The sequence below is a fragment of the Phaeobacter sp. BS52 genome, from assembly GCF_045040595.1.
Lineage (GTDB): Bacteria > Pseudomonadota > Alphaproteobacteria > Rhodobacterales > Rhodobacteraceae > Phaeobacter > Phaeobacter piscinae.
Genome location: NZ_CP090662.1, coordinates 1,265,090 through 1,495,775 on the forward strand (window position 1 = coordinate 1,265,090; position 230,686 = coordinate 1,495,775).

Annotated in this window: 180 protein-coding genes, 3 tRNA genes, 1 other RNA gene and 36 pseudogenes (2 of these 220 cut by a window edge); 106 read left to right on the top strand and 114 right to left on the bottom strand. The window is 60.7% G+C overall.

What is annotated here, in order from left to right; all coding sequences use genetic code 11:
- Positions 1–494 carry the 5' portion of a HupE/UreJ family protein gene (locus tag L0Z65_RS06170; protein ID WP_405111664.1) on the bottom strand. It extends 715 nt beyond the left edge of the window, so the window shows 494 of its 1,209 coding nt (coding positions 1–494); its start codon is at positions 492–494; its stop codon lies off the left edge, out of view.
- Here L0Z65_RS06170 and L0Z65_RS06175 point away from each other — a divergent pair.
- The 5 genes from L0Z65_RS06175 (at position 493) to L0Z65_RS06195 (ending at position 4,034) form a co-directional block, all read left to right on the top strand.
- A complete protein-coding gene (locus L0Z65_RS06175) occupies positions 493–1,056 on the top strand; it encodes a DUF4198 domain-containing protein (protein WP_405111667.1) in 564 nt (187 codons plus the stop codon). The two genes, L0Z65_RS06170 and L0Z65_RS06175, sit on opposite strands and share 2 nt — an antisense overlap.
- 82 nt (positions 1,057–1,138) lie before the next feature.
- Positions 1,139–1,339: a hypothetical protein gene (locus L0Z65_RS06180; protein ID WP_405111670.1), complete on the top strand. Its 201-nt coding sequence runs from the start codon at positions 1,139–1,141 to the stop codon at positions 1,337–1,339.
- Positions 1,340–1,387: 48 nt separating this feature from the next.
- A complete protein-coding gene (locus L0Z65_RS06185) occupies positions 1,388–2,347 on the top strand; it encodes a PfkB family carbohydrate kinase (RefSeq protein ID WP_082035015.1) in 960 nt (319 codons plus the stop codon).
- Positions 2,344–3,258 carry a pseudouridine-5'-phosphate glycosidase gene (locus tag L0Z65_RS06190; protein WP_405111673.1) on the top strand — a complete coding sequence of 305 codons (915 nt, stop codon included), beginning with the start codon at positions 2,344–2,346 and terminating at the stop codon, positions 3,256–3,258. The genes L0Z65_RS06185 and L0Z65_RS06190 overlap by 4 nt, the downstream gene beginning before the upstream one ends.
- Positions 3,259–3,341: 83 nt before the next feature.
- Positions 3,342–4,034: a DUF502 domain-containing protein gene (locus L0Z65_RS06195; protein WP_024097322.1), complete on the top strand. Its 693-nt coding sequence runs from the start codon at positions 3,342–3,344 to the stop codon at positions 4,032–4,034.
- A 45-nt stretch (positions 4,035–4,079) separates the two neighbouring features.
- Here the strand turns inward: L0Z65_RS06195 and L0Z65_RS06200 are convergent, their stop codons facing one another.
- Together L0Z65_RS06200 and L0Z65_RS06205 are read right to left on the bottom strand one after the other, a co-directional pair.
- Positions 4,080–5,108 (bottom strand): patatin-like phospholipase family protein, encoded by a 1,029-nt coding sequence (locus L0Z65_RS06200; protein WP_405111676.1) that lies wholly within the window; start codon positions 5,106–5,108, stop codon positions 4,080–4,082.
- A gap of 136 nt (positions 5,109–5,244) precedes the next feature.
- The gene (locus L0Z65_RS06205; RefSeq protein WP_096873127.1) at positions 5,245–6,018 is read right to left on the bottom strand and encodes a 3-hydroxybutyrate dehydrogenase; all 774 of its coding nucleotides are present in this window, start codon (positions 6,016–6,018) and stop codon (positions 5,245–5,247) included.
- Positions 6,019–6,411: 393 nt separating this feature from the next.
- Here L0Z65_RS06205 and L0Z65_RS06210 point away from each other — a divergent pair.
- From L0Z65_RS06210 to L0Z65_RS06230, 5 genes and pseudogenes are all read left to right on the top strand, one after another.
- Positions 6,412–8,237: pseudogene (locus L0Z65_RS06210) on the top strand (extracellular solute-binding protein).
- 110 nt (positions 8,238–8,347) lie between these two features.
- Positions 8,348–9,170: pseudogene (locus tag L0Z65_RS06215) on the top strand (helix-turn-helix domain-containing protein).
- A gap of 20 nt (positions 9,171–9,190) precedes the next feature.
- Positions 9,191–9,667, top strand: a complete 477-nt coding sequence (locus L0Z65_RS06220) for an arsenate reductase ArsC (RefSeq protein WP_405111679.1) — start codon at positions 9,191–9,193, stop codon at positions 9,665–9,667.
- A complete protein-coding gene (locus L0Z65_RS06225; protein ID WP_405111682.1) occupies positions 9,664–10,320 on the top strand; it encodes an MIP/aquaporin family protein in 657 nt (218 codons plus the stop codon). Before L0Z65_RS06220 ends, L0Z65_RS06225 begins: the two co-directional genes overlap by 4 nt.
- 135 nt (positions 10,321–10,455) lie before the next feature.
- Entirely contained in the window at positions 10,456–10,686 is a 231-nt protein-coding gene (locus L0Z65_RS06230; RefSeq protein ID WP_040178425.1) for a hypothetical protein, read from the top strand.
- Positions 10,687–10,829: 143 nt separating this feature from the next.
- Here the strand turns inward: L0Z65_RS06230 and L0Z65_RS06235 are convergent, their stop codons facing one another.
- The gene (locus L0Z65_RS06235; protein ID WP_040178424.1) at positions 10,830–11,453 is read right to left on the bottom strand and encodes a helix-turn-helix domain-containing protein; all 624 of its coding nucleotides are present in this window, start codon (positions 11,451–11,453) and stop codon (positions 10,830–10,832) included.
- A gap of 65 nt (positions 11,454–11,518) precedes the next feature.
- Between L0Z65_RS06235 and L0Z65_RS06240 the strand changes: the two genes are divergently transcribed.
- The 3 genes from L0Z65_RS06240 (at position 11,519) to L0Z65_RS06250 (ending at position 15,232) form a co-directional block, all read left to right on the top strand.
- Positions 11,519–13,126 (top strand): class I adenylate-forming enzyme family protein, encoded by a 1,608-nt coding sequence (locus tag L0Z65_RS06240; RefSeq protein WP_405111687.1) that lies wholly within the window; start codon positions 11,519–11,521, stop codon positions 13,124–13,126.
- Positions 13,123–13,794, top strand: a complete 672-nt coding sequence (locus tag L0Z65_RS06245) for a DsbA family oxidoreductase (protein ID WP_405111690.1) — start codon at positions 13,123–13,125, stop codon at positions 13,792–13,794. The genes L0Z65_RS06240 and L0Z65_RS06245 overlap by 4 nt, the downstream gene beginning before the upstream one ends.
- Before the next feature lie 214 nt (positions 13,795–14,008).
- On the top strand, positions 14,009–15,232 hold the full coding sequence (locus L0Z65_RS06250) for an MFS transporter (protein WP_096871257.1): 1,224 nt from the start codon (positions 14,009–14,011) through the stop codon (positions 15,230–15,232).
- Between the two features lie 77 nt (positions 15,233–15,309).
- Here L0Z65_RS06250 and mfd read toward each other — a convergent pair whose 3' ends face one another.
- Both mfd and L0Z65_RS06260 read right to left on the bottom strand, forming a co-directional pair.
- Positions 15,310–18,777: a transcription-repair coupling factor gene (gene mfd, locus L0Z65_RS06255; RefSeq protein WP_405111694.1), complete on the bottom strand. Its 3,468-nt coding sequence runs from the start codon at positions 18,775–18,777 to the stop codon at positions 15,310–15,312.
- Between the two features lie 34 nt (positions 18,778–18,811).
- The gene (locus tag L0Z65_RS06260; RefSeq protein ID WP_405111697.1) at positions 18,812–19,336 is read right to left on the bottom strand and encodes a component of SufBCD complex; all 525 of its coding nucleotides are present in this window, start codon (positions 19,334–19,336) and stop codon (positions 18,812–18,814) included.
- A 202-nt stretch (positions 19,337–19,538) separates the two neighbouring features.
- On the opposite strand from L0Z65_RS06260, the gene hemB reads away from it, so the two are divergent.
- Entirely contained in the window at positions 19,539–20,537 is a 999-nt protein-coding gene (gene hemB, locus L0Z65_RS06265) for a porphobilinogen synthase (RefSeq protein WP_405112475.1), read from the top strand.
- A gap of 212 nt (positions 20,538–20,749) precedes the next feature.
- On the top strand, positions 20,750–21,325 hold the full coding sequence (locus tag L0Z65_RS06270) for a YSC84-related protein (protein ID WP_102854581.1): 576 nt from the start codon (positions 20,750–20,752) through the stop codon (positions 21,323–21,325).
- A 102-nt stretch (positions 21,326–21,427) separates the two neighbouring features.
- On the opposite strand, the gene L0Z65_RS06275 is transcribed toward L0Z65_RS06270, so the two are convergent.
- A complete protein-coding gene (locus L0Z65_RS06275) occupies positions 21,428–22,300 on the bottom strand; it encodes an NAD(P)-dependent oxidoreductase (protein WP_405111701.1) in 873 nt (290 codons plus the stop codon).
- 136 nt (positions 22,301–22,436) lie between these two features.
- Between L0Z65_RS06275 and L0Z65_RS06280 the strand changes: the two genes are divergently transcribed.
- The gene (locus L0Z65_RS06280) at positions 22,437–24,926 is read left to right on the top strand and encodes a penicillin acylase family protein (protein ID WP_405111704.1); all 2,490 of its coding nucleotides are present in this window, start codon (positions 22,437–22,439) and stop codon (positions 24,924–24,926) included.
- A 98-nt stretch (positions 24,927–25,024) separates the two neighbouring features.
- Here L0Z65_RS06280 and hflX read toward each other — a convergent pair whose 3' ends face one another.
- From hflX to trkA, 4 genes are all read right to left on the bottom strand, one after another.
- Complete coding sequence (gene hflX, locus L0Z65_RS06285) at positions 25,025–26,296, bottom strand: GTPase HflX (RefSeq protein WP_405111706.1); 1,272 nt, start codon at positions 26,294–26,296, stop codon at positions 25,025–25,027.
- Entirely contained in the window at positions 26,296–26,535 is a 240-nt protein-coding gene (gene hfq, locus L0Z65_RS06290) for an RNA chaperone Hfq (RefSeq protein ID WP_008204623.1), read from the bottom strand. The genes hflX and hfq overlap by 1 nt, the downstream gene beginning before the upstream one ends.
- A gap of 128 nt (positions 26,536–26,663) precedes the next feature.
- A complete protein-coding gene (locus tag L0Z65_RS06295; protein ID WP_096871249.1) occupies positions 26,664–28,211 on the bottom strand; it encodes a TrkH family potassium uptake protein in 1,548 nt (515 codons plus the stop codon).
- Position 28,212: 1 nt separating this feature from the next.
- Positions 28,213–29,589 carry a Trk system potassium transporter TrkA gene (trkA, locus tag L0Z65_RS06300; RefSeq protein WP_024097341.1) on the bottom strand — a complete coding sequence of 459 codons (1,377 nt, stop codon included), beginning with the start codon at positions 29,587–29,589 and terminating at the stop codon, positions 28,213–28,215.
- A gap of 111 nt (positions 29,590–29,700) precedes the next feature.
- Here trkA and L0Z65_RS06305 point away from each other — a divergent pair, with 111 nt between their 5' ends.
- Positions 29,701–30,195 carry a hypothetical protein gene (locus tag L0Z65_RS06305; protein WP_405111712.1) on the top strand — a complete coding sequence of 165 codons (495 nt, stop codon included), beginning with the start codon at positions 29,701–29,703 and terminating at the stop codon, positions 30,193–30,195.
- A 54-nt stretch (positions 30,196–30,249) separates the two neighbouring features.
- Here the strand turns inward: L0Z65_RS06305 and L0Z65_RS06310 are convergent, their stop codons facing one another.
- The 5 genes and pseudogenes from L0Z65_RS06310 to dusB form a co-directional block, all read right to left on the bottom strand.
- Positions 30,250–31,665, bottom strand: a complete 1,416-nt coding sequence (locus tag L0Z65_RS06310; protein WP_405111715.1) for a sigma-54-dependent transcriptional regulator — start codon at positions 31,663–31,665, stop codon at positions 30,250–30,252.
- Entirely contained in the window at positions 31,662–33,941 is a 2,280-nt protein-coding gene (locus L0Z65_RS06315) for an ATP-binding protein (protein ID WP_405111718.1), read from the bottom strand. The genes L0Z65_RS06310 and L0Z65_RS06315 overlap by 4 nt, the downstream gene beginning before the upstream one ends.
- A gap of 99 nt (positions 33,942–34,040) precedes the next feature.
- Entirely contained in the window at positions 34,041–35,453 is a 1,413-nt protein-coding gene (locus tag L0Z65_RS06320) for a response regulator (protein ID WP_405111721.1), read from the bottom strand.
- Positions 35,454–35,459: 6 nt separating this feature from the next.
- Positions 35,460–36,606 (bottom strand): annotated as a pseudogene (locus L0Z65_RS06325) (nitrogen regulation protein NR(II)).
- Positions 36,603–37,616: a tRNA dihydrouridine synthase DusB gene (dusB, locus tag L0Z65_RS06330; protein WP_405111724.1), complete on the bottom strand. Its 1,014-nt coding sequence runs from the start codon at positions 37,614–37,616 to the stop codon at positions 36,603–36,605. Before dusB ends, L0Z65_RS06325 begins: the two are co-directional and overlap by 4 nt.
- A gap of 191 nt (positions 37,617–37,807) precedes the next feature.
- Between dusB and L0Z65_RS06335 the strand changes: the two genes are divergently transcribed.
- The 4 genes and pseudogenes from L0Z65_RS06335 (at position 37,808) to L0Z65_RS06350 (ending at position 41,420) form a co-directional block, all read left to right on the top strand.
- Positions 37,808–39,028, top strand: coding sequence for a bifunctional 2-C-methyl-D-erythritol 4-phosphate cytidylyltransferase/2-C-methyl-D-erythritol 2,4-cyclodiphosphate synthase (locus L0Z65_RS06335; RefSeq protein WP_405111727.1), 1,221 nt, complete (start codon positions 37,808–37,810; stop codon positions 39,026–39,028).
- On the top strand, positions 39,025–39,531 hold the full coding sequence (locus L0Z65_RS06340) for a phosphatidylglycerophosphatase A (RefSeq protein WP_405111730.1): 507 nt from the start codon (positions 39,025–39,027) through the stop codon (positions 39,529–39,531). The genes L0Z65_RS06335 and L0Z65_RS06340 overlap by 4 nt, the downstream gene beginning before the upstream one ends.
- A 17-nt stretch (positions 39,532–39,548) precedes the next feature.
- Positions 39,549–40,033, top strand: a pseudogene (locus L0Z65_RS06345) (CinA family protein).
- Between the two features lie 205 nt (positions 40,034–40,238).
- Positions 40,239–41,420 carry an ammonium transporter gene (locus tag L0Z65_RS06350; RefSeq protein WP_405111733.1) on the top strand — a complete coding sequence of 394 codons (1,182 nt, stop codon included), beginning with the start codon at positions 40,239–40,241 and terminating at the stop codon, positions 41,418–41,420.
- Between the two features lie 82 nt (positions 41,421–41,502).
- Here L0Z65_RS06350 and L0Z65_RS06355 read toward each other — a convergent pair whose 3' ends face one another.
- The gene (locus L0Z65_RS06355) at positions 41,503–41,949 is read right to left on the bottom strand and encodes a type II toxin-antitoxin system RatA family toxin (RefSeq protein ID WP_405111735.1); all 447 of its coding nucleotides are present in this window, start codon (positions 41,947–41,949) and stop codon (positions 41,503–41,505) included.
- 73 nt (positions 41,950–42,022) lie between these two features.
- Between L0Z65_RS06355 and hpt the strand changes: the two genes are divergently transcribed.
- Positions 42,023–42,568 (top strand): hypoxanthine phosphoribosyltransferase, encoded by a 546-nt coding sequence (gene hpt / locus L0Z65_RS06360; protein ID WP_040168993.1) that lies wholly within the window; start codon positions 42,023–42,025, stop codon positions 42,566–42,568.
- A 214-nt stretch (positions 42,569–42,782) separates the two neighbouring features.
- Positions 42,783–43,109 (top strand): hypothetical protein, encoded by a 327-nt coding sequence (locus tag L0Z65_RS06365; RefSeq protein ID WP_405111739.1) that lies wholly within the window; start codon positions 42,783–42,785, stop codon positions 43,107–43,109.
- Between the two features lie 51 nt (positions 43,110–43,160).
- Here L0Z65_RS06365 and L0Z65_RS06370 read toward each other — a convergent pair whose 3' ends face one another.
- Together L0Z65_RS06370 and lipA are read right to left on the bottom strand one after the other, a co-directional pair.
- Positions 43,161–44,303, bottom strand: a complete 1,143-nt coding sequence (locus tag L0Z65_RS06370; protein WP_405111742.1) for an amidohydrolase — start codon at positions 44,301–44,303, stop codon at positions 43,161–43,163.
- Positions 44,300–45,250 carry a lipoyl synthase gene (lipA, locus tag L0Z65_RS06375; RefSeq protein WP_040169582.1) on the bottom strand — a complete coding sequence of 317 codons (951 nt, stop codon included), beginning with the start codon at positions 45,248–45,250 and terminating at the stop codon, positions 44,300–44,302. The genes L0Z65_RS06370 and lipA overlap by 4 nt, the downstream gene beginning before the upstream one ends.
- Before the next feature lie 394 nt (positions 45,251–45,644).
- On the opposite strand from lipA, the gene L0Z65_RS06380 reads away from it, so the two are divergent.
- On the top strand, positions 45,645–46,193 hold the full coding sequence (locus L0Z65_RS06380; RefSeq protein WP_014874581.1) for a peroxiredoxin: 549 nt from the start codon (positions 45,645–45,647) through the stop codon (positions 46,191–46,193).
- Positions 46,194–46,308: 115 nt separating this feature from the next.
- Here L0Z65_RS06380 and L0Z65_RS06385 read toward each other — a convergent pair whose 3' ends face one another.
- Entirely contained in the window at positions 46,309–47,382 is a 1,074-nt protein-coding gene (locus L0Z65_RS06385) for a DUF6456 domain-containing protein (protein WP_096873126.1), read from the bottom strand.
- Between the two features lie 239 nt (positions 47,383–47,621).
- Here L0Z65_RS06385 and L0Z65_RS06390 point away from each other — a divergent pair, with 239 nt between their 5' ends.
- Positions 47,622–47,918, top strand: coding sequence for a DUF6477 family protein (locus tag L0Z65_RS06390; protein ID WP_096871235.1), 297 nt, complete (start codon positions 47,622–47,624; stop codon positions 47,916–47,918).
- A 99-nt stretch (positions 47,919–48,017) separates the two neighbouring features.
- Here L0Z65_RS06390 and L0Z65_RS06395 read toward each other — a convergent pair whose 3' ends face one another.
- Positions 48,018–49,571, bottom strand: a complete 1,554-nt coding sequence (locus tag L0Z65_RS06395) for a trimethylamine methyltransferase family protein (protein WP_405111747.1) — start codon at positions 49,569–49,571, stop codon at positions 48,018–48,020.
- A 239-nt stretch (positions 49,572–49,810) separates the two neighbouring features.
- Here L0Z65_RS06395 and guaA point away from each other — a divergent pair, with 239 nt between their 5' ends.
- The 9 genes from guaA to L0Z65_RS06440 all read left to right on the top strand — a co-directional run bounded on the left by guaA (position 49,811) and on the right by L0Z65_RS06440 (position 59,992).
- Positions 49,811–51,379: a glutamine-hydrolyzing GMP synthase gene (gene guaA, locus L0Z65_RS06400; RefSeq protein ID WP_405111750.1), complete on the top strand. Its 1,569-nt coding sequence runs from the start codon at positions 49,811–49,813 to the stop codon at positions 51,377–51,379.
- A gap of 144 nt (positions 51,380–51,523) precedes the next feature.
- Positions 51,524–53,104 (top strand): hypothetical protein, encoded by a 1,581-nt coding sequence (locus tag L0Z65_RS06405; RefSeq protein WP_405111753.1) that lies wholly within the window; start codon positions 51,524–51,526, stop codon positions 53,102–53,104.
- A gap of 119 nt (positions 53,105–53,223) precedes the next feature.
- Positions 53,224–54,126, top strand: coding sequence for a DMT family transporter (locus L0Z65_RS06410; protein WP_405111758.1), 903 nt, complete (start codon positions 53,224–53,226; stop codon positions 54,124–54,126).
- A 107-nt stretch (positions 54,127–54,233) separates the two neighbouring features.
- A complete protein-coding gene (locus L0Z65_RS06415; RefSeq protein ID WP_405111761.1) occupies positions 54,234–55,286 on the top strand; it encodes an outer membrane protein transport protein in 1,053 nt (350 codons plus the stop codon).
- A gap of 293 nt (positions 55,287–55,579) precedes the next feature.
- Positions 55,580–56,443 (top strand): ATPase, encoded by an 864-nt coding sequence (locus tag L0Z65_RS06420; RefSeq protein ID WP_405111764.1) that lies wholly within the window; start codon positions 55,580–55,582, stop codon positions 56,441–56,443.
- Positions 56,444–56,551: 108 nt separating this feature from the next.
- Positions 56,552–57,469 carry a homoserine O-succinyltransferase gene (metA, locus tag L0Z65_RS06425; protein ID WP_405111766.1) on the top strand — a complete coding sequence of 306 codons (918 nt, stop codon included), beginning with the start codon at positions 56,552–56,554 and terminating at the stop codon, positions 57,467–57,469.
- A 4-nt stretch (positions 57,470–57,473) separates the two neighbouring features.
- Complete coding sequence (locus L0Z65_RS06430; RefSeq protein ID WP_405111769.1) at positions 57,474–58,451, top strand: alpha/beta fold hydrolase; 978 nt, start codon at positions 57,474–57,476, stop codon at positions 58,449–58,451.
- A 61-nt stretch (positions 58,452–58,512) separates the two neighbouring features.
- Positions 58,513–59,382, top strand: coding sequence for a polyphosphate kinase 2 (gene ppk2, locus L0Z65_RS06435; protein ID WP_405111772.1), 870 nt, complete (start codon positions 58,513–58,515; stop codon positions 59,380–59,382).
- The gene (locus tag L0Z65_RS06440) at positions 59,375–59,992 is read left to right on the top strand and encodes a TetR/AcrR family transcriptional regulator (RefSeq protein ID WP_040168970.1); all 618 of its coding nucleotides are present in this window, start codon (positions 59,375–59,377) and stop codon (positions 59,990–59,992) included. The genes ppk2 and L0Z65_RS06440 overlap by 8 nt, the downstream gene beginning before the upstream one ends.
- A 111-nt stretch (positions 59,993–60,103) precedes the next feature.
- Here the strand turns inward: L0Z65_RS06440 and rpsI are convergent, their stop codons facing one another.
- Positions 60,104–60,589, bottom strand: a complete 486-nt coding sequence (gene rpsI, locus L0Z65_RS06445; RefSeq protein ID WP_096871227.1) for a 30S ribosomal protein S9 — start codon at positions 60,587–60,589, stop codon at positions 60,104–60,106.
- Between the two features lie 5 nt (positions 60,590–60,594).
- Positions 60,595–61,053: a 50S ribosomal protein L13 gene (gene rplM, locus L0Z65_RS06450; protein ID WP_014874569.1), complete on the bottom strand. Its 459-nt coding sequence runs from the start codon at positions 61,051–61,053 to the stop codon at positions 60,595–60,597.
- Between the two features lie 297 nt (positions 61,054–61,350).
- On the opposite strand from rplM, the gene L0Z65_RS06455 reads away from it, so the two are divergent.
- The gene (locus L0Z65_RS06455; protein WP_040178394.1) at positions 61,351–61,875 is read left to right on the top strand and encodes a hypothetical protein; all 525 of its coding nucleotides are present in this window, start codon (positions 61,351–61,353) and stop codon (positions 61,873–61,875) included.
- Positions 61,876–61,969: 94 nt separating this feature from the next.
- Here L0Z65_RS06455 and L0Z65_RS06460 read toward each other — a convergent pair whose 3' ends face one another.
- Positions 61,970–63,385, bottom strand: a complete 1,416-nt coding sequence (locus tag L0Z65_RS06460; protein ID WP_405111778.1) for a PLP-dependent aminotransferase family protein — start codon at positions 63,383–63,385, stop codon at positions 61,970–61,972.
- A gap of 91 nt (positions 63,386–63,476) precedes the next feature.
- On the opposite strand from L0Z65_RS06460, the gene L0Z65_RS06465 reads away from it, so the two are divergent.
- The 5 genes from L0Z65_RS06465 to asd all read left to right on the top strand — a co-directional run bounded on the left by L0Z65_RS06465 (position 63,477) and on the right by asd (position 66,624).
- Entirely contained in the window at positions 63,477–63,710 is a 234-nt protein-coding gene (locus tag L0Z65_RS06465; protein WP_040178391.1) for a DUF1127 domain-containing protein, read from the top strand.
- A gap of 212 nt (positions 63,711–63,922) precedes the next feature.
- On the top strand, positions 63,923–64,444 hold the full coding sequence (gene speD / locus L0Z65_RS06470) for an adenosylmethionine decarboxylase (protein ID WP_405111781.1): 522 nt from the start codon (positions 63,923–63,925) through the stop codon (positions 64,442–64,444).
- Complete coding sequence (gene speE / locus L0Z65_RS06475) at positions 64,441–65,295, top strand: polyamine aminopropyltransferase (RefSeq protein ID WP_102897044.1); 855 nt, start codon at positions 64,441–64,443, stop codon at positions 65,293–65,295. Before speD ends, speE begins: the two co-directional genes overlap by 4 nt.
- A 104-nt stretch (positions 65,296–65,399) precedes the next feature.
- Complete coding sequence (locus tag L0Z65_RS06480; RefSeq protein ID WP_102897045.1) at positions 65,400–65,636, top strand: hypothetical protein; 237 nt, start codon at positions 65,400–65,402, stop codon at positions 65,634–65,636.
- 97 nt (positions 65,637–65,733) lie between these two features.
- Positions 65,734–66,624: an archaetidylserine decarboxylase gene (gene asd, locus L0Z65_RS06485; protein ID WP_405111785.1), complete on the top strand. Its 891-nt coding sequence runs from the start codon at positions 65,734–65,736 to the stop codon at positions 66,622–66,624.
- Positions 66,625–66,642: 18 nt separating this feature from the next.
- Here the strand turns inward: asd and L0Z65_RS06490 are convergent, their stop codons facing one another.
- Positions 66,643–67,065: a PaaI family thioesterase gene (locus L0Z65_RS06490; protein WP_040168952.1), complete on the bottom strand. Its 423-nt coding sequence runs from the start codon at positions 67,063–67,065 to the stop codon at positions 66,643–66,645.
- 128 nt (positions 67,066–67,193) lie between these two features.
- Here L0Z65_RS06490 and L0Z65_RS06495 point away from each other — a divergent pair, with 128 nt between their 5' ends.
- From L0Z65_RS06495 to gluQRS, 4 genes are all read left to right on the top strand, one after another.
- Positions 67,194–67,982 (top strand): enoyl-CoA hydratase, encoded by a 789-nt coding sequence (locus L0Z65_RS06495; protein ID WP_405111789.1) that lies wholly within the window; start codon positions 67,194–67,196, stop codon positions 67,980–67,982.
- Positions 67,983–68,348: 366 nt separating this feature from the next.
- Positions 68,349–69,692, top strand: coding sequence for a methylenetetrahydrofolate--tRNA-(uracil(54)-C(5))-methyltransferase (FADH(2)-oxidizing) TrmFO (trmFO, locus tag L0Z65_RS06500; protein ID WP_405111792.1), 1,344 nt, complete (start codon positions 68,349–68,351; stop codon positions 69,690–69,692).
- Positions 69,693–69,725: 33 nt separating this feature from the next.
- Entirely contained in the window at positions 69,726–70,340 is a 615-nt protein-coding gene (locus tag L0Z65_RS06505; RefSeq protein ID WP_405111795.1) for a class I SAM-dependent DNA methyltransferase, read from the top strand.
- Entirely contained in the window at positions 70,337–71,212 is an 876-nt protein-coding gene (gene gluQRS, locus L0Z65_RS06510; RefSeq protein ID WP_405111798.1) for a tRNA glutamyl-Q(34) synthetase GluQRS, read from the top strand. The genes L0Z65_RS06505 and gluQRS overlap by 4 nt, the downstream gene beginning before the upstream one ends.
- A gap of 56 nt (positions 71,213–71,268) precedes the next feature.
- Here gluQRS and hisI read toward each other — a convergent pair whose 3' ends face one another.
- Positions 71,269–71,646, bottom strand: a complete 378-nt coding sequence (gene hisI / locus L0Z65_RS06515) for a phosphoribosyl-AMP cyclohydrolase (RefSeq protein ID WP_118067852.1) — start codon at positions 71,644–71,646, stop codon at positions 71,269–71,271.
- A gap of 59 nt (positions 71,647–71,705) precedes the next feature.
- Here hisI and L0Z65_RS06520 point away from each other — a divergent pair, with 59 nt between their 5' ends.
- On the top strand, positions 71,706–72,158 hold the full coding sequence (locus L0Z65_RS06520) for an iron-sulfur cluster assembly scaffold protein (protein WP_040168939.1): 453 nt from the start codon (positions 71,706–71,708) through the stop codon (positions 72,156–72,158).
- A gap of 308 nt (positions 72,159–72,466) precedes the next feature.
- Here the strand turns inward: L0Z65_RS06520 and L0Z65_RS06525 are convergent, their stop codons facing one another.
- The 5 genes and pseudogenes from L0Z65_RS06525 to L0Z65_RS06545 form a co-directional block, all read right to left on the bottom strand.
- Positions 72,467–72,589: a hypothetical protein gene (locus tag L0Z65_RS06525; RefSeq protein ID WP_024097384.1), complete on the bottom strand. Its 123-nt coding sequence runs from the start codon at positions 72,587–72,589 to the stop codon at positions 72,467–72,469.
- A 191-nt stretch (positions 72,590–72,780) separates the two neighbouring features.
- Positions 72,781–74,872 (bottom strand): annotated as a pseudogene (recG, locus tag L0Z65_RS06530) (ATP-dependent DNA helicase RecG).
- Entirely contained in the window at positions 74,869–77,127 is a 2,259-nt protein-coding gene (gene ligA / locus L0Z65_RS06535) for an NAD-dependent DNA ligase LigA (protein ID WP_405111803.1), read from the bottom strand. Before ligA ends, recG begins: the two are co-directional and overlap by 4 nt.
- A 139-nt stretch (positions 77,128–77,266) precedes the next feature.
- Positions 77,267–77,986 (bottom strand): response regulator transcription factor CtrA, encoded by a 720-nt coding sequence (ctrA, locus tag L0Z65_RS06540; RefSeq protein WP_014874550.1) that lies wholly within the window; start codon positions 77,984–77,986, stop codon positions 77,267–77,269.
- Positions 77,987–78,111: 125 nt separating this feature from the next.
- Positions 78,112–78,390 carry a DUF1153 domain-containing protein gene (locus L0Z65_RS06545; RefSeq protein ID WP_040104126.1) on the bottom strand — a complete coding sequence of 93 codons (279 nt, stop codon included), beginning with the start codon at positions 78,388–78,390 and terminating at the stop codon, positions 78,112–78,114.
- Positions 78,391–78,538: 148 nt separating this feature from the next.
- Between L0Z65_RS06545 and mnmA the strand changes: the two are divergent.
- Positions 78,539–79,685: pseudogene (gene mnmA / locus L0Z65_RS06550) on the top strand (tRNA 2-thiouridine(34) synthase MnmA).
- A gap of 98 nt (positions 79,686–79,783) precedes the next feature.
- On the opposite strand, the gene lpxB reads toward mnmA, so the two are convergent.
- The 12 genes and pseudogenes from lpxB to pyrH form a co-directional block, all read right to left on the bottom strand.
- The gene (lpxB, locus tag L0Z65_RS06555; protein WP_405111807.1) at positions 79,784–80,947 is read right to left on the bottom strand and encodes a lipid-A-disaccharide synthase; all 1,164 of its coding nucleotides are present in this window, start codon (positions 80,945–80,947) and stop codon (positions 79,784–79,786) included.
- A pseudogene (locus L0Z65_RS06560) lies at positions 80,944–81,733 on the bottom strand (LpxI family protein). Before L0Z65_RS06560 ends, lpxB begins: the two are co-directional and overlap by 4 nt.
- 4 nt (positions 81,734–81,737) lie before the next feature.
- Positions 81,738–82,525 (bottom strand): annotated as a pseudogene (lpxA, locus tag L0Z65_RS06565) (acyl-ACP--UDP-N-acetylglucosamine O-acyltransferase).
- A gap of 5 nt (positions 82,526–82,530) precedes the next feature.
- Positions 82,531–82,995, bottom strand: a complete 465-nt coding sequence (gene fabZ, locus L0Z65_RS06570) for a 3-hydroxyacyl-ACP dehydratase FabZ (protein ID WP_024097392.1) — start codon at positions 82,993–82,995, stop codon at positions 82,531–82,533.
- 114 nt (positions 82,996–83,109) lie between these two features.
- The gene (locus L0Z65_RS06575) at positions 83,110–83,760 is read right to left on the bottom strand and encodes an OmpH family outer membrane protein (RefSeq protein ID WP_040168928.1); all 651 of its coding nucleotides are present in this window, start codon (positions 83,758–83,760) and stop codon (positions 83,110–83,112) included.
- Between the two features lie 5 nt (positions 83,761–83,765).
- A pseudogene (gene bamA, locus L0Z65_RS06580) lies at positions 83,766–86,163 on the bottom strand (outer membrane protein assembly factor BamA).
- 448 nt (positions 86,164–86,611) lie between these two features.
- Positions 86,612–87,961, bottom strand: a complete 1,350-nt coding sequence (gene rseP, locus L0Z65_RS06585; RefSeq protein WP_405111812.1) for an RIP metalloprotease RseP — start codon at positions 87,959–87,961, stop codon at positions 86,612–86,614.
- A 4-nt stretch (positions 87,962–87,965) separates the two neighbouring features.
- On the bottom strand, positions 87,966–89,138 hold the full coding sequence (dxr, locus tag L0Z65_RS06590; protein ID WP_405111814.1) for a 1-deoxy-D-xylulose-5-phosphate reductoisomerase: 1,173 nt from the start codon (positions 89,136–89,138) through the stop codon (positions 87,966–87,968).
- Entirely contained in the window at positions 89,138–89,929 is a 792-nt protein-coding gene (locus L0Z65_RS06595; RefSeq protein ID WP_096871207.1) for a phosphatidate cytidylyltransferase, read from the bottom strand. The genes dxr and L0Z65_RS06595 overlap by 1 nt, the downstream gene beginning before the upstream one ends.
- Positions 89,926–90,684 (bottom strand): isoprenyl transferase, encoded by a 759-nt coding sequence (locus L0Z65_RS06600; RefSeq protein WP_405111818.1) that lies wholly within the window; start codon positions 90,682–90,684, stop codon positions 89,926–89,928. Before L0Z65_RS06600 ends, L0Z65_RS06595 begins: the two co-directional genes overlap by 4 nt.
- 9 nt (positions 90,685–90,693) lie before the next feature.
- Positions 90,694–91,258 (bottom strand): annotated as a pseudogene (gene frr / locus L0Z65_RS06605) (ribosome recycling factor).
- A 287-nt stretch (positions 91,259–91,545) separates the two neighbouring features.
- Positions 91,546–92,238, bottom strand: a complete 693-nt coding sequence (gene pyrH, locus L0Z65_RS06610) for a UMP kinase (RefSeq protein WP_405111821.1) — start codon at positions 92,236–92,238, stop codon at positions 91,546–91,548.
- 205 nt (positions 92,239–92,443) lie between these two features.
- Here pyrH and miaA point away from each other — a divergent pair, with 205 nt between their 5' ends.
- From miaA to L0Z65_RS06640, 6 genes and pseudogenes are all read left to right on the top strand, one after another.
- Positions 92,444–93,316, top strand: a complete 873-nt coding sequence (miaA, locus tag L0Z65_RS06615; RefSeq protein ID WP_405111824.1) for a tRNA (adenosine(37)-N6)-dimethylallyltransferase MiaA — start codon at positions 92,444–92,446, stop codon at positions 93,314–93,316.
- 273 nt (positions 93,317–93,589) lie between these two features.
- On the top strand, positions 93,590–94,414 hold the full coding sequence (locus tag L0Z65_RS06620; RefSeq protein WP_405111826.1) for an AraC family transcriptional regulator: 825 nt from the start codon (positions 93,590–93,592) through the stop codon (positions 94,412–94,414).
- Positions 94,415–94,824: 410 nt separating this feature from the next.
- Complete coding sequence (locus L0Z65_RS06625) at positions 94,825–96,495, top strand: ABC transporter substrate-binding protein (protein WP_405111829.1); 1,671 nt, start codon at positions 94,825–94,827, stop codon at positions 96,493–96,495.
- A gap of 139 nt (positions 96,496–96,634) precedes the next feature.
- Entirely contained in the window at positions 96,635–97,687 is a 1,053-nt protein-coding gene (locus L0Z65_RS06630; protein ID WP_096871201.1) for an ABC transporter permease, read from the top strand.
- Positions 97,688–97,701: 14 nt separating this feature from the next.
- On the top strand, positions 97,702–99,144 hold the full coding sequence (locus L0Z65_RS06635; protein WP_096871200.1) for an ABC transporter permease: 1,443 nt from the start codon (positions 97,702–97,704) through the stop codon (positions 99,142–99,144).
- Positions 99,145–99,240: 96 nt separating this feature from the next.
- Positions 99,241–101,329: pseudogene (locus tag L0Z65_RS06640) on the top strand (dipeptide ABC transporter ATP-binding protein).
- Positions 101,330–101,375: 46 nt separating this feature from the next.
- On the opposite strand, the gene L0Z65_RS06645 reads toward L0Z65_RS06640, so the two are convergent.
- Positions 101,376–101,750: a hypothetical protein gene (locus L0Z65_RS06645; protein ID WP_024097407.1), complete on the bottom strand. Its 375-nt coding sequence runs from the start codon at positions 101,748–101,750 to the stop codon at positions 101,376–101,378.
- A gap of 286 nt (positions 101,751–102,036) precedes the next feature.
- Positions 102,037–102,621 carry a lytic transglycosylase domain-containing protein gene (locus L0Z65_RS06650; RefSeq protein ID WP_024097408.1) on the bottom strand — a complete coding sequence of 195 codons (585 nt, stop codon included), beginning with the start codon at positions 102,619–102,621 and terminating at the stop codon, positions 102,037–102,039.
- Between the two features lie 343 nt (positions 102,622–102,964).
- Here L0Z65_RS06650 and ssb point away from each other — a divergent pair, with 343 nt between their 5' ends.
- Positions 102,965–103,495 (top strand): single-stranded DNA-binding protein, encoded by a 531-nt coding sequence (gene ssb / locus L0Z65_RS06655; protein WP_405111833.1) that lies wholly within the window; start codon positions 102,965–102,967, stop codon positions 103,493–103,495.
- 273 nt (positions 103,496–103,768) lie between these two features.
- Positions 103,769–106,069, top strand: coding sequence for a methyl-accepting chemotaxis protein (locus L0Z65_RS06660; RefSeq protein WP_405111836.1), 2,301 nt, complete (start codon positions 103,769–103,771; stop codon positions 106,067–106,069).
- Positions 106,070–106,148: 79 nt separating this feature from the next.
- Here the strand turns inward: L0Z65_RS06660 and aroB are convergent.
- Both aroB and L0Z65_RS06670 read right to left on the bottom strand, forming a co-directional pair.
- Positions 106,149–107,277: pseudogene (aroB, locus tag L0Z65_RS06665) on the bottom strand (3-dehydroquinate synthase).
- A 13-nt stretch (positions 107,278–107,290) separates the two neighbouring features.
- Positions 107,291–107,881, bottom strand: a complete 591-nt coding sequence (locus L0Z65_RS06670) for a shikimate kinase (protein WP_040168904.1) — start codon at positions 107,879–107,881, stop codon at positions 107,291–107,293.
- 81 nt (positions 107,882–107,962) lie between these two features.
- Here L0Z65_RS06670 and L0Z65_RS06675 point away from each other — a divergent pair, with 81 nt between their 5' ends.
- The 6 genes and pseudogenes from L0Z65_RS06675 (at position 107,963) to L0Z65_RS06700 (ending at position 115,775) form a co-directional block, all read left to right on the top strand.
- On the top strand, positions 107,963–108,112 hold the full coding sequence (locus tag L0Z65_RS06675; protein WP_014874523.1) for a hypothetical protein: 150 nt from the start codon (positions 107,963–107,965) through the stop codon (positions 108,110–108,112).
- Positions 108,102–109,829 (top strand): hypothetical protein, encoded by a 1,728-nt coding sequence (locus L0Z65_RS06680; RefSeq protein WP_405111838.1) that lies wholly within the window; start codon positions 108,102–108,104, stop codon positions 109,827–109,829. Before L0Z65_RS06675 ends, L0Z65_RS06680 begins: the two co-directional genes overlap by 11 nt.
- Positions 109,830–109,862: 33 nt before the next feature.
- Positions 109,863–110,876, top strand: a complete 1,014-nt coding sequence (locus tag L0Z65_RS06685) for a site-specific tyrosine recombinase XerD (protein ID WP_405111841.1) — start codon at positions 109,863–109,865, stop codon at positions 110,874–110,876.
- 109 nt (positions 110,877–110,985) lie between these two features.
- Positions 110,986–112,297: pseudogene (locus tag L0Z65_RS06690) on the top strand (HlyC/CorC family transporter).
- A 185-nt stretch (positions 112,298–112,482) separates the two neighbouring features.
- Positions 112,483–114,903, top strand: a pseudogene (locus L0Z65_RS06695) (FAD-dependent oxidoreductase).
- A gap of 245 nt (positions 114,904–115,148) precedes the next feature.
- Entirely contained in the window at positions 115,149–115,775 is a 627-nt protein-coding gene (locus tag L0Z65_RS06700; RefSeq protein ID WP_405111844.1) for an NTP transferase domain-containing protein, read from the top strand.
- Here the strand turns inward: L0Z65_RS06700 and L0Z65_RS06705 are convergent.
- From L0Z65_RS06705 to L0Z65_RS06765, 13 genes and pseudogenes are all read right to left on the bottom strand, one after another.
- Positions 115,758–116,378: a Hint domain-containing protein gene (locus L0Z65_RS06705; RefSeq protein ID WP_405111847.1), complete on the bottom strand. Its 621-nt coding sequence runs from the start codon at positions 116,376–116,378 to the stop codon at positions 115,758–115,760. The two genes, L0Z65_RS06700 and L0Z65_RS06705, sit on opposite strands and share 18 nt — an antisense overlap.
- Positions 116,379–116,902: 524 nt before the next feature.
- Positions 116,903–118,345, bottom strand: a complete 1,443-nt coding sequence (gene xylB / locus L0Z65_RS06710; RefSeq protein WP_405111850.1) for a xylulokinase — start codon at positions 118,343–118,345, stop codon at positions 116,903–116,905.
- A 39-nt stretch (positions 118,346–118,384) separates the two neighbouring features.
- On the bottom strand, positions 118,385–119,689 hold the full coding sequence (xylA, locus tag L0Z65_RS06715; protein ID WP_405111853.1) for a xylose isomerase: 1,305 nt from the start codon (positions 119,687–119,689) through the stop codon (positions 118,385–118,387).
- 2 nt (positions 119,690–119,691) lie between these two features.
- Positions 119,692–120,753, bottom strand: coding sequence for a LacI family DNA-binding transcriptional regulator (locus L0Z65_RS06720; RefSeq protein WP_102897074.1), 1,062 nt, complete (start codon positions 120,751–120,753; stop codon positions 119,692–119,694).
- Positions 120,754–120,948: 195 nt separating this feature from the next.
- A tRNA-Ser gene (locus L0Z65_RS06725) sits at positions 120,949–121,038 on the bottom strand.
- A 92-nt stretch (positions 121,039–121,130) separates the two neighbouring features.
- A pseudogene (locus L0Z65_RS06730) lies at positions 121,131–121,863 on the bottom strand (alanyl-tRNA editing protein).
- Positions 121,860–124,349 carry a DUF3772 domain-containing protein gene (locus L0Z65_RS06735; protein ID WP_405111856.1) on the bottom strand — a complete coding sequence of 830 codons (2,490 nt, stop codon included), beginning with the start codon at positions 124,347–124,349 and terminating at the stop codon, positions 121,860–121,862. The pseudogene L0Z65_RS06730 and the gene L0Z65_RS06735 overlap by 4 nt, the downstream one beginning before the upstream one ends.
- A complete protein-coding gene (locus tag L0Z65_RS06740; RefSeq protein WP_096869803.1) occupies positions 124,346–125,380 on the bottom strand; it encodes a cysteine synthase A in 1,035 nt (344 codons plus the stop codon). Before L0Z65_RS06740 ends, L0Z65_RS06735 begins: the two co-directional genes overlap by 4 nt.
- 96 nt (positions 125,381–125,476) lie before the next feature.
- Positions 125,477–126,602, bottom strand: a pseudogene (locus L0Z65_RS06745) (NUDIX domain-containing protein).
- Between the two features lie 29 nt (positions 126,603–126,631).
- Positions 126,632–127,072, bottom strand: a complete 441-nt coding sequence (locus tag L0Z65_RS06750; protein ID WP_040178340.1) for a TrgA family protein — start codon at positions 127,070–127,072, stop codon at positions 126,632–126,634.
- A gap of 15 nt (positions 127,073–127,087) precedes the next feature.
- Positions 127,088–128,294, bottom strand: a pseudogene (locus L0Z65_RS06755) (class I SAM-dependent methyltransferase).
- A gap of 68 nt (positions 128,295–128,362) precedes the next feature.
- Positions 128,363–129,803: pseudogene (locus L0Z65_RS06760) on the bottom strand (cryptochrome/photolyase family protein).
- 24 nt (positions 129,804–129,827) lie between these two features.
- Positions 129,828–131,060: pseudogene (locus L0Z65_RS06765) on the bottom strand (aminotransferase class V-fold PLP-dependent enzyme).
- A gap of 160 nt (positions 131,061–131,220) precedes the next feature.
- Between L0Z65_RS06765 and L0Z65_RS06770 the strand changes: the two are divergent.
- Positions 131,221–131,604, top strand: coding sequence for a VOC family protein (locus L0Z65_RS06770; protein WP_405111860.1), 384 nt, complete (start codon positions 131,221–131,223; stop codon positions 131,602–131,604).
- A 120-nt stretch (positions 131,605–131,724) separates the two neighbouring features.
- Here L0Z65_RS06770 and L0Z65_RS06775 read toward each other — a convergent pair.
- Both L0Z65_RS06775 and acuI read right to left on the bottom strand, forming a co-directional pair.
- Positions 131,725–133,363 (bottom strand): annotated as a pseudogene (locus L0Z65_RS06775) (BCCT family transporter).
- A gap of 414 nt (positions 133,364–133,777) precedes the next feature.
- A pseudogene (gene acuI, locus L0Z65_RS06780) lies at positions 133,778–134,771 on the bottom strand (acryloyl-CoA reductase).
- 173 nt (positions 134,772–134,944) lie between these two features.
- Between acuI and L0Z65_RS06785 the strand changes: the two are divergent.
- From L0Z65_RS06785 to L0Z65_RS06805, 5 genes and pseudogenes are all read left to right on the top strand, one after another.
- Entirely contained in the window at positions 134,945–135,685 is a 741-nt protein-coding gene (locus tag L0Z65_RS06785) for a FadR/GntR family transcriptional regulator (protein WP_405111863.1), read from the top strand.
- Positions 135,686–135,755: 70 nt separating this feature from the next.
- Positions 135,756–136,108: a transfer-messenger RNA gene (ssrA, locus tag L0Z65_RS06790) on the top strand.
- 314 nt (positions 136,109–136,422) lie between these two features.
- A complete protein-coding gene (locus tag L0Z65_RS06795; RefSeq protein ID WP_405111866.1) occupies positions 136,423–136,860 on the top strand; it encodes an ester cyclase in 438 nt (145 codons plus the stop codon).
- A gap of 135 nt (positions 136,861–136,995) precedes the next feature.
- Positions 136,996–138,297: pseudogene (gene chrA / locus L0Z65_RS06800) on the top strand (chromate efflux transporter).
- Between the two features lie 135 nt (positions 138,298–138,432).
- The gene (locus L0Z65_RS06805) at positions 138,433–138,909 is read left to right on the top strand and encodes an SspB family protein (RefSeq protein ID WP_024097465.1); all 477 of its coding nucleotides are present in this window, start codon (positions 138,433–138,435) and stop codon (positions 138,907–138,909) included.
- Between the two features lie 153 nt (positions 138,910–139,062).
- Here the strand turns inward: L0Z65_RS06805 and L0Z65_RS06810 are convergent, their stop codons facing one another.
- The gene (locus tag L0Z65_RS06810; RefSeq protein ID WP_405111869.1) at positions 139,063–139,704 is read right to left on the bottom strand and encodes a hypothetical protein; all 642 of its coding nucleotides are present in this window, start codon (positions 139,702–139,704) and stop codon (positions 139,063–139,065) included.
- Positions 139,705–139,918: 214 nt separating this feature from the next.
- Between L0Z65_RS06810 and fumC the strand changes: the two genes are divergently transcribed.
- From fumC to L0Z65_RS06825, 3 genes are read left to right on the top strand one after another with little or no spacing between them, the layout of a single operon-like run.
- Positions 139,919–141,313, top strand: a complete 1,395-nt coding sequence (gene fumC, locus L0Z65_RS06815; protein ID WP_405111872.1) for a class II fumarate hydratase — start codon at positions 139,919–139,921, stop codon at positions 141,311–141,313.
- Positions 141,313–141,519, top strand: a complete 207-nt coding sequence (locus L0Z65_RS06820; protein ID WP_405111875.1) for a DUF4169 family protein — start codon at positions 141,313–141,315, stop codon at positions 141,517–141,519. The genes fumC and L0Z65_RS06820 overlap by 1 nt, the downstream gene beginning before the upstream one ends.
- Positions 141,512–141,730: a ribbon-helix-helix domain-containing protein gene (locus tag L0Z65_RS06825; protein WP_405111878.1), complete on the top strand. Its 219-nt coding sequence runs from the start codon at positions 141,512–141,514 to the stop codon at positions 141,728–141,730. Before L0Z65_RS06820 ends, L0Z65_RS06825 begins: the two co-directional genes overlap by 8 nt.
- A 142-nt stretch (positions 141,731–141,872) precedes the next feature.
- Here L0Z65_RS06825 and L0Z65_RS06830 read toward each other — a convergent pair.
- The 3 genes and pseudogenes from L0Z65_RS06830 to L0Z65_RS06840 form a co-directional block, all read right to left on the bottom strand.
- A pseudogene (locus L0Z65_RS06830) lies at positions 141,873–143,235 on the bottom strand (cytochrome P450).
- Between the two features lie 68 nt (positions 143,236–143,303).
- Positions 143,304–144,512, bottom strand: coding sequence for a hypothetical protein (locus L0Z65_RS06835; RefSeq protein WP_405112478.1), 1,209 nt, complete (start codon positions 144,510–144,512; stop codon positions 143,304–143,306).
- Between the two features lie 251 nt (positions 144,513–144,763).
- Positions 144,764–145,516 (bottom strand): cytochrome c biogenesis CcdA family protein, encoded by a 753-nt coding sequence (locus L0Z65_RS06840; protein ID WP_096789055.1) that lies wholly within the window; start codon positions 145,514–145,516, stop codon positions 144,764–144,766.
- A 93-nt stretch (positions 145,517–145,609) separates the two neighbouring features.
- Between L0Z65_RS06840 and L0Z65_RS06845 the strand changes: the two genes are divergently transcribed.
- Positions 145,610–145,843: a sulfurtransferase TusA family protein gene (locus tag L0Z65_RS06845; RefSeq protein ID WP_040169560.1), complete on the top strand. Its 234-nt coding sequence runs from the start codon at positions 145,610–145,612 to the stop codon at positions 145,841–145,843.
- A 2-nt stretch (positions 145,844–145,845) separates the two neighbouring features.
- Here the strand turns inward: L0Z65_RS06845 and L0Z65_RS06850 are convergent, their stop codons facing one another.
- From L0Z65_RS06850 to purC, 7 genes and pseudogenes are all read right to left on the bottom strand, one after another.
- Entirely contained in the window at positions 145,846–146,280 is a 435-nt protein-coding gene (locus L0Z65_RS06850) for a DUF4440 domain-containing protein (protein ID WP_405111881.1), read from the bottom strand.
- A 75-nt stretch (positions 146,281–146,355) separates the two neighbouring features.
- Positions 146,356–149,304, bottom strand: a complete 2,949-nt coding sequence (locus L0Z65_RS06855; protein ID WP_405111884.1) for a ribonuclease E/G — start codon at positions 149,302–149,304, stop codon at positions 146,356–146,358.
- 563 nt (positions 149,305–149,867) lie between these two features.
- Positions 149,868–151,205, bottom strand: a complete 1,338-nt coding sequence (locus L0Z65_RS06860; protein WP_014879832.1) for a sigma-54 dependent transcriptional regulator — start codon at positions 151,203–151,205, stop codon at positions 149,868–149,870.
- A gap of 29 nt (positions 151,206–151,234) precedes the next feature.
- Positions 151,235–153,005, bottom strand: a pseudogene (locus L0Z65_RS06865) (ATP-binding protein).
- 37 nt (positions 153,006–153,042) lie between these two features.
- Positions 153,043–153,711 carry a phosphoribosylformylglycinamidine synthase subunit PurQ gene (gene purQ, locus L0Z65_RS06870; RefSeq protein ID WP_405111888.1) on the bottom strand — a complete coding sequence of 223 codons (669 nt, stop codon included), beginning with the start codon at positions 153,709–153,711 and terminating at the stop codon, positions 153,043–153,045.
- Complete coding sequence (purS, locus tag L0Z65_RS06875) at positions 153,708–153,941, bottom strand: phosphoribosylformylglycinamidine synthase subunit PurS (RefSeq protein ID WP_014874461.1); 234 nt, start codon at positions 153,939–153,941, stop codon at positions 153,708–153,710. Before purS ends, purQ begins: the two co-directional genes overlap by 4 nt.
- A 103-nt stretch (positions 153,942–154,044) precedes the next feature.
- Positions 154,045–154,806 carry a phosphoribosylaminoimidazolesuccinocarboxamide synthase gene (gene purC, locus L0Z65_RS06880; RefSeq protein ID WP_040168803.1) on the bottom strand — a complete coding sequence of 254 codons (762 nt, stop codon included), beginning with the start codon at positions 154,804–154,806 and terminating at the stop codon, positions 154,045–154,047.
- A 374-nt stretch (positions 154,807–155,180) separates the two neighbouring features.
- Between purC and L0Z65_RS06885 the strand changes: the two genes are divergently transcribed.
- The 3 genes and pseudogenes from L0Z65_RS06885 (at position 155,181) to bmt (ending at position 158,842) form a co-directional block, all read left to right on the top strand.
- Positions 155,181–155,498, top strand: a complete 318-nt coding sequence (locus L0Z65_RS06885; RefSeq protein ID WP_096871166.1) for a DUF1476 domain-containing protein — start codon at positions 155,181–155,183, stop codon at positions 155,496–155,498.
- 125 nt (positions 155,499–155,623) lie between these two features.
- Positions 155,624–157,734: pseudogene (locus L0Z65_RS06890) on the top strand (phosphatidylglycerol lysyltransferase domain-containing protein).
- Between the two features lie 90 nt (positions 157,735–157,824).
- Positions 157,825–158,842 (top strand): annotated as a pseudogene (gene bmt / locus L0Z65_RS06895) (betaine--homocysteine S-methyltransferase).
- 76 nt (positions 158,843–158,918) lie between these two features.
- Here the strand turns inward: bmt and L0Z65_RS06900 are convergent.
- Positions 158,919–160,025, bottom strand: a complete 1,107-nt coding sequence (locus tag L0Z65_RS06900; protein WP_405111893.1) for a PA0069 family radical SAM protein — start codon at positions 160,023–160,025, stop codon at positions 158,919–158,921.
- Between the two features lie 221 nt (positions 160,026–160,246).
- On the opposite strand from L0Z65_RS06900, the gene L0Z65_RS06905 reads away from it, so the two are divergent.
- The gene (locus L0Z65_RS06905; RefSeq protein WP_040168794.1) at positions 160,247–160,948 is read left to right on the top strand and encodes a B12-binding domain-containing protein; all 702 of its coding nucleotides are present in this window, start codon (positions 160,247–160,249) and stop codon (positions 160,946–160,948) included.
- Between the two features lies 1 nt (position 160,949).
- Positions 160,950–161,672, top strand: coding sequence for a DUF1638 domain-containing protein (locus tag L0Z65_RS06910; RefSeq protein ID WP_405111895.1), 723 nt, complete (start codon positions 160,950–160,952; stop codon positions 161,670–161,672).
- 30 nt (positions 161,673–161,702) lie between these two features.
- Here L0Z65_RS06910 and L0Z65_RS06915 read toward each other — a convergent pair whose 3' ends face one another.
- Positions 161,703–162,332 carry a glutathione S-transferase family protein gene (locus L0Z65_RS06915; protein ID WP_405111897.1) on the bottom strand — a complete coding sequence of 210 codons (630 nt, stop codon included), beginning with the start codon at positions 162,330–162,332 and terminating at the stop codon, positions 161,703–161,705.
- Between the two features lie 95 nt (positions 162,333–162,427).
- Between L0Z65_RS06915 and L0Z65_RS06920 the strand changes: the two genes are divergently transcribed.
- On the top strand, positions 162,428–163,138 hold the full coding sequence (locus L0Z65_RS06920) for a helix-turn-helix transcriptional regulator (protein WP_405111899.1): 711 nt from the start codon (positions 162,428–162,430) through the stop codon (positions 163,136–163,138).
- A 12-nt stretch (positions 163,139–163,150) separates the two neighbouring features.
- Here L0Z65_RS06920 and L0Z65_RS06925 read toward each other — a convergent pair whose 3' ends face one another.
- Entirely contained in the window at positions 163,151–163,564 is a 414-nt protein-coding gene (locus L0Z65_RS06925; RefSeq protein ID WP_040168783.1) for a SufE family protein, read from the bottom strand.
- A 136-nt stretch (positions 163,565–163,700) separates the two neighbouring features.
- Between L0Z65_RS06925 and L0Z65_RS06930 the strand changes: the two genes are divergently transcribed.
- Entirely contained in the window at positions 163,701–164,225 is a 525-nt protein-coding gene (locus L0Z65_RS06930) for a hypothetical protein (RefSeq protein WP_405111901.1), read from the top strand.
- A gap of 94 nt (positions 164,226–164,319) precedes the next feature.
- On the opposite strand, the gene rnd is transcribed toward L0Z65_RS06930, so the two are convergent.
- Positions 164,320–165,477, bottom strand: coding sequence for a ribonuclease D (gene rnd, locus L0Z65_RS06935; protein ID WP_405111903.1), 1,158 nt, complete (start codon positions 165,475–165,477; stop codon positions 164,320–164,322).
- A 229-nt stretch (positions 165,478–165,706) separates the two neighbouring features.
- On the opposite strand from rnd, the gene L0Z65_RS06940 reads away from it, so the two are divergent.
- Positions 165,707–165,892, top strand: a complete 186-nt coding sequence (locus tag L0Z65_RS06940; RefSeq protein ID WP_096789047.1) for a hypothetical protein — start codon at positions 165,707–165,709, stop codon at positions 165,890–165,892.
- A gap of 72 nt (positions 165,893–165,964) precedes the next feature.
- Here L0Z65_RS06940 and purN read toward each other — a convergent pair whose 3' ends face one another.
- The 3 genes from purN to L0Z65_RS06955 all read right to left on the bottom strand — a co-directional run bounded on the left by purN (position 165,965) and on the right by L0Z65_RS06955 (position 168,728).
- Positions 165,965–166,561, bottom strand: a complete 597-nt coding sequence (purN, locus tag L0Z65_RS06945) for a phosphoribosylglycinamide formyltransferase (protein ID WP_405111906.1) — start codon at positions 166,559–166,561, stop codon at positions 165,965–165,967.
- Positions 166,558–167,604, bottom strand: a complete 1,047-nt coding sequence (gene purM, locus L0Z65_RS06950; protein WP_405111909.1) for a phosphoribosylformylglycinamidine cyclo-ligase — start codon at positions 167,602–167,604, stop codon at positions 166,558–166,560. Before purM ends, purN begins: the two co-directional genes overlap by 4 nt.
- Positions 167,605–167,741: 137 nt before the next feature.
- Positions 167,742–168,728 carry an MBL fold metallo-hydrolase gene (locus L0Z65_RS06955; protein ID WP_405111912.1) on the bottom strand — a complete coding sequence of 329 codons (987 nt, stop codon included), beginning with the start codon at positions 168,726–168,728 and terminating at the stop codon, positions 167,742–167,744.
- Positions 168,729–168,850: 122 nt separating this feature from the next.
- On the opposite strand from L0Z65_RS06955, the gene L0Z65_RS06960 reads away from it, so the two are divergent.
- The 9 genes and pseudogenes from L0Z65_RS06960 to L0Z65_RS07000 all read left to right on the top strand — a co-directional run bounded on the left by L0Z65_RS06960 (position 168,851) and on the right by L0Z65_RS07000 (position 177,606).
- Positions 168,851–169,810: a LysR family transcriptional regulator gene (locus L0Z65_RS06960; protein WP_405111915.1), complete on the top strand. Its 960-nt coding sequence runs from the start codon at positions 168,851–168,853 to the stop codon at positions 169,808–169,810.
- Between the two features lie 12 nt (positions 169,811–169,822).
- Positions 169,823–169,898: transfer RNA gene (locus tag L0Z65_RS06965), tRNA-Ile, on the top strand.
- Positions 169,899–170,045: 147 nt separating this feature from the next.
- Positions 170,046–171,078: pseudogene (locus L0Z65_RS06970) on the top strand (LacI family DNA-binding transcriptional regulator).
- Positions 171,079–171,192: 114 nt separating this feature from the next.
- Positions 171,193–172,495: pseudogene (locus L0Z65_RS06975) on the top strand (ABC transporter substrate-binding protein).
- Between the two features lie 119 nt (positions 172,496–172,614).
- Positions 172,615–173,481, top strand: coding sequence for a carbohydrate ABC transporter permease (locus L0Z65_RS06980; RefSeq protein ID WP_040178281.1), 867 nt, complete (start codon positions 172,615–172,617; stop codon positions 173,479–173,481).
- A gap of 9 nt (positions 173,482–173,490) precedes the next feature.
- Positions 173,491–174,321 (top strand): carbohydrate ABC transporter permease, encoded by an 831-nt coding sequence (locus tag L0Z65_RS06985; RefSeq protein WP_040168761.1) that lies wholly within the window; start codon positions 173,491–173,493, stop codon positions 174,319–174,321.
- An 11-nt stretch (positions 174,322–174,332) separates the two neighbouring features.
- Positions 174,333–175,339, top strand: a pseudogene (locus L0Z65_RS06990) (ABC transporter ATP-binding protein).
- Positions 175,336–176,110: pseudogene (locus tag L0Z65_RS06995) on the top strand (L-iditol 2-dehydrogenase). Before L0Z65_RS06990 ends, L0Z65_RS06995 begins: the two co-directional pseudogenes overlap by 4 nt.
- A gap of 29 nt (positions 176,111–176,139) precedes the next feature.
- Positions 176,140–177,606: a mannitol dehydrogenase family protein gene (locus L0Z65_RS07000; protein WP_405111919.1), complete on the top strand. Its 1,467-nt coding sequence runs from the start codon at positions 176,140–176,142 to the stop codon at positions 177,604–177,606.
- 54 nt (positions 177,607–177,660) lie between these two features.
- Here the strand turns inward: L0Z65_RS07000 and L0Z65_RS07005 are convergent, their stop codons facing one another.
- Positions 177,661–178,896: a cytochrome-c peroxidase gene (locus L0Z65_RS07005; protein ID WP_405111922.1), complete on the bottom strand. Its 1,236-nt coding sequence runs from the start codon at positions 178,894–178,896 to the stop codon at positions 177,661–177,663.
- A 147-nt stretch (positions 178,897–179,043) separates the two neighbouring features.
- Here L0Z65_RS07005 and L0Z65_RS07010 point away from each other — a divergent pair, with 147 nt between their 5' ends.
- Entirely contained in the window at positions 179,044–179,505 is a 462-nt protein-coding gene (locus L0Z65_RS07010; protein WP_040104133.1) for a tetratricopeptide repeat protein, read from the top strand.
- A gap of 58 nt (positions 179,506–179,563) precedes the next feature.
- On the opposite strand, the gene dctP is transcribed toward L0Z65_RS07010, so the two are convergent.
- From dctP to L0Z65_RS07040, 6 genes and pseudogenes are all read right to left on the bottom strand, one after another.
- Positions 179,564–180,622, bottom strand: coding sequence for a TRAP transporter substrate-binding protein DctP (gene dctP, locus L0Z65_RS07015; RefSeq protein ID WP_040168756.1), 1,059 nt, complete (start codon positions 180,620–180,622; stop codon positions 179,564–179,566).
- A 46-nt stretch (positions 180,623–180,668) separates the two neighbouring features.
- Positions 180,669–182,146: pseudogene (locus L0Z65_RS07020) on the bottom strand (TRAP transporter large permease).
- Complete coding sequence (locus L0Z65_RS07025; protein WP_102906707.1) at positions 182,146–182,736, bottom strand: TRAP transporter small permease; 591 nt, start codon at positions 182,734–182,736, stop codon at positions 182,146–182,148. Before L0Z65_RS07025 ends, L0Z65_RS07020 begins: the two are co-directional and overlap by 1 nt.
- A gap of 58 nt (positions 182,737–182,794) precedes the next feature.
- A complete protein-coding gene (locus L0Z65_RS07030; RefSeq protein WP_040178273.1) occupies positions 182,795–183,316 on the bottom strand; it encodes a flavin reductase family protein in 522 nt (173 codons plus the stop codon).
- Positions 183,316–184,206 carry an aldo/keto reductase family oxidoreductase gene (locus tag L0Z65_RS07035; protein WP_405111926.1) on the bottom strand — a complete coding sequence of 297 codons (891 nt, stop codon included), beginning with the start codon at positions 184,204–184,206 and terminating at the stop codon, positions 183,316–183,318. The genes L0Z65_RS07030 and L0Z65_RS07035 overlap by 1 nt, the downstream gene beginning before the upstream one ends.
- On the bottom strand, positions 184,206–185,360 hold the full coding sequence (locus tag L0Z65_RS07040) for an LLM class flavin-dependent oxidoreductase (RefSeq protein ID WP_405111929.1): 1,155 nt from the start codon (positions 185,358–185,360) through the stop codon (positions 184,206–184,208). The genes L0Z65_RS07035 and L0Z65_RS07040 overlap by 1 nt, the downstream gene beginning before the upstream one ends.
- A 101-nt stretch (positions 185,361–185,461) precedes the next feature.
- Here L0Z65_RS07040 and L0Z65_RS07045 point away from each other — a divergent pair, with 101 nt between their 5' ends.
- A complete protein-coding gene (locus L0Z65_RS07045) occupies positions 185,462–186,172 on the top strand; it encodes a GntR family transcriptional regulator (RefSeq protein WP_405111932.1) in 711 nt (236 codons plus the stop codon).
- Positions 186,173–186,180: 8 nt separating this feature from the next.
- Complete coding sequence (locus L0Z65_RS07050) at positions 186,181–187,287, top strand: Gfo/Idh/MocA family protein (RefSeq protein ID WP_405111934.1); 1,107 nt, start codon at positions 186,181–186,183, stop codon at positions 187,285–187,287.
- A gap of 22 nt (positions 187,288–187,309) precedes the next feature.
- On the opposite strand, the gene L0Z65_RS07055 is transcribed toward L0Z65_RS07050, so the two are convergent.
- Positions 187,310–188,629, bottom strand: a complete 1,320-nt coding sequence (locus L0Z65_RS07055; RefSeq protein WP_040168743.1) for an ATP-binding protein — start codon at positions 188,627–188,629, stop codon at positions 187,310–187,312.
- Between the two features lie 84 nt (positions 188,630–188,713).
- On the opposite strand from L0Z65_RS07055, the gene L0Z65_RS07060 reads away from it, so the two are divergent.
- Together L0Z65_RS07060 and L0Z65_RS07065 are read left to right on the top strand one after the other, a co-directional pair.
- Positions 188,714–189,628: an MBL fold metallo-hydrolase gene (locus tag L0Z65_RS07060; protein ID WP_405111937.1), complete on the top strand. Its 915-nt coding sequence runs from the start codon at positions 188,714–188,716 to the stop codon at positions 189,626–189,628.
- An 86-nt stretch (positions 189,629–189,714) separates the two neighbouring features.
- Positions 189,715–189,789: transfer RNA gene (locus tag L0Z65_RS07065), tRNA-Asn, on the top strand.
- 173 nt (positions 189,790–189,962) lie between these two features.
- On the opposite strand, the gene L0Z65_RS07070 is transcribed toward L0Z65_RS07065, so the two are convergent.
- From L0Z65_RS07070 to L0Z65_RS07105, 8 genes and pseudogenes are all read right to left on the bottom strand, one after another.
- Positions 189,963–191,177 (bottom strand): MFS transporter, encoded by a 1,215-nt coding sequence (locus tag L0Z65_RS07070; RefSeq protein ID WP_405111940.1) that lies wholly within the window; start codon positions 191,175–191,177, stop codon positions 189,963–189,965.
- A 166-nt stretch (positions 191,178–191,343) separates the two neighbouring features.
- On the bottom strand, positions 191,344–192,777 hold the full coding sequence (locus tag L0Z65_RS07075; RefSeq protein WP_405111943.1) for a sensor histidine kinase: 1,434 nt from the start codon (positions 192,775–192,777) through the stop codon (positions 191,344–191,346).
- A gap of 25 nt (positions 192,778–192,802) precedes the next feature.
- Positions 192,803–193,480 carry a response regulator transcription factor gene (locus L0Z65_RS07080; RefSeq protein WP_040168736.1) on the bottom strand — a complete coding sequence of 226 codons (678 nt, stop codon included), beginning with the start codon at positions 193,478–193,480 and terminating at the stop codon, positions 192,803–192,805.
- A 152-nt stretch (positions 193,481–193,632) separates the two neighbouring features.
- Positions 193,633–194,001 (bottom strand): glycine zipper domain-containing protein, encoded by a 369-nt coding sequence (locus L0Z65_RS07085; RefSeq protein WP_040178259.1) that lies wholly within the window; start codon positions 193,999–194,001, stop codon positions 193,633–193,635.
- A gap of 186 nt (positions 194,002–194,187) precedes the next feature.
- Positions 194,188–194,664 (bottom strand): PepSY domain-containing protein, encoded by a 477-nt coding sequence (locus L0Z65_RS07090; RefSeq protein WP_405111946.1) that lies wholly within the window; start codon positions 194,662–194,664, stop codon positions 194,188–194,190.
- 123 nt (positions 194,665–194,787) lie between these two features.
- Positions 194,788–196,189, bottom strand: a pseudogene (locus L0Z65_RS07095) (TRAP transporter large permease).
- An 11-nt stretch (positions 196,190–196,200) separates the two neighbouring features.
- On the bottom strand, positions 196,201–196,851 hold the full coding sequence (locus tag L0Z65_RS07100) for a TRAP transporter small permease subunit (protein ID WP_405111949.1): 651 nt from the start codon (positions 196,849–196,851) through the stop codon (positions 196,201–196,203).
- A gap of 87 nt (positions 196,852–196,938) precedes the next feature.
- Positions 196,939–197,955 (bottom strand): C4-dicarboxylate TRAP transporter substrate-binding protein, encoded by a 1,017-nt coding sequence (locus L0Z65_RS07105; protein ID WP_024097520.1) that lies wholly within the window; start codon positions 197,953–197,955, stop codon positions 196,939–196,941.
- 601 nt (positions 197,956–198,556) lie between these two features.
- Here L0Z65_RS07105 and acs point away from each other — a divergent pair.
- The 3 genes and pseudogenes from acs to L0Z65_RS07120 all read left to right on the top strand — a co-directional run bounded on the left by acs (position 198,557) and on the right by L0Z65_RS07120 (position 201,916).
- The gene (gene acs / locus L0Z65_RS07110; protein ID WP_102897112.1) at positions 198,557–200,518 is read left to right on the top strand and encodes an acetate--CoA ligase; all 1,962 of its coding nucleotides are present in this window, start codon (positions 198,557–198,559) and stop codon (positions 200,516–200,518) included.
- 8 nt (positions 200,519–200,526) lie between these two features.
- A pseudogene (locus L0Z65_RS07115) lies at positions 200,527–201,214 on the top strand (adenylate kinase).
- 201 nt (positions 201,215–201,415) lie between these two features.
- Entirely contained in the window at positions 201,416–201,916 is a 501-nt protein-coding gene (locus L0Z65_RS07120; protein ID WP_102897113.1) for a flavin reductase family protein, read from the top strand.
- 33 nt (positions 201,917–201,949) lie between these two features.
- Here L0Z65_RS07120 and L0Z65_RS07125 read toward each other — a convergent pair whose 3' ends face one another.
- From L0Z65_RS07125 to L0Z65_RS07160, 8 genes are all read right to left on the bottom strand, one after another.
- Positions 201,950–203,209, bottom strand: coding sequence for a 4Fe-4S dicluster domain-containing protein (locus L0Z65_RS07125; protein ID WP_405111953.1), 1,260 nt, complete (start codon positions 203,207–203,209; stop codon positions 201,950–201,952).
- Positions 203,210–203,501: 292 nt separating this feature from the next.
- Entirely contained in the window at positions 203,502–203,720 is a 219-nt protein-coding gene (locus L0Z65_RS07130; protein WP_096873117.1) for a DUF6500 family protein, read from the bottom strand.
- Positions 203,721–203,856: 136 nt separating this feature from the next.
- Complete coding sequence (locus L0Z65_RS07135) at positions 203,857–204,843, bottom strand: ABC transporter substrate-binding protein (RefSeq protein ID WP_405111957.1); 987 nt, start codon at positions 204,841–204,843, stop codon at positions 203,857–203,859.
- Between the two features lie 120 nt (positions 204,844–204,963).
- Positions 204,964–205,809 carry an ABC transporter permease gene (locus L0Z65_RS07140; protein ID WP_405111960.1) on the bottom strand — a complete coding sequence of 282 codons (846 nt, stop codon included), beginning with the start codon at positions 205,807–205,809 and terminating at the stop codon, positions 204,964–204,966.
- Positions 205,810–205,894: 85 nt separating this feature from the next.
- Positions 205,895–206,812: an ABC transporter permease gene (locus L0Z65_RS07145; RefSeq protein ID WP_405111963.1), complete on the bottom strand. Its 918-nt coding sequence runs from the start codon at positions 206,810–206,812 to the stop codon at positions 205,895–205,897.
- Positions 206,813–206,917: 105 nt separating this feature from the next.
- The gene (locus L0Z65_RS07150) at positions 206,918–207,757 is read right to left on the bottom strand and encodes an ABC transporter ATP-binding protein (protein ID WP_040178250.1); all 840 of its coding nucleotides are present in this window, start codon (positions 207,755–207,757) and stop codon (positions 206,918–206,920) included.
- A 60-nt stretch (positions 207,758–207,817) separates the two neighbouring features.
- The gene (gene hydA / locus L0Z65_RS07155) at positions 207,818–209,272 is read right to left on the bottom strand and encodes a dihydropyrimidinase (protein ID WP_102897119.1); all 1,455 of its coding nucleotides are present in this window, start codon (positions 209,270–209,272) and stop codon (positions 207,818–207,820) included.
- 123 nt (positions 209,273–209,395) lie between these two features.
- Complete coding sequence (locus tag L0Z65_RS07160; protein WP_405111967.1) at positions 209,396–210,646, bottom strand: Zn-dependent hydrolase; 1,251 nt, start codon at positions 210,644–210,646, stop codon at positions 209,396–209,398.
- A 240-nt stretch (positions 210,647–210,886) separates the two neighbouring features.
- Here L0Z65_RS07160 and L0Z65_RS07165 point away from each other — a divergent pair, with 240 nt between their 5' ends.
- Entirely contained in the window at positions 210,887–211,507 is a 621-nt protein-coding gene (locus L0Z65_RS07165) for a TetR family transcriptional regulator C-terminal domain-containing protein (RefSeq protein WP_096789024.1), read from the top strand.
- Between the two features lie 121 nt (positions 211,508–211,628).
- Here the strand turns inward: L0Z65_RS07165 and preA are convergent, their stop codons facing one another.
- From preA to L0Z65_RS07185, 4 genes are all read right to left on the bottom strand, one after another.
- Positions 211,629–212,933, bottom strand: coding sequence for an NAD-dependent dihydropyrimidine dehydrogenase subunit PreA (gene preA / locus L0Z65_RS07170; RefSeq protein ID WP_405111970.1), 1,305 nt, complete (start codon positions 212,931–212,933; stop codon positions 211,629–211,631).
- Between the two features lie 52 nt (positions 212,934–212,985).
- Positions 212,986–214,320, bottom strand: coding sequence for an NAD(P)-dependent oxidoreductase (locus L0Z65_RS07175; protein ID WP_405111972.1), 1,335 nt, complete (start codon positions 214,318–214,320; stop codon positions 212,986–212,988).
- 326 nt (positions 214,321–214,646) lie between these two features.
- Positions 214,647–215,042, bottom strand: coding sequence for a RidA family protein (locus tag L0Z65_RS07180; protein WP_040173246.1), 396 nt, complete (start codon positions 215,040–215,042; stop codon positions 214,647–214,649).
- A 173-nt stretch (positions 215,043–215,215) separates the two neighbouring features.
- Complete coding sequence (locus L0Z65_RS07185; RefSeq protein ID WP_014874404.1) at positions 215,216–215,479, bottom strand: DUF2312 domain-containing protein; 264 nt, start codon at positions 215,477–215,479, stop codon at positions 215,216–215,218.
- Between the two features lie 232 nt (positions 215,480–215,711).
- Here L0Z65_RS07185 and L0Z65_RS07190 point away from each other — a divergent pair, with 232 nt between their 5' ends.
- The gene (locus L0Z65_RS07190) at positions 215,712–215,933 is read left to right on the top strand and encodes a hypothetical protein (RefSeq protein WP_061049267.1); all 222 of its coding nucleotides are present in this window, start codon (positions 215,712–215,714) and stop codon (positions 215,931–215,933) included.
- 111 nt (positions 215,934–216,044) lie between these two features.
- Here L0Z65_RS07190 and L0Z65_RS07195 read toward each other — a convergent pair whose 3' ends face one another.
- Positions 216,045–216,275: a hypothetical protein gene (locus tag L0Z65_RS07195; protein WP_096871127.1), complete on the bottom strand. Its 231-nt coding sequence runs from the start codon at positions 216,273–216,275 to the stop codon at positions 216,045–216,047.
- A 345-nt stretch (positions 216,276–216,620) separates the two neighbouring features.
- On the opposite strand from L0Z65_RS07195, the gene L0Z65_RS07200 reads away from it, so the two are divergent.
- The 4 genes and pseudogenes from L0Z65_RS07200 (at position 216,621) to L0Z65_RS07215 (ending at position 218,935) form a co-directional block, all read left to right on the top strand.
- Positions 216,621–217,484: an MBL fold metallo-hydrolase gene (locus tag L0Z65_RS07200; protein WP_102897124.1), complete on the top strand. Its 864-nt coding sequence runs from the start codon at positions 216,621–216,623 to the stop codon at positions 217,482–217,484.
- Positions 217,485–217,603: 119 nt separating this feature from the next.
- Positions 217,604–218,032 carry a YeeE/YedE family protein gene (locus L0Z65_RS07205; protein ID WP_102897125.1) on the top strand — a complete coding sequence of 143 codons (429 nt, stop codon included), beginning with the start codon at positions 217,604–217,606 and terminating at the stop codon, positions 218,030–218,032.
- A pseudogene (locus tag L0Z65_RS07210) lies at positions 218,032–218,464 on the top strand (DUF6691 family protein). Before L0Z65_RS07205 ends, L0Z65_RS07210 begins: the two are co-directional and overlap by 1 nt.
- 11 nt (positions 218,465–218,475) lie before the next feature.
- Positions 218,476–218,935, top strand: a pseudogene (locus L0Z65_RS07215) (TIGR01244 family sulfur transferase).
- 116 nt (positions 218,936–219,051) lie between these two features.
- Here L0Z65_RS07215 and L0Z65_RS07220 read toward each other — a convergent pair.
- From L0Z65_RS07220 to L0Z65_RS07240, 5 genes and pseudogenes are all read right to left on the bottom strand, one after another.
- Positions 219,052–220,426: pseudogene (locus tag L0Z65_RS07220) on the bottom strand (FliM/FliN family flagellar motor C-terminal domain-containing protein).
- 81 nt (positions 220,427–220,507) lie between these two features.
- Positions 220,508–223,186 carry an ATP-binding protein gene (locus tag L0Z65_RS07225; protein ID WP_405111979.1) on the bottom strand — a complete coding sequence of 893 codons (2,679 nt, stop codon included), beginning with the start codon at positions 223,184–223,186 and terminating at the stop codon, positions 220,508–220,510.
- Positions 223,186–223,521, bottom strand: a complete 336-nt coding sequence (locus L0Z65_RS07230; protein WP_040173223.1) for a hypothetical protein — start codon at positions 223,519–223,521, stop codon at positions 223,186–223,188. The genes L0Z65_RS07225 and L0Z65_RS07230 overlap by 1 nt, the downstream gene beginning before the upstream one ends.
- A complete protein-coding gene (locus L0Z65_RS07235) occupies positions 223,518–223,961 on the bottom strand; it encodes a response regulator transcription factor (protein ID WP_405111983.1) in 444 nt (147 codons plus the stop codon). Before L0Z65_RS07235 ends, L0Z65_RS07230 begins: the two co-directional genes overlap by 4 nt.
- Before the next feature lie 99 nt (positions 223,962–224,060).
- Positions 224,061–225,374, bottom strand: a complete 1,314-nt coding sequence (locus tag L0Z65_RS07240) for a short-chain fatty acyl-CoA regulator family protein (protein ID WP_405111986.1) — start codon at positions 225,372–225,374, stop codon at positions 224,061–224,063.
- 232 nt (positions 225,375–225,606) lie between these two features.
- Here L0Z65_RS07240 and L0Z65_RS07245 point away from each other — a divergent pair, with 232 nt between their 5' ends.
- The 5 genes from L0Z65_RS07245 to L0Z65_RS07265 form a co-directional block, all read left to right on the top strand.
- Positions 225,607–226,953 (top strand): substrate-binding protein, encoded by a 1,347-nt coding sequence (locus tag L0Z65_RS07245; protein ID WP_096871118.1) that lies wholly within the window; start codon positions 225,607–225,609, stop codon positions 226,951–226,953.
- A gap of 152 nt (positions 226,954–227,105) precedes the next feature.
- On the top strand, positions 227,106–228,128 hold the full coding sequence (locus tag L0Z65_RS07250; protein WP_405111990.1) for a branched-chain amino acid ABC transporter permease: 1,023 nt from the start codon (positions 227,106–227,108) through the stop codon (positions 228,126–228,128).
- 4 nt (positions 228,129–228,132) lie between these two features.
- Positions 228,133–229,335, top strand: coding sequence for a branched-chain amino acid ABC transporter permease (locus tag L0Z65_RS07255; RefSeq protein WP_102897131.1), 1,203 nt, complete (start codon positions 228,133–228,135; stop codon positions 229,333–229,335).
- Between the two features lie 12 nt (positions 229,336–229,347).
- Positions 229,348–230,103: an ABC transporter ATP-binding protein gene (locus L0Z65_RS07260; protein ID WP_040173217.1), complete on the top strand. Its 756-nt coding sequence runs from the start codon at positions 229,348–229,350 to the stop codon at positions 230,101–230,103.
- 11 nt (positions 230,104–230,114) lie between these two features.
- Positions 230,115–230,686 carry the 5' portion of an ABC transporter ATP-binding protein gene (locus L0Z65_RS07265; RefSeq protein ID WP_040173216.1) on the top strand. The gene runs 184 nt beyond the window's last position, so only the first 572 of its 756 coding nucleotides appear in the window; it begins with the start codon at positions 230,115–230,117; its stop codon lies beyond the right edge, outside the window.

Below are 230,686 nucleotides of genomic sequence, written 5' to 3' on the forward strand. Positions count from 1 at the left end.
ATTGCGCCCGAGAGCCGCAGCAAGGTACTGCGCGGCAGGGCAATGTCCCCCGGTTCCGGGATCTCAATCGCGGTTACCTCCATCGCGATAGCGCCGCGTGCCTCCACCTGAAGGCTCTGCAACCAATCTTCGGCGAAAAGCTGCACCATCGGCGCCAGCTCATCCGGGCCAAGCGCGCGCAGGTCGTCATAGTCCTGCGCCTGATCAGCCGTGTCAGTATCGGACATGCCATCCAGATCAATACCCGCCACAAAAGCCTCGGCGTTGATCCGCAGATCCATGGTCAGCTGATCACCGGAAATCTCAAAATCCGCAATCGTCGGCGTGACTTCATGAGCGAAACCGCTAGAGTGTGAGACGCTCCAGAAGAGCAGGACCAGCAGCAGACGCCTCAGGTGATGCCGCCAGCGGATCAGCCCTCCGCGCGGCATCTGCGCAGTGCGCTGCCAATGTCTGTCACCAATCGTCCCAGCCAGAGGTCTCATCTGCGCCATGCGTTTTGCCCGCCCTGTTGCTTTTATCCTGCTCGCGCTTGCCGCAAACACCGTCGGCCGCGCTGCCCTTGCCCACGAGTTTTGGATTGCACCAGAAAAATATCAAGTAAAATTAGGCGCCTCGGTTCGGGCAGATCTGCGCAACGGGCAAGTGTTCAGCGGTGCGCGGTTGCCTTATTTCGATCAAAATATCGCCCGGTTCGAGATCTGGGATCAGGCGGAGGCCCGCCCCTATGGCGGACGCATGGGCGACCTGCCCGCGCTTCAGCTGGAGCCGCCTGCGGAGGGGCTGCTGCTGGTGGCTCATGAGACCACACCGGACGACTTGACCTATGACAGCTGGGAGGATTTCGCAAAATTCGCGGCCCATAAGGACTTCCCGGATATCGAGCAGCGCCACAGCGCCCGCAACCTGCCCCGCACGGGGTTTGCCGAGCGGTACACCCGCCACGCAAAATCGCTGATCGCTGTTGGCAATGGTGCGGGATCGGACCGCGCGATTGGCATGCTCACTGAATTTGTCGCGTTGGCCAACCCCTACAGCGATGATCTGAGCGCCTAGCCTGCCGGTCGAACTGCGGTTTCAGGACCGCCCGCGCAGCGATGCGCAGGTTGAGGTCTTCGAACGGGCGCCGGATGGCACTGTGTCGATCACATTGATCCGCACTGATGCAGATGGCCGCGCCGTGGTGCCTGTGAAATCCGGCCACGTCTATCTCCTGGATGCCGTGGTGCTGCGCCCATTGGATCCTGAGGCCACATCCGGGGATGATAGCGCGACCACAGGCAAGCCCGCGCCGGTTTGGCAGACGCACTGGGCTGCCCTGACTTTCGCCGTTCCCTAGGCCTGTTGTCGCTTGCGGGGGGCGAAAAAACGCGGCAATACGGGATTTATGACACAGCCACCGCATGTTCCCGCCTCGCATCAATCTGACGCCACGCCCCCATCCGGCGGCACTGCCTCAGCGCAGCCTGATATCCTCTGTATCGGATCGGTGCTCTGGGACATCATTGGACGGTGCACCGCGGAAATGCAGCGCGGGTCGGATATGCCGGGGCGGATCACCCGCCTGCCCGGCGGTGTTGCAATGAACATTGCAATGACACTGGCCCGTTTTGGCCTGCGCCCGGCCCTCCTGAGCGCGATCGGTCGCGATCCTGAGGGGGATGAACTGGTGCATGCCTGCGCTCATCTTGGCCTGATCACGGACCACCTCTACCGCTCTGAGGATCTGCCCACCGACCGCTATATGGCGGTCGAGGGTGCCAATGGTCTGATTGCCGCCATCGCAGACGCCCATTCTCTGGAAGCCGCAGGTGCGAAGATCCTGCGCCCGCTGATTGATGGCGCCCTTGGCAGCGAGGATGCACCATACAGCGGCCCGGTGGCGCTGGACGGAAATCTGACCTTGTCGCTGCTGGATGATATCACCGCCAACCCGGCCTTTGCGAAAGCAGACCTGCGCGTCGCCCCTGCCTCACCCGGCAAGGCGGAGCGTCTGCGCCCGTTCCTGCTGCGCAGCTGTGGCACACTTTATGTGAACCTTGAGGAAGCGGGCCTGCTCTGTCAGGACGAATTCACCGACAGCCCCACCGCCGCTCGCGCCATGCTGGATCGCGGCGCCGCAAGGGTACTGGTCACCGATGGCGGCAGCACCGCCACCGAAGCGGACCACCAGGGGCTGATCACCCAGGCCCCGCCGCGCGTGACCGTCGCGCGCGTGACAGGCGCTGGCGATACCTTCATGGCTGCACATATCGCAGCCGAGGCCCGCGGCGAAGACCGCGAAACCTCCCTTGCATCGGCGCTGAAGGCCGCTGCAACCTATGTTTCAGGAGAACCACCCCTTTGATCGACATGACATTTTCCGCCGAAGTCGCAGCAGCCCGCGCCTCCGGCCAGGCCATCGTTGCGCTTGAAAGCACCATCATCACCCACGGGATGCCCTATCCCCAAAACGTCGAGGTGGCCGCACAGGTCGAGGATGATATCCGCGCCGCGGGTGCCGTTCCGGCCACCATGGCCGTAATCGACGGCGTGCTGCACATCGGGCTTGAGGCGGACCAACTGCAGGCGCTTGGCCAGGCCAAGAATGTCGCGAAGATTTCGCGTGCGGATATGCCCGCCTATATCGCCACCGGCGGCACCGGCGCCACCACCGTTGCGGCGACCATGATCGCGGCCCGGCTGGCCGGGATCAGTGTTTTTGCCACTGGCGGCATCGGCGGCGTCCATAAGGGCGCAGAAACCAGCTTCGACATCTCTGCCGACCTTATGGAACTTGCGCAAACCCCGGTTACCGTGGTGGCCGCTGGCGCCAAGGCGATCCTAGATATCCCCAAAACGCTTGAGGTGCTGGAAACCCAAGGCGTGCCGGTCATCGCCTATGGGCAGGACAGCATTCCGGCGTTCTGGTCGGCGACCTCTGACCTGGCTGCCCCCCTGCGCATGGACAGCGCCGCAGAGATCGCCCGCGCCCATGCCACCCGTCAGGCCATGGGCTTGCCCGGCGGACAACTGATCGCCAACCCGATCCCGGCAGGCGACCAGATCGCTGCCGGAGATCTGGCACCGGTTCTGGCGCAGGCCCAGTCCGAGGCGGATGCGCAAGGCGTCGCTGGCAAGGCGGTAACCCCCTTCCTGCTGCAACGCATCTTTGAGCTGACCGAGGGCCGGTCACTGACCGCCAATATTGCGCTTGTGCGCAACAATGCCCGGTTGGCCGCTGAAATCGCCAAGGAATTGGTCAACTTGAAGCAATAAAGGCTCTTTCTGCGCAGCTGCCCATTGCGGTTGCGCAGATCCCTGCCTAGCTTCCTTACGTTCCTCACCGGTGAAACGCACAGATGACCACGCCTTTTGACGACGAAAACACGCCCCGCCGCCCCGGCCTTTTTGCCCGGCTGCGGTCGTCCTTCTTTACCGGCATCGTGGTCATTGCACCGGTCGGGCTGACCATCTGGCTGTTGTGGACGGTGATGGGCTGGATCGACGGTGTGGTGCTGCCGCTGGTGCCCCATACCGTGCGGCCCGAGCAATATATCGGGATCAACCTGCGCGGGGTTGGTCTGATCATCTTCCTGTTGTTCACCATTGTGGTGGGCTGGATCGCCAAGGGCATCATCGGCCGCTCACTTATCGGTTTTGCCGAAAGCCTGGTAGACCGCATGCCGGTGGTGCGCTCGATCTATTCGGGGATCAAACAGATCTCGGAAACGGTGTTTGCCCAGACCGAACGCAGCTTCGACACGGCCTGCCTGATCCAGTATCCGCGCCGTGGCATCTGGGCCATTGGTTTTGTTTCGACGACTGCTAAGGGAGAAGTGGCAGCGCGGGCCGAAACGGGTGGCAACCTCCTGTCGATTTTTGTGCCGACCACACCAAACCCCACATCCGGGTTTCTGCTGTTCTTTCCTGAGGAAGATGTGATCCCGCTGGACATGACTGTGGAAGAGGCTGCCAAACTGGTGATTTCCGCCGGACTGGTCTATCCCAACGCCAAGGACCCGACAAAACCTGCCGAGCTCGTTTCGGACTGAATTCCGGCGCTCAATCGGGGACTCCATCAGGCCGGGGTTCTGCGTTCAGCCAAACATCTCCGCCAGATCCACCGTCGACCGGAGGCCGATGGCGTCGCTGTCCTGCTCCAGAAACTGCTCCGCAGCGGCACGTCCAGCGGCTTTCAGCTTCGCCAGAATCTGTGGGATCGGGATCAGCTTGGTATTGACGGACAGCTCCCGCATCAGGTCATCATCGGCGATCATGTGCACGAGCACCCGTTTCATCTCTCCCGCCGCCAGCTGTCCCTCTGCCAGCAACCGCTGAACAAAGGAAATCGCCCGCAGCTCGCGCAGGAGCGATGAGTTGAAGCTGATTTCATTCACCCGGTTCTGGATCTGCTGCGGCGTGCGCGGCAGCTCATCGCGTTCCAGCGGGTTGATGCTGACGATTACCACATCCGATGGCAATTCAGGCCGGTAAAGCGGAAACAGCGCCGGATTGCCGGTATAACCGCCATCCCAATAGGGCTCCAACCGCCCGGTCTTCGGGTCCTCAATCTCAATCGCCTGAAACAGGTTCGGCAGACAGGCAGAGGCCAGGATCGCGTCGGTCGTGACCTCCTCACCGGAAAACACCCGCACCTTGCCACTGCGGACCGATGTGGCGCAGATGAACAACTGTGGCCCCTGATCGGCGCAAACCTCAGCAAAATTGAACCCCTCCACCACGGGTCTGAGCGGATTGCGATAGAACGGCCCATAGCTATAGGGCGACAGGATCTGGCCCATGGCCTCACGCGGGGAAAACGGCGCGATCCAGTCCAACGCGCCCAGCAGCGGTGCGGCATCAAGCCCAGCCAGCCAATGGGCAAACCGCATGTCACCCACCGCCCCCATCCGCTGCCAGAGATGATCAAGACAGGCCCGCGCCCCTGCACGCCCCCCCTGAACCAGCCCGGATTTCAACGCCGCCCCGTTCAGCGCCCCGGCAGAGGTCCCGGTGATCGCGGCGATCTCCAGATCCTCACACTCTAAGAGCCGGTCCAGAACACCCCAGGTAAACGCCCCATGCGCGCCGCCGCCCTGCAGGGCCAGATTGATCCGCTTTGTCACACTCTATCTCCTGACCGGCGGCGCAGATCGGGGCCTGCGCATTTCAATTTTTCACCTTTCCCAAAATACTCCGGGGGTGAATTGCCCCTGATGGGGCAAGAGGGGGCTGGCCCCCCTCTGCACGTCCGCATCGCGACTACAGCGCGGTCCAGCCACCATCGACGCTCAGGGTGGTGCCAGTCATCTGCGCCGCCGCATCGGAACAGAGGAACACTGCCGTGCCGCCCAACTGCTCGACCGTTGCAAACTCGCGCGAGGGCTGGCGCTCCAGCATCACCTTCTTGATCACCTCTTCCCGGCCCATATTGTATTTTTCCATCGTGTCGGGGATCTGCGCCTCCACCAGCGGGGTCAGCACATAGCCCGGACAGATTGCATTGGCGGTGATCGGTTCCTCTGCGGTTTCCAGCGCCAGCGTCTTGGTCAGACCGACCACGCCATGTTTGGCGGCGACATAGGCCGACTTGTAAGGGGACGCCGTCAAACCATGCGCCGACGCGATGTTGATCACCCGGCCCCAGCCTGCGCTGCGCATCATCGGCAGGGCCGCAGCGGCGGTGTGAAAGGCCGACGACAGGTTGATGGCAAGGATGGCATTCCACTTGTCGACCGGAAATTCATCCACTGGCGCCACATGCTGAATACCCGCATTATTGATCAGGATATCGCAGCGGCCGGACTTGGTGATCAGGGCGCGACAGGCCTCCGCATCGGACATATCGGCCTGAATATAGCGTGCCTCAACGCCGAATTCGGCGGCGATCTCGGCGGCCAGCGCATGGTCCTCGTCCCGGTCGGTGAACGAATTCAGAACCACATCTGCCCCGGCGCGCGCCATCTCCCGTGCAACCCCAAGGCCGATCCCAGAATTCGACCCGGTAATCACCGCACATTTGCCGCTCAACGTCATCTTGCTCTTCCCTTCCTGTGCAAAACCTGATTGGTGCAACTGTGGCATGCTGCACCTGCAAAGGAAACGGCAATCACCGCGTGAAAGTTGCAAGAAACCGGTCAGAAAAATGCGCGTCCAGCAACCGGTGAGGCAGATCAGATGACATCCGGATCCGCCCTCTGCGGTGTAACACGCTGATGCAATTGGAAACCGCAAAGCCAAAAAAAACGCCCGCACGAAGCGGGCGTTAAGTTATTGAGGCAGGTTTCATACAGGCAAGAAACCTATCGAGCAGTGAGACCTTTATAAGCAATTTCCCCCGCTCATCCAAGCTAAAAGTTTGAATTGACCTGACAGCGCCGTTAGCGTTGGTGTTCATGAAAATAAGGCCAGAGCGGGATTGTTGCAAAAGTGCGTCCAGATTTTTTCTTTAGAGTTCGACCGGTGTTGGCCGGAATCATCCTCAGCGCAAGCGTTAATTTTGCACAAGCAGAATCAGCGCATGGCATAGCTATGTATGGGGATCCGGCCCTACCACCGGATTTTGTGTCTTTACCCTATGCAAACGCCGATGCGCCCAAGGGCGGCAAGGTGGTCTTTGGCAACACCGGCGGCTTTGATACGTTGAACCCCTTCGCCGAGAAAGGCACCCCCCTTGGCAGATGCGCTTCTGGGGATATGAGAGCCTGATGGGTCGATCCGCGGACGAGGCGTTCACGCTTTATGGGCTGCTCGCCGAATCGATTGAGGTGCCGGAGGATCGCGCATGGGTTGAATTCACACTGCGTCCGGAGGCCCGATTCTCCGATGGGTCACCGGTCACGGTCGCAGATGTCATCTGGTCTTATGAAACCCTCGGACAGGAGGGGCATATCCGCTATCGGCGGTTCTGGAACCAGATCGACAGCATCGAACAAACGGGCGCGCGTAGCCTGCGCATTACATTTAATGAGGACAATCGTGAACTGGCGCTCATCGCAGGTCTGCGTCCGATCCTGAAAAAGGGACAGTGGGAGGGCAAGGATTTTGCCGCCTCCGGTCTGGATGAGGCACCGATTGGCTCTGGTCCCTACACCGTCGCTGATTTCGAACCGGGCCGCTTCATCCGCTTTTCCCGCAACCCTGACTACTGGGGGCGCGATCTGCCGCTCAGACGCGGCACCAGTAACTTCGATGAGATCCGGCTAGATTTTTACGGCGACCAGACCGTTTTGCTGGAGGCCTTCAAGGCCGGGGAAATTTCTGCAATCCGCGAATTCAACGCCGCCAAATGGGACAAGGCCTATGATTTTCCTGCGGTGACATCCGGCGAGGTGATCAAGAGCGTCATCCCCAACGGCAAACCCTCCGGCATGACGGGTATCGCGATGAACACCCGCCGTGACCCATTGAACGATTGGCGGGTGCGCGAAGCGCTGATCCAGGCGTTCAACTTCGAATATATGAACGAAACACTGACCGGTGGCAGCCAGCCGCGGATTTCCTCCTATTTCTCGAACTCCACCCTGGCCATGCAGCCCGGAGCTGCCGAAGGCAAGGTGCGCGAGCTCTTGAGCCCGTTCAAAGACAGCCTGCTCCCCGGCGTGATGGAGGGCTATACGCTGCCGGTCAGCAACGGCAGCGAGCGCAATCGCAAGAATCTGCGCATCGCAACCAAACTGCTGGCGGAGGCCGGATGGACGGTCCAAGACGGCATCATGCGCAACGCAGATGGCGACGTGCTTGAATTCAAGGTGCTATTGACCCCCGGCAATCTGGGCGAGGGTGAGATGCGTTCGGTCGTGGAAATCTATGCCCGCGCTCTGGAGCGCCTCGGCATCGCACTCGAATCCGACATGGTGGACAGTGCCCAGTTTGTGCAGCGTCAGCAGGCGTTTGACTACGACATGACCTTCTTCCGCCGCTCAATGTCGCTCAGCCCCGGCAACGAGCAATATCTATACTGGGGCAGCGCCGCTGCGCAGCAGCCGGGATCGCGCAATCTGATCGGGATTGAGGATCCTGCGGTGGATGCAATGATCGACGCCATGCTGACCTCCAAGAGCAAGGAGGATTTCACCGCCGCCGCCCGCGCGCTCGACCGTCTGCTGACAGCGGGACGCTATGTGATGCCGGTCTGGAAATACGCCGAAGCGCGCATTGCCCATCGCAAGGAGTTGAAATTCCCCGAGCGGCTGCCGGTCAGCGGAGATGGCATCGCCTATATGCCCGAAGTCTGGTGGTATCAGGCCGACTGACGCCGCCACCCGCGCCGACATCCCGGCCCGCTCCGACCTTTTCGGGCGGGCCTTTTTATGGCCAGAACTTCTCGTTGACCCAATATTTATAATTCTGTATTTCGTGAAATATGGAAATAGAGATCACATCGCAACTTTCGGCTTTGGCGCATCCAAATCGGCTGGCGCTGTTTCGCCTGCTGATGCGGCGCTATCCCGATGCTGTTCCGGCGGGTGAAATCGCCACCGCTTTGGCGCAGAAGGCCAACACCGTTTCCAGCTACCTCTCGACGCTCAGCTCCGCTCGGCTTGATCCGCGCCGAACGGCAAGGCACCTCGCTGCTCTACCGGGCGCAGTTGGAGGGGCTGCGGAGCCTGTTCGACGATCTGTTGTCTGATTGCTGCTACAATCGACCCGATATCTGCCAGCCTGCCGTGGTTCAGCAACCCTTGGCGCCCCGCAGCGACCGTCCCTTGAACGTTCTGTTTCTCTGTACTGGCAATTCCGCCCGCTCCATCATGGCAGAGGCGATCCTGCAGAAGGAAGGCGACGGACGGTTCCGCGCCTATTCCGCAGGCAGCCGCCCCTCTCCCGCGCCGCGTCCGGAGGTTCTGGCTCTGTTGCAGGAGAAAGGCCATGAAACCAATGGGCTTCGTTCCAAGGATCTCACCGCGTTTTCGGCCGGTGCCGCACCGCCAATGGATTTCATCTTCACCGTCTGCGACCACGCCGCGAACGAAGACTGCCCCACTTGGCCCGGTCAGCCCATGAGCGCCCATTGGGGGCTCCCCGATCCCGTCAAAGCCACGGCACCTGATCTTGCATATCAGCAGACCTATGAGGCGCTGCGCAAACGCATCCGCAACTTCGCCACACTCCCCTTTGAGAGCCTCGACCGCATATCGCTACAGCACCAGCTGGATGACATCGGCCGTCTTACATCTTCTGCATAGCAATCAAACGAGTTCACCATATGAATATTCTGGTCCTCTGCACCGGCAACTCAGCACGCTCTATCCTATTGGAAACCCTCCTGAACAGCCATGGAAACGGGCGCGTCAACGCCTTTTCCGCAGGCTCCAGGCCGACTGGGGCTGTTCACCCGCAGTCGCTCACGCTTCTGGCGGAGAAAGGCCATGACACCAGCGCTGCACGGTCTAAGAGCTGGGATGAATTTGCGACCGAAGGCGCACCTCAGATGGATCTGGTGATCACCGTCTGTGCCTCCGCTGCGGGCGAGACCTGCCCGATCTGGCCCGGCACCCCGTTGCGCGCCCATTGGGGCGTCGAAGATCCGGCGGCAGCCGCGAAACCTGACTGGGATGCGGCCTTTCGCCTTGCCTATGATCGGCTGGAGCGACGTGCCCGAGCGTTTCTGGACCTGCCACTGGAAGACCGCGACACCGACACCCTACGCCAAGACCTGATCCGCATCGGAGAGCTGCCATGACCACGCAAAAACTGATCGCCGAAGCGCTCGGCACCGGCTTTCTCCTGATCGGCGTTGTGGGGTCGGGCATTATGGCCGAAACCCTGTCGGATGGAAACATCGGCTTGGCGCTGCTGGCCAATGCCGTAGCGACGGGCGCCATGCTCTATGTGATCATCACGACGCTGGGGCCGATTTCCGGCGCACATTTCAACCCGGCAGTCACGCTGGCCTTCGCGCTGCGCGGCGATCACAGTTGGGGCGCGGTGCCGCCCTATGTGGCCGCGCAGATCATAGGCGGCATCCTCGGCGTCTGGGCCAGCCATGTGATGTTTGATCTGACCATTCTGCAGACCTCCACCACCATGCACCGGACCGGGGGCGCCCAATGGTTCTCGGAAATCCTCGCAACCTTTGGTCTGTTATTCGTGATCTTTGGGGGGCTGCGGTCACGCCCCGAAGCGGTTCCAGCCCTTGTCGCCTTTTATATCACCGGGGCCTATTGGTTTACCTCCTCGACCAGTTTTGCCAATCCAGCGGTGACCATTGCGCGCGGGTTCAGCGATACATTTGCAGGCATCTACCCCGGTCATATTCTGATGTTCATCGTCATGCAGTTTCTCGGTGTTGGCCTTGCGCATCTGGTGCTACCCCGCCTGTTTCGGCCAAGTTGACCCCGGCCCGACCAAAAGCAAACCTCAGGCGAAACCCGGGCCACGGGTGCATCCGGCAGGACGCGGACTTTCTTTTTTGGCAAAAAATGCTAGCATCAATACCCACGCGCAATTTTGACCCGGAGGGAGCCCCCCATGCCTGTTCAAACAGCCCGCGCCAGCTGGTTCGACAGGATGCCCCGTCTCAAGCAACGGTTTCCGCATCTGCAGACCCGCTCGGCCCCATCTCTGTTCGACGACAAGGATAAGTTCGTCGCCTATCTGGCCCGCACCCATCACCTGACACTGACGGAGGCTCGGGAGGAGGTGGATGATTTCCTCTACACCGAGAGCCTGCACCGGGAGTTGGACCATCAGCTGAACTGATCCGACCTGTCGGTACAACGGCCGTTCCTCGCTCAGGGGTGGCTTGGCTGTGGACACCTTAGGGCGGTGATCCGCATAAACCGGCCCCAACACAGGCCGTGATGTTGCGGCTGATCAGGGGCCGTCTGGCAGAGTGGCACCCCTTATGACAGGGACGTCACCCAGAGAATGGTTGCATCTTCGTCGCTCAGCGAGATCACATTATGCCCCATGGCAGCGTCGTAATAGGCGCTGTCGCCACGTCGCATTTCGATCGGTTCGTAGAACTCAGTATAAAGCCGCACGACCCCTGTCAGCACGTATAGGAATTCCTCGCCGTCGTGGCGCACCCAGCCCTCAAATTCATCCATCGACCTGGACCGAACGCGGGCGCGATAAGGCAACATCTGTTTGCGTGTCAGGCTGTCGGCCAGCAGCTCATGCTCATAGGTTGCAGTGGCATGCGCAGAGCCCTGACCAGTCTTGGTCACCGTCAGACGACCATTCACCTGATCCCGTTGCGGCTGGGTAAACAGCTGCGGAACCGAGATCTGAAGCCCCACCGCCAACTTCTTCAACGCCTCGTAAGTCGGTGACATCTGGCCATTTTCGATCTTCGACAGGGTCGAACGCGCAAGGCCTGCCTGATTGGCGGCATGTTCCAGAGTCCAGTCCCGCGCCTTGCGCAACTCGCGCACCCGAGCGCCCAGATCCAGTGGCTCGGTTTCGGCAGCCTCACCCGATGCACGGGCAATAGTGATAAGCGATTTGGGATCACGAGAGGTCATACTTTTTCCTATAGGACGGGGCGCGCCATCTTGCAACGCGTGGTTTGCCAAGTTAGCCAATCGAGATGCAATCTGTGTTTGACAGCGGGCCTTTTGCGCCCTGCCCCGCGCCGTTCAATCTGGCCGACCACGTGCTCTACCAGCGCGCGGCGGCGCGTCCCGCAAAAGCGGATGCAGACGCGCTGCACGTGCTGTCGCCGCAGTCTCAGCACGACGCGGCCACATCAGATCAGTCGCAAGAGCCGTCGCCACAGATCTACACCTATGGGGATCTGCGCGCTGCGGTACGTGGACTGGGCGCCGGACTGCTGGCCGAGGGGCTGTCTCCCGGCGACCGGGTGCTGTTGCGGTTGGGCAATACGCCGATATTCCCGATTGCCTATCTGGCCGCCATCGCGGTCGGACTGGTGCCGGTTCCAACCTCCGCGCAGCTGACCGAGCCTGAGGTGGCGCGCATCATAGATGACCTGTCGCCTGCTGCGATCCTGCGCGATCCGGGGATCGCCTCAGCACCGCACCCCTGCGAGATCAACCGCGACTCACTTGAGGCCATGCAGCGCGCCGCGCCGCCTGAAAACCAGTTTCACATGCAGCTCGGCGATCCTGATCTACCGGCCTATATCGTCTACACCTCCGGGACCGGCGGAAATCCGCGCGCGGTTGTGCATGCCCACCGGGCGATCTGGGCGCGCCAAATGATGATCCGTCACTGGTATGATCTGCACCCCACAGATCGCCTGCTCCATGCCGGTGCGTTCAACTGGACCTTTACGCTGGGCACCGGGCTGATGGACCCGTGGAGCCTCGGGGCAACGGCACTTATCCCCGAAGATGGCACCCCGATCGCCGCGCTGCCCGATCTCTTGCGGCAGCATGATGCCAGCCTCTTTGCCGCAGCGCCCGGCGTCTATCGCAAACTGCTGCAAAACGACCGGACGCTACATCTACCCGCCCTGCGCCACGGTCTCTGCGCCGGGGAGAAACTCTCAAGCCAGGTGGCGTGGGATTGGCAGGCAGCCACCGGCACTGCGCTCTATGAGGCGTTTGGCATGTCGGAATGCTCCACCTTCATCTCGGCCGATCCGGTGCGCCACCGCGATCCGGCGCAGGTGGGCGACACATTGGGCTGGCCGCAACCGGGACGCCGGATTGCCATTCTGGATCCAGCCGGGCAACCGGTGTCCCGCAACGCCCCCGGCGTCATCGCCATTGATCGCCGCGATCCGGGGTTGATGCTCGGCTATCACAACGCCGCAGCCGCCACCGAGGACCGCTATCAGGGTGAGTGGTTCCTGACCGGCGATCTGGGCGCGATGACAGAGGACAATCAGATCCGCTATCTCGGCCGCAACGACGACATGATGAACGCAGGCGGCTATCGCGTCTCCCCGCTTGAGGTGGAAGCAGCGTTGGCAACCCACCCCGATCTGGAGCAGGTGGCGGTCGCCTCGGTCGAGGTGAAACCCGATACCCACATCATTGTCGCGTTCTATACCAGTGCCAAAGACGTGACCGCTGAGGCGCTTTCGGCTTTTGCCAAGGACCGACTGGCGCGCTACAAACAGCCGCGCGCCTATCTGCGTCTCGACGCGCTGCCCAGCGGAGCCAATGGCAAACTGCTGCGCCGCGCCCTGCCCGATTGCTACATCCGACACCAAAGGACCCCGTCATGAGCCTTGTAAAGCTTGATATCCTGTCCGATCCGATCTGCCCCTGGTGCTACATCGGCAAAACCCATCTGGACAAGGCGCTGGCCGAGGTTGGCGATCATCCGTTTGTCATTGAATGGCACCCGTTCCAGCTCAACCCCGATATGCCGCGCGAAGGCATGGATCGGCGCAGTTATCTTGAGGCGAAATTTGGCGGCAAGGACGGCGCGGTGAAAGCCTATGCCCCGGTTGTCGAACACGCCAGCGCCGCCGGGCTTCAGATCAATTTCGAAGCCATGGAGCGCACGCCGAACACGATGGACGCGCACCGCCTGATCCACTGGGCCGGGATTGAGGGGAAGCAGAGCGCGGTAGTCGATGCGCTGTTTGATGCCTATTTCGTGCAGGCCAAGGATATTGGCGACGCTGAGATCCTCGCTGATATTGCTGAGGCTGCGGGAATGGACCGCGCCGTTACCCTGCGGCTGTTGTCTGGCGACACCGACGCCGAGGAGATCCGCAACCGCGACGCCCATTCGCGCAAGATGGGGGTGACATCCGTGCCAACGTTTGTGGTCGCGAACCAGCACGCCGTACCGGGCGCGCAGCAGCCCGAACTGTGGAAACAGGTGATCGCCGACATCCAGAGACAGCTGCAGGAAGGCAACGCCGCGGAGGCCGACAAAGCCTAAACGCGCGCCTCAGTACACCTAGCCCTATATTGAAAGTCTGGATCTGCTGCACAGAGCAGTCCAGACCTTTGCGGCGCGACCAGATACAACGATGCACATAAAACTGTGCGTCTTGGCTGCTGGTCCAATCCCGAGAGATATGTTAGCGCGGACAGAGCGCCGCCCAGACAGCACCCGATTACCGGGGCTCCTGATGTGTCGCCTGAGGTTTCAAATGACAAAAGATATACAGATCAGCATGTCCAAAGCTGAGTTCATTGCCCTGATTGCGATGATGTTCGCAACTGTTGCATTTTCCATCGACGCCATGCTGCCTGCGCTGCCCGAAATTGGTCAGACTCTCAGCTCCGACAACCCCAACCGTGCGCAGCTGGTCATTGCCACCTTTGCGCTTGGTATGGGGATTGGCACGTTTTTTACCGGGCCGCTCTCCGACGCCTTTGGCCGCCGAACCGTCATTTTTGCCGCTGCGGGTCTTTATATTGCGGCTGCGCTGGTGGCCTACGCCAGCTCCTCCATCGAAATGCTGCTATTGAGCCGTGTGGTGATGGGGCTGGGTGCTGCCGGACCGCGGGTCGTGGCACTGGCGATTGTGCGCGACCTCTATTCTGGTCGGGAAATGGCCCGCATGATGTCCATCGCCATGCTGATTTTCACCCTCGTGCCAGCCATCGCTCCGATGATGGGCGCAGGCATTATCCTGCTGACCAGCTGGCGCGGCATCTTCCTGGCCTTTGCGCTGTTTGCGGTCATCATCGTGCTGTGGATGGGACTGCGCCTGCCCGAGCCGCTGCCCGTCGAAAACCGCCGCCCGTTTCGCCTGCCAAATCTTAAGGCAGCCCTGATCGAGATGCTGCGGCATCCCACGGTGCGGCTGTCGATGATGGTGCAATGCTTCTGTCTTGCGATGCTGTTTTGCATGATCACATTGGTTCAGCCCATCTACGATGTCGTCTTTGATCGCGCAGCCAGTTTCCCGTTCTGGTTTGGCTTCATAGCCATCATGTCGGGCAGCAGCAGCCTGATCAACGCGTCGCTTGTGGTGCGCCTGGGCATGCGGCGGATGGTGACGTGGGCGCTGGCCGGACAAATCATCTTCTCCACGCTGATGCTAGGCCTGGAGGTGCTGCCGCTCTCCCGTGATGTTATGTTTGCGTTGTTTGTGGCCTGGCAGACCAGTGTGTTTTTCATGGCCGGTCTGACGCTTGGCAACCTCAACGCCATGGCGATGGAGCCGATGGGCCATATCGCAGGCATGGCCGCCTCGATCGTGGGTGGTGTGTCCACGGTGTTTGCCGCTGCAGCTGCCGCGACAGTGGGGCTGCTGTTTGATGGTTCTATTGCGCCACTCACCGGGGCGATCCTGCTGATGGTGGTCGCAGGCTACGCCATCATGTTGCATATGGCGCGGGTCGAAAACCGGGTGGCGGCAGAATAACCCCACATATCACGCTAGAGAACAAAGCCCCTCCAAACAGTTGGAGGGGCTTTTTCATGTCCTGCGCGTCAGCTTATTCAACCAGATTTAGCCTTCGCCTTGGCTTTCTTCTTTTCAGCAACAACCTTTTCAGCCAGATCACGCGCGATGGCAAAGGCACCTTTGATCTTGTCGCTGTCTTTCTTCCAGTCACGGCGTACGACAATCTTGTTGTCCTTTACTTTGGCCAGACCGTCCTGCGCCTGAATGAATTCCACCAAACCCTGCGGTGACGCGAATTTATCATTGTGGAACTGAATGGTTGCACCTTTTGGTCCGCCGTCCAGCTTGGCGATCCCGGCGCGTTTGCACATCGCTTTGATCCGTACCACCAGCATCAGCGTGTTGACCTCTTTGGGCAGCGGCCCAAAACGGTCGATCAGCTCCGCGGCAAAACCTTCCAGCTCCACCTTGGTGCTCAAATCCGAGAGCCGTCGATAAAGACCCAGACGCACATCCAGATCCGGCACGTAATTCTCCGGGATCAACACAGGTACGCCAAGGTTGATCTGCGGCGCCCATTGGTCATCGCTGCCGGACAGACCTTCCAGCTCACCGGATTTGATCTTGGCAATCGCTTCTTCCAGCATGGATTGATAAAGCTCATAGCCCACATCGCGCATCTGGCCGGATTGCTCTTCACCAAGGAGATTGCCCGCCCCGCGAATATCCAGATCCTGCGAGGCCAGGGAGAACCCCGCCCCCAGCGTATCCAGCGAACCCAGCACGCGCAGACGTTTTTCCGCACCGGGCGTCAAGCGCACACGGGGCTTGGTGGTGAGATACGCATAGGCGCGCGTTTTTGACCGCCCCACGCGGCCACGGATCTGATAAAGCTGCGCCAGACCGAACATATCCGCGCGATGCACCACCATCGTGTTGGCCGTCGGGATATCCAGACCGGATTCGACAATTGTTGTGGCCAGCAGAATATCGAATTTGCCATCATAAAAGGCATTCATCCGGTCATCCAGATCGCCCGCCGCCAATTGACCATGGGCCACGACATAAGACAGCTCCGGCAGCTGCTCCTGCAGGAAGGCCTCAACGTCCGGCAGATCGGTGATACGCGGCACCACATAGAAACTCTGCCCGCCGCGATAATGCTCCCGCAGCAGGGCTTCTCGGATGGTGACCGCATCAAACTCGCTCACATAGGTGCGGATGGCCAGACGGTCCACCGGTGGGGTGCCGATGATGGAGAGATCCCGCACCCCAGTCAGGCTCAATTGCAGCGTTCGCGGGATTGGCGTTGCGGTCAGCGTCAGCACGTGGATGTCACTGCGCATCTGCTTTAGCCGCTCCTTATGGGCGACACCGAAATGCTGTTCCTCGTCGATAATCAGAAGGCCGAGGTTCTGGAAGCGGACGGATTTTGCCAGTAAGGCATGGGTTCCGACGACAATATCAATGGTCCCTTTGGCCATGCCCTCGCGGGTTTTGGCGGCTTCCTTTGCAGTAACAAACCGCGACAACTGCCTGACTTCCAAAGGAAACCCGCGAAACCGCTGCGCGAAGGCGGCCGCATGCTGACGGGCCAGCAACGTGGTGGGTGCAACAATCGCCACCTGTACACCTGACATGGCTGCGATAAAGGCCGCGCGCATCGCAACCTCTGTCTTGCCAAAGCCGACGTCGCCGCAAATCAGCCGGTCCATGGGAGAGCCGGATTGCAGGTCCTCCATCACTTCGCCAATCGCGCGCAGCTGGTCGTCGGTTTCCTGATAGGGGAAGCGGGCTGAGAATTCTTCCCAGGCATGCGGCGGCGGGTCCATCATCGGCGCCTTGCGCAATGCCCTCTCAGCGGCCACCCGGATCAGCCGATCCGCCATCTCCCGGATCCGCTCCTTCAGCTTTGCCTTTTTGGCCTGCCATGCGCCGCCGCCCAGACGGTCCAGAAGACCCTCGTCATGGCCGTATTTGGACAGCAGTTCAATATTCTCAACCGGCAGGTACAGCTTTGATTGCTCTGCATATTCCAGCAGGATGCATTCATGCGCAGCGCCTGCGGCAGTGACAACCTCAAGCCCCTTGTAGCGGCCAATCCCGTGGTCCACATGCACCACCAGATCGCCGGGGCTGAGGGATTGGGTCTCGGTCAGGAAATTCTCCGCCTTGCGGCGTTTCTTTGGCGCGCGGATCAGCCGATCCCCCAGCACATCCTGTTCGGAAATCACCGTCAGATCATCAGTCTCGAACCCGTGTTCCAGCGCCCAGACCGCCAGATGAACGCCGGATTTCCCGATACGGGTTCCGTCCTTGATCGCGATGACCTCCGCCAGGCCCTCATCCTCAATCAGGCCGGTCAACCGCTCTCGTGCGCCCTCGGAATAGGAGGCGACCACAACCGGCCCCACCTGCATCCGTGCTTTAATGTGATCCGCCAGAGATTTGAAAAGGCTGACACTTTCCAACTGTCGCTCAGGGGAGAAATTGCGACCGATCCGCCCCCCCGCATCAATCACCCCCGGCCCGCTGGCCTGTGGCAGCGGATGGAACTGGATCACTCGATGATCCCCGATTGCCGCCTCCCAAGACGCGTCATCAAGATAAAGGAATCCCGGCGGCACAGGTTTGTAGACCGTGTCCATCCGCCCCTTCTGCGCCATCGCAATCTTGCGGGTCTCATACTGGTCCACGATGCTGTCCCAGCGCGCCAATCGGGCGGGCGTCACCTGATCGTCCAGCGTCACCGTGGCCTGCGGCAGATAGTCAAACAACGTCTCCAGCCGCTCATGGAAAAACGGCAACCAATGTTCGATGCCCTGGTATTTTCGCCCTGCAGACACCGCCTCATACAGCGGATCATCCGTGCCCGCCGCGCCAAACTCGATCCGGTAGTTCTGCCGGAACCGGGTTACCGCGGCCTCGTCCAAAATCACCTCGGAAACCGGCGCCAGCTCGACAATCGACAGCTTCTCCGTGGTCCGCTGGGTCGCCGGATCAAACCGCCGCGCCCCATCCAGCACGTCACCAAAAAGATCCAGTCGCACTGGGCCGCTCTGCCCGGGAGGAAAGATATCAATGATCCCGCCCCGCACGGCAAAATCCCCCGGCTCCATCACCGTCGGGCTCTTGGTGAAGCCCATCCGCGTCAGGTAGCTGCGCAGCGCCTCCTCGTCGATACGTCGATCCACCTCCGCAACAAAGGCGGCATCCTTCAGAACCTGACGCGCAGGGACACGCTGAGTGGCCGCATTGAGCGTGGTCAGCAGCACAAACTGCCCCGGCATCTGATGCACCAGCGCCGCCAGCGTGGCCATCCGCGCGGCGGCGATATCGGCATTGGGCGACACCCGATCATAGGGCAGGCAATCCCAACCCGGAAAGCTGATCACAGGCATATCCGGCGCAAAGAAAGCCAACGCCGCCCGCGTCGCCTCCATCCGCTTGTCATCCCGTGCGACATGCACCACCGGCGCATCGCTGCTGGCGGCTTCCTTCAGGATCAGCCGCGCATCAAAGCCCTCTGGTGCGCCGCCTGCGGTGGTTGCCCGTTGCGCCATCTCTGTCTCTCTTTCGTCGTCTGCCCGCGGGCAATTAGCCGAGGAACCCGATCTGCAGGTTCTGATACATGCCCCAGAGCGCGGTCACAAAGATCGCGACCATGCCCACCAGCTGGATAAACAACCGGGTAATGGACAGTTGCCGGGCCAGGGTTTCCCCCGCCAGCCCCTCGCGATTGATGCGGCGCGCCGAGCTCCAGTTAATTAGGCCAACGATCGCCATAGGAAAGGCCAGAAGAAACACCGCCTGGGCAAATTCCACCCCGTAGTAGAAGCCCAGCATCCCCAGCATCGCGAGCACAAAACAGGTCATCCCCAGAACCCAATGACCTGACACCTCGGTGATATACATCATCCGGTTCACATTGACGCGGGTGATGGCCTCCAGATCCAGTGCAGCCTGCCCGCCTTGCTTGCGGGCGCGGTAGACCATGTCGAACGGCACCCCCATCACCCAATGGCTGGCGGAGGACCAGACCACGGCCAGCGCGATCCAGTACCACAGGTTGGAAAAGGACCGCAGATCAATCAGCTCGGTCAAGGTATGAAACAGATCCACTGCGCGGCCCTTCTCTCGTCCAGTCTTTGCGCCCCTATATCCCCCGCGGCGCGCGCTAAGCACAAGGGGTGGCCCCGTCCGACCAGAGGATGGGGAGCCATGGCGCGGCGAATCTGTCACTTGTCGCCGCCGTCATTCCATGTCACGCAAAGGGGAAACCGCGACCGCTCGCCGGATCGCACCCCTGATCTGCGAGGACCCGATGAAGCCTACCGTCGCCCCTTTTCCCGCTGCCCGCCCCCGCCGTTTGCGCAGCGCCCCTGCCCTGCGCAATCTGGTGCGCGAGACAACGTTGACCAGCGACGATCTGATCTGGCCAGTCTTTGTGCGGGATGGCGACGCGATTGAGGAGCCGATCCCCTCCATGCCAGGGGTCACCCGGCGCAGCATCGACAAGGTGGTGGACGCCGCGATTGAGGCGCAGGCCCTTGGCATCCCGGCGATCTGCCTGTTTCCCTATACCGACCCCGCCCTGAAAACCGAAGATTGCGCCGAGGCCTGGAGCCCAGACAATCTGGTTAACCGGGCCATTCGTGCCATTAAATCCGCCGCGCCGGATATAGCGGTGATGACCGATGTGGCGCTGGATCCCTATAATATCAACGGGCACGACGGCTATGTGGTGGACGGTGAGATCGTCAATGACGAAACCGTCGAGGCGCTGGTGAAGATGACAGTGGCCCAGGCCGATGCCGGTGCCGATATCATCGGTCCTTCGGATATGATGGATGGCCGGATCGGAGCCATGCGCCGAGCGCTAGAGGCCGCAGGTCACCGCAATGTCACCATCCTTTCCTACGCCGCCAAATATGCCTCTGCCTATTATGGCCCGTTCCGCGATGCCGTCGGTGCCTCCGGCGCGCTGAAGGGCGACAAGAAAACCTATCAGATGGACCCCAGTAACACTGATGAGGCCCTGCGCATGATCGAGCGCGATCTGACCGAGGGTGCCGATATGGTGATGATCAAACCCGGTCTTGCCTATCTCGACATCTGCCAGCGGGTGAAATCCACTTTCGGCGCGCCTACGTTTGCCTATCAGGTCTCTGGCGAATACGCGATGATCGAGGCCGCCGCCCAGAATGGGTGGATCGATGGCGAGCGTATCATGATGGAGAGCTTGATGGCCTTCAAACGCGCAGGCTGTGATGGGGTGTTGACCTATTATGCACCGGCAGCTGCACGGCTGCTGAATGGCTAGGTGACATAGGCGGCACCACCGGCCCCGCGGCGCGAATGATAACACAAAATTGCTAAGCAGGAAGCCGCTGATTGCGCCTGTCTCGGTGATGACAGACGGCAGCTTTCCGCGTATACCTTGCCGCAGAGCCAGAAAACTGGCCGCAATTGAACAGTGACAGGCCGAGACGACAGCCCCGCGCGGCCCCGGCCCCAGATAACAGGCAACTCAAGATGAGCAGTTCTAATTCTTCCCGTTTGACCCGGCGTGGCTTTGCGCTTGGCGCCTTGGCTGGCACTGGTGTCACCGCAGCATGTGGCAATGGTATCGGAAACAGCAACGCCTCCACCATTGATGCCCGCGTCGATGCAACCCTGAGCCAGATGTACAGCCAATACCCCGGTGCCGTCACTCTCGCAGAGAAATCAACCGGCATGCTGGTGATGCCGCTGGTGACAGAGGCTGGCTTCTTCGTTGGCGGTGCCTTTGGTCGTGGCGCACTGCGCATTGATGGCGTGACGGTCGACTATTATTCCACGGTGAAGGGCAACGCAGGCCTGCAGATCGGTGCCCAGCAATATGCCCATGTGCTTTTCTTCATGACGCAGGATGCGCTCTCGAACTTCCGCCGTTCCTCAGGCTGGGCCGCAGGCGCCGATCTGGAGTATGTGATCCGCGACGAAGGCGACTCGCTGGCCGCCGACACCAATACGCTGAACAGCCCGGTTCTGGCCGCCGTCTTCGGTCAGGCAGGCCTGCGCCTTGGCGCCACGCTGGAAGGCACCAAGTATACCCGGATCATCCCCTGATCCGACCCGGGCGCATGCCGTAACATCCTACTTATATTCTGGCTGAAAATATCCCCGCCGGAAGCATGGCCTTTCCTGAAGGAAAGGCCATTTTCATATCGCTCACTCAAACGCCTTCAAACGTTTGAACAGGCTGGAAGTATCCCAGCGCCCCCCGCCCAGTTTCTGCACGTCTTTGTAGAACTGATCGACCAGAGCGGTCACCGGCAGGCTGGCCCCGGTCTCCTCCGCCGCATCAAGGCAGATGCCCAGATCCTTGCGCATCCAGTCAACCGCAAACCCATGCTCAAAATGGTCATCCAGCATGGTCTCATGCCGGTTGGCCATCTGCCAGCTGCCTGCGGCCCCCTGGCTGATCACCTCGACGACCGCGCGGCCATCCAGCCCGGCCTTTTCGGCGAAATGCAGCGCCTCGCTGAGTCCCTGAACCAACCCGGCAATCGCAATCTGATTGCACATCTTGGTCATCTGACCAGCGCCGCTTTCGCCGATCCGGCGGCAGATCCGAGCGTAAGCTGCGATAATCGGCTCGGCCTTGTCATAGGCCGCCTGATCGCCGCCGCACATAACTGAAAGCACACCGTTTTCCGCCCCGGCCTGACCGCCGGAAATCGGCGCATCCACGAAGGAGAGCCCCAGATCCGCCGCCGCAGTGTTCAGCTCGCGGGTCACCTTCGCCGACACCGTTGTGTGGTCCACGAAAATCGCGCCCGCATCCATACCACCAAAGGCCCCGGTATCGCCAAGGCACACGCTGCGCAAATCATCGTCGTTGCCAACGCAGGCCATCACGAACTCAGCGCCCGCCGCCGCCTCCCGTGGTGTCGCAGCGGCGGTGCCAGTATGCTCCTTTGCCCAGGCTTCCGCCTTTGCTGCGGTGCGGTTGTAGACTGTCACCTCATGTCCGGCAGCGGCCAGATGACCTGCCATCGGATAGCCCATCACTCCCAAACCCAAGAATGCAACCTTCGCCATCTGCTTTCCCCCTGATGCGTCTTGTCCTATGTTGGCGCCACCCTAACAGCCGCGCCGCCCGGTGCAATCTGCGAGGGCGAGAAACTGCGCCGTAACCGGGCCAATAACGTCAAAAATCTGAGGAAACGCACCACCGATGGGACTTCTCTTTCGCTGGCTTCTGCGCCTTGCCGCCGCTTTGATTCTACTCTTGGTGATGGGGCTTGGACTGGTCTATTTCCTCGCGGCGCAATCACTGCCGGACTACAATAAGGAGATTACCCTGCCCGGCCTTCTGGCGCCGGTGGAAATTGTGCGTGATAACGCCAATGTGCCGCATATTTTCGGCAGCTATGGCGCCAGCGACGAGGATGTCTATTTTGGCCTCGGCTATGCCCATGCCCAGGACCGTCTGTGGCAGATGACCACGATGCGACGCACCGCTATGGGCCGCCTGTCCGAGATCTTCGGCAGTCGCACGCTGCAGGTCGACACGCTGATCCGCCGCCTCGATATCTACCGTCTGGCGCAGCAATCCGTCGCCGCCCAGACCCCCGAAACCATGACCGCGCTGCGCGCCTATTCTGCCGGGGTCAACGCACGCCTGCAGGAAATCAATGAGGACGCACTGGGGCGCGGCGCGCCGGAGATGTTCCTCTTTAACGTCCCAATGGCGCCGTGGCAGCCTGCTGACAGCATTGCGGTGATGAAGTTGATGGGGCTGAAACTCTCCGGTCATATGCAGGAAGAAATCCTGCGCGCCCGTACCTCTCTGGCGTTGCCCGACCCCGAACGGTTGAAGGATATTCTGCCGGATGCGCCGGGCAACGGTGTTGCCACACTGCCGGAATATGCGGCGCTGTTTCCGGACCTGCCGCGCCATGCCAGCGCCAGCACGGACATCAGCCGGACCCTGCCCTTCATGCCGATTGCCCCCCGTGGACTGGCAGGCGCGTCCAATGCCTGGGCTGCCGCCCCAAGTCGGTCTGCCGCAGGCGGCACGCTGTTGGCCAACGATCCCCATCTGGAGCTGACCGCCCCCGGCGTGTGGTATCTGGCGCGGCTGGAACTGGGCACCGGCGGTGTGATCGGCGCCACCATTCCCGGCATCCCCGCTGTCATCTCCGGCCGTTCGGACCTGCTGGGCTGGGGCGTGACCTCCTCTTATATGGATGATCAGGATCTGTTCATCGAACAGCTGAACCCCGACAATGCCGAGGAGTACAAAACCGCCGACGGTTACAAGCGCTTCACCAGCCGCCCCTCGATCATCAACATCAAGGACGAAACCCCGGTCACCCTGACCCTGCGCTGGACCGACAATGGCCCGGTTCTGCCCCGGTCCCTGTTTGATCTCGCGGCAATCACGCCGCCGGGTCACGTTGTCAGCCTTGGCTGGACGGGCCTCAGCGCTAAGGACACCTCCATCAGCGCCGCGCTTGAGCTGATGCGTGCGAACTCCGTGGCTCAGGCGATTGAGATCAGCGAAGGCTATATCGCCCCCTCGCAGAACCTGACCCTTGCCGACAAGACGACTGTTGCGCTGAAAACCGTTGGTGCCATTCCGCAGCGTGACGCCCGCCATCAGAGCCAGGGCCGGATGCCCAGCCAAGGCTGGCGGAGCGAAAACCAATGGCAGGGCCGCGCGCCTTATGCTGCCAATCCCGAGTTTGTCTCCCCCATTGGGGGCATCCTTGGAAACACCAACAACAAGCTGCTTGAACGCCCGTTTCCCAATCACGTCTCTTACACTTGGGGCGATACCCAGCGCATCAATCGCTGGAAGAAGCTGATGCAGGACCGGCAGGTCCACACTCGTGACAGCTTCATCGAGGCACAGCTTGACACCGTCTCCTATACCGCCCGCAGCCTGTTGCCACTCATTGGCGCCGATCTGTGGTTCACCGGAGAAGCCGCGCCCGAAGGCACCCGTGAGCGTCAGCGCCAGATCGCACTGACGCTGCTGTCGGAGTGGAACGGCGAAATGAACGAACATCTGCCAGAGCCGCTGATCTATGCCGCCTGGGTGCGGGCTTTGCAAAAACGTCTGATCACAGACGACCTTGGGCCGCTGGCCGCGGAGTTTACGCAAGTGGACCCGCTATTCCTTGAACGGGTGTTCCGCGATGTGGAGGGGGCATCGGTCTGGTGCGATATCCGCCAAAGCGCCCCCACTGAAACCTGTAGTGAGCTGGCTCGTCTGGCGCTGGACGATGCACTGATCTGGATCGAAGAGACCTATGGTAACGCCTTGGAATCACTGCGTTGGGGTGATGCACATCAGGCGACTCAGAACCACGAGGTGCTGGGGGATGTACCGCTGCTGCGGGTGTTCGTGAATATCCGCCAGTCCACCAGCGGTGGCGACAATACACTGCAACGGGGGCGCACCTCGGGTGAAGGAAAACACCCGTTCCGCAATGTGCACGCCGCAGGCTATCGGGGGGTCTATGATTTTGCTGATCCCGATAGTTCCGTCTTCATCATCGCCACCGGCCAATCCGGGCACTTCCTGTCACGTTACTATGACGACATGTCCCAGCTCTGGCGGCGGGGAGAATATATCCCGATGTCACTAGATGAGGATCTGGCCCGCGCGGCCGCCGTTGGTGTCACGCGCCTAATCCCGGCCACCGCCACCGAATGACCGCGACAGAAACCATCCCTAACCGACTGCAGTAAAACAAAAACCCCCGCTACCGAATGGGCTGCGGGGGTTTCTTGATGTCCTGTCAGAAACGCTGATTAGAGCGCAGCGAACCTGTTTTTCTGGGTCTCGGTCCACAGAACCGTCAATTCGAACCCGGTCTCTGTCTGGATTTCGCTTTGCACCACATCCTGCTCAAACAGCCAGGCACGTTGTTTGCCTTGCGCAAATGTCAGGGTGATCTCATCTTCATGGCGGATCAAACGCAGCTTTGCCGTGATATCCGCAAGCAGATCCTCTAGCCCCTCACCGCTGATCGCAGAGGTGGCGTGGATGCCCTCTTCACGCTCCGCGCGCTGGCGGCGCGCCTCGGCCTGTTCATCGTCCAGCAGATCCAGCTTGTTCCAGACCTCCAGCCGCGCGCGGCTGTCATCAACCCCGAGAGAGGTCAGAATGCTCTCGACATCTGCGGCCTGGTTCTGGGTCTCGTCATGGCTGATGTCGCGCACATGCACGACCACATCAGCTGCCAGCACCTCTTCCAGCGTGGCGCGGAAGGCCGCAACCAGCTCCGTCGGCAGATCCGAGATAAAACCAACGGTGTCAGACAGGATGATTTCCGGCCCATCCGGCAGCTGCACCCGGCGCATTGTTGGATCCAATGTGGCAAAGAGCATATCCTTCGCCATCACCTCCGCGCCGGTCAACCGATTGAACAACGTGGATTTTCCGGCGTTGGTATAGCCGACCAGCGCCACAATCGGATAGGGGATCTTCGCCCGCGCCGCACGATGCAGGGTCCGGGTTTTGACCACCTTGTCGAGCTGACGACGCAAGCGCACCAGCTGTTCGTCAATGGCACGACGGTCCGCCTCAATCTGGGTTTCGCCGGGACCACCGACAAAGCCAAGCCCGCCCCGTTGACGTTCCAGGTGGGTCCAAGCCCGCACCAACCGCGTCCGCTGATAGCTGAGCGCCGCCATCTCTACCTGCAAAACACCTTCACGGGTGCGCGCACGATCCGAGAAAATCTCAAGGATCAGGCCGGTCCGGTCGAGGATCTTGACCTTCCAGGCTTTCTCCAGATTGCGCTGCTGCACCGGTGAGACCGGGCCATCAATCAACACCAGTTCCACCTCTTCATCGTGGAACAGCGTTTTCAACTCATCGATTTTACCCGATCCAAACAACATCCCCGCATGCGCCTTTGGCAGGCGCACAACATCGGAGCCGATCACCTCAATGTCGGGCAAGGCCTCGGCCAAGGACACGCCCTCAGCAAGGGCGGACACCGGGTCGCGGCGGTCGCGGTCTGATTTGATATCGGGATGCACCACCCAGGCACGGGTGGGCGTCCTATCATGCTCCATCAAGAGGCGTCTTCACCTTCATAAAGGCTGATCGGCTGGGCAGGCATGATCGTCGAGATGGCGTGTTTGTAAACCAGTTGCGACTGCCCGTCCCGACGCAGCAGGACACAGAAATTGTCAAACCATGTGATCACACCCTGCAACTTTACGCCGTTGATCAGAAAGATGGTGACCGGAACCTTGGTTTTACGAACGTGGTTCAGGAAGGCATCCTGAAGATTCTGTCTGTCCGAAGCCATTATTATTATCTCGCCTTTGTTCTTGTCGCGCTGCGGACCAGCGCCCTGTTAATGAATACTATGAACGCAGATAGTCGGAGTTTCCACCCGAAAATTACTCATATGACATTCACGGTAACCATGATTGATCAACTGCGCCAGAGGTTTGGTGTCATCAGCGCAATGATCGCCAGAGTTTCCAGCCGCCCCAGCACCATGGCAAAGCACAGGATCAGCTTTGCAGTGGCCGTCAGATGGATAAGCGCGATGGGTTCGGACCCTGCGATTTCCGTCAGCGGCCCTGTGGTCGAGAGTGTCGCGATCGTCAGAATCAGCGCCTGCTCAAAATCCGACCCCACGGCCGCCAGGCTGATGCTGATCACTGCCAGCGACAGCGCAAACAGCATGAAAAATACCCAGGCCACAAAGGCACCATTGCGTTGCAACCTCCGGTTTCCCTTGCCCTCATTGCTGACAGACGATGGATGGACCAGCCGTTCCATCTCCCGCAACCCATTGAGGTAAAGCGCATAAACCCGCAGCAGCTTCACACCGCCCGCCGTGGTTGCCACGCCACCACCAATCACTGCCAGCCCCAGAAGGATCATGCCCGGTGTATTCAGCCCCGACCATTGCCGCGCAGTTTCCCAATCCGCGCTTTCAAACCCGGTGGTCGACAGGAATGACAGAACGGTAAACGTCGCTCCCCACCAGGAGTGCAGCCCCTGCACCAGATCGCTGGTGGTCGCGACATCAAAACTGGCGATCCAATGGCGCAGAAACAGCAGCAGCGGCACGCCAAAGACGATCAGAAGGCCGATGCGGAACTCAGGATCCCTATCCAGCCGACTGTGGCCACTGGTCACCGTATCGGTGGAAAAAGTCAGCCGCGACAGGGCAAAGAACATGAACAGGAACATCACCATTTCGCCGCCAAGCCCGCTGGCACCATTCTCCACCCCGCCAACGGCCGAAATGCCCGAGGTGGCCAGCACCGACATCGCATGACCAAGCGCGACCAAGGCCGTCTCACCGGTGACGATCAGCAAAATCCACAGCACCAGTGTCAACCCGGCATAAAGCGGCGCGAGGGTTTTGGTCACCACCACCAGCTTGCGACGCGGATCCGCGCGCTGCATGTGCAGGGGTGTTTCGGTGCCCCGCCCCGGCTCGCCCCTTGCGGTAACCTCAAACCCGCCCAGCGACAGCGGTGCAAGAATGGCCGAGGCCGCCACCCACATCAGCAGTCCCCCAAGCCAGCCAACCATGGCGCGCCACAGATGTACGCTGGGCGGCAACCGGTTCGGGTCGGCAAATACATCCGCACCCGTTGTTGTTATGGCGCTGACCATGTCGAAATATGCATTGAGATAGCTGGTATTCCCCAAGGCATCCTGTACCGGAACGGCCAGAAACGCAGGCAGCACGGCAAAGCTGGCCAGCAGCGAGGTCAATTGCCCCGGCATACTGTAGCGCGGCACGCGGTTGCCCATGGACAGCCCGACCAGCACAACGACGATCAGCCCCACAACGCCAGAGTAGAAGAAGCTGCGCGAGGTCTGATGATCATCAAGGATCAGCGCGTGGATGGCGGGCACCCACATCGCCAGCGCCGCCACCAACAGGATCAGCAGAAACAGCGGCAGGCGCAGGAGACCGCGCGTCCTCTCCTGCGAGGGTTTGCGGTGCCGCGACATCCTAGAAGAAGTCAATCGAGACCTGCATCAGGCGCTCGACCTCGGGCACATCCGCGGCCATGGCAAAGAGGGCAATCACATCGCCCTCCTCAATCCGCATGCCGCCGGTTGGGCGCATCACCACACCGTTTTTACTGACGGCGCCCACCAGCACACCTTCAGGGAAATCGATATCGCGGATCATTTGCCCGGCCATCGGGGAGGTTGACATCACCTCGGCCTCGATCACCTCTGCTTCGGCGTCGCCGATCGAATAGACCTGTCGCACCCGGCCATAGCGAATGTGGCGCAGGATCGAGCTTACGGTGGTGGCGCGCGGGTTGATATAAGCATCAATGCCCAAGGGCGCCATCAGCGGTACAAGTGTCGGATCATTGATCAGCGCAATGGCCAGGGGGCAGCCCTCCGCCTTCGCGCGCACAGCGGCCAGCATGTTGACCTTATCGTCATCGGTCACCGCCAGCATGGCGTCAGCGCGGTCGATCCCCGCCTCAATCATCAGGCTACGGTCCAGGCCATCGCCGTTCAGAACAATCGTCCGTTCCAGCGTCTCCGCCGCACGTTCGGCGCATTTGCGGTTCCGCTCAATCATCTTGGCGCGGGTGCGCCCTGTGCGGGATTCCAGCGCCTTCGCCACTTCAAGGCCGACATTGCCACCGCCCACGATCACCACGCGATCCTGGCGTTTCTGTTGTTTGCCAAAGACTTCGATGGTGCGGCTCACATCATCCACATGGGCAAACACATAAGCACTGTCGCCGACGAAGAGCTGGTCGCCCGGTTCCGGTGCAAACAGGCTGCCGTCCCGGCGAATGCCCACAACGATGGCGCGCAGGGTCGAAAACAGATCGGTCAGCTGGCGCAGCGGCGTGTTGACGACAGGACAATCCTCGTCGATCTGCACCCCGAGCAGCTGCGCGCCGCCTTCCATAAACATCTCGGTATCAAAAGCAGCTGGCGCCGACAGGCGTTGCATCGCCGCGGCGGCCACCTCGCGCTCGGGGCTGATCACCACATCAATCGGCAGATGGTCCCGCCGATACAAATCAGAGTAAATCGCCTCCAGATAGCTCTTGGAGCGCAGCCGCGCGATCTTGCGCTGGATGGAAAACACCGAATGCGCCACCTGGCAGGTGACCATATTCACCTCATCCGAATGGGTGGCCGCGATGATCATATCCGCATCCCGCGCCCCGGCCCGGGTCAGCACATCCGGATAGGAGGCAAACCCCGCAATCCCCTGAACATCCAGCGTATCCGTCGCGCGACGCACCAGATCAGGGTTGTTATCCACCACCGTCACGTCGTTGTGCTCACCCGACAGGTGGCGGGCGATCTGCCAGCCGACCTGACCTGCGCCACAAATAATTACTTTCATGTGCTTGTCCCTCGGGGCGCTGATACGCGCAATCGCCGGTTTTGAATGACAGAAGCCGCAGTAACGGTCAATTCAATTGTCTTGCCGAGGAATTTGCAGCACAATCACAGGATGTTCTTCGCAAAACATACGTTTGCCGCACTGTTGCTGGTCTCGGGGCTGGCGGCCTGCGGACCGGTTCCGGTCTATTACCGCGCGGGCGCGGATGTGACCCGACGCGACGCGGATCTGCTATCCTGCGAGGTCAGCGCCCTGCGGGATGCACCGGTCGCGACCCAGATCCGACAGCACTCGCCCATCTATCGTCCAGGCGGCGAAATCTGCCGCAATGGGCGCTGCTATCACCGTGCGGGCTATTGGGAGGACGGCGGCATCTATACCGTCGACGTCAACGCAGATCTCCGCGGGCGGGTGGAGCAGTCCTGCATGGCGTCCAAAGGCTATCAGAGCATCGCCCTAAAACGCTGTTCGCAATCGGTGGCGGATGCCGTGGGCACCCGCCGTGCATCGACGCTTCCTACGTTGACCCAGACATCCTGCGCCATTGCGCGACGCGGGCAGGCTCCTCAGATCGTCGCCACGGTTCCTGACTTGTCGGCACATTAGAGGTTACCGACAAAGCCTTAATATATAACAGAACTCGCGTAGATACAGCCTGTCTCAGGCCATATCCTCCTCAGTTTCTTTCTCAACATGGGCAATCCGCGCTCCCGCCTTGTTGGAGGTCACCACCCCCAGCGATTTCAGCTTGCGGTGCAACGCAGACCGTTCCATCCCGACAAAGGACGCGGTGCGGCTGATGTTGCCACCAAAGCGGTTGATCTGTGTGAGCAGATACTCCCGCTCAAACGCCTCCCGCGCCTCCCGCAATGGCAGGGTTGCAAGCGCGCCGGACAGCACGACCCGGCTCTGATCCTCCACCGTTTCCTCTTCACGCGGCAGATCTTTCGGCTCAATCGGGCCGCTGTTTTCACCAAGGATCAGAACACGTTCCACCATGTTCTTCAACTGGCGCACATTGCCCGGCCACAGCATAGTTTGCATCAGCGCGACGGCATCTTCGCTCAGCCTGCGCAGCGGCAGGCCCTGGCTCTGGTTGAACTGCGCGATGAAATGATCCGCCAGCAGCGGGATATCCTCGCGCCGGTCTGCCAGTGACGGAACCGGGATCGGCACCACATTCAAGCGATGATAAAGCTCCTGACGGAAGCGATCCGCCTCAATCTCGCGTTCCAAGTCCTTGTTGGTCGCGGAGATAACCCGCAGATCGACGCGCACCTTGTCAGAGCCTCCGACCCGCTGGAACTGCTGATCAACCAGCACGCGCAGGATCTTAGACTGGGTGCCAAGCGGCATATCCGCCACCTCATCAAAGAAGACGACGCCGCCATGTGCCTGCTCCAGAAGACCCGGCTCAATCCCGCGCTCGGCACTTTCGCGGCCAAACAGCACCTCTTCCATCCGGTCGGGTTCAATGCTGGCGCAGTTCACCGTCACAAAAGGCGCTGAGGCGCGGTTCGACTGGGTATGGATATACCGCGCGGCGATTTCCTTGCCGCTGCCCGCAGGCCCGGTCAGCATCACCCGCCCGTTGGATTTGGTGACCTTATCCAGTTGGCTGACCAAGGCGCGATAGGCGGCGGAGGCGCCGATCATCTCGCTGACGCCGGAGTCCTGACGTTTCAGATCCGTGTTCTCGCGACGCAGTTTTGAGGTTTCCATCGCGCGGCGAATAACGACCAGCAACTGATCAATATTAAACGGTTTTTCAATAAAGTCATAGGCGCCCTGCTTGATCGCCGCGACCGCGATCTCGATGTTGCCATGACCTGAAATGATCACCACGGGGATCTCTGGATTGTCCCGCTTCACGACTTTCAGAATGTCGATGCCGTCCATCTGGCTGTCCTTCAGCCAGATATCCAGCACCATGAGCGCAGGCGGCGCCTCATTCAGCGCGGCCATGCATTCCTCGGAACTGCCAGCCTTGCGCGTCGCGTAGCCTTCATCCTCCAGGATATCAGAAACCAGCTCACGGATGTCGCGTTCATCGTCAACAATCAGAATGTCACTCATGTCAGACCTGCTTTCACTGTACTCTTATGATGGTCTGCCGCCTCATGTGCAGCAGGTAGGCGGATCACAGCCATGGCGCCATAGTGGGCCTGACCGTCGAATACCGGCGCATCTTCCAGCACCAGTGTTCCGCCATGTTCTTCGATAATTTTCTTGACGATCGGCAGCCCAAGACCGGTGCCTTCGTCGCGGGTGGTCACATAGGGTTCAAACAAACGGGCGCGGTCTTCTGGCAGACCGATACCATTGTCGGCGATGGTGACCTCATAGCCGGATTTCGTCGGGCTTACAGCGATGCGGATTTCCGGATCAAGATCCGCAACGGTGCCTTTTTGTTTCAGTGTTTCAACGGCTTCGCCTGCATTCTTGATCAAATTGGTCAAGGCCTGGCCAATCATCGTCGCGTCCAGATCCGCCAGCATCGGCTCCGTTGGCAGATCCGCGACAATACGCAGATCGGGCTGACCGGCCTTTTGCAGGGTCACCGCCTCGCGCAGCAACTTCACCAGATCTTCCTCACGCCGCTCGGGTTCCGGCATGCGGGCAAACTTGGAAAACTCATCAACAATACGGCGCAAGTCATTGGTTTGACGTACAATCACATCTGTCATGGATTGCAGAAGATCGCTATTTTCTTCCCCCAGCTTGGGCGCAAACTTGCGCTTGATGCGCTCCGCGCTCAGTTGGATCGGTGTCAGCGGGTTCTTAATCTCATGGGCAATCCGGCGCGCAACATCACCCCAGGCCGCCATCCGCTGCGCACTGACCAGATCCGTGACATCGTCAAAGGCCACCACATAGCCCTCAAGCCGGTCTTCCTCGCTCCGCCGGGGGGACATCCGCACCAGAAGGTTCTCCAGCTGCCCCTGACGGGTCACTTTGATCTCGCCCTGTACCACATCGGCGCCAGTTTCGGTCAGCTCCTGAAACAGCGGTCCGAACTCCGGCACGGCCACTGCCAGGGCCAGCGACTGGCGATCACCGCTCCAGCCCAGCAGTCGCTCCGCAGATCGGTTCACAAAGGTGACGCGCCCCTCAGAATCCAGCCCCACCACGCCAGAGGTCACCGACATCAGCACGGAATCAAACAACCGGCGGCGGCGTTCAATCTGATGGGTGTTTTCCAGCAGCGTGTCGCGTTGTTCCCGCAGCTCCAGCGTCATCTGGTTGAAGTAGCGGCCCAGTTGCGAAATCTCGTCATCGCCATCGTCCTCTGGCACCTGCACATTCAGGTTGCCTGCCCCGACGCGCCGCGCCGCAATGGTCAGCCGCCCGACCGGGCGCGACAGCCGCTCGGCAAACCACATGCCCAGCCACATCGCCGCGAGGATCAGGATCACGGCAAAGCCAAGATACAGCAGGACAAAATCAAATAGCACCCGCCCCCGCTCGCTCTCCAGCTGCTGGTAGAGATGCGCCGTTTCCTTGGTGTCATCCAGAAGGCTCAGCAATTCGCCGTCCACATCCCGGCTGACATAGAGAAACCGGTCGACAAACGCATCCAGCCGCACCAGTGCGCGCAGTTCGCTGTTGTCCCAGTCCTGGATAAGGGTGGCCCCTTCAAAAGAGGCCTGGCTGATATCTGCCGTGCGCGGTTCTTCAAAGTCGAACTCGTACGACCGCTCCCCACGGGCGCGAATGGCGCCCGCACCATCCACCACATAGGCTTCTTGCAACCCGCGCTGGATCTGCAATTGGCCCTGTGTCAGCACCTGGCGCAGCTGCCCGTCGCTGATGAAAAAATTACGGTTGCGGCTGTTGTCGATATAGCGCGCCAGCGCCACTGCATCCTCCGAAAGGTCACGCTGCTGCTGGTCCTGATAGGCCTCCGCCGCCGCCAGAGAGCTGCCCACAACCTGCCGCACCCGATCAGAGAACCAGCCTTCAAGGCCAACATTAACCGTCAGCCCGGCAAAGAGCGCCACAATCACGGTGGGCGTCAGCGCCAGAAAGGCGAAGGCCCCGATCAGACGTAGATGCAACCTGGAGCCTGCGGATTTGGCCCGGCGCGCGGCGATCAGGCGTCCCACCTGCGTCAGCACCAAGGCTGCGACTGCCAGCACATAGATCAGATCGGCAAGCAGGATCAGCCGCAGCGACAGCGACGCCACCCCTTGCGAAAACGGGCCGATGATCAAAAATGTCGAAAGCGCGAGCACCGGCCCCAGAACAACCAGCCCGAGCGCGCCAACATTGCGCGCCCTGCGTGTTCTGCGCCACCGGTCAAGGGCCGCGAATGGCCCATATGCCGAGCGAAGATGTGACCTCTGCGCCACGTACTGCCCTCATCCTGATGTGCGACCCTTCTGGTCGACCGCCATATGTCGTGATCATCACCAGCCTGAACGCCGATCCGCCACGGTTCTGTGGCGATATTACATCAGTTTGCGGCGGCGTGTCACCTCAATATCAAGATCTGTAATCTTCTTGCGCAGCGTATTGCGGTTAATGCCAAGTAAATCCGCACATTTTGCCTGATTTCCGCCGGTCATTGCGAGCGATATTTCAATTAACGGGGTCTCAACTTCGCGCATCAGACGGGCATATAGCCCCGGCGGCGGCGGCATATCGCCGTGCAGATCGAAATACCGCTGCAAATGGCGCGCCACTGATTCCGACAGTTTTTCACTGCTGAGTGCGCCGCCTGTCGCCGCCATCGGTTCACCGCCCGATTGTGCGCCCAGCGCGGCGTTGACTTCGTCGAGGCTGATCTCCTCACTGCGTGCCGTCAGCGCCAGACGACGCACCACGTTTTCCAGCTGGCGCACATTGCCCGGCCACGGAAACTGCCGCAACGGCTCACGGGCCGCCTCGCTCAGCCGACGGTGCGGCGCGCCCTCGTTCTCAGCACGCGTCAGGAAATGCGCGCAGAGCAGGGAGATATCGTCCACGCGGGCACGTAACGCAGGCACCGGCAGCTCGGTGCCGCTGATCCGGTAGTAGAGATCCTGTCGCAGCGTGCTGGCCTCCATCGCCGCAGTGAGATTCTGCTGACTGGTGGCGATAAATCGGGGCTGATGATCCCCCGGCGCATCCATCATCCGCACCACGCGGGCCTGCGCCTCCTCTGACAGATCCGCCAGCTCATCCAGCAACAGCGTTCCGCCACGGACCTCGGCCAGCAGCTGCGCCGGACCGTCGAGTGACGCCAAATCAGCTGCCTCCGCCCGGACAAACGGCAGCGTGCGGCGGTCCGACAGATCATGCATCGACCGGGCAATCAGGGATTTTCCGGTGCCGCTTTCACCTGTGATCAGCAGGGGGATATCGGTGTTCATCACCCGCGCGATCAGCCGGTAGAGCGTTTGCATCACCTCGGTGCGCCCGATCAGCGGCAGATCCTCATGGCTCTCGTTCGCGGTCTCCGCCCCATCCGGCGTGGCGCCAGTCTGGGTAGCTGCGCGCAACGCCCCCTGCCCGCTCCGCCTTTCGGTCAGCGCCTTCGCCGTCCGCTTCATCAGCTCCGGCAGATCAAACGGTTTGGGCAGGTAATCATAGGCTTCCGCCTCCGCCGCCTTGATCGCAGTCATGATGGTGTTCTGCGCCGAAATCACAATCACCGGCAGCCCGGGACGGTCATCGGCAATCTTGGGTAGCATTTCCAGCCCGTTGCCATCCGGCATCATCACATCGGAGATCACGACATCGCCTTTGCCCTCCCCCACCCAGCGCATCAGCGTGGTCAGGGAGGAGGTCGCATGGACCTTGCATCCGGCACGCGTCAGAGCCTGGGTCAAGACTGTGCGAATTGTGCGATCGTCATCTGCGACCAGAACGGTGCCGTCCATGATGTGCTACTCCTGCCGTGGGGCGTTTGGGATGGGTACGGGACGCGGTGCGGCTGGCACGCGCGACAGTGACAATCGAAAAACCGTCCGGCCAGGTTCGGAATTGACCGAGATCCAGCCCTGATGATCGGCGATGATCTTGCTGACCAGCGCCAACCCCAGTCCGGTGCCATTCTCCCGACCAGAGACAAAGGGATCAAAGATATCGTCGCGAATTGCCTCAGGCAGGCCGGGGCCATCATCCGAGATCTCAATTTGCAGTGGCAACAGCTTGCCGGACCCGTCACTGCGGCGCAGCCGGAAGGAATGTTCATAGAACGTCCGGATCCGAATGGTGCCACCCCCCGGATCCGCGGCCTCAGCTGCGTTCTTCAGAAGGTTCAGCACCACCTGCAACAGCTGGTCCCCATCCCCCCAGGCCATCGGAAGGGAGGGATCATAATCCTCGACAATCGTCATCTGCGCGCCAAAACCCAAAAGCGCCGAACGGCGCGCGCGGTCCAGCACATCGTGAAGATTGACCTCCTGAAAGGCCGGGACAGAGAGATTGCCGAATTGCTCCACCTGCTCCAACAGCTTCACAATACGTCGGCTTTCGCTGACGATCAGATCGGTCAGCTCCAGATCATCGCCCGACAGGCCCATCGACAACAGCTGCGCAGCCCCGGTGATCCCAGCCAGCGGGTTCTTGATCTCATGGGCCAGCATCTCCGCCATGCCAATCGCAGATTGCGCGGCAGATTTGGCGGAGTGGTTCTGCGTAAGCCGCCCGGCCAGCTCGCGCGGGGAGAGCAGGATCAGCATCCGCCCCTCAACGCCCTGCACCCGCGCCACCTGTACATTGCATTGTAGCGGCGCACGCCCCGGCGCACCAACATCAATGTCATTGACAAACAGGGGCGTACCATTGTCGCGGGCGCGCGCCACCGCCTCGTCGATGGCGGGGGCAATGATCACATGGCGCCAGATCGCCTTGCCCAGCAGCGCCTTGCGCGAGGTGTTGAGGAATCCTTCACCAGCGGAGTTCACATCTTCGATCCGGGCCTCTGGATCAATCACAAAGGCCAAGCACAGGCAACGAGGCCCAAAGCGCACCATCGGCCCCGTTCCATCCTGTAACCCCCGCAGGGGCCTCCCCCACGTGCCCGGTCATGTTGCCTGCCCTCCCGCCAGGTCGGGGCTGCGATCGGGCCCAGCGCCACTGGTCAGCGCATCAGGCAATAGCTTCAGCACCGCCTTAGGGTCTTTGGCTGTGAGCACCTCGCGGCGCAGCGGCGCCGGTGTCGCAGCCTCATCCATATACCAACCCAGATGTTTGCGCGCGACCCGCAGCCCCAGGTCGACACCATAGAACGCGATCATCGCCTCATAGTGGGCGCAGACCATCTGAACCAGTTCCGCACCGGTGGGAACATCGGGGACGGCGCTGCCCCAGATATCATGGGCCACCTCAGCCAGCAGCCAGGGTTTGCCCTGCGCACCACGACCGATCATCACACCATCCGCGCCAGACTGGGCCAGCGCGGTTCGAGCGCTCGCCGTATCGACAATATCGCCATTGGCCAGCAGCGGCACGGTCAGCGCGGTTTTCACGGCAGAGATCGCCTTCCAATCCGCGCTCCCCTTGTAGAACTGACAGCGGGTGCGGCCATGAATGGTGACCATCTGCACGCCCGCATCCTGCGCGCGGCGGGCCACGTCAGCGGCATTGAGGCTGTTGTCGTCCCAGCCAAGCCGCGTCTTCAGCGTCACCGGCACTGAAACCGCAGCCACCACCGCCTCAATCAGCGACAGCGCGTGATCCGGTGTCTTCAGTAGGGCCGAGCCGGAATAGCCATTGGTCACCTTCTTGGCGGGACAGCCCATATTGATATCGATGACCTTGGCCCCGCGGCTCTCTACCTGGCGCGCGGCCTCTGCCATCCAATAGGCGTCGCGCCCGGCAATCTGCACGGCGGTATTCTCGACATCGGCGCTCAGCTCGGCGCGTTCACGCACACCGGGCTTGGCTTGGACCATCTCCTGACTGGCGACCATCTCGCTTACCATCAGCCCAACACCAAAGCTGCGCACCAGATCGCGAAAGGGACGATCCGTGATTCCAGCCATCGGCGCCAGCGCGATGGGAGGGGTCAGAGAAGTGGAACCGAGAGTGAAGGACAACTGCCTAATCCTTGTGCATATGAAGCGTTTCTAACCGAAGCAGCCTCTATGCGACAATGAAACCCCCGGCGGCAAGGCTGCATCTTTTGGCATATGCCTAATTTTTGAGCATATTACGCGGGGTGACCTGCTGCCATTGCCTCCCCTTGCATCACCTCCTAAACAATTGCGACCCAACAATGAGGCGCCTGATGCCGTCCGATCCCTTCCCCTCCCCGTCTGTAGCCGCCGACGCAGACACACCCGAGGCGCCCCATGCCCCGGAACACCGAACCGCCGCACTGATTGTCGCCGCAGGCAAGGGGCTGCGCGCGGGCGGAGGTCTGGCCAAACAGTGGCGCCCGCTGGCGGGACGCCGGGTGATCGACTGGACGCTGGAAGCGTTTCTCACTGCAGGCGTGGACCGCATCGCACTGGTCCTCAATACCGAGGATGACGACCACTGGCGGGAGTTTTCTGCCCAGCCGGGCCTTCTTCTGGCCAGTGGAGGCAACACTCGTGCGCAATCGGTGGCAAACGGCCTTGATCTCTTAGCCGAACATGGTCTCGACCGGGTGCTGATCCATGACGCCGCCCGCCCTTGTGTGTCTGAACGCCTGATCCGGGGGGTAATGACCGCGCTCGACACCCATCTGGCCGCTGCCCCTGCGCTGGCCGTGACGGATGCGCTTTGGCGCGGGGGCGATGGTTATGTCACCGGCACTGAAGATCGCAATGGGCTGTTTGCAGCGCAGACCCCGCAAGGCTTCCACCTACCCCAGATCCGCGCTGCTCATCAGCAACTTGCGGCAAATGGCGATGACGCCGCCGATGATGTGGAGGTCGCCCGCGCGGCAGGGATTGACGTTGCCATCATTCCGGGCGACCCAGACAATATCAAAATCACCCGCCCGGAAGATTTCGACCGGGCTGCGCGCAATTTAGGGGGCGACATGGATGTAAGGCTTGGCAATGGCTATGATGTTCACCGGTTTGGACCGGGGGATGAGGTCGTGCTCTGCGGGGTGCCGGTGGCCCATGATCGCGGCCTTCAGGGGCATTCGGACGCCGATGTCGGGCTACATGCCATTACCGATGCCCTCTACGGGGCGCTGGCAGAGGGCGACATCGGCCGCCACTTCCCGCCGTCTGATCCGCAATGGAAAGGTGCCGCCAGCGACATCTTTCTGCGCCATGCCGCAGAACTGACGCGTTCCAAAGGCTTCCAGATCTCCAATGTGGACTGCACACTGGTCTGTGAATTCCCAAAGATCACCCCCCACGCCCCCGCCATGCGCGCCGCCGTGGCGGAGATCCTGTCGATTGATCTCTCACGCGTCTCGATCAAGGCGACAACCTCCGAACGGCTTGGGTTCACCGGGCGGGGCGAAGGGATCGCCGCCATTGCCACAGCCTGCGTGGTGAAACCATGAAACGGTCGCGCCTCGCCTTTCTGATCGGCACCGTCGGCGGTGTGGGGTATCTGCGCCCCGCCCCCGGTACATGGGGCTCGCTGGCAGCCCTCCCTCTGGCATTTGTCCTGCACCAGCTGGGCGGCTTTCTCCTGCTGGCGCTTGCGACCGTGGTTTGCATGGTGGTCGGCGTCTGGGCCGCAGAGGCGATGACCCGCAACCGCGAGAACATGGACCCCTCCGAATTTGTGCTGGATGAGGTCGCAGGCCAGTTCGTCGCCCTCTGGGCAATCTCTTATCCCGCATGGGCGCATGACATCGCAATCACCGCGCTCTGGCCGGGCTGGATCGCCGCCTTTGTGCTGTTTCGGCTGTTCGACATCTGGAAACCTGGCCCCGTTGGCTGGGCCGACCGCCAAAAGGGCGCCACAGGCGTAATGATGGACGACATCATCGCCGGTATCCTTGCCGCGATTGGCGTCGCCGCCCTTGCTGGGGTCTCACATGGGGTGCTTGGCCTCTAATCTTGGGAAAGGGTGATATGGAAACGACAGACATTATCCGTGAGGCCCGTGCCAAAGGCCTCACCCTTGCCACCGCAGAAAGCTGCACTGCTTAGGCATGATTACGGCTGCCCTCACCGATGTGGCCGGATCCTCCGCGGTTGTGGACCGAGGCTATGTCACCTATTCCAACCGCGCCAAACAGGAGATGCTGGGTGTTGAGCAGGCAACCCTTGAAGCCGTCGGTGCGGTCAGCGAGGAGGTGGCCCTTGAGATGGCCGAGGGTGCGCAGACGCGCGCCAATGTCGATATCGCCGTAGCCGTCACCGGTATTGCTGGTCCCGGCGGCTCGGAGCACAAACCTGAAGGGCGGGTTTGCTTTGCGCTGGCACGGCGCAACCAACCCACGCAAGTCGAAACAGTTGATTTCGGCCCGCTTGGCCGCGACGGCGTGCGCACTGCGACACGCGACCATGCGCTGACCCTGATCTGGCAATCCCTTACGGCAAATCCGCAGGGCTGACGCAAACCACAGCCCATCTGCCGCTATTTCATAGAACGGGCGCGAATTGAGCATCGCGCGCGCAGGCCCGCTCAATTTTTCAGCACTTTAACAAAAGCCCGCTTTTCTGGCGCAAATTTGAAACCTGCCGCTTTTTTCAACGCCCCAGTTCCGCTTTGTCAGGCTTCAGATCAAGAAACAGCCTGCAGATGCGGAAGGAACGGCGATGAACGCAGCCGATACATCTTGGATTATTGTGGCCACGGCCCTTGTCCTATTCATGACATTGCCGGGGCTTGCCCTGTTTTACGGCGGTCTTGTCCGCGCCCGAAATGTGCTCAGCGTGTTTATGCAATGCTATGCCATTGCCTGTTTGATGAGCGTTCTGTGGCTCGCCTTCGGCTATTCCATTGCCTTTGGTGGCGGCACTTCAGGTATCTGGGGCGGGCTGGAGAAGATGTTCCTGTCCGGCGTCACCGCAGACAGCCTCTCTGGCACCCTGCCCGAGGTGCTGTTCTTTGCGTTCCAGATGACCTTCGCCATTATCACGCCCGCGCTGATCGTCGGCGCCTATGTCGAGCGCGTGGGTTTTGGCTTCGTGCTGGTGTTTTCCGGTCTCTGGATGCTTTTGTGCTACGCGCCTGTCGTGCACTGGATCTGGGGTGGTGGCATGCTGGCCGATGGCGGTATCTTCGGCGAAGTCGGCGTGCGTGACTTTGCCGGTGGCATCGTGGTGCATGAAACTGCAGGTCTGGCTGCGCTGATCATCGCGGTCTTCCTTGGCCCGCGCAAAAACCGCACCACTCCGCCGCATAACCCCGGCTATGTCTTCATCGGCGCGGCCATGCTCTGGGTTGGGTGGTTCGGCTTCAACGGTGGTTCGCAGCTGGCCGCAGACGGTGGCGCGGCGATGGCGCTGACCGTCACCCATATCTCCGCCGCCACAGCCTCACTGACTTGGGCGCTTTGGGAGAAGATCAAATACGGCAAGGCGTCCATGGTGGGCCTTGTCACCGGCACCATTGCGGGCCTTGCCTCTATCACGCCCGCCTCCGGCTTTGTCGGCCCGGTTGAGGCGCTGGCGATCGGTGCTGTCGCAGGTACCCTCTGCCAGGAGGCCGTGAACGTCGTTAGAAACCTGCTGAAGATCGACGATACGCTGGATGTCTTTGCGGTGCATGGTGTCGGCGGCATCTTCGGCACCATCATGATCGCGGTCTTTGGTGCGGGCAGCTGGCTGGCGCAGCTGGGCGGTCTCGCGGTTGTCGGCATCTTCACCGCCGTCGTGACCGTTGTTCTGGTCAAGGTTACCGCCGCGATTACCCCGCTGCGCGTCGACCTGGAGACGGAGACCAACGGTCTGGATATCACCGTTCACGGTGAACGCGCCTACGACATGACCAGCTGACGTCAATCAGCCAATATCACAAACGAAAACGGGCCTGCATCGCGGGCCCGTTTTTATTCAACGGCTTAGCCGTGGTTGCGGATCAGCCATAAAGCTCCGCCGCGCGACGTTCAAAGGCACGCACGATTCGCTGCATCGCCTCGTTAAACACCACACCGATGATGCCCTGCAGCACGGCGTTCTTGAATTCAAAATCAACATAGAACGACACATCACAGCCGCCGTCTGCGCGATCTGCAAACGCCCAATTGGACTTCATATAGCGAAACGGCCCGTCCAGATATTCCGTGTCGATTTTGTTGTCGTTCGGAAACAATGTAACCCGGCTGCCAAACCGTTCGCGAAACACCTTGAAGGAGATCACCAAGTCCGCCTCCATCACCTCAGCCTCCCCCAAGGGCGTACAGCTGCGGATACGCGCAGCGGAACACCAGGGCAGAAACTTGGGGTAATCCCCGACATCAGCCACCAGATCATACATCTGCTGCGCCGTGTAAGGCATTGGCCGGGTTTCTGAATGGGTAGGCATAAGAGGCGCATTTCCTGCTATGATCGTCTCGCGTCATGTCATATGAACGCGCGGGAAATTCAAGGGGGCACCCATGACACAGCGGCCATATGTCATCGATGTGATGATCTCAGCCAAGGCCATTGCGGCCCGGATCGAAGAGCTTTGCGCCGAGATCCAGACGGAATTTGAAGGCACCGACAAACTGGTGGTGGTGGGGCTCTTGCGCGGCAGCTTCGTCTTTATCGCCGATCTGGTGCGGGAGCTGGATCTGCCGATCGAAGTCGATTTTCTTGAGGCTTCCTCCTACGGGGATGCGATGGAAAGCAGTCGGGAGGTCCGCATTCTCAAAGACTTACGCGGCGCAATTGAAGGGCGCGATGTGCTGGTTGTTGAGGATATCGTCGACACCGGCCATACGCTGAACCACGTAACGCATCTGTTGCGCAGCCGCCAGCCAGCCCGGCTGAAATCCATCGCGCTGCTGGACAAACCCTCCCGCCGCGAGGTGGATTTCCGCTCTGATTGGATCGGTTTTGAGATCCCGGACGAATTTGTCGTCGGCTATGGAATCGATTACGCGCAGCGCAACCGGAACCTGCCCTTTATCGGCAAGGTTCGCTTTACCGAAGAGGGCTGAACCCGCGCCCGGTCCCTCCCGGTCGCCAATATCCGCCGAACAATCCGACGTGGGGCGCAAACATCCGCGCCCTGCGCCCTGCGGTTTTTAAAACCGGCACCAGCCCGCCGATGACCCGCTGTTGCGTCAGCGTCTTTCGGCACAGTCCATTTGCAAAATCCCCCGATCCCCGCCAAGCCTCATCCAAGTGTTGAGATCATGAAGGAGATCGCCAATGAGACTGGCCTATATCGCTGCAGCCACGCTCGCCCTGTCCCCTGTCGCAGGCGCCGCCGCGCCCCCGAAATGGGCCCTCGACCACAAAAGCACTGCCGCACACCATTCCCCCGGTCAGATCAAGAAACAGCACAAACCGCGCCACAAGGGTTTTCAGCAGCTGCGCGGTGACTGGGACTATATTGACGATCATGCCCGTTGGGGGCTGGCGCCGCCTGCTCCGGGTCACCGCTATATCCGCAAGGATGACCGGATTTACGAAGTGGTGCGGGACACACTGGCGATTGTGGGTGCGGTGGCTCTGGTTGATGCGCTGATCGATTGATCGCCGTTTCCCGACATCAATATGCGCAAATAAGATACTGTAAGATAAAACTTATCTCAGTATGTTATCGATGACAGCCGTAAAAATGGACACGCCAACCGGGATCGCGCCATCGGGGAAATCATAGTCAGGATTATGAAGCTGCGGCTGCATTTCACCTGAGCCAAGCCAGACCATCGCGGCCCGTGCGCTCTTCCCAAACTGGCCAAAATCTTCGGACCAGCGCTGCGGTTGATCACGCATTTCAACCGGGTGCCCTGCGGCGCTGCAGGCCGTCTGCAGGATCGCAACGGCCTCAGCATCATTGGTGCAGGCCTCAAACACATCGTCAAAGCTGATCTCAACGCTCAGGCCACACTCCGTGCAGATCTGACGTGTCAGATCCTCGGCCTCAGCGATCAACGCCTCCATCCGCGCGTCACTCACCGTGCGCAAGGTCGCCCAGACCTCGCCCTCACCAGGCGCGATGCCAAAAGTTGCCTCGCCCAGGCGCGCATGGGTGAGCGTGACCAGCGCATAGTCAGCGCCAAGATCAACCCCGCCGCCAAGCGCCACCAGCCCCGGCAGCAGCTGCGCCATGGCGCCCGCCGGTGAAATCCCGTCCTGCGGGGCCGCCGCATGGGAGGTCTTGCCCGTTAGTCGGATGCGCATCCCGCGGGACGCACAATTGGCCGGACCGCTGCACAGGGCAAGCTGCCCTACTGGCAGCCCCGGCAAATTGTGAAGGGAAAACGCATAGTCTGGCGCAAGTTCGCCAAAGGCCGGATCGGCAATGACCGCAGGCGCGCCCTTGCCGGTTTCTTCGGCTAGCTGAAACATCAGTACAACACGGCCCCGCGCAGGGCGCCGTGCGGCCAGATCCTGCGCCAGTGCAGCCACGATGGTCATATGTCCGTCATGCCCACAGAGATGGCCCCGCCCGGCATGGGTAGAGCGATAGGGTTGGTCAGAAATCTCTTCAATCGGCAGCCCGTCCAGCTCACAACGGATCATCACGGTCGGCCCATCCGCCGCGCCGTCATAGACTGCCGCAACACCGTGCCCACCTAGGCCCGTCAGCAGCTGGTCAGGATCATACCCGCGCAGATAGTCGGTGATGAAGGCCGCAGTCTTTTCCTCGGCGCCCGACACTTCCGGGATCTGGTGCAACGCGTGGCGCAGCTCTGTCAGCTGCGCCAGACGGTCCGGCGTCATGCCAGGCCGAGCTTCTTGTTGCGGGCGGCGCGCAGCTGGGCGAAATCATCCCCCGCATGGTAGGACGACCGGGTCAGCGGCGTTGCCGAAACCATCAGGAAGCCCTTGCCATAGGCGGCTTTCTCATAGCTTTCAAACTCTTCCGGCGTCACGAACCGATCGACCGCATGGTGTTTCGGCGTCGGTTGCAGATACTGGCCGATGGTCAGGAAATCGATGTCAGCGGCGCGCATGTCGTCCATCACCTGCTTCACCTCCTGCGCATTCTCGCCAAGGCCGACCATGATGCCGGATTTGGTAAAGATCGCCGGATCCATCTCTTTCACCCGCTGCAGCAGCCGCAGGGAGTGGAAATACCGCGCGCCGGGCCGCACACCGGGATAGAGGCCGGGCACAGTTTCCAGATTGTGGTTGAAGACATCGGGCCGCGCTTCCACCACGGTTTCCAGCACTTCAGGTGCGCATTTCAGAAAATCCGGCGTCAGGATCTCAATCGTGGTCTTCGGGCTGCGGTGACGCACCGCACGGATGGTCTGGGCAAAATGCTCCGCGCCGCCATCTTCCAGATCGTCGCGATCCACAGAGGTGATCACCACGTGATTCAGCCCCAGCTTCTGCACCGCATGGGCCACCCGCCCCGGTTCAAACGCATCCAGCGTATCCGGACGACCAGTGGCAATGTTGCAGAAGGTACAACCCCGGGTACAGATTTCGCCCATGATCATCATGGTGGCGTGACCCTGGCTCCAGCATTCGCCCACATTCGGGCAGCCAGCCTCTTCACAGACCGTGACGAGGTTATTCTCACGCATGATCTTATGCGTTTCCGCGTAGCCCTTGCCCCCTGGCGCCTTGACCCGGATCCAGCTTGGCTTTTTCGGCTGAGCATTGTCAGGGCGATGGGCCTTTTCCGGGTGGCGTTGCTCGGGGATTTTCAGATCTCGCACGTCGATGTTCCCTTGCGGCAATGGTCTTTTGATCTTCGTAACATAGTTGCAATCGCTTGGCACGACCAGTTCTCGGCCCGGACCACATTCCCGCGCGACGCAACACACCAGTGCAATACACTGTTTATATTAATGTTTTGATGCAGATTGCGGAGAGTGCAACCCCGCCACCCGGTTTTGAACAACCGGGCAATCTGCCCGCTGGTCGCGGCTGCCGAGTCGCTGCGGGCAGGTCGCATCACTCCCGCGAAACGGCGCGAATTGGCAACCCTCCCGGCGCGATCCGCATCCCGTCATCCGCTGCGGCATTGCGCCCGCGAAAACCCCATTGCAGGTGATTTAGAACTATTATAAATCACCGCGCGACGACGAATTGACCCTTAAGGAGCCGATGATGAAAGCTGGCGTAAAACTGCCCGACGTGACCTTCCGCACCCGTGTTCGCGACGAATCCGTGGGCGGCCCCAACCCGTTCCGCTGGGAAGACAAAACCACCGCCGACTATTTTGCCGGCAAGCGCGTTGTGCTGTTCTCCCTGCCCGGCGCCTTCACCCCCACCTGTTCGACCTATCAGCTGCCCGGTTTTGAAAAAGGTTTTGCCGATTTTCAGGCCGAAGGCATCGACGCGATCTACTGCATGTCGGTGAACGACAGCTTTGTGATGAATAAATGGGCCGAATCCCAGAACCTGAAAAACGTCGGCGTGATCCCCGATGGGTCCGGTGAATTCACCCGCCGCATCGGCATGCTGGTGGCCAAGGACAACCTGGGCTTTGGCAACCGCTCCTGGCGCTATGCGGCCATCGTCGACAACGGTGTGGTCGAAGCATGGTTCGAAGAACCCGGCCTGTGCGACAACCATGGCGAAGACCCATATGGCGTGTCCTCGCCGGAAACCGTTCTGGAGCACCTGAAGACCGCCAAGGCCGAGGTCGCCGCCTGATCCGCAGGATCACAGAGACCGGTTGATCCGCTGGATCCCGGTATCAGATAGATTGACGAAGAAGACCAACCCGGTGCCCGATGGCGCCGGGTTTTTTATTGTAGTCACAATGAGTTCAGCCAATCAGCTCATCCTGTGCCTGCTGTGCATCATAATGTAGTTTCAACTGCTGCAGAGCGATGCGCAGCACCACCTTGCCGGAGCGGGCAGACCAGCCCAGCTGGCGCTCAGCCGCTTCCAGGCCTTCCAGATGGCAACAACAGCGCATCACGATATCACTCAGCCCTTCGCCAAGCGCATTCAGCGCGGCGGCAGCCCGCTTTTTGGCCGCCGATGCGGCCTGTCCAGGTCGTCGGCGCCGGGGCATCGTGGGACCGCAATCGCCCTCGCGGACCTGGGCTGAGGTCTGCGCCAGATGCTCCGCCACCTGCGCCAGTTCGAAATCCTCGCGCAGGCGCTCGCCCGCGCGCACCAGATCTGTTGTCAGAAACGGCGTGCCATCGCGATCCGTCAGCCGCGCCAGCATATGCAGCGGCGTCTCTCCCAGCCCATAGCGGGCCCGCCGGGGCCGCCGCCGGTTGCGATTGGTTTTGCGCGTCGCCAGGCTGGCGCTCTCCAGCCGCGATCGGGCACGGTTTTCCCGGCTGGCCACAAACTGGCTGAGCGCGCTGCGCCCCTCCGGCGTGATGTGATAGCGGCTGAGCCGCCCCGGTGCCGGACAAGCGATCCAGTCGCGCAGCGCCAGCGCCTCCGCCAGAGTGCGGTCCACGACGACCTTCTTGTCACCGGCCGCCGCCTCGCGCACCACCACCGCCTTCTCCAGCCCGTCCGCCACGGCAAGAACCGCGCCCTGCGGGTTGAGGCAGGTCAGAACCTCGACCGCCTCGCTCTCAAAGGCCTCGGCGCAGGTCGGCACGGTCCCCAGCGCCAGCGCACGGGCTGACATCGGCCGCGGGCCGGGCATGTCTTCGGCATAGTGACAGGCCGCAAGCGACGCCAGGGCCGCATCAACCAGCGGATCATCGCGACGGGTTTCAACCCGTCGGACCTGTCGCAACACAGTAGACGGGTGGCAGCCCGCCTGCTTTGCAAGATTGCGGATCGATCGGCCCGCTTCGGTATGTTCAAGATATCGGCACGCCTCCTCAGGCACCCATTCCGGCAGGCCGGACACAGCCATAGTTTGCATTTTATCACCCCACATGTGATCATTCGAAACTATCCTCCCACGGGCCTCCTACGTGTTATCCACAGACACCACTCACCGTACTGGCCTGATTTTTCTGAATAGTCTCAGTCAGAACATCATTGGTTTCAAATTTTCATCAATCAATATCGAATAGACCGTTCGCCGAACCGGCCCCTTCGGCAACACCCGCATTAGTTGTGTTAAACAGCGCTATCAACAGAGCTGGAAAGGACATGACGATGCAGGATATCTTTGGTCATCTGGCCGCTTTGCGCCGCCCTCGGCTGTTGGTGCGGACAGCGAGGATCGGGGCACGCGACTATAGCCGACGGCGTGATCTGAGACGGGTGCTTGGGTATGGCACATTGCCCAAGCCCGCAGCGGCAGTGATGCGACTTTTGGATCTGGAGCGCGATCACAACCGCAGGCGTGAAGCGGGAGATGCCGGGTATTCGCTGACCCGCCACGTTGACGTGTTGATCGCCCTCATGGGCGAAGCGGACGGGCTGCGCCGCCCCGGTCTGAATCTCGCCTGACCGACGCGCGATGAAAACGCAAAACGGCGGCCCAATGGGACCGCCGTCTGCCAACCGGGCTATGCCGACCGGTCTCTACGCAGAACAGAACCGCCGCTTTTACATGAAGGCGTCAGGCATGGAGGCTTTTTTCTCTGCGACATAAGCTTCCAGCTTACCCAGGATCTCAGGATCCAGCGGCGGCGCCTCATAGGCGTTCAGCAGGGTTTCGACCCGGTTGCTGGCCAAAGCAACGGTGTCGCGTGCGCCTTCCTCTTCCCAGGTCTCAAACGGCTTGTAGTCCAGGAGATCGGATTTCCAGAACGCGGTTTTGAAGTTGGCCTGCGTGTGTTCGCAGCCCAGATAGTGACCACCCGGACCAACTTCGCGGATCGCGCCCATGGCCAGCGTGTCGTCGTCAACCACAACACCTTTGGCCAGACCATGCAGCGCGCCCAGTTGATCGGCGTCCATGACGAATTTCTCAAAATCCGCAACCAGACCACCCTCAAGCCAGCCACAGGAGTGCAGCTGGAAGTTCACGCCTGCCAGCAGACCCATATTGAGCGAGTTCGCCGTTTCGTAAGCCGCCTGCGCGTCCGGCAGTTTGGAGCCGCAGAAGGAACCGGCGGACCGGAACGGCAGGCCCAGACGGCGGGCCAGCTGGCCTGCACCATAGGTGATCTGGGAAGCTTCGGGTGTGCCAAAGGTGGGCGCACCCGAATTCATGTCGATCGAGGTCACCATCGCGCCAAAGATCACCGGCGCACCGGGGCGGATCAACTGGCTGTAGGCGACACCGGCAAGAACTTCGGCCAGAACCTGAACCAATGTCCCGGCAACCGACACCGGCGCCATCGCGCCACCAACGATGAACGGCGAGATGATGCAGGCCTGATTATGTGCGGCATAGACCTCCAGCGCGCCCATCATCACATCGTCAAATGTCATCGGCGAGTTGATGTTGATCAGCGAGGTCATCACGGTGTTGTCGCGCACAAAATCCTTACCGAACAGGATTTCGCACATTTCGATGGAATCCCGCGCCCGGCTAGGTTCCGTAACCGACCCCATAAAGGGTTTGTCGCTCAGCGTCATATGCGCCATCAGCATGTCGAGGTGACGCTTGTTCACCGGCACATCGGTCGGCTCGCAAACAGTGCCACCGGAATGGTGCAACCATTTCGACATATAGCCCAGCTTCACGAACTTCTGAAAATCATCCAGCGTCGCATAGCGGCGGCCGCCCTTGGCATCGCGCACAAACGGCGGGCCGTAGACCGGTGCCAGCACCATGTTCTTGCCACCAACAACCACGGATTTCTCCGGGTTGCGCGCATGCTGGGTGAATTCGGACGGGGCGGTTTTGCACAGCTGACGCGCCAGACCGCGGGGAATACGCACGCGCTCGCCATCGATGGAGGCGCCAGCCGCGCGCCAGCGTTCCAGCGCAGCCGGGTTGTTCACGAAATTGACGCCGACCTCTTCGAGGATGGTTTCGGCGTTGGCTTCGATGGCCTGCAGCGCCTCTTCGCCCAGCACCTCAAAGTTCGGGATATTCCGCTCAATGTATTTTGCGGTGTCGATCTTGACGCCGGTACGTTCTGCGCGACGGGCGGCACCACCGCCTCCACGTGCGCGGCGGCGCGGTGCTGCTGGAGCTGCTTCTGTCATGGTTTTTCCTCACCACAGGCATTTCGTTGCGACTGTGATTATATCGCTCAGACAAAAGGCCGCCGCAGGATTACGGCCATTGAAGTTGAAAAGCGACATTCCCGACAGGTTTCTCGCGAAAACGACCGGGATTTTCACCTTGCCACCGGCGCAGCGACGGCGCGCGGCAGATAGCGCAAACGCGCTCCGAGGCGCGAAAATCCCTTGCGAAATCTGCGCCACTGCCCTATGGCGCGTGCATGACAGAGACATCCCACGACAGCCTTCTCATCATCGACTTTGGCAGCCAGGTGACGCAGCTGATCGCGCGCCGCCTCCGCGAGCTGAATGTCTATTGCGAAATCCATCCCTACCAGAATGTCACTATGGACTTTGTGCGCGAGATGGCGCCCAAGGCGGTGATTTTCTCCGGTGGCCCCGACAGCGTGACCCGCGACGGCAGCCCCCGCGCCCCGCAGGAGATCTTTGATCTTGGCGTACCGATCCTGGGCATTTGCTACGGCCAGCAGGTGATGATGCACCAGTTGGGCGGCAAGGTGCTGTCCGGCCATGGCACCGCAGAATTTGGTCGCGCCTATGTGACCCCGACAGTCAGCAGCCTGCCCCTGCTGGATGGCTGGTTTACCGACGACAGCGACCGCGAACAGGTCTGGATGAGCCACGGCGATCACGTCAGTGAGATTGCACCGGGGTTTGAGGTCTACGGCACCTCCCCCAATGCCCCCTTTGCGATCACCGCAGATGTCAGCCGCAATTTCTACGCGGTCCAATTCCACCCGGAGGTGCATCACACCCCGAATGGTGCCAAGCTCTATGAGAACTTCGTCAAGATCGCAGGCTTCACCGGTGACTGGACCATGGGTGCCTACCGTGAACAGGCGATCCAGGCGATCCGTGATCAGGTCGGTGACAAGAAGGTCATCTGCGGCCTGTCCGGCGGCGTCGACAGCTCGGTGGCGGCGATCCTCATTCACAAGGCAATCGGCGATCAGCTGACCTGCGTGTTTGTGGACCATGGCCTGCTGCGCAAGAATGAGGCTGAAGAGGTCGTCACGATGTTCCGTGACAACTACAATATCCAGCTGATCCACGCGGATGAGCAGGAGTTGTTCCTGGGCGAGTTGGACGGTCAGTCGGATCCCGAAACCAAACGCAAGATCATCGGCAAGCTGTTCATCGACGTGTTCCAGAAACACGCCAACACCATTGAGGGCGCCGAGTTCCTGGCACAGGGCACTCTTTATCCGGATGTGATTGAATCGGTGTCCTTTTCAGGCGGCCCGTCAGTCACCATCAAGAGCCACCACAATGTCGGTGGCCTACCGGAGAAAATGGGCCTCAAGCTGGTGGAGCCGCTGCGCGAGCTGTTCAAGGACGAGGTCCGCGCCTTGGGCCGCGAACTGGGTCTGCCACAGAGTTTCATCGGTCGCCACCCCTTCCCCGGACCGGGGCTTGCCATCCGCTGTCCCGGTGAGATCACCCGCGAGAAGCTGGAGATCCTGCGCGAAGCGGACGCGATCTATATCGACCAGATCCGAAAGCACGGTCTCTATGATGAGATCTGGCAGGCCTTTGTTGCAATCCTGCCGGTCCGCACCGTGGGTGTCATGGGCGACGGGCGCACCTATGATTACGCCTGCGCCCTGCGCGCGGTGACCTCTGTTGATGGCATGACGGCGGATTACTATCCATTCAGCCACGACTTCCTCGGTGAAACCGCGACGCGGATCATCAACGAGGTGAAGGGCATCAACCGCTGCACCTATGACATCACCTCGAAACCGCCCGGCACCATCGAGTGGGAATAAACAACACACAAAACCCCGGCCCAGCGGCCGGGGTTTTTCTTTTCCAGAAAGCACCGATTTAACTGTATTTTTGCTCATGTTTTAACGATTTGAACAACTCTCTTTGCGAGGTTTCGGTGAACCTCAACCGGGAGCATCTTCAGAATGATCATCTGCCATCCGCTAAAGCTTATTTTCATCAAGACAAAGAAAGTTGGCGGAACCTCATTTGAGATCGCACTGTCCAGTTATTGCGACGCAAACAGCATCATCACGCCGATCAGTGCTAAGGATGAGGAGACTCGGAGGGAGTTGAGCTATCCCGGCCCCCAGAACCATAAGGCGCAAATCTGGCCGGATGGAAATGAAGGAAGCGAGGCGTTTTTCAACCACATGACCGCCGGGCAGATCCGCGCCGCTGTTCCGCAGGATATCTGGGAGAGTTACACCAAAATCACAATCTGGCGTGATCCCTATGATGCGATCATCTCGCGCTACTACTGGGAGGGGATGGATAAACGCAATATTCCATTCGACCAGTTTGTCGGGCACTTCCGCAGCGTCTTGAGCGAGAACCGTCGCATCGCGCCACTAGAGGGCCCGAATAGCCCCGATATTTTCCTGCGCTACGAACATCTTGAGGAGGATGTCAACGCGTTGGGTATTGACGACCTCTGGGCGCGGTTCTCAAGCCTGAGTGCGAAAGGCGCGCTTCGTCCCAAAAGCGGCGCCGATCCGGCAACCGTCTTTGCCGCACATCCTGATACCGCTGATCTGATTGAGCGAGAAGCCGCGGATGAAATTGCCCGCTTCGGCTACGCCCGTCCGGTGGCAACGCCAGATCCGGCGACACTCAAACGCACGACTGCTTCTGCATCTGGTGCCATGCCCTCAGGCAGCGTTACCTCCCCTGCTCCTCGGCCTGATTTCATCTTCACCCTCTCTGCCGGGCGCACCGGCACGGCTTGGCTCGCGCGTTTTCTCGGCGAGAACATGAATATTCCATCGGTGCATGAACCCCTTGGTCTCGACGACTATGGCACGCGCCTGCCCAGTATCAGCCATATGCGACACTTCAACACCTACGGCATGAACGGACCTGTCTGCGACTTTTGGGAGGGCAAGCTGGGTGAGCTTCAAGCCCCCTACGCCGAAAGCAATCATACGTTGGGCAAATGCGGGCTCATTGAGGCTCTTGTTGACCACGGTCTTGCACCGCGTACAACCATCATCATCCTGCGCCGCAACCTTGCCAAACAGATCGCAAGTTACATCAATCGCAGTGATTTCTCCAATATCACCATCCCCTGGCAGTGGTACCTGCATCCCAATTATCGCAACAATATCCTCGACCCCAGTCAACTGACGCCGATGGGTGAGATTGGAGTTGCGATCTGGTATGCATTGGAAATGGAAACGCGATACGCGTATTACAAACATCTCTACGGCCATCAGCTGCGCTTTGTGGAGACCACACTGGAGGAGGCCAACACAGCTGACGGTGCCGCAAGGCTGATGCAATCACTCGGCTATCCGGGGCGTGCGCTTTTACCCCCCAAGATGAATGCGTCAAACACGACCAGCTCCACCACAGAGGCGCTTGTGGGCGAGATAGAAACCCTGCTTCAGCGGTTTAGCTTTGATCCGGAGGACGTTGCCAAGGGCTTAATCCAACGCGGGAACCGGCTCGATGTACCGGCCGTGCCGCGCCAGGGTACAACGGCCGGAAAGGTTGCTGCCGAATAGCTGTCACGGCATTTCCTAGCATATCAGTATCGCAGGACTGGACCGCGCGGCGAACATAGCTTGACCTAAGTTGAAAACTGCCCCCTTCTGCCCGTTGGAATGGCGCATGAGGGGCAGGGATGGAATTGAACGACCGACCGATTGGGACGGCTGCGATCTGGATGATCGGGGCGATTGTCTCCTTCTCCTCGATGGCGATTGCCGGACGGGAGGCGGGTTTGAGCCTCGACACGTTTGAGATCATGACCTACCGCAGTGCTGTCGGCCTGGTGATCGTCGTCGTGGTTCTGACCGCCACGGGCAGCTGGCCACAGGTGCGGCGCGACCGGCTGGGCCTGCACCTCATCCGCAACGCGGCTCATTTCACCGGTCAGAATCTCTGGTTCTTTGCAGTGACCCTGATCCCGCTGGCACAGGTTTTTGCGCTGGAGTTCACCTCCCCGCTCTGGGTGTTGATGCTGTCACCGCTGCTGCTGGGCGAAGCTCTGACAAAACCGCGCGTGCTGGCGGCGGCTCTTGGTTTTATCGGGATCCTGATCGTGGCGCGCCCAAGCCCAGAGACCCTGAACCTCGGCGTGATCGCTGCGGCCAGCTCTGCTGTCTTCTTCGCGCTCACCATCATGTTCACCAAGCGGCTGACCCGGCATGAGCCGATCAGCTCCATCCTGCTGTGGCTCACCCTGATGCAACTGGCAATGGGTCTGGCGATATCTGGCTGGGACGGGGTAATTGCAATCCCAAATGCCGCAACGGCACTTTGGTTGCTGGTAATCGGCTGCGCCGGGTTGGCCGCGCATTTTTGCATGACCAAGGCGCTCTCTATTGCTCCGGCCACTGTTGTCGTGCCCATCGACTTCGCTCGCCTGCCCACCATCGCTGTGGCCGGAATGTTGATTTATGGTGAAGCGCTTAACCTGTGGATCCTGCTGGGCGCGGTGGTGATCTTCTGCGCCAACTACATCAATATTCTCGATGCGGCCGGACGCCTGCGTGCGCATTCAGAACACCGCGGATCTGCCTGATTTTCTTGCCGTTGATTGCCTTTGCGTCAACATTGACCGAAAAATTCCCCCTTGCTAGCGTTTTCCAATGTTAAAACCAGACGCTCAAGTCTGGACAGGGAGGAACAATGAAACGCTATCTTGCAACGTCAGCGGCGCTGGCGCTGGCTTCCGGCTCCGCTATGGCCAGCGGTCTTGATCGGACCGGCCAGCCGATTGGCATCATCTTCGAAGAAGGCACCTACGCAGAGTTTTCCGTGGCGACCTCATCCGTAGATCTGTCCGGTAACGACCGTGCCACCACCACCCTCGGCACCGCAGGCAACCCTTTGCAATCTGCGACCGGCGATGTCGGCGACCGCTTCAACATGTTTGGCGCAGGCTACAAGCGGGACATCAACGAGCAGCTGTCCTTCGCAGTGATCTTTGATCAGCCGTGGGGCGTCGACGTGAATTACCCGGTCGGAAGCTCACTACTGCTGGGCGGCACCACCGCAGTGGCCGATTCCAACGCAATCACTGCACTTGTGCGTTACAAGTTTAACGACAACTTCAGCGTTCATGGCGGCATTCGCTACCAAGAGATTGACGGCGCGATTAACCTGGCGGGCGGCGCCTACTCCTCTATCGGCAGCCAATATAACGTGAAGGTTAACAACGACGGTGCTTTTGGCTGGGTCGCGGGCGTAGCCTATGAGATCCCAGAAATTGCCCTGCGCGCGGCACTGACCTACAGCTCCGAAATCGAACATGATTTCAACCTGAACGAAACCTTTGCCAACGGCGTCTCGGTAGGAACATCGACCAAGACCAAAACACCGCAGTCGGTCAACTTGGACCTTCAAACGGGCATTGCCGAAGACACGCTGCTGTTTGGCAGCATTCGCTGGGCAGAGCACAGCGTCACCAATCTGGTTGTGCCGGGCCTCAGCGGTCAGGCCGGTCGCACCGTAGACCTGATTGACCTCGATGACTCGGTCACCTACACGCTTGGCGTGGGTCGCAAATTCAACGAGAACTGGTCTGGTTCGCTTGCGGTAATCTACGCAGATGTTGATGGCGACAACCTCGTATCACCGCTCGCACCCACGCACGGCTATGAGGCAATCCGCCTTGGCGTGCAGTACACTCAGGACAAGATGAAGATCTCCGCTAAGCATCCGCTATACCAAACTGGGTGACGCAATTGCCGCCCCCGGTGGTGCTGTGGGCGTTGCAAATTTCCAAGACAACGATGCCGTCAGCTTTGGCCTGAAAGTCGGCTATAGCTTCTGATCCTGCGTAAGACCTGCGTGCGCTTACAGGCCGCGCTGTAACAAAGACAGGGCCAGGACCAGCTTTGCCCCCGCACCCATGGTGCGGGGGTTTTTCGTGTCACGGCTACATCTGATCAGGTCACCTTCGGGTGCTGCTGATTGACCCACGCGACATTGGTCAGTAGCAAGGCAAAGAACCAACAAGGACCGGATTTCAAATGCTCTATTCGTCTGCCGAAGAGTGGCGTAAGGCGCCGCATAAGCGGGTTTTGTTCTTTGGCATGTCCGGTCTGGGCAAGACCTATATCAGCAATATCCTGCGCGGTGCGGGCAGCTGGTTTCACTATTCCATCGATTACCGCATCGGCACCCGATACATGGGTGAATATATCGCCGACAATGCCAAGGCCGAGGCGATGAAAGTGCCGTTCCTGCGCGATCTGCTGTTGTCGGACTCGATATACATCGGCTCCAACATCAGCTTTGAGAACCTGACACCGGTGGCGTCCTATCTGGGCAAACCCGGTGATCCGGCCAAGGGCGGGCTGGCGATGCAGGAATATACCCGCCGTCAGGACCAGTTCCGCACTGCTGAACTGAATGCGCTGCGTGATACCGGCTATTTCATCGACCGGGCTGCGCGGCTTTATGATTATCCGAACTTCATCTGCGACACTGGCGGCAGCATCTGCGAATGGGTCGACGCAAGCGACCCCAACGACCCGCTGCTGAAGGAGCTGTCGCAGCAGACGCTGATGGTCTGGATCAAAGGCGACGAAGCCCATACCCAAGAGCTGATCCGCCGGTTCGACCGTGCGCCGAAACCCATGGCCTATGAACCAGCCTTCCTCACCCGCGTTTGGCAAGAGTATCTAAAGGAAAACACCCTATCAGAGGCCGATGTGGATCCTGATAGTTTCATTCGCTGGACCTATGCGCAAGCGCTGGCCCATCGCCAGCCGCGCTATGCCGCTATGGCTGAAAACTGGGGAGTCACGGTGACAGCCGATCAGATATCAGGCATCCGCACCGAGGCTGATTTCACAGACGTGATCGCGGGCGCTCTTGAGGCGCGCGGCTAGGCCTTCTACATCACGAGGGGCCAGAGACAGGCCACTCGCCGGAGATCATCTCCGGGTCAGAACGATCCCGACCGCTATGGGCGGGGCAAACATACCAAAGGACACGATATGCCGATCAAGATCCCTTCAGACCTCCCCGCCTATGACGTTCTCACGAACGAAGGCGTGATGGTCATGTCGCCGGATCAGGCGGCCCGTCAGGACATTCGCCCGCTGCGCATCGGCCTGTTGAACCTGATGCCGAAGAAGATCCAGACCGAGAACCAGTTTGCCCGGCTGATCGGCGCGACGCCCTTGCAGATCGACCTGTCGCTGATCCGCATGACAGAGCATCAGACCCGCAACACTGCCGCTGAACATATGGCCGAATTCTACCGTCCCTTTCAGGAGATCAAGGACCAGCGCTTTGACGGGTTGATCATCACCGGTGCGCCGATTGAGCATCTTGAGTTCGAGGATGTCACCTATTGGGATGAGCTGTGCGAGGTCTTTGACTGGACCCAGACCAATGTGCACTCCACCTTTGGCGTCTGCTGGGGCGGCATGGCGATGATCAACTACTTCCACGGGGTGAAGAAACATCTCCTGGATCACAAGGTCTTTGGCTGTTTCCGGCATCAGAACCTTGATCCTGCCTCGCCCTATCTACGGGGGTTTTCGGATGATTGCGTTATTCCGGTGTCGCGCTGGACCGAAATCCTCCAGTCTGAAATTGACGCCCACCCCAGCCTGCGCAGCCTTCTGGGCAGTCAGGACGCCGGTCCCTGCCTGATCGAGGATCCGAGCCATCGCGCGCTCTATATCTTCAATCACTTTGAATACGACAGTGATACGCTGAAGCAGGAATATGACCGCGACGTGGCCAGTGGGACGCCGATCAACGTGCCGATGAACTACTACCCGGATGATGATCCCAGCCGCAAACCGCAAAACAGATGGCGCAGCCATGCGCATCTTCTTTATGGCAACTGGATCAATGATATCTACCAATCCACCCCCTTCGACATGGCTGAGATTGGTCGTTAAGGGCATGGTGACCGCCGGGCTGGTTCTGGCGCTTGGCGTTGGCGTGACGCTGTGGCGCGCGAACGCGCGCGAGGCGGAAGCGGTGTCGACTTACCCACCGCAGGGCACATTTGTGACTGTCGAGGGGCAGCAGATGCACCTGCTGGATCTGGGACAGCCTGCCACCCTGCCCGCAGGCGAACGCGCGCCGGATCTGGTGTTGATCCACGGCGCCAGCGGCCATATCCGCGATATGACCTTCCGCCTCGCACCAGCCCTCAGCGACCGCTACCGGGTGATCATCGTCGACCGGCCCGGATTGGGCTACAGTGACCGCACCCGCGGCGCGCAAACTTCCCTGAGCAAGCAAGCCGCCCTGATCCGTGGTGCGGTGGCCGACCTGGGGGCAGACCGTCCCATCGTCTTGGGGCAGAGCTATGGCGGCGGGGTTGCGCTGGCCTGGGCGCTGGATGATCCCGACAGTCTCTCTGCGCTGGTCACCGTGGGTGCGGTCTCTCACCCTTGGCCGACACCGCTCAGCACATTTTACAAGGTGACCTCCTCAGCGCTGGGTCAGCGGCTGGCGGTGCCCCTGCTGACGGCCTATGTGCCGGAGACCACCATTCGCGACACGCTGACTGAGGTCTTCGCCCCGCAACCCGTTCCCGCGGGGTATTTTGAGCATTTCGGCCCCGGCCTGACCCTGCGCCGCTCTGCCTTGCGGGCCAATGCGCGCCAGCGCGCTGACCTTCTGGCCGAAATCAAATTGATGGCGCCCCGCTACAGTGCCCTTCGCCTGCCCATTGAAGCGGTCCATGGCAGCGCGGATACCACCGTCGGGCTGGATCTGCACGCGCGCCAGCTGGAACGCGATGTGCCCACGCTCACTCTCACTGTGCTGGACGGGATCGGCCATATGCCGCATCAGGTCGCCACCGATGCGGTTGTGGCAGCAGTAGACCGGGCAGCAGCGCGGGCCGCACCGACAGAGAATTTGCGTTAAAACGATTCACATTTCTCTGCAAAGCCCCATATAAGGGACAGAAGACAGAAGGAATTTTCGAATGCCCCTGCCCTTTGACGGTGCCATCAGCGCGTTTTACCAGACCGAAGCCCCGGATGAGATCCGCGCCGCCCTCAAAAGCTCGGACAAGGACGATGTGCTGGATCCTGGCTTTCCCTATGACACGCGGATGAGCCGCAAGCACTATGACAAAGAGATGAAGCGCCTGCAGATCGAACTGGTGAAGATGCAATCCTGGGTGCGCACAACCGGCGCGCGGATTGCCATCATTTTCGAGGGGCGTGATGCAGCTGGCAAGGGCGGCACCATCAAGAGGTTTCGGGAAAATCTGAACCCACGCGGTGCTCGCATTGTGGCCCTGTCCAAACCCAGCGAGCGCGAACAGACTCAATGGTATTTCCAGCGCTATATCACCCATCTGCCGTCGGCGGGTGAAATCGTTTTCTTTGATCGCAGCTGGTACAATCGCGGCGTAGTCGAGCCAGTCTTTGGCTTTTGCACCGACGGCCAGCGCGAACGCTTTTTCGATCAGGTCAACGGGTTTGAGGAAGCGCTGGTTGAGGATGGCATTCAAGTTTTCAAGATCTGGCTCAACGTCGGACGCGCCGAGCAGCTGCGCCGGTTCCTGTCGCGCGAAACCGACCCGCTGAAACAATGGAAGCTCAGCCCGATCGACGTGAAAGGACTGAGCCTCTGGCAGGAATACTCCACCGCGATCGCTGACACGCTGACGCGCAGCCATTCGGATCATGCGCCATGGACCATCGTCCGCTCCGATGACAAGCGGCGTGCACGGCTGGCCGCCATCCGTCGGGTGCTGCATGCGGTTGATTATGCCAACAAGGACGCCAAGGCGCTTGGCGATCTGGATGGTACGATCTGTGGCGGACCGGATCTTTGGGATGCCTAAACGCGGATATCACCACGGCAACCTGCGTCAGGCGCTGGTCGAAGCCGCATTGCACCTGATCGAGGCGAAGGGCCCGACCGGATTTACCCTGTCGGAGGCGGCCAAGAAGGCAGGCGTCACCCCGGCTGCGGTCTACCGTCATTTCGACGGGCGAGAGGATCTGATTGCCGAGGCAGGCCGACAGGGCTACGTCATGTTCGCCGATCTGATGCAGCACGCCTATGACAAATATCAGCCCTCTGCCCTGGCCGCGTTTGAGGCCACAGGCCGGGCCTATCTCGCCTTTGCGCGCAAACATCCAGGCCATTACATCGCCATGTTTGAAAGCGGCATTTCCGTGAACCGCACCCCGGAGCTGGCCGAGGCCGCCAACCGCGCGCGTGCCATTCTGGAGCGGGCCGCAGCGGATCTGAGTCAACACATCCCGGCCGAAAAACGCCCGCCCGCCTCGATGTTCTCCGCTCATATCTTGGCGATGAGCCATGGGGTGGTTGAGCTTTATGCGCGCAACTCACCCGGTGCCGCCTCGCCCTTCCCGCCTGAGGATCTGCTGGAAAGCGGCATTGGCATCTATCTGCGCGGGTTAGGTCTGATTGAACCGGATAGCTGAAACTGACGGCCTGTGGCATCTGCCCCGACTGACGTAGCCCCTAAACAGTCCAGACAACGAAAAAGGCCGCAGATTTCTCTGCGGCCTTTTCCAATCCATGTGATCCAGCGATTAACGCTTGGAGAACTGGAACGAACGACGCGCTTTGCGACGACCGAATTTCTTACGCTCAACGACACGGCTGTCGCGGGTCAGGAAGCCAGCAGCTTTCAACGCGCCACGCAGGGCCGGGTTGTAGAGTTGCAGCGCCTTGGAGATGCCGTGCTTGACCGCACCGGCCTGACCGGAGAGGCCACCGCCCTTGACGGTTGCGTAGACGTCGAATTCGCCTTCGACACCGGCAACCTGGAACGGCTGGCGCAGGATCATCTGCAGCACAGGGCGTGCAAAATATGCGTTCAGCTCTTTACCGTTGACGGAGACCTTGCCGGAACCCGGCTTGATCCAGACGCGGGCAACCGCATCTTTCCGCTTGCCGGTGGCATAGGCGCGGCCCAGCTCGTCACGAACGGGTTCGCGCGAAATGGTTTCTTCGGCTACGGTTTCTACGCCTGCAACGGCGCCGAGCTCTTCGAGAGTGTTGATCTGATCAGCCATCGGTCTCAGCTCCGGGTGTTTTTCTTGTTCATGGATTTAACATCCAGAACCTCGGGGGACTGGGCTTCATGCGGGTGCTCGGCACTTGCATAGATGCGCAGGTTGGTCATCTGCTGGCGCGACAGGCGGTTGCCGGGCAGCATGCGCTTCACAGCCTGGTAGACCACGCGCTCAGGGTGCGCGCCTTCCAGAATTTGCTGTTTGGTGCGGGATTTGATGCCACCGGGGTGACCGGTGTGCCAGTAGAAGTGCTCTTCGCGCTTCTTGCCGGTCATCTGGATTTTGTCAGCGTTGATCACGATGACATTGTCGCCCATATCCATGTGAGGAGTGAAGGACGGCTTGTGCTTACCACGCAGGCGCATGGCGACGATCGAGGCAAGACGGCCCAGCACCACGCCTTCGGCGTCGATGATGATCCACTTCTTCTCGATGTCTGCCGGAGTAGCAGAGAAGGTTTTCATATCAGGTCAATCCTGTTTGACGTGAAGGGCACACCAAAGCGGCACGCCCGAATTCGATGGACGGGGTTTACGGCAGCCCAATGCGCAGGTCAACACCCGTAAATCAGATTTAATTGTTCAAAAACATACACTTAAAAAATAGGTATAATAATACCCCAAATTTTGACACCGCCCGACGCGCTGCTGCACCGATCAAAAACCGCTACTGCCGACGCGGAACAGACTAACACGCCTTTTCAGCCGTTGCCTCACACGTTAAAGCTGCATCGGAAAGACGAATTATAGGATCTCACTAACATGTTTCGAAAACTTGCTCTGGCTGGCGCCCTGCCGCTGGCCCTTGGTGCCTGCATGCAAAACGCCGAAGTTACCGCTCCCCCGGTGACGGTGGCGCTCAAGAATCAAAGTGCGACAGCGCCGCGCATTCAGGGCTACAAAGAACTGACCTTCCGCACCCATGTCGTACTGGACAAGGAGAAGATGAAGGCGACGGGCGGTCAACCCAGCAGCGCCAATATGCGCGAGGTTGTTGGCGCCAGGTGCACCGTCGAAAGCACCGAATTCAAGGCAACATTCATCACCCCGGCAAAAGTCAACGTTCCGGTGCTCAAACGTCGTCCGACACCGGCTTATGTGCAATGCAACGCAGGCGAACAGTCCGGCCGGACCATGCTCAAGCCTGAGCTGAACGGCACGGTGGTGGGCGGCGCCTCGGCTGCAGGTCTTCTGGCTGCTGCCATTACCGCAGGCATCGCTGCTGGTCGCGACAACTGGTCGTTCATCGGCAACCATGCCTCGGGCGTGTCGATCCTGGTCGAATAACCGACCCGGTCGATCATCCTATAATATATAAAGGGGCCTGACTGTTCAGGCCCCTTTCTCCTTCGCCGGACAGCCCTCCCTGAACTGGTCAACATCACACGCTGATTTGCTCTGGCGGGTTGTCCAAGAGGGCGCGCAGGCGCAGCATGGCGTCTTCGAACTGCTTCGGCGTGACATGGCCGTTCACCGCGATCCGCACCGCATTAGGGGCGCGGCCATCTCGCAGGGCAAACTCATCGGCCGACCGGATCTGAACGCCCTCGGCCTCCGCCGCGCGAGTGAAGGCGGCAGCGCGCCAGCCCGAGGGCAGTTTTAGCCACAGAAACGGCACGCTCTGCGACCAGATCAGATCAAACCCACCCAGAGTGTTGACCGCGATCCGTATGTAATTGTCCATTTCGCGACGCACATCGGCGACCAGTTTCCTGGTGCGCGGATCAGACAGCAGGATACGCGTCAGCTCGGCAACCGGCTGCGCAATTCCGAAGTAGCTGTATTCCGCCATCCGCCGCAGATCCCGGCCACGCCCCTTGGGGGCCAGCGCAAACCCAACCCGCAGCGACGGTGTCAGAGTTTTGGAAATCGACGAAACATGCCAAGAGAGATCCGGCGCCAGCGCGCGATAGCTTGGCGCGCGGGCTTCGCCCATGCGATAACAGTCATCCTCAATGATCTGCACCTCATGGCGGCGCAGCACTTCAAGGATCTGCTGGCGACGTTCCAGCGGCGTATAAAGCCCGGTTGGATTATGCACCTCGGGACTGGTGCAGAGCACCATGGCGCCGGTTTTACGGATCGCCAGCTCCAGAGAGTCGGGCAGAATGCCATGCTCATCCATCGCAACGCCCACAACCCGCGCGCGCACCAGTTCCGCCGCGCGCCGGAACCCAGCATAGGAGAGATCTTCCACTAGCACGGTCGGTTGCGGTCCCTTCAGAATGGCCTGCATCACTGTCAGGATGCCGTTCTGTCCACCATGGGTCAGCACCACGTCACGCTCATCCAGCGGGCCCAGCGGGTCCTGCGACAGCCAGTCGACCACAGCCTCACGCAGGGGGCGGTAGGCATCTCTCGTTGGGTAATTCAGGAACTGTAACGGGTCCCCTTGCGAAATCTTGACCAGCGCCTCCCGGATCGCCGCCACCTGCCCCACATCCACCAACCGCGGGCTGAACAGGCTGACATGACCCGGGTCTTTGACTTCCTTCAGGTGGAGCTGCCGCGACCAGACATCATCCTGAACCTTGGTTTCCGGTTCCGCCACAAAGGTGCCGCGCCCCACCTCAGCTTGCAAAAGCCCCGCATCCGTCAGCAGAGAATAGGCCCGCGCCACGGTGCCCGGGGTGATCTTCAGCTGGTAGGCAAGCTCCCGCACCGGCGGCAGCTTTGTACCGATACAAAGGGTGCCATCCTCGACCGCGTTTCGGATTGTATCGGCGACCCGCTGATATTTGGGACCGGATCGGCCAGAAAGATCAGTTGGCAACTCATTCGGCCAAATTGTACCCATTACAATCCTTCCTTGGACATGATGCCTCACAAATTGTACCCAAGCATTGTGATATTAACACAGGATTGTATCAATACAATAGGAAAATGCCATGACACAGAACGCAACTCCCCCTTCGACGGATATGCTCTATCTCTCCAGCCGCCCCGCCTTGCCGGTGCTGGCGGAGGTTGCAGTCTCCTTTGCGGTTCTGGTCACCAAATGGACCGTGCGCCAACGCACCCGCCAGGCATTGCGCCAATTGCCTCCGGAACTGCTCAAAGATGTTGGGCTGACCCGTGAAGAGGCACGCCATCAAGGGACTCTTCCGTTCTGGCGCCCATGATCCCCGGGCAACGGAACCACCTGACGGCCGGGGCTTGCCCCGGCCTTTTTTATGGGCTGACCGCATCCATTTTACAAAAAACCTCTTGATCGAATCCCGCCCCCACCATAGATGCCGCTTCACTTTCGGTACCGATCCCAACCCCGGACTCTTATCCGGGGGGGCGCTAAGGGCTGGCTGGATTGTCATCTACTGGAACGAAGGGGAGTGTCATGACGGACGCCAACCTCTTCCAACTGGGGATCGGTCTGGAGACAGGCGCCCAAGAGGAAGATACCGCCCGCAGTGCAACCACTGCGATCGTAAGCTCACTTGTGGATTCGGATCGCGAAGACCATTTCATCCGTCGGGATGGAAAGGTGTTTGCCGGAACCCATCTCATTATCGAGGTCATGAACGGCAGCGGACTGGATTGCGAAACCCGCATTCAGAACGCATTTCGCAAATGCGTGGACGTCTGTGGCGCCACGCTGCTGCATATCCACACGCATAAATTCTCGCCGCAGGGCGTGTCCGGTGTCGCGGTGCTGGCCGAGAGCCATATCTCCGTCCATACTTGGCCCGAGATCGGCTATGGCGCCTTTGACGTCTTCATGTGTGGCGACGCCGAACCATGGAAAGCGGTCGACGTGCTGAAAGAGGCCTTTAACACGCCCACTGTTGAGGTCCGTGAACTGCTGCGCGGTGAGGAATGCCTCGCCAAGGGCATCCCATCCAAGGAGGTCGCAGCATGAGCGATCAGACCTGGAACACCGAACGCCTGCATGCGCATTACGCGCAATCGCTGCGCGTTGATGAGATGCTCTATGACAGCAACACCGAACATCAGCGCCTAAAGGTGTTTCAGAACGGCCAGTTCGGCCGCATCCTGACACTGGATGACGTGGTACAGACCACCGAAGGCGACAATTTCATCTATCACGAGATGCTGACCCATGTGCCGATCCTGGCGCATGGCAATGCAAAGCGCGTGTTGATCATTGGCGGCGGAGACGGCGGCATGGCCCGCGAGGCGCTGCGCCACACCTCGGTCGAGCATGTGACCATGGTGGAGATTGATGCAGGCGTGGTGGACTTCTCGAAAGAATACCTGCCGATGCTGAGCGACGGCGCCTTTGACGACCCGCGGCTCAATCTGGTGATCAATGATGGTGCGCTCTTCATGAAAGAGAACACTGAGAAGTTCGACGTGATCATCGTCGATTCCACTGATCCAATTGGCCCCGGTGAAGTGCTGTTCACCGACACCTTCTATGGCCACGCGGCTCGGTCGCTGTCTGAGCATGGCATCATCGTCACGCAGAACGGCGTGCCCTTCATGCAGGGCGATGAGCTGACCGGCACCCTGCGCGCGTTCAAGGCGCTGTTTGCCGATGCCTCCTGCTATCTGGCGACCGTGCCCACTTATGCTGGCGGACCGATGGCCTTTGGCTGGGGCAGCCATTCGGACAAAGCGCGCAATGTGCGGCTTGAGGATCTTGAAGCGCGCTTCGCCGCGGCTGGGATCGAGACCGGGTACTACAACCCCGAGGTTCACAAGGCCGCCTTTGCCTTGCCGAACTACGTCAGAAAACTGTTCCCCTAACGGGACAGGCATTTGGGGGCTACGGCCCCCTTTTTCTTTTGCGCTGACATTGCGCTTGCAGCCCGCGCTCTGCGCAGCTGACGCTGCTCTGCAGGGAGAGACATATGGCTCATATCAACAAGGTTATCAAATCGATCAACTTGGACGGCGAGTTGATCTGCACCGATATTTTTCAACGGCCTGACGGAAATTATGGCTTCGACGAGTTCCGCCGAGATCCCGAGGATGGACGTGGTTGGTACAGCATTGGCCATTACGGCGAACAGGTGTTTACAGATGCCGAAGCCGCGATTGCCGCTGCAAAGACGCAAATCCACTGGTTACAGGATAAGATTGATTGAAGGACACGGCCCGGTAGCGATGGGCTTTAATCCCCTTGGCCTGGACCGCACTTCTTGCTACGCGCGACGGGAGCGAAACAAAATCTGGCAGGCCCCCATGCAGCGCGACCCGATCCTAGTTGTTGACCGCGACACCGGCGAAACCTTTGAGGAGGTGGTGCTGGGGGAGAAATGGATCCGCTGGGCCTATCAGAACGCCAGCGCTAAACCGGTGGAGAAACTGCTGTTCCGCTCTGCCCTGATCAGTCGGTTGATGGGCGCGTGGTTCGACTCGCGGCTCTCCAGAGGCAAGATCAGCGCCGTGATCGAGGATTTATCCATCGACATGAGCGAAGCCACGGAACCAACGGAAAGCTATGCAACTTTCAACGACTTCTTCGCCCGAAACCTGAGGCCTGAGGCGCGGCCTTTTGATCCTTCCCCCAGCGTGATTGCCAGCCCCGCAGACGGCCGCGTGCTGGTGTTTCCTGAACTGGCCGAGGATGTCTTTGTCCCCGTGAAGGGGTATCCGATGTCCATTCGCACCATGCTGCCCGGCATCGCGGATCGTTTCATCGGTGGCGCGCTGGCCATCGTGCGGCTGTGTCCTGCGGATTATCACCGCTATCACTTCCCCGCCTCCGGTCGGATCAGCGCCGCAAAGGATCTGTCCGGCGCGCTCCATTCGGTGAACCCGATTGCACTCGGCGCCGGGCCGGATGTCTTTGGCGAGAACAAACGCAGCTGGACCCTGATCGACACAGACACCTTTGGCAGCTACGCCTTTGTCGAAGTGGGCGCCTTTGGCGTCGGCTCCATCATCAACACTCGCACCTCGGGTGCTGTCGAGAAGATGGACGAAAAAGGCTACTTCAAATTTGGCGGCTCCACCGTCGTGGTGGTGTTCGAACCGGGCCGCGTACAGTTCAGCGACGATCTGGTCACCAACAGCGCCAAGGGCCGCGAGACGCTGGTGAAAGTTGGCCAGCCGCTGGCCGCGGCTATCTGACGTCTAGCGCCCGGGTGCCTATCGTTCTGGCGGGATCGCATAGGTCATAGTGGAGCGCGCCACCGGTCGCGGATCCCCTTCCGAAAACAACAGCACATCGCCCACCGCAAGCTGGCGGCCCAGTTTCAACAGCTTGCCCTCCGCCACCAAAGGCGTGCCGCCCACCGGCTTGCGCATGAAATCGAAGGAGGCGTTGGTGGTCACCGCCAGCGCCTTGCGCCCCAGTCGCGACAGAACCAGCGCATAAACCGTGACATCGGCCAGCCCGAACATCGACGGGCCGGAAATCGTCCCGCCCGGGCGCAGGTGGCGTTCATCCACCAGAAGCCGCATGGTGATGCCGTCCTCGTCCAATCTGTCGATGACAAAATCATTGGCAACCTCTGCAAATACCTCTTGCAGATACGCCCCCAGCCCTGCGGCATCAAACGCCAATCCCATTATGTGCTCTCTCCCTCATAGTCCCGGTTCCCTGCGAGCGGATGTCGCATGGGGCTGCCGCGCAATACCGGTTCCCCCCTTTGCGCAACATGGTCTAACGTTGGCCTCAATCCGGGGAGGGACACAAGATGACAATTTTGGAACGTCACGACAGCAACGGCATCGCCACGCTTCATCTGAACGCGCCGGAGCGGCTGAATGCGCTCTCAGATGCGATGCTGGCAGCCCTGCAGGATCAGATCGACAGCCTGCGAAACGACAGCGAAACCCGCGTGGTGATCCTGGCCGGACAGGGCAAAGCCTTCTGTGCAGGCCATGATCTGCGTGAAATGACCGCGGGACGTCAGGCAGCAGATGGCGGGCAGGCCTATTTTGCGGACCTCTTTGACCGCTGCACGAAGGTCATGCTGGGCCTGCAGCAGATCCCGCAGCCGGTGATCGCGCAGGTGCACGGTATTGCCACCGCAGCGGGCTGCCAGCTGGTTGCCTCCTGCGATATGGCTGTCGCTGCGGAGGGCACGCGGTTCGGTGTCAATGGCGTCAATATCGGCCTGTTCTGTTCCACTCCCATGGTGGCGCTGACCCGAAATATCTCGCGCAAACACGCGTTTGAGATGCTAACCACGGGTGAATTCATCAACGCCGCGCGCGCAGAGGAACTGGGCCTGATCAACCGCGTCACCGCACCTGAGGATCTGGAGCAGACCACAAACGTCCTCGCCCAAACCGTTGCCGACAAACTCGGCGCCGCCGTTAAGATCGGCAAACGCGCGTTTTATGACCAGCTCCAGCTGCCAACAGCCGATGCCTATGCCCATACCGGCGCGGTGATGGTCGAAAACCTGATGCTGCGTGACACAGTCGAAGGCATTGATGCCTTTCTGGAAAAACGCGATCCCGACTGGAAAAATCGCTGATCCGCTCAAAAAATCTAAAAGACGTCGAAAATTTTAGTCTTTGTTTACGATTGGCGATTTATTGTTTCCATGTCGGGTCTTTCAAACAAGGCAAGATCATGGCAAAGATTGGGCAGGGCTTGTGAGACACGGTCACAAACCCCGGCACAATTAGGGTCGCTGATGCGGACCGTCCCTCCACCGGGTCTCTCCCCCGGCCAGACAGTTCCCCAGCGACCCCAATACCCCTCCCGCGTAGACCAATCGACATTGCGACTGATGGCGTTGGGCTAGCACAGGCCCCAAAACGCCAGTTTTTCGCAGCGATCAGCACAAGCCGCACCGCGCAATATTGCGTGACGGCCCCAGCTGCCCTATGTGGCGGGCATGACAAAAACATTGCATATCGTGGGCGGCGGCATGGCTCACTCAGAGGCCGCATGGCAGGCCGCACATATGGGCGTAGACGTGGTGCTGCATGAAATGCGCCCCAAGGTAGAGACCTTTGCCCATCAAACCGGCAATCTGGGTGAGATGGTCTGCTCCAACTCCTTCCGCTCGGACGATGATGAACAGAACGCTGTCGGCCTGCTCCATTGGGAAATGCGCGCTGCCAATGGTCTGATCATGTCCACCGCCGAGCAGCATCGCCTGCCCGCAGGGGGCGCATTGGCCGTGGACCGTGAGCCCTTTGCCGAAACCGTGACGGCCCGGCTGAAAGCGCTGCCAAATGTCACTGTCTCCTATGAAGAGATCACCGAGCTGCCCACGGACGGCCACTGGATCTTTGCCACTGGCCCGCTGACCTCAGCCAACCTGGGTCAGGCCATTCAACAGGAGACCGGCGCCGAGGCGCTGGCCTTCTTCGACGCCATTGCGCCGATCATCTACGCCGACAGCATCGACATGTCGAAGGCCTGGATGCAGTCGCGCTATGACAAAGGCGAGACCGAGGAAGAGCGCACCGCCTATCTCAACTGCCCGATGGACAAGGACCAGTATGAGGCCTTCATCGACGCGCTTCTGGCCGCCGACAAGACCGAGTTCCACGACGGCGAGACCGCCGGTTATTTTGACGGCTGCCTGCCGATCGAGGTGATGGCTGAACGCGGCCGTGAAACTCTGCGCCACGGCCCGATGAAGCCCGTCGGCCTGACCAACCCGCATCAGCCTGAGGTCAAGGCTCATGCGGTCGTCCAGCTGCGTCGCGACAATGCGCTGGGGACCCTGTTCAACATCGTCGGCTTCCAGACCAAGATGAAATACGGCGCCCAGACAGAGGTTCTGCGGATGATTCCGGGACTGGAGAACGCCAGCTTTGCCCGGCTTGGCGGCATTCACCGCAACACTTTCCTCAACTCACCCACGCTTCTGGACAATCAGATGCGGCTGAAATCGAAACCCCATCTGCGCTTTGCCGGGCAGATCACCGGGGTTGAGGGCTATGTCGAAAGTGCCGCGATGGGTTTGCTTGCGGGCCGGATGGCAGCAGCGGAAATTCTGGGCAAAACCCTACCCGAAGTGCCGCAGGACAGCGCCATGGGTGCCCTGATCCACCACATCACCGGCGGTGCCGAGGCGAAGACCTTCCAGCCGATGAATGTCAACTTCGGCCTGTTCCGCCCGGTGGACGGGCTGAAAGGGGGCCGCCGCGGCCGCAAAGACCGCTACAAGGCCTACACCGACCGGGCAAAGGCCGCCTGGCAAGAATGGTTGGCAAACTTTTCCTAGACGCTCTGCGCGGGCAGTGCCTAAACTGCCCGCATGAGCAAAAAGTTTCTCGACAAAGCCTATGACCTTGAAACACAGGAAGCGACCCTGACCCACTACGACCGATGGGCCGCTTCCTATGACGCCGAGATCGCTGAAAACGGCTATGCCACTCCCGGTCGCATTGCAGAGGCTTTGGCAAGCGTTCAGTCCGATATGTCCGAACCGGTTCTGGATTTTGGCTGCGGCACCGGCCTATCGGGCCTTGCCCTGCGACTTCAGGGATTTCAAACCATCGACGGTATGGAACCCTCTGGCGAAATGCTGGAACAGGCCCGTGCCAAAGGCGCCTATCGGCACCTGACGCAGATTGAGGTGACGGAGACCCAACCCATCGCCAAAGGTGCCTATCGCCTGATCACCGGCTGCGGCGTTTTGGGAACCGGGGCCGCCCCACCAACGGTATTTGATATGGTTATGCACGCCCTGCCACGGGGCGGTTTGTTTGTGTTTTCCTACAACGATCACGCGCTGGCGGATCCCGCCTATACCGGCAAGCTGAATGAATGGCTGGACTGTTCCGCTGCGCGGCTGCTATCTCGGGAGCATGGCGATCACCTCCCCGGTATCGACCTTAAGTCCACCGTCTACGTAATTGAGAAATCTTGACATTCACCACCCGCTTTGCGCCCTCGCCAACCGGACCGCTGCATCTTGGCCACGCCTATTCCGCCCTTCTGGCACAGGACATGGCCGCCGCGAATGACGGCGTCTTTCTACTTCGGATCGAGGATATCGACACGGCCCGGTCCCGCCCGCACTGGGAACAGCAGATCTACGAGGATCTGGCCTGGCTGGGGATTGACTGGCCGCAGCCGGTGATGCGCCAGTCGCGGCGGCTGCCCCGTTACCGGGCTGCGCTTGATCAGCTCAGCACCATGGGGCTCACCTATCCCTGCCGCTGCAATCGCCGCGATATTGAGGCCGCCGCAGGTGCTCCGCAGGAAGGTGTGCCGCAATTCGGCCCCGACGGTCGCATCTACCCCGGCACCTGCCGGAACCGCGCGATGGCGGACGCTGGCGCCGAGGATGTGATCCGCCTCAATATGAAAAGCGCCGTGCGCGCTGCCCGGCTGCGGCCCTTCACGGAGACCGGCGAGACATATGGCGGCCAATATCCGCTTGATCCTGAGCGACTGATCACAACCGTCGGCGATATTATCCTTGTGCGCCGCGGTATGGGCAGCGCTTATCACCTCTCGGTGGTGGTGGATGATGCCGACCAGCATATCACCCATGTGGTGCGCGGCGCTGATCTGTTTGAGGCAACGCAGATCCACGTGCTGCTACAAGCGCTGCTCGGCTTGCCCACGCCACTCTACCACCATCACACTCTGATCCGCGATGATCTGGGCAAACGCCTCGCCAAACGCGATGATGCCCGCGCCATCGCCAAATACCGTGCCGAAGGCGCAACCCCGCAGGATATCCGCGCCATGGTTGGCCTCACTGAGGCCAGCCCTGCCCCATCTTCTGGCTAAAAATATCCCCTCCGGAGGCACGGCCCCTCAGGACCGTCTCCATCTGGCAGCGCGCCTTAGACCATTGGCTGCATCAACTCCACCTCTTCGCCATCGCGAATGGCGGTGTAGAAACAGCTGCGCCGGTTGGTGTGGCAGGCCGCCCCGGTCTGACGCACCACCGCCAATAGGCAATCGCGGTCGCAATCCACGCGCAGATCCACCAGCGCCTGCACATGGCCGGAGCTTTCCCCCTTGATCCAGAACGCCTGACGGGATCGTGACCAATAGGTGACCCGGCGGCTCTCCAGCGTTTTCATCACCGCATCGGCATTCATCCAGGCCATCATCAGGACCTCGCCGCTGTCTTCCTCCTGTGCAATGCAGGGGATCAGACCGGCCTCATTATACTTTAGGCTAAGAGGATCAAACGACATGGCAAAAACCTTTTGCATCTGGGAACTGGCCCCCTATGTATTGGGAACAGCGCATAAGGGAAAGCCCGAGGTACCCCATGTCCGGCGAGACTGATCTGATAAAACTCTACTCCGCACGGATCCTGGCGCTGGCCGCCGATATTCCGCATCTGGACCGGCTGGACACCCCGGATGTGACCGTGAAAAAACGCTCACCCCTCTGTGGCTCGACGGTGACGGTGGATCTTCAGATCAAGGAGGGCGCCATCGCCGCCTTTGGACAGGATGTGAAAGCCTGCGCATTGGGCCAGGCCTCCGCCGCAGTTGTGGGCGAGGTCATCCTTGGCCGCACCCTGCCGGAGGTCGCGCAGGCCCGCCAGCAACTGAAGGCGATGCTGACCGAAGACGGGCCAGTCCCGGATGCGCCTTTTGACGGGTTTGAGGTGCTGATCCCGGCGCGGGAGTTCAAGAACCGCCACGCCTCGATCCTGCTGGCGCTGGATGCCACGTTTGAGGCGATGCAGACCCATCAGGAACAGACCTGCGCCTAAGCGGTCTGCGCTCAGGCCTGACCACTGGCCTGCAAGTGCAAACGCTGCGTAGCGCCGACAGCCCTGACATCCGCGCGTAGCTGCCGTCGGATCCATATTCCACGAACCACACGAAAAAACCGCCGCACACCCGAGGGGGTGGCGGCGGCAGTATGCTCTCTCATGCGGGACCCGAACGGGACCTGTTGACCTGAGGCAGGTCGGCCAGACCGGCAGGCAAACCGGGCAGGCTTGGGACAGGCGGCCCCGTCCGGCATAAAGAGTGCGATCAGGAAATCTAAAACCTCACAGCTGGCCGGTCGGTTGCATCACAGCAGGCCGGGCAGGTGCAAACCCGCCACCAGCATCACAACCAGCGCTGCCGCGCCGATGGCGTCCTGCAGCAGTGTCGATTGGGCATTCTGAACAGTCGTCTTGATTTGGGTCATCATGGTACGTCCTCCTGTCTGTCTTGCTATCGCTCTCTGGCGTCTTGTTGCCTATTTGTTCTCATATTCAGCGGAACCTGTAAAGAACTTTATGAGAACATTTGCGAACACGAAAGAACTTGGAACAGGAACAGCGACAGAAACGCCGACAACGGATGCCGCGTTTTCTGTACTCCTTCGACGCTGGGACGAGATTAACCCACAGAAATCAAACGAATTGCTTGGTCCTGCTTCATCAGCCACAGAAGAACCCGCGCCGCCTGCCCTCGTGGGCTGGACAGATCGGGATCAGAGGTCAGCAAGGCCCGCGCATCACTTTGCGCCACTGCCATCAGACCCGCCTGCCGATCCAAATCGGCGATACGGAATCGCGGCAAACCCGATTGCGCGGTGCCGATGACATCCCCCGCACCCCGCATCTCCAGATCGGTCTCGGCAATGCGAAAGCCATCCTCGGTTTCGCGCAGGATCTCCAGACGTTTCTGCCCGCCCTTGCTGAGCGGCGCTTGGTAGAGCAGAAGACAGGTCGAGGCCGCCTCCCCGCGTCCGACACGTCCACGCAGCTGGTGCAGCTGCGCCAGACCAAAGATCTCTGCCCGCTCAATCACCATGATCGAGGCATTGGGCACGTTGACGCCCACCTCAATCACCGTGGTCGCCACCAGCACCTTGGTCTCCCCGGCCTGAAACGCCGCCATCGCCGCGTCTTTCTCTGCGGGTGGCATCTGCCCGTGGACCAGCCCAACCACATCGTCCCCCAACACGGCGCGCAGTTGCTTGAACCGCTCTTCGGCGGCAGTGAGGTCCATCACTTCGGATTCTTCGACCAGAGGGCAGACCCAATAGCATTGCCGCCCTTCATCGATGGCCCGGCGCAGGTGGCTGACCACCTCCTGCATGCGCTCCGTGCTGATGACGGCGGTCTTCACCGGCTTGCGCCCGGGTGGCTTTTCGTCCAGCACCGACACATCCATATCGCCGTACTGCGTCAGGGCCAGCGACCGCGGGATCGGCGTTGCGGTCATCACCAGAACATCGGCACCTTTGCCCTTTTCCGCCAGTTCCATGCGCTGGCGCACACCAAACCGGTGCTGTTCATCGACAATCGCCAGACGCAGATCCCGGAACGCCACATCCGCCTGAAACACCGCATGGGTGCCCACCAGAATCTGAATATCCCCCCGCGCCAGCGCCGCGCATTTCGCAGCCCGTTCGCGGCCTTTGTCACGGCCGGTCAAAATCTCCAGCACCACGCCAGCAGTTTCCGCAAGCGGGCGCAGCGCCTCCAGATGCTGACGGGCCAAAATCTCGGTTGGCGCCATCATCACGCCCTGCCCGCCTGCCTCAACTGCGACCAGCAAGGCCATGAAAGCAACCAGAGTTTTCCCGGCGCCGACATCGCCCTGCAGCAGGCGGTTCATGCGCGCGTCCCGCGCCATGTCGGCGGTGATTTCATCAATGGCGCGGGCCTGCGCACCGGTCGGACGATACGGTAAGGCCGCCAGCACCCGCGATTGCAAACTGCCATTGGCCAGACTGCTGCGCCCAGGCAGTCCACGATCCCGCAGCCGCGCCAGCGCCAACGTCAACTGATGGGCAAACAGCTCATCATAGGCCAGACGCGTCCGCCCCGGAGATTCTGCCGCCAGCGCATCCATACCATCCGGCGTATGGGCGGCAATCAGGGCCTCCTGCCAGGTCGGCCACTCCTCCTGTCGGATTTGCGAGGGATCGGCCCATTCCTGAAGCTCCGGCAGCCGCGACAGCGCGCTTTGCGCTGCCTTGAACATCGTCTTTTGCGAAACCCCATGTGTCAGATGATAGACTGGCTCAAACTCCGGAATATCACCCGCCTCTGCCACCGGCACCATGTGATCGGGATGCACCATCTGTGCCATGCCATCAAACAGCTCCAGCTTGCCCGACACCACCCGGCGCGCGCCCTCCGGCAGCTGCGCCTCCAGATAACGGCTGCGCCCATGGAAGAACACCAGCTGGAACTCTTCCTCCGCATCGCTCACATGGATTCGGTAGGCACCGCCCTTGTTGCGCGCAGGTCGATGGGCACCGATGGTGACCTCCACCGTGGCAACCGTCGGGTAATCAAGCCCGCGAATACTGTCGCGACGGCGGCGATCCACAATCGAATAAGGCAGCGAATACAACAGGTCACGCGGCGTCTCTATATCGATCTGCGCGAAATGCTGCGCCGTCTTCGGGCCGATCCCCTGTAACGTTTCCAAGTCAAGCAAACAGCGGAAACAGGATCTCTGGTCTGCCGCTCATGCGCCTGCAATCAGCTCCAGCCAGCCGTCCTCATCCAGGATCCGCACCCCAAGATCACGGGCTTTCTGCTCCTTGGACCCCGCACCGGGGCCTGCGACCAGAATATCGGTTTTCTTTGACACCGAGCCCGCCACTTTGGCACCCAGACCTTCGGCGCGGGCCTTGGCCTCTGCGCGGGTCATTTTCTCCAATGTGCCGGTGAACACCACTGTCAGCCCAGTGACCGGACTGTCATTCTGGGGCGCCTCTGGCGGGATGATGTCCAGATGGCCGCGCAGCGCATCAAAGGCCGCCCGTTCTTCCGTATTGGCAAAGGCATCGGACAGCGACAGCCCAAGCGTGGCGCCAATTCCGTCAATACCCGTCAGGTCGTCCCATGCCGCGCGGGCCTCGGACGGCACGTTCAGCGCGGCGATGGCCCGGTCGCGTGCTTCCTTGATCCGGGCGCGGCGGCCCTCCTGCGCGGCCGCGATCCGTTCACGGTCCTCCGCCTCATCCGCCGCCCGCTGCGCCAGGGCGGCTGGACGCGCTATATCCACCGCCGCAGCCATCGCGTCCCAGTCGCCATAATGCAGTGCCAGATCGCGCGCGCCGACCTCGCCCACGTGACGGATCCCAAGGCCAAAGATCAGCCGCGCCAGCTCAATCCTGCGCTTTTCCTCAATCGCCGCAAAAAGATCCGCGGCCGAGGTCTCGCCCCAGCCATCGCGGTTTTTCAACTTGGCGAGCGTCTTTTCATCCCGCGCCTGAAGGGTAAAGATATCGGCAGGGGTTTTGATCGCCAGCACCTCGTCACCGTAGAAGGCTTCGATCTGCTTCGCCCCCAGCCCGTCGATATCAAACGCCTTGCGGGAGACGAAATGCTTCAGCTTTTCAACTGCTTGCGCCGGGCAGATCAGACCACCAGTGCATCGGCGCACCGCGTCCCCCTCCTCGCGGACCGCATCACTCCCGCATTCAGGGCACACCGCAGGGAAGGCAAAAGGCACCGCCTCCTCGGGGCGTTTGGACAGATCCACATCAGCAATCTTGGGGATCACATCGCCCGCGCGATAGACCTGCACCCAATCGCCGATCCGGATATCCTTGCCGTCACGGATCTCCTCGCCCTTTGAATCCAGCCCGGCGATATAGTCCTCATTGTGCAGCGTCGCATTAGAGACCACGACGCCACCCACGGTGACTGGCTGCAACCGGGCCACCGGGCTAAGCGCGCCGGTCCGTCCCACCTGAATGTCGATGCCCTCCAGCCGCGTCCAGGCCAGTTCCGCCGGGAATTTATGCGCGATCGCCCATCGCGGCGTGGTTGAGCGAAAGCCGAGACGCGCCTGCAACGCCAGCGCATCCACCTTGTAGACCACACCGTCAATATCATAGCCCAGCGTCGCGCGCTGCGCCTCGATCAGGCGGTATTGCGCGATCAGCGCATCCGTCGTGGTACAGTGTTTGGTCAGCGGGTTGGTCTGAAATCCCATTTCCCGTAACCGCGCGAGCGCCTCAAACTGCGTTTCGTCCAAAGGTTCCGACAGCTCCCCCCAGCTGTAGGCAAAGAACCGAAGGGGCCGCGACCGGGTGATCTCCGCATTCAGCTGGCGCAACGATCCCGCCGCCGCATTGCGCGGATTGGCAAATGTCTTGCCCCCCTGCGCAGCGTGGCGATCGTTCAGTGCCGCGAAATCCTCGTGGCTCATGTAGACTTCGCCACGCACCTCAAGGATCGACGGGGCGTTGGGGATTTCCTGCGGAATATCGTCGATGGTGCGGGCGTTTTCAGTGACATTTTCCCCCACTGCGCCATCGCCGCGGGTGGCGGCATGGATCAGTTTGCCGTTCTCATAGCGCAGCGACAGCGACAACCCGTCGATTTTCGGCTCCGCCGTATAAGCAAGCGGATCCGAGGCGCCGAGGCCTAAGTATTTGCGCAACCCCTTGTCGAAATCCCGCACATCCTCATCGTCAAAGGCGTTGCCCAGTGACATCATCCGCTGCGCATGGGTGATCTTGCCAAAGCCGGAGGCCACCGGCGCACCAACCGTCTCCAGCGCGGTCGCGCCATCTGCCAGTTCCGGAAATTGCTCGGCAAGTGCGCGATATTCACGTTTCTTGGCATCATAGTCGGCGTCGCTGATCTCTGGATCATCCGCCTGATGATAGGCAAGATCCGCCGCGCGCAGCTCGTCCTGCAACGCCTGAAATCGGCTGCGCGCCTCGTCGCTGGTCAAATCCTTAAGATCGTTCTTGCCTGACTGTGTCACGGTTCTCGCCTCGCTCTGTCTTAGCTAGGTGATAGGACGGTGACGCCATCGCGTCCAGCCGCAGCACGGCCTGCAGATGTGAAAAATCCCGCCGGGGCGGGATCGTTCGGGTCTCAAATTAGAGTGGTAAAGTGCCCTCTCAGGCCCCTACCGCCATCCGGTGGCCACCAGACATCTGGTCGTCCTGCGGATCGCGCAGCACATAGCCCCGGCCCCAGACGGTTTCGATGTAGTTGTCACCACCTGTTGCCGTGCTCAGCTTCTTGCGCAGCTTGCAGATGAAGACGTCGATGATCTTCAGCTCTGGTTCGTCCATGCCACCATAGAGATGGTTGAGGAACATTTCCTTTGTCAGGGTGGTCCCCTTCCGCAGGCTCAGCAGCTCCAGCATCTGGTATTCCTTGCCGGTCAGATGTACGGCCTTGCCACCCACCTCAACCGTCTTGGCATCCAGATTAACGGAAATCTTGCCGGTGTTGATGATTGATTGCGAATGCCCTTTGGAGCGGCGGATGATGGCGTGAATACGGGCCACCAGTTCCTCGCGATGGAAGGGTTTCGTCAGATAGTCATCGGCCCCAAAGCCAAAGCCCTTGATCTTGTTCTCGGTGTCATCGGCACCGGACAGGATCAGGATCGGCGTCTCGATACGGGCCATCCGCAGCTGCCGCAGCACCTCGTGGCCGTTCATATCGGGCAGATTAAGATCCAGCAAAATCAGATCGTAATCATATAGCTTAGCCAGATCGATCCCCTCTTCACCGAGATCGGTCGAATAAACGTTGAGGTTCGCATGAGTCAGCATCAACTCAATGCTCTTCGCCGTTGTTGGATCATCCTCAACAAGAAGAATGCGCATATTATTTTCTCCGCCTGTACACTGTTTCCCTCAGGTCGAATTAACCTTGCTGGAAAAAAGTTAATGGCCCGTTACCATGATGGTTAATTTGCGCGATCACCTCAAGTGTGAATGATTTTTTTGCCTCAGGATTTACGATAGTCTTTAAGACGGGTGGCTTTCAGGGCGTCCTCGCCGAAGTCTGCGACGGCGGAAACCCAGCTGCGAAACTCCTCCTCGCTCAGGCTGTAGCGGCGCAATGCCTCGCTCTGCGGGATCAAGCCGTAGAGCACACCGCGCACAACTGCCGCTTTGCGCGATGCCACCCAGCGCCGTGTGGTCTTTGGCGGCAGATCCGCGCGTGTCATCACCGTGCCATCCGGCAGGGTCACAGCGCGGGGGCCATCGACTTTCTTCAAGAACATCTTTTCTTCCTTCGTGTGGATCATCGAAATTGGTCCGTCCCCACATTTCGCGCAAACGCCTTAAGGAGGGATGAACCTGCCCCTTGAGGATCATTAGGATTTTCCTATATTCTGCGGTGTCTTTCCTACATATCCGAGGAGTCGCCTGATGGCGCAGGATGCACATCCCCAACTGAATTCGCTTGGCTTTGCCAAATCACCTGCCGAAACTCGGGTGGTCGTGGCCATGTCCGGCGGCGTTGACAGCTCTGTTGTTGCTGCACATTTGGCCGATGAGGGCTATGATGTGGTGGGTGTAACCCTGCAACTTTATGATCATGGCGCGGCGCTTGCGAAGAAGGGCGCCTGCTGTGCCGAGCATCGATATTCACGATGCCCGCCGCGTGGCCGAGGAGCGGGGCTTTCCGCACTACGTGCTGGATTATGAGAACATTTTTAAGGATGCGGTCATTGATGAGTTCGCCGACAGCTATCTGGCTGGCGCAACCCCGGTGCCCTGTATCCGCTGTAACGAACGGGTGAAGTTCAAGGATCTGCTGGAAACGGCCCGCGATCTGGAGGCCGATTGCATGGCCACCGGCCATTATATCCAGCGCAAGGACGGGCCAAACGGACCGGAGCTGCACTCCGCCGAAGACGCCAATCGCGACCAGAGCTACTTTCTGTTCTCCACCACCCCGGAGCAGCTGGACTACCTGCGCTTCCCGCTCGGCCATCTGCCGTCCAAGGATGCCACCCGCGAGATGGCGTCTCAATACGGTCTGGCCGTCGCGGACAAGCCCGACAGCCAGGACATCTGTTTTGTCCCGAATGGCGATTATGCCAGCGTGATTGAAAAACTGCGCCCCGGTGCGGCAGACCCCGGCCAGATCGTCCATGCCGATGGGCGCGTGCTGGGCAGCCATGAGGGCGTCATTCACTACACCATCGGACAGCGTCGCGGTCTTGGCATCGGCGGGCTGAGCGAGCCGCTCTACGTGGTGAAGCTGGATGTCGACACCAAACAGGTTGTGGTCGGCCCCAAGGAGATGCTGGCCACCCGTACGATCCCCGTGCGCGAGATCAACTGGCTGGGAGATGAGGCGTTCACCAGCCGCGAGGAATGGCATTTGAAGGTCAAGGTGCGCTCGACCCGCCCCCCGCGTGACGCCATCATCCGCCCGATTTCGGAGACCGAGGCGGAGGTCGAACTGCTGACCCCCGAGGAAGGCATCTCCCCCGGTCAGGCCTGTGTGTTCTACGCCGGTGAGGGCAGTCGTATTTTCGGCGGCGGCTGGATCTGGCGCGGCTACTGACAGACACCTCTAAAAACCAAAATCGAGATAGTGCCTGAGGGCAGAGCTGCTCTCAGGCCCGGCTCTGTATCCGGCAGGCGTCAGGTCCGGGCGGAGGATTACGTCGGCAGACGATCCAGCACGGCCCGGGCCGCGCGCAGGCCCGGATCTTCGCCGCCCTCACCCAACCGCTCCATCGTGGTGGCCATGGCAGAGGATTGCGCGGTCGGCTCCGCCTTCACTTTGATCAGCGCCTTTGCAATTGCCTCCGGCGTGCACTCAGGGCCAAGGCATTCGGGCACCACGCGGGTGTCGCTAACCAGATTGACCAGCGTCACAGTATCAATCAACGCCATCCGCCGCATGATGTGCCAGGTGAGCCACTGGAACTTATAGGCGATCACCATCGGGGTGCGCGCCGCCGCCAGCTCCAGCGAGACGGTGCCAGAGGCTGCCAATGCCAGATCCGCCGCTGCGAAAGCTGCGCGTTTGTGCGCCTTCGCCACCTCAGGCTCCAGCGTATTGGGGTCAATCACCACCGCCGTATCCGACCATTCCGCCAGATGGCTGCGGACCAGATCGGCAACCGGACCCGCAGCAGGCACCACGATCCGGTATTCCGGGTGACTGTCCTGAAACTGTTTAAGCGCGGCGCCAAACACCGGCGCCAGACGTGTCACCTCAGAGCGACGCGACCCCGGCAGCGCCAGAACAGTTGGCGTATCGTCAAGCTGGTAGGCGCTGCGAAAACCGGCAATCTCTTCCGCCGATGCCTGTGGTTCGCCCACAACGGGGTGGCCAACAAAATCACACTCCATACCAGCCGCCTGCATATAGGGCGGCTCAAACGGCAAGAGCGCCAGCACATGGTCGATCACCTTGGCCATCTTCTGTGCGCGCTTGGGACGCCAGGCCCAGACCGAAGGCGCCACATAGTGCACCGTGCGGATATTGCTGGCCTCTTTCACCAATCCAGCGACCCGCAGGGAGAAATCCGGGCTGTCGATGGTGATCATCACATCCGGCTCCATATCCAGCACTGCATCCGAAGTTTCACGAATGCGACGTTTCAGGTGGCGGTACTGCGGCAGCACCTCCGCCAACCCCATTACCGAAAGCTCAGACATGTCAAAGCGCGAGACCAACCCCTGCTCGGCCATCAACGCGCCGCCCACCCCCTCGAAACTGACATCCGGGCGCAGCTGGCGCAGACCGGCCATCAACGCGCCGCCGAGGCGATCTCCCGAAGGTTCCCCCGCGAGGATGAACACCCGCAGGCTCATGCGCTGCGCAGCCAGAGAAACAGGCCCAGGCGATTGCAGGTGGCCACCACATCATCCTGGTTCAGGACAATAACCCCCCCCGCTTCCAGCACGATCCCGGAGAGCCCGGCCTTCGCTGCCAGCTCAACCGTCTGCACACCGATGGTGGGCAGATCAGCGCGGCGGTCCTGCCCCGGTTTGGGCGCCTTGAACAACAGCCCACCGGTGCCATCCGGGCGTTTTTGCAGCGCGCTCAGCATCCAATCGGTACCAAAGAGGTTTTCCACCGCAATCGCCTGCCCCCGACGCACAGCACAGGACTGGCCCACATCGGCGCGGCTCATGGCGTCCACAACCTCGGCGCCACGCTCAGCGTCCGGCTTGTCCAGCTCGCCCGGTTTGACCTCGGTCGGAATGCCTTCGGCCATCAACAGATCCGGCGCCACCTCATGGGCGGCGCACACGGTCATACCTGCCTGCTCAAAGATACCGATGATGGCCCGCAGCGCGCCGTCATCGCTGAGCCGCCAGAGCGCCCTGAAGCACCGGCACCAGCGGCAGGGTCTCGGCGTCGATCTCGCCGGGCTCAATCGTCGGACGACGCACCGCCCCCGCAAGGCAGATCTCCGTCACGCCTGAGGCTGCCAACCGCGCGATAAAACTGCCGAGTTGTTCCAGACGAAAGGTCAGTTCCGGCTCAATGTGATCCGGCTCCGACCCGCACATAGCGCAGATCAGCGGTCGATCTGACAGGCGTGCGGCCAGTTCGGCAGGCAAGGCGCCCTGCCCTGCAATCAATGCCAGCATGTGATCAGCCCCCCGGCGTCAGGAAAGAGCGGTCACTCTCACCGGTGATGAATTCGACGATTTCCTGCACGTATTCGCTGTCGCTTTCGGCGCCCAGACGGCGCGCGCGCTCCTGAAAGGTGCCTTCGCCCTGTGCCAGCATCTGGAACGCGGCCCGCAGCGCGGTGATATCAGAGCGTTGCACGCCCCGGCGTTTCAACCCGACAAGGTTCAGCCCGTCCAGCTCCCCGCGCGGGGCCTGCACCAACCCATAGGGAATCACATCATTGGTGACCATGGTGACGGCGCCGACGATGGCACCGTGCCCGATCCGCACCCATTGGTGGATGCCGGACAGGCCGCCGATGATGACGTCATCTTCCAGCACGCAATGGCCCGCGACCGCGGCTGAGTTCACAACGATCACCCGATCCCCGACCTGCGCGTCATGGGCAATGTGACAGCTCGACCATGAACAGGCCATCGTCGCCGATTTTGGTAACACCACCGCCGCCTTCTGTCGCCGGCGTTCACCGTCACATGCTCACGGATACGGTTGCGCTTGCCGATCACGGTCTTGCAGCGCTCGCCCTTGAACTTCAGGTCCTGCGGGATCTCCCCCAAAACGGCGAAGGAAAATACAACTGTATCTTCGCCGATCTCGGTATCACCGGTCACCACAACGTGGGATTTCAGCTCCACCCGGTCGCCAAGTACGACATCAGAGCCAATCAGGCAGAACGGGCCGATGACGCAATCCGCACCGATCTTGGCCCCCTCTTCAATCACCGCGCTGGGGTGGATCCGGCTCATCTGGGTCAATCCTTTTGCACGTCGACCATGGCGGAGAATTCCGCCTCTGCCGCCGTTTCACCATCAACAGTCGCGACGCCCTTGAATTTGAAGATCTTGCCGCCGGGCTTGCCACGGGTGGTTTCCACGCGCATTTCCAGCACATCGCCGGGGATCACTTTGCGACGGAATTTGCATTTGTCGATGTTCATGAAATAGATCAGCAGCTCGGTGTCGATCATATCCATGCCAACGCCCAGCATCACCCCGGCGGTCTGCGCCATCGCCTCGACGATGGTGACGCCGGGCATGATCGGCGTGCCCGGGAAATGGCCCTGAAAATGCGGCTCATTCATAGTGACATTCTTGATGCCACAGGCCGAGGAATAGCCATCGATTTCGACGACCTTATCGACCAGCAAAAACGGGTAACGGTGCGGCAGAATCCGCTGGATCAGGTGAATGTCGGCGCTTTTCAGCTCGGTTGTCATTGCGGTTTTCCCGTTTTCTGAATGTTAGGTATGTCCTAGCAACTGGCCACAGCTTCGGCAAGCCGCCGGGCAGGTCCGGGCAGATCTGACCTCTGCCAGAACTGCGATCTCAGATCACTCGCTGTCGACCTCAGACTGACTGTCGCGACCATCGCCCAGAACCTCATTTACCCGCGCAATCGCCAGATCCGTCACATCCGCCGCATCGGCACTGAGGAACACGCTGGCATGCTCCAGAATGGCCCCGGCGCCCGCTTCCAGCATGATCTGCTGCAGCACCGGCAAGGACGCGGTGAAAAAATCGCGCCGCGCGTCTTCGCCCATCTGGTTGATATCGCGCAGCTTCTGATCCTGATTGCGGCGGGTTTCCTGCACTTTCTTGTCGAAGGCATCCGCCAATGCGCGAAAGGCCTCGGGATCCATACTGCTGCGCCGCTCGGTCAGATCCAGCTCCTCCGCACGCAGCTCCGCCTCGATCCTGCGGTTCTCCGCCGTCAGCACCGCGCCCTCGGCGTCCAGCTCCTGCGTGACCCGTTGGCCAAAGGCACTCTCGGCGTAGAGCCGCTCGGACTGGATGGTCAACAGCCCCGTCTGTGGCGACCCCAGTTGCAGCGTTTCCCCAATCGGAAACCCCGCCGCGGGCACCGTCGCCTCCTGCGCGATACCGGGCAGGCTCATCAACGGCAGCACGACAAGAGCGCGCAGAAAAGGCGCCAGCCAACCAGCCAGCGCCCCCCTGTGCCGTGTGTCCACAGCTTGTGTCATTGCGATCAGAACCGCGCCTGAAGTGTCAGGTCAAAGCTCTGCTCCTGGTCGAAGTCCTCTTTCTTCAGCGCCTTGGAGAAGTTGAAGCGCAAGGGCCCGAAACCTGTGGTCCACAGCAGCGAGAAGCCGACGACATGGCGATAAGAGCCGCCGCGTCCAACGATATTCCCACCGGCGGCGCCGGTATCGGCGTTGTTCAAACCCCAAAGGTTGCCAACATCATAGAACAGACCACCGCGCAGACCGATCTCTTCGGGCAGACCCAGCGGGAATTCCGCATCAAAACGCGCAGCTGCGTAGTAGTTGCCGCCGAGGAAGTCGTTGTAATTTCCGCCGCTTCCGTTCGGTGACTGATCCCGTGGGCCAATCCCACCGGGTTCAAAACCGCGCAGGATGCTGGGCGACAGAACAAACCGGTCGATGGAGCGGCTGAACCCGTCCCCTTGCCAGCTGAATGCACCCGCCTCGATGGTGGCGCGCAACGTGACCTCTTCGTTAAAGACGCGCCGCTGAGCGATGAACTTCGCGGTGCTGCGCAGATACTCAGAGTCGCCCCCAAGCCCTGCATAGTCAGCGCCGACCTGGATCAAATACCCCGAATTCGGGTCCAGACCGTTCAACCGGCTGTCCACCGTATAGGTAAAGCCGATGGTGCTGGCGTTGATAGCGCCCTGATTGATCTCGCTTCGGACAAGCGGCCCGGCTAGAGGGAAGCCGGAGGAATCGTCGCCCCGGCTGATCATCTCGTCCTCATCCCAGGTATAGCGCACCTGAAGATTGCTGTTCTCGGAGGTTTGGAACGTCAGCGCAGGCGAGAAAAACGCCCGCTTGGTATCATAAAGGGCAAAACTGGAATCGGTTTCCGAAAAGCCCAGATCCAGATCGAACCGCAGGTCGCGGCCCAACAGGTAGGGTTCTGTAAAGCCGAGAGTATATTCTTCTTTATCCTGCGCTGTGGAGATGTTGAACGACAGACGCTGGCCACGGCCAAGGAAGTTGTTCTCCGACAGGCCCAGGCTGATGCCGAAACCATCGTTGACCGAATAGGCCCCGCCAAGGCTCAGCGATCCGGTTGGTTTCTCTTCGACGTCCACATCGACAACCACCTCACCGGCGCTGCCGCCTTCACGAACGTCCACCTCTGCGGTCTCAAAGAACCCAAGCGCCCGGATGCGTTCTGCGCTCTCGCGGATTTCACGCGGGTTGAACGGGTCGCCTTCAACTGTGCGGAACTGTTGACGGATCACCCGGTCCAGCGTGGTTGTGTTGCCTTCGATATCGATCCGCTCAACAAACACGCGTGGTCCGCGGGTCAGAACAAAATCGACATCGAGAGTCAGATCCCGATCATTGCGGCTGATGCGCGGTTCCACCCGCAGGAAATCGATCCCCTTGCGGATGGCAAAGGTTTCCAGCCGCCGGATCGCATTTTCAACAACGCTTGGGGAATAGGTCACGCCAGGGCGCACCTTCAGCACCTTGCGGAACTCATCAGCGTCGGCTTCTGACATTTCGCTGGTGACCGAAATCTCGCCGAACTCAAACTGCTGGCCCTCGGTGATATCAACCACCAGGAAGGCGGCGTCGCGTTCTTCGGTAACTTCGGCGTTGGTGCTGTTGATACGCACATCCACATAGCCGCGCGACAGGTAGAAATCGCGCAGAACCTGTTTGTCGAACTCAAGACGGTCTTCAATCAGCGTATCCGCCCGAATGAAGGTCCGCAGCAGACCCGCCTGTTTGGTTTCCAGCACGCGACGCAGGCGACGGTCGGAATAGACCCGGTTGCCCACGAATGATACGCGCTCCACCTCAATGGTGTCGCCTTCGGAAATTTCGAACACCAGATCAACGCGGTTGTCGCTGCGCCGGATGATGCGCGGTGTCACGGTCGAGGCCAAACGCCCCTGCGCGCCATAAGCTTCCGCAAGGTTGGAGGCATCCCGTTCGGCAACAGTCGGGTTAAACACCCGGCGCGGCGCCGATCTCGATCAGGGCCAGCATCGCGTCATCCTTGATGCGGCGATTGCCTTCAAAGCTGATCTTGTTGATTGTCGGGAACTCGGTGACCTTGATCACCAGCGTATTGCCCTGCGGCACGATCTCGACGGTTTCAAAAACACCGCTGTCAAGAATACGCTGATAGGCATCATTGAGCTGACCGGCACTGACGGATTTACCCCGTTCAATGCCCGTATAAGCCACAATTGTTGAGGTCTGGATGCGTTGATTGCCCTCGACCTGAACGTTTGTGAAACTGTAACTCTGCGCCACGGCGATCTCTGGCGTCAGGACAAAACCCAATGCAATTGCCAGCGCTGCGGCAGATACGTTTCTATACAAAATATGGGCACCCAATTTGCGCCCCCCACAGGATGTACCCGTGTGCTTCCCCCGAACCATCAGTCAAAACCCGATTTTTTTACAGCTTAATCCGTGCGTATCGGGTTTATCGACGCTTGTCAAAAACAACAAATAGGCGCGCGGGATCACCCCACGCGCCAGATCGCTTGCAACAGCTTGAAAACTCAGAGACTGCCGATCCAGGCACCGGCAGCAAGCGCCCCCAAAATCGTCGCCACAGACATGGCACGGTCCCAGTTGAGGCGCATAAATAGACCAAATCCAGAATTGGTAATCCGCAGGCTGCTCATGGCGTCCACTCTCCCACTATCAATAATGATCCCACATCCGCCACAACCTTGCCGCGATCTGCGACGCCGTTGCCCACTGGCGGCTTACCAAAGGATTAACAAGGGAATGTGGCGACAGTTGGGCGCGCCAACCCGTCGCAGGATCCGGCACCGGATCACAGCGCCGACCGGGTCATCCCCGGTCGGCGAAAACACGTTTAGCAGAAGATGTCGTTAAAGAGCGCAAACATCATCAGGCTGAGAATAGCCGCAATGCCCACGCTCATCAGGATCCGCATCACCGCATCATTGGGCGGTTTCCCGGTGACGGCCTCATAGGCGTAGAACACCAGATGCCCGCCATCCAGCGCCGGGATCGGAAACAGGTTCAGCAGCCCGACGGCGGTAGACAGCACCGCGATAAACCGGATGAAGCTTTCAGCCCCCTGGCTTGCCATCGCGCCGGAGGTCTCAGCAATGCCAATCGGACCGGAGAGGTTACAGGTGCTGATCGCGCCGGTGATCATATGCCCCAGACCAGAGAGTGACATTTCAACCACGCCCCAGACCTGCGCCGCGCCACCGCCGAGCGCCTCGCCGACACCAACCGTCTCCGTCGCGGGGTCAAAGGCAAGACCACCGGCAATCCCCATGCGCCAGCGAGTTGCAAATCCGCCTTCTGGCTGGGGCTCATCCACGCGCCGTGGTGCCAACGCCATCTCAAACTCTTCGCCCGCGCGCCAGACATCCAGCAGCAGGACCTTGCCTTCCGCGCTTTCAACGGCGCGTTTCAGCTGATCGAAGGCAAAGATCGGAGCACCATCAACGGCGGTGATCACGTCCCCCGGCTGCAGATCGATATCGGCGGCGGCACTGCGCGGCGCCACACCGCGCACATGCGGTGGCCAGGGATAGGGGCCTTCGACCGCGACCTCCCGCTCATCCCGCAGCACAGTATAGGTCAGCGGTTGCTGCTCCGGCACCGCATCGCGGAAGGCGGTAAAGGCGGCACTGTCCTCCAGTGAGGGCACGTCTACCCCTTCGATCTGCAACAGCGCGTCGCCTTCGCGCAGCCCCGTCTGCAGCCCCGGCAGCGGCACCAGCCGCTCCACGGTCAGCGGATCGCGCATGGTGCCTTGCAGCATGAACACACCCGCAAAGATCAGCGCCGACATGATGAAGTTGAACACCGGTCCCGCCGCAACAGTTGCCGACCGCGCCCAAAGCGGTGCGCCATGCATGGTGCGCCGCAGCGCAGCTGGATCCGCAGCAGCATCTGCCATCGCGTCCGCATCCTTGCCCGAGGCCGCATCGGCATCTCCAAGGAACTTCACGTAGCCGCCAAATGGTAGTAGCGCCACCTGCCAGCGGGTGCCGCGTTTGTCGACACGGGAGAACAGCACCGGGCCAAACCCCAGCGAGAACACCTCGGCATGGATCCCGGACCAGCGCCCGACGATATAGTGGCCATATTCATGCACAGCGACAATCACCGACAGCGCCACCACAAAGCTGGCAATCACATAGAGATACCCGCCAAGCTGCGGAAGAAAGGAGACGAAATCCAAGGGCTTACCTTACATAGTCTAAAATTGCGTTGTCGGCTTCCATACGGGCGAGATGGTCGGTCCGGCTCACCGTATCAAGGGTCATTGCCTCATCTAGCCCGCGATCCGCGCTGTCAAACTGCGCCAGCACCCGCGCGACCACCGCCGCCATATCCAGAAATCCGATGCGTCCGGCGATGAAATGATCCAGCGCGCGTTCCTTGGCGGCGTTGAACACCGCCCCCGTGAGGCCGCCTCGGTCCATCACGTCATAGGCCAATTGCAGGGCCGGATACCGTGCCGGGTCAGGTGCGCGGAATGTCAACTGCGCCAACCGCGCCAAGTCCAGCCGCTCGACCGGCAACTCCCGCCGCTCCGGCCAATGCAACGCATAGCCAATGGCGTGGCGCATATCCGGCGCGCCCAGATGCGCCATCAGCGCCCCGTCGCGAAACCCGACCAGCGCATGCACGATGGATTCAGGATGTACCACCACCTCGATCTGCTCTGGCGCCACGCCAAAGAATTCACGGGTTTCAATAACTTCCAGCGCCTTGTTGAACATGGACGCGCTGTCGATGGTGATCCGCTGCCCCATGTCCCAATTGGGATGGGAGGAGGCCTGCGCCACCGTGGCTGTCTTCAGCTGCTCCTGCGGCCAATCCCGAAATGCCCCGCCAGAGGCGGTGATCACCACCCGCTCCACGGCGGAGATATCCTCACCGACCAGCCCCTGAAATACGGCCGAATGCTCACTATCGACCGGCAACAGCCGCGCGTTGTGGCGCCGTGCCGTCTCCAGCAGCAGCGCCCCAGCGCAGACCAGCGATTCCTTGTTGGCCAGGGCCAGCGTGGCGCCCTGTTTCAGCGCCTCCAGCCCCGGTGCCAGCCCGGCCGCGCCAACAATGGCCGACATCACCCAATCCGCAGGCCGCGCCGCCGCCTCAGCCAGGGCCGCCTGCCCTGCCGCAGCGGCCACACCTGACCCGGCCAAAGCGGCCTCAAGCGCAGGCAGCTGGTCATCATAAGCGGTGACAGCGATATCTGCCTTCAGCGCAATCGCATCCTGCGCCAGCCGGGCAATATTGGCGCCACCAGTCAGCGCCACCACATCATAATCGCCGGGCGCCCGCCGGATCAGGTCAATCGTGTTCTGACCAATGGATCCGGTGGCCCCGAAAATCGAGATCTTCCGCATTACATCGTCCCGCCGGGCAAACCCCAAAGGCTGAGCACCAGAAGCACCATCGCCGCTGCGCCCAGCATCCCGTCAAACCGGTCGAACAAGCCGCCGTGGCCGGGGATCAGCGCGCTGGAATCCTTCACGCTCATCTTGCGCTTCAGCGCGCTCTCGGCCACATCACCGGCCTGGCTCGCCATGGAGACCAGCACCGACAGCACCACCACGCCAAAGCCCAGCCCCGCCTGCGCTGCAAAAATCGCGCCGACAATCGCCGCCGCGCCCCAGCCAGCAGAGGTACCGGACCAGGTTTTCTTGGGGCTGACACGGGGCCAGAATTTCGGCCCGCCAAAGGTTTTACCGGCAAAATAGCCCGCGACATCCGTGGCCACCACGACCGAGATCAGCCAGACCATCCAGTCCAGGCCCAATGTGCTGCGCATCCAGATGAAGGCATAGGCGGCGAACAGCACCCAAAGCGCAAAGCCAAGGTACAGGCCGCGGCGAATATCCAGCGCAACCGCGCCGAGGAGAGCCGGGATCAGCAACAGACCCACGGCCCCGCTGCCCGCCATCAAAGCCGCCGCCAGAACCGCGCCCATCGACAGGACACCGAGCGGCAGCGCCACCCCCTGACGATGCGGCGCAACCATGCGCAAAAGCTCCCAGATCATGCCGCCGCCCGCCGCCGCAATCAGCAGGTCAAAGACCACACCACCGCGCCAGACCGCCCAGCCGCCCACAAGGATCATCACGACGGCAGAGATCATCCGTGGCATCAGATCACCCCAGCGTCCTGCACCGCTCATGTTTTCACCGCGCCAAACCGGCGATCCCGCTGCCCGTAGCTGCGGCACAGCCGGTCCATTTCATCAGCAGTGAAATCCGGCCAAAGCGTGTCGATAAACTCATATTCAGCATAGGCTGACTGCCACAGCAGGAAGTTGGAAATCCGCGCTTCGCCACTGGTGCGAATGACCAGATCGGGATCCGGCAGCACATGGGTATCAAGATAGCGCGGCAGGGTTTCCTCATCCACATCCGCAGGATCCAGCCGCCCGGCGGCCACATCTTCGGCCAGTCGTTTGGTGGCGCGGGCCACCTCATCACGGCTGCCGTAGTTCAGCGCGATGGTCAGCTGGGTGCCGTCATTACACGCCGTTTCCTGTTCCAGCTGATCCATCAACGTGACCAGTTTCTTGTCCAACCGCACCCGATCGCCGATGAAGCGCACCCGCACATTGCGCTGCGACAGCGCCTTCATCTCCTTGGAGATATAGCGGCGAAACAGGCTCATCAGGCCTGCGACCTCAACCTGTGTGCGCTTCCAGTTTTCCGTCGAGAAGGCAAAAATGGTGAGGTATTTCACCCCCAGCTTCGGGCAGCATTCCACCACCTCACGGACGCGTTTGGCGCCCGCATGGTGGCCGAACAGCCGCGGACGGCCCCGCGCCTGTGCCCAGCGGCCATTGCCATCCATGATGATGGCCACATGTTTGGGACCGCGTTGCGGGGCAGGCTCGCCCTCACTCGGCGCCAAGGCGGTGTCTGTGCTCTGTGACATCTGCAGGTGTCAGACCTGCATGATTTCGGCTTGTTTGGTTTCCAGCGCCGCGTCAACGACCTTGATCATCTTGTCGGTCAGCTCCTGAACTTCGCCTTCCCACAGCTTCTGGTCGTCCTCGGACATGCCGTCGGCCTTGGCTTTCTTGATCTGGTCCATACCGTCGCGACGCACATTGCGGATCGAGACACGGGCGTGTTCGGCATATTGGCTTAGCCACTTTGGTCAGATCCCGGCGGCGCTCCTCGTTCAGCTCGGGGATCGGCAGCATGATGATGGTGCCGTTGAGCTGCGGGTTGATGCCCAGACCGGATTCGCGGATCGCTTTTTCGACCTTGCCGACCAGACCTTTGTCCCAGACGTTGATGGTGACCATACGCGGCTCGGGCACATTGACAGTGCCAACCTGATTGATCGGTGTCATCGACCCATAGGCATCCACCATAACCGGCTCCAGCATCGACGCGGAGGCGCGACCGGTCCGCAGCGACGCAAATTCGGTCTTGAGGTTGGCCATGGCGCCATCCATGCGGCGCTGTAGATCATCGGTATCGAGAATAAAATCGTCAGACATTCTGCTCTCCCCTGACTTGAGGCGGTGTTTGTATTGCTCATAAGACATTGACGGGGGGTTGTATAGCGATCTTGCCGCAGTTTTGAAGCGCCCGCCTGCCCCGCCGCATGGCCCGCCGCGCTCAGGGATCTGCCATCAAACACGCCCTCGGCGCCTGATTCAGCCCCCGGCACACCCCCGGCACAACAAAGCCGCGCGCTGGATTGATCCAAACGCACGGCCCGTTTGTGTCTCACCCGCAGGCCGTACGGCCCGCACTGAGCGCCCTCAAACAATGGAGAGGGATGTTAGCCATGCACCTTGGTATAGGTGCCCTTCCCGGCCAGAATACCGCGGAACCCGCCGGGTTCATCCAAGGGGAACACCATCAGCGGCAGGTTATTGTCGCGCGCCAGCGCAATGGCCGAGGCATCCATCACCTTCAGACGCTTGGCCAGCACCTCATCGTAGGTGATATCATCGTAGCGCACCGCGTCATCATGCTGCGCCGGGTCCTTGTCATAAACGCCATCGACGCCGTTCTTGCCCATGAAGATCGCCTCACAGGCCATTTCATTGGCGCGCAGGGTCGCGGCCGTGTCGGTGGTGAAATAGGGATTGCCGGTCCCGGCGGCGAAAATGCAGACCCGTTTCTTCTCAAGGTGACGCACCGCGCGGCGGCGAATGTACGGCTCGGCCACCTCATCCATGCGAATGGCGGAAATCACGCGGGTGAACACACCCAGCTCCTCTAGCGCCGACTGCATCGCCAGCGCATTCATCACCGTGGCCAGCATCCCCATGTAATCCGCCGTGGTCCGCTCCATCCCCTGGGCAGAGCCGGACAGGCCGCGGAAGATATTGCCGCCGCCGATCACCATGCAGATCTCCACGCCCATATCGCGCACGGATTTCACTTCCTGGGCAATACGCTGAACGGTGGGCGGATGCAGACCATACCCCTGGTCCCCCATCAGTGCTTCACCTGAAATTTTCAGCATGACACGTTTATAGGTTGCCGCTCGGCGTGGCCTCCGGCTGATCGTTGGTAAGGGGCATGTTGCGCTCCGGAATATGACGGGGTTACTTTGCGCGCAAAATGAAGCAAATCGGCGGCAGGATCAATGCGGCCTGACATGTTTTTCGGCGCCGCCTTGCTGCTCTGCCCTGCGCGCTGGGGAACATCCGAAGAACAGGACGCCCTGCATGACCGACTTGACCGAGCTGCCAGAGATCCCAGCCCACCAACCGGTGCTGATCGCCGGGCCAACCGCCTCCGGCAAATCCGCACTGGCCCTGCGGATCGCCGAAACTCAGGGCGGGGTGATCGTCAACGCCGATGCCAGTCAGGTCTATGACTGCTGGCGGGTGATCACCGCCCGCCCCTCCGCCGAGGAGGAGGCGATGGCGCCGCATCTGCTTTATGGTCACCAGCCCTACGATGCCGACTATTCCGTTGGCCACTGGCTGCGTGAGGTGTTGCCGCTGCTCAGCACAGGCCCGCGCCCGATAATTGTCGGTGGCACCGGGCTGTACTTCGCCGCGCTCACGCAGGGGCTGGCCGAAATACCTGCCACCCCGGCAGAGGTCCGCCAGCAGGCCGATGCGCTGTCGCTCGCGGAGATGTGCGCGGCGCTGGACGCAACCACCGCCGCCCGGATCGACCTGCAAAACCGCGCCCGTGTGCAGCGCGCCTATGAGGTATTGACCGCTACTGGGCGCGGGCTGGCCGACTGGCAGGCAGACACGCCGCCGCCGCCGTTGCCGCTGGATCACTGCACCGCAATTGTCTTTGACATCGACAAGGATTGGCTTGAGGCGCGCATTCGCCGCCGCTTTGATGTGATGATGGATATGGGAGCCATGGCGGAGATCGCTGCCATGCAGGACCGCTATGATCCAGCCCTGCCCGCCTGCCGCGCCATCGGAGTGCCGGAACTGATGGCCCATCACTTGGGTGATCTGACCGAAGACGAGGCCCGCGAGCGCGCGGCAGTCGCCACCCGGCAATTTGCCAAACGCCAGCGCACCTGGTTCCGCGCCCGCATGAGGGGCTGGCACTGCCACCGCCCCGGCTAGATGCAACATCATGCGCGGGGCTTGTCCGGGCTAAGGACCCGTCCGGGCGGCGCCGTCGGCCAAATTGACATCACGACCGCAGTTCCCTGCATCGGGGCGGGACAATCCGTCCCGCTGACCGTGCGGTATGCGCGCATTGTTGCTCAAAACCCATGCGCCATCTGCAATTCGACTAAATCCTTACGCATTTTTCGGCAAAAACTTGCCAGAATCAGTTTTTCGTGGCCATTTGCGCGCACGGAAAATACGAGCAGCACATACCATATCCATCCTATGCCTTTTGACCCCACCCATATCGGCGAGATCACTGTCGCACCGCTGTCGCAGCTGACCCCCGATGGACCCTGGCAGGTCGAACTGGCGCATGACCTCACCGAAAACCTGCTGATCTGGATCACCCGTGGTCAGGGACGGGTCTTTCTGAATGGTCAGCAGCGAGGATTTGGCCCCAACAGCGCGATCTTTGTACCTGCGGGCACATTGTGGTCGCTGGAACTGGGGCGTCAGTGTATCGGGCAGGTGATGACAATCCCGGCGTCTACGCCGATGGATTTTCCTGACAGTGCCGACACGTTACGCATCCCGGACGCGCAGGATCAGGCGGTGATCAACAGCATGTTTCAGGCTATGCAGGCCGAGCAGCAGGATCGCCCGGCGCTGTGGTACCGTGCGATGCAGGCCCATGGCACGCTGATTGCAATCCATGTGCGGCGCCTGATGGCGGCACGAAACAGCACCGCCAGCAAACCCAACGCCGCACAGAGACTGGCGCAAGGGTACTGCGGTCGGATTGTTGAATGCTACGCCCAGCACGCCAGCATGGCTGATCACGCAGCAGCGTTGAATGTGACGCCAACCCATCTGACCCGCGTCTGCAAAGCCGAGACCGGCAAGACAGCGGGTGCCCTGCTCACCGAGCGTCAGCTTCATGCGGCCCGCAGCCTGCTGATCACGTCAGAGCTGCCGATGCGCGATATCGCAGCAACCCTTGGCTTTGGCAGCGCGGCTTATTTCACGCGGTTCATCACCCAGCACACCGGCGAGACCCCGAGTCGGCTGCGCAAACAGGCCCGTGACAAGCTGAAACACAGCGTCTGATCCGGTTTTCCTTCCGCAAATAATCTCTTCCGCACCTGCCACATCTCATCAGCCGGTGCCACTCAGGTCATCGCAGACCCGCATTTATGTAATGCCCGCGACCTCCGCCGAGGCAGACAGCGAGTCACCCTGACAAACGAGTCATGGCGCCATGTCAGACTGGGCACTTATGCCCAGTACTAATCCCTTCAGACCGGGCGTTCCGCAGTCAAAATACAAAAACGACACCAGAAATGTCGCAAAATACATACGAAAGGTCGATAACCTACATTGACCTACCCCTCGTTCTGGGGCCGAATGGCCAAACGGGGAAACAATCGTTGAACACAGCACCACAAACGGCATCCGCCAGATCCGACTGGCCCGCCGTCCCAGAAGAAAAGATCTTGCGGTGCAACAGGGAGAGCCACATGACAAAAGACACCATCACCGGGACCAATCTGCACCCGGCGGCAAAGATGTATGCGACAGAAACCCTTGCTGGGAAGATGGACCGACGCGAATTCATGACCCGCGCCACTGCGCTTGGCGTCACCGCCTCCGCCGCTTACGGGCTGATCGGTCTCGACAGCCCGGTTCAGGCCGCTGGAGATAAGCAACAGGGCGGCACCCTGCGCATGCAGATGGAGGTGCGCGCCCTGAAGGATCCGCGTACCTATGACTGGGCGCAAATCGCCACCTTTACGTCTGGCTGGCTGGAGTTTCTGGTGGAATACAACAGCGATGGTTCCTTTGAGCCTCTGCTGCTGGAAAGCTGGGACGTCAACGACAACGCGACTGAGTTCACCCTGCATGTGCGCAAGGGGGTAAAGTGGAACAATGGCGACGATTTCACCGCCGAGGACGTCGCTCGCAACATCACAAACTGGTGCGACAAGAGCGTCGAGGGCAACTCGATGGCAGGCCGTATGGCAACGCTGATCGATGCCGACACCGGCAAGGCTGCTGAAGGCGCCATCACAGTTGTCGACAGCCATACCGTCCTGCTGAAAACAAACACACCCGATATCACCATCATTCCAGGTATGGCCGACTACCCGGCGCAGATCACCCATGCCAGCCACAGCGGCGACACCATGCTGGAGAACCCCATCGGTACAGGCTACATGCTGCCGGAATCGCTTGAGGTCGGCGTGAAAGGCGTACTCGTACGCAACGAAGACCACGAATGGTGGGGCACCGCAGCAGGCAAAGGCGGCTATCTGGACCGGATCGAATTCATCGATTATGGCACAGATCCTGCATCGTTCCTGGCGGCCTATGAGGCCGAAGAGATTGATATGAACTGGGAATCCGTTGGGGAATATGTCGACATCTTTGACGGTATCGGCCTGAACCGTTCGGAAATCGCCTCCGGCTTCACCATCGTGATCCGCCCGAACCAGCTTGCTGAGGTCGACGGCACCAAGCCCTATGCCGACAAGCGCGTGCGCCAAGCGATTGCGATGGCCGTGGACAATACCGTCTGCCTTGAACTGGGCATGTCCGGCTACGGCATCGCGGCAGACAACTGTCATGTCGGTCCGATGCACCCAGAACACGACCCGTCTGTAACGCGGCTGCCGTTCGACCCGGCCAAAGCAAAGGCACTGATGGAAGAAGCGGGCATGCTCGACTATGAGCACGAACTGCACTCCATTGACGATGATTGGCGCAAGAACAGCACGGATGCGGTCGCCGCGCAGCTGCGTGACGCGGGCTTCAAGGTCAAAAGGACGATCCTGCCCGGCTCGACCTTCTGGAACGATTGGGTGAAATACCCGTTCAGCTCCACCAACTGGAACCACCGCCCGCTCGGCACCCAGGTTCTGGGACTGGCTTACCGCTCTGGTGAAGCCTGGAACGAAGCGGGATTTGCGAATGCGGAGTTCGACAGCCTGCTGGCCGAAGCAAACGCCCTTGCAGACGTCGACAAACGCCGCGAAGTCATGGCAAAACTACAGGCCATCATGATCGACGAGGGGGTTACCATCCAGCCCTTCTGGCGGACCGCCATCCGCCACCACACCGACAGTGTGGTCGGCGTAGACAAGCACATCGCCGATCTGCCCCAAATCTACAAATGGGCTATCAAGGCTTGATCTGACAAAGCGGGCCGCGCCGCATGGCGCGGCCCAAAGCTTCTGGACGCAAGAAAACGCTCAAGAGCCTCGCAGGCCGCCGATGGCGGCCCGATCATTGGCCTAACTCAAGGCGTACAGCCACCAACGGGAGCATTCCATGGGACTGTTCATCCTCAGGCGTGTCGGGATCATGATCCTGACGGCGCTCTGCTTGACCTTCATCGTGTTCATTCTCACCAATCTCTATCCGAACCTTGAAAAACTCGCCAAGACGCAGGGCAACTTCCGCATGTCGGACGAAGCCGTCGCCACTTGGCTGGAGAAAGAAGGGTACATGCAACCGATGCCGGTGAAGTACGGTCAATGGTTGGGGGTACTGCCGGGCTGGACCACGGTTACAGATGAAGGCGTTTCCGGGCGCTGCATCACGGGCATCAAATCCCCCGAGGAGGCCGGAACTTTGCCGCGTTTTTGTGGCATTCTTCAGGGCGATTGGGGGTATTCGAGTGTTTTCAAGGACGACGTCAGTTCGATCATAGCAACGCGCCTTGCCAATACCGGTTTTCTGATGATGTGGGTGCTGATCCTGATGGTGCCCTCGGCGCTGCTGATCGGTGTTCTGGCCGGTATGCGCGAAGGCTCTGTCACCGACCGGTCGCTCTCCACCGCCTCCATCCTGACGACCGCCACCCCGGAATATGTCTCCGGCGTGATTTTCATGGCGATCTTCACCTCCTCTGCGGTTGGCTTGAAATGGTTCAAGGGCACGGCGACATCTGCGATGACCGATGCCAATTTTGAGAATTTCTTCCTGCCGGTGCTGACCATCGCCCTTTATGGGATCGGCTATATCGCCCGGATGACCCGCGCCTCCATGACCGAGGTGATGACCGCGCAATATATCCGCACTGCCCGGCTGAAGGGCGTGAGCTTTCCGAAGATTGTCATGCGCCACGCCCTGCGCAACGCATTGATTGCCCCCTTCACCGTAATAATGCTGCAGTTCCCATGGCTGCTGAATGGTGTGGTAATCGTGGAGACGCTGTTCAACTACAAAGGCTTCGGCTGGGCCCTGGTGGAGGCGGCAGGCAACAATGACATCGAACTGCTCCTCGGCATTTCCGTGGTCTCCGTGGTCGTGGTGCTGCTCACCCAGCTGATCTCCGATATCGGCTATGTCTATCTCAACCCCCGCATCCGGATTTCCTGAAGGAGGAACGCACTATGGACCCTCTCAGCTGGACCGGGAGCCTCTCTTTTCTCACCCCTGTGCTGATGCTTGCCCTGGTGGCGCTTGCCGCCTCTGTGATCGCCTGGCTTGTGCTCAGCATTGTGACCACAAGCCCCACAATGGCAGTGAACGCCCACCGTAGCGCCAGTCTCGCCACAACGCCGGATGTGCTGGCCGGTATCGCCGTGCGCTACAGTTTTCTCGCGGTGATCGGGCTGATCGTCATCTACATTCTGTTTGGCATCATCTTCGGCGCCTCCGGTGGCATCGTTGGTGCCATGGCGCAGTTGCTCTTGCCGGTGTGGAGTGCATTGATCGCGCTTTTTGCTGTCTCCATCACCTTCAAGCGGCGGCTGGGTCTCTACGGGAAACTGTTTGATAGCCCCATCGGCATGATCGGCTTTGCGCTGGTGATGTTCTGGGTCTTTACCGGGGTACTTGGCGCGATGGATCTGATCGCACCGCATGACCCGCTGGCGCAGATTTCCGGCCTCAAGAACAAACTGCCCGGCACCCCGCTGCCGGGTGCCGAAGCCGATGCAGGCATCGCGGCCTGGTATCTGCTTGGCGGTGACAATCTGGCGCGCGATGTGTTCAGCCGCCTGATTGATGGCGCCTGGGTGGTGGTGCAGATCGCGCCGCTGGCGACGCTCTTTGCCTTTATGGTGGGGATCACGCTGGGGCTGCCTGCGGGGTATTACGGCGGCCTATGGGACACGGTTCTGTCCTTCCTTGCCAACCTGATCCTCGCCTTCCCGGTGATCCTGCTGTTCTACCTGCTGGTCACGCCGGAGATCATCGAAACCGGGCTGCCGCAATATATCGCCGTGGTGCTCTTTGCCTTCCCGCTGATCTTTGTTGCGGTGCTGATCCATTCACGCTTTCGCACCCGCCCGCAACATAATGCCATCTGGCTGACCATTGTGCTGGTCCCCGGTCTCCTCGCCTATCTGTCGCTGATCAATGAACCCGGGTCGAAGATCACCTTCTGGCCGCTGGATCTCTTTGACGTGCCCGGCGGTATTCTCGTGGTCTTTGTCTCCGTGGTCTTTGTGAATTCGCCCACAGTGTTCCGCATCGTGCGCGGTCTGACCATGGATATCAAAACCCGCGACTATGTTGCCGCCGCCCAGACCCGGGGGGAGCGCCCGTGGTACATCATGCTCTGGGAAATCCTGCCCAATGCCCGTGGCCCGCTGATCGTCGATTTCTGCCTGCGCATCGGCTATACCACCATCCTCCTCGGAACCTTGGGCTTCTTTGGGCTGGGGCTGCCGCCGGAAAGCCCGGACTGGGGCAGCACGATCAATGACGGGCGTAAGCTGTTGTCGATCTATCTGCATCCGCCGCTGCCACCGGCGCTGGCGCTGCTGAGCCTTGTTCTGGGCCTCAACCTGCTGGCGGATGGCCTGCGCGAAGAAAGCCTGCGCGACTGATATGACCCTCTCCGGGGGCGCTGCCCCCGGACCCCCGAGATATTTGGAGCCAGAAGATGCCTCTTAGGCATCAACCAGCCCTCCAGGGAGACCAAGATGAACAAACTCGCAGAGTATGACGGCCCGATTCTGGAAATCGACAAACTGTCGATTTCCTTCTTTACCCGGCTGCGGGAAATTCCTGCGGTGATGGATTTCTCCGTCTCAGTGATGCCCGGCGAGGCCGTGGGACTGGTCGGTGAAAGCGGCTGCGGCAAATCCACCGTGGCGCTGGGTGTGATGCAGGACCTCGGCAAGAACGGCCGCATTGTTGGCGGCTCGATCAAGTTCAAGGGGCGCGATCTGGCGGAGATGTCGGCGGACGAGCTGCGCGACGTGCGCGGCAATGAGATCGCGATGATCTATCAGGAGCCGATGGCCTCGCTCAACCCGGCGATGAAGATCGGCAAACAGCTGATGGAAGTGCCGATGATCCATGAGGGCGTCAGCAAGGAAGAGGCCTACAGACGAGCCCTTGAGGTGGTCACCGATGTGCGCCTGCCTGATCCCGAACGGATGCTCAATTCCTTCCCGCATCAGCTGTCCGGCGGTCAGCAGCAGCGCATCGTGATCGCCATGGCGCTGATGTCAAAACCCGCCCTGCTGATCCTGGATGAGCCGACCACCGCGCTGGATGTGACCGTGGAGGCCGCCGTGGTCGAGCTGGTCAAGGATCTGGGCAAGAAATACGGCACCTCGATGCTGTTCATCTCCCACAACCTTGGTCTGGTGCTGGAAACCTGCGACCGGCTCTGCGTGATGTATTCCGGCGAAGCGGTGGAGCGCGGCTCCATTCATGATGTGTTTGACGAGATGCAGCACCCCTATACGCAGGCGCTGTTCCGCTCCATCCCGCTGCCGGGCGCGGATAAAAACGCCCGCCCGCTGGTGGCGATCCCCGGTAATTTCCCGCTCCCGCATGAGCGCCCGCCCGGCTGCAACTTTGGCCCGCGCTGCGATTACTTCGAGGCCGGGCGTTGCGATGCGCAGGACATTCCGATGGTGCCCGTGCATGGCAATGACCGCCATCACACCCGCTGCCTGCGCCATGATGAAATCGACTGGAACGCGCCGATCACAGTTGGTGAGCAGAAGGAAAAACCCGAAGTTGGCGAGGTCGTTCTCAAAATCGACGCGCTGCGCAAATATTATGAGGTCTCCGCCAATGCGCTGTTTGACAGCGGTGCGCGCAAGGTGGTGAAGGCCAATGAAACCCTCAGTTTTGAGGCCCGCGAAAGCGAGACGCTCGCCATAGTCGGCGAGAGCGGCTGCGGCAAATCCACCTTCGCCAAGGTGCTGATGGGATTGGAGACAGCAACCGCGGGCGCCATCCAGCTGGATGGCAAGAACATCGAAACCACCCCGATTGAACAGCGCGACACCCGCACGGTGTCGGATGTGCAGATGGTGTTCCAGAACCCGTTTGACACGCTGAACCCGTCGATGACCGTGGGCCGGCAGATCATGCGGGCGCTGGAGATCTTTGGCATCGGCGACAGCACCGCCGCGCGCAAGGAGCGCATGCTGGAGCTGCTGGATCTGGTGAAACTGCCGCGCGCCTTTGCCGACCGGATGCCACGGCAGCTGTCAGGCGGGCAGAAACAGCGCGTCGGCATTGCCCGCGCCTTCGCCGGTGGCGCGCGTATTGTGGTGGCCGATGAACCGGTCTCGGCGCTGGATGTGTCGGTGCAGGCGGCGGTGACCGATCTGCTGATGGAAATCCAGCGCAAGGAGAAGACAACGCTGCTGTTCATCTCCCATGACCTCAGCATCGTGCGCTATCTCAGCGACCGGGTGATGGTGATGTATCTGGGCCATGTGGTCGAGCTGGGCACCACCGATCAGGTTTTTGCCCCGCCCTACCACCCCTATACCGAGGCACTGCTGAGCGCGGTGCCGATCGCCGATACGTCGGTTGAGAAACGCCACATCGTGCTGGAGGGCGATATCCCATCGGCGATGAACCCGCCGCCCGGCTGCCCGTTCCAGACCCGCTGTCGCTGGAAATCCAAAGTGGCTAAGCAACCTCTGTGAGGCAGAGGTGCCCCCGGTGCGCACCCTCGCAGGCGGCCATCAGGTGAAATGCCACCTCAGCGATGCAGATCTGGCCCAGATGGAACCGGTCATAAAAATCGCCGCCGAGTGATCGGCGGCGCTGCTTGACCTGTCCTGAACCGGGGCTGCTGGCGGAGTTATCCCAGCAGCAGCATCACGATGATCAGCAGGTTCATCGACGCAAACTGCATCAGGCGCGGCATGTCATGACGGCGCAGCACGGCATACGCAGCCAGTGCCAGTGACAGGCCCGCGCCAGCCATAGACGCACCACCGATCAGCAGGCCGGTCAGACCGGTATTCGGCCCCCAGGGCGCGCCGGGGGTATAAATCCCCTTCAGGCCAACACCGATCAGAATCCCCAAGATGGCGCCCGCCAAAGTAAATTCCACCCCACGCACAGCCAACGGCGGGCGGTCAGCCATCACGCTGTCAACGATCTGTGGTGACGGGCCGGACTGGGGCTGCCACTGCATCTGGGTAAGACGTTCGTCAAAGCGTTTGAAAGACACCGGGATATTCCTCTTCTGAAGCTTCCCACTAGGTGCCAAGAGATTAAGGCAACTTTCTGGCAGACAGGCGGAGTTAACGCGGCATTAAGGAAGATTATCAGCAGATTAACGCCGATCCCCGGCGCAATCGGCAATGCGCTGCCGAAACGACGGCAAAAGATCAGCGATCATCAGAAAAAGCGCCCGCCGCATCAGGACAGCTTGGAACCACAGATCTGCACGCAGGGGATCACACGTCTCCCGCCAGATATATGCCTGTTTCCGTAGCAGTCTGGCAGCGCCGCTGTCAGCTGCCCCAGATCTTCTTCACGTAATTCTGGGTTTCGCGGTAGGGCGGCACGCCGCCGTGTTTGCGCACCGCCTCTGGGCCTGCGTTATACGCTGCCAGCGCCAACCGCCAGGAACCGAACTTGCGGTATTGCCGCGCCAGATACCGCGCGCCGCCTTCCAAGTTCTGTTTAGGGTCAGAGGCATCCACGCCAAGCGCCTTCGCTGTGGCGGGCATCAGCTGCGCCAGTCCTAATGCGCCCTTGTGGGATTTGGCCGTCGGGTTCCAGCCGCTCTCCTGCTGCACCAGTCGCAGGAACAGATCTTCGGGCACGCCATGTTTCTGCGCCGCTGCCCGCGCGACATTCAGATATTTGCCGCGGTATTTGCCACTATAGGGAAGGCTGCCGTATTTCGACGGTGTGTGAATGGTCGGCGGCTGCAGGCGGATTGAGTTTTTATATTGCCCAGACGCCCGTTCATCCAACACCCGCGCCTGAGAGGCAAACAGCTTGCGCTGGCTCTTTGTGCTGAACATATCCGCAGTTGCAACCTGACCCGAAAGAACCCCGGTCACCGCAACCCCCACCAACAGTTTACGCATTAAAAACGCCTTGTCCCGCCCCGGTTTCCCTGTCCTTGATTGCGCGAAACTATAGCCGGATTGACTAAAAAGAAAAGCACCTTCGCATATTCCCGTCCGCCACCGCCCTGCCCCACGGCGCACCTGCGCAAAATCTGTGGATGACCCCAGATATCCGGGCCAGCCGACTTTCATGTGGCGACCTTGGGCGGTACTGTAGCCGCCAACCCGGCGCGACCAGATTCGGACCGGAGAGAGTTCATACCCCAACGGGGCACGCTGAAACCGCTGTATGGGATGTCTGACACCTCCCGCACTGCGGAATTTCGCGCCTCAGTAAAGACCAGACCAAGAGGACAGACCCATGGCAGGCTCAGTCAACAAAGTAATCCTGATCGGCAACCTCGGCCGTGATCCCGAAGTGCGCAGTTTCCAGAACGGCGGCAAGGTCTGCAACCTGCGGATCGCCACCTCGGAAACCTGGAAAGACCGCAACACCGGCGAGCGGCGCGAGAAAACCGAATGGCATTCGGTTGCGATCTTCTCCGAAGGTCTGGTGCGCGTGGCAGAGCAGTACCTGCGCAAAGGCTCCAAGGTCTATATCGAAGGCCAGTTGCAGACCCGCAAATGGCAGGACCAGAGCGGCCAGGACCGCTATTCAACCGAGGTCGTCCTGCAGGGCATCGGCGGCACGCTGACCATGCTCGATGGTCGCAATGACGGCGGCCAGGGCGGTGGCGGTGGTAGCTACGGCGGTGGCAGCGGCGGTGGCTATGGTGGCGGCGGCGGTGGCTACGACAGCGGTCAGGGTGGCGGCAGTCAGGGCGGTGGCTTTGGCGGCGGCAACCCAGGCGGCGCGTCACATAACATCGACGATGACGAGATCCCGTTCTAAGGACGAATCGTTTTTTCATCCGAGCGGTAACGCTCCGATAAGAACACATCAAAAAAGTGCAGGCCCGCCAGGGCCTGCACTTTTTTAGTGCAAAGCACTGATTTCTAAGACGGACAAACCCAGCGCCTTCCGCAGCGTCACTTACCTTTAGAATATGCGTATTTTGAATGCATCTTCTATTTTAAACGCTCAAGGCCGCTTCAAATACACAGTCTATTAGGATCTCAAACTTAGCGTTTTGCGGAGTAATAACGTTACGCCGGAGCGCCGAGTATGATCACCCGCCTGTTACAGCATATGTCCATCCGGACCAAAATCCTCACGCTTGTAGGACTGCCTCTCCTGATTATCATCGGGATGTCCGCGGCGGTATTGTACACGCTGAACAAACGCGCCAGCTTTGATACCACGCTGACGCAAGACATAATGCTCACCGCTGGTGATCTGGTGCATAATCTGCAGCTCGAGCGTGGCATGTCTGCGGCGTTTTTGACCGGTAATGGGACTGCCCTCCCGCAGACGTTGAAAGCCCAGCGGCAGACGGCACAGGATCTGCGCCTCCACATGTTGGAAGTAATCGAAAACGCCGATTTGTCACGGCTTCATGAAAACACCCGCATCTTTGTCGAGCTCGCCCATGATGAATTGAAGGCGATGGATGATATTCGCACCCAGGTCGACAATCGCAGCATTAGTGCCCAGAAAATGGTCGCGTTCTACACCAAGCTGAACCTTCACCTTCTGGAAACGGCCCTCGCTTTCGAAGTGTTGGTGCACGATACCGAATTGGCGGAACGCGCGATGGCGCTCACCTATTTCCAGATGTCCAAAGATGCCTATGGCATTCAGCGCGCAATCGGCGCCGTTGGCTTTACTTCCGGCTGGACAGATCAGTTGCGCTCCCGCATGGCTATGGCTGTTTTGCAATCAGAAGAAAGAATACGTGTCTTTCACGAACTGTCAGACAGCAAAAGCGTCCATCTCTACGATAGCCGGGCCGAGGGCGATGTCTATCAGCGGTTCGCCCAGCTCCGGAACGCCATCTTGGAAGGCACCGAGGACTCGACCATCACCCCGGAAGCTTGGTTCCAGATTGCAACGGATGCCATCGGAATGGTCCATTCAGTGGAAACCGAAATTCGAGAGGGCCTGATGCATGATTTTCAGGCGTTCGATACCTATAACAAAAACGCCTTTTACCAGACGCTGACCGCTCTATCGGTGATCCTCCTATTGATCAGCATTGGCGCACTGTTGATCGCCCGTGATATTGCCAACGGTGTGCGCATGGTAACCACTGCCCTCGAACAAATCAGCTCTGGTGATCTGGATGTCACCATCTCCGGAAAGTCCCGCAAAGATGAAATCGGCAGCATCGCACAGAAGGCCGAAACGCTGCGGGGGCACGCCTTGGAGAAACGCGCAGCCGACGAGCAGCTTGATCAGGCCATGGCAGAGCAGAAACAGGTCTCCGACGCAATTGCTGAGGCGCTGAGCCAGCTCAGCCACAAGGTGCTTGTCTATCGGCTGGACGATGACTTCCCCGAGGATTTCAAAAGCCTGCGGATGGATTTCAACGATCTGGCTCAGTCACTGCAGGACGCTATGGGCACCGTTCGTAGCGCGGCCTTGTCGGTCGGGGATGACAGCCAGACGATCGCCGCCAACATGGATGACCTGTCCCGCCGGACAGAATCGCAGGCCGCCGCGCTGGAACGCTCCACCCAAGCGATGAACGAGATCACCACCAGCGTCGGTGAATCCGCCCGCAACGCCAAGGACGCCGAGACCATCGCAGGCACCACTCAGGACAAGGTCAACGATTGCGAAGAAATCGTACAGAAGACGGTGACCGCGATGGAGGAGATCCGCACCTCCTCGGATGAGATTTCCCAGATCACCAAGGTGATTGAGGATATCGCCTTCCAGACCAACCTCCTGGCCCTCAACGCCGGGGTTGAGGCCGCTCGCGCCGGAGAAGCCGGTCGTGGTTTCGCCGTTGTCGCCAGCGAAGTGCAGCGACTGGCGCAGCGCTGCTCCGATGCGGTGTCGCAAATCGATGAAATCACCGCCCGCAGCTCATCTCAGGTCAACACCGGCTCCACCCTCGTCGGCTCCGCCGGAACGGCGATGGCCGATGTCAGCACGCAGGTGAGCGCGATTTCCGAGCTGATCGTCTCCATCGCCAGGGGGTTGGATGCCCAATCCTCACAGCTGAGCGAGGTCAATCACGCCGTCGGCGAGATGGAGCAGATGACCCAAACCAATGCCGCCATGACCGAGGAAACCACCGCCTCCGCCACCCAGCTGTTCCAGCAGGCGCGTGAGTTGAATACCATGATCGGCGCCTTCCAGCTGGACGGTCCCGCCACCTCCTCGACAGCGGAAGAGATGGCGCACGATGCTGAGATGGAGGCACAGATGCAGGCCACCGGCGACGGCGCATCGGATGTTTCCAATGAGGGCAGTTTCGACACTCCGGACGACAGAATCCTGGGTGGCCTGAGGTCCTCTTTCCCCGATCACGACAAACGACAAAAGCCCTCGCGCTCTGCGGGGGCTCCTGTCATGTAACAGGCTATAAACTGCGCGCCTTGGCAGACATTGGCTCCGCCGTTGTCTCAAACTGCGGGGACCGTTGCGGGGTAGGCGACTATTTCGCGGCCAATGCGTCCCGCAGCACATCCAGCACTGCCGCTTGCGGGACATCCCCGCTGACAAAGGCCTGACCGATGCCACGTGCGAGGATAAAGCGCAGCTGACCGTCGACCACCTTCTTGTCCTGCCCCATCAGCGCCAGCAGCGCCTCGGCATCCGGCAGCTCGCCCGGAATATCCGCGAGGTCGGTCTTCATGCCCATCGCCTTTAGATGGGCCCGCACCCGGCTTGGATCCTCCTGGCTGCACAGCCCCAGCCGCGCCGACAGCTCAAACGCCAGCGCACAGCCGATCGCGACCCCCTCGCCATGCAACAACCGGTCGCTATAGCCCGTTGCCGCCTCCAGCGCATGGCAGAAGGTGTGGCCAAGGTTCAACAGCGCACGGTCGCCCTGCTCGGTCTCATCGCGCACCACAACGTCGGCCTTCATCTGCACCGAGCGTGTCACCGCCTCGACCCGCGCTGCCATGTCACCCGCCGCCAGCGCCGGGCCTTGCGCCTCCAGCCAGTCAAAGAACTCCGCATCGCCAAGCAGCCCGTATTTCACCACCTCGCCATAGCTCAGCCAGAAAATCGCGCGGGGTCAGCGTACCCAGCAGCGCTGTATCCGCCAGCACCAGCGAGGGCTGGTGAAAGGCGCCGATCAGGTTCTTGCCCTGCGGCGCGTTGATGCCGGTCTTGCCGCCCACGGAGCTGTCCACCTGCGCCAGCAGGGACGTCGGGATCTGCACGAACCGCACCCCGCGCCGCAGCACCGCCGCCGCAAAGCCTGCAAGATCGCCAATCACACCGCCGCCAAAGGCGATGACAATATCGCCGCGCTCCACTTTCTGCGCCAGCAGCCATTCCACCGCGCGGCTGAACTGCGGCCAGGCCTTGGTGCTCTCCCCCGGCGGCAGCGCCAGCGCCGCCATCTCGATCCCGGCGGTCGCCAGGCCTGCGCGCAACCCCTCGAGGTGATGCGCCGCCACGGTTTCATCGGTCAGCACCGCCACCTTTGGACGGCGCAGCATCGGTTTCAGACGCGCGCCGGCATCCGCCAGCAGATCCGGCCCGATCACCACATCATATGCGCGCGCTCCCAGCGCCACATGCACGCTGCGTTCCAGCATTGCCTGCTCCATCACACCCACTCCGTCACACCCACTCAAGCACATCCGGGCGGGCGCGCAGCGCCTCGACAACCCGGTTTACCATTTCATCAATCGACGCCTGCCCATCCGACTGCACCGTCAGATCCGCCTGCGCATAATAGGGCACCCGATCATGATAAAGCGCCGACAGCGTCGCATGGGGATCCTCAGTGCGCAGCAGCGGCCGGGTGTCGCGATGTTTCACCCGGTTCCACAGCACCTCAAGGTCGGCATTCAGCCAGATCGCCACGCCGCGCTCCGAGATGATCTGACGGTTTTCCGCCGCCAGAAACGCGCCACCACCCGTAGACAGCACACCGCGTTCCTCATCCAGCAGCCGCCGGATCACCTGACGCTCCTTCTGTCGAAAGAACGGCTCGCCATCGCGGGCAAAGATTTCGGGAATCGTGCGGTTGGCCGCAGCCTCGATTTCATGGTCACTGTCCAGAAACGGGGCCTTCAGACGGGCCGCCAGGGCACGGCCCACCGCCGTCTTCCCTGCCCCCATCATGCCCACCATCACGATGGTTTTTTTCAGCGCACCGGGCACCCGGCGGTCACCCGCGCCACTGAGTGTTTGCTCTTTTTCGCTCATTCTTCAGTGAATGACGTGATATTGCTAAAAAGGCCATATATAACTTGCACAAAAGCCAAAGAAGCAGTGAGCGGGACATCCATGGGGCGATTGATCAAATACTTCCTTTATTTAGTTGTTCTGGCAGCGATCGGTCTGGTGATCTATGCCTATGTGGGACCGTGGTTCGGGGCGGATTTCGACGCCCCCACCGCAGAGGTCCGCAAACCGGTGGTTCTGAATGCCGACTAGACAGCGGCGGGGTGAGTCGGCTCCGGCAGCTCCGCTTGCGCGCAGCACCTCTGCCAGCGCAGCCCCACGGCCCAATCATCTGATGAAACACGTGCTGGCGCTGGGGCTTGGCGTCGCGACGTCCGGGTTTGCTGCGACGGCCACCGCCCAGACGCCAGCCGCTCCTGCGGCCTCACCTGTGGCGCAATCCGGCCCGCCCGGCGCGGCGACCAGCCGCAACACCCCCCGTGCGGGCAGCGGTACAGCCAAACCCGACGACCCGCTCGCCGCCATCGACTGGTTGGCCACACCGGCGCCCGATGCAGGGCTGCCCGGCACCGTCCTGCTGGAACCACCCGTCGCAGGTTCCGCCCGCCGCCCGGAGGTGACCGTCACCCCGCTGGCCAGCCTTGTGGCGCCGGTTGGTCTGGTCAAACCAGCCTCCACCGGCCTGCCGGTCGACCTCTGGCGCGGCAGCAACGCCGAGGCGCTCGCCACGCTGCTGGCCTCCGTCCCGGTGCGCAAATCCCCGGCGATGCAGTCGCTGATGTTCACCTTGCTGCTGTCGGAGACCCGCCCGCCGGTTGAGGGCGGCGAAACCCTGTTGCTGGCACGGCTGGACCGGCTGATGGATCTGGGCGCGCCGGACCCCGCACAGGCACTGGCCGAACAGGCGGGCCCCACCCGCAGCAAGGCACGTTTCAAACGCTGGTTTGACGCTACCCTCTTGACCGGAGACGAGCAGCAGGCCTGCAGCGCGCTACAGGATCGGCCGCATCTGGCGCCGGATTATGCCTCCCGGATCTTCTGTGCCGCCCGGCTTGGCGATTGGCCCACCGCCGCGCTGCTGCTGGAGGCCGCTCACGCGCTGGAGCTGGTGGACAGCCGCCAGCTCGACCTACTTGACCGGTTCCTGAACCCCGATGTGTTTGAGGATGCACCGCCGCTGCGCGCGCCAAAATCCCCGGACCCGCTGACCTTCCGTCTCTATGAAACCATCGGAGAGCGTCGCCCCACCAGCAACCTGCCGCGCGCCTTCGCGGCGGCGGATCTGCGCGACATCGCCGGCTGGAAGGCCCAGCTTGAGGCGGCAGAGCGGCTGACCCGGATCGGAGCGCTGAACCCCAATCACCTGCTCGGTCTTTATACCGAACGCAGCCCCGCGGCCTCCGGCGGTATCTGGGACCGGGTTGCAGCACTGCAACGCTTTGAAACCGCACTGGAAACCGGCAGCGCCGAAGCGGTCAGCAAAACCCTGCCCAAGGTCTGGCGCGCCATGCAGGCGGCACAGATCGAAACCGCCTTTGCCGATCTCTTTGCCGATCAGCTGGCGCGCATCCCGCTGGAGGGTCAGGCGGCCAATCTGGCCTGGCGCATTCGCCTGCTCGCCCCAACCTATGAAACCGCCTCTCACAGCCCGCCCCCGTCGCAGGGACGCAGCGCCTTTGTTGCCGCCGTGGCGCAGGGGGTGCCCACGCAGGAGCTGGCCCGGAACGGTGTCGAACAGGCCATCGCCGCCGCCTTTGCTGCCGATAGTGCCGCGCCGCGCAAATTGCAACGGCTGCTCGACAACGGCCAGCTGGGTGAGTCGATCCTGCGCGCGATGCAGCTCTTTGCACAAGGGGCGGACGGCAATCTTGGCGATCTGACCGATGCGCTGGCCACCTTCCGCGCTGTCGGGCTGGAGGATACCGCCCGCCGCGCCGCGCTTCAGCTGTTGTTGCTGGACCACCGTTGACGGTCCCCGGCATGACATGAAACACCCCCAGCCATGACCCCACCCATCGCCCAGCCAGCCAACGCCCCGCAGGATGATCTGCAATGGATCGCCACCTTTCTGGATGCGCAGGCCGCCGATCTTGGTGCGGCGCGCAATACGCTGCTGGCCTATGGTCGCGACCTGAAGGATGTGGCCAGTTGGCTTGCGCATAAAAACCGCGCCTTTGGCAGCGCCTCCCGCGATGATATAGAAGCCTATCTGATCGCCTGCGACGCCGAAGGGCTGGCGCGCGCTACCCGCGCCCGCCGCCTCTCCGCAATCAAACAGATCTACCGTTTCGCCTTCGACGAGGGCTGGCGCAGCGACAACCCCGCCATCCAGATCAAGGGACCGGGCCGCAAAAAGACGCTGCCCAAAACGCTGGAAGTGATCGAGGTCGACCGGCTTCTGGATGCGGCGCGCCAATCCGGGCGCAGCACCGCCGACCGGCTGCGCAACACCTGCCTGATGGAACTGCTTTATGCCACCGGTATGCGCGTGAGCGAACTGGTCGGCCTGCCCGTCGCCGCCGCGCGCGGCGATCCCCGTATGCTGCTGGTGCTGGGCAAGGGCGGCAAGGAACGGATGGTGCCGCTCTCTCCCCCCGCCCGCGACGCGCTGGCCGCCTGGCTCACCACGCGCGATGCCGCTGAGGAGGCCGCCGTGGCCAAAGGCGCCGCCCCTTCGCGCTTCCTGTTTCCCTCGCGTGGCAAATCCGGCCATCTGACCCGGCATCGGTTTTATTTGCTGATCAAGGAGTTTGCCGTCACCGGTGGCCTCCCGCCCGAGGCTGTCTCGCCGCACACTCTGCGCCACGCCTTTGCCACGCATCTGTTGACCAATGGCGCTGATCTGCGGGCCATTCAGGCGCTTCTGGGCCACGCCGATATTGCCACGACGGAGATCTACACCCATGTGCTGGACGCCCGCCTGAGTGAATTGGTGCTGGAACATCACCCGCTGGCGCGCAAAGACACCGGATCAGACACCCCCCCGCAGCCGGGCGACGACGACGCGACAGACTAATCATCCCCAATAATCGCCCCAAGGTGCGACAGCTCGGCACCTCCCCCTTGCGACAGCGCGGCAGGCACCCCATAACCATGGGGATCTCAACATTTCTTTCGGGACTCTGATGGACAGCACCACGACCTTTGTCGATTCAACCTTCTGGACCACCGCTCGGCGCGATTGTCTTCCTGCTGGTGCTCTCCGGTTGCTTTTCCGGCTCTGAAACCGCGCTCACCGCCGCCTCGCGCGGCAAGCTGCGCAGCCAGGCCGACAAGGGCTCCAACGGCGCCAAACGCGCGCTTGCCATCACTGAGGATAGCGAACGGCTGATTGGCTCGATCCTCCTCGGCAACAACCTGGTGAATATCCTCGCCACCTCGCTCGCCACCGCGCTGTTCACCCGTGCCCTCGGCGAAAGCGGTGTGGCGCTGGCGACGCTGGTGATGACCCTTCTGGTCCTGATCTTCGCCGAAGTTCTGCCCAAGACCTACGCGATCTCCAATGCCGAAAAAGCTGCCGCCGCGGTTGCGCCTCCGATTGGCGTATTGGTCACGGTGCTGGCCCCGGTGGTGGGGGCCGTCCGCCTGCTGGTGCGCGGCGTCCTGCGTCTGTTCGGGGTGCGGATTGACCCCGACAGCCACATCATGGCCGTGCGCGAGGAAATCGCCGGTGCCCTGCATCTGGGCCACTCCGAAGGCGTCGTCGAGAAGGAAGACCGCGACCGCATTCTCGGCGCGCTTGATCTCTCCGACCGCTTTGTTGAGGAAATCATGCTGCACCGCTCCAATATCGAAATGGTCGATGCCAATCTGGACCCGCAGAAGATCCTCGAACAATGTCTGACCTCGCCCCACACCCGCCTGCCAGTGTTCAAGGATGAGCCGGAGAACATCATCGGCGTGCTCCATGCCAAGGATCTCCTGCGTGAGATGTACGCCCAGATCGGCGGCCCCGATGGCGATGCCTCCCTGCTGCGCAACTTCAACATCACCAGCGTGACCAAGCCGCCGTATTTCGTGCCGGAAACCACCACGCTGGATGATCAGATGCGCCAATTCCTGCGCGCCCGCACCCATTTTGCGCTGGTTGTGGATGAATACGGCACCCTGCAGGGGCTGATCACGCTGGAGGACATTCTTGAAGAAATCGTCGGCGAGATCACCGATGAATTCGACCCGGATGAGGAAACCGTCGTCACCAAGACCAGCGATGGCAACTACCTCGTTGACGGCGCCACCACCATTCGCGACCTCAACCGTGCCACTGACTGGTCACTGCCCGATGATGAGGCCAATACGATTGCCGGTCTGGTCATCCATGAGGCCCAGACCATCCCCATTGTCGGACAGGTGTTCTCCTTCCATAACTTCCGCTTTGAGGTCACCGCCCGCGAGGGCAACCGCGTGACCGAGCTGAAAATCCGCCCGCTGCACTGATCCTGCCTCAGCGCCGGACAGATCAAAGGCCGCTGCCCCGCCGGGCGGCGGCCCTGTCGTATTTGCCTATCGCAGCGCGAAATCACCACATGAGCGCCCATTCCCGACCGTGCATGTCGCAATTTCACTGGACTACTGAACACATATGTCCAGAATGAAGCGACATAGCCAGTGGGGGATGCAAGATGAAGACGACAACACGGGTAGCAGTGATCGGCGGCGGCGTTGTGGGTTGCTCGGTGCTCTATCACCTGACCAAGCTGGGTTGGTCAGATGTGATGCTGCTGGAACGCTCCGAACTCACCTCCGGCTCCACCTGGCACGCCGTCGCATGCGCTTCCACACCCTCAATGGCGACACCAATATGGCCGCGCTGCAGGGCTATACGATCAAGCTATACAAAGAGCTGGAAGAGATCACCGGCATGTCCTGTGGCCTCCACCACGTCGGCGGCGTCACCCTGGCCGAAACCCAGGAAAGGTTCGATATGCTGAAGGCAGAGCGCGCCAAACATCGCTTCATGGGGCTGGAGACGGAAATCGTCTCCCCCGAGGAAATCAAGAAGATCGCCCCCGTGACCAATATCAACGGCATTGTCGGCGGTCTGTATGACCCACTCGACGGTCACCTCGATCCCTCCGGCACCACCCACGCCTATGCCAAGGCCGCGCGCATGGGCGGCGCCACCATTGAAACCCACTGCAAGGTGGTGGAGACCAACCAGCGCCCCGATGGCACCTGGGATGTGGTCACCGAGAAGGGCACAATCCACGCCGAACACATCGTCAACGCTGGCGGGCTCTGGGCGCGCGAGGTCGGCGCCATGGCGGGCGTCTACTTCCCGCTGCACCCGATGGAACACCAGTATATCGTCACCGATGAAGTGCCGGAAATCGCCGGGATCATCGACGCAGGCGGCGAGCATCCGCATGTGATGGATCCCGCCGGCGAAAGCTACCTCAGGCAAGAGGGTCGCGGCCTTTGCATCGGATTCTACGAACAGCCCTGCAAACCCTGGGCCGTCGATGGCACGCCGTGGGACTTCGGCCATGAACTCCTGCCCGATGACTTTGACAAGATCGAAGACAGCATCGCCTTTGCCTACAACCGCTTCCCGGCGCTGGAACGCGCAGGCGTCAAATCGGTGATCCACGGCCCCTTCACCTTCGCCCCTGACGGCAACCCGCTGGTCGGCCCGGTGCCGGGGATGCGCAACTACTGGTCCGCCTGCGCCGTCATGGCCGGCTTCTCCCAGGGCGGCGGCGTCGGCCTGATGCTGGCCCAGTGGATGGTTGAGGGTGAGTGCGAGCGCGACACTTTCGCGATGGACTGCGCCCGCTTCGGCGACTGGATCACCCCGGGCTATACCCGCCCGAAAGTCATAGAAAACTATCAGAAACGCTTCTCCATCGCCTACCCGAACGAGGAGCTGCCCGCCGCCCGTCCGTTCCGCACCACCCCGATGTACGACATCTTCGACAGCATGGGCGCGGTCTGGGGCGCGCAATACGGCATGGAGGTTCCGAACTACTTCGCCGAAGGGGACGAGCCGCACTATGAAACCCCGTCCTTCCGCCGCTCCAATGCCTTTGACGCCACCGCGCGCGAGGTCAAGGCGGTGCGCGAAAGCGTGGGCATCAACGAGGTCCACAACTTCGGCAAGTACCTGATCAAGGGCGCAGGCGCGCGCGCCTGGCTTGACCGCATCATGGCTAAGCCGGGTGCCACAGCCGGGCCGCCTGTCGCTGACCCCGATGCTGTCGCCCAAGGGTCGCCTGATCGGCGACTTCACCATTTCCTGCCTCTCGGAAACAGAATTCCAGCTCACCGCCTCCTACGGATCGCAGGCCTACCACATGCGCTGGTTCCTTCAGAACCTGGACGACGGCATCAGCCTTGAAAACATCTCCGACACCCGCAACGGCTTCCAGATCGCAGGCCCCAAAGCACGTGAGGTGCTGCAGGCCTGCACCCGTCAGGATATCTCCGACCTGCGTTTCATGGATGTGCGCCGCATAACGGTGGGTATGGCCGTCTGCATTGTGCAGCGGGTCAGCTATACCGGCGATCTGGGCTATGAAATCTATTGCGACCTGCCCTCGCAACGCGCGCTCTGGGATGCGCTCTGGTCCGCAGGCCAGCCGCACGGCATGAAACCCTTTGGCATGCGCGCGATGATGTCGCTGCGTCTGGATAAATTCTTCGGCTCCTGGCTCAGTGAGTTCTCGCCCGATTACACCGCTGCGGAAACCGGCCTCGATCGCTTCATTTCCTTCAAGAAAGATGTCGATTTCATCGGCCGTGCCGCGGCGGAGGCCGAACGCGACGCAGGCCCCGCCCGCCAGCTCTGCGCCTTTGAGGTCGCAGCTGAGGACGCCGATGTCACCGCATATGAACCCATCTGGCACGATGGCGCCGTGGTCGGCTTTTGCACCTCCGGCGGCTATTCCCATCACGCGCAGAAATCCATCGCCCTCGCCCTGATCCCCCGCGATCTGGCGCAGGATGGGCTGGAAGTGGAAATCGAAATCCTCGGCAAACTGCGTGCCGCACGGCTGATCACGACGCCGCTGTTTGACGCCGACGGCGCCCGCATGCGCGGCTAATACCCTAGGTGGGTCAGATAAGCTGACCCACCTCAGCCCCTGTTGCGTGCCCGGCGCGCGCTGAGCTGCTGATAGCACGCAACACTTAGGGCATATATCGGCCCCAATGTTTCGCACGCGAAACATCCCGTCAGCCTCTCTGACCTATTACCGCCGCTTTTGCTGGACCCGCCCCCGCTTCTGGCTCAAAATAACCCCGCCGGAGGCATTCAACAGCCCAAGCAAACGCCGGGGAGGCGACAGATATGACCGCCATCGCCGCCCTCATCCTCGCTGCGGGAAGATCTTCCCGGATGCGGGGGCGCGACAAGCTGCTGGAGCCGATTGACGGCACCCCGCTTCTGGCCCGGATCTGCGCGGCAGCAACGCAAAGCGCAGCGATGACCTATGTCACCCTGCCAACCCCCGACCACCCCCGCGCCGCAGTGATCCGCGACCACTGCCAAGGGACCAGACCTGTTTATGTGCCAGACGCAGAGGAGGGCATGGCCGCCTCCATCCGCGCAGGCATCGGCGCGCGCTCCCGGGATTACGATGCGGTGATGATCCTGCCTGCAGATATGCCGGAGCTGACGGCCAAAGACCTTGCGCGGGTGGTGGCGCAGACTAGGACCTCCCCGGATCAGATCCTGCGCGCCACCGGCGCCGACGGGACATTTGGTCACCCGGTGGTGTTTCCGCGCCGATACTTCACCGCACTCAGCCAGCTGACCGGCGATCAGGGCGCGCGCGCAATCCTAAAGGCGGCGCAGCATCAGGGGGAGATCATCCGCCCGGTCCCCTTGCCCGCGTCCCATGCGCTCACCGATCTGGACACGCCAGAGGCCTGGGCCGCCTGGCGTCAGGCCCGCAAGTCAACGTCGACAGAATAACAAGATCCGCCTCAGTGGATGAACCACTGCACCCCGTCTTTGCCACCGCGCGGAGAGCCAACCGCTGATGTTGCCATGGCGGATGGCTGCGCCTGCAACTCGGGAAACAGCATCAGCACCTCCTCCCGCTGGGCCCGGTCCAATCCGCGCTGGGATTGATCGGCTAAGCTGAAAGCACTCGATCCACGCCCCGTCCGCACAAACCACCTCATGGCCTGCACAGACAAAATGGATGTAATCGATAGACGACGTCTCCACCGCATCCACCCCGGACAATCCGGTCAGATGTTTCGCCGCGACCAGAATTTCGCGGCCCTCAAAATAGAAGGCCGTCTTGTCATTGGTGATCAGCACGCGGTGGTTGGGGCTGAGCAGCAGATCCCGCTGCGGCATTCCATTGCCAAGCGCCCCCTCCGCAACCAGAACCGGCTGCAAATGCGCCGCCCCCTGCAAGGCCGTGCGGTCCAGCTGCCGCTGCCCGATCCAGCGAATGGGCTGCAGACCATTGTCGCGGGTCATCACCCGGTCGCCGACGCTCAGATCCTCGACGGCGCAGGCCCCATAGGGGGTTGCAATGGTTGTTCCGGGCGTGAAGCAGGGCACGTTGCAGTCTCCGTTCCAAAGCCGCCTCCACCGGTCGCAAACCTCGTGCAACCGGCCATCAGCCTGCTTTGGTGTCATTAAATCGAACCGCATCTGTCGGCACGGCGTAGAAGAGAGCGCCACGCATTCTGTGGCAGCATTAAAGGTATCCTACGCAGCGCCCTGCGCCCAAAAAAGAACAAAATCTTAATCAGCATCCCGTCGCCGACCAGCCCCAAGCGGGACATGCAGTTCTCTGAGGCGCGCGCGGGCGTGATTGTTTCCGCGCGAAGGTTGCGTTGGCCCTGATCCGGCCCAAATCCACCGCGCGGGCCTGCCAACGCCCGCTTTTTGTTGCGCCAATGCGAACAATTGAGCGGCAGTTGTTCCGACAGATCGCCTCGGACGGTTTGCGCAGCCCGTCAGAATTGACCAGAGGTTGTCCCGCGACGCGCAACAATATGGAAAATTTAAGGCAACTTGTCGTGAACCACGCCAGAGGCGCCGATTCGCGGCCCACGGCACGTTTCGCACCCGCCGCGAAGCTACCGCAAGGTCAACTCAGCCCCGCGTTTGCGAAACGCGGCATAGCCTGCCTCATAGCTGTCGCGCAGCTGCGGATCAGGCGGAACGGTCATCGCATGCTCCGGTGCGGTCAACACTTCGGCCGGGTTCTCGCCGGTGACGGCCAGTCGCGCCAGCCGGGCCGCGCCTAGGGCCGCGCCAAATTCCCCATCCTTGGGCAATTGCAGCGGCAGATCCAATATGGTGGCCAGCAGCTTGACCCAATAGGCGGATTTGCTGCCGCCGCCGATCACCAGACAACTGTCAAGTTGCGCACCGGTCTGGCGCAATGCCTCTAGACAGTCGCGCAGACCGTAAGAGACCCCTTCCATCACTGCGCGCGCCAGATCCTCAGCCGTGGTGGCGATGGACAGCCCGTTAAACCCGCCGCGCAGGTTGGCCGAGTTATGCGGCGTCCGCTCACCTGAGAGATAAGGCATGAATGTCACCTCCCCCGGTGGCCGCAGCTGATCGCCAAGCCCTGCCGTCAATTCCGCAGGGCTGCGCCCGGTGATACGGCCCAGCCAGTTCAGGCAATCGGTCGCCGACAGCATAACGCCCATCTGATACCAGCGCTCCGGGATCGCATGGCAAAAGGTGTGCACAGCCGTGGCCGGATCGGGGTGAAACCCGTCGCGCGCAGTCAGCACCACACCAGAGGTGCCAAGCGAGACAAACCCCTGCCCCGCGGTCATCACGCCGGTGCCGCAGGCGGCAGCCGCGTTATCACCTGCGCCCCCAGCAATCGTGACAGGTCCGGTCAGCCCCCAGCGAGCGGCCAGTTCAGGACGCAAGCGCCCCGCTGCGGCACTGCCCTCCACTAGATCCGGCATCTGATCACGCCGCATCTGTCCACTGCTGAGCAGATGTTCGGACCAGTCCCGCGCGCCCACATCCAGCCAGGACGTCCCCGCGCTATCAGACATATCCGCCACATGCCACCCCGTGAGATGCAGGTTCAGGTAGGCCGCAGGCAGAAGAACCTTGGCAGTTTTGGCAAAAATCTCCGGCTCGTGGCGCTGCACCCACAAAAGTTTCGGCGCGGTGAAACCCGGAAAGACGATATTACCACTTAGATCTCGGACCATCTCTGCGGCATCCAGCTCAGCCGCCTCAGCGGCCGAACGGGTGTCGTTCCACAGGATGCAGGGCCGCAGCACCTGATCGAAACCATCCAGCAACACCGCGCCATGCATATGACCGGCAACCGCAATGCCACAAATGTCTCCGTAGCCGGGGGTATCCCGCAGCTGGTCTATCGCGCGATCCAGCGCGGTGATCCAGTCGCCGGGATCCTGTTCCGACCAGCCGGGATGGGGGGTTTGCACGTCATACTGCGCCTCTGCCGAGGCGACAGGCTTGCCGCCTGCATCGGTCATCAGCGCGCGCAGCCCCGATGTGCCAAGATCAATACCAAGATACATGTCTGTCCCCTCTCCCGATTACCCCGTGGTTCTGCCCCCTCAGACGAAGCGGTTGACCAGCGCCTCCAGCTGTTCCTGTCGGCCAGAGACCGGCTGCGGATTGAGCGCCTTGGCCTCAGCCTGATCGGCGATGGCGTCCAGCGTCGCGCCCTCGGCCAGATAGGCCTGCGCCTCGGGGCTGTTCCAACCGGCATAACGATCCCGGCGCTTGGCCTCGAGACTGTCGCTTTCCAGCATGGCGGCGGCGGCGCGCAGGCCGCGCGCACAGACATCCATCGCGCCCACATGGGCGGCGATCAGATCCTCGGCATCCAGTGACTGACGGCGCAGTTTGGCGTCGAAATTGGTACCACCAGTCGTCAGCCCGCCACCGCGCAGGATTTCGTAATAGGCCAACGCCACCTCCGGCACATTGTTGGGGAACTGGTCGGTGTCCCAGCCAGACTGATAGTCGTTGCGGTTCATGTCGATGGAGCCGAAGATCCCCAGCGCGTTGGCCATGGCGATCTCATGTTCAAAGCTGTGCCCAGCCAGGATCGCATGGCCCTGTTCGATATTGACCTTCACCTCCTCCTCAAGCCCAAAGCGTTTGAGGAAGCCATAAACGGTGGCGACGTCGTAGTCATATTGGTGCTTGGTCGGCTCCTGCGGTTTGGGTTCGATCAGGATCGCGCCTTTGAAGCCGATCTTGTGTTTGTACTCCACCACCATCGACAGGAAGCGGCCCATCTGCTCCAGCTCACGCGTGAGATCGGTGTTGAGCAGGGTTTCATACCCCTCGCGCCCGCCCCAGAGGACATAGTTCTCACCACCCAGACGATGGGTCAGATCCATGCAGGCGCGCACGGTGGAGGCGCAATAGGCAAAGACATCCGGATCCGGGTTGGTGCTGGCGCCCGACATATAGCGGCGGTTGGAGAACATATTGGCGGTCCCCCACAGAAGTTTCGGACCACCGTCTGCCATTTTCTGTTCCAGCAAATCGCCCATGGTGTTGAGGCGTTTGTGGCTTTCAGCGAGGCTGTCGCCCTCTGGCCGAATATCGTGGTCATGGAAACAGTAATACGGCACGCCAAGAATGCGGAACATGTCAAAGGCCGCATCCGCCTTCATACGCGCCAGATCCATGGTGTCGGCGGGAAACCACGGGCGCTGAAACGTCTGGCCGCCGAAGGGGTCGTTCCCCTCCCACACAAAGTTGTGCCAGTAGCAAACGGCAAAGCGCAGGTGGTCCTCCATCCGCTTGCCCATGATCATTTCATCGGGATTGTAGTGGCGATAGGCCAGTCCGTCGCTTTCCGGGTTGTAGGTGATTGCCGCGATGTCGTCGAAATAGCCAGCCATGGTCAGGCCCCCTCTTCTGGCCCGACCGCAGACTGCGGGGGCATGTTGTGTTTGAAATGAACGGCCGGGGTGATTTGCCCCGCCAATGGATCAACCGACTGGCCGTCACTGAGGGCGACAAGCGCGGCCAGGGCGGCGGTGATTTCCTGCGCCGGTTTCTGATCAATCACCGCATCAATGATGCCCTGCGCCACCGCATCGCGGGTGGCCGCGCAGAGTTCGTGGCTGATCACCACCGGCTTGTCGCCCGGCTGTGTCGTCGCAAGCGCCGAAATCAGACCCGGAATACCCGCCCCCAGATTGTAAATGCCGGTGATATCGGGGTTGGCACGCAGCGCGTGGCGCAAGGCCTGTTCGAGGATCTCCGGATCATCGCCGGTTTCCAGTGGCGGCAGGATGCGCAGATCTGCGGCCACCACATCACAAAAGCCCGCATAGCGGTCGGCGTGATCGCGGGCGTTGAGACTGCCGGTGATGGGTAGGATCTGACCCTGAGGGGCTGCACCACCGCGATGGGCCAGCCGCATCAGATCACCAGCGGTGCGCCCGGCCCTGCGGTTATCAATGCCAATATAGGTATCGCGGGTCTGCGGCGCGCTGTCGGCAACCAATGTCACCACGGCCATTCCCTGCGCCCGCAGCCGGGTCAGCGCGGCTTCAACGCCCGGATCCTCAACCGCGACGAGGCAGACACCATCGTAGCCCTCTTCAGCGCAGCCTTCTATCGCGCGGGTCAGCGCTGCGGCGTCGAAGGGCGGCACGCGGGTTATGGTGATCTGCTGGCGGGCCTGAGAGCGGGCGGCCACCTCCTGCTCCAGATCAGCGTGGAGCGCGGCAAAGAACCCCTCCCGCGCCGCAGGCAGCAACACCGCAAAGCGGTACTGACGGCGGCGCGACAGATTGGCGGCGGTGATGTCACGCTGGTAGCCCAGATCAGCAATCGCTGCGCGGACCCGGTCCTGCGATTTCTTGGCCACGCCGCCCCGGTTGTTCAGCACCCGGTCCGCCGTCGCATAGCTGACCCCCGCCGCAGCCGCGACATCATGTAATGTGGGCTTTCCCATCCTTGCGGCGCCTCTGCGTTCGTGATTTTTGATAGACGTACATCATTTTCTGATAGACGTCTATCATTTTGTCACGCAGGTAACGTCCACCCTGATGTGACGGGTGGCAAGACGGATCGCAGATCGACGGTAAAAACGCAAAAAGCCACCACATGCGGTGGCGGCTGTCACAAAATCATCTTGGTCTAGATGTTATGGCGGAGAGACAGGGATTCGAACCCTGGAGACGGTCTCCCGCCTACACACTTTCCAGGCGTGCGCCTTCGACCACTCGGCCACCTCTCCGTTGGGCGGACTTTTGACGGATCGCGGGGGCAATTGCAAGAGCGAAAACAGCAAAAAATTCACTCTTGCCCAAACTTATTTTCGCGCCCCGCTCAGCCCCCCAGATGCAGGTAGACGCGGCGGTTCTGTTTTCCCTTTTTTTCAACCTTTCCAAGGCGGATAGGACCAATCTCGGCGGTGCTGCGCACATGGGTGCCACCGCAGGGTTGCAGGTCAATCTGCTCGTCAGCGCTGCCAATCCGCACCAGACGGATACGGCCAGTGCCACGCGGCGGCGCCACCGACATGGTTTTCACCAAATCGGGGTTTGCATCCAGCTCATCCTCAGTGATCCAGCGCTCACTGACCGTCAGATCGCGGGCGATCAGCGTGTTGAGCGCGTCCTCCAGCGCCTGCTTGTCCTCAGGCGCCTCCGGCATGTTGAAATCAAGCTCGGCCCTTCTCGGCGCCGATGGAGCCACCGGAGACCGGCAGCGGGATCACCACCGACAGAAGATGCAGCGCCGTGTGGACGCGCATATGGCCAAAGCGGCGGTCCCAATCGAGGGTCTGCACCACCTCCTGGCCGACAGCTGGCAGAGGCTGCCCCTCGGCGGGGATCAGGACACTGCGGCCCGCCTCCCCCTTTACCGTGTTGATAATGGGCAGGTCGTGTTCCCCTGCCCCATCGGACCAGCTGAGGCGGCCAGTGTCGCCCGGTTGCCCGCCCCCAGTCGCGTAGAAGACGGACTGGTTCAGAACCAGCCCGCCTTCTGTTGTGTGTTCGGTTACGTGTGCCGGGGCCTCTTGCGTATAGGCGTCGGTCAGGAACAATTGTTCGGTCATCGATCGGCGTCTCCGTCTTCGCTGCCTTCCCCGTCGTCGCCGCTGGACAGATCGTCAAGATCAGGACGATCCGGGCGTGTCCTGGTCGGGGATGGGGGTGGATTTGAGGCGGCCACCGATGCCTCAGGGGGCGCGATACCCTGCGCGGCCTCGGTTGCGGCGGTGGCAAGCGCATCGGGATTGCGGATCCAGATATCGCGCTGGGCGAAGGGGATCTCGATCCCGGCCTCTTCAAAACGGCGGGCGATGTCGTAGTTCATGTCGGATTTCACCGACAGCACCCAGTTCACATCCCGCAGAATGGCGCGGATCTCAAAGTCGAGACTGTCGGCGCCAAAGCCCTGGAACACCACCGAGGGCGCCGGGTTCATCAGCACCATCGGATGGGTCTTGGCGACCTCCATCAGGATGGCCTCCACCTTGCGCGGATCGGTGCCGTAGCTTACGCCAACGGGCACAATCACCCGGCCCACGGTGTTGCCGCGGGTGTAGTTGGTGACGGTGCCGGTGATCAGGTCCGAGTTCGGTACGATCACATCAGTGCGGTCGAAGGTTTCAATCCGGGTGGAGCGCACCGAGATGTCGCGCACATAGCCCATCAGGCCACCGACCTCGATCCAGTCACCTTTGGAAACCGGGCGTTCGACCAGCAGGATGATGCCCGAGACAAAGTTCGACACGATGGTTTGCAGGCCAAAACCGATACCCACAGACAGCGCACCAGCCACAATGGCGAGGGAGGACAGATCAAGCCCCGCCATCGAGATCGCCACCAGAGCCGCCAGGAAGATCCCGACATAGCCCATCCCAGAGGCGATGGCGTTCTGACCGCCGATATCAATGCGGGTTTTCGGCAGCAGCGCATTGCGCAGGCTACCCTGCACCAGCCGGGTCAGACCGTAGCCAACGGCAAAGATCGTCACGAAGGTGAGGAACGCCGTGGGTGAAATCCGGGTGTCCCCGATCTGGAAACCTTCGAGGAAGTTCGACCAAAGCTCGGTCAGATCCGCCACCCGCGCGCCCCAGATCAGCGCCAGCAACGGCAGCGCCAGAAGCGCCAGCGCAAAACCGATCAGCGCGGTAAAGAGCGAGTCGCGCGCCGCTGTGCCCTTGCCGCTGACAAATCCGTAGAGATCGCCGAGAAAGCGGTGGAGCACAAACAGCCCGGCCAGCACCGCCAGCGTCAGCATCGACGGGTAGATCACCGCCTCAGCGGCATTGAGATAGCCGATGGCCGCCAGCACAGGCCCCGCGAAACCAAGCAGATAAATGCTGCGCCGCACCACCGCGATAATCTTGTTCGCACCGGCGGCAATCGCGCCTTCTTCGCCGTCTTCGTCGCTTTGTGCCTGACGCTGTTTGGCCCCGATCCGGTGCAGGCGCAGCAGGATCAATGCCGCGCAGGTGATCAGCGGGAAGGCGTAGACGGCGGCGCTGCTTTCGGGAATGTTCTGGATCCGCTCAATCGTGGCGAAGGCGTCCTGAAGCACCAGAATGACCGCCATCATGTCGATCAGAAAGCGGGTCTCGGCGTGATTACCCTCCTGCACAGGCAGCAGATCGTTTTCGATCTGGTTGGCATAGAGCTGCTCCCCCAGCCAGTGAAAGGAGAGAATGAGAAACGCCCAGGCCGGGACAGAATCCAGAATGATACTGCCGCGCACACCTAGGATGCCTGAAAGATCAACCGCTGCCGCCAGAAAGATCACTCCGATGAGTGGCAGCAGGACCTGCAGAAGCGAGACCACGAAGGTCCAGACCCCGGTCCCGCGCGCGCCGTAGCGGCGCAGATAATCGCCAGCCCGGTGGGCCCACGACCGGCCCCGCGTGATGAGCAGCAGACCAATGAGCAACACGGCAATCAGCCCGACCAGATCACCGCTGATGCGTTCGCTGGTGGTGTCATTGCGCAGCTGCGACAGGGTTTCATTGCCCACTGCGCGGCTGGCGTGGACCAGATCCCGCAGCGCGCCGGGCCAGTGTTCGGGATTGAGCGGTGAGGTGCCGCGTTCAAACAGCCGTTTGGTCAGACGCTCGCGGACGATCTTGTCGATCTCGTTGATGAGACCATCGGCGCGGCTGTAGGCTTCCTCCGCGACGATACGCGGAACCTTGAGCTGATTGAGCTGCTGGGTCAGCGCCGCCCGAAGCTGGGCGATGTCTTCGGGCTCTTCCTCGCCCTCACCGGGGGCGGCGCCGAGCGCATCGAGCTGGCCCTGAAGGGTTTGAATACGTTCGCCATTTTCACCGCGCTTGATCTGGAAAGACTGCCGGAAATCCGCCAGTTCGCTGCGCAGCTGTTCCAGCGCGAGATTGGACGCACGGCTGGCGTCGATGACGGTCTCGGCCCGGTTGGCGGTGCGCAGCCAGTCCTCATAGTAGGATTTGGCACGCGCATCGAGCTGGGCCAGAGCGGGAAAGGCCAGGCTGATCAGCAGAACCAGCCCGGCCAGACATTTCACAATACCACGCATGACGGGGATCATACGTCCTCAAACACGCCGGGGATAGAGGCCGGGGTGTGGGTCATCCAATCGGGAACCGGCAGGTCTTTTTCGCGCAGGAAGTCGGGATTGAACAGCTTCGACTGATAACGGGTGCCATAGTCACACAGCACGGTGACAATGGTTTTGCCCGGCCCCATGTCCTTGGCCATACGCACGGCGCCAGCGATATTGATCGCCGACGACCCGCCCAGAACCAGCCCCTCATCATGCAAGAGGTCAAAGACATACGGCAGCGCGTCGCGGTCTTCGATCTGGTAGCAGAAATCGGGTTTGAACCCTTCGAGGTTCTTGGTGATGCGGACCTGACCGATGCCTTCGGCAATTGAGCCGCCTTCGGTCGCGATCTCACCGGTGGTGTAATAGGAGTAGAGCGCGGCGCCCATCGGGTCCGCGAGACCGATCTTCACGCCCTTGGGCTGCAGCGCATCGGCGACACCGGCCAATGTACCGCCGGAGCCAACGGCGCAGACAAAGCCATCAACCTTGCCCCCGGTCTGGTCCCAGATCTCCGGTGCGGTTGTCTCAACATGGGCCTGACGGTTGGCGACATTGTCGAACTGATTGGCCCAGATTGCGCCATTGGGTTCGGTCTTGGCCAGTTCCTTGGCCAGACGTTCCGAATACCGCACGAAGTTGTTGGGGTTGCGATAGGGCGCTGCGGGCACCTGCACCAGCTGAGCGCCAGCCAGCCGCAACATGTCCTTTTTTTCTTCGGACTGGGTTTCGGGGATGACGATCACCGTTTTGAACCCCATCGAGGCGCCAACCAGCGCCAGACCGATCCCGGTGTTCCCGGCGGTGCCTTCGACGATGGTGCCGCCCGGTTTCAGATCCCCGCGGGCAATCGCATCCTTGATGATATAAAGTGCCGCGCGGTCCTTGACCGACTGGCCGGGGTTCATGAACTCGGCCTTCCCCAGAATCTCACATCCGGTTTCATCGCTGACGCGGTTCAGGCGGATCAGAGGCGTGTGGCCGATCGCGTCGGCCAAGTCATGTGCAATGCGCATGGTATCCCTTTCGATCATTCCCGTTGAGGTGTAGCCAAGGCATTGGACAACCACAAGCCGAGATGCAGATCACATGCTAGGTTGCCCGCCGCCTTGTCAGGGTTCGCCGTGGCGCAGCCGGTCACGATGACGTGACAGCCAGAGTGCGGCGGTGACCAGTGGCATGTCCTGATAGCTGTGATCATCAACACCGCGCATCAGGTCATCATAGGGGATGATCTGGCTGCGGATATCCTCATTCTCGCTCTCCAGCCCGCCGCCGCCTGCGATATTGTCAAAATCGCAAACGCCGACGAAGATATGCAGAAACTCGCCCGACGCGCCGCTGGACGGATAGACCCGTGTCACGGTTTCCAGCTGGTCGATGGTCAGGCTGGCCTCCTCCATCGCCTCGCGGTGGGCCGCCTGTTCGGGCGTCTCGCCGGGATCGATCAGCCCCGCCACCGGTTCCCACATCCACGGGCGGCGGTTGCCCGCGATATAGGTGGCCGCGCGAAACTGTTCGATCAACAGCACCGCATCGCGGCGCGGATCATAAGGCAGCACCACCGCCGCCTGCCCCACCAGCGCCGCGCCCCGGTTCACCACCGGGCTGAGGCTGCCGTCGTAGCGGCGGAATTGCAGATCCATCTCTTCCATGGCGAAGAAATTCACATAAGCGCGCTTATGCTCATGCACGACGACATCGCGGGTCAGATCGTGAGCGGGATCCTCGGGCCGGTTCTGCGCCGCCAACCACGCGGCAGCGCGAATACGGATCGGGCGAAAGCGGGCTGCAACCTCAGCCGGGGTGAGCTTAGCCACGGTAGGCCATGACCTCCTCTGCCGCGCGCAAGGACAAGGCGCCCCAGTCGGCCTGCCATGCGGCCAGATCCCAGGGTGCGCCGGTCTGCCAGAGGCCCGGATCGGGGAAATAGACATCCGCCGGGGCGCTGCCGCCTGCGTCCAGCTCCACCGTGACGCGGCGCAGCGTATAGTCGAACCCGCCTTCGTAGAAATTCAGCGCGTCGATATCGTCCTGCGTGAGACCCCGCAGCAAGAGCCCCGGGGCGCGGTGTCCGGCGCGGGCCTCAATCGCGGGAAAGGGCTGATCCACCACCGCAAAGGCGCCGTGGTCCGGCAGATGCGCCGACACGGCATCCAGCGCGGCACCGGACCGCCCCAGCACCAGTTCAAGCAGCGGCAGATGGCGCAGGGTGCCATAGACAAAAAGATCAACCACAGTCTGTATCCTATTGGAAATATGTTGTTTCAGCGCCAGCGTCTTGCGGCGTTCTCGGTCACCAGGCCAGAGAAGATGCCGCCAATCACCAGCGCCAGCAACACATGTGGCACCGCCATCACAAAAAAGAAATCCAATCCGATGACAAAAATTGCCGAAAGCGCCTCAAACGGGCCGTCGTAGCGATTGCGCATGGCGAGGCGGAACATCTCCCACGCGCCCTGAAAGAACAGCCCCCACAGCACCAGAAGCGCGGCACCGGTCAGCCCGTTGTTGATGGCATTGACCACCCCGCGCCCCACATGGCGACCCACCCAGACCCAACCAATCAGCACGCCAAGCGCGGCATTGAAGGGCACGAAATAGCCAAAATCCGTGCCCTCTGGCATCAGCGGCATGATCAGGAAGGAGACAGCGATGGCGACAAGAGCCATGCTGAGGGCGGCAATCAATCGGGCGGCGGTGGGCATGATCGGGGCTTTCGGTCAGCGGTGGGCAAGCGTGATCTGGGTGACGTCGCAGGTCTCAGCCTTGAACGCGGCCGCGCAGGAGGTGAGGTAGAAATTCCACATTTTCCTGAAGCGATCATCAAATCCCATGGCAGCAATCTCGTCCCAGCGGTTGTTGAATGTGGCGTGCCAGCGCCGCAACGTCTGATCGTAGCTATCACCGAATTCGAGCGATTTCATGACCTGAAGCCCGGCAAGTTCCACCTGCTGGCGCAGGATCTTTGGTGCGGGCAGCATGCCGCCGGGAAAAATATGCTTCTGAATGAAATCGACGCCGCGTTTATAGACGGTCCAGCGCCGGTCCGCGACGGTGATGATCTGCAAGGTCGCCTGCCCGCCGGGGCGCAACCGGTCGTGGATCATCTGGAAATAGGCTAAGCCAGTATTTTTCGCCCACCGCCTCGAACATCTCGATAGAGGCAATGCCATCGAAGGTGCCTTTGCAGTCGCGGTAATCCTGCATCCTGAGTTCGACCTGACCGGAAAGCCCTGCCTTTTCAATGCGCTCACGGGCGTATTTCAACTGCTCTTCGCTGATGGTGAGGCCAGTGACACGCAAGCCCCGTTCGCGGGCGGCATATTCGGCAAAGCCGCCCCAGCCGCAGCCAACCTCCAGCACATGGTCGCCGGGCTTCACCCCCATCTGATCCACCATGGAGGCGTATTTTGCGGTTTGCGCGGTCTCCAGACTTTCCTGTCCGGTTTTGAACAGGGCACTGGAATAGGTCATCGTGTCGTCCAACCACAGCCCGTAGAAGGCGTTACCAAGGTCATAGTGGTAGGAGATATTCGCCTTGGCCTGGGCGCGGTGATTGCGCTGCAGCCAGAATCGGAACTGTTCATAGGCGCGGATCAGCCCGCGCCCCGGAAAGCCGTCGTAAACGGTTTCAGACCCGAGATGGATCAGATCCATGAAGGCCTGCAGATCCGATGTGCTCCACCAGCCGTCCAGATAGGCATCGGAAAATCCCAGATCGCCCTCGCGGATCAGCCGGGCAAAGCAGTCCGGATTGTGGATGCGCAGATCGGCCACCGGGCCGGGCCGTTGGCCACTGACGCGAAACACCCGCCCGTCCGGCAGGTGGATGTCCAGCTGCCCTACCTCCAGCGCGTGCAGCTGGTCAAAAATCGCTGCGAAGTAGCGCGGCAGATTGGCCTGTCCGTCGGTCGTTGTGAGCGCCATTCTGTCCTCCCCAAGACGTGCCCGCCCAAAAGGCTAGGCCAAATCAGGCGCTTCTGGCAAGGGATCTGTCAGTCGTCAGGCAGTTCCCGCTGGCCGTAGACCTCCAACGCGCGGGCGCGGCCCTCCTTCAGATCAAGGAACGGGTCGGCGCGTTTGTCCTTTGGCGACAGCTGCCAGGACAAGGGGCTGGCGCGGTAGAAATCCAGCGCGGTCTGCGGCGGATCGGCCTGACCTTCGGCGATCCAGGCGGATTGGTAGCGCCCCTTGGCGTCGAATTTCTCCAGCTGGCCATCGGGGTTGAAAATCCGAAAGAACGGCGAGGCATCGGGGCCGGAGCCTGCCACCCATTGCCAGCCCATGGCGTTGGAGGCCGGATCCCAGTCCACGAGGCACTCCTCAAACCACTGCTGGCCAATGCGCCAATGGGTGAGCATATGTTTGGTCAGAAAGCTGGCCACAATCATCCGGGCGCGGTTGTGCATCTTGCCGGTCACATAGAGTTCGCGCATGGCGGCATCGACGAAATTATATCCTGTCTGGCCGCGCCGCCAGGCGTCGACCTTGTCATCGTCACGCTCCGACCAGTTGAAATGCTCCCATTCCGGACGCCAGTTGCGGGTCAGAATATGGGGGGTGTGGAACATCAGGTGATAGGCAAATTCGCGCCAGACGATTTCCTTGAGGAAATGCTCAGCGCCGGATTTGCTAGCCCGGCGCGCCTCCAGCCCGTGATGCCACATGCGGCGCGGGCTGATCTCCCCCCAAGCGAGGTTCTCAGACAGGCCCGAGGTGGCATCCATGGCGGGAAAATCGCGGTCCTGTTTGTAGTCGGCGACGCGGCTGTCGAGGAACTCTGCCAGCCGCTCCTGCGCTGCATCTTCGCCGACGCGGCAGTATTGCGCCACCACATCTGCGCCCCGGCGCATCGCGGCAGCCATCTGCCAGCTGTCCAGATCATCTGAGGCTAAGCCAATGCGTCGGTGCCGGGATCCGTGAGGGGGCGGCGATCAGCCCGTCAACATCGCGGTCGCGCACCGCCTTCCAATAGGGCGAGTAGACCCGGTACATGCCGCCGGTCTTGGTCTCGACCCTCCAGGGCTCAAACAGCAGATGGCCGCCAAAGGATTTCGCCGCAATTCCCTGCCCCTTCAGCTGATCCTTGATGTCGGTGTCGCGGGCGATGGCCTGCGGGTCATAGGTGCGGGTCCAGTGAACTGCGCCCGCACCGGTGTCCGTGATCAGCTGCGTCATCACCTCCTGTGCTGGCCCGCGGCGCAGGATCAGCCGCGCGCCGCGCCGCTCCAGCTCCTTGGCCAGATGCGCCAGCCCCAGCCCCAACCGGAACCTTGGCGCGGCGCCCAGATCCTCATCCAGCGTATCAAAGATAAAGACAGGGATAACCGGAACATCCGCAGCGACAGCCGCCGCCAGCGCCGGGTTATCGGCAAGACGCAGGTCGCGCCGCACCCACCAGATGATCGGGGCGTAGCTCGGTTTCTCGTCGGTCATGAAGGGCCTGTCCTTTGGATCTCGTCACTTGCTCAAGACGCGATCTAGGGCCTCCATCAGCTGTGTCATCTCCTTTTTCGAGGTGTAGTGCGTAAAACTGAGCCGCAGCACCCCATCGCTGGTCGACACGCCCATAGCATTGAGCGCGCGCAGGGCGTAGAAATCGCCTCCCCCCGCCATGATGCCGTGCTCTGCCAGTTCTGCCGCCACGGCCTCTGCCGGGCGGTCGAGCGCCAGCGCCACGGTAGGCGCGCGGGTGGCGGCATCAGACGGACCAATCAGGCGCAGGTCATTGCGGTCCTTCACCATGTCCAGCAGCGGTTGCAGCAGCTCCACCTCATGGGCGCGCATCAGATCGTGGACAAAGGCGCCCTGCGCGGCGCCTTCGGTCAGCGGGCCGCCGTGGTGATGGGCAAGGGTTGCAATATAATCGGCCATGCTCGGCGCAGGCCGCGACCTGCGCATGATCCGGCCCCGCCGGGGTGAAGCGTTTGTAAAGCGTATCACCATTGAAGAAATGGCCCTGATTGGGCAGCAGCTCCCCAAGGGCGCGGCGGATCACCATCAGCCCCTGATGAGGCCCGTAGGTTTTATAGGCAGAAAACAGATAGATATCCGGCCCCAGCTCGCCAACATTTGGCAGACCATGGGGCGCATAAGAGACGCCATCGACACAGACAAAGGCCCCCGCCGCATGGGCCAGTGCGGTGATTTCGGTGACCGGGTTCAACTCCCCGACCACGTTGGAGCAATGGGGAAAACACACCAGACGGACCTTTTCATCCAGCAGGTTTTCCAGATCGCCCGGATCCAGGTGGCCGGTCTGCGGGTCGATCTGCCATTCGCGCACCTCAATTCCCGCATCAGCCAGACGGCGCCACGGGCCACTGTTGGCCTCATGGTCCTGATTGGTGACGATGATCGCCTCCCCCGGGGACAGAAAGTCACGAAAGGCCTGCGCCAGCACATAGGTGTTCTGGGTGGTGGAGGGGCCAAAGCTCAGCTCATCACGATCCACCCCGAGAATACCCGCCAGACGGTGCCGCGCCTCATCCATCTCAGCGCCTGCCAGCGTCGAGGCCTCATAGGGCGCATAAGGCTGCACCTTGCGTTCAGTGTAAAACCGGGTGAGCCGGTTGATCACCGGCTGGCAGGTATAGGAGCCGCTGCAGCATTTTCAAAAAACGCCTGACCTTGCAAATTCGCTGCTGCAAATGCCGGAAATTGGCTGCGGACGAAATCGATATCGAGGGCCATGGTCTCTCCTTATGTCTGTCTCCGAAAGGAGTGCCGATGATGGTGCATGAGGTCAAGCGCCGATGGTGATGCCTGCCCGCAGCGGCCGCCGCTGCGCTGATGACATTTTCTGGCAACAGCGGCGGGTAGCAAAGGGCCACATCAGCAGGAAAGGACGCAGATGATGGCATATACTCCGAAGGATTTTCTGGTCTGGGGCGAGATCCCCGCGACCGATATGGACGCCGCGACCCGATTTTATCAGCATGTGACAGGGGCTGAGCTGGAGCTGGTCACCGATGGGCCAAACCCGATGCTGCTGTTTCGCCCGAAAGACCCAGCCACCGGTGTCGCGCTGAGCATCTACCCCGGCACCCCTGCCCCCGATGGGATCGGTCCCACCCTGCATCTGGCGGCCGAGGGCGCGCTGGCCGATGTGATGACACGGGTGACGGATGCCGGAGGACAGGTGGTGTCGGAGGCGATCCCGCTGCCGCGCGGGCATTTCTTCTACGCCAAAGATCCGGATGGTAACTCCGTCGGCTTTTTTGAAGCCACGGGCTAAGCGGGTAAAAACCGCCGTCCAGACAGTGTAAAACGCCCCGGAGGATCCCCGGGGCGTTTTCTGTCAGATGTGTGTGGCAAATGGGTCAGATCGGAACGTCAGACCGGACAGCCATGCCTGTCAGCGCGGCTCGCTTTGCAATCCGCGCAGGATTGCCCAGCACATCAGGAGCAGCACAACCGTGAACGGCAGGCCCGTTGAGATCACCATCGCCTGCAGCGCGACCAGACCGCCGCCCAGCAGCAGCACAATCGCAACGGCGCCTTCGAACACGCACCAGAACACCCGCTGCGGCATCGGCGCATCAACCTTGCCCCCCGCGGTGATCGTGTCGATCACCAGCGAGCCGGAATCCGAGGAGGTGACAAAAAACACAATCACCAGCAGGATCCCGACAAAGGAGGTGATGGACGCCAGCGGCAGCTGATCCAACATCTTGAACAGCTTCAGTTCAAGCGCCGCATCCTGCGCACCGGTATAGCCATCCGCCACCACCTGATGGATTGCGGTGCCGCCAAAAACGCTCATCCACAAGACACAGACCAGGCTGGGGATCAGCAGCACGCAGATGATGAATTCCCGCACGGTGCGGCCCCGGCTGACGCGGGCGATGAACATGCCGACAAAAGGCGACCAGCTGATCCACCACGCCCAGTAAAAGGCGGTCCAGCCCTGGCTGTAATTGGTATCCTCGCGCCCGAAGGGCATCGAGAGGGCAGGCAGATACTGCACATAGGCCATCAGACTGTCGAAGAAACCGGTGATGATCAGCAGGGTTGGCCCAACCAGAAGCACGAAGATCAGCAGCAGGAAGGCCAGCCCCATGTTCAGCTCGCTCAGCACCTTCACGCCGCCATCAAGGCCACGCACCACCGACACCAGCGCCACGGCGGTGATTGCGGAAATCAGGATCACTTCGGTGGTGGAACCAACCGGCACGCCAAAGAGTTCGTTCAGCCCCGCGTTGGCCTGTGTCGCACCAAAGCCAAGGGAGGTTGCAAGACCAAAGAGCGTGGCAAAGACCGCAAGGATATCGATTACATGGCCCGTCCAGCCCCAGACCCGTTCGCCGAAAATCGGGTAGAAGGCCGAGCGGATGGTCAGCGGCAGCCCCTTGTTGAAGGAAAAGAGCGCCAGCGACAGGGCAACAATGGCGTAGATCGCCCAGGGGTGCAGGCCCCAGTGATAGATCGTTGCCGCCATGCCCAGACGCACAGATTCCGCGCTGTCCCCTGCGGCCCCACCCAAGGGGGCCCAATCGGTGCGGGCGCCGTTCTCGCCCATGCTCACCCCGCCAAAGGAGGTGGAATAATGGCTCATCGGCTCACTGACACCATAGAACATCAGGCCAATGCCCATGCCGAGCGGCGAACAACATCGCGAACCAGCCGGTATAGGTGTAATCGGGTGCCGCATCCGCGCCGCCCAAACGTACTTTGCCCCAAGGCGAGACGATGAGGAAAAAACAAAACAGCACGAAGATATTGCCCGCGCTGAGGAAAAACCAATCAAAGGAGCTGGTCACCGCCGGGCGCAGCCAGCCGAAGAAAGCGGCGGCCTGATCGGGGAGGACCAGCGCGTAGAAGACAAACAGCATGATGCTGATGCCGGAGACCATGAACACGGGGTTGTGGATGTCAAATCCGATCGGCCCCACCGATCCCTCTAAATTGTCCTGTCCAATTTCATATTCGGTGTCGATGACGGCGGCCTCACCGTCGGGGGCGGGTATGCCCTGATTGGCCGTTTCATCTGTCATGGGTGTCCCTGCTTTGTCTTATGTGAACGTCCAGTGTCTCAACCGCCCATCGGCTGCGCGGGTTCCTGCCGATCGTGAAAAAATCGCAGGAACGCTCAGACGATGCGCGCGCGGTTCGCTCTGCCTGACCGGTCAGAGCCTATGCCAGAGGAGAGGGTCGCGCGCTGGCACGCAGCGGCGGCGCGGTCGGGTGCAGAGGTCGAGTGTAGCAGAAAACCGCGTGATTGTCGCGCCTTATGCGCCCTACGCGCGCACCATCAGGATGGGCTGGTCGACCGATGTGAAAAAACGCGCAGCCGTACTGCGCGCTTCTGTACCTTCTTGCCAGAGTGTTGGGCAAATTCCGGGTCGGGTGTCGGCCTGAGTCTGGGCCTGAGTGTGGGCCGGAATTTGTGCGGGTGACGCCTGCCTGCGTCAGCCGTTCACATCGACGACCACGCGCCCTTTCACCTGCCCTTGCAGAATATCGGCACCAAGCTTTGGCAGGTCCGACAGGGTGGCGGGTTGAACCATCGCCTCCAGCTTCTCCATCGGCAGGTCGGTGGCGACCCGCTGCCAGGCCCGCAGCCTGTTGTCATAAGGCTGCATCACGCTGTCGATGCCCAGCAGATTCACACCGCGCAACAGGAACGGGATCACGGTGGCTAAGCAGCCCTGCCCCGCCAGCCAGCCCGACCGCCGCAACCGAACCGCCATATTTCATCTGGCCCAGAACACGCGCCAGCATTGCGCCGCCGACGGCATCAATGCAGCCTGCCCAGTTTTCGCTCTCCAACGGGCGTTTGACGGTTTCGTTCAGCTCTTCGCGCGGCACAATTTGCGTGGCACCAAGGGCGGTCAGGTATTCTGCCGTCTCGGGGCGGCCGGTCACTGCGGCGACATCATAACCAAGGTTGGCAAGGATCGCGGTGGCCACAGAGCCAACACCGCCCGCGGCCCCGGTGACCAGCACCGGACCACGGTCCGGTGTCAGCCCGTGATCCTCCAGCGCCATCACCGACAGCATCGCGGTAAAGCCTGCGGTGCCCACCGCCATCGCCTGCCGCGTGTCGATCCCCTCTGGCAGCGGCACCAGCCAATCGGCGCGCACGCGGGCCTTTTGCGAATAGCCGCCCCAATGGGCCTCACCGACGCGCCAGCCGGTCAGCACCACCTTGTCGCCGGGCTTGTAGCGGTCATCGTCGGAGGCCTCGACCGTGCCTGCAAAATCAATGCCCGGCACATGGGGGTATTTGCGTACCAGCCCGCCGCCCGGACCGATGCACAACCCGTCCTTGTAGTTCACTGTGGAGTAGTCCACCGCCACCGTCACCTCTGCGTCGGGCAGCTGATCCAGGCTGAGCGTTTCAACGGCGGCTGATGTTTTGCCGCTGTCTTCGTCCTTGTTCACGACCAAAGCTTTGAACATGATCTGTCCTCCTCTGACATTCATTGGCGCACCGGCACGTCTGGGTGCGTTGGCTGAGCGATCATGCCGACGGGCCTCTTCCTCCTCCGCGACGGCGACTCAGCTCTTGCCAATCAAATGTCAGACTTTTAAATGTCTGACAAATGATTTCTCCCGACAGGCGGCGCCAGAGCATGAAATTGACCCCTCGCAGTACAGCGGATCTGTCCGCCCAGATCGCCGAAGCCATTCGTGATGCGATCATCACAGGGGCGCTGATTGTCGACCAGCGGCTGCCCTCGGAGGCGGAGATGGCAGAGCAATTTCAGGTCTCGCGCCCCACCGTGCGCGAAGCGCTGAAGCGGCTGGCCGCACAATCGCTGATCCGAACCCAACGTGGGGCCACCGGCGGCGCCTTTGTCAATCGGCTGAGTTTTGAGGAGGCTTATGCGCAGCAGATCACCACGTCGACGCTGCTGCTGAGCATGAATGCCGTCAGTTTCGACACCGCCTGCGAGGCCCGCTACGCGCTGGAGCGCGCCTGTGCGCCGCTGGCGGCCACCCGGCGCACGGCGGATCACCTTGCCACCATGCGCGCGGAGATTTTCCGGCAGAGCCAACCCGGTCTCTCGGATGAGGCGTTTTGTGCGTCTGATGTGACCTTTCACCGGGCGCTGGTGGATGCGGCGGGCAATCCGGTGTTGTCCTATCAGCTGGCTGGCGCTGTGGAGGCGATGCAGCCGCTGATGAATATGATCACCTTCTGCGCGCGGGACCGCGCCGCGATCACTGCGTTGCACAGCCAGATTGTCGAAGCCATCGAGGCTGGGGATGGCGACGCGGCCACCACCCATCTGAGCGCGCTGGAAGCGGAGACCTGCAAGCTGGCGGCACTGGTTTTTGCGGCGCGCGCGCAGCGTCCCGCCTCAAGCTGACGCAGCCTCGTCAGGGTTCAGCCTTGCCGTCGCAGACCCGATCAGAAACCTTGCAGGATTTTGATACCGCCCCCTTTGCATCCGACAAAAACCTGCCTATATAAGATTTGTTCTTCGGAACTATGGACATAAACGCGCTCGTAATAAGCGGATCGGACCCGGGGGCGGTACCCGGCGACTCCACCAAAACATCCTTCATTTGGGGATCATGGGGTCGAAACAGGATCGACGAACGTCTAAAGGGGTTAGCTTTGTCTCGGCTGTCTGCCACCGTTATCGGCGAAACTTGTACAATTGCAAATGACAATCGTGCTCCGGCAATGGCAGTAGCAGCGTAAGCTGTTAATGTCGCCGAAACTTAAGTCCTTATGCCTAGCCGTGTAAGGCGGGGTTCGCAGGTACCTGGCAACAGAAACCTGCACTTTCCTCCCCCCATACTCCGATGCCTGTGACCGTGCGATGGTCAGGCAGCTTGTTGATCTGGCAGGAAGACTTGATCTGACGGTGAGAATGGTCTTCACTCATCACCAACTGCAGGATGGCCATAGGGCTGGACCAGGCGTTCAAACTTTGTTCAGAATTGTGGTCCAGTCTGATCGCAGAAACCTGCCTGACCCTTTGGACCTACTCAGCCAACAGCAGGCGGAGCCCACTACACCGCGCGCGCCAGACCGGCCCGTTCAAGACCAACGATTGCTACGTCAAGTCGACCTCTGCCTGCAGACATTCGGGGATATATGAAAAACAGCGAACGGCTCTTTCAGTGGTTTCATGATGTCTGGGTTGGTCAAAATCTGGATCTGGTTGAGCCGATGTTTCATCCCAATCTGGAGGTCAACGGCCCCTTGCATGGCGCCGTCGCCATTGCTGCAGACTACCGGGAGGTTGTTGGCACGCTGCACAATATCTTCCATGATCTTGACCTCACTCTGACCCATGCGCTGGATGATGATGACTATGCTGCGATACGGATCCGGGTGCAGGGCTATGGCCGCGCCGATGAACCCCTGGATTATTTCGGTCAGTTGATTGTGCGGATGCAGGATGGCCAGATCCGCGAGTTTCTGTCGAATTTCGACTATATGACGATGTTCGAACAGCTGGGCCAGCTGCCGCCGGATTGCCTGCCGATCTGCATGACGGGCGAGCGGCTCATCTGGGCTGATGAAACCTGAGGGGCGCGCCCCATCTGGGCGCTGCCCTATAATATATCTATAGTTGCTGCGGGTTTCCGTTGCGGCTGTATCGCCACCCACTGGCGCTGCGCGCGGGGAATGATAGAAGGTCATCGACCAGTCAGTGGGGCGCCTATGACCGAGATATCAGCAGATCCCAAAACCTCATCAAGCAGCGATGCGATCGCTATGGCCGATCTGATCCGGGTTTTTGGCCGTATCGGGCTGATGTCCTTTGGTGGGCTAAGCAGCTCAGATTGCGCTGATGCATAAGGAACTGGTCGAGGACCGCCCCTGGCTGAGTGAGGCCGGATTTCTGCGCGCGCTGTCGTTTTGCATGATGCTGCCGGGCCCTGAGGCGATGCAGTTGGCCACCTATGCTTAGCTGGCGGTTGCGCGGCGGCCTTGGTGGTGTTCTGGCTGGGCTGCTGTTTGTGCTGCCGGGGGCATTGGTGATTGCCGCACTGGTTTATCTATACGTGAACTTTGGCACGCAACCAATTGTTCAGGAGGGATTTCTCGGCATCAAAGCCGCAGTTGTTGCCATCGTTTTGCAGGCCCTCCAGCGGCTGGGTAAGAAGGCGTTGCATGGGCGGACGGATCTGGCACTGGCCGCGTTTGGCTTCCTCGCGTTGTTTCTCTTTGATCTGCCGTTTCCGCTGGTCCTGCTGACCGCTGCGTTTCTCGGCAGTTTGCGTGGGGTTTCGGCGAAGGCTGAGCCTCAGGCGCTGACACCCGCGACCGCGGGGCCTGTCTGGGTGACGCTGTTGCTCTGGGGTGGTTTGTGGCTGCTGCCCCTCGGCGCGCTGAGCCTGTTTGGCCCACAGCTACTTGCAGATATTGGATGGTTTTTTGCCAAGCTGGCCGTGGTCACCTTTGGCGGCGCCTATGCGGTGCTGGCTTATATGTCGCAGACCGTGGTCGCGCAGTACCAGTGGATCGAAACAGGTCAGATGATTGATGCACTGGGGCTGGCGGAGACAACACCGGGACCGCTGATCCTGGTGACGCAATTTGTGGCGATGCTGGCTTAGCGCGCTGGCCTCTGGCATGTGGATGGCGCTGGCGGCTGGGTTGGTGGCGCTTTGGGCGACGTTTATGCCCTGTTTTCTCTGGATCTTTCTCGCTGCCCCTCATGTGGAGCGGATTGCCAGCCATCCCCGGCTGGGCGCCGCACTGCGAGCGATTACAGCCGTTGTGGTGGGGGTTATCCTGAACCTGTCGGTCTGGTTTTTGCTGCATGTGCTGTTTCGTGAGACTGTCACGTTGGAGCTGCCCGCGATTTCGTTGATGCTGCCGGTGATGGCCAGCCTTGATGTCTCTGCCGCTCTGCTGGTGCTGGCAGCGCCGGTTGTGGCGCTGGCATGCGGCGGCCGACTGGCCTTGATTTTGCCCGTCATGGCCGGGCTTGGTATCGCGATGGCGCAGATCATCTGAGCCGCGCAATCGCAGCGTAAATGCCACGCGTGATCCCGCTAGTGTCAGAAATTATTTACGAATCCCTAACGAGCGGCTCTTTAGTTTCCGGCAGAAATCCGTATTCTGAACGCAAAGAGACTTAAGGGTATCGGAATGTCCCGCGAAATTGACTATGGAAATCTGATGCATTCGGCCATGCGTGGCCTGATCCGCTCGGTTCTGGATGGGGTGGCGGAGCACGGGCTGCCCGGCAACCACCATTTCTTTATCACCTTTGACACCTCACACCCGGATGCGGAACTGGCGGATTGGCTGTCGGACCGCTACCCCGGCGAGATGACCGTGGTCATGCAGCACTGGTTCGACAATCTGGATGTCGGCGAGGACGGGTTTGCCATCACGCTGAATTTCGGCGACGCACCGGAGCCGCTTTATATTCCTTACGACGCGATCAAGACCTTCGTGGATCCGTCTGTGGAGTTTGGCCTGCGCTTTGAATCCCCGGAGGATGACGACGAGGTTGAGGAAATGGTCGCCGAACTCGACGATGATATTGAGATTGAGGTGGAGGAAGATCCGGCGGACAAGAAGCCCGCTGACGTCGTCTCGCTCGACAGTTTCCGCAAGTAACAGAATTTCCGGCCTAGCTGGGCCGGTGCCCACTTAGGCAGATGCGCTGCATAACCCATGCGGCGCATTTTTCACATCTGGGGTGATGGCAAGATGAGGTTTGCCCCTTAATACGCTGTTAATAAATATATTTACAGGCTTCAGAGCAGGGCATTAACGGCGCTCAAGAAAGGTTTTCAATTCCTTGCGCGGGAAACCGTTGCGATGCGAGGAATAAACAAGATCCAGTCCGCCCTCCGCCAATGTGCGATCATACTGCTGCATTTCGTAGTCGCCATTGGGGCCGATAAACATCGAAAACACCGTCAGCGTGTCCCCAATAATCCGGCCCCAGACGTAGGGCTCCCCCTTCATCGGGTCGAGCTGCACAGTATGCCCGAAAACATTGCGCTTCATCGCGGCGGCAAAGATATCAGCCCGTTCGGTTGGCTGGAATTCTACATTGTAGGATTTGGTTTTGCGGCGACCGTCCTTCTTCAGCGAGGTCGTGGTCCATTGAACATAAAACCCGTCATCACTGTTGGCGAGGGGACCAATCCGAACCGTCGCATCGCGCTGTTCCTTGCTGCCATCGGGGTTGGGCACCTCTAGCGAGCCCTGATAGCGCCCGAAGAACGGGCGCACATCGGCCGCAATCGCCTGCCCCGCCAACACGATGATCATCAACAGCGCCAGAAACCCCGCCTGGATCTGCCACTGTAACCGCGCCAGAGACAGCGTTCTGCCCCGCGCAGGGCGCCGATGCCTGCCCTTGGTCGCGGCCTGCTGTGGCGGTTTGGCTTGATATGTCAGCACGGGCAGATCCTTTGGATTGTTGTCTGTCGCGGGTGTAACTGCGCTTAATCTAGCGGTCTTCTGATCTGGTGCAATAACTCATCCTGCAATGGCCCCTATACCTTGGGTTCGGAATGGCTATGCTGCGCGAAACTGCGCAATTGCCTCGTAGCCCAACCCGAGGTAGACGGCATACCGACGCATACATTTAGTCATCACAGACGGAGAGAGACTTATGTCCGATACCCGCACCGAAACCGACAGCTTCGGTCCGCTTGAAGTCCCCGCCAACAAGTACTGGGGCGCCCAGACCCAGCGGTCGATCATGAACTTCCCAATTGGCTGGGAAAAACAGCCCGTCGCCATCGTGCGTGCGTTGGGGGTGATCAAACAGGCCTGCGCCATGGCCAACAAGGCCTCGGGCAAGCTGGACGCCAAGATCGCGGATGCGGTCATTGATGCGGCGGGCGAGGTGATCGAGGGCAAGTTTGACGACAACTTCCCGCTGGTGGTCTGGCAGACCGGGTCCGGCACCCAGTCCAACATGAATTCCAACGAAGTGATCGCCAACCGCGCGATTGAGATCCTCGGCGGCGTGATTGGCTCCAAGGATCCGGTGCACCCGAATGATCACTGCAACATGGGCCAGTCTTCCAACGACACTTTCCCCACCGCGATGCATATTGCCACCGCAATGTCCGTTCGCGACGTGCTGGTGCCGGGCCTGACCAAGCTCGCCGAAGGGCTGGAGGCAAAAGCCGAGGCGTTCAAGGACATCATCAAGATCGGCCGCACCCATACGCAGGACGCCACCCCGCTGACGCTGGGCCAGGAATTCGGCGGCTACGCGCATCAGATCCGTCAGGGTCTGGCCCGGGTCGAGGCGGCGATGCCCGGCATCTACGAGCTGGCACAGGGCGGCACCGCCGTGGGCACTGGCCTCAACACCCAAAAAGGCTGGGGCGAGGAAGTCGCTGCCAATATGGCGGAAATCACCGGCCTGCCCTTTGTAACCGCGCCGAATAAATTCGAGGCGCTGGCGGCGCATGACGCCATGGTGTTCCTGTCCGGTGCGCTCGCGACCATTGCGGGCAGCTGCTACAAGATCGCCAACGACATCCGCTTCCTCGGTTCCGGGCCTCGTTCCGGTCTGGGTGAGCTGATCCTGCCGGAAAATGAGCCGGGGTCCTCGATCATGCCGGGCAAGGTGAACCCGACACAGGCCGAGGCGCTGACGCAGGTCGCGGCCCACGTCATGGGCAATGACGCGGCGATCAAATTCGCAGGCTCGCAGGGTCATTTCGAGCTGAACGTCTACAACCCGATGATGTCCTACAACCTGCTGCAATCCATCCAGCTCTTGGGCGACGCGGCGGACAGCTTCACCGAGCGGATGCTGAACGGTATTGAGGCCAATGAGCCGCGCATCGACAAGCTGATGAAAGAGTCGCTGATGCTGGTGACCGCGCTGGCGCCGACCATCGGTTACGACAATGCCACCAAGGTCGCCAAAACCGCGCATAAGAACGGCACCACGCTGAAGGAAGAGGCGATCGCGCTTGGCTTCGTGGATGAGGCGACGTTTGACGCCGTTGTCCGCCCCGAGCAGATGATCGGCCCGAAAGACTGATGGCTGGTTCCGGTTCAGGCCCGGTTAATCTGAACCGGTATCGCAAGGAAAAGGCGCGGGCCGAGAAAAAGGCCCGCGCCGACCAAAATGCCGTGACCTATGGCCGGACGAAGGCTGAGAAGGATCTGGACAAAGCCCGTAACGCGCAAGACGTCCGGCGACTGGATGGCATAAAACGCGACAATCCCAAGACCGACGATGACTAATCGCCCCCGGAAACACTCGCTGACTTTGCGGGGTCACCGTACCTCGGTGTCGCTGGAGGATGAGTTCTGGCAGGCCTTCCGCGAGATTGCGGCTGAAGACGGGCGTGCCATCAATGATCTGGCCGCCGAAATTGACGAGACCAGAGGCGTGGACTGCGGTTTGGCCTCTGCCATTCGCCTGCATGTGCTGCGATATCTAAGGTCGCGTTAACCAAGTTTGGCACCTTAGAGAGATGCCGGTCCCTGCCCACTCTCACCGCTGATGGCCGATTGCTGCAACTATTCCCGTCGCAAGCCACTGCAAAAGGCGGCGTGGTGCGTCGCCAGAAGCGGGGCATTGAACGGCTGCTGGGTTAGCGCGGGATGAGCCGCAACCAGATCCCGTTTTTCGACCGAACTGTCAGATGCGCGACTGGGACGGGTTCTTGCTCCGCAACAGGTTCCACCCGAAACCGCTGCAGGATCATCGACAGGATCAGCGGTCCTTCAATCATTGCAAAACCGGCACCTGTACAGACACGCGGTCCAGCCGAAAACGGGATATAGGCCTCGCGCTGGCAGGTCTTGCCGTTCTCCGTCTGCCACCGCCCGGGATCAAATCCGTCCGGATTTTCCCAGAGCCGTTCGTGACGGTGCAGGTGCCAGGGGCTCAGCACAACCTGCGCGCCCTTTGGAACAGTCCGGCCACGAAACTGCTGCGGGCAGCTGGCCTCGCGTACCATCATCGGCACCGGCGGATAAAGGCGCAGCGCCTCGCGGAAGACATCGCGACTGATCCGCAACTTAGCCGCCGCGGCAAACTGGTCCAGCGACAGCGTCGCCGCCTCCGTTGCGATTTCCTCCTGCCAGTCGGGGGCCAAAGCCACCAGGTAAAGTGCCCAGGCCAATGCAGACGCGCTGGTCTCATGCCCGGCCAGAAAAAAGATCGCCACCTGATCGACCATCTCATCCGTCGTGAACCGCTCGCCGGTTTCGGGGTCTTGCGTGGTCATGATCTTGGTGGCCAGATCATCCGGCGCATGGCCTGATGCGATGGCCGTCATGCGCTGTTGCGTGAGATCCCTGATCAGACCCCGGATCCGGGCCGCATTGCGCCGCGTGGCGGGGCGGTGAAAGCGCGGCAGCCAACGCGGCAGCGGCACAAAGGCCGCGAGATTGAGGATGGGCTGTGCCTGCTGGTAGGCCCGAAATCGGTGAAACACCTCCTGTGCCAGATGATGCTCAATCGGGATCGAAAACAGCGTGCGGAAGATCACATCCGCTGCCGCGTGGGAGGTTTCCGCCTCGATTTCAATGGGCGCGTCCGGATCCTTGTTCAACTGATCAGAAAGACGGGTGACAGCCGCCTGCGCAGCGGCGTGAATGGCCGGGTAGATCTCACGCAGCCAGCCTCCTTCAAACGCGGGGTCAATGATCCGGCGCTGCCGTTTCCAGACCTCGCCATTGGTAAGAAAAACCGAATTCCCAAGCAGCGGGCGCAGCCCCTCACCAATGCGGTTGGATTTCGGGAATACCTCCGGGCGGTCCTTTAGCACCGTGCGCACCAGATCCGGTTGATTGACCAGAAAAGACCGAAAGAAGGGCGTGCGAAACTCTGCCATCCAGGCACGATAAAGCTTGGCTTAGCTGTGCCGAGAGAAGATCCGCGCGAAACAGCCGCAGATAGCGCCAAAGCGAGACCTTGGCGGCGCGGGCCGCAGGTTTTGGTGGGATGATCACAGGTCCCTCAGCTGATGCAGCAGCCTCGCTGTCAGGGCGATCATCCAAGTGCGGCAGATCACCCATCACCCACCAACCGAAGTGTATTTGGACGCGGTCACATCAATGCGTGAGCGCGACGGATTGCGGGTGCGATAGCGGCTTTCCAATGTGCGCGGACCTGCCGTGATCTGAAAATAGTCGTAGTCTCCCGGCTGATCAAAGGCGCAGAGATATTGGAAATGCAGCCGGAAGAAGCGCCAGCGCAGTGCCGCCCATCGTGCCGGGCTGAGGGTCTGGGTAAAGGCCGCCGAGATAACCAGCGGCCAGCGTTTCTGCGGTTGGGACACCCCCGTGACCGCGACCGGATCACAGAGCGCAAAGGCACAGCCATCCCCCGGTGCGGTGACATCGACCCAGCAAAGATCTCCCCGCCCGGAGAGGTCACGCAGATCACGCCGCAGGCGATGCGCCTCAGGCAGGAAGGAGACCATCGGCACCACCTGCCCCAGGCTCAAAAACCCCAGCACCGCATGACGCCCCGCCAGCCCGCTGCGCTGCACATCAGCCAGCACGCTGACACCGACATGCGCCCCGGACGAATGGCCCACCACCAGCACCTCATCATAGTTTGGATCGCTGAGCGCCACGGCAATCTCACCCGCGAATTGAGCGATACGCTGCTCCAGCTCGGGTGCGTAGGCGCCGCGCAGGGCTGCAGAATGGGCGTAATCATGCATCAGATAATAGGCAAAGAGACGGCTATCCTGCCGCCGGAACCAACGCAACAGCATGGCTGCCGCGACCAGACCGGCGACCCAAAACACCAGTGCAGCCAGCGCCCCACCCCATGTGGAGGTCAGCCCAAGCCGGGCAACGCCCCCCTGCCCCAGACGCGCGATGACCAGCGCCACGATGAAGGCCAGCGCCGCCTGCAGCAACAGCATCCCCACGGGGTACAGGGCAGCAATGACCGGCCCTTTGCGCAGCCACATCAGCCGTCGCAGCGTTCCGGTGGAAATATAGATCCAGGCGGTACGCACCATCTGCCAATAGGTCTCGGCAATGGATGGATCCATACTGTCCTGCACGATGTCGGACCAGACCAGCACGTCAACATCGGTGTCGACCTCATGCCCCTCAATCTGCGCCTGGACCTGCCAGCCAAAGCCGCCTGCGCCGTCGGTCGCGGTGGCGGTCTTGGGACGCGGCACCAGAGACAGCTGATAGCCGGAAATCTCGGCCTGCGCTGCGCCCTCGCTGCGATATAGCTCACGGTAGCGGCGCGGCGGCATCGGGTCGTAGCCGGGGATATAGAAGACCTTGCGACGACGTACAGGCGGATCCTGCGGTGCGCCGTCCGGATCCCGGTGCGGCGCACTGGCTGTGGGGGTTTTGGGGTTCTGCTCTTGCACGGATTGCGCGGCCCGATTTGCCTGTTGTTGTCCGCTCAGCTTAGCCGCGCTGCATCAAAAGCGTAAGCCCCGCCGGTGATTTGCCGAGCGGGGCTTTTGATCCGAGCAAAAGCCGCGATGGGTCGTGCGGATCAGCCGAGGGTCGCCAGCGCCGGGAAGGTCTCCAACAACCAGAAGGAGAATTCAGAAAACAGTCCGGTGACAAGCATCACACCGACAAAGATCAGCAACCCGCCCATGAATTTCTCGATCACACCCATGTAGGGCTTGATCCGGTTCATCAGCACCATGGAGCGGGTGAGGAAGATCGCCGCTAGCAGGAACGGCACCCCCAGCCCCAGCGCGTAGATCCCCAGCAGCAAGGTGCCGCGTGTGACCGAAGCCTCAGTCGCCGCCAGCGACAGGATCGCGCCGAGTTGAGGGCCGATGCAGGGGGTCCAGCCGAAGGCAAAGGCCAAGCCCAGAATATAGGCGCCAACTGCCGAGCCGCCGGATTGATCGGTTTCCATCCGCGCCTCACGATCAAGCAGCGGAATGCGGAACACAGAAAGGAAATGCAGCCCGAAGACAATCACCACAACGCCGGAGACCTGCGCAAAAAGCTCCTGATTCTGCAGCACAAACGCGCCGAAGGCCGAAGCGGTGAAGCCCAGCAGCAGAAACACCGTAGACAGCCCCATGATGAAGAACAGCGCGGCCACAATGGCCTTGCGTCTGGCCTGCGCCGTGCCTTGGATCTCTCCAATGGAGACGCCGCTCATATAGGCCAGATAGGGCGGCACGATGGGCAGCACACAGGGCGACAGAAAACTGACCAATCCAGCCGTTAGCGCCACCAGCATGGCAGGGATCAGCCCTGCGTCGATGATTTCAATTCCAAACATGCCCAACCCTTAGACCAGCCTCTGACAAAGGTCACGGGGGGAGCTGGTCACAACCTTGTGGACAGGATGAAACAACCGGATTATCTGCAAGGGATGACCCACGAAAACGAGATCCTCGACGCCCTCGGGCTGCTCTGTCCTCTGCCCGTGCTAAAGGCACGTAAGCGTCTGAAACCATTGGCCTCTGGCAGGGTATTGGAGGTGCATGCAGATGACCCGGCTGCGGTGGTGGACATCCCGCATTTCTGCCATGAGGCGGGCCATGAGCTGCTGGAAATCCGCGACAATCCGCAGCATCAGATCTACCTGATCCGCAAGGGTGGCTGAGATCAGGGGAGCAGGTTTTCTGCTCCCTCTGGCAGGGCTTCGGTGTCCTGACTGAAGATATTGATCCAGCCGCCATCCTGACGCTGCCAAATCGAACTGACATACATTGCAGCGCCTTCAGCCTCCCCCTCTGCCTGCCCCGGACGGGTGTAGCTGGCGCGGTAGGCTAGCAGCGCTGTCTCGGGGCCAAGCGGCAAAACGCGCGCATCCTCGATGCTGAACTCTGCAACCGTCGGACCCTGGGCAAGCTGATCGGTATGATCGTCCCGCCCGGCAAAACCGCTTGGATAGACGCCCAGAAACTGCGGATGCAATGCGGCCCGGTCAGCGGCGATATCGCCCTGTTGCAATGCGGTCCAGACGGCCGTTTCCGCGGCGAGAAGCTCCTGCAGCAGCGCCTTTGTCGTCGTGGTTTCTGTCTGCATGTCGGTGTTCATTGCGGTCCTCATCCCGGTCCGGGGGCCTGACATGAAAAAGGCGGGCCTGATGCCCGCCTTTTCAGTCTTTTGCGATCAGCTGCCAACCGACCACCAGCCGCGCCGTTTCGGCTTCGGCGGGCTTGCCGGTTCAGCTTCGGCAGTGGCCAGCTCCGGTTCCGGGGCTGTCTCCACCTCTTCCGTCGAAGCCTCTGCGGTCTGTGACCCGGCGGCCTCTGTCGCTGTTTCCTCAGCGGCAGGGGTGTCCTGATCTGCGACAACATCCTCAGCGGTGGCCTCATCCGCTACGATCTGGCTCGGTGCGGCCTCTTCAGCTATGGCGGCGGTCTCTGCTTCGGCGGCGGCGGCGGGCACCTCTGCGGCGGCGTCACCGTTCAGCGCTGCGGGTTCCGCAGCAGCCTCAGCGGGCGTCTCTGCGCTCTCAACGGGAGCCTCGGCAGGTTTGTTGTCCTCCGCCTTTGCGTCCTCAACCACCTCTTTGACCTCAGCCACAGGCTCTGCTTTGGCGTCCGTCTCCGCCGGGGCGTCGGCCTCAGCTGTGACTGTCTCGTCAGTCTTCTTCTTGCGGCTGCGCGAGCGGGTCCGGGTGCGGGTGCGTTTCTTCACCTCACCGTCGCCCTCGCCCTCTTTGGCATCGGTGCTCTCTGCTGGCTCAGCCTTGGCGTCGGATTCGTCCGCAGCGGCGTCATCAGACGCTGTCTGGTCGTCCGCGTTTGCATCAGCCTGCGCCGCATTGTTGCTGTCATCACCGTCACCACCGGAGGATTTCCGACGACGCCGACGGCGACGCTTGCGCTTGGGTTTATTGTCGCCCTCGCCCTCATCACCTGCGGTCTGTACCTCTGCGACGTCGGCGTCATTGGTTTCAGCCTCGGCCTCATCCGCCTCGTCATTGGCCTCATCCGCATCAACCTGATCCATGATCGAGGTATCGACGGACACCACAGGCGCTGCGGCAACAGGCACCACACGGGACGCGGTCTTGAACTTCTCAAGCGAGAAATCCGGGCTGACCAGATGCGGGTCCCCTTCGATCCGTACGGAAAGACCGTAGCGGGTTTCGATCTGGGCGATATGCTCGCGCTTCTGGTTCATCAGATAGTTGGCAATGCTGACCGGGCAGCGCACCAGCACCTCGCGGGAACGACGGCGGGTGCCCTCTTCCTCAATCTGGCGCAGGATCGACAGCGCCAGCGAGTCATCCGACCGGATCAGACCGGTGCCATGGCAATGCGGACACGGGGCGGTTGTCGCCTCGATCATGCCGGGACGTAGACGCTGACGCGACATTTCCATCAGACCAAAGCCGGAGATCCGGCCTACCTGAATGCGGGCGCGGTCGGTCTTCAGCTTATCCTTCATCCGCTTTTCGACGGCGGCGTTGTTCTTACGCTCGTCCATGTCGATGAAGTCGATAACAATCAGACCGGCAAGGTCACGCAGACGCAGCTGGCGGGCCACCTCTTCGGCGGCCTCCAGGTTGGTCTTCAGCGCGGTCTCCTCGATCGAGCCTTCCTTGGTGGCGCGGCCGGAGTTCACGTCGATGGCCACCAGTGCCTCGGTGACGCCGATCACGATATAGCCACCGGATTTCAGCTGCACCGTCGGATTGAACATCGCGCCGAGGTAGCTTTCGACCTGGAAGCGCGCGAACAGCGGCAGCTGGTCCTGATAGTTTTTCACGTTCTTGGCGTGGGACGGCATGATCATCTTCATGAAGTCCTTGGCGATGCGGTAGCCGCGTTCGCCCTCAACCAGCACCTCATCAATCTCGCGGCTATAAAGGTCGCGGATCGAGCGTTTGATCAGATCGCCTTCTTCGTAGATCTTCGCAGGCGCGATGGATTTCAGCGTCAGCTCGCGGATCTGTTCCCACAGACGCTGCAGATATTCGTAATCGCGCTTGATCTCGGATTTGGTGCGTTTGGCGCCCGCAGTACGGACAATCAGCCCGGCGCCGGTCGGCACGTCGAGTTCAACGGCGATGTCCTTCAGCTTTTTGCGGTCGGCGGCATTGGTGATCTTGCGGGAGATGCCACCACCGCGCGCGGTGTTGGGCATCAGCACGCAGTAACGGCCAGCCAGCGACAGATAGGTGGTGAGGGCTGCGCCCTTGTTGCCGCGTTCCTCTTTCACGACCTGAACGAGCAGGACCTGACGAACCTTGATCACTTCCTGAATTTTGTAGCGACGTGGGCGCGGTTTGCGTACCGGGCGAATATCTTCGCTATCATCCTCATCGGCGACGGATTCGATATTCTCATCCTTCGCCGTCGCATCTGCGCCAGCGTCCTTATCGGCACTGTCATCAGACTCCGCGTCATCTGCGGCGTCGTCCGCCTCAGGTGTCGCCGTATCTGCCGCGCCCTCGGTCTCACCGGATGCGTCCTGCGCCTCAGGTGTGCCTGAGACCTCTTTGACAGCCTCTTCCACAACCGGTTCAGCAACGGTCGCGTCATCGGCGGCAGCGGCCTCAGTTTGAGCGGCCTCAGTTTGAGCGGTTTCGGGAACCTCCGCCAGCTTGGTATCAGCGGCTGCGACCTCATCGGTCAGGTCGATGGTTTCCATACCAGCGATATCAGCGCCGTTTTCAGCGGTCTCGGGGCTGACGTCCTTGGTCTCAACCACGTCAGCGGATTTTACCTCCGCAGCTTTGGTCCGGCCACGACGCGACCGCGACTGCCGCTTGGCAGGTTTGGCATCCTCTTCGTCATCGCGCGCGCGCTGTGCCTCGGCATAGGCGCGCTCTTCTTCCATCAGTGCCTCCCGGTCGGCAACCGGGATCTGATAGTAGTCGGGATGAATTTCCGAAAAGGCGAGGAAACCATGGCGGTTACCACCATAGTCCACAAAAGCCGCCTGCAGCGACGGTTCGACGCGGGTTACTTTTGCGAGGTAGATATTGCCAGCAAGCTGGCGTTTGTTTTCGGATTCAAAGTCAAATTCCTCAACCTTGTTTCCGTCGACCACCACGACGCGGGTCTCTTCCGCGTGGGTGGCATCAATAAGCATCTTCTTTGCCATGTGTCCTTGGTGCACCTGCCGCGCACGCGCGCATCTGGCCCGTTGCCGGGCGGACGTGAACGATCGGGGTGGTGTCTTGTCTGGGCGATGTCTTGTGGCGCGCGATTGGCCCATGCAGTACAGCGGTTAGCCCCGGAACATCTGTCCGGCCCTCCTGCCTGTCTGCTGTTCTCTCTCGCGCGCGTCATCGCGTTTCTTCTCCGACAGGTGGGAATACCCGCGCCCTGCCCTGATTATATCCCTGCTGAGAAACCTCAGTCAGGTGCTAAACTGCCCCGGAATACTGCGGGGCCAATCGGTCTGACTTTGCTTTCTCGGATCTTGCCGGACAAAAACAAAGGCAGCGAATCTCATCAAGAGGGGCAGGATCACGAGGCTCCCATCCCCATTTGGACAGCATAAGACCTGTGGATAGGTAATGACAATGGTCATTCGTCACAGCCGCAATCTAAATACTATCTGCTTGGTTCTTAGACGAAAATTGGTGAATAATTCGTTAGCAAACAGCAAGGGCCGCGCTCCGGAGAATGCGGCCCTGCCTGTGACTGCGTGTGGATCAGCGCTCAGGACAGATAGTCGGAACGTTGCAGGCCGTATTTGGCCATCTTTTCATTCAGCGTCCGGCGCGGCAGGCACAGTTCGTCCATGACACTGGCGATGGAGCCTTTGTGGCGGCGCATGGTGTTGTCGATCAGCATCCGCTCGAAGGCTTCGACATATTCCTTCAATGGTTTGCCCTCGGTGGTCATCACCGGCTGCATATCCTCATGATCGGACATCAGAAGCGAGGCTATGGTGCCAGAGCCGCGACGCGACTGCAGCACGGCCCGTTCGGCGATATTGATCAACTGGCGCACGTTGCCCGGCCAGGGCGCCTGCAACAGCTGGGCCGCCTCCTGCGCGCTGACTTGGGGCGCGTCACAGCCATATTCTTCGGAGAACTGCTCACTGAGGCGGGTGAACAAGGTCAGGATATCCTCACCGCGCTGGCGCAGCGGTGGCACCGTGATACGCAGCGCAGCCAACCTGTAAAACAGATCCGGGCGCAGCGCGTCCTCGCAGGTCTTGCCTGCCTCCTGCAGGTTCGAAATCGCCACGATGCGGGTCTCACCGGGGATGCCCTGCTCATTGATCACACTCAAGAGCTTGGCCTGCAGCGTCTCGCTCAGCGCGTCGATATCTTCCAGCACCAGCGTGCCGCCGCGGGCTTCCTCAATAGCGGGCAGCATGCTGTCTTCGGGCAGCATCGGGCCAAACAGACGCTTGGACAGCGCCTCTTCCTCCAGTGCGGCACAGGAGACCAGCACGAATTTCTTGCCCGCCCGGCTGCCCACCGCATGCAATGCGTGCGCTACCAGTGTCTTGCCGGTGCCGGTCTCGCCGTCGATCAGAACATGGCCGTCGGCCTGCCCCAGATCGAGGATATCTTCGCGCAGGCGCTCCATCACCGGGCTGGAGCCGATGAGTTTCTTCATGATGGTGCTGCCATCAGACAGCTCGCGGCGCAGCACCCGGTTGTCCAACGTCAGGCGGCGCGCGCCCGTGGCCCGTTTGGCCAGCTCTGACATACGATCCGGATTGAAGGGTTTTTCGAGAAAGTCGAAGGCCCCGACCCGCATCGCCTCAACCGCCATCGGCACATCGCCGTGACCGGTGATCATGATCACCGGCAGCGCAGAATCGCTGCCCATCAGTTTCTTGAGGAACTGCATCCCGTCCATGCCGGGCATTTTGATATCCGAGATGACAATGCCGGGATAATCCGGCCCCAGCACTTTCAGCGCGTCTTCGGCGCTGGCAAAGGTCTCGGTGTCATAGCCAGACAGCGCCAGCCATTGGCTGATCGACTGTCGCATATCCTGTTCATCATCGACGATCGCGATTTTCATGGCCTGTGCCATTCGCGTGCCCTCCATCCAGTGATACCGCGCTATTCTGCGGCCTCGATGCCGTCCACAAGGATCGGCAATTGCATTTCAAATACGGCGCCACCGTTCTGTCCGTTGCGGGCAGTCAGCCGACCGCCTAGGTCGTTCACGATACCGGAGGAGATGGCAAGCCCCAACCCAACCCCGTCCCCCGGCTGCTTGGTGGTGTAGAAGGGCTCAAACAGGCTGCCGAAATCCTTGATCCCCATCCCGTTGTCGCGCACCGACAGGGTCGCGGTCTCGCCTGCGGCAAGCAGGATTTCGACCTCAGGATCTGCAACTGACTTTGTAGCATCTAGCGCGTTTCGCAGCAGGTTCACCATAACCTGTTCAATGCGCATCCGATCCCCCATCACATAGACCGGTTGTTCGGGCAGGATGCGGGCGATTTTGACATGCCGCTGACGCAGCTGCGGCTCCATCATCGACAGGGATGAGGCGAGCGCATCGCCCATATTTACCGGGCTAAGCGCGTCACCGCCCTTGCGCGCGTAGGATTTCAGCTGGCGGGTGATGGCGCCCATCCGTTCAATCAGATCATCGATCCGGCCAAAGGAGGCCAGCGCCTCCTCCGGGCGGTTGCGATTGAGCAGCAGACGCGCGCCGAGCAAGATAGGTTTTCATCGCCGCGAGCGGCTGGTTCAGCTCGTGGCTGACGGCGGCTGACATCTCGCCAAGGGCGGCCAGTTTCGAGCTCTGCGCGAGGCTCTGTTCAGCGACCGCAAGCGTCTCCTGCATGCGTTCCCGTTCGGCAATTTCCCGCTGCAGCCGCGCGTTCAATACGCGAAGCTCTGCCGACTCCCGCTGGAACAGGGCCATGCGCAGCGCGGTGCGGCGGCTCAGCGCATAGAAGGCCAGCGCCAGCAGAATGGCGAATCCCATGATTTCCAACGCCAATACCGTGTTCACCCGCTCTCGGATCGACGCATAGGTGGTGAAGGACGTAAGTCGCCAGCCCTGAAACGGGATCCGCGACTCCAGTCGCATCACCGCCTCACCCTGCAGGTAGGCATCCGCTGGCAGGGCGGTCCAGTCGGTGGTGGCGCGGATAGCCCGCTGGATTGCGCCCTCCGGCGTCTGCAGCTGCAGCGCGTCTTCTTCCGACAGGCCGCGCCAGCGCGACTCCGTCGCCAGCAGGATGGTGCCAGTGCTGTCGCTGACCATCACCGCATCGGAAATACCCGCCCAAGCGCGTTCGAATTTCTGCAGATCGACCTCCACCACAATCACCCCAAGGATGCCGGAGGTGTCCACAATGCGGCGTGAATAGGTGAAGCGATAGCTGCCGACTTCGGTGCGGATGGCGGAGAATACCGTGGTTTTGGACCGCAGGGCGTCGACGAAATAGGCCGCATTGCGGTGGGTTTCCCCCAGCCGGTTACGATCCGTTGCCGCAACAGTGCGCCCGTCCTGCGCCATCAGCATGATGGAGGCGGCGCCGATTTCCTCAACAAAGGAGATCAACCGCTGGGTGGAGAGCGAGAAGTCGTTGGACTGCAGCGCAGAGATCAGCGCCTGATCCCGCGCCAGCAGCTGTGGCACGATGGCATGGCGCCCCAGCTCACTCACCAGGTTGCCGGAGTAGAGCGCCAGTCGCAGCTCGGCGCGGTTGCGGGTGCTTTCGGTAAAGCGGTCGGTCAGGGCACGGTTGGTGACCCAAACGGTCACTGCGGCCACCGCCATCAGCACCAGCAACGCAAGACGCACCCGCCACGAGGTCGTGCGGGAGCGCGGTTTTTCAGAAGATGTTGTTGCGTCACGCGCGGCAGTCATAGGCAAAACCTAACGCAAGCCACCGCGGCTTCACAAGTCACGCCGCAGTGACAAGCCCGGCCAATGCGCGGAACACTGCCGCCCCATCGGTGCCGCCATGGCCCGCATCTGCCGCCCGTTCGGGGTGTGGCATCATGCCCAAAACCCGACGATTTTCCGACAGAATGCCTGCGATATCCGCAACCGACCCGTTGGGGTTGTCGACATAGCGGAACGCGACGCGATCCTGATCCTGCAGCGCTGCCACGGTCTCGGCATCAGCGTAGTAGTTGCCGTCATGATGCGCGATCGGAACGCCAATCACATCGCCCACCGTATAAGCTTCGGTAAAGACGCTGTCGGCGGTGGCCACTTGCAGATCCACGGTGCGGCAGATGTATTTCAGACCGGCGTTGCGCAGCAGCGCCCCCGGCAGAACACCGGTTTCGGTCAATATCTGAAAGCCGTTGCACACACCGATGGCATAGCCGCCACGGTTGGCATGATCGACAACCGCCTGACAGATCGGTGACTGTGCTGCAATGGCCCCGCAGCGCAGGTAATCGCCATAGGAAAACCCACCCGGCACACCAACGATATCGATGCCCTCAGGCAACGCGCTGTCCTTGTGCCAGACCATGGAAACCTCACAGCCCGCTTGCTCAAACGCCACCGCCAGATCGCGGTCGCAGTTGGAGCCGGGGAAGACTACAACAGCCGCCTTCATCCCTGCATCTCGATGCTGTAGGATTCGATGACAGTGTTGGCCAGCAGCTTCTCGCACATCGCGGTGACATCGGCCTCGGTGGCGTCATCGGCCAGATCGAGGTCGATCACCTTGCCCTGACGCACGCCGTCCACCTTGTCAAAGCCCATCGCGCCAAGCGCGTGGCGCACGGCCTCGCCCTGCGGATCCAGAACCCCGTTTTTCAGCATTACATGCACGCGTGCCTTCATCGCATTTTCCCTCAGGTTTCGATGGCAAAGCCCGGATTAGGGGCCTTTTCGTTAGATAGTCAAAATCCCGCCCCTTTTGTCAGGACGGGATCTGTGGATCGGATCAGTTCACCAGCGTCGGCTTGCCGCCCGCGGGCGGGTTGTTCGGCATCACGCCCAGACGCCGCGCCACCTCGGTATAGGCGTCGGTCAGGTTGCCAAGGTCGCGGCGGAACACATCCTTGTCGAGTTTTTGACCGGTTTTCAGATCCCACAGACGGCAGCTGTCTGGGCTGATCTCATCAGCAACCACCAGACGCTGGAAATCGCCGTCATAGATGCGGCCGATTTCGATCTTGAAGTCCACCAGCTTGATCCCAACCGCCAGCATCACGCCGGACAGGAAATCATTGACCCGCAGTGCAAGGCTCAGGATATCGTCCATGTCCTGCTGGCTGGCCCAGCCAAAGGCCGCGATATGCTCTTCGGTGACCAGCGGATCACCAAGGCCATCATCCTTGTAGCAGTATTCCACAATCGGGCGCGGCAGTTGGGTGCCCTCGTCAATGCCAAGGCGTTTGGAAATCGAACCGGCAGCATAATTGCGCACGATCACTTCCAGCGGAATGATCTCACAGCTGCGGACCAGCTGCTCGCGCATGTTGAGCCGTTTCAGGAAATGGGTCGGCACGCCGATCTGGCCCAGACCTTGCATGAAAAACTCGCTCAGCAGGTTGTTGAGCACACCCTTGCCTTCGATCACATCGCGCTTTTCAGCATTGAAAGCGGTGGCGTCGTCCTTGAAGTACTGAACGATGGTGCCCGGTTCGGGCCCTTCATAAAGTGTCTTCGCCTTGCCTTCGTAGATCTTCTTGCGACGTGCCATGCGGAGCCTTTCGGGAAAAAAGCGGGAATCTCATGCCCGGGAACTGCCGCCCTCATAAGGCAAGGGGGGCGCTGCCGCAAGCTTGGTCCCTGCCCGCCGCCCCTTGGCTGGGTCAGCGCCTGTGCTAAGCTGGAAATGCCAAGGTAAAACCAAGGTCAAACGAAGGTCAGCGCCAAAGTCCCGGCAAAAGCTGAGGCCAAGGTCGGGCCGATATGCGGCGAACGGCTGTTTCGCGCGGATCTGGACCGCAGGCCAAGCGATCACAGCGACCGGCCGACAAACCCGCGCTTGGCGCGTGTCCGGTACTTGTGGGGGCGACGCTGCGCCCACATATCATATTGAGACATAACCAATGTCACACCAAAGGAGGCCCCATGACCACATTCGACGACCGCGAACACGCGTTTGAGGCAAAATATGCCCATGATGAAGAAATGCAGTTCAAGGCGCAGGCCCGCTGTAACAAGCTGCTGGGGCTTTGGGCGGCAGGCCTGATGGGCAAAACCGGCGCCGATGCCGAGGCGTATGCACTGGAGGTCATCAAGTCCGATTTCGAGGAAGCCGGGTTCGAAGATGTGCTGCGCAAGGTCAGCGGCGATCTGCAAGGCCGTGCCAGCGCCGAGGATGTGCGGGAACAGCGGGCCGCCCTGCTGCCAGAAGCCAAGGCGCAGGTTCTGAACGACAACAGCTGAGTTGCGGTTGATTTTGCGGCGTCTTCACGGATCGTCTGTTGCGGCGCTGCACCCATTAACCCTGTGACAATGCCTCAGGCGTAGGATCCGCAGACGGCAACACGCTGTTTGCAACAAGGATCCGAATGCCCAGACGCCCGACCAATGCCGCCCGCGCCCTGACGCGGACCGCCATGCGCGGCGCACGTCTGCTGCTGCCGGTGGCGGTTATGATCGGCTGTCTGGCGCTGTTGCAGGCCCATGTTGCACTGCCTGATCTGATACAGCTGCGCGGTATTCTGGGCGGCCTTGCGGGCTGGCAATGGACCTGTGCCCTGCTTGCCACGGGGGTGAGTTTCTGGGCGCTGGGGCGCTATGACAGTGTTGCGCATCGCCATCTTGGAACCGGGCTGGATGGGCCTCAGGCGCGCCGCGCAGGTATGATCGCCATCGCGATTTCCCAGACCCTGGGATTTGGACTGGTCACCGGTGCCTTTGCACGCTGGCGCATGCTGAAGGGGCTGCGCCCGCTGCGAGCCGCCCAGCTCACCGGTATGGTTGCGATTACGTTTCTGATTGCCCTGGCCGGGATCTGTGGCGCAGCCTTGCTGCTGAGCCCGCCGCCTGTCTCCAGCCCCTGGCTGGGCTTGACCATCCTTCTGGCGACATGTGCGATGATCGCCGCCATGGTGGCTGTGCCGGTGGTGCGTATCGGTCGGATGACCCTGCGCTGGCCCTCGCTGACGGCCATTGCCGCGCTGGGATTCTGGGCGATGATCGATGTGATCGCCGCTTAGCAGCGCCCTGTGGCTATTGCTCCCTGCGGGTGTTGACCTACCACTTGCGGCGCTGCTGCCTGCCTATTTCCTGGCTCTCGGCGTGGCGATACTCTCCTCTGCTCCCGGCGGCGCTGGGGCGTTTGAACTGGCGCTCTGTGCAATGCTGCCGACACATGCCACGGCGGAGATCATTGCCGCGATCCTTGCCTTTCGGCTGGTTTATTACCTTCTTCCGGCGGTGCTGGCTGGTCTCTGCCTGTGTTGGCCCGCACTGACACATCTGGCGTCGAACATCGCAGAAACCACCCCGCCCGCGGACGATCCGCAGGCGCTGATTGGCAGTGCCATGCGACCAGCCTCACATCTGCCACAGAACCGGCCCATCGCGGAGGCCGCCGTGATCCGGCAAAACGGTGGACATATCCATGCCTTCGGCCTCAATCAGGTGGCGCTGGTGGACAGCCCGCAGGCCTCAATCGCGCTTTTTGGCGCGGTGAGCGGTCATTTGGCGGAGGTGCTGCCGGGGCTGCGTCAGCATGCCAGGCTCCGCAACGCTGTGGCTTGCCTTTATAAATGCACTGCCCGCGATGCCGCGATGTGCTTGGCGTGCGCTTAGCTGGCGGGTGCTGCGGATCGCACAGGAGGCGGTGCTGCAGCCTGAGAACTTCAGCGAGAGCGGCTCCAGCCGCCGACAGCTGCGCCGTAAACTGCGGCAGGCCGAGAAGGCTGAGGTTTGTGTCCTGCCCGCAGCGCCGGACTTGCCGATTGAACAGATGGCTCAGATTGATGCGGCCTGGCAGGCCGCGCATGGCGGTGCCAACGGCACGACAATGGGCCGGTTTCAGGCGGAATATCTGGCGCAGCAGCAGGTGTTCATCGCCTGGCATCGGGAGCGCATGGTCGGATTTGTAAGCTTCCATGCCATCGCCCATGAATGGTGCCTGGATCTGGTGCGCTTGCTGCCGGACGTCCCGGATGGCACTGGCCATGCTCTGATCCGCGCCGCGATCACTGAAGCCGCAACACTCAAGGTCCCGCGCCTGTCGCTGGCGGCGGTGCCCGATCACCGCCTCGCCCAACGTCTGGACCCCGGCCTGCGCCGCTTCAAAACGTGCTTTGCACCACGGTGGGAGGACCGGTATGTCGCCGCGCCCTCCTTCCTGCATTTGGCGATCGCCTTGGGAGAGCTCCTGCGGCTGGTCCACCACCCGGTACCATTGCCTCATTGGTCAGAACCAGCCGACGAAAACACCACCAGCTCCAGCGGCCTGTCCGAAACGCTCGTGGATCCAGCCAGCGCCACCGAAGAGAGCCTGTGGCGGACATTTGAACGGCGCGCCGCAGCGGCACGCAACCGGCGCAGCTCCGCCGCGGATCAGGGTCTGGACGACTGCGATGACAACCGATCCCAGCGCAGCGGTGATCTGCCTCATAATGAAGATGAAGAAAATGAAATTGCCCTCACCCGCCGTGCATGACAGACCGGGCCATTACTGATCGCTGATCCGCCCCGCCATAACAGGCAGGTCTCAGCGCAAACACCGACATCACCCCCACAGGAACATCCCATGACCAATACATTCACCACCCTGCTGGAGACCAAGGACGCCCTGCTTGCAGATGGGGCCACCGGCACCAACCTGTTCAACATGGGCCTGCAGTCCGGTGATGCGCCGGAACTTTGGAATGTGGATGAACCAAAGAAAATTACCGCGCTCTACCAGGGGGCGGTTGATGCGGGCAGCGATCTGTTCCTGACCAATACTTTTGGCGGGACGGCTGCGCGGCTGAAATTGCACGATGCCCACCGCCGGGTGCGTGAGTTGAACGTGGCGGGGGCCGAATTGGGCCGCAATGTCGCGGATCGCTCTGAGCGCAAGATCGCAGTGGCTTAGCTCCGTTGGCCCGACCGGTGAAATCATGCAGCCCGTGGGGGAGCTGAGCCACGCGCTGGCCGTCGAGATGTTCCATGAGCAGGCCGAAGCGCTGAAAGAGGGCGGCGTTGATGTTTTGTGGCTGGAGACGATCTCTGCCCCGGAAGAATACCGCGCCGCCGCCGAAGCGTTCAAACTGGCAGATATGCCCTGGTGTGGCACCATGAGTTTTGACACTGCCGGGCGCACCATGATGGGGGTCACCTCAGCCGATATGGCCCAGTTGGTTGAGGAGTTTGATCCCGCACCACTGGCCTTTGGTGCCAATTGCGGCACCGGGGCGTCGGACATTCTGCGCACCGTGTTGGGGTTCGCGGCACAGGGGACAACCCGCCCGATCATTTCCAAAGGCAATGCCGGGATCCCGAAATATGTCGATGGCCATATCCACTATGACGGCACGCCAGCCCTGATGGGGGAATATGCAGCCATGGCACGGGATTGCGGCGCCAAAATCATTGGCGGCTGCTGTGGCACCATGCCGGATCACCTGCGCGCCATGCGCGAGGCGCTGGACACCCGCCCCCGTGGCGAACAGCCAACACTGGAGCGGATTGTTGAGGTTCTGGGCCCGTTCACCTCAGACAGTGACGGCACCGGTGAGGACACCGCCCCTGAACGCCGCAGCCGCCGCGGTCGCCGTCGCGGCTGATCGCGCATACATAACAGGACCGAAGCGATGTGATCGTCGCTTCGGCCGTTGTTTCGCGGGATGCCAGTATCGCGTCTTAGAACAGCGCGAGCTGGTCCCCGGCCTGCGCCGGTTTTGCGAAGAGATCACAACGAAAATCAGGTGATTTCTGCAGCAAACCCAGCCGCTTGCACGCTGTCTTGAACCGGCTGGCGATAACCTCGGCATAGGGGCCTTCACCGCGCATGCGGTGCCCCCAGCGCGGATCGTAATCCCGCCCACCGTGCATTTCGCGCAGCCGAGCCATCACCTTCTCGGCGCGCAGCGGCACATGTTCGGCAAGCCATTCCTGCCACAGCTCTGACACCTCGCGTGGCAGTCGCAACATGATCCAGCTGGCGGCATCCGCGCCTGCCTCTGCTCCCGCGGCCAGCAGAGCTTCCAGCTCATGATCTGTCAATCCAGGCACAATGGGCGAGGTCATGATCCGCACCGGGACACCCGCATCAGACAGGCGGCGAATGGTGGCGAGCCGTCGCGCCGGTGATGGCGCGCGCGGCTCCATCCGGCGTGATAGATCTGCATCCAGCGTGGTGACTGAGATCCCGACCCGCATCAGCCCCCGCGTCGCCATGGCCGAGAGGATATCCAGATCCCGCTCAATCAGGGTGCCCTTGGTGACGATGGCGACCGGGTGCGAGAAAGCCTCCAGCACCTCAAGACAGGCGCGCGTCAGCCCCAGATCCCGTTCGCAAGGCTGATACGGGTCAGTATTGGTGCCAATGGCGATCGGTGCAACCCGGTAGCGCGGCTGCGACAGCTCACGGCGCAGCACCTCAGCAGCATTGGGGCGCGCGATCAGCCGGGTTTCAAAATCCAGCCCCGGTGACAGACCCAGATAGGCATGGCTGGGCCGGGCGAAACAATAAATGCAGCCATGTTCGCAACCACGGTAGGTATTGATGGAGCGGTCAAACGGCAGATCAGGTGACTTATTGTAGGAAATCAGTGACCGGGCCACCTCATGGCGAATGTCGGTTTCTATCCGGGGGAGGCCGACGTCCTCTTGATACTGCCCCGAATCCCGCAGGTCGCCCCAACCGTCGTCGATGGCATCGCGTGTCATATCAAACCGCCCTGCCGCATTGCTGAGGCTGGCGCGGGCTTTGCGACGTTGTGGCGGGGGCGTCAAAATCTCAGTCATGGCTCATTCTGCCGCAAGTGCAGGAACAAATAAAGAACAAACGCAAGAAACCGAAGATTTCCATGCGAAATCTTCATTATTATTCCGCTATTTTTGCCCCTATAGGTCGGTTCGGACCAAGGCAATGTCGCAAACATTGCAGTCTCGTAGGGGCAATCTGGACCAATACGAATAAAACAAGGCCAAACCGGGGTCACCCCGCCCAGTCAAGGAATACACCCATGTCGGAAGACGCAGATGACATCATCCTGGCAGACCTCAATGATGAGGATCTCGTACAGCAGATGTTCGATGACCTCTATGACGGCCTCAAGGAAGAGATCGAAGAGAGCGTAAACATCCTGCTGGAACGTGGATGGGCGCCTTACAAGATCCTGACCGAAGCACTGGTGGGCGGCATGACCATCGTGGGTGCGGATTTCCGCGACGGCATCCTGTTTGTCCCTGAGGTGCTGCTGGCGGCCAACGCGATGAAGGGTGGCATGTCCATCCTGAAGCCGCTGCTGGCTGAAACCGGCGCACCGCGCATGGGCTCCATGGTGATCGGCACCGTAAAAGGTGACATCCACGACATCGGCAAGAACCTTGTCTCCATGATGATGGAAGGCGCCGGTTTTGAGGTTGTCGACATTGGCATCAACAACCCCGTGGAAAACTATCTGGAAGCTCTGGAAGAGCATCAGCCGGATATCCTCGGCATGTCAGCGCTGCTGACAACCACGATGCCCTATATGAAGGTCGTGATCGACACGATGGTCGAGCAGGGCAAACGCGATGATTACATCGTTCTGGTTGGCGGCGCGCCGCTGAATGAGGAATTTGGCAAGGCAATCGGTGCCGACGGCTATTGTCGTGACGCCGCTGTGGCGGTGGAAATGGCCAAGGACTTCGTTGCGCGCAAGCACAACCAGATGAGCGCCTGATTTGGCACGCAAAGGACGCGCCGCCCGCCTGACTGAGCGGGCGGCGTTCCAACCGCCCACGGGGCGCACGCTTGAGGAAACCTCCCTCACCGAACGGGGTCTGGCCGCCCCGGAGAAAAAGACCGGCCGTATCCTGTTGATTGCCTGTGGCGCGCTGGCCCGTGAGATTCTGGCGATCAAGGACATCAATGGACTGGATCATATTGATCTGACCTGCCTGCCCGCCAAGCTGCATCTCTATCCTGAACAGATCACCGAAGCGGTTGAAGGTGCCGTGTCCAAACATTCCGCAACCTATGACACCATCCATGTGGTTTATGCGGACTGTGGGACCGGTGGCATCTTGGAGCGCAAATGCGCCGAGCTCGGCGTTGAGATGATTGCAGGGCCGCATTGCTATTCGTTTTTCGAAGGCAACGAAACCTTCGCCCGCCATACCGATGAAGGAGAGATCACCGCCTTCTATCTGACGGATTTCCTGGTGAAACAGTTCGATGCCTTTGTCTGGCGTCCGATGGGGCTGGATAAGCACCCGGAGCTGCGCGACATGGTGTTCGGGAATTACACCAAACTGGTCTACCAGTCCCAGATCGATGATCCTGCCTTGGAGGCCAAGGCACGAGACTGCGCCGACCGCATGGGACTGGCGTTTGAGCATCGCCATACCGGCTATGGCGATCTGCAGAGCGCCATGATGCGCTGGGGCGGCGGCGCACAGAGCTGATCCCCGCGCGCGACCTGTCATTCATCGAGCTCAGGCGTCTTCCAACGCGTTCAACGTGCTGAGTGCCTGCACTTCAAATGCGGCTATCGCCTCCCCGTCCAGACGACGGCCCACACGGTCCACCCAGGATTTGATGATGGCGCTGTCGGGCATCAGATGCGGCGCCCACTGGAAAGGCGACGCCAATAGGATATCCGCGACGCTGAGCGATGCACCAAGCAGGAAATCCCCCTCGCTCAGCGCTGTTTCGAGCGCTGCGCAGACCTCATCCATGCCACGGTAGGCCCCGGCAAGGGCCGGATGCGCCAACCTTGAAAACGCGGCCACCAGAACCGGATCCAGCACCCCGCCCGAATAGGCCATCCAGCTGAGGTAGGCGCCGCGGTCCGAGGCCTTAATCGCAGGGCTCAGGGGCTGGCCGAACAGCTCATCCAGATACATCATGATTGCAGCGCTTTCGCGGATACCCTGCCCCTCATCGGTGACCAGATATGGCACCTTCCCCTCGGGGTGAGGGTTGCGTGGATCGGCACCGCCGCTGCCATCATGGCGCTGCACGTCGACGATGACGATATCAACATCGTCCAGTTTGCCCATCAGCATCAGCTGGGCAATGACGCGAGAGGAACGGCTATTGGGAGAGTGATAAAGGGTTGGCATATCAATGACCTTTCTGCTTTTTGAGTTGCTGATGGGGAGGATATGCCGCTACCCTCCTGCCAATTCCTGTCAGGAAGTTGCGGGTATAAATCCTCATGTCAAAAACAGATCGCCTCTTCCGCCTGCTCCACCTCATTCGAGGATTGCGCCCACCTGTGACCGCCGCGCGGCTTGCCACGGCGATGGAGGTTTCAGAACGGACTATCTACCGCGATATTGACAGTCTGCGTGCTGCCGGTGCGCGGATCGAGGGGGAAGCAGGTCTGGGCTATACAATGATCGAAGACCCGGCCCTGCCACCGCAGACCTTCACCCAGATTGAGCTGGAAGCCCTGACGCTGGGGCTGGCGGATGTGAACCAGCGCGGCGATGCCGATCTGGCGCAGGCCGCCAATGATGCGCTGGTGAAGATCCTCGCCACGCTACCGGAACGTCAGCAAAGACAGGCCATGCATGCCGTCAATCTGGTCCATCGCTTCTACACGCCTGCCACGCCCACCATCGACATGACCCTGCTGCGCGAGGCGATGTGGGCAGAGGAGGCTCTGGACATCGGCTACCGTGACCTGAAGGACGCCCGGACGGAGCGCCGCATCTACCCGCTGGCGCTGTCATACCACGACCGCAGCGTGATGCTGCTGGCCTGGTGCTGTAAACGGGAAGATTTCCGCAGTTTTCATGTCACGCGGATCGACGGGTACCGCAACACCGGCGAGAGTTTTCGCCCCCGCCGCGTGGCCCTGCTGCGCGCCTTCATCGGGCACCTGCAGTCCAGAGACCGGGCCGCCGAGGTGGCATCGGCCTGAGATCACATCAGCTCACGCAGCCGCCGCTGCTGCGGTCTCGCGAATGCGTTGTACCATCGCGGTCAGCCCGTTGGAGCGCTGCGCAGACAGGTGATCATTGAGGCCCAGCCGCGCCAGCTCTCCCCGCGCGTCCACCGCCAGCACCTCAGCCACAGTCAGACCATTGTAAAGTGCGCGCAGCACCGCGATCAGCCCCCGCACGATCATCGCGTCGCTCTCCCCGTCGAAGTGGAAGACGCCATTCTCGATGGTGGGATGTAGCCAGACCTGACTGGCGCAGCCATCCACCTTCGTGGCAGGCACCTTTAGGGCGTCCTCCAGCGGGTCCATCGCCTTGCCCTGCTCGATGACATGGCGGTAGCGATCTTCCCAATCTTCGAGAAACTCGAAATCCTCGACGATCTCTTCAAAGGCGGCACTGGCCATGACGGTTTTTCCTCATTTGGTTTCTGCCCGGCGTCACAGCTGGACCTAAGCCGCAAACAATGGCTTTTCAACTGCTTTTCAAGTGGCTTGCAATCGGGTAACCACATGCGAGGACTTATCGAACGGGTGGACCATCATGCAAAGATCTCTCGCACTCCTTCTGGTGGGGGCCGTGGCGCTGTCTGGCTGCGGGTTTCGCGACTCGCGGGTGAACCCGTTGAACTGGTTTGGCGGCTCCGATGAGGTTAAGGTGGTCGAGACCAGCGGTGAGCCCGTCAACCCGCTGATCCCGGTTCAGAACCGCGTCAGCGTCTTTGCCCGCCCCGATGCGGTCGATGAAACCGTGCTGGTACAGAGCGTCACCGACATGCGAGTCGAGCGTACGCCAACGGGCGCCATTGTCTACGCCACCGGCATTGCCGCACGTCAGGGTGCCTACGGGGTCGAGCTGCGTCTGGATGAGGCAGACCGCGACGCCCGCACCCGTGATGCAACGCTCGATTTCACCTTCCGCGCCATTTACCCTGACACCCGCACCGCCCTCGGCAGTGAGCGGACCCGGACCCTGCGCGCAGCCGTGAGCCTTAGCCAGCAGCAGCTGGCCAGCGTGCGCAGCATTCGTGTTGTTGCCGCCCAAAACGCCCGCGAAAGCCGCCGCTGATCGGCGCCGGACAATGCCGCTGGTAGAATAGAAAAAGGCGCCGGATCTGGCGCCTTTTGTCATTTGTGCAGCATTTATGCAGACCCGCAATCGGTCAAAGCGTGACAACCTTCACGTCCTGCCCCTTTGCCGCCAGGGCGATCTCACCATTGCACAGACGCAGCGCATCGGCGCCGAAGACCTCAAGGCGCCAGCCTTTGAGCGCGGGAACATTCCGCTGACCGGCAGCAATTGCGTCCAGATCCGAACTGGGCGCAATCAGTTTCGCAGCAACGCCGGAGGCTTCGGTCTTGGCCTTCAACAGCACCCGCAGCAAATCGGCCAGCGCCGGGTTCACCTGAAGCTTTTCACGGCTGCGATCCGGCTGTGGCTGCGACCCTGCCGGGCACTCCACACCCTTGGCCACGGCCTGAAGGATCCCTTCGGCGATGGCCCCTTTGCGGGCTTCGCGCAGCAGCAGCCGCGAATTTCCAAGATCCGAGGCGTTCTTGGGCTTGGTCGAGGCAAGTTCAACTAGCGCGTCATCCTTGAACACCCGGTTACGTGGCACATTGTTGGTCTTGGCGTAGGTTTCGCGGAACGCGGCCAATTCACGCACAACGGCCAGAAACTTGCCGGAGTTGGTACGGGTTTTGACACGCCGCCAGGCCTCCTGAGGGTCGACATCATAGGTTGCCGGATCGGTGAGCACCTGCAGCTCTTCCTCGACCCAACGGGCGCGACCGGTGCGTTTCAGCTCAGCGGCAAGATATTCATAGATCTGGCGCAGATGGGTCACATCCGCCAGCGCATAGGTTTTCTGCGCATCGCTCAGGGGGCGGCGGGACCAGTCAGTGAAGCGCGACGTCTTGTCCAACCCCTGTTTGACGATTTTGCGCACCAAGGTTTCATAGCCGACCTGCTCACCAAAGCCGCAGACCATGGCCGCAACCTGTGTGTCAAACAGCGGTTTTGGAAAGACCTGCGCATCGACCCAGAAAATCTCCAGATCCTGACGCGCGGCATGAAAGACCTTCACTACGGATTCATCGCGAAACAGCTCATACAGCGGCTCAAGCGACAGCCCGTCCGCAAGCGGATCCACCAGCACCGCGTTTTCATTCCCTGCGCCGGGATAGGCCAGCTGCACCAGACATAGCTTGGAATAATATGTCCGCTCTCGCAGAAACTCGGTATCCACCGTGACATAATCATGCTGCGCTGCAGCTTCGCAAAAGGCCTGCAGGTCTTCGGTAGAGGTCAGAGTTTTCATCAATTACGGCTTTTTGGTTATCTGAATTGTTGCGCTGTGATACGCGCTTGTCCCGCTTATTGCAAACATGTGCGGGCGGTGTCAGAGGAAATCAGCTGCGGCGTGATCCTCAGGGCGCAATGCCGTCGCGAATAATCATTATTTGTGATTTATATGCGATCAAACATTCATTTTGGGAATACCTTGGGTCAGCTTAGTTTGGTGTCATATCTTGATAGGAGACATTGACATGACCATGCTCGATCTCAGCCCGACATTCTGCACGTCCGCCGCAGGACGCGGCGCACCGGCATCCATTCTGGCCGCCGCCGCCCTGATCGTTGTTCTCGGCGTGCCTGCCCTGATGGCCCCCGGAGCACAGGCGCCGCTGACGGAGTGGCATGGCAACAGTGCCAGTTCACGCAGCATCCGTTAGAGACCGCAACCTCTGGCCGGTTTCTTTGGGGGGGGGTAGGCAGAAAAGCGGCAGCGACGCCCGCGGCCGCCCTTAGGACAGATAGACCGGAGTCTTATCACCCGCCGCATAGCGGCGCAGCACGGCGGGATAGAGTTTATGCTCCTCCACCAACACCTTAGCTGCGAGCGTCTCGGGTGTATCTGCGGCATCGACGTCGACCCGCGCCTGCCCGAGAATTGGCCCGTCATCAAGCACGGCCGTCACCTCGTGCACGGTACAGCCATGCTGGCGGTCGCCGACCTCCAATGCCCGCGCGTGCGTGTTGAGACCGGTATATTTCGGCAGCAACGAGGGGTGGATGTTCAGCATCCGCCCCTGAAACTGCGAGACGAACCCATCCGTCAGAACCCGCATGAACCCGGCGAGGCAGACGATATCTGCGCCAGACTCAAGGATCGGCTTGACCAGCTCAGCCTCAAAAGCCGCGCGATCCTTGCCATAGGGTTTGTGGTCCACCACGGCGGTCGGAATGCCTGCGGCGGCGGCCTTTGTCAGGCCACCTGCGCTGGCAATGTTTGACAACACCAGACAGGGTCGCGCCGGATGATCGCCCGTCATGCTGTCGACCAGCGACACCATATTGGAACCGCCGCCCGAAATCAGGATCGCGACGCGCTTGTGGCTCACAGCAGCTTGCCCGCGTAGCGCATCCCCGCACCTCGTGTCACAGTGCCCAGACGGGAGACTGTTTCGCCTTCATCTTCCAGCACCTTGACCAAGTCCTCCGCGCGGTCCGCAGAGACGGACAGGATCATGCCGATGCCGCAGTTGAAGGTCTTCAGCATCTCCGCCTCAGCGATACCGCCGGTTTCTGCCATCCATTTGAAGACGGGCGGCAGCTCCCATGCGCTCAGGTCAATATCTGCGCCGAGGTCCTCGGGCAGAACCCGCGGCAGGTTCTCGGTCAGACCGCCACCAGTGATATGGGCCAGCGCATGCACGCCCCCAGCCCGCACGGCTGCAAGACATTGTTTGACATAAAGACGGGTTGGCGTCAGCAGCGCCTCCCCCAGGGTGCCCTCGCCGAACGGGCAATCTGCGTCCCAGCTAAGGCCGGAGACCTCTACCAGTTTGCGCACCAGAGAATAACCGTTGGAGTGCACGCCATCAGAGGCAAGGCCCAGCAGCACGTCCCCGTCCTGCACATCTGCAGGCAGCGCGGTGCCACGCTCCATCGCGCCCACAGCGAAGCCTGCAAGGTCGAAATCCCCCTTGGGGTACATTCCCGGCATCTCAGCCGTCTCGCCGCCGATGAGGGCGCAGCCAGAGCGCACACAGCCCTCGGCAATGCCTTCGATGATACGGGCAGCGGTTTCGGTTTCCAGTTTGCCAGTGGCGAAATAGTCGAGGAAGAACAGCGGCTCGGCCCCCTGACAGACCAGATCGTTGACGCACATCGCAACCAGATCGATGCCCACGCCATCCACGACGCCGGTGTCGATGGCAATTCGCAGCTTGGTGCCGACGCCATCGGTGGCCCCCACCAGGATGGGATCGTTGTAGCCTGCGTCCTTCAGATCGAACAGCGCACCGAAGCCACCAAGGCCACTCATCACACCAGAACGGTTGGTCCGTTTCGCGGCGGGTTTGATGCGGTCCACCAAAGCGTTGCCTGCATCAATATCCACCCCCGCATCCGCGTAGGTCAAACCGTTCTTGCCGCTGGTCATCTCAGTGCTCCTTCAAAGACGTTGCGCAGCCTTTAGCGCAAGGCACGACAGAAAGAAACAAAGGAATCTGCCGCACCCCGGAGACCGGGGTGCGACCGCTGGATCCGGGCGTGTTCAGAGCCCGGAATGCGATGCCTTCAAAGCGAGAACTGCCAGGGGGCCTGATCAAAGCCATAGGCATCGCCATCCCGCTCCACCCGGCCCAGACCGGGAAAATCAAGATGCATACCGGTGACCAACAGCCCTTCACTGGCAGCACGGTCCAGCATCATGGTGCGGCTCTTCACGGTCTGCTCCGGATCCATGTCAAAGGCCAGTGTCCAGTCGGGGCGGGCAAATTGCAGCGCTGTGCTGTGGATCAGGTCGCCCCAGATCAGCAGCGGAGCCGCGCCGGTCTCAAGCAGGAAACCGCAGTGGCCCGGCGTGTGGCCTGGCAGCGGCACCGAGCGCAGCCCGTTCATGACATCTGCCTCGCCCTCGAACATTTTCAGGCGATCCTGATAGGGCGCAACGGCCGCCCGTGCGATATCAAAGAAGCCGCGCGCATCCTGCGGGACCCCCGCATAGACCGTGTCATCATGCCAGAAGTCATATTCGCCCTGCCCCACGACGATCTCAGCATTGGGGAACCGCGCGGTGCCGTCGCCCTTCAGCAGGCCGCCGATGTGATCCGGGTGCAGGTGGGTGACGACTACGCTGGTGATCTCTTCCGGTGTGCGGCCAGCCGCACGCAGGGCCGCCTCCAGCCCGCCCAGAATCGGCCCGAAGAGGTCGGCGGTGCCTGCATCAATCAGGGTCACGGCCTCACCCTGCTCCACCAGATAGCCATTCACCGGCAGTGACATCTGATCGTCCTTGATGCGATAGAATGTGCCGTCCAGAACCGCGTCAGCCTCGGCCTGATCAAACCCGTTGATCTGGTTGGTGTTCAGCAGGAAATGCCCGTCTAGCAGCGCGGTCACCCGGGCCGAGCCGATCTGAAAACTGTGATAGGCCACCGGCAGGTCCGGCGTCGCACTTTCAGCCGCGCTGTGGCTCGCGGCGCGCAGCAGCGAAGGACTGGCGAGGGTCGCCACCGGGGCAGCGGCAAGGCCACCAAGAAGATGTCTGCGAGAAAGGGTCATAAGAAACTCCGGTATCTAGGTCAGCAAATCTAACGTGATACAGAACCTAGCGCGTGAAAGCCTCTGGCAACAGGCGCCCGCGCGCGATATGAGGTATCAGCCGTGCTTATAAGGATCTCGACATGGACCGTCTGACGCTTCTGGAGACCTTTGCCGTTGCGCTGGACGAAGGCAGCATCAACCGCGCCGCACAGCGCCGAGGGTTGACCCAATCTGCCGCCAGCCAGCAGATCAAATCGCTTGAAACGCTGCTCGGGCACGCGCTGATGCTGCGTACGCCGCGCGGCGTGCGGGCCACTCGCGCCGGGGAGTTGGTCTATGCCCACGCACAAAACCTGCTGGGCGGCTACGACCGTTTAACGGCTGAGCTGGACGCCCAGAGCGATCAGATCTCGGGACGGTTCAAGGTCAGCACAAGCCGCTTTATGGCGCAGGCTGTGCTGGGGCCGATGCTGATGGATCTCGACACGCCCTATCCTGATCTCAATATCGTAATGCGGATTGAGGACCGTCTGGTCGATGTGGTGCGCGAGAACTACGATCTTGCCATCCGCACCGGATCGCTTGGCGATACGGATGGTGTTGGGCGCAAGATCGCAGAGCTGGAAACGGTGCTGTTTGCGACACCGGCTTATCTTGATCGTATCGGTCGCCCCAGCTGCCCGCAGGACATGCAGCGGCTGAAGTATATTCAGCACCACGAAGACCACACGATGGGTTATTTTCCCCTCATCCGCGACGGGGCTGTGCATCAGGCCCCAATCCGGGTTGGTTTCACCGCCGATGATACGGATCTGATCATGCGCGCGGTCGGCAAGGGCTCCGGCTATACCCGCGCGCCCCGACTGCTGGTCGAAGAGGCGCTGAGCACAGGCGAGTTTGAGCAAATCCTGCCCGGCTATACCGCGCCGAACAAGGACATCTTTGCGGTCTACCCCTCGCGCCACGCACTGGATCGGCGGCATGAAGTGGTGATTGACGGCTTTCTCGACCATCTGCGCTGCCGCACTTGTGCACAGACTGGTTCGAACGCGCCTGATCCCGCGCGATCACCGCTTGACCTCCTGCCCGCGATTTCCTAACCAACCTGTGGCGGGCCTGTAGCTCAACGGTTAGAGCAGAGCGCTCATAACGCTTTGGTTGCAGGTTCAAATCCTGCCGGGCCTACCATTTTCCGCCATCTTTGCCAGACTCTGCGTGTTGCTTATTGCGGCCGTCAAATTTGACGCGCGTCAACTAACGTGACACAGTCCGCCTCCCATCTCTCCGCTCAAGGGACCGGTTTTCAGGCCGCCCGGACGACAAGGACAGCCCGCGATGAGTGATCCCAAAATCAGGAACATGGATGAATTTGCCTCGGTGAGCGGTATCTCACGACCAACGCTGTCCAAGTTCTTCAATGACCCGGACAGCGTGCGCAAATCGACCCGGGAGCGGATTGAGGAAGCGTTGGAGAAATATGACTACCGGCCAAATCTCTATGCGATGAATCAAAACCGGCGGCTGACCAAGACCATCGGCATCGTGGTTCCGAACCTCACCGATCCGTTTTTCGCCAAGATTGCGCGCCACATCGAAGATCACGTCATCGCGGCTAAGCTACCGGCCGGTGTTACTGGGATCCAATGGCACCCCGGCGCAGGAGCTGGAGAACCTCAACAACCTACGTCTGCTGAAACCGGCGGGCACGTTGCTGGCCCCGTTGGGTCGGGTCTCAGAGACGCCACAGATCCGGGAATTCTGCAACGAGGTGCCAACGGTGCTGTTTGATGCCAATCTGGACGACACCGGCGAGGCCTTCATCGGCTCCAACAACCAACAAAGCGTCACCACGATCGTCGATTATCTGTGTCGCACCGGTGACGCCCCGGCCTTTTTTGAGATGAGAACACCAACCAACCCGAATGCGGTCAAACGGCGCAATGCCTATATCTCATCAATGGCCGCGCTGGGACACCAGCCCGAACTGATCCAGGTCGACGGCGATGGCTGGGATTTCGAGGAAATCGGGTTTCGCGAGGGTACCCGGTTGCTGTCGGGGCCCCGCCCCGCGACCAATACGATCCTGTGCAGCAACGACCGCTTGGCAATCGGGCTGCTGTCGGCGGCCTATCAGCTTGGCCTGCGGGTCGGCCTTGGGGATGGCTGCGCCTTGCGGGTGGCGGGACACGATGACCACCCGTTTTCCCGCTACACCTGCCCAACGCTGACCACAGTCTCGCAGGATTACACCGCAATTGCCCGCACCAGTGCCGAAACACTGGTGGCCCGAATCGAAGGCAATGCACTGGCTGATTCCCGCCGCGAGATCCTGTTTGACGGGCGGCTGGTGATGCGGGGCTCCGCTTAAATCGCTCTGGTCATACGATTTTTCGCAAACTTTACGCGCGTTAATTTTAAATTGACGCGCGACGCCGTGCTCCGCTATCCTCTCTTGGCAACATCCAATCATGGGAGGATAAGGATGTACCTTAAGAGCGCATTGCATGCGGCAACGGCATTGACCGTATTTGCCAGCACCGCCGCCTTTGCCGAAACGATCACCATCGCCACCGTGAACAACGGCGATATGATCCGGATGCAGGGGCTGACTGATGATTTCACGGCCAAAACCGGGCATGAGGTGGAATGGGTCACCCTGGAGGAGAACGTGCTGCGGCAGCGGGTGACCACCGATATCTCTGCCAAAGGTGGCCAATTCGACATCATGACCATCGGCATGTATGAAACGCCGATCTGGGGCAAGAACGGCTGGCTGGTGCCGCTGAATGATCTGCCTGCCGACTATGATGTAGACGATATTCTGCCCGCCATGCGGGGCGGCCTGTCGCATGATGGCACGCTTTTTGCGGCGCCATTCTATGGCGAAAGCTCGATGATCATGTATCGCACCGACCTGATGGAAAAGGCCGGTCTGGAGATGCCCAGCGCCCCGACGTGGGACTTTGTTGCGGATGCTGCGCGCCAGATGACCGACAAGGACAATGAAGTCTATGGGATCTGCCTGCGCGGCAAGGCCGGTTGGGGGGAAAACGCAGCCTTCATCACGGCGATGTCCAATTCTTTTGGTGCGCGCTGGTTTGATGAGAACTGGACGCCTCAATTTGACAGTGAAGCCTGGTCGAACACGCTCAACTTCTACATTGATCTGCTGAACGACGCGGGCCCTCCGGGTGCTTCCAACAACGGGTTCAACGAAAACCTGTCGCTATTCCAGCAGGGCAAATGCGGCATGTGGATTGACGCCACCGTTGCGGCATCGTTCGTGACCAACCCCAATGACTCCACGGTTGCTGACAAGGTCGGCTTCGCGCTGGCACCGGACACCGGACTGGGCAAGCGCAGCAACTGGCTCTGGGCCTGGGCTCTCGCGATCCCTGCTCGGCACCCAGAAAGAAGCCGCCGCAAAGGAGTTTATCCAGTGGGCCACCTCGAAGGACTATATTGAGCTGGTTGCCGAGAACGAAGGCTGGGCGAATGTGCCTCCAGGTGCGCGGACATCGCTTTATGAGAATGCGAACTACAAAGACATCCCCTTCGCCAAGATGACGCTGGAGAGCATTCTGTCGGCAGATCCGAACAACCCGACGGTTGATCCGGTGCCGTATGTCGGCATCCAGTTTGCGGCCATCCCGGAGTTTGCAGGCATTGCCACCCAGGTTGGGCAGGAATTCTCTGCAGCACTCGCAGGCCAGCAGACCGCTGAAGAGGCCCTCGCCAAGGCGCAGGCTCTGGCAGCTGACGAAATGGAAGCGGCAGGTTACTGACGCCTTCCTCCCTCCCAGAGGGCGGTCACCAGTACTGACTGCCCTCTGGCTCCATCTCCCCGAACAAGCCACTATTCTGTCACGACGGCATTCGAACCCGGCGACAATGGAGATTTGCCATGGCGACCCAACATTCCCGGTCGGCAGCACGCATCATGATGGCCCCCGCAGTGATCCTGCTTCTGGGCTGGATGCTGGTTCCGCTGACGATGACGCTTTACTTTTCCTTCAAGAAATACCTGCCCCTGCGCGGTGGTGATCTGGGTTGGGTGGGCTTTGACAACTACGCCCGTTTCCTGTCCTCCAGCGCCTTCTGGCCCAGTGTTCAGGCGACATTGACCATCGTGGGCGGCGTCCTGCTCATCACCGTGATCCTCGGTGTGTTTCTTGCTCTGCTGCTCAATCAGCCGATGTGGGGACAGGGGATTGTCCGCATTCTGGTGATCGCGCCGTTTTTCGTCATGCCGACGGTCTCAGCGCTGGTCTGGAAGAATATGTTCATGGATCCGGTGAATGGCCTCTTTGCCCACTTGTGGAAAGCCTTTGGCGCGACCCCTGTGTCTTGGCTGTCTGAGGCGTCGCTGCAATCCATCATCCTGATTGTCAGCTGGCAGTGGCTGCCCTTTGCAACGCTGATCCTGCTGACCGCCATTCAGTCGCTGGACAGTGAGCAGTTGGAAGCCGCTGAGATGGACGGCGCGCCGCCGGTGGCTCGCTTTGGCTACATCACCCTGCCTCACCTTAGCCGTGCCATCACCGTGGTGGTTCTGATCCAGACCATTTTCCTGCTGTCGATCTTTGCCGAGATCTTCGTCACCACCCAGGGCTCCTTTGGCACCAAGACGCTCACCTACCTGATCTATCAACGCGTTCTGGAAAGCCAGAACGTCGGGTTGGGCTCCGCCGGTGGTGTCTACGCCATCATCCTCGCCAATATCGTTGCCATCTTCCTGATGCGCATCGTTGGCAAGAACCTGGACGCATAGGAGGCCACCATGGCACGAGCCGTTACACCAAGACGCAAAGCCATCAATACGGCGCTGGCCTGGGCTGTCGGGTTGCTGATCTTCTTTCCCATCCTCTGGACCATTCTCACCAGTTTCAAGACCGAGGCACAGGCCATCAGTGACCCACCCGTCTTCCTGTTCTTTGACTGGACATTGGAAAACTACAGCGTTGTGCAGGAACGCTCCGACTATATGCGGTTCTTGTGGAACTCAGTGATCATCGCCGGTGGCTCGACCATTCTTGGCATTGTCATCGCAGTGCCCGCTGCCTGGTCGATGGCATTTGTGCCGTCGAAACGCACCAAGGATATCCTGCTGTGGATGCTGTCGACCAAGATGCTGCCAGCGGTCGGCGTCCTCTACCCGATCTACATCCTGTTCATCAAAATGGGGCTACTGGACAATCGCTTCGGTCTGGTCGTGGTGCTGATGCTGATCAACCTGCCGATCATCGTCTGGATGCTTTACACCTACTTCAAGGAAATCCCCGGTGAGATCCTTGAGGCGGCGCGTATGGATGGTGCCACGCTGAAGGAAGAAATCCTCTATGTGCTGACACCGATGGCCATCCCCGGAATCGCCTCCACCCTCCTGTTGAACATCATTCTGGCCTGGAACGAAGCCTTCTGGACGCTGAACCTGACCGCCGCCAAGGCCGCACCGCTGACCGCGTTCATCGCCAGCTATTCCAGCCCCGAAGGCCTGTTCTACGCCAAGCTGTCGGCAGCTTCGACAATGGCCATCGCGCCGATCCTCATCCTTGGCTGGTTCAGCCAGAAACAACTTGTCAGCGGCCTGACCTTCGGCGCCGTGAAATAAGGAAGACATCCATGGGACAGATCAAACTTGAAAGCGTGACCAAGAATTTTGGCCCCGTTGAGGTCATCCCGCCGCTGGACCTGACCATTAAAGACGGCGAATTCACCGTTTTTGTCGGCCCGTCCGGTTGTGGCAAATCAACACTGCTGCGGCTGATTGCGGGTCTGGAAGATATCACCTCCGGCACCATCCGCATCGACGGTGAGGATGCAACCGACATCCCCCCGGCGAAACGCGGACTGGCGATGGTGTTTCAGTCCTACGCGCTTTATCCGCACATGTCGGTGCGCAAGAACATCGCCTTTCCAATGAAGATGGCGGGCATCCCCGCGGATGAGCAAAAACGACGGATTGATAACGCCGCTGCGGCGCTGAACCTTACCGACTACCTTGATCGCCGTCCGGGACAGCTGTCGGGTGGTCAGCGTCAGCGGGTCGCCATCGGCCGGGCGATTGTGCGTGAGCTGAGCGGCGTTCCTGTTTGATGAGCCGCTTTCCAATCTGGATGCCGCCCTGCGCGTTGGCATGCGGTTGGAAATCTCAGAACTGCACAAACGCCTTGCCACCACCATGATCTACGTGACCCATGATCAGGTTGAGGCGATGACCATGGCGGACAAGATCGTTGTCTTGCAGGCTGGCGTGATCGAACAGGTCGGCAGCCCGATGGAACTGTATCGCGCGCCGCGCAATGTATTTGTCGCTCGGCTTCATCGGATCGCCGAAGATGAACCTTCTGACCGGTCCGCAGGCTGCGCAGCACAACGCAGCCACCATTGGCATCCGGCCCGAACATCTCAGCATCTCAGAAACGGAGGGGATCTGGGCGGGAACCATTGGTGTCTCCGAGCATCTGGGATCAGACACATTTTTCCACGTACAATGTGACGCCTTTGACGACCCGCTTACCGTGCGGGCCAGCGGAGAGCTGGATCTGGGCTACGGCGCGCGGGTGTTTCTGACACCGGACATGACGCATCTGCACCGCTTTGGCCCTGATGGGTTGCGGCTCGAATGAAACGTCTCAGCGGAAAACGCGCCCTGATCACGGGTGCTGCCCGTGGCATCGGGGCGGCCTTTGCCGAAGCCTATGTGGATGAGGGCGCGCGGGTGATCATCGCCGATATTGATGTTGCGCGTGCAGAGGCAACTGCGGCGCTAATCGGCGCGGCGGCGATGGCCATAGAGCTGGATGTCACCGATCAGACCAGCATTGACCGCGCCCTTTCCCGCACCGTTGAGTGCTTCGGCGGCCTCGACATTCTGATCAACAACGCTGCTATGTTCACGGCAGCACCGCTCGTGGAGGTCACCCGAGAGGCCTACCAGCGCACCTTTGACATCAATGTTTCCGGCACGCTGTTCATGATGCAAGCAGCGGCAGAACAGATGATCACGCAGGGCACCGGCGGCAAGATTATCAACATGGCCAGCCAGGCTTAGCCGTCGGGGTGAACCGCTGGTGTCCGTCTACTGCGCAACGAAGGCGGCGGTGATCAGCCTCACGCAATCTGCCGGGCTGAACCTGATCCCACATGGCATCAATGTGAACGCCATCGCCCCCGGTGTCGTCGATGGCGAACATTGGGACGGCGTCGATGCCTTCTTTGCCAAATACGAGCGCAAGCCCCCGGGCCAGAAAAAAGCCGAGGTGGCGCAATCTGTTCCCTACGGGCGGATGGGCACCGCAGCAGATCTGACCGGAATGGCCGTCTTTCTGGCCAGCGACGACGCCAATTACATCGTGGCACAGACTTACAACGTCGATGGCGGCCAATGGATGAGCTGATGCAAGAAGACAGGTGGGAGGCAGCAGCCATGAAACTCTCGAATGATACATTGAGCCAACTGCCGCAAACGATTGGTCGCCCCAGTTATGACCGCGCCGAAATCAGCCCTGGCATCGTCCATATCGGACTTGGCAATTTCCACCGCGCGCATCAGGCCTGGTATCTGCATGCCTTGATGCAGCGGGGCTTGGCGATGGATTGGGGCATCATCGGGGCTGGCGTCCGTGCGGCCGATGCAGGAATGCGGGACCGCTTGCTGGCGCAGGATTGTCTGACAACACTGATCGAACTGGATCCGACCGGCCGGTCCGCCGAGGTGATCGGACCGATGATCGATTTCCTGCCGGTGGAGGATGACAATGCCAGCCTGATCCGCTGCATGGCAGGCGCCGCCATCCGTATCGTTGCGCTGACTGTGACCGAGGGGGGCTATTATCAGGACGCACAGCGCGACGGGCTGGACCTGAGCCATGATGATCTCCAGCATGACATTGCTCGACCTGACCGGCCACGCACCGTGTTTGGTGCCATAGTCGCGGCGCTACGCCTGCGCCGGGGTCGGGGTCTGCCTGCCTTCACTGTGCAAAGCTGCGACAACCTGCAAGGCAATGGTCAGATTACCCGCGCTGCAGTTGTAACACTGGCGCAGCAGACCGATCCGGAACTTGCTGCATGGATTGATCAAACCGGGGCCTTTCCGAGTTCCATGGTGGATTGCATTGTGCCCGCCACCGGTCCTGCTGAGATTGCTCTGGCCCAAAGCTACGGGATTGAGGACAGCGCCCCCGTGACGCATGAGAACTATCGGCATTGGGTCATCGAGGATGAATTCTGCACCGGGCGCCCTCCTTGGGATCTGGCGGGGGCCATCTTCACCGACGATGTTCACGGCTACGAAAGCATGAAAATCCGCGTGCTAAATGCGGGCCATCAGGTGCTGGCCAACGCAGGTGAACTGCTGTCGATCGCAACCATCGCCGACTGTATGAAAGATCCCTTGCTGGCGGCTTTCTTCCGCAAGGTTCAGACGGCGGAAATTCTACCGCATGTGACGGCAGTACCCGAGATGGCGCCGGAGGATTACCTGACCCTGATTGAGGCGCGCTTCTCCAATCCGGAAATCCGCGACACCACCCGGCGTGTCGCCTATGACGGCACATCGCGCCATCCGGGGTTCGTACTGCCAATCCTGCGCGATGCTGTGCGAAGCAAGGGTGCAATTGACGGGCTTTGCCTGGTGGAGGCGCTCTGGGCGCAGATGTGCACCGGGCAGCGGGAGGATCGCAGCGAGATCGCGCCAAACGACCCCGATTGGGAGGCCCGCAATTCCGCAGCGGAGCACGCGCAGCAAACCCCTGAGGCTTGGTTGCAGCAAAGCCAGATCTACGGCGATCTATCAGAGCAGAAAGACGTGGTCGCGCGGTTTTCTTACTGGCTGTCGATGATCCGGGCGCAGGGTTGCCGCGCGGCGCTTCGAGAATATTTAGGGCACTGACAGTCCTATTTCGCCGCATGGGCGGCGCGCGCGGAATCGCGGCTCATCCAATGTTCAGCGCTTTGCCCCGTCGACCGGCAGGCCACTGGGAACTGTGGGAGGAACGAGCGAGGCCCGCGCGCGTGCTTTTTCGCCGGTAAGCGCAGTGAGAAAAGCGACCAGCGCCGCGATATCCTGATCGCTCAGGTCCTCACGCAGATAGATGTCGCGGGCCCGCGCCTGACGCGCCATCTCGAAACGGTCCTGCTGCACCACAAAATCGGTGGCGGCCAGCCACGGCACCTCCGGCAGTTTCAGATCCTGCGGCGACCACGCTGCACGGCTAGCAGCAGGGTCAAGATGGTGCCGGATCATCCGCTCCAGCGTCGGAAACGCCCCGTTGTGGCCATATGGCCCGGTCAGTTCCACATTCCGCAACATAGGCGTGCGGAACCGGTAGGCGTCTGCCATATCATCGCTTTCTACCATACGTCCGACATCGCGCGCATAGGGGTCAAACCGACGCGCCCGCCCGGGTCCAAAAGCAGGCAAGCCAAGCGCATAAAACCGCTGATCCGAAAACAGCGCGCCTGCATGGCAGCCGCTGCATCCAGCAGAGCCAAAGAACAGATCCGCCCCGGCTTTCTGTCGCGCGGTCAGCGCCGTGTCATCCCCTGCCAGATAGGCATCAAACGGGCTGTCAATCGAGGTAAAATCCTGCACCATGAATTGGGCCAGCGCCTCTGCAATGTCGGTGGTTTTCACATCCTCGGGCGCGGCAATATGGTCGAAGGCAGCAACGAACCCCTCCCCATAAGCCGCCACTCCGCGCACCCGTTTTGCGATGATGGGCCAGGCCAGATCAATCCGGTCGCGGGTGGCGCCTATCACCTCATTCTCGCCGACATTCCCAGCCATTTCGACGCTGGAGGTCATGGGGAACAAGGCCTGCGCAGCCAGCAGTGATTGCAGCCCTTTCGGCAACCATTCCTCCGCCGGGGTGTTGAAACCATTGCCATAGATGGGATCTGCGCTGATCCGCCCGTCATGCATCAACACGCGGATGGATGTCGCGCCAAGGTTCCACAGGGCCGGGGCATTGCGCGGCACACGTTTCTGCACCCGGTTTGCGCCACTACCGGACAGACGCGCAGGCCCCAGCCCCTCCGCCCCCTCGCCCAATCCCAGTGACAACCCATCGGAGGTGCCGTGGCGCGGATGATGACAGGTGCCGCAGCTGATATTTCTGTTCCCTGACAGGATCTTGTCATAAAATAGCAATCGCCCCAGTTCCGCCTTCGCCGGATCCACGGGCAAAAAATCACCCGGTCCAAGAGATGGCGGCAGCTGCGGTTCCTTTGCCGGGGCCGCACGGGTACAAAGGCCAACGGTCAGCACGACACAGGAGAGCACATGCGCAAGAGATGGAAACCGGTTCTGGTCGCGGCGGCGCTGTTTATGACCAGCCTGACGATGACTGCGCCTCTGCCAGCCTGGGCTGAAATCGAGCAGGCCCGCGATCTGATGGAGGCCGGGCAGTTTGCGGCGGCGCATGATGCGCTTTGGCCAGCGGCGCGATCCGGCAATGCCGATGCGGAAGAGTTGATCGGCGTGATGTACGCCATGGGGCTGGGCGTTGAGCAAGACGATGTCCGGGCCTTTGAATGGTACCTGCGCAGTGCCATGAAGGGGCATCCGGGCGCCCAATCCGGAATTGGCTGGTACTATGAAATCGGCCGTGGGATGCCCGCCCCGGATCTGGTGCGCGCCTATATGTGGTACACGCTGTCGGCCATCGGCGGCGACCCCGATGCGGCCATCAGTCTGGAAGAAGTGGTCAAGAAGATGACCCCGGCAGAGATCGATAAGGCGCATGTTCTAGTCGAGGATTACAAGGTCTGGATGTACCCGTTTCGCTAACCAACGGGGCGGCGGCGCGAGGGGATCCCGCGCCGCGCTTTGATATCTCAGGATGAGGTCAGTTCAGATCTGCTGCGCGCGCCGCATTGACGTCGGCTTCTGCCTCGGCCACGGCCTCCGTCAATGCAGTGAAGATTTCATCACCACGGGTCACATTGGATTTGAACCAGTCGTAAACCGGCTCGGCGGCGGATTTGAACGCCGCCTTCTGATCCGGTGTGGGCACATAGAGATCGCCGCCACCCGCGACAAAATCCTCATAGGCCTGGATCGACTTGCGCTTGGGCGAAGCAAACGTCGCTTGCTGCAGCGCATAGAACCCGTCCACGACGACCTGACGCATGTCCTCCGGCATATCCATAAAGGTCTTGTTCGACATCCACCACAGCGCGCCCATGTAGGCGTGACCATCCAGCGTCACATATTGCAGGCCTGCATCCGGGAACTTCATGCCCATGATATCGGTGATGCCGTTTTTGGAGCCTTCCACCACCCCGGTCTGGAACGAGGTGAACAGCTCAGGCCATGGGATCGGTGTCGGCGCGGCCCCCAGCGCTTTCACCAGTTCCTGCGGCAGATCTGCAACCACGGTACGGATCTTCAGGCCTTCCATGTCGGCGGGTTCCGCCACCCGCCGCTTGGTATTCGCAAAGTTCCGCCAGCCGCCGGTGTTGCCGATGGTCATCAGACGGATCGCATCGCCGGAATCCTCCAGCGCCATCTGGCGCATGGCACGGGTAAAGTCACCCGAAAGCACATGTTCGGCGATCCGGTCGTCGGCCATCAGATAGGGCAGATCGAGCACCTGCACATAGGGAAACAGCCCCGACGCGCCACCGGAGGTGGAGATATAGACGTCAATCGAGCCGTCGGCGACACCCTGCAGGCATTCTGCCCCATTGGAGCAAAGCTGGGTGCCGATGAACAGCTCAACCTCAATGGCGCCGTTGGACGCCGCCTCGACGTAGTTCTTGAACACCACCAAACCGTCGTAGTCTTCATCATTCTCGTTGGAATTCGCTGTCGCGCGGATCTTGTAATCCGCGGCATAGGCCGACAGGGCTGTGCCAGCCATCAGAGCCGACAGGGCCACTGTTTTCACCATTGTCCTGAGCATTCGTTTCTCCTCCTGTTGCTCTTTTATTCTGGGTATTTGGTTGTCCTCAGTTCAGAAACCCGGTCAAACGCGGAATGGTCAGCGAAATGGCTCAGCACGAAGGTGATCAGAAAGATCACCGCTATTTCGATCGCCAGAAACGGCAGGATGGCCTTGGCGATGGTGGTGACACGCTCCTGCGAGACGGCAGCGGCCACAAACAGCACCAGCCCCATCGGCGGGGTTGCAAGGCCGACCGTCAGGTTCACACACATGATGATGGCGAAATGCACGGATTCAACGCCAAGATCGGTGAACACCGGACCAAGGATCGGGCCAAGGATGATGATCGCCGGTCCCGCATCCAGAAACATGCCGACGACAAACAGCAGCAGATTGATCAGGAACAGCAGGATCAGCGGATTTTCCGACAGTGTCAGAATGAAATCGGCCAGTTGCTCCGGCGCGTGGCTAAGGCTGACGACGGTCTTGAACGACATCGCGGCGCCCACCAGCAGCAACACGACAGCCGACGTGATCCCTGCGCGCGAAAACACCTGCGGCAAGTCTGCCAGCCGCATTGATCCCAGCACCAGAAAACTGATCAGCAGCGCATAGGCGACCGCCACGGCGGCGGCCTCGGTCGGGGTGAAAACACCTGCCAGAATGCCGCCAAGGATCAGAACAGGCGTTTGCAATGGCACCACGGCCCGTTTGCAGATGGTGCGAAACGCCGGGCTGACAAACGCGGCGCAGCCCCAACATCAAGCCATGGGCAAACAGCATCGCCCCAAGGAAGGCAAGCCATTTCTTCTGCGCCCCTGCCCCCTCGGCCAAGGGCACAAACTGCGCCAGTAGCAGACCAAGGTTCAGCCGCACCAGCCCGAAGGAGAACCACCGCTCCATCGCGCCTATCTCAACACTGTCGAAGACCACCCGCCGCGCGGCTGGCAGCTCGTACCGATCAGCCATGGCGCGGACCATGATCATCAGGCCGACGCCCACCAGGACGCCCGGCACGATCCCAGCGAGGAACAATGCGGCGACGCTTTCACCCATCACATAGGCATAGATGATCATAATGCCCGAGGGTGGAATGATCGGCCCAATCACGGAGCTGGCAGCGGTCACCGCCGCCGCGAATTTCCGGCTGTACCCCTCGCGCTCCATCGCCGGGATCAGCATGGAACCCAGCGCCGATGTATCCGCGACGGCAGAACCAGAGAGGCCCGCAAAAAGGATGGAGGACAGGATGTTCACCTGCGCCAGCCCGCCGCGCAGGTGCCCCATCAGGGCCTGCGAAAACTCGACCAGCCGAACGGTGATCCCGCCCCGGTTCATCAGCTCCCCCGCGAGCATGAAGAACGGAATTGCCATCAGGGGAAAGCTGTCCATCCCGTTATAAAGATTGCGATACAGCAGCGTCAGATCGCGCTCTTGTCCGTTCAACCACAACAGCGCGCCGGGGGCTGCCAACAGGCAGAAAAACACCGGCAAGCCAATCAGAAGAAGGAACAGGAACAGCGGCAGGAACCAGATCAACATCACTCCGCCCCTCCGATGCTCAGCCCCGGACGCTCCGGCAGGCGATCTCCCTGGCCAAACAATCGCACGATGCGTTCGAGGATCAGTTCGATATTGACCAGGATCAGCAGTCCAATCCCCACCAGCAATGACAGCATCATCCAGCTGCGCGGCACCCGGAACCAACTGTCAAACCCCAGCGATGTCGGCAGGTAGAGCGAGGCTGTGGCAAAGCGCCCGCCAAGCCCTGTGACCTCCTTGTAGCCGATCTGGAGCCCCACGATCAGCACGGTCAGGCCAATCATCAGAAGCATCAGTTGCAAAAGATGAAACAGCCAGCCGCGCAGCAGGGAATCGACAACATCAATCGCGACAAAACCGCCACTGCGCAGCGCCGTGGGGGCCATCAGGCCTGTCATCCACAACATGCAGAACCGCGCCGCTTCGTCCGGCCAGGGCAAGGCGCTGCCCAGAACATAGCGAAAGAACACTTGGATAAGGATCGCCAGAACCATCAGGCCAATGGCAAAAACGCCCACCCAACGACCGACCGCAAGCAGGCCGGTGTTGAGCGGGCGCAGTATATTCAGGACAGATAAAACTGCCGTCATCGCGTCTCTCTCCTCCCCTTGTGCCGCGCCGACCTCCCTCGGAGCGGGCAACCGGCCGCTAACTTGAGGCGGCGATCTGGCCCATCTGACCTTTGTAGAATGTCAGTGCATCCCCTTCTTCGCGCATGGTGGCGCGGTCCACATGTCCCAGCACGATGGCGTGGTCCCCTCCGTCATGGATGGCTGAGCGGGTGCATTCGAAACGCGCCAGACAGTTCTCCAGAAGCGGCACACCGTGCTCGTTCTGCGCAAGCTGCAAATGGTTCAGCCCAAAAGCATCTTTTGCGACCTGCCAACACAGATCATCCTGATCCGCCGCCAACACATGGATGGCGTAGTGGCGGGCCTCTTCAAAATAGGGAAAGCGGCGCGAGTGACGGTCTGGCGACCACAGCACCAGTGGCGGCGTCAGCGAAACCGAAGTAAAACTATTGGCGGTGATCGCCACCACCCCCTGCTCGGAGGCTGCCGTGACAATGGTCACGCCCGTCGCAAAGCGGCCAAAGGCATCGCGCAGCAGCCGGGTATTGTCAGCCGCCGGGACGAAGCTGCGTTTGCCCTGCCCTGCATGCGCGGACATCATGCGACCTCCCGGCCCAGTGCCGCCTCATACAATTCAAACCACGTCGGGCGATCCAGCTCGACTTTCAGCGCGTCGGAGGCCTGCTTGATCCGCTCCAGATTGTTCGTCCCCAGCACCGGCAGGATTTGCGCCGGGTGCCGCAGCAGGAAGGCTATAGCAACCGCGGCGCGGTCAACACCCTGCGCCTGCGCAATTGCGTCCAGCCGTTCGGCCAATTGACCGCTACCGGTCATTAAGCCTCCGCCGCCAAGCGGCGACCAGGCCATCAGCGGATGGCCCTGTCGCTGATGAAAGGCCAGATCGCCATTGGTGAAAGGAGTGACCTCAGAAAGCGAAATCTCAATCTGATTGGTGGCCAGCGGTGTTTTCATGGCAGATTGCAGCAGTTCCCAATCCCAGGGGCGGAAATTCGACACACCCACGGCGCGCAGCTTCCCTGCGGCGACCAGCTCATCCAGTACCGCGCCGGTTTCGATATGATCCATCAGCGGATCCGGGCGGTGGATCAACAGCAGGTCGATGTGGTCGATGCCCATCTCCGACAGCGAGGTTTCCACTGACTGGGTAATATGCGTGGCCGAGGTGTCGTAGTGTTTGACCGTCGCATCGGCATAGCGACCGACCGGGGCCACGATATCGCATTTGGTCACGATCTCCATCTGATCCCGCAGTGCCGGATTGCCCTTCAGCGCCTGCCCCAAAATCCCCTCAGCCGTGTACCCGCCATAGATATCCGCCTGATCAAAGGTGGTGATGCCCTGTGCCAGACAGGCCTCAATCTTGGCCTCGACATGGGTGGATGAGGTGTCGCTGTCATCGCCCAGGCGCCACATGCCATAGACCAGACGGCTGAAATCCAGCCCTTCTGCGATCTTGATCCGTTCCATCAACGACGTTCTCCATTCCCTAAGGGTGTTGCCGGGGTCGATTGCGGCACCCGGCCATATTCATCCGGCAGCGAGCAGGTTTTCAGATGTGGCATCACCCGCGCCCCGAAATGCCGCGCTTCCTCCAGATGCGGATAGCCGGACAGAACAAAGGCGCGGATACCCATTTTTTGATAGGCTTCTAGCTTGGACATCACCTGATCCGTCGACCCAACCAGAGCCGCCCCACAACCAGACCGCGCACGTCCCACTCCTGTCCAGAGGTTTGGCTCGATAAAGCCGAATTCATCTGCGATATCCCGGTTCTTTGCCTGATGCGCGACACCGAGCGAGGTGGCATCCAGCGCCCGGTCTCGGATGGCCTTACCCTGCGCATCATCCAGTTTTGAGACAATATAATCAGCGTATTCATAGGCTTCGGCCTCGGTGTCGCGCACGATGACATGCACCCGCAGCCCGTAATCCAGCGTGCGGCCATAGGTTTCCGCTACACTATGCACGGCCTTCATACGACCCGCGAGCTCTTCCATCTTTTCCGGCCACATCAGATAAACGTCACAATGTTCACCGCACAGCTCCAGCGCCGACGGAGAGTAACCACCGAAATACAACAGCGGCCCGCCGGTCTGATAGGGCTTGGCCGGATCGGTTGTGAGTCCCTCGAACTGATAAACCTCGCCGGTGTGATTGATCTCATCGCGGGTCCAGGCTTGTTTCAGGATCTCCACCACCTCGCGCGATCTCTGATATCGGAACGCGCTGTCCGCTTTCTCGCCTGGAAAATCGGAAGAGATGATATTCACTGTCAGCCGCCCCTCCAGCATATGGTCCAGCGTCGCAAGAGTGCGCGCCAGCATGATCGGCTGCATCTCACCGCAGCGCACCGCTGCCAGCATATTGATCCTGTCAGTAATCGGCGCGCAGCCCGCCACAAAGCTGAGAGTGTCCTGCCCCACCTGATAGGACGACGGGCACAGTATATTGCGAAACCCCTGTGCCTCGGCCTCTTTTACGATGTCCGAGCAATGCGCCCAGGATGACCGCAGATCCCCGTCTGGCACCCCAAGGAACTGGTAGTCGTCGGAGCAGAGCGCGGCGAACCAGGACACTTCAACCGCATCAAGATCCGCAGATGTTACTGGAACAACGCTCATCACCCTCTCCCTCGCGCTTTGCAACTTAACTCTTGCATAACCCGCGCCTTGATGTAGATCAATGGTGTATCAATTTTTTCCGCATCGTGACGATTGGCCCTATGTCCAGCTCCCGCACCTCCGGCACCGCCCTGCCACTTTATCTGCAGATCAGCGAGGCGCTGACGCGCGAAATCGCGGCCGGGCGGCTGGCGGATGGCGAACGCCTGGCACCGGAACGCCAACTGGCACAGACCTATGGAACCACCGTAAGAACGCTGCGCAAAGCGCTGTCAGAACTGGAAAAACAGGGTATGCTGGAGCGCATCCAGGGCTCAGGCAACTATATCCGCACAACGCAAACCCTGCCGAGCGTCTATTCAATGTTTCGGCTGGAACTGCCCGGTGGCGGCGGCCTGCCGACAGCAGATATCCTGTCGGTTACAGCATGCGAAAAACCTGCAGATCTGCCAGAGTTCGGGTCCAGCCCAAGGGGCACACGCATCCGCAGACTGCGCTATCTGGACACCACGATCATCGCCGTAGAGGAGATCTGGCTGGATGCCTCAGCGGGTCATGTGGATCCCGCGCAACTGTCTGATTCCCTTTACCGCTACTACCGCCTGCAGCTGGGATTCTGGATCAGTCGCGCCGAGGATCGCGTCTCGCTTGGGACCGTCCCTGACTGGGCGCCAGCGCAATTCACCAAGCCCCCCGGCACCACGGTTGGCTTTATCGAACGGCTGAGTTGGGCGCAGGAGCTGGCCCCGGTTGAGTATTCACGCACCTGGTTTGACACGGAAAGGGCGCTCTACGTACAGCGCCTCACTTAGGAGGAAACATGTCCGGACCCACCACCTACGGGATCATCGGCTGCGGCATGATGGGCCAGGAACATCTGCGCAATATCGCGTTGCTGGACAACACGGCAGTTGGCGCGATCTATGACCCAAACGCCGCCATGCGTGAGATTTCGGCTGAACTGGCGCCAGAGGCCGTGTTCATGGACAGCCTTGAGGCATTGCTCAGCCACCCCGACCTTGATTGTCTGCTGATTGCCAGCCCCAACTTCTGCCATCTTGAACAGCTGGAAGCGCTGGCCGAACAACGCCCACTGCCGGTGCTGGTGGAAAAACCGCTGTTCACCAGTCTCGCCGATCTTGGGCGGCTGGATGCCTTTGCCACGCGCTATGATGCACCGGTCTGGGTGGCAATGGAATATCGCTACATGCCGCCAGTTGCCGCCTTCCTGCGTGATGTCGAAGCAGCCACCGGCGGAGTAAAAATGCTAAGCATCCGCGAGCATCGGTTTCCGTTTCTGGAGAAGATTGATGACTGGAATCGGTTCGACGCCAAATCCGGCGGCACCTTTGTTGAGAAATGCTGCCATTTCTTCGATCTGATGCGGCTCACGCTTGGCTCGGAACCGGTGCGGGTGATGGCGAGTGGTGGGCAGAATGTGAACCATCTGGACGAGCGCTATCGCGATGGCACTCCCGACATCCTCGACAATGGTTATGTGATCGTGGACTTCAACTGTGGCGCGCGCGCCATGCTGGAACTCTGCATGTTTGCCGAAGGGGCGGAGTATCAGGAGGAGGTCGCAGCCATTGGCCCAAGCGGCAAGATCGAAGCCTTCGTACCCGGTCCGGGCCGGTTCTGGCCCGCCCATCTGGGCACCCCTCCGCTACCGAAGCTGGTGACCTCACCACGCGCGCCAAAAGGCCCCGTAACACGGGAGGTTCCGGTTGATCCCGATCTGCTGGAGGCGGGTGATCACAATGGGTCCACCTTTTATCAGCACCAGAAGTTTCTGGAGTTGGTGCGCGGTGCCCGCGCGGCACCTGAGGTCAACCTTCATGACGGGCGAATGGCGGTGCTGATGGGAATGGCGGCACAGATCTCCATCGCTGAGCGACGCAGCGTAGAGATATCAGAGCTGATCTGAGCGCGCACCGATGACAGAGGGTTTACAGGCCGATCACGATGTCGGCTTGCAGCCCTCCCAAGGCAGCACTTTGCTCCAACCGCAGCGTGCCGCCATGGGCGCGTGCGATATCGGTTACAATAGCAAGGCCGAGACCGACGCCACTGCCCAAATCCTGATTGCGCGCCGGGTCCAGCCGGGTGAAGGGGCGCGTCGCCTCGGTCCGGTCGGCCTCAGCAATGCCGGGGCCATCATCCTCGACCCGGATACGCAGAAATTTCTCGGTCATGGCGACGGATACCCGCGCCCGCGTGCCGTAGCGCACTGCATTCGAGATCAGGTTTTGGACCGCGCGCCGTATCGCAGATCCGCGCAGCATCACCTTACCCTTGCCGCTCATCTCACCCAGCATCACATCCTTACCCTGACGGCGCCAGCCATCCACCAGCAGCGTGATCATCACCTGTGGGTCGACCTCCTCCGGCTCACTGGTTGAAACCCCGCGCGAAAAGTCCAGAAACGCGTCCAACAGCGCCTGCATCTCATCCACATCCTGCCGCAGCGGCTCGGCCTCCTCATCGTCCAGCATCGACAGGCCCAGCTTCATCCTTGTGAGCGGTGTTCGTAAGTCGTGGCTCACCCCCGAGAGCATCAGGGTCCGCTGCTCCATCTGCCGTTCGATCCGTGCACGCATGTCCAGAAATGCGCTGCCAGCCGCCCGCACCTCATTCGCGCCGCGCGGCGAGTATGGCTCCGTCCGCCCCCGTCCAAAGGCCTGCGCCGCATCGGCGAGCTGTTTGATCGGACGGAGCTGATTGCGCATGTAGACAAAGGCGATGATCGTCATCAGAAAGCCAAAGGCAATCACTGTCACGATCAGCTGGTGCGGTGCCGCCGCGGTCACCCGGCGGCGATCAAACACCAACGCCATCGGACCGTGATCACTCGCAAGAACCAACTGGACCCGACGGGTGTTGGGGAACTGGGCCGAAATGAATTGCGGCGCTGTGGCCTGCAACGTATTGCGTACCACCCGCCCGGAAAATTCCAGCAGCCCCATCTGATCCAATGGCACCGGCTCCTCCGGTTCCAGAAACCGGATCTGCATCTGCAAGGGCTGCAACAAAGGCTCTGCCAGCAACAACGCCTCCTGCTGACTGGCAGCCGGTGCCATGGTCTGCTCCAGCAGTCGCAATTCCCGCAGCATGGTCAACGTCATCTGGACCGTCAGATCCTCAAGATCGCGTTTGATAAAGACAACCGAGACCACCAATTGCAGCGTCACGATCGGCACCAGCAGAATAAGTGCCGCCCGCCCGTAGAGGCTGCGCGGCATATAGTGTTTGAGCCATTGAAAGAACATGCGTTACACCTACCTCGCGACCCCGCCGCTGAAAAGCAAAACGCGCATCCTCAGCGCCCCGTTTGTCACCAAGGATCAGACCCGATGCAGGCACCCGATGATTTCAATCCCCCCGCCGGGATCGCCGAAGCGCTAGAACCCGGGTTGCGCCGGATCCTGGCCCCAAACCCGTCGCCGATGACCTACCGGGGCACCAACACCTATTTAATCGGCGCCACCGATGTTGCGGTGATTGATCCCGGCCCAGCGAGTGAGGCACATCTGCAGGCAATCCTGACCGCCCTGGAACCAGGTCAGCGTATCAGTCATATCCTGGTCAGTCATAGCCATCTGGACCACTCCCCTCTTGCCCGCCCGCTGGCAGAGGCAACCGGCGCGCCCGTTTATGCCTTCGGGGACGCCATCGCGGGGCGCAGCGCCGTGATGACATCGCTTGCCGACGCAGGTCTGGCCGGTGGTGGCGAGGGCATCGATATCGAGTTCGCGCCGGACATCGCTCTGCAGGATGGGGAGACCGTAATCGGCCCCGACTGGCAGCTGGAGGTGATCCACACCCCCGGCCATCTCGGCAACCATATTGCGTTCGCGTGGCGGGATGCCTGTTTCACTGCCGATCACGTGATGGGCTGGGCCAGCTCTCTGGTCTCGCCTCCGGATGGTGACCTGACCGATTTCATGGCCTCCTGCCAGCGGCTGGCCGCGCGCGACTGGCGAGTGTTTTACCCCGGCCATGGGGCCCCGGTGACAGACCCGGCTGCCCGGCTTGCATGGTTGATCGACCACCGCACGGGGCGAGAGGCCGCAATCCTTGCCGAACTCACTGCCGGTCCCGCAACCGTCACCGAGCTGACAGCGCGGATATACACCGAAACTCCGCCCTCCCTGCTTGTTGCCGCAGAGCGCAATGTCTTCGCACACCTTGTTGATCTTGTGGGAAAATCCCTGGTTGCAACGGATGGCCCGCTGTCATTCGGTGCGCGTTTCAGACCTCTGCGCTGATCTAGCCGAAACCAGGTAATTTTTTTCAAAAACCGCAAAACGGCTCTGGACGCCACCAGATCGCACCGCTATACGGCACAGACCGTTCCGGCGTAGCTCAGCGGTAGAGCAGTTGACTGTTAATCAATTGGTCGTAGGTTCGATCCCTACCGCCGGAGCCAAAGAATTCAAGGGGTTAGAGAGGGTACTCTCTAACCCCTTTTTCTTGTGACATAACCTGAGACTTTTTTGACGCAAACATCAGCGCGCCCATGCATATTGCAGGCCACAATCTTTGGCCCGCTGATTGCATCACCATGTGCCAAAAAACACCTCAGCCAAAGACTGGGGATGCTCAGTTTGACGACCGGTTATCGTGATCCCTAAGACGCAAGACCAGCGGTGCCAATGCCAGAACCAGCACTGCCGCGACCAAGAATGGCGCGCCGGGGAGGTTCCATTCGGCTTCACCGACAAATCGTTCGAACACCCCTGTCAGCACCAGCGGCGCCACAACGGCTGCGACGGATGACAGCGATGCAATCACCCCCTGCACCACGCCCTGCTGGTCTTCCCCAACCCGATTGGCGGCAAAGGCGGTGATCAGCGGTGGCGCCATATCAGACAGGGCCGCAATCGGCAGAAAGACCACCACAACCCAGATTGCACTGGCGAAACCAAAGCCGACCATAGCGATCACCGCCGCCACCATCGCGATGATCAGGGTTTTGAAATCTCCCAGACGTTTGGTCATCTGCGGCAGGATTCCAGCCTGCACCACAGCGATCAGGACCCCATAGGCAGACAGCGTCACCCCAATGGTAAACCCATCCCAGCCAAACACCTCACGACCCCAGAAGGACCAGAGCGTTGGGTAGACCAGATTGGCAAATTCAAACACGAAGATACAGATCAATGGGATCGCCAACCCCGGAATGACAAAGGCGCGGAGCAGAGTACCGAAGGGGTTGAGATCGCGTTTGCCAAACGGGCGACGGTTTTCAGGTTTCAGAGATTCCGGCAGGATAACAATCCCAAACACCACGTTGACAGCGGAGAGACCGGCCGCAATCCAGAACGGCGCGCTGATATGCAGGCCCGATGCCAGCCCGCCAAGCGCTGGTCCCAGCACAAAACCAATGCCAAACGCCGCCCCGATCATGCCAAACGCCGCGCTGCGTTCTGTTGGCTTGGCAATGTCGGAAATATAGGCAGTTGCCGTGATATAGGTCGCGCCCGCCATCCCCGCGATGACGCGCCCGACCAGCAGCATCCAGTAGGTCTGCGCCAGCGCCATGATCACATAGTCAATAGTGAGCGTCACAAGTGCGAGGATCAGGACCGGCCTGCGCCCATAGGAATCCGACAGGCTGCCCACAATCGGGCCAAACAGAAACATCGCGGCGGCGTAGGCAGACATCATGATGCCACTCCACAAGGCGCCTTCTGCGGTGCTTTGCGCGCCGACGCGCAGCATCAGGTCTGGCATGATCGGAAACACGATGCCAACGCCGATGGCATCGATCATCAAAGTGGCCAGAATAAACAGGAAGGGACCGGTTAGCTTCATGTGGGCAGACTTTATCAATCAGAATTGGTGCGGGCAGCGCCCCTTGGCGCGTTGGTAGCAATGCAGAGCCAGCACCGATAACGCTATTTGCGCTGCCCGGATCGTTTTTTCCGCAATGATACAAAAACACCCCTGCCGAGACGCAAGGAGCGGACATTCTGCCCCTTCAGGGCTGAGGAAACCGCACCTCGATACGTAATCCGCGTGTACCCTGGCCGGACGTCAGCTCCAGTTCGGCCTCGTGGAGTTCAGCGATGGCTTTCACCATTGCCAACCCCAGCCCTGCCCCGGCGGTGTTGCGGCTGCGGTCAAGTCGGTAAAGCGGATCCAGCACGCGCCCCCGCTCAGCCTCCGGGATGCCGGGACCATCATCCGTCACCACAAGCCGACTGCCGGAGAGGTCAATGGCAATCCTGGCCCCCTCACCTGCGTGGCGAATGGCGTTTTCGATCAGATTGGCCAGCAACTGCATGATAAGGCTGCGGTCGGCATGGATGGTGGCGGCGTTGGTGATCCGACAGGACAGGCTTTGTCCCGCGTCCTGTGCCACCGCCTCATAAATCTCATGCACCTGCTCAACCACCACGCCCAGATCTACTGCGGCAAATCCATCGCGTCGCCCCTGGCTTTGCATGCGGGCAATCCGCTGGATCGCGCCAAAGATGGCGATGATGTCATCCATCTGCGCAATTGCGGCCTCCCGGTGCGCAGTCTGATCCTCGGCCTCATCGGCCTGATCCAGATGCAGCCGCAGACGCGTCAGTGGTGTGCGCAGATCATGGGCAATATTGGCCGAGAAATCAGACATCTGCCGAATGGAAGCTTGCAGGCGTTCCGTCGCGCCATCAATACGCGCGGCCAGCTCGTCAATATCGTCACGGATCACCTTTGGTGCCAGCCGTAGGTCCAACTCGCCATCCGCAATACGGTCAAACCCGGCTCCGATCCGGTTCAGCCGACGCTGCGCCCGGATGCCAAAGATTAGCCCGATGATCAGCGCAGGTAGCGACAGGATGACCACAAAAACCAAGATAACGCTGGTCAGATCGGACCCAAAGGCGCTGACGCCCGGTGCATAGACCACAAGATGTCCGTCCAGAACCGCGCCACTGTAAATCCGCCAGCCAAGATCCGCCTCACTCTCAAAGGCCACATCAAAGGCAAGCTGCCCCGCAGCGGTCTCCTCGGCCGCAGGTCCGCTGTCGGAGGGCTCTTCCTCATCATCATCTTCGTCGATCAGATCAAAGATCCGGTCAAGCGTCTCAAGCGCCTTAGGCTGAAACAGGGCTTCGGCCTCAAGAATATCAAATCCCTGGCTGTCAAAGGCGCCGTGCAGGACCGGTCCCAGAACTTTGCCGTCAGCCCGCAGCACCGCATAGCCGACGCCACTGTCCGAGAAGACTTCGGCGGTCACGATTTCCTCAGGAAACCGTCCCTCGCGCGTCAGTCGGTCACTGATGCGCTGATATTCCTCGCGCAGAGCCTCCTCGGTCTCGGCGCGGAATTCTTCGGTGATGACGTCATCCAGAAGCAGCCCACCGAGGGTCAGCAGAACCAGGAAGGCCAGCGACAAGGCAATCGCCTGCCGCAGCGCACTCATCCGGAAGAGGCGCTTAAAGAAGGATCTAATCAATGAACATATACCCCGACCCGCGCACGGTTTTGATGAACTCCAGCCCGAACGGTTTTTCAATCTTGTTACGCAGGCGGCTCATATGGGTTTCGACAACACTGGTGGACGGATCGAAATTGATATCCCAGACCCGCTCCAGCAGCATCGCCCGGGTCTGGATCCGCCCCTTGGAGCGCATCAGAACCTCTAGCAGGCGAAACTCCTTGGGGTTCAGCAACACGGTTGTCCCGTTGCAGGCGCAGGTCTGACTGAGCAGATCCAGATCAAGCCCGCGATGTGAAAGCCGGGTTGCTGTCTCCGCGGCCTCGCCCCGACCGCGACGACAAAGGGCGGTGATCCGGGCCAGAAGCTCGGTCATGGCAAAGGGCTTGCTGAGATAGTCATCCGCACCCGCCTCCAACCCCTCGACCCGGTCCTCAACAGCTCCAAGGGCGGTGAGCAGGATCAAAGGTGTGGTAATGCGCGCCGAACGCAATGTCTTCAGCGCCGACAACCCGTCCAGATCCGGCGTCATCCGATCGAAGACCAACACATCATAGTCCCGCGTTGTGGCCGCCAGCAGCGCCTCACGGCCGTTTTCAATCCAATCAACGACATGGCCTGCAGCCGTGAGGCCCTTGACCGTCCAGGTCCCGATTTCGGGATCATCTTCCAGCAAGAGTATTCGCATCACGCCACCGCCAGTTTCGGGAGAGCGACCAAGGGGCCGCCGAAACGACCTCTTGGTGCTGAAGTCGGGTCATGCCCGATGTTGACTGATCGCATCCGACCATATGCCCCCCGGCGCCGCAAGCCATACCGGAGCAGCGCCGGGTCTTGGCGTCATGCCAGAACGCGATGTCCACGTCCCTGCATGCAGCGGATCAGAATGGTGCGCCGCTGTTCATCCCGCTCGCTCTGCCCCTCAAGGGCGCCAACGCCACCGCCAAGGACCGCGCCAACCAGCGCATCATCTGCGCGGTCGCCATCCTTGCTGTCCACGGCACCGATGATACCGCCAATCACCGCACCTGTGACGGCACCGGATTGCAACGTCTTCTCCGTATGCCCTTCCGCCAAGGCCCGGCATGCCCCCAGATCTGCCTCATATCCAACCTGTTTGGGGCCGTCTGTCAGGAGCGGCTCATCAAAGCTGTTGCTACACGCAGCAACAGTCACAAGCACTGCACATCCTGCAAAAATCATTTTCATTGTCGTCTTTCTCCGTCGTCGGATTGCCGCACCTCTGAATGCCTCGGGTGTTGGGCAAATCACTCTGACCGCATCCATCGCGGTCTGAAATTTCATGTCTTACTGAGCCGCTGCTGCTGTCCGGTCGCACCGTCTATCGGGCGCCAAATCCTGCATCCCGGACAGCAGCTATTTCAGAGCGCTGGCTTAGCCCTTGTCATCCGGCGCAGCGCAGTGTTCGTCGTCGTCATCGTCATCGTCGTCGTGACGGTCACCGCTGAACAATTCACCATCCATCAAGGCTGCGAATTCCATCACGTCTTCGATGTCTTCTTCGATCAATTGCTGCATCAATTCCGGGGTCGCCGCAGTCTGGCGCGCGGTGCTGAGTACCGCCCCATCATCGGCGCTGATGATGACTTCCGTCAGGCTGGTGGGCGCGGCGATGGTGGCCTCATAGACCGGCTTGCTGTTGAACTCTTCCATGCTGAGTTCAACCAAGCGCCCGTTCGCCTGTTCCTTGGCGATGGACATGGCCTGCTCAACACCGATGGGGGCGTTCAGCATCTGCTCATAGGTCAGATCCGGTTCAAAAATCGTCTCGGCGCGCACGGTCTGTGCTGCAAAGCCAAAGGCGATCAGCGTTGCGGTCATGACGATGCCGGTGGTGGTCTTGGTAACCATGGGATGTCCTCTCTTGGTGGGGCCGGGGCGATCACTGCGCCCCGGCTGATGAGAGGAACTTGGCGGTTCAGACTTACATGGTCTCTTCCGCTGCCTTACAAATTTGTAAGCTGGGAAAAATTGTCAGGCGAGGCTGGGCAGCCACAACACAATCGACGGGAAGGCCACCAGCAGCGCGATGGTGATCCCATCCGCAATGAAAAACGGTGTCACGCCTTTGAACACATCCTGCACCGTCAGATCATCACGCACACCCGCCACAACAAAACAGTTGAGGCCGATGGGCGGTGTGATCAGACAGAATTCGGCCATTTTGACCACCAGAATACCAAACCAGATCGCGCACATCGGGCCAGACATGCCAAAGGTGCTCTCCGCCGCTGAAACATATTCCCCGCCATTGAGCGCCATCACAGCCGGGTAGACCACCGGCAGAGTGAGCAGCAGCATACCGATCGCATCCATAAACATGCCCAGAACGGCATAGGCCAGAAGGATGCAGATCAGGATCAGCATTGGCGAGAGCGTCAGAGAGGTGATCCAGTCGGAGAACGCCGCTCAGCAGTTCAGCAAAGCCCAGAAAGCGCACGTAGATCAGCACACCCCAAATAATGGTGAAGATCATCACCGACAGTTTCGCCGTCTCCAACAACGCGTCTTTCAGCTCTGCCCACCGCATGCCGCGATAAAGCGCCATCAGAAACACCACAAAGGCCCCGATTGCGCCTCCTTCGGTTGGCGTGCCCCAGGCATCACCACCAAAGGGATTGTAGACAAACAGGATAATGGTCGCGACGACGAAGAGGATCGGCAACGCAGGCGGCAACGAGACAAGCCGCTCCCGCCAGGTGAAACCGGTGACCGCAGGGCCGAACCCCTTGATGGTCATCGCCATCCCGATGATCAGCAAACCGTAAACCACCGCCGAGAAGGCACCGGGGATAAAGCCTGCAAGCAGCAGTTTGCCCACGTCCTGCTCAACAATGATCGCATAGATCACCAGAATGGCCGAGGGTGGAATAAGCGAGGCCAACGTGCCCCCTGCCGCAACCACACCCGCCGCAAAGCGTTTGTCATAGCCGATTTTCAGCATCTCCGGGATGGCGATACGCGCAAACACGGCGGAGGTTGCAACCGACGCGCCGGAGACAGCGGCAAAGCCTGCGGTGGCAAAAACGGTAGACACTGCCAGCCCACCCGGCACCCATGCCAGCCAGCGTTTTGCAGCTTCAAACAGCGCCTTGGTGAGGCCCGCATAATAGGCAAGATAGCCGATCAGGATAAAGGTCGGGATAAGGCTGAGCGCCTGACTGGAGACCTTGGAATGCGGAACCTGTCCGGCGGTCTTCACGGCGATGGTCAGCGCCTTGGTGAAACGCTCGGGATCATAGCCAAACTTGGCCCAGAAAATCCACACAAGGCCAACCAGCCCGGCAAGACCCGCCGCAAAGGCGACCCGCATCCCCAATAGCACCGTCGCCAGAAGAAAGCCGCTGACCCAGAGGCCGATTTCGATAGGTTCCATTGCCTGCCCCCTTAGTCGCGGTCGCTGGCGGAGGTTGACACTCCGCCCAGATGTTCAGCTTCGGCCGCGGCCTGTTCTGCGGCGCTTTGCACCAGTGGCACTGCGGCGGGGCGTGCCAGACCCAGGATCAGCGCCCGACCGTAGCCCCAAACCTGCAGCAGCAGACGCAGGCACAGCACTGCAAACGCCACCGGCGCCAGCAATTTGGCAGGCCAGATCGGCAGGCCGATATCGATTGAACTGTCGCGGCTCCACAGGGGGGCCGCAAAATCAAAGGAGCGCAGAAAATGTGACCAGCTGCCCCAAAGCAGCGCCAGCATGAGCGCAAGGATCAACAGGACAGAAATCAGTTCAAACAGCCAAAGCGCCCGTCCACGCAGCGAAGAGATCACCAGATCCATTCGGATATGGCTGCCATCCCGCTGCACAAAGGAAATCCCCATGAAAGCAATCAGTGGCATCACCTGCTCGATCCAGTCGACATATCCCGGCAAGGGCGCGTTGAACGCGTTGCGCCCGCCAACCGACACCACTGCCAGCACCATCAGTGAAAACACCGCAAGGCCACTGATCAACGCCATCAGGCGTTCCAGCCGCAAGAGTTGCCTGTCCCACCTGCTGATCAGGCTGCCATCTTCCAGCACCGCCGCACTGCCTGCCATGCCCTGCCCCCGTAATCTCTACTTCGCATTCACGCAAGAAAGGGCTTGGCGCAGAACTGCCCGGCCCCCTTTGCAACTATATAAAGATCAGCTGCCTGACCGCTGATCGCTCAGGGTTTTCTGCACCAGATCATAAAGCTCCTGTGCAGGCAGGCCTTGCGCGCTCATGTCTGCAATCCACTGTTCGCGGATCGGGTCGGCGGCCACTTTGCGGAACTCTGCCAGCTGGTCTTCGGAAATGGTAACCTTTTCGACGCCCTTTTCGGCCAGTACACTGTCCCATTTCTCAAGCAAGGCACCGTAGTTGGCGAGGTAATGTGCAATCGCTTCGTCCACGGAGCTGTCGAGCGCCTCGCGCTCAGCATCGCTCAGCGCCTCATAGGCATCGGTGTTCACAACAACCGGGCAGTTCACAGTGCCGGGGTTGAGGTTCTCAGTCCACCAATCGGCCTTGTTGATAGTGCCAAAGCTCAGATGCGCATGCTGGGCAAAGGCAACGGTGTCAACCACGCCGGATTCCATCGCATTATACGCCTCGGTCGCGGTTACGGAGGTCGGCACGGCCCCAACGGCAGAGAACGCCTTACCGATGCCACCGGTGGCCCGCACACGCATATCCTTGAATTCGCCCAGCTCATCACGGGCTTCGCCGGTGCCGACGATATTGTACTGCGGCATCGGCGAGGTCATCAACAGCTTCGCGTTCCAGCGCGCCAGATCTTTCTGCACGGCAGGATGTGCATAAACCGCGTGGCTGACGGCCACTTCTTCCTCAAGGTTTGCAACACCCAGAAATGGCAATTCCAGCACTGTGATCGTCGGGTTTTTATCCCGGTGATACCCGGCGCAGAACTGCGCCATCTCGAAGGCGCCGATGGAGATCCCGTCGAGATTCTCTTTGTTCTTTGACAGGCCACCATAGCTGATGTTCATGGTGAATTCGCCGCCGGTCTTCTCAGAGACCAGCTCAGCCAGTTTTTCAACATGTTCGGTAAAGGCGCGCCGCTTGCCCCAAACGGAGACATTCCATTCGGTGGCGGCCGCACTGCCTGCAATGGACAGGCCCGCAATCGCCGCAGTTGCGGCGGTCAGATAAGTGTTCATGAGTTCCTCCCAGTTTGTACTCTTGCCCCGTTGCCCCGTGCCAACCTCTCAATCGCCTGAGCCCTGGCCTGACCACAATCGTCAGATTGAGGCCCGTCATAGGTGCAAAGTGACGAGCATCTGGCACCACGCTAGCGCCAAGCCACGGCGCTGCCAACCCCACACGACAGCCGTGCGGCATGGGCACAAAACCTGCTCACTTCATGATGTGTATGGATCCTTCTTGACCGCCATCAACGCTCAAACAACGGCCCGACGCCCGGCCGCCTGTCACAGTTTGCCGCAGGCGATGGGGCCAGTCACCGCAGGCTGATAGCGCCAGCACTGCGCTGTGCCCAGAATAGCAGCTCCGAAACCCAAGCCAATATTTTACAGCTAACATTATGATAAATAGTAGATTACTGCCGCACAAACCCACGTGATTTACAGTTACGCCACCTATGGGGAAATAGCTTTACAGGTAAACCCTTATTCCACGGACACTTATTTCCTTATTTTCAAGCTTGGGTATTATCGCTGCGGAGGACGGAAAAGGTTTGACACATCCCGCCGTGCGCTGTGGTGTGCCATTCCGAGAACAGACTGGAGGGAGGGACACAAGATGACCCAGGAGAGCGACAGCAAAGCCTATGCGCCGTCGGAGGAGACGGTAGCACGCGCCCATGTCAACGCCGCACAATATGACGAGATGTACACCGCTTCTATGCAGGATCCAGAAGGGTTCTGGCGTCAGCAGGCGGAGCGGATCGACTGGATCAAACCCTTCACCCAGGTGAAGGATGTGGACTTCACGCTCGGCAATGTCTCAATCAACTGGTACGCGGATGGCGCGCTGAATGTCGCCGCCAACTGCATCGACCGCCACCTTGACACCCGCGGCGATCAGACCGCGATCATCTGGGAGCCCGACAGCCCGGATGAGGCTGCGCAGCACATCTCTTACAAGCAGCTCCACACCCGCGTCTGCCGTATGGCCAATGTGTTGGAAACCATGGGCGTGCGCAAAGGGGACCGCGTGGTGATCTATCTGCCGATGATCCCCGAAGCCGCCTATGCCATGCTGGCCTGCGCCCGGATTGGCGCAATTCACTCCATTGTCTTTGCGGGTTTCTCCCCCGATGCGCTCGCCGCGCGGATCAATGGCTGCGATGCCAAGGTCCTCATCACCGCGGATGAGGCCCCCCGTGGTGGCCGCAAGACCCCGCTGAAATCCAACGCCGACGCCGCGCTCCTGCACACCAAGGACACTGTGAAATGTCTGGTGGTCAAACGCACCGGCGGCCAGACGACCTGGGTGGATGGGCGCGACTACGACTACAACGAGATGGCGTTGGAGGCGAATGACTACTCCAAACCGGCCGAGATGAACGCAGAAGATCCGCTGTTCATCCTCTACACCTCCGGCTCTACCGGCCAGCCCAAGGGCGTTGTCCATACCACCGGCGGCTACCTGACCTATGCGGCGATGACGCATGAGATCACCTTTGATTATCATGACGGCGATATCTACTGGTGCACCGCGGATGTGGGCTGGGTGACCGGCCACAGCTACATCGTCTATGGGCCGCTGGCCAATGGTGCCACCACGCTGATGTTCGAGGGCGTGCCAACCTACCCCGATGCCAGCCGGTTCTGGCAGGTCTGCGACAAGCATAAGGTGACACAGTTCTACACCGCCCCCACTGCGTTGCGCGCCCTGATGGGCCAGGGCAATGAATGGGTCGAGAAATGCGACCTGTCGTCTCTGCGCACCCTTGGCACCGTGGGCGAGCCGATCAACCCCGAGGCCTGGACCTGGTACAATGATGTCGTCGGCAAGGGCAAATGCCCGATCGTCGACACCTGGTGGCAGACTGAAACCGGTGGGCATCTGATGACCCCCCTGCCCGGTGCCCATGCGACAAAACCCGGTGCCGCGATGAAGCCTTTCTTTGGTGTGGCCCCTGTTGTACTTGATCCCCAATCGGGCGAAGAGATCGCGGGCAACGGTGTTGAGGGCGTTCTCTGCATCAAGGACAGCTGGCCGGGCCAGATGCGCACCGTCTGGGGCGACCATGAGCGGTTCGAGAAGACCTATTTCTCCGACTACAAAGGCTACTACTTCACCGGTGATGGTTGCCGCCGTGACGAGGATGGCGACTATTGGATCACCGGCCGCGTCGATGACGTGATCAATGTCTCCGGCCACCGCATGGGCACGGCTGAGGTCGAAAGCGCGCTGGTGGCACATGCCGCCGTGGCGGAGGCCGCTGTCGTCGGCTACCCGCATGAGATCAAGGGCCAGGGCATCTATTGCTATGTCACCCTGATGAACGACCGCGAACCGTCGGATGAGCTGCTGAAGGAGCTGCGCACCTGGGTCCGGACCGAGATCGGCCCGATTGCCTCTCCTGATGTGATTCAATGGGCGCCGGGCCTGCCGAAAACCCGTTCCGGCAAGATCATGCGCCGCATTCTGCGCAAGATTGCGGAGAATGATTTTGGCAGCCTTGGCGACACCTCAACCCTCGCCGATCCGTCGGTGGTGGATGATCTGATCGCAAACCGAGCCGATAAAGGATGATTGCCGATATGGACACCGCAGTTCTTACCCGCCCCGCTGTCTTGATCCTGCTCGGCCCTCCTGGTGCCGAAGCAAAGGGACGCAAGCGCGCAAACTGGAACAAGGGTTCGGCCTTGTACAACTGTCGACCGGCGATCTGTTGCGGGCGGCTGTTGCTGCTCGGCACCCCTGCCGGTCTTGCTGCAAAGGCTGTGATGGAGGCCGGGGAGCTGGTCAGCGACGAGATCGTGATCAACATTCTGCGCGACCGGCTGGCCGAGCCTGACTGCGCCAAGGGCGTGATCCTCGACGGGTTCCCCCGGACCACGGTGCAGGCCGAGGCGCTGGACCGGCTGCTGGCGGAATCGGGTCAGCGGATCAATGCCGCTGTCAGCCTTGAGGTGGATGACGCCGCGATGGTGGCCCGCGTGGCCGGGCGCTACACCTGTGGCGGCTGTGGCGAGGGCTATCATGACCAGTTCAAACAACCACGCTTGGCTGGCACCTGCGATGCGTGTGGCAGCACAGATATGACGCGTCGCGCCGATGACAACGCCGAGACCGTCACCAGCTCGACTGGCCGCCTATCATGCGCAGACAGCCCCGCTGATCAGCTACTATGACAGCAAGGGCGTGTTGAACCGAATCGATGCCATGGGCGAGATCAACCAGATTGCCACCGCGCTGAATGCGGTGGTCAAATCGGCAACCGCCTAAGCGACATCCTGAAATACGAGAGCCGGTCAGGCGCCAGCACAGCGCCCGGCCACCAACCTATTGAACAGGCCCACATAAAAATGTGGGCCTGTTTTCAATCCGCTCTGGCTTTTGTTGATGCGCGTGCCACATTGGAAGCGGGTAGACATGGGATCCCTCCCATGGCACCCAGCACAGACCTGAAGTGAAAGCGCGCGCGATATGTCCGAAACCAGCTTTATTCCCGGCCCAGACAGCCTGCGGGCCTATCGCGATGCTCTGGGATGCTTCGGCACCGGAGTCACTGTTGTGACCACCCGCACAGACCGGGGTCCATTGGCGATCACAGCCAACAGTTTCACATCTGTCTCCATGGATCCGCCGCTGTTGCTATGGTGCCCCGCACGGCAGTCCAAGCGTCACGACCCCTTTGTCGCAGCCTCCCATTTTGCCATTCACGTGATGGCAGAGGATCAGCTGGATATGGCGATGCATTTTGCCCGCAACGGTGAGGATTTTTCCTGCGTGCCGGAGCAGCAGAACGACAATGGTGTGCCCGTGCTGCCCAACGTCATTGCCCGTTTCGATTGCCGCAAGCACGCCTGCCATGATGGCGGCGATCACAGCATCCTGGTAGGGGCTGTTCTGCGCACCACCAGCCGCCCCGGCAAGGGTCTGATTTTTAAGCGAGGTCAATATGGCGGGTTTCTGGAACAGGGCTAGCCGCGAGACCTGCGACAGCGGTCCGATCGCGCGCTAGGATAACTTATCCGCCCGATCAGCCCCAAAGAATGCCAGGATGCGCGCCAGATCCGGCCACTGCGCGCGCCGCAGGTCTGAAAGCTGTTGCAGCGTTGGCCGTGTCGCAGGCGCCCGGTCCGCCACATCCGCCGCCGCCTCTCCTGCCCAACTGCCGGTGCCGCCATTGGGCCAATCATCTGGCCCCTGTTGGTCTTCATCATCCCGATCATTCCGGTCATCCCGGGGAGGGTGGTTTTCCGACGCAGGCGCAAGTGGGGGCCCGCCCGTCGTCTGCAGGCCCTGTCCCCGCACCGAACTGGCGGCAACAGAATCTGCAGCATTGGGACCGGACACCCCATCCGACCAGAAAAAATCCTGATGTGTCAGCGATACCGGCATCCGGTGCCGCGACAGCTCCAGCCGTGGCACCAGTCGGATCGCGTTTTGGCGACAAACCGACACACACAAACCACATTGCATGCAGTCAGCCTCGACGAAGTCCAGCCCGCCGCCGTTCTCCGCCCCGATCAGCGCATTGGTCGGACACACCCAGGTGCAGGCCTGGCAAAGGGTGCAATCACCGGTCAGCTCAATCCCACCGTAGGGCGCATCCTGCGGTAAGGCGATCACATCCATCTCTGCAGACAGGGTCACGCTTGCAAATAACTGCAAGGCCTCGCGCCGACGGGTCGGCTTGGCCTTGCTCTCATTGTCGATACAGCGGTGTTCCAGCACCGGAAGCTGTGAAATACCTTCGGTCAGCAATTGTTCCAGATGGTCCGAGGAATGAAACAGGACGACGCGGTCTTCCAGTCCAAGGCAGGCCGCCAGCTCCATCTCACGCAGCTGAGCAAGACGTGCGTTCTCCTCGACCGCGGCTTCCAGCAGAACCCAGTCGAAACCGTCCGAGATCGCGTGCAACAGATCGGCATGACCTGCACGCTCCAGCCCCAGGGTCGATGCCGCCGTGACGTCCATACCAGTCAGGAACACCCGATCTTTCAGCCATGCCACGCCAACGTCGCGCCCGGCATCATACATCACCAACACCTGATCGGCCCCCCGCATGGGTCCGGTGTTGTCGCAGTGATGTCCACGGCGCCGCGCCGCAGCCTCACAGAGGTCGGCCAACGGCCAACGGACCTGGCTCTCCGGATTATACCGCCGGTAGGAGGATCCGGGATGCGACACCCGGACCGCTGTCTTACGCTCAGATCTATCCCGCACATCGGGCTGAGAGCGCAGACACAGTTGGACATTTTCCCAGACAGTCATGGTCTCTCCCTTCGGATTGAGAACCAAACCACAGCTAAAACGCTCCATCGTTTGATAATAGGAGGCTAACACGGAATTCCCAGCTGTAACGGGTAATCGAAAATAAGACTCAACTTTTAACTGTCATTTATTCTTAAATATCCGCCATGCTGGACGCGTAAAATCGAGTTTTCTTCAACGGAGAGGGAGTGTTTTACCCGGTCTCAGCACCCCGCACAGGCCGGATCTTTCGCGAGCTGAAACACGGTCAGGAGCCGAGGTCCGTAATAGGAAACAGGGAATAGCCGTCCTATCAAAGGCCGTCCTTCACCATGCCCCTAATCTTTACGGCCTTTTCAAAATGATCCAACTGATGGCGTTTGATCCACCATTCCGCCGCCTCCATCAGCTGCACCGGATCGTCATTCCGGTTGGCAAAAAACGCATAAAAGGACAGCCCCACATTTTCACCTTTTTTTGCAATTTTCTCGTCGCAAACCGTGACGATTTTCTGCCGCAAACTGTCTCTCATCGTCTTGATCCTATAAATTTTCGACGGTTTCGACGCCATCAATACGCAATAAAATCAGCCCGTTAAACACATATCTCACGACAAATAAAAATCCCGCCCGCAGAGGCGGACGGGACAAATTCCACATGCGCGAAACTTAGTTCAGCGCAGCGTCGGTAATAACATGCGTCCAGGCGCCCTCAGGCTCTTTGGTGATCACCGGGCTTGAACCGCCATCAAGCAGCGTCTTCACCGTGCGCTGGTAGTCTGCCTCGCTCAGCGCGCCATTGCTGCCGACTGTGAGCTTGGCCACCTCAGACATCATCCGCTTCTGGTGCTCCTCGGTCTGGGCGCCGGAGGCATCATTGTCCAAGACAATCTCTGCCGCGTCATCCGGATTTTCCTCGGCCCATTTCCAGCCTTTCATCGAGGCGCGTACGAAACGCTGCATCTTATCGACAAAGGCCGGATCGTTCAGGTTTTCTTCCAGCACATAAAGACCATCTTCAAGCGTTGCCACGCCCTGATCCTCATATTTGAAGGTAATCAACTCATCCGGGGCCACGCCCGCATCAATCACCTGCCAATATTCATTATAGGTCATGGTCGAAATACAATCCGCCTGCCGCTGCAACAGTGGGTCGACATTGAAGCCCTGCTTCAGAACCTCGACACCTTTCTCGCCTTTGCCTTCGGTCGAAATCCCCAACTGGCTCATCCAGCTCATGAAAGGGAATTCATTGCCGAAGAACCAGACGCCAAGGGTGCGATTGGCCAGATCTTCAGGCGCTGCAATGCCGGTGTCTTTCCAACAGGTCAGCATCATGCCGGAGCTTTTGTACGGCTGGGCGATATTGACCAGCGGCAGCCCCTTTTCACGCGCTGCAAGGGCGGCAGGCATCCACTCAACCGTGACATCGGCACCACCGTCAGCAATCACCTGCGTCGGCGCAATATCCGGGCCACCAGGCAGAATGGTGACATCCAGGTCCTCGGCCTCATAGAACCCCTGATCCAACGCGACATAGTAGCCTGCAAACTGGGCCTGGGTGACCCATTTCAGCTGCAGCTTCACCTCATCGGCGGCCTGCGCCACCGATGCAGCCCCCAGCGCCATGGCGGCGGCGGTCAGCAGTGTTTTCATCTGTCTTCTCCCTGTTGTCATATCTGGTTATAGTCCTGAATTCTGCGCGAGTTACCCCGCTGTCTCCAAAGGTTTTCTTCCAGTTAGCGCCAACTTCCAAACCGCAGGTCGTAAAGCTGCCTATCCCCGTTGCGACGGGTGCCAGAAGGTGAGCGTTTTCTCAATCAGCGCCATCATGCCATAAAATGCTGACCCGGCCAGTGCCGCCACAAGGATCTCGGCCCAGACCATATCCAGCGCCAGTTGCCCCACCGAGGTCGAGATCCGAAATCCCATGCCCACGGTTGGCGAGCCAAAGAACTCCGCCACAATGGCCCCAACCAGCGCCAGTGTCGTGGAGATCTTCAGCCCGTTAAAGATAAACGGCAGCGCAGCCGGCAGGCGCAGTTTGAAAAAACTCTGCCAATAACTGGCTGCATAGGTCTGCATCAGATCGCGTTGCATCGCTGAGGTTTCGCGCAGCCCCGCCACCGTATTCACAAGGACCGGGAAGAACACCATCACCACAACCACCGCCGCTTTGGACTGCCAGTCGAACCCAAACCACATCACAAGAATAGGAGCCGTGCCGACAATGGGCAGCGCCGCGACAAAATTCCCCACTGGCAACAGTCCGCGCCGCAGGAAATCGCTGCGGTCCACCGCAATCGCCATCAGCAACGCAGCGCCGCAGCCGATGATATAGCCAGACAGCGCGCCCTTCAGGATCGTCTGCTGAAAATCCTGCCAAAGAACCGGCAGGCTTGTGGCAAAGCGCGCGGCAATCACGCTGGGGGCTGGCAGGATCACCAAAGAGACCTCAAGCCCGCGCACCAACAGTTCCCAGACAATCAGCAGCGTCACACCGAAGATGGCCGGAACCAACAGTTTCACCGCAGACGTATTCGACGCCGGGCTATTGGCCAACCGACCGTTCAGCCACCACCCCGCACACCACACAAGCAGCGCCATAGATACCATCACCATCGGCCACGCCCCCCGTTTTTCTGGCCCGAAATATCCCGGGTGAGCCACAAAGCGGCGAGGGCAGCGCCCTCAATCCCACCAGCGTTCATGCCTGTACCCCCATACGTTTCAGAGCCAGCCGCTCAATCACGCCCAGCAGGGCAACCAATGCGGCGGCCAGAATCGCAGCGGCAAACAGCGCTGACCAGATCTGCACGGTCTGCCCATAGTAGCTGCCCGCCAGAAGCCGCGCGCCAAGCCCCGCGACGGCACCGGTTGGCAACTCCCCAACGATGGCCCCAACAAGCGAAGCTGCGATACCAATTTTCAAAGAGGCAAACAGATAGGGCATCGAGGTCAGCAGGCGCAGCTTCCAGAACCCCTGCCCCAGGCTCGCATTATAGGTCTTCAGCAAATCCAGCTGCATCTGATCGGGGCTGCGCAGCCCCTTGACCATACCAACAACAACCGGAAAGAAACTGAGATAGGCCGAAATCACCGCCTTCGGCAGGATCCCCTGCACGCCGATAGAGTACAAAACCACGATGATCATCGGGGCCAGAGCGATAATCGGAATGGTCTGGCTGACAATCGCCCAGGGCATCACCGACATATCCATCACGCGGCTATGCACGATGCCGACCGCCAAGAGGATCCCCAGACCGGTGCCGATGACAAACCCCAGCAATGTCGCCGAAAGCGTCACCTGCCCATGGTAGATCAGGCTCCGCTTGGAGGTGAGCTTCTTCTCCACCGTGGTCTCCCAAAGCTCCACTGCCACCTGATGCGGCGCAGGCAGTCGCGGCCGGTCCTGCGACCAGACGTCCCCGATGGCAAAGGAATTGGCCGCAACCAGCCCAATCGGGCCCATGTCGCGACGCTCGCGGGCGGTGGCTGGAACCACCTCTGCACCCGCTCGCTCGGCAGCATCCAGAACCCCTTTGATGTTCATGGGAACGCAGGCCGCGTACCAGATCACGGCAATTGCCGCGAGGACGCTTAAGACAGCAAGCGCGGTTTTCATGATCCTGCCCCTTTCCACACGATCACATGCGACGCCAATTTTCTCTGGAGAAAACTTCCCGGAAAATTCAAGTTTTCCGGTGGCGTATCTCTGCCGCTGCGCCGATCAGTCATCGGCATGCCCCGCGCGCAGACCGTCACGGACCCGGTGAGCGATCTCGATAAACTCAGCGCTGTCACGAATGTCCAAAGGCCGTTCCTTGGGTAGCGGGCTGTCGATCACATCGTGAATGCGCCCCGGACGCGGTGACATCACCACGATCTTCGTGGACAGGTAGACCGCCTCCGGAATGGAATGTGTGACAAACCCGATGGTCTTGTCGGTGCGCGCCCAAAGCTTCAGCAGCTGTTCATTCAGATGATCCCGCACGATCTCATCCAGCGCCCCAAAAGGCTCATCCATCAACAGGATATCCGCATCAAATGCCAGAGCCCGCGCAATGCTGGCCCGCTGCTGCATCCCCCCCGACAGCTGCCAGGGGTATTTTCCACCAAACCCCGCCAACTCCACCAGCTCCAAAACCTGCTCGACCCGCGCGGCCTGCTCAGCCTTGGAATAGCCCATGATTTCAAGTGGCAGTTTGATGTTCTTGGCAATCGACCGCCAGGGATATAGCCCGGCAGCCTGAAACACATAGCCATAGGCGCGTTGCCTGCGGGCCTCATCCGGCGTCATGCCATTGACCATCAGCGCGCCGCCGGTGGGTTGCTCCAGCGCAGCAATGCAGCGCAGGAACGTGGTTTTGCCACATCCGGACGGGCCGATGAAGGAGACAAAATCGCCTTTGTTGATCTCCAGGCTCACGTCCTTCAGCGCATGCACCGGGCCGTCATTGGTCTGAAAGGTCAGGTCCAGATTGCGCGCCTCGATGACCGGCGCCTGCGGGGTGATATCGGAAGCGGCGGCCTGGGAATTGAGCGCCTGGGTGGTCGTTTCCATATTCATCTATTCGCCTTGATTTCAGACAGGAAAACGGGCCGCCAATACTGGCAGCCCGTCCCTGAATTACACACCTGTCACCGGAATACCCGACCGTTCCACCGGACGCGGCGCCGTCAGATCTTTCCAGGTCGACAACGCCTTGTTCACTGTCGCATTGGCCTCGCGCTCAACAAAGGTGCCATGCCCCTCCTGACAGCGGATCTCACCGTCATGAACCGCCACATGGCCACGGGTCAGGGTGAAGCGCGGCAACCCTTTCACCTCATGCCCCTCAAAGACATTATAGTCGATCGCCGACTGCTGGCTCACCGCCGAGATGACCTTGGTCTTTTCAGGGTCCCAGACCACCAGATCGGCATCCGCCCCGACAAGAACCGCACCTTTCTTGGGGTAGCAATTCAGGATCTTGGCAATATTGGTCGACGTCACGGCGACAAACTCATTCGGTGTCAGGCGGCCTGTGGCCACCCCATGCGTCCACAGCATCGGCATCCGGTCTTCCAACCCGCCAGTGCCATTGGGGATCTTGGTGAAATCGCCCACACCAGTACGCTTCTGCTCGGTGGTAAAGGCACAGTGATCCGTCGCCACAACCGACAGCGAGCCAGATTGCAACCCGTTCCACAGACTGTCCTGATGCTGCTTGTTGCGGAATGGCGGCGACATCACCCGACGCGCCGCATGATCCCAGTCCTGATTGAAATACTCACTTTCATCCAGCGTCAAATGCTGGATCAACGGCTCACCCCAAACGCGTTTGCCCTGCATGCGGGCACGGCGAATGGCCTCGTGGCTGTCTTCGCAGGACGTATGCACCACATAAAGCGGCACGCCTGCCATGTCGGCAATCATGATGGCGCGGTTCGTGGCTTCGCCCTCCACCTGCGGCGGCCGGGAATAGGCATGCGCCTCGGGACCATTGTTGCCCTCCGCCAAGAGCTTGGCCGAGAGTTCTGCCACCACATCCCCGTTTTCAGCGTGCACCATGGCAATGCCACCCAGCTCAGACAGCCGCTGGAAGGAGGCGTAAAGCTCATCATCATTCACCATCAACGCGCCTTTATAGGCCATGAAGTGTTTGAAGGTGTTGATGCCCCGCGTTTCAATGACAGTCTTCATATCGTCAAAGACCTGTTCCCCCCACCAGGTCACCGCCATATGAAAGGAATAGTCGCAGTTGGCACGGGTCGATTTATTATCCCAACGCTTCAGCGCGTCCAGCAGGCTCTCACCCGGATTGGGCAGCGCGAAATCCACCACCATGGTGGTGCCACCAGCAAGACCTGCCCGCGTCCCACTCTCAAAATCATCACTGGAGTATGTTCCCATAAAGGGCATCTCCAAATGTGTATGCGGATCAATGCCGCCCGGCATCACGTAGCAGCCGGTCGCGTCCAGCTCCTCATCCCCTTTCAATCCCTGACCGATCTCGGTGATCACACCGTTCTCGATCAGCACATCCGCCTTATAGGTCAGATCCGCCGTCACGATGGTGCCGTTCTTGATGACTTTCGCCATGGTCTATCTCCCTGTGAGAGCGCGGTCATTGCCGCATCTTTCTTGTTATCCCCAACGGCACAGGCATCTTCTGGCCCGAAATATCCCGGGGGAGCCGCGCGGGCGCGGCGGGGGCAGCGCCCCCTATGCGACGATTTCAGCAGTCTCCAGAACTGCGTGCAACATGACATCTGTGCCAGCTGCCGCCCAGTCCTTGGAGATATCCTCCGCCTCATTGTGGCTCAGCCCGTCAACGCAGGGGCACATGATCATCGCGGTCGGGGCCAGATCGTTGATCCAGCAGGCATCATGCCCGGCGCCGGAGACGATATCCATATGGCTATATCCCAGCCGCTCAGCGGCGGAACGCACAGCGCTCACGCAGCCCTCGTCAAAGGTGACAGGATCAAAATGCCCAACCGACTCCATCTCAAGTCCAAGACCAAGCTCGTCAGCGATTTCCTTCGCCTTCACCTCATATTGCGCCCGCATTGAGGTCAGTTTTTCCAGATCAGGCGAGCGGAAATCGACCGTAAACACCACTTTGCCGGGGATCACATTGCGGGAGTTTGGATAGACATCGCAGTGACCAACGGCGCCCACCGCATGGGGCTGGTGCGCCATGGCGATCTGGTGTGCGGCTTCTGTCATGCGCGCCATACCTAAGCCCGCATTGACCCGCATGTTCATCGGGGTGGAGCCGGTATGCGCATCCTTGCCCGTGACTGTGCATTGCAGCCACCACAATCCCTGACCATGAGTGACAACGCCGATATCCTTGCTTTCCGCCTCAAGGATTGGCCCCTGCTCAATGTGCAGCTCAAACATCGCATGCATCTTGCGGGCGCCGACCTCTTCGTCACCGATCCAGCCAATACGCTTCAACTCATCGCCGAATATTTTGCCGTCAGCATCCTCGCGGGCATAGGCCCAATCCTGCGTGTGTTTTCCGGCAAACACACCAGAGGCCAGCATCGCGGGCGCAAACCGCGTGCCCTCCTCATTGGTCCAGTTTGTCACGACAATCGGATGTTTGGTCTTGATGCCAAGATCATTGAGCGTGCGGACAACTTCCAATCCACCAAGCACCCCGAGGACACCGTCATATTTGCCGCCTGTGGGCTGCGTATCCAGATGAGATCCCATATAGACCGGCAGCGCTTCGGGATCAGTTCCTTCGCGCCGGGCAAACATATTGCCCATCGTGTCCAGCCCCATGGTGCAGCCAGCCGCCTCACACCACGACTGAAACAGTGCGCGCCCCTCGGCATCCGCATCGGTCAGGGTCTGACGGTTGTTACCGCCTGCGACACCGGGGCCGATTTTTGCCATTTCCATCAGGCTGTCCCACAGCCTGTCGCCATTGATCTTCAGATTCTGTCCAAGCGACGTCATCTCAGCTTCCTTCCCTGTTGCCCTGCTTTTTCGCAGGGACGTGCGGCTTTGCGCCTTGTCGGTGGCTTTGAAACGCTGGTCATGATTTGACCAACTGGTCAAACTCAGGCTATCACGGGTGGACATTCAGTCAAGAAATTGCGTCTAACGAAGCAAGAAAACTCCGGCAGGCAGAGCCGGTTGAGTGAAAATCAGGCGCGCAGCGGTGTTGCGGCCCCCAGGAAGAGCCCGAACAGCCCGATGCCCAAGGATCGCAGCCCGACCCGCATTCAGAAAAAGAATCGCGCCACTATTCTGGAGGCCGCCCTTGAGGTGTTTTCCAACAGCGGGTTTCGCGGAGCCACCGTGGACCAGATTGCCCGCGCCGCCGGGTTAAGCAAGCCCAATCTGCTGTATTACTTCCCCTCGAAGGAGGCGATTTTTACCGAACTGCTGTCCGGCCTTCTCGACACCTGGCTGGATCCGCTGCGCGCCATTGATCCCGATGGCGATCCGCTGGAAGAATTGCTGGCCTATGTGCAGCGCAAATTGCAGATGAGCCGGGATTTCCCGCGCGAAAGCCGACTGTTTGCCAATGAAATCGTGCAAGGCGCGCCGCGGATGCTGGACACCCTGTCTAAGGATCTGAAACCTCTGCTGGAAGAAAAAGCGGATCTGATCAAGGGCTGGATGGACGCTGGGAAGCTGAACCCGACCCATCCGAAACATTTGCTGTTCTCAGTCTGGTCGCTGACCCAGCACTATGCGGATTTTGATGTTCAGGTGCGGACGTTGATGGGGGATGAGGATCCTTTTGATGCGGCCCCAGAGCATCTGGATCGAATGTTCCGGCGCATGCTGACACCCGCCGACACCCGCTGACACCAGCACTCGCTGACCGTCGCCCCCTTTATTGACAAGACAAATAGAAAACGGCGCGCCGATCAGGGCGCGCCGTTTCTTATGCCATTCCATCCGACGATGGCAGGCCGATGACCTCCGCTTACTCCGCAGCGGTCACTGAGGGGTTGTTGGGATGGGTTGTCCAATTGGCATAATCGTCGGAAACAACCTCGCCCGTGCGCTCATCAATCTGACCGGCGGGCACCTCCTCCATGGTGATGCAGCCTTCAACCGGGCAAACATTGACGCAGAGGTTGCAGGCCACGCATTCGTCATCCTTCACGGTGAAAACGCGATCCTCGCTCATGGCGATGGCCTGATGTGACGTGTCCTCGCAGGCGGCAAAGCAGCGACCGCATTTGATGCAATCATCCTGATTGATCTTGGCCTTAGCGACGTAGTTCAGATCCAGATACTGCCAGTCGGTGACATTCGGCACAGCCTTGCCGACGAAATCATCCAACCGGTCATAGCCTTTGTCGTCCATCCACTGGTTCAGGCCAGAGATCATCTCCTTCACCACATTGAAGCCATAGGTCATGGCAGCGGTGCAGACCTGCACATTGCCAGCGCCCATGGTCATGAACTCAGCCGCATCGCGCCAGGTTGTGACGCCGCCAATGGCAGAAATCGGCAGACCATGAGTTTGCGGGCAACGGGCGATTTCAGCCACCATATTCAACGCAATCGGCTTCACCGCCGGGCCGCAATACCCGCCGTGTGTACCCTTGTCGCCAATGGTCGGCTCTGGCGCCATGGCATCGAGATTTACTGACACGATGGAGTTGATGGTGTTGATCAAGCTGACCGCATCTGCCCCGCCAGCCTTCGCCGCACGTGCAGGGTGACGAATATCAGTGATATTCGGCGTCAGCTTCACGATCACCGGTTTGGAGTAGTATTTCTTGCACCACTCCGTGACCATCTGGATGTATTCCGGCACCTGCCCCACGGCAGAACCCATACCGCGCTCCGCCATCCCATGCGGGCAGCCGAAGTTCAGTTCAATGCCGTCCGCGCCAGTGGCCTCGACCCGCGGCAGGATATCTTTCCACGCCTGCTCCTCGCAGGGCACCATCAGCGACACGATGATCGCACGATCCGGATAGTCCTTCTTCACACGGGCGATCTCTTCCAGGTTCACCTCAAGCGGACGGTCGGTGATCAGCTCAATATTGTTGAGCCCGAGAAGCCAGCGATCCGCGCCCCAGATGGCGCCATAGCGCGGCCCGTTCACATTGACGACCGGCGGTCCTTCGGAGCCGAGGGTCTTCCAGACCACCCCGCCCCAACCGGCCTCAAAGGCACGGCGCACGTTGTATTCTTTATCCGTTGGCGGCGCAGAGGCGAGCCAGAACGGGTTCGGAGATTTGATCCCCAGGAAATCTGCTGTCAGATCAGCCATTTGTCTGTTCCTTACACTGGCAACACAGGGCCAGGTCGGCCCTGTGGCTGGCTTAGCCCATCAGGCTGGCGTGGATGTCCATAGCGGCGTCGCGGCCTTCGGCGACGGCTGTCACGGTGAGGTCTTCTCCGCCAGAGGCGCAATCCCCCCCGGCCCAGACCCCGGCAATCGACGTGCGGCCCCGCGCGTCCACCTTGATCTTGCGCCCTTCAAGCGTCAGCGCGTCAGGCTGATCCTCCAGCGTCTGACCAATCGCCTTGTAGATCTGATCCGCCGCAATCCGCACCGTCTCTCCGGTGCCGCTCAACTGGCCGCCCTCGCTTTTGGTATACTCCAGCTCGATTTCAGCACAGGCACCGTTGCCATGCACCGCGACAGGCTGAACATTGAACAGCAGACGCACCCCCTTGGTTGCAGCCAAATCCTGTTCAAAGCGGCTCGCGCCCATGGCGTCACGGCCCCGGCGATAGGCGATGGTCACAGTCTCTGAACCGAGCAGCTTGGACTGCACCGCAGCATCCACTGCCGTCATCCCGCCGCCGATCACAACCACATTGCGCCCAACCGGCAGATTGGTCAAATCATCGGCCTGACGCAGCTCCGCGATAAAGTCGACCGCGTCACGCACGCCATCCTTGTCTTCGCCCTCCGCACGCAGCGCGTTGACGCCGCCAAGACCGATCGACAGGAACACCGCATCATAATCGGCCTTGAGCGCATCCAAGCTGAGTTCCGCACCGAGCTTTTTGCCATATTCGACGGTGATGCCACCAATTTGCAGCAGCCAATCCACTTCGCGGCTGGCGAAATTCTCGGTCGATTTATAGGCGGCAATCCCAAATTCGTTGAGGCCACCCGCCTTTGCCCGGGCCTCATAGATAACCACGTCATTGCCCAGCATTGCCAGACGGTGCGCTGCCGCCAATCCTGCTGGTCCCGCGCCCACCACAGCGACCCGCTTGCCCGTTGCCGCAGCGCGCGTGAAGGGATGCACGCCCTTTTCCATCAACGTGTCGGTGGCATGGCGCTGCAAGCGACCGATCTCAACCGGCTTGCCCTCAGCCGCCTCGCGGACGCAGGCTTCCTCACAGAGTGTCTCGGTCGGACACACCCGAGCGCACATCCCGCCAAGGATGTTCTGTTCCAGAATGGTCTTCGCCGCCGCTTCCGGGTGGCCGGTCTGGATCTCACGGATGAATTGAGGAATGTCGATGGAGGTCGGGCATGCCGTCATACAAGGCGCATCATAGCAGAAATAGCAGCGATCCGCCGCCACTGCCGCCTCATGCGCCTCATATTGTGGATGCAGGTCTCCAAAGTTGTCGGCAATTTCTGAGGCGGACAAACGCCCTGCCTGAATGCCGGATGCCTGATGGCTGGTCGCCATTGGGTGTCTCCCTGGATTTGTTTTTTATGCAAATCAGAGTGCCACAGTTAGATTTTTTATCAACTGGTAAAATTTTTGATCAGTCAGTTTTTTGAAGCGCAACTACGAAGGTAACCGGCCAATACGTTGCAGAAGAACAAAAAACTGCCCCAGCACAAATATTGGGCGGCTGCGGCAAACCATCCCGATCAGCGGAATTACGCTATTGCTGTGCGGCAAACAGGGTCAGTACCATTGCCCCAAAGAAGGCAAAAACCGCCCCTCCGCCCGAAACAATCGAACAGAAAAGCGGCTTCAATAAGATCTGGTTAGATCCGCGGTCCTGGTCAGGCGAGCATCGCAGTGGCTTCGATCTCGATCTTGGCACGATCTTCGATAAGCCCCGCAACCACCACCATCGTCATCGCAGGAAAATGGTAGCCCATGACAGCGCGATAGGCCGCCCCGACCTCCCGCTGATGCGCCAGATACTCGGCCTTGTCGGTCACATACCAGGTCAGCCGGGTGATGTCGCTGGCGCTGCCACCGGCCTCCTGCACGACTGCCAGAATATTCTCCAGCGCCTGGCTCATCTGACCGATGAAGTCGTCCGTCTCAAAGACCTGATCCGCAGTCCAGCCAATCTGGCCACCAACAAACAGCATCCGCCCCTCGCCAATCATGCCGTTGGCATAGCCTTTGGCCGGTTTCCAGCCTTCGGGGTGCACATTCACTGTCGGCATGTTGGGCTCCTGTCCTGAGCGCGACGATCCGCGCAACCACTTTCAGCTCCCAATATCCATCAGGATGAAATTTACTTCAAGCTTAAAATATGCAAACTTAAAGAACACAAAAAAGCCCTCCGCGAACGCGAAGGGCCAAACAGGCTTGCGCCATCACGTAAGACCATATCGGCTCACATGCCGAGCGCTTCCTTATACATTTCAAGAACCGCTTCTTCTTCGGCGATATCGTCTTTGTCGCGCTTGCGCAGCGCGATCACCTTACGGATCACCTTGGTGTCGTAGCCGCGCGCCTTCGCTTCGGCCATGATCTCTTTCTGCTGCTCAGCAAGATCTTTCTTCTCAGCGTCCAGACGCTCAAACCGTTCGATAAACTGGCGCAATTCACCAGCGGTCACACGGTAGCTGTCGCTTTTTTCGTCTTCGGTCATATCCATCGTGGGCTCCGTCGGCAAAGTGTGGAAACTCGGATCAGCCCTCCAGATACAATCGTGCCCCCTGCTCCGCAAGCGGTGATAGGGAGATCCGACATAGGACCCGTCTGAATAGGCAAAAGGCACCCCGGTCAGTGTCTGCGCCCGACCTCGGCTGGCTTGCCCTGCCCCCGTCAATCAGGTAGGCGCAGGCCGACACCACCGGCGCAGTGAGGCGCCACCACCGGAGAGTGCGATGTACGAAATTATGGTTTGGGTAGGCGCGGCCGTATCGGTAGCAGGTCTGATCGGGCTGATGTGGAGCGTGGTGCGCGTAATGCAGGCCAAACGGCAAAAGCTGGACGACGACGCCCTGCGCGCTGTCGTCCAAAAGGTGCTGCCCTATAACCTTGGTGCGCTGTTTCTGTCGGTCATCGGCCTGATGCTGGTCATGCTGGGGCTGACACTGGGCGGCTGATCGCTGACGCAATACAGCGAAGGCCGTGCCAGAGGGGCGATCAGCCATTCGCAGCAACTTCTGACCTCAGCACTAAATCTATTGCCGTAAACAAACCCGACCGGCCCGGCCTCAGACCGGCATGTTGTCGAACATCTCCTCAGCCGCTTCCTCACTGAGCATCTGCTCCAACCGCAACATGCGGCTTGGAACGCGTTCCCCCGCGACCCGCAAACGGGCCAATGTTCGGCTGAACTCAGGATATAAGACAAGCCGGTCCAACCGGTGCGCGGCCAATATGCGGCGCTCAAGCCCTTGGGCCTGCTGCATCAGACTGTCGCTCTTTCTGTTCTCACTGGTCATTCTGCACTCCTCCCTTGGACCTGCCCCTCGGGCCGCATCGGCGGTATAACCCAGAGGCCTGGTAGAACTGTGGGAGGCTGCACAACGGCCTCCCGCTCCATCCCGGCATCCGGATTTTGGCGCAGGTCATCGCGGCTCACCTCACCGCTGTCGCCACGATAGCAGATATCCCACCACGTGACCTTGAGTAAGATCAACCATAACGTGAAATAATGATCCCGCAAGTCATAGCGCCGAACGCAGCAGACTCCGACGTTGCCCATAGGCCAATCAAATTTCCCCGCCTCTGCCCTTGCACATATTCATTTTTCTATATATGTATTGGACAGCAGCAGGAGATCCCCCATGAAGCCGATCGTCAAAGCGTTTTTTGATGAACAGACAAACACCGTATCCTACGTCGTGCGTGAGCCGGATGGCACCGCCTGCGCCCTGATCGATTCAGTTCTGGATTTCGATCACGCTGCCGGTCGCACCGATACCCGCTCTGCTGATGAGATGATCGCCTGGGTAAAGGCCGAGGGTCTGCGGGTTGAGTGGATCCTCGAAAGCCATGTCCACGCCGACCACCTTTCAGCCGCCCCCTACCTTCAGGAGCATCTGGGAGGGAAAATCGGCATCGGCGCCAATATCACCCTGGTCCAGGACACCTTTGGCAAGGTCTTCAACGAAGGCACCGAATTTCAACGCGATGGCAGCCAGTTCGACGCGCTGTTCGAAGAGGGCGACAGTTTCCACATCGGGCAACTGCGCGGTGATGTGTTGCACACGCCGGGCCACACCCCCGCTTGCCTCACCTATGTGATTGGGGACGCCGCATTTGTTGGCGACACATTGTTCATGCCCGACTTTGGCACCGCCCGCTGCGATTTTCCCGGTGGCTCCTCCGAAGCCCTGTTCCAGTCGATCCAGAAAATCCTGACGCTCCCCGATGAGACCCGCATTTTTGTCGGCCATGACTACAAGGCACCGGGTAGAGACGATTATGCCTGGGAAACCACGGTGGGGGAGCAGAAAGCGCTGAACATCCATATCGGTCAAGGCCGCCCGATTGAGGACTTCGTCGCCATGCGGGATGCCCGCGACGCAACACTGTCCATGCCCCGACTGATCCTGCCATCTCTGCAGGTCAATATGCGCGCGGGCCAAATGCCGGACGCCGATACCGACGGCAATGTCTACCTGAAGGTGCCGATCAACAAACTCTGATCCCAGAACTTCCGGATGGGGCCGTCCTCGCGCCGCCCATTTCGCAGGCGGCTGCGAGATCCGGTGCGAATAGGCGCTGGGTTCCCTGTCACAGATTGATAGATCACAAGGATTTCACCATGAATATAGACTGGATCTGGGGGCTGATTGGCGGCGTGCTGATCGGCACCGGCGGTGCCGTGTACCTGCTCGGCAATGGGCGCATCATGGGGGCCAGCGGCATTCTTGGCGGCCTGATTGATGGCAGCGGTCGCAACAGCGCGGCTGAGCGGCTGGCCTTCGTTGCAGGCGTTGTTCTGGTCCCGCTGGTGATGTGGCTGACCGTCGCCGAAGCGCCGGACACACATCTCACCTCGAACACGGCGGTGATTGTCGCCGCCGGACTTCTGGTGGGGCTTGGCACGCGCATTGCCAATGGCTGCACCTCGGGTCACGGCGTCTGTGGCATCTCCCGACTGTCCCTGCGCGGGCTGATCGCAACCGTCATCTACATTCTTGCCGGTGGCCTGACACTTGCTCTGTTTCGCCATGTCTGGGGTCTGATCTGATGCGTCTTCTTCTCTCTTTCTCAGCGGGCGGGCTGTTTGGCCTCGGCCTGTTCCTCTCTGGCATGACCGACACACAAAAGGTTCAGGGCTGGCTTGATATATTCGGCGCCTGGGATCCGACGCTGGCCTTTGTGATGGGCGGGGCCATACTGCCAATGGCATTGGCCTGGCAGTTGACCCGCGGTCGCGCGCCATTGGTCGGCGGCAGTTTTCCAGCCCCGCCACGGCAGGAGCTTGACCGACGACTGATCATCGGATCTGTCCTGTTTGGCATCGGCTGGGGGTTGGCTGGCCTCTGCCCCGGGCTTGGCGATTGCCTCGCTTAGCTATGGCGGCACCGGCGGCATCATTTTCATCGCCGCACTGCTCATCGGCATGATGGCAGCGCCCCCGGTCGCCCAGCGACTGGACCGCGCGGCTGCAAGCACGTAAAAGGCCGGATCATGGACCCACGCACGTTGACCCCCCGCTATTCCGTCTCGCCGCAGATTTCGGTTGAGGACCTGCCGCAGCTGGCCGCCGCCGGATTCACCACGGTGATCTGCAACCGCCCTGATGCTGGAGGTCCCGCCCAGCCATCAGGCCGATGCCATCCGCACCGCTGCCGAGGCGCAGGGGTTGCGGTTCGAAGTGCTGCCGCTGACCCACCAGACCATGACGCCAGAGAATGTCGCCAAGCAGCAAGCGTTTGTTGAGGCTTCGGATGGCCCGGTACTGGCCTATTGCGCATCCGGCACCCGCTGCTCGGTTGTTTGGGCATTGGGCCAAGCGCCGCTTATGCCGGTGGACGAGATCCTCGCCACCACTGCAGAGGCCGGATATCAGCTTGATGGGCTGCGCCCGACGTTGATGGCCGTGGCCACTCAGGCAGCGCAGGTAGCCCCGACAGCAAACGAAAGCTGACATCGTCAGCTAGAGCCCTGACTTCAGATAAGCTTCACCGTGTAAGATGCTGAAATTCAACGGCAGTGCAGATCATGCGCTGCCGTTTTCCATTTCGACTGCCCGGTTTGGCAGGGTCACCCGGTACTGCTGTTCAGCCCGGCAAGATCGGAGATTTCCATCGCAGCCGCATCCGCGCTGAAATCGCCCAGCCCGTCACCTAAGCCATCCCCGAGACCGTCGCCCATCGGCATCGCACCGAGGTCTGGTAGATCTCCAAGATCTGGCAGATCACCGGACATGGCGTCACCCAGACCGTCATTCAAGCCATCAGGAAGATCGCCCGCCATCGGCATACCCGCCAGATCACCACCAAGGTCGCCGCCCAGATCCGCTCCGAGGTCACCACCCAGATCGCCGCCAAAGCCACCTAGATCCCCTCCAAGGTCACCGAGCCCATCGCCCAAGCCTCCGCCCATGCCACCCATGGGATCCTGCAACCCGTCAGCCGCAACGGAGAGATCCAAGGTTGGCGGTTCGTGATCCAAAGCACCGGCACCACCGCCCATGTGGGACGAAAACGCACTCTCATCAGCCGCACTGTCGTTCACCAGCTTCGTGCGCGGATCAGTGAGCCTGACAGCACGGGCGCCGTTCATCTGGCCCAGACGCCCCTGCGCAATAGCCTGACCACTGATGGATATCATCTCCGTCTCATAGAGGAAGGCCTGATCCAACGGCAGCAGATCCCCTTCTTCAAGTGAGGAAAACTCATTCGCGGGAACCTTCATCTTGCACAAAACAGCGCGCAACTCGGCCCGCATGGACCCCATATTGCTTCCCAGCGATGGGCTTAGCCTGATGGGCGTTCTGACCTGCCTCGCCCAGATCCTCGGGCGAGGGTTCAGGCAGGATCAGGGTCAGCCCGCCCTGCATCGCCCCGCAGGCAAGATCCAGCGTCAGTTCAATCACCCGGTAGTCTTCCGCCTCAAGCCCCAGAACAAGGCTGCGCACATCCTCGACCTGCGCTCCGAAACGGTAACCGGAGAAAATCGCCTCATCTTTCTGCTGGGCCAGCATGGAGACCACCTTGGCAAAGGTGCGCTCAAGAAAATCGGCAACCATGGCGGCGTCTGTCGGGGTGTAATTCCGCTCACTCGGCGCCTTGCCCAGAACCTGCCCCATGGTCTGCTGTTGGATAAGCGCGGTCACGGTGGGCGCATCCAGCGTGGCGGCACCAATCCGCCCGTGCGGTCCGTCCAACACCACCAGCAGATGCTTGTCCGACAGATGTGGTGGCAGATCCTCGGGAATGCGGTTGGCTTGGCGCGCGGCCAGCACCGCCACGGGAAGATCACACAGATCCGCTGCCGCCCGCGCAATCGAGCGGCGCAAAGCCTTAAGGGTCAACGAACTGGTCAGTCCGCCCTTGCCCTCTTTGGTGGCTGCCAGTTTGCGGGCCAGGACCCCGCCGCCACCATTCGCTGCCGTTTCCGATTTCGTTTCAGACATAGGTTGTAAACCTGCCCCTCTCGCACCGCTTTGCCCTAGGTCTACCTCAAGAGTGGTTACCAATAACTTTACGATAAACAGTTAAACCGGGTTTTCCTGACGAAGAGGTAAGGAAACCTGAAAGGCACCGCCAACCTCCCCCGAAAGATAGGCCACATCTCCGCCAAGGCGCTGCATGATCTCCCGGCAAATCGCTAGACCAAGGCCCGCGCCGCCTGCCCGTTCCGGGCTAACCCTCGAAAACTTCTCAAAAATAGTGGTGCGAAACTCTGGTGGGATCCCCTCACCATTGTCGATGAAATCAATGAACAACCAATGACCACTTTGCCGGGCGGTGATGCGCAGTTCGGGGTCCGCTGCGGTACAATATTTGTCGGCGTTGGCGATCAGGTTGATGAACACCTGCGCCAACCGGTCCAGATCAGAGGAGAGCCGCATATCATCCGTCGCCACGCCACGTTCCACCCGCAACCGCGCCGATCCATCCGCCAGCGCAGTGGCCACCCCATGGTCCAGCACATCCCCCAACCGTCCGGCACTGATGTTGAGGCTCACCTGACCATTTTCCAGCACGCTGAGGTCCAGCAGATCGTTCAGCAGACGGGTCAGCCGCTGCGCCTCATCGTGGATAATGCCCGCATAGCGACTGTGATCCTGCACCGCGAGGTTTTCGGTATCACGCAAGATTTCAGAAAACGCCCGGATGGAGGTCATCGGCGTGCGCAATTCATGGCTCACTTGGCTGAGGAACGCATCCTTCTGTTGCGACAACTGTGTCAATTTTTCATTTGTTTCCTGAAGTTTGCGTGCCGTTCTTGACAGTTCTTCGGACTGTGTTTCAAGCCGATTGGAATACTCAAGGATCTGCGCGGTCTCATCCGCCACCGCCAATAGATCCTGCACGGAGACCGAAGACCCGCCGACGATCTGCCCGACCATCGCATGGGCCGCCGCTGCACCGATAGAGGCGCTGAGCTCGCGTTCCAGACGCTCCAGAAACGCTGGGGTCGGCTCAGGCAGCGGTCCCCGCCCGCCCTGGCGCGCCAATTCGCTCTGAAAGAACGTCTGCGCCTCACCCGCCCCCAGAATACGCTGGGACATGACCATCAGATCCTCGCTCTGCGCCACGGATCCGGTCCAGCCGCGCGGCCCCGAAGAATGGTCAAATACATGCACAAATTGCGCCCCCTGAAGGCGCTCCATCGGACTGGGAAAGGACAGCAGAGATCCAATCAGGAACGCCGCCGTGTTCAATGCCATCGACCACAGAACCGCATGGACCGTAGGGTCCAACCCCTCAATCCCAAAAAGCGCATGAGGGCGCAGCCACGACAGGCCCAACAGCCCATCCGCCAGTACATGCGCAGGCAGCAGCCCACCGCCCAGTTCTGGCAAAAGCATCGTGTAAAGCCAGATTGCAAACCCAACGGACAAGCCTGCAAGCGCTCCACTGCGGGTCGCGCCACGCCAGAACAGCCCGCCTACGAGACTCGGCAGCATCTGTGCAATGCCGGTGAACGAAATTAGACCGATAGCCGCCAGCGCCGCACCGCCGCCCGATAGCGTATAATAGAAATAGCCCAGCGCCATGATGCCCGCGATCGACAGCCGCCGCGACAGCAGCACGACATGGCGCACATCGCCGGAGACGGAGGCACCCACCTCCTGCCAGCGCAGCCAGATCGGCATGACGATATGGTTTGACACCATGGTCGACAGCGCCATCGCCGCAACAATCGCCATGGATGTTGCAGAGGAGAACCCCCCCAGAAAAGACAGCATCGCCAGCCCCTGCTGGCCCTCGGCCAGAGGCAGGGTCAGGACAAACAGATCCGGGTTCGATCCCACCGGCAGCAGCTCCAACCCGATGGCGGCAATCGGCACCACAAAGATCGAGATCAGCAGGAGATAGAGCGGAAACGCCCAGGCCGCGACGCGCAAATGCCGTTCATCCTCATTCTCGACCACCATGACCTGAAACATACGCGGCAGGCAGACAAAGGCCGCTGCCGATAGGAAAGTGATCGTCGCCCAGCGCCCGCCATCAACCTGCCACTGACCAATCGCAGAGGCATCAATCCGGGCCATGGTCTCGCCCACCCCACCCGCAACTCCCCAAACAACAAAGATACCCACCGCCAGCAGCGAGACCAGCTTCACCACCGCCTCAAGCGCCACGGCGGTCACGACGCCGTGGTGGCGCTCATTGGCGTTGAGATTGCGCGTGCCAAACAGAATGGCAAAGGCCGCAAGCCCGGCCGCCACCCAGAACACCGTCTGCGTTTCATTGACACTGCGCAGCGGGTCTGCTTCAGCGAAGATCGCAAACGACAACGTAATAGATTGTAATTGCAGCGAGATATAGGGTGTCGTGCCGATCACCGCGAGGATCGTGACGCCAATCGCCAAGAGATTTGACTTGCCATATCGCGCCGACAAAAGATCCGCGATGGAGGTGATCCGCTGGCTGCGCCCGATACGGACCAGCTTGCGCAAGCCCCACCACCAGCCGACCATCACCAGTGTGGGACCAAGATAGATGGTTATATATTCCAATCCCGAGCGCGCCGCGTAACCCACCGCCCCGTAAAAGGTCCAGGCGGTGCAATAGATCGACAGCGACAGCGTGTAAATCAACGGTGACCGCATCCAACGGGCAGCGCGTCCATGGCTGGCATGACGATCCGCGGCGAAAGCCACGATAAACAGCAGCGCAACATAGCTCAGACAGACCAGCGCCAACACATTGAGCGACGCCATCAGTCCGCGTCCCCGCCCCGGCGCGGTTCGCCACCTTCGGTCCAGTGCTCCGCCCAGCGCCGCACCGCCAGCGCAAAGCCAAAGCTCGCGAGAATCAGCCCCGCCCACACCACAAGGATATAGATCATCGCCCTTGACAGCGGCATGCCTGACATACTGTCCGGTGCAGGATAGGGGTCTGGGTCGGGCCACATCAGCGGCACCAGCAGCAACAGCGCACCCAAGACAGGCAACAGGCGCGCAACATCCATCAGACGGCGGCGACGATAGGTCCGGCGTTCAACAAACGGCGCGCCAGTTTCGCCCTCGCTCTCAGCGCCGTCGCCACGGATCATCCCTGGCGGGCCTGTTCAGCCAGATCAACAGCCGCAGCGCCAGCCTCAGACACACCCGCGCGGTTCTGCGCCGCCTGCGCATGAAGGTCGCGGACTGCGGTCAGAACCTCGTTGTTGGAAAACGGTTTTGTCATGAACCGGGTGACCCCGGCCTGCTCTGCCATCTCCCGGTCGCGCAGCTGCCCTCGTGCGGTCAGCATCAGAACCGGCAAACCCGGCAGCTGCCCGCTGTCGCGCAATTCACGAATGATCTCCAGCCCGCTTTTGCCGGGCAGCATCAGATCCAGGATCACCAGATCCGGCTTCGCCTTGCAGATCACCTCAACCGCATCGCTACCATCGGCGTGGCTGTCGACCTGCCAGCCATCGCGGGTCAGCAGAAATCGGATCGCCTCGGTGATATTCGGCTCGTCTTCGACCAGAACAACATGCCTGCCCATTGTGTGGATATTCCTCCCCTACGCCCGATCCTTCGCGAGGTCATTGCCTCAAGGCGTCTCCGTCCCTGGCGCAACAGTAGCGTTGCGGTTGCGCTGCTGTCAAAACTCTTCCTTCAGGATCGACGGTTCGCGCCGTGCCACACAGTCGCGGCGCGAACAGATCCGGCAGCTCGCGCCCACTGGCTGGGCTGTCTCCGCCACCTCGCCCTTGGGCAGGATCAGCATCACCGCGTGATACAGCGGGTCACTGTCAAAATCTGGCCGCTGATGAGGCCAGGAGACCGCCAGACAATCGAAACCAACGGCACTGCGCCCCTGCTGCACCACATCCCGGCGCACGGGCACCTGCGGGCGCGAAAGCGCGGTATACAGCGGCCACAACGGACAGGAGGCGCCGAACCTTGGCAATGCAAACCCCGTGACCGGCTTGCGAAACAGGATGGAGCCAGAGGCATCGCAGACCACCAGCCCCGCCTCCTGGCCCAGCACCGCAGGCGGCAACGCTCCAAGTCGGCGCAGCACGGTCGGTAGATCACAATCAAAGGCACGAGCCAAGCTGACCGGGGCAATCCCGCCACTGGCGAGACACTCAGTCAGCGGCATCAACGGCAGCACCGCGGCGTCGGCGCAATATTGCAGCAGGGCGGCGCGGGCGATGGTACGGCCTGCCTCACTCACCAGATCGCCCCCCTGCGCAATCAGCACCTCAATCAAATCCCCGCGCGCCTCAGGCCCTGCCGCTTCCAGCTCCGGAAAGTGATGACCGTGGCTGGCAAAGAACTGTTCAACCTCCTCCTGAGGGACACCACGGCGCTCTGCGGAGGTATTGCTCTCATCAAGGAAGTTCACCAAAGCGCGGCTACTCTCTGCAAGGCGCAGCGAATCCTCATTCAGGTTATTGTGGAAGCGGTCACGCCATTCGTCCTCCAACTCTCCGGTCTCCGCCAGGATCGACGCGGTTGAGCGGATCGCAGCCGCAGTGGACAGCACCTCATGAAGCGAGGCCGCCAGCTGCGGATCATGGGTGAGACGATCCGACAGCGTTTGCACCGTGCGCTCCAGGCTGGCGATACGCTGCTGGCTTTGCGCCAGCACCTCGGCCCAGCCCGGAAACCGGCCCGCGAATTCATCCACCCGGTCCAGCTCTGCCACCGGCCTGGGCAAATCCGCAGCCGCCTCACGCAGGGTCGACAATAGCGCCACCTCCGCCCCTTCGGTCAGCATCGACGGCTCAACCGCCAGCACGCGCGCCAGATCAACCAGCAGCTTGCCCCCGATTCTGCGCCGGTTGTGTTCAATCAGGTTCAGATAGGAGGCAGAGATATCGACCTGCCGCGCCAGTTCGGCCTGGCGCAGCCCCAACATCAACCGCCGCTCGCGGATGCGGCTCCCTGTCAGCGTGTCACGCCCCATGGCGGCACTCCCTTCCAAAAGCATGGCGGATCAAGGACTTTCTGCGCTGCAACATAAGTTTCTTTACAGAAAACCCTTAATACCTGTTCATTTGTTTACAGAATAAATCAGCATTTCAAGGGTTTTATTGCGTGATTTTACAAGCCGCGCCCATACTGGTTTTGCACGAAAACGTGCGGACGTCAGCGGAAGTGAGGAGCTGTTGCCGTCGTTACACATAAGGGAGGATTACATGTCCAAGACTGACGTATCGCGTCGCGGTGTCCTGAAGACCGGTGCCATCGCGGGCGCCGGCGTGGCGCTTCCGACGATCTTTACCGCATCGTCTGCAGCCGCGTTTACAAATGAGCCGACCGGCAGCACTGTGACGCTGGGCTTCAACGTACCCCAAACCGGCCCCTACGCGGATGAGGGCGCGGATGAGCTGCGCGCTTATCAGCTGGCCGTTGAACATCTGAATGGCGGCGGCGACGGCGGCATGATGAACACCTTCTCGTCGAAGGCCCTGCAGGGCAACGGGATCATGGGCAAGGAAGTCAAATTCGTCACCGGCGACACCCAGACCAAATCCGACGCGGCCCGTGCCTCGGCCAAGTCGATGATCGAAAAAGACGGCGCCGTGATGATCACCGGCGGGTCGTCCTCCGGTGTGGCGATTGCTGTGCAGGGTCTCTGCCAGGAGGCTGGCGTGATCTTCATGGCGGGTCTCACCCACTCCAACGACACCACCGGCAAAGACAAGAAGGCCAATGGCTTCCGCCATTTCTTCAACGGCTACATGTCCGGTGCGGCACTGGCACCGGTGCTGAAGAACCTCTATGGCACGGACCGGAACGCCTATCACCTGACGGCGGATTACACCTGGGGCTGGACCCAGGAAGAATCCATCGCCGCCGCCACTGAGGCACTGGGTTGGAACACCGTAAACAAGGTTCGCACACCGCTGGCTGCCACCGACTTCTCGTCCTATATCGCGCCGGTTCTGAACTCCGGTGCCGACGTGCTGGTTCTGAACCACTATGGCGGCAACATGGTGAACTCGCTGACCAATGCGGTTCAGTTTGGTCTGCGTGAGAAGGTCGTAAACGGCAAGAACTTCGAAATCGTTGTTCCGCTGTACTCCCGCTTGATGGCCAAGGGTGCTGGCGCCAACGTGAAGGGCATCCACGGCTCCACCAACTGGCATTGGTCGCTGCAGGATGAAGGCTCGCAAGCCTTTGTGCGCTCCTTCGGCTCCAAATATGGCTTCCCGCCAAGCCAGGCGGCACACACCGTTTATTGCCAGACCCTGCTTTATGCGGATGCCGTTGAACGCGCGGGCTCCTTCAACCCCTGCGCCGTTGTTGAGGCCCTCGAAGGGTTTGAATTCGACGGATTGGGCAATGGCAGGACGCTGTACCGTGCCGAAGACCACCAGTGCTTCAAAGACGTACTGGTTGTGCGCGGTAAGGAAAACCCAACCTCGGAATTCGACCTGCTTGAAGTTGTCGAAGTGACCCCGGCCGAACAGGTGACCTACGCGCCGGATCATCCGATGTTCGCAGGCGGCGCCCTGGGCACCTGCAACAGCGGCGCCTGATCACAGACATGGGGCGGGCGCAGATCATGTGCCCGCCTTGCCACTCTCCCGGCGTCAACCTGCCTGACAATTCACGACGACAGGACCAGCGCCAGCGGCGCTGAACAGCCGACTTATGCCAATTCCAGACGGACCAACCGAAGGTGGGGACAATGGACGCAATCCTATTGCAAATCTTAAACGGGCTCGACAAGGGCTCGGCCTATGCGCTGATCGCGCTGGGTCTGACACTCATCTTTGGCACGCTGGGCGTGGTGAACTTTGCCCATGGGGCGCTGTTCATGATCGGCGCCTTCTGTGCGGTCACCGTGCAACGGGTCCTGAGCCTCAGCTTTGAAACCGTGGATGAAACCCAGAAGGACTTTCTGGGCAATCCGCTCAAAGTGAAAACCCCCTATGTCGAAAGTTGGTTCGGCCCTGAGGTGGGCGGTGCGATCATCGACTGGGCGGTGCCGCTCGCGATCCTCTTTGCCATCCCGATCATGATCGGCGTCGGCTATGTGATGGAACGCGGCCTGATCAAGCATTTCTACAAGCGCCCCCATGCAGACCAGATCCTGGTGACCTTCGGCCTCGCCATCGTGCTGCAGGAGGTGGTGAAATACTTCTACGGCGCAAATCCGATCCAGACCCCTGCCCCGGACGCCCTGAATGGCGTTGTCAATCTGGGGGCCATCATTGGGATGGACATCGTCTATCCGGTCTGGCGCGTGGTCTATTTCTTCTTTGCTGTGGTCATTATCGGCGGCATCTTCTCCTTCCTGCAGTTCACCACGTTTGGCATGGTGGTGCGTGCAGGCATGGCAGACCGGGAGACCGTGGGCCTTCTGGGCATCAATATCGACCGCCGCTTTACCATCATGTTTGGTATTGCCGCCGCCGTCGCCGGTCTGGCTGGCGTGATGTACACCCCGATCAACTCCCCCAACTACCATATGGGCATGGATTTTCTGGTGCTGAGCTTCGTCGTGGTGGTTGTCGGCGGCATGGGATCCCTCCCCGGCGCCGTACTGGCGGGGTTTCTTCTTGGCGTGCTCGAAAGCTTCGCCTCGATGAATGAAATCAAATCCCTGATCCCCGGCATCGACCAGATCATCATCTATGTGGTCGCAATCATCATTCTGCTCACCCGCCCGCGGGGCCTGATGGGCCGCAAAGGTGTGATGGAGGACTAAGCACATGTTCGCACTCAACAAAAAAGATAAGACGCTGCTGCTGGTCGTTGCCATCCTGACCCTGTTTGCACCGTTCATCCTGAACCCTTTCCCGACGGGCAGCGCGCTGGCGCAGTTCAATGCGGGCTACCCCGACCTGATGCAGCGATTTGTGATCTTCGGCATCTTCGCGATCGGCTTCAACATCCTGTTTGGCCTCACGGGCTACCTCTCCTTTGGCCACGCGGCCTTCCTTGGTGTCGGGTCTTATTCGGCGGTCTGGATGTTCAAGCTGCTGAGCATGAACGTGGTGCCCGCCATCATATTGTCGGTGATCGTCGCGGGCCTGTTTGCACTGGTGATCGGCTATGTCAGCCTGCGTCGCTCCGGCATCTACTTTTCGATCCTGACGCTGGCCTTTGCGCAGATGTCGTTCAACCTGGCCTATTCGGTGCTGACCCCGATCACCAATGGCGAAACCGGCCTGCAGCTGACGCTAGATGACCCCCGTGTTCTGGGCGTGTCGGCGACCGCCGATGGCTCCATCCCGGTGACCAGCCTCTTTGGCCTGGAGATGCGCTCCACCTTCGAGATGGCCGTCGGCCCCTGGGCGTTCCAGTTCAATGCGGGCTACTATCTTTGCGCACTGATCCTGCTGGCCGCCTTTTACCTCTCGATCCGCATCTTCCGCTCACCCTTTGGCCTGATGCTGAAGGCCGTGAAATCGAACCAGCAGCGGATGAACTACACCGGCCTGAATACCCGGCCCTACACGCTGGCTGCCTTTGTGATCTCGGGCATGTATGCCGGTCTGGCTGGCGGTCTGATGGCCTCAATGGACCCGCTGGCAGGCGCTGAGCGGATGCAGTGGACCGCCTCCGGCGAAGTGGTGCTGATGACCATCCTCGGTGGTGCCGGCACCTTGATCGGCCCGGTTCTGGGCGCAGGCTTCATCAAATACTTTGAGAACATCTTCTCCAAGATCAACGACAACGTGCTGCACAGCTGGTTCAGCTTCATGCCCGACGGGATCGAGGATGCGATGGTCTTCATCGTGCATCCCTTCATCGGCAAAGGCTGGCACCTGACCTTGGGCATTCTGTTCATGCTGGTGGTGATCTTCCTGCCCGGTGGCCTGGTCGAAGGCGGACAGAAGCTGCGCGGCTGGATCCAGGGGCGCAAAGCCAAAAAAGATGGCCCCTCGGGCAAAACTGAACCTGCGGAATAAGGAGCAAGGCCAATGGGTATCCTTGAAGTCAAAAACGTGGGCAAGCGGTTCGGTGGCCTTCAGGCACTGTCCGAGGTGAACCTCAGCGTGCGCGAAAACACTGTCCACGCCATCATCGGCCCCAATGGGGCGGGCAAGTCCACGCTGCTGAACTGTCTGGTAGGTAAGCTGATCCCGGACACCGGATCGGTGATGTTCGACGGCAAATCCGTCCTGGGCCGCGCGCCCTACGAAATCAACCAGATGGGCATCTCCCGTGTGTTCCAGACGCCTGAGATCTTTGGCGACCTGTCGGTGCTGGAAAACATGATGATCCCCTGTTTCGCCAAACGCGACGGCGCCTTTGAAATGAATGCGATCAGCGCCGTCTCTGGCCAGCGCGACATTCTGGAGAAGGCAGAGCACATGCTGGAGGAGATGAACATGGCCGACAAACGGCACATGAACGCCGCCTCCATGTCACGCGGCGATAAGCGGCGGCTTGAGATTGGCATGTGTCTCAGTCAGGAACCGCGTCTTCTGCTGCTGGACGAGCCGACTGCGGGCATGGCGCGGGCCGATACCAACAACACCATCGACCTGCTGAAACAGATCAAAGCCGAGCGCGATATCACCATCGCGATCATCGAACACGACATGCACGTCGTGTTCTCACTAGCGGATCGGATCACTGTACTGGCGCAGGGCACCCCGCTGGTAGAGGACGATCCGCAGAACATCAAAGGCAACCCGAAGGTGCGCGAAGCCTACCTCGGCGAGTCGGCGTAAGGAGATCACAGATGAACGTCAAACCCGACTTTTCCAAACACGCCAACCACGCCACCACGGCACCAGCCTTTCTCTCGGTCTGGGACATGCATGCCTACTACGGCGAGAGCTATATCGTGCAGGGTATTTCCTTCAACGTGCACGAAGGTGAGATCCTCGCCCTGTTGGGCCGCAACGGCGCTGGCAAGACCTCGACCCTGCGCTCCATCGCGCGCACCGGCTCACCGATGGTGACTAAGGGCGAGATTTGGCTGGACCATCAGCCCCTGCACAAGATGTCCTCGCATGAGGCCTCCGCCGCGGGTCTGGGTCTTGTCCCCGAAGATCGCCGCATCATTCCCGGTCTCACCGTTGAGGAAAACCTGCAGCTGGCGCAGATTGCCCCGCCCATCGGCTGGTCTCTTGAGAGGCTCTATGAGTTGTTTCCACGTCTTGGCGAACGCCGCAAGCAGGAGGGTGTCACGCTTTCCGGTGGCGAACAGCAAATGCTGGCGATTGCCCGCGCATTGGCCCGCGACATCAAAGTGCTGCTGCTGGATGAGCCCTATGAAGGTCTGGCGCCCGTTATCGTGGACGAGATCGA

Coding starts and splice junctions, on each gene's coding strand:
- L0Z65_RS06175 (WP_405111667.1), top strand. CDS start 493: ATGCGTTTTGCCCGCCCTGTTGCTTTTATCCTGCTCGCGCTTGCCGCA.
- L0Z65_RS06185 (WP_082035015.1), top strand. CDS start 1,388: ATGACACAGCCACCGCATGTTCCCGCCTCGCATCAATCTGACGCCACG.
- L0Z65_RS06195 (WP_024097322.1), top strand. CDS start 3,342: ATGACCACGCCTTTTGACGACGAAAACACGCCCCGCCGCCCCGGCCTT.
- L0Z65_RS06205 (WP_096873127.1), bottom strand. CDS start 6,018: ATGACGTTGAGCGGCAAATGTGCGGTGATTACCGGGTCGAATTCTGGG.
- L0Z65_RS06220 (WP_405111679.1), top strand. CDS start 9,191: ATGAATATTCTGGTCCTCTGCACCGGCAACTCAGCACGCTCTATCCTA.
- L0Z65_RS06225 (WP_405111682.1), top strand. CDS start 9,664: ATGACCACGCAAAAACTGATCGCCGAAGCGCTCGGCACCGGCTTTCTC.
- L0Z65_RS06230 (WP_040178425.1), top strand. CDS start 10,456: ATGCCTGTTCAAACAGCCCGCGCCAGCTGGTTCGACAGGATGCCCCGT.
- L0Z65_RS06235 (WP_040178424.1), bottom strand. CDS start 11,453: ATGACCTCTCGTGATCCCAAATCGCTTATCACTATTGCCCGTGCATCG.
- L0Z65_RS06240 (WP_405111687.1), top strand. CDS start 11,519: ATGCAATCTGTGTTTGACAGCGGGCCTTTTGCGCCCTGCCCCGCGCCG.
- L0Z65_RS06245 (WP_405111690.1), top strand. CDS start 13,123: ATGAGCCTTGTAAAGCTTGATATCCTGTCCGATCCGATCTGCCCCTGG.
- L0Z65_RS06250 (WP_096871257.1), top strand. CDS start 14,009: ATGACAAAAGATATACAGATCAGCATGTCCAAAGCTGAGTTCATTGCC.
- mfd (WP_405111694.1), bottom strand. CDS start 18,777: ATGGCGCAACGGGCAACCACCGCAGGCGGCGCACCAGAGGGCTTTGAT.
- hemB (WP_405112475.1), top strand. CDS start 19,539: ATGAAGCCTACCGTCGCCCCTTTTCCCGCTGCCCGCCCCCGCCGTTTG.
- L0Z65_RS06270 (WP_102854581.1), top strand. CDS start 20,750: ATGAGCAGTTCTAATTCTTCCCGTTTGACCCGGCGTGGCTTTGCGCTT.
- L0Z65_RS06275 (WP_405111701.1), bottom strand. CDS start 22,300: ATGGCGAAGGTTGCATTCTTGGGTTTGGGAGTGATGGGCTATCCGATG.
- L0Z65_RS06280 (WP_405111704.1), top strand. CDS start 22,437: ATGGGACTTCTCTTTCGCTGGCTTCTGCGCCTTGCCGCCGCTTTGATT.
- hflX (WP_405111706.1), bottom strand. CDS start 26,296: ATGGAGCATGATAGGACGCCCACCCGTGCCTGGGTGGTGCATCCCGAT.
- hfq (WP_008204623.1), bottom strand. CDS start 26,535: ATGGCTTCGGACAGACAGAATCTTCAGGATGCCTTCCTGAACCACGTT.
- L0Z65_RS06295 (WP_096871249.1), bottom strand. CDS start 28,211: ATGTCGCGGCACCGCAAACCCTCGCAGGAGAGGACGCGCGGTCTCCTG.
- trkA (WP_024097341.1), bottom strand. CDS start 29,589: ATGAAAGTAATTATTTGTGGCGCAGGTCAGGTCGGCTGGCAGATCGCC.
- L0Z65_RS06305 (WP_405111712.1), top strand. CDS start 29,701: ATGTTCTTCGCAAAACATACGTTTGCCGCACTGTTGCTGGTCTCGGGG.
- L0Z65_RS06310 (WP_405111715.1), bottom strand. CDS start 31,665: ATGAGTGACATTCTGATTGTTGACGATGAACGCGACATCCGTGAGCTG.
- L0Z65_RS06320 (WP_405111721.1), bottom strand. CDS start 35,453: ATGGACGGCACCGTTCTGGTCGCAGATGACGATCGCACAATTCGCACA.
- L0Z65_RS06335 (WP_405111727.1), top strand. CDS start 37,808: ATGCCGTCCGATCCCTTCCCCTCCCCGTCTGTAGCCGCCGACGCAGAC.
- L0Z65_RS06340 (WP_405111730.1), top strand. CDS start 39,025: ATGAAACGGTCGCGCCTCGCCTTTCTGATCGGCACCGTCGGCGGTGTG.
- L0Z65_RS06350 (WP_405111733.1), top strand. CDS start 40,239: ATGAACGCAGCCGATACATCTTGGATTATTGTGGCCACGGCCCTTGTC.
- L0Z65_RS06355 (WP_405111735.1), bottom strand. CDS start 41,949: ATGCCTACCCATTCAGAAACCCGGCCAATGCCTTACACGGCGCAGCAG.
- hpt (WP_040168993.1), top strand. CDS start 42,023: ATGACACAGCGGCCATATGTCATCGATGTGATGATCTCAGCCAAGGCC.
- L0Z65_RS06365 (WP_405111739.1), top strand. CDS start 42,783: ATGAGACTGGCCTATATCGCTGCAGCCACGCTCGCCCTGTCCCCTGTC.
- L0Z65_RS06370 (WP_405111742.1), bottom strand. CDS start 44,303: ATGACGCCGGACCGTCTGGCGCAGCTGACAGAGCTGCGCCACGCGTTG.
- L0Z65_RS06380 (WP_014874581.1), top strand. CDS start 45,645: ATGAAAGCTGGCGTAAAACTGCCCGACGTGACCTTCCGCACCCGTGTT.
- L0Z65_RS06385 (WP_096873126.1), bottom strand. CDS start 47,382: ATGCAAACTATGGCTGTGTCCGGCCTGCCGGAATGGGTGCCTGAGGAG.
- L0Z65_RS06390 (WP_096871235.1), top strand. CDS start 47,622: ATGCAGGATATCTTTGGTCATCTGGCCGCTTTGCGCCGCCCTCGGCTG.
- L0Z65_RS06395 (WP_405111747.1), bottom strand. CDS start 49,571: ATGACAGAAGCAGCTCCAGCAGCACCGCGCCGCCGCGCACGTGGAGGC.
- guaA (WP_405111750.1), top strand. CDS start 49,811: ATGACAGAGACATCCCACGACAGCCTTCTCATCATCGACTTTGGCAGC.
- L0Z65_RS06405 (WP_405111753.1), top strand. CDS start 51,524: ATGATCATCTGCCATCCGCTAAAGCTTATTTTCATCAAGACAAAGAAA.
- L0Z65_RS06410 (WP_405111758.1), top strand. CDS start 53,224: ATGGAATTGAACGACCGACCGATTGGGACGGCTGCGATCTGGATGATC.
- L0Z65_RS06415 (WP_405111761.1), top strand. CDS start 54,234: ATGAAACGCTATCTTGCAACGTCAGCGGCGCTGGCGCTGGCTTCCGGC.
- L0Z65_RS06420 (WP_405111764.1), top strand. CDS start 55,580: ATGCTCTATTCGTCTGCCGAAGAGTGGCGTAAGGCGCCGCATAAGCGG.
- metA (WP_405111766.1), top strand. CDS start 56,552: ATGCCGATCAAGATCCCTTCAGACCTCCCCGCCTATGACGTTCTCACG.
- L0Z65_RS06430 (WP_405111769.1), top strand. CDS start 57,474: ATGGTGACCGCCGGGCTGGTTCTGGCGCTTGGCGTTGGCGTGACGCTG.
- ppk2 (WP_405111772.1), top strand. CDS start 58,513: ATGCCCCTGCCCTTTGACGGTGCCATCAGCGCGTTTTACCAGACCGAA.
- L0Z65_RS06440 (WP_040168970.1), top strand. CDS start 59,375: ATGCCTAAACGCGGATATCACCACGGCAACCTGCGTCAGGCGCTGGTC.
- rpsI (WP_096871227.1), bottom strand. CDS start 60,589: ATGGCTGATCAGATCAACACTCTCGAAGAGCTCGGCGCCGTTGCAGGC.
- rplM (WP_014874569.1), bottom strand. CDS start 61,053: ATGAAAACCTTCTCTGCTACTCCGGCAGACATCGAGAAGAAGTGGATC.
- L0Z65_RS06455 (WP_040178394.1), top strand. CDS start 61,351: ATGTTTCGAAAACTTGCTCTGGCTGGCGCCCTGCCGCTGGCCCTTGGT.
- L0Z65_RS06460 (WP_405111778.1), bottom strand. CDS start 63,385: ATGGGTACAATTTGGCCGAATGAGTTGCCAACTGATCTTTCTGGCCGA.
- L0Z65_RS06465 (WP_040178391.1), top strand. CDS start 63,477: ATGACACAGAACGCAACTCCCCCTTCGACGGATATGCTCTATCTCTCC.
- speD (WP_405111781.1), top strand. CDS start 63,923: ATGACGGACGCCAACCTCTTCCAACTGGGGATCGGTCTGGAGACAGGC.
- speE (WP_102897044.1), top strand. CDS start 64,441: ATGAGCGATCAGACCTGGAACACCGAACGCCTGCATGCGCATTACGCG.
- L0Z65_RS06480 (WP_102897045.1), top strand. CDS start 65,400: ATGGCTCATATCAACAAGGTTATCAAATCGATCAACTTGGACGGCGAG.
- asd (WP_405111785.1), top strand. CDS start 65,734: ATGCAGCGCGACCCGATCCTAGTTGTTGACCGCGACACCGGCGAAACC.
- L0Z65_RS06490 (WP_040168952.1), bottom strand. CDS start 67,065: ATGGGATTGGCGTTTGATGCCGCAGGGCTGGGGGCGTATCTGCAAGAG.
- L0Z65_RS06495 (WP_405111789.1), top strand. CDS start 67,194: ATGACAATTTTGGAACGTCACGACAGCAACGGCATCGCCACGCTTCAT.
- trmFO (WP_405111792.1), top strand. CDS start 68,349: ATGACAAAAACATTGCATATCGTGGGCGGCGGCATGGCTCACTCAGAG.
- L0Z65_RS06505 (WP_405111795.1), top strand. CDS start 69,726: ATGAGCAAAAAGTTTCTCGACAAAGCCTATGACCTTGAAACACAGGAA.
- hisI (WP_118067852.1), bottom strand. CDS start 71,646: ATGCAAAAGGTTTTTGCCATGTCGTTTGATCCTCTTAGCCTAAAGTAT.
- L0Z65_RS06520 (WP_040168939.1), top strand. CDS start 71,706: ATGTCCGGCGAGACTGATCTGATAAAACTCTACTCCGCACGGATCCTG.
- L0Z65_RS06525 (WP_024097384.1), bottom strand. CDS start 72,589: ATGATGACCCAAATCAAGACGACTGTTCAGAATGCCCAATCGACACTG.
- ctrA (WP_014874550.1), bottom strand. CDS start 77,986: ATGCGCATTCTTCTTGTTGAGGATGATCCAACAACGGCGAAGAGCATT.
- L0Z65_RS06545 (WP_040104126.1), bottom strand. CDS start 78,390: ATGTTCTTGAAGAAAGTCGATGGCCCCCGCGCTGTGACCCTGCCGGAT.
- lpxB (WP_405111807.1), bottom strand. CDS start 80,947: ATGAGCCTGCGGGTGTTCATCCTCGCGGGGGAACCTTCGGGAGATCGC.
- fabZ (WP_024097392.1), bottom strand. CDS start 82,995: ATGACAACCGAGCTGAAAAGCGCCGACATTCACCTGATCCAGCGGATT.
- L0Z65_RS06575 (WP_040168928.1), bottom strand. CDS start 83,760: ATGACACAAGCTGTGGACACACGGCACAGGGGGGCGCTGGCTGGTTGG.
- dxr (WP_405111814.1), bottom strand. CDS start 89,138: ATGCGGAAGATCTCGATTTTCGGGGCCACCGGATCCATTGGTCAGAAC.
- L0Z65_RS06595 (WP_096871207.1), bottom strand. CDS start 89,929: ATGAGCGGTGCAGGACGCTGGGGTGATCTGATGCCACGGATGATCTCT.
- L0Z65_RS06600 (WP_405111818.1), bottom strand. CDS start 90,684: ATGTCACAGAGCACAGACACCGCCTTGGCGCCGAGTGAGGGCGAGCCT.
- pyrH (WP_405111821.1), bottom strand. CDS start 92,238: ATGCTGAAAATTTCAGGTGAAGCACTGATGGGGGACCAGGGGTATGGT.
- miaA (WP_405111824.1), top strand. CDS start 92,444: ATGACCGACTTGACCGAGCTGCCAGAGATCCCAGCCCACCAACCGGTG.
- L0Z65_RS06620 (WP_405111826.1), top strand. CDS start 93,590: ATGCCTTTTGACCCCACCCATATCGGCGAGATCACTGTCGCACCGCTG.
- L0Z65_RS06625 (WP_405111829.1), top strand. CDS start 94,825: ATGACAAAAGACACCATCACCGGGACCAATCTGCACCCGGCGGCAAAG.
- L0Z65_RS06630 (WP_096871201.1), top strand. CDS start 96,635: ATGGGACTGTTCATCCTCAGGCGTGTCGGGATCATGATCCTGACGGCG.
- L0Z65_RS06635 (WP_096871200.1), top strand. CDS start 97,702: ATGGACCCTCTCAGCTGGACCGGGAGCCTCTCTTTTCTCACCCCTGTG.
- L0Z65_RS06650 (WP_024097408.1), bottom strand. CDS start 102,621: ATGCGTAAACTGTTGGTGGGGGTTGCGGTGACCGGGGTTCTTTCGGGT.
- ssb (WP_405111833.1), top strand. CDS start 102,965: ATGGCAGGCTCAGTCAACAAAGTAATCCTGATCGGCAACCTCGGCCGT.
- L0Z65_RS06660 (WP_405111836.1), top strand. CDS start 103,769: ATGATCACCCGCCTGTTACAGCATATGTCCATCCGGACCAAAATCCTC.
- L0Z65_RS06670 (WP_040168904.1), bottom strand. CDS start 107,881: ATGAGCGAAAAAGAGCAAACACTCAGTGGCGCGGGTGACCGCCGGGTG.
- L0Z65_RS06675 (WP_014874523.1), top strand. CDS start 107,963: ATGGGGCGATTGATCAAATACTTCCTTTATTTAGTTGTTCTGGCAGCG.
- L0Z65_RS06680 (WP_405111838.1), top strand. CDS start 108,102: ATGCCGACTAGACAGCGGCGGGGTGAGTCGGCTCCGGCAGCTCCGCTT.
- L0Z65_RS06685 (WP_405111841.1), top strand. CDS start 109,863: ATGACCCCACCCATCGCCCAGCCAGCCAACGCCCCGCAGGATGATCTG.
- L0Z65_RS06700 (WP_405111844.1), top strand. CDS start 115,149: ATGACCGCCATCGCCGCCCTCATCCTCGCTGCGGGAAGATCTTCCCGG.
- xylB (WP_405111850.1), bottom strand. CDS start 118,345: ATGTATCTTGGTATTGATCTTGGCACATCGGGGCTGCGCGCGCTGATG.
- xylA (WP_405111853.1), bottom strand. CDS start 119,689: ATGGCTGGCTATTTCGACGACATCGCGGCAATCACCTACAACCCGGAA.
- L0Z65_RS06720 (WP_102897074.1), bottom strand. CDS start 120,753: ATGGGAAAGCCCACATTACATGATGTCGCGGCTGCGGCGGGGGTCAGC.
- L0Z65_RS06735 (WP_405111856.1), bottom strand. CDS start 124,349: ATGATCCCCGTCATGCGTGGTATTGTGAAATGTCTGGCCGGGCTGGTT.
- L0Z65_RS06740 (WP_096869803.1), bottom strand. CDS start 125,380: ATGCGCATTGCACATGACTTGGCCGACGCGATCGGCCACACGCCTCTG.
- L0Z65_RS06750 (WP_040178340.1), bottom strand. CDS start 127,072: ATGCCCACCGCCGCCCGATTGATTGCCGCCCTCAGCATGGCTCTTGTC.
- L0Z65_RS06770 (WP_405111860.1), top strand. CDS start 131,221: ATGATGGCATATACTCCGAAGGATTTTCTGGTCTGGGGCGAGATCCCC.
- L0Z65_RS06785 (WP_405111863.1), top strand. CDS start 134,945: ATGAAATTGACCCCTCGCAGTACAGCGGATCTGTCCGCCCAGATCGCC.
- L0Z65_RS06795 (WP_405111866.1), top strand. CDS start 136,423: ATGAAAAACAGCGAACGGCTCTTTCAGTGGTTTCATGATGTCTGGGTT.
- L0Z65_RS06805 (WP_024097465.1), top strand. CDS start 138,433: ATGTCCCGCGAAATTGACTATGGAAATCTGATGCATTCGGCCATGCGT.
- fumC (WP_405111872.1), top strand. CDS start 139,919: ATGTCCGATACCCGCACCGAAACCGACAGCTTCGGTCCGCTTGAAGTC.
- L0Z65_RS06820 (WP_405111875.1), top strand. CDS start 141,313: ATGGCTGGTTCCGGTTCAGGCCCGGTTAATCTGAACCGGTATCGCAAG.
- L0Z65_RS06825 (WP_405111878.1), top strand. CDS start 141,512: ATGACTAATCGCCCCCGGAAACACTCGCTGACTTTGCGGGGTCACCGT.
- L0Z65_RS06835 (WP_405112478.1), bottom strand. CDS start 144,512: ATGCCGCCGCGCCGCTACCGTGAGCTATATCGCAGCGAGGGCGCAGCG.
- L0Z65_RS06840 (WP_096789055.1), bottom strand. CDS start 145,516: ATGTTTGGAATTGAAATCATCGACGCAGGGCTGATCCCTGCCATGCTG.
- L0Z65_RS06845 (WP_040169560.1), top strand. CDS start 145,610: ATGACCCACGAAAACGAGATCCTCGACGCCCTCGGGCTGCTCTGTCCT.
- L0Z65_RS06850 (WP_405111881.1), bottom strand. CDS start 146,280: ATGAACACCGACATGCAGACAGAAACCACGACGACAAAGGCGCTGCTG.
- L0Z65_RS06855 (WP_405111884.1), bottom strand. CDS start 149,304: ATGGCAAAGAAGATGCTTATTGATGCCACCCACGCGGAAGAGACCCGC.
- L0Z65_RS06860 (WP_014879832.1), bottom strand. CDS start 151,205: ATGGCACAGGCCATGAAAATCGCGATCGTCGATGATGAACAGGATATG.
- purQ (WP_405111888.1), bottom strand. CDS start 153,711: ATGAAGGCGGCTGTTGTAGTCTTCCCCGGCTCCAACTGCGACCGCGAT.
- purS (WP_014874461.1), bottom strand. CDS start 153,941: ATGAAGGCACGCGTGCATGTAATGCTGAAAAACGGGGTTCTGGATCCG.
- purC (WP_040168803.1), bottom strand. CDS start 154,806: ATGGCACGTCGCAAGAAGATCTACGAAGGCAAGGCGAAGACACTTTAT.
- L0Z65_RS06885 (WP_096871166.1), top strand. CDS start 155,181: ATGACCACATTCGACGACCGCGAACACGCGTTTGAGGCAAAATATGCC.
- L0Z65_RS06900 (WP_405111893.1), bottom strand. CDS start 160,025: ATGACTGAGATTTTGACGCCCCCGCCACAACGTCGCAAAGCCCGCGCC.
- L0Z65_RS06905 (WP_040168794.1), top strand. CDS start 160,247: ATGTCGGAAGACGCAGATGACATCATCCTGGCAGACCTCAATGATGAG.
- L0Z65_RS06915 (WP_405111897.1), bottom strand. CDS start 162,332: ATGCCAACCCTTTATCACTCTCCCAATAGCCGTTCCTCTCGCGTCATT.
- L0Z65_RS06920 (WP_405111899.1), top strand. CDS start 162,428: ATGTCAAAAACAGATCGCCTCTTCCGCCTGCTCCACCTCATTCGAGGA.
- L0Z65_RS06925 (WP_040168783.1), bottom strand. CDS start 163,564: ATGGCCAGTGCCGCCTTTGAAGAGATCGTCGAGGATTTCGAGTTTCTC.
- L0Z65_RS06930 (WP_405111901.1), top strand. CDS start 163,701: ATGCAAAGATCTCTCGCACTCCTTCTGGTGGGGGCCGTGGCGCTGTCT.
- rnd (WP_405111903.1), bottom strand. CDS start 165,477: ATGAAAACTCTGACCTCTACCGAAGACCTGCAGGCCTTTTGCGAAGCT.
- L0Z65_RS06940 (WP_096789047.1), top strand. CDS start 165,707: ATGACCATGCTCGATCTCAGCCCGACATTCTGCACGTCCGCCGCAGGA.
- purM (WP_405111909.1), bottom strand. CDS start 167,604: ATGACCAGCGGCAAGAACGGTTTGACCTACGCGGATGCGGGGGTGGAT.
- L0Z65_RS06955 (WP_405111912.1), bottom strand. CDS start 168,728: ATGACCCTTTCTCGCAGACATCTTCTTGGTGGCCTTGCCGCTGCCCCG.
- L0Z65_RS06960 (WP_405111915.1), top strand. CDS start 168,851: ATGGACCGTCTGACGCTTCTGGAGACCTTTGCCGTTGCGCTGGACGAA.
- L0Z65_RS06980 (WP_040178281.1), top strand. CDS start 172,615: ATGGCGACCCAACATTCCCGGTCGGCAGCACGCATCATGATGGCCCCC.
- L0Z65_RS06985 (WP_040168761.1), top strand. CDS start 173,491: ATGGCACGAGCCGTTACACCAAGACGCAAAGCCATCAATACGGCGCTG.
- L0Z65_RS07000 (WP_405111919.1), top strand. CDS start 176,140: ATGAAACTCTCGAATGATACATTGAGCCAACTGCCGCAAACGATTGGT.
- L0Z65_RS07010 (WP_040104133.1), top strand. CDS start 179,044: ATGACCAGCCTGACGATGACTGCGCCTCTGCCAGCCTGGGCTGAAATC.
- dctP (WP_040168756.1), bottom strand. CDS start 180,622: ATGCTCAGGACAATGGTGAAAACAGTGGCCCTGTCGGCTCTGATGGCT.
- L0Z65_RS07025 (WP_102906707.1), bottom strand. CDS start 182,736: ATGACGGCAGTTTTATCTGTCCTGAATATACTGCGCCCGCTCAACACC.
- L0Z65_RS07030 (WP_040178273.1), bottom strand. CDS start 183,316: ATGTCCGCGCATGCAGGGCAGGGCAAACGCAGCTTCGTCCCGGCGGCT.
- L0Z65_RS07035 (WP_405111926.1), bottom strand. CDS start 184,206: ATGGAACGGATCAAGATCGCAGAAGGGCTGGATTTCAGCCGTCTGGTC.
- L0Z65_RS07040 (WP_405111929.1), bottom strand. CDS start 185,360: ATGAGCGTTGTTCCAGTAACATCTGCGGATCTTGATGCGGTTGAAGTG.
- L0Z65_RS07045 (WP_405111932.1), top strand. CDS start 185,462: ATGTCCAGCTCCCGCACCTCCGGCACCGCCCTGCCACTTTATCTGCAG.
- L0Z65_RS07050 (WP_405111934.1), top strand. CDS start 186,181: ATGTCCGGACCCACCACCTACGGGATCATCGGCTGCGGCATGATGGGC.
- L0Z65_RS07055 (WP_040168743.1), bottom strand. CDS start 188,629: ATGTTCTTTCAATGGCTCAAACACTATATGCCGCGCAGCCTCTACGGG.
- L0Z65_RS07060 (WP_405111937.1), top strand. CDS start 188,714: ATGCAGGCACCCGATGATTTCAATCCCCCCGCCGGGATCGCCGAAGCG.
- L0Z65_RS07070 (WP_405111940.1), bottom strand. CDS start 191,177: ATGAAGCTAACCGGTCCCTTCCTGTTTATTCTGGCCACTTTGATGATC.
- L0Z65_RS07075 (WP_405111943.1), bottom strand. CDS start 192,777: ATGAGTGCGCTGCGGCAGGCGATTGCCTTGTCGCTGGCCTTCCTGGTT.
- L0Z65_RS07080 (WP_040168736.1), bottom strand. CDS start 193,480: ATGCGAATACTCTTGCTGGAAGATGATCCCGAAATCGGGACCTGGACG.
- L0Z65_RS07085 (WP_040178259.1), bottom strand. CDS start 194,001: ATGAAAATGATTTTTGCAGGATGTGCAGTGCTTGTGACTGTTGCTGCG.
- L0Z65_RS07090 (WP_405111946.1), bottom strand. CDS start 194,664: ATGGTTACCAAGACCACCACCGGCATCGTCATGACCGCAACGCTGATC.
- L0Z65_RS07100 (WP_405111949.1), bottom strand. CDS start 196,851: ATGGCAGGCAGTGCGGCGGTGCTGGAAGATGGCAGCCTGATCAGCAGG.
- L0Z65_RS07105 (WP_024097520.1), bottom strand. CDS start 197,955: ATGAACACTTATCTGACCGCCGCAACTGCGGCGATTGCGGGCCTGTCC.
- acs (WP_102897112.1), top strand. CDS start 198,557: ATGACCCAGGAGAGCGACAGCAAAGCCTATGCGCCGTCGGAGGAGACG.
- L0Z65_RS07120 (WP_102897113.1), top strand. CDS start 201,416: ATGTCCGAAACCAGCTTTATTCCCGGCCCAGACAGCCTGCGGGCCTAT.
- L0Z65_RS07125 (WP_405111953.1), bottom strand. CDS start 203,209: ATGACTGTCTGGGAAAATGTCCAACTGTGTCTGCGCTCTCAGCCCGAT.
- L0Z65_RS07130 (WP_096873117.1), bottom strand. CDS start 203,720: ATGAGAGACAGTTTGCGGCAGAAAATCGTCACGGTTTGCGACGAGAAA.
- L0Z65_RS07135 (WP_405111957.1), bottom strand. CDS start 204,843: ATGAAAACACTGCTGACCGCCGCCGCCATGGCGCTGGGGGCTGCATCG.
- L0Z65_RS07140 (WP_405111960.1), bottom strand. CDS start 205,809: ATGGTGATGGTATCTATGGCGCTGCTTGTGTGGTGTGCGGGGTGGTGG.
- L0Z65_RS07145 (WP_405111963.1), bottom strand. CDS start 206,812: ATGAAAACCGCGCTTGCTGTCTTAAGCGTCCTCGCGGCAATTGCCGTG.
- L0Z65_RS07150 (WP_040178250.1), bottom strand. CDS start 207,757: ATGAATATGGAAACGACCACCCAGGCGCTCAATTCCCAGGCCGCCGCT.
- hydA (WP_102897119.1), bottom strand. CDS start 209,272: ATGGCGAAAGTCATCAAGAACGGCACCATCGTGACGGCGGATCTGACC.
- L0Z65_RS07160 (WP_405111967.1), bottom strand. CDS start 210,646: ATGACGTCGCTTGGACAGAATCTGAAGATCAATGGCGACAGGCTGTGG.
- L0Z65_RS07165 (WP_096789024.1), top strand. CDS start 210,887: ATGCCCAAGGATCGCAGCCCGACCCGCATTCAGAAAAAGAATCGCGCC.
- preA (WP_405111970.1), bottom strand. CDS start 212,933: ATGGCTGATCTGACAGCAGATTTCCTGGGGATCAAATCTCCGAACCCG.
- L0Z65_RS07175 (WP_405111972.1), bottom strand. CDS start 214,320: ATGGCGACCAGCCATCAGGCATCCGGCATTCAGGCAGGGCGTTTGTCC.
- L0Z65_RS07180 (WP_040173246.1), bottom strand. CDS start 215,042: ATGCCGACAGTGAATGTGCACCCCGAAGGCTGGAAACCGGCCAAAGGC.
- L0Z65_RS07185 (WP_014874404.1), bottom strand. CDS start 215,479: ATGGATATGACCGAAGACGAAAAAAGCGACAGCTACCGTGTGACCGCT.
- L0Z65_RS07190 (WP_061049267.1), top strand. CDS start 215,712: ATGTACGAAATTATGGTTTGGGTAGGCGCGGCCGTATCGGTAGCAGGT.
- L0Z65_RS07195 (WP_096871127.1), bottom strand. CDS start 216,275: ATGACCAGTGAGAACAGAAAGAGCGACAGTCTGATGCAGCAGGCCCAA.
- L0Z65_RS07200 (WP_102897124.1), top strand. CDS start 216,621: ATGAAGCCGATCGTCAAAGCGTTTTTTGATGAACAGACAAACACCGTA.
- L0Z65_RS07205 (WP_102897125.1), top strand. CDS start 217,604: ATGAATATAGACTGGATCTGGGGGCTGATTGGCGGCGTGCTGATCGGC.
- L0Z65_RS07225 (WP_405111979.1), bottom strand. CDS start 223,186: ATGGCGTCGCTCAATGTGTTGGCGCTGGTCTGTCTGAGCTATGTTGCG.
- L0Z65_RS07230 (WP_040173223.1), bottom strand. CDS start 223,521: ATGATCCGTGGCGACGGCGCTGAGAGCGAGGGCGAAACTGGCGCGCCG.
- L0Z65_RS07235 (WP_405111983.1), bottom strand. CDS start 223,961: ATGGGCAGGCATGTTGTTCTGGTCGAAGACGAGCCGAATATCACCGAG.
- L0Z65_RS07240 (WP_405111986.1), bottom strand. CDS start 225,374: ATGGGGCGTGACACGCTGACAGGGAGCCGCATCCGCGAGCGGCGGTTG.
- L0Z65_RS07245 (WP_096871118.1), top strand. CDS start 225,607: ATGTCCAAGACTGACGTATCGCGTCGCGGTGTCCTGAAGACCGGTGCC.
- L0Z65_RS07250 (WP_405111990.1), top strand. CDS start 227,106: ATGGACGCAATCCTATTGCAAATCTTAAACGGGCTCGACAAGGGCTCG.
- L0Z65_RS07255 (WP_102897131.1), top strand. CDS start 228,133: ATGTTCGCACTCAACAAAAAAGATAAGACGCTGCTGCTGGTCGTTGCC.
- L0Z65_RS07260 (WP_040173217.1), top strand. CDS start 229,348: ATGGGTATCCTTGAAGTCAAAAACGTGGGCAAGCGGTTCGGTGGCCTT.